Raw genomic sequence first — 230686 nt, forward strand, 5'->3', positions numbered from 1 at the left:
GTGCTCTGCACCCGCGACACGGCCTGGCTGCCGGTCTCGGCCAGCCGGCGCGCATCCACCGCCAACGTGCTGGCCTCGCGGGCGCTATCTGCGTTGTGGCGCACGGTGCTGGTCAACTCCTCCATGCTCGAAGCGGTCTCCTGGAGCGAAGCGGCCTGTTGCTCGGTACGCTGCGACAGGTTCGCATTGCCGCTGGCAATCTGCTGGCTGGCCGCCGCAATCGAATCGGCGCCGCTGCGCACTTCGCCCACCATCTCGGCCAGGCGCCCCTGCATGCGTCCCAGCATGCCGAGCATGCGGCTGGTCTCGCTTCTAGCGTGCTCGTCGGCCATTGCATCGCCATCGCGCATCGCCGAAACACTAAGATCGCCGTCCGCCATGCGCGCGAAGCGGCCAATGGCGATATCCAGCGGATTGACGATCGATGCACGCAGCCGCCAGGCCACCACAGTGCTGAACGCCAGGCCAAGCACCAGGACGGCGATGGAAACGGTCAGGAGCCGGTCGTAGCGATGCTGGGAATTCTCGTAGACTGCCTTGGCGCTTTCCACCTGCAGGCGCCCAAGTTCCGTATTGACAGCCGTGAACTGGATATCGAGTTTCGGAATTGTCTCCATGACCGCCTTCATCATCGCGTCGCGGTTACCCGCGTTCAGGGCGGCGATCATCGGCGTCACGCCCTCCTGGAACAGCGCGCGGCGTTTCTCGGACACCTTCTCGGTAGCGCGCGTCTGCTCGTCGGTTCGCGGAATGGCCAGATACGACTGCCATGCGGCGTCGGACAGCCGCACGAAGTCCTGCGCCGTGGCGGCGCGGGCCTTGGCATCGGCCGCTTCGGTGGCAAAGGCCGCCTGGTCCAGCAGCACACGCACCAGCAACTGATTCGAGCGCGCCTCGGCCAGGTGGGTGGCCGCCGACAATTGCTGCTGGTAGATCTGGCGCGTGGCGTCGTTGCTACGCGACATGCCGAACCAACCAACAGCACCGACAATCAACAGCAACAAGTTTGTGACAATCGTCAGCAGCCACAAACGGGCTCCGATCGTAGTGTTGCGAAACATGGGGCAGTTCTCTCCGTGACGTGAAAATCGGCCACTCCTCCATGGCCGTCGCCCCTATGACGGCATTGCCGTGCGCCGACTTGATTGCCTTTCGGTGATAGTCAGTCCTTCATTTTCGTGATGGATGGCAATACGTTAAGCAGGCGCCACTTGACGGCCGTATGGAGGAAATCCTCAGTGCGAATCTGAGGGAAATATGCACACTTGCGCCATGACATCCCCCATGACATCTGGCGCCCCTGCCGCCCAGGGTTTCGACCCCGGCCTGATCCTGATGGCCTTTGCGCCAATCTTCGTACTGACGATTGCCTGGGAGGCCTGGTACTGGTCGAAGCGCGACCGCTCGATCTACAGTTGGCGCGACACGCTGTCGAACGCCACGCTGGCGCTAATGCACCAGGCATCGGACGCCTTCTTTCTCTGGCTGATGATCCGCACGGTCTACACATGGTGCTACGCGCACGGCCTGCGCGCCATGCCGGAGACGTGGTGGTCGTTTGCGCTGCTGTTGCTGCTGCAGGACTTTCTGTATTACTGGTTCCACCGCGCCAGCCATCGGGTGCGATGGATGTGGGCGTCGCACGTTGCCCATCACTCGTCGGAAGGCATGAATTTCTCGACGGCGTTCCGGCAAAGCCTGACCTATCCGATCTCGGGCATGTGGCTCTTCTGGATTCCGCTGGCTTTTATCGGATTTTCGCCAGACTGGGTCATCCTGGCTGTCGGCCTGAACCTGGCGTTTCAGTTCTGCGTCCATACACGGCTTAGGCGACGATGGCCGGTCATTGAGAAGATCGTCAATACGCCAAGCGTCCACCGCGTCCATCACGCAAGGAATCCGCAGTACATCGACCGCAACTACGCGGGCGTGCTGACGGTCTGGGATCGCATGTTCGGCACGTTCGTGCCCGAGCAGGAGGCGCCGCAATACGGCATCACGCGGCAGGTCCGTACTCACAACCCGCTGACGCTGACGTTCCACGAATGGCGCGACATGTTTGCCGATGTGTGGCGCGAGCGCGATCTGCGCTACCTCTGGAAGCCGCCGGAATGGCGGGGGCCGCAGGCTGTCCCGCAGGGTGTCGCTTCGCAGGTTGATCCCCTCTCCCCCAATCCCACGGGCCCATCTTCCGCAAGCGGCCGAGCCGAGCAAACCTAGGGAATTTGTCCGGCCCCAGCCATAAAAAAACCGCGCCACATGGGCGCGGTCTTCGTTTCCGACCGGCCAGCAGGCCGGATGCCGGAAATCAGTTCGCGTCGCGCGAAGCACGCTTGCGCTCGTGCTCCTTCAGGTGACGCTTGCGCAGACGGATGCTCTTCGGCGTGATTTCCACCAGTTCGTCGTCGGCGATGAATTCCACCGCGTATTCCAGCGACATCTGGATCGGCGGCACCAGGCGCACCGCTTCGTCGGTACCCGACGCGCGCACGTTGGTCAGCTGCTTGCCCTTGATCGGGTTCACGACCAGGTCGTTGTCGCGGCTGTGGATGCCGATGATCATGCCTTCGTACAGCGCATCGCCCGGCTTCACGAACATGCGGCCGCGATCCTGCAGCTTCCACAGTGCGTAGGCCACGGCGTCGCCGTCGTCCTGCGAGATCAGCACGCCGTTGTGGCGCTCGCCCAGGCCGCCTTCGCGCACCGGTGCGTAGTCGTCGAAGATGTGGCTGATCAGGCCCGTACCGCGGGTCAGCGTCAGGAATTCACCCTGGAAGCCGATCAGGCCACGCGCCGGAATACGGTATTCCAGGCGGGTACGGCCCTTGCCGTCCGACGCCATGTCGAGCAGCTCGCCCTTGCGGCGGCCCAGCTCTTCCATGACCGAACCCTGGTGGCCGTCTTCGACGTCCACGGTCAGCAGTTCGTACGGCTCGTGCTTGACGCCGCCGATGTCCTTGAACACCACGCGCGGACGCGACACGGCCAGCTCGTAGCCTTCGCGGCGCATGTTTTCCAGCAGGATGGTCAGGTGCAGTTCGCCACGGCCCGACACTTCGAAGATGGTGTCGTCGCCGGTGTCGGCCACGCGCAGCGCCACGTTCGACTTCAGTTCGCGGTCCAGACGCTCGCGCAGCTGGCGGCTCGTCACGAACTTGCCTTCACGGCCGGCCAGCGGCGACGTGTTGACGCAGAAGTTCATCGTCAGCGTCGGCTCGTCCACCTTCAGCATCGGCAGCGCGTCCTGGGCTTCCGGGGCGCACACGGTGCAGCCGATGCCCAGTTCCTCGATACCGTTGATCAGCACGATGTCGCCGGCTTCCGCCTCGGCCACGATTTCGCGCTCCAGGCCGCTGAACTTCAGCACCTGGTTGATGCGGCCCTTGATCGGGTTGCCTTCCGGACCGAACTTCACCACCACGTCCTGCAGCGGCTTGGCGCGGCCACGCGAGATACGGCCAACGCCGATCTTGCCGACGTAGCTCGAATAGTCCAGCGAGATGATCTGCATCTGCAGCGGGCCGTTCGGGTCGTCGTTACGCACCGGCACCTTGTCCAGCACGGTCTCGAACAGCGGCTTCATGTCCCCGTCGCGCACGTCTTCGGTCAGGCCGGCGTAGCCGTTCAGGCCCGAGGCGTAGATCACCGAGAAATCGAGCTGGTCGTCGTTGGCGCCCAGCTTGTCGAACAGGTCGAAGGTCTGGTTGATCACCCAGTCCGGACGGGCGCCCGGACGGTCGATCTTGTTGATCACGACGATCGGCTTGAGGCCCAGGGCCAGTGCCTTGCGCGTCACGAAACGCGTCTGCGGCATCGGGCCTTCCACGGCGTCCACCAGCAGCAGCACGCCGTCGACCATCGACAGGACGCGCTCCACTTCACCGCCGAAGTCGGCGTGGCCCGGGGTATCGACAATGTTGATGTGCGTGCCGTTGTACTCGACGGCACAGTTCTTCGCGAGGATGGTAATCCCGCGTTCCTTTTCCAGGTCGTTCGAGTCCATCACCCGTTCGGCGATTTGCTGGTTGTCGCGGAAGGTGCCTGCCTGGCGCAGGAGTTGGTCGACCAGGGTGGTCTTGCCATGATCGACGTGAGCGATGATGGCGATATTACGGATGGCGCGGGTCATTCGGCGTCCCCTGAAGGCGGAGCTATCGGAAAAAATTAACCCGACATTCTAGCATGTTGCAGCGCAGAACACTCTATCGCTGTTCAGCATAGATCAAGACGCGTCATTGCGTTTTCCGCAATAACGAATTTCGGTGCTTGAACATCACTTGCTACATGCTTATATTTGCCCAGGCAAAGATTGCAGCGACAAGAGATGACGTACCCGACACCCCTTTCCCCGCCCGAAGACCTGTTCGACCCGGCCGACTATGAAATCGGCAAGAGCGTCGGCTACCTGCTGTCGCGCGCCAAGAACACGTTGTCGCAGGGCGTGGAGCAGGAGGTCAGCAGCCTGGACATGACCCAGGCCCAGGCCAGCTGCCTGATGATGCTGGCCAAGGGCGAGGCCACCACGGTGACCGACCTGGCCCGCAACCTGAACACCGATGCCGGATCGGTCACGCGCCTGCTGAGCCGCATGGAAAAGCGCGGGCTGATCGCGCGCACGCGCCGCGACGACGACCGCCGTGTGGTGGACCTGTCGATCACCCCGGCCGGCCACGCCATGGTCGAGAAGCTGCCGGCCGTGTTCTGCAATGTCATGCGCCGGCACTTCGAGGGCTTCAGCCATGACGAGGTCGAGGCGCTGCGCGGCATGCTGCTGCGGATCATCGCCAACAACCGCGGCCCGGACCCCGCGGGCTGTCCATTCGAGCGCAACACAGGATAGGCGGACCACCCACGACACCGAAGAAGAATTCCAATCGTCAGACACGCCATTCCTGAAATCGCCAGACCGCGTCACAGTTCACACCCTATGACCACCGCTCATTCTCTTTCCCACCGTGCCAGCCGCGCGGACCAGCTTCGCCGCACGGGCACGCTTGCGCTGACCGTGCTGGCCGCTGCCGTGCTGGCTGGATGCGCCGCGCTGGGCAATTCGCACAGCACGCAGACCATGACCGACGCCGGCACGCTGGCCTCGCCGCAGACCTTCACCAGTGAACACGGGCAGTGGCCGTCGCAGGACTGGGTCGACCAGTTCCACGACCCGCAACTTCGTGCGCTGGTGGACGAAGCCATCCAGGGCAATCCGAACCTGCAGGTGGCCTTTGGCCGCCTGGAAGCCTCGCGCGCGATGGCCGATGCCACGCGTTCGGCGCTCTACCCCGGTGTGGACTTCGAAGGCAGCCTGGTGCGCCAGCGTTTTTCGGAAACCGACCTGTTCACGGGCACGCCGCTGGCCGGATCGTGGCAGAACCAGTCGCGCCTGCAGCTGGGCCTGTCGTGGGACCTCGATTTCTGGGGCAAGAACCGCGACGCGCTGGAAGCCGCACTGTCCGATGACCGTGCGATGGAAGCCGAGACCCAGGCCGCCCGCCTGATGCTGACCACGTCGGTGGCTCGCGGCTACAACCGCCTGGCCGCGTTGTACGCGCAACGCGACGTGGCCGAACGCGCCATCGCCCAGCGCCGCGACCTGACTGACCTGTCGCGCCAGCGCCTGGCTGCCGGCCTCGACACCCAGGTGGAAACCACCCAGGCGCGCGGCACCGTGGCCGCCGCCCAGACCGACCTGCAACGCGTTGACGAGGAAATCGCGCTGGCGCGCAACCAGATCGCCGCGCTGCTGGGCAAGGGGCCCGACCGCGGCCTGCAGATCACGCGGCCCACGCTGCTGGCCAATGCCACGCCGCAACTGCCCGACGACCTGACCATCGGCCTGATCGGCCGCCGGCCGGACATCGTGGCCGCGCGCTGGCGCGTGGAGGCTTCGTCCAAGGACATCACCGTGGCGAAGAAGGAATTCCTGCCCGATGTGAAGCTGACCGCCTTTGCGGGCGTGGCCTCGCTCGATCCGTCGAACCTGCTGATGAGCATGAGCCGCACATTCGGCGTGGGGCCGTCGGTGACGCTGCCGATCTTCCAGGGCGGCCGCCTGCGCGCCAACCTGAAGGGCAAGTACGCGCAGTACGACATCGCGGCGGCCAGCTACAACCAGACGCTGGTCGACGCGCTGCGCGAGACCGCCGACACCGTGACCAGCATCCGCAGCGTGGACCAGCAGATCCAGACGCAGCGCGAGACGCTGGACCTGGCCGAACATGCCTACGCACTGTCCACCACGCGCTACAAGGCGGGCCTGGGCACGCAACTGACGGTGCTCAATGCCGAAAGCAACGTATTGCAACAGCGCCGGCTGGCCACCGACCTTCAGGCGCGCCGGCTGGACCTGCAGATGAGCCTGATGAAGGCCCTTGGCGGTGGCTACCAGGAAGCCGAGGGCAGCAGCCATGGCGCATCCGGCAAGCCTGCAAGCGCGGCCCAGGGCTCGCAGGGTTGATGGCGGCACCGGCTGACGGAAACGGCCAAAACAAGACACGACGACATATCGCAGAGATTCGAGAGATTCCATCATGAGCACCAACCAGCAAGCAGCCCCCGCGGGCGACAACAACGGCAAGCGCAAGCGCCTGCTCGTCTCCCTGACCGCCGCGGTCGTGGTGGCCGGCATCGGCTACGGCCTGTACTGGGGCCTTTACGCCCGCCATTTCGAAAACACCGACGATGCCTACGTCGCCGGCAACGTCGTGCAGGTCACGCCGCTGGTGGGCGGCACCGTGGTGTCGATTGCTGCCGACGATACACAACTGGTGACCGCCGGCCAGCCGCTGATCCAGCTCGACCGCGCCGACACCCAGGTGGCGATGGAGCAGGCCGAAGCCCAGCTGGCCCAGGCCGTGCGCGAGGTTCGCACGCTGTACGTCAACAATGGTTCGCTGTCCGCACAGGTGGCGCTGCGGGAAGCCGATGTGGCCAAGGCGCGCGACGACCTGCGCCGCCGCCAGGCCATCGCCGGTTCGGGCGCCGTATCGAGCGAGGAAATCGCCCACGCCCAGACCGCGCTGAAGGCGGCCGAGTCGGCGCTGGTTGCCGCCCGCGAGCAACTGGCCTCGAACCAGGTGCTGACCGACCAGACCACGGTGGAAAAGCACCCGAACGTGCAGCGCGCCGCCGCCAACCTGCGCTCGGCCTATCTCGCGTTCGCGCGCTCGACGATGCCGGCGCCCGTGACGGGCTACGTGGCCAAGCGTTCGGTGCAGGTGGGCCAGCGCGTGGCGGCCGGCACGCCGCTGATGGCCGTGGTGCCGCTGGATCAGGTCTGGGTCGACGCCAACTTCAAGGAAGTGCAGATCACGCATATGCGGATCGGCCAGCCGGTGGAACTGGAAGCCGACGTCTACGGCTCGAAGGTCAAGTACACGGGCCATGTGGAAGGCTTTTCGGCCGGCACCGGCGCCGCGTTCTCGCTGCTGCCGGCGCAGAACGCCACCGGCAACTGGATCAAGGTGGTGCAGCGCCTGCCGGTGCGGATCGCCCTGGATTCGCAGCAACTGAAGGACCACCCGCTGCGCGTGGGCCTGTCGATGAACGTCACGGTCGACGTGCGCAAGGAAGAAGGCGCGTCGCTGGTCAGCGCCAAGTCGGCCAGGCCGCTGCAGACCGATGTGTACGACAAGGTGGCGCAGGACGCCGACGCGCTGATCGCCCGCATCATCGCGGTCAACAACGGCGGCCGCGTGCCGGCGCCGGGCGCGGCGGGTGCCACAAGCGCGGCCAGCGCGGCTGCGGCGCGTGCGGCGGCCAAGCCCGCCCGTACCTGATCGATCCGATCCGACCTGTTTGACTGGCTGACTGCCCATGGCAAATTCCACTACCGCGACGCCCGACGCCGGCGCGGCACCTGCCCCGAAGCCGGCGCCCGCCCGCCCCGCCCAGCATCCGCCGCTCACCGGCGGCAAGCTGATTCTGGGCACCATCGCGCTGTCGCTGGCCACGTTCATGAACGTGCTCGATTCGTCGATTGCCAACGTATCGATCCCGGCCATCTCGGGCGACCTTGGCGTATCGCCGAACCAGGGCACCTGGGTCATCACGTCGTTCGCGGTCGCCAACGCGATCTCGGTGCCGCTGACCGGCTGGCTGACCACGCGCTTTGGCGCGGTGCGGCTGTTCGTGCTGTCAATCCTGCTGTTCGTGGTGTCGTCGTGGCTGTGCGGCGTGGCGCCCAACCTCGAAACGCTGCTGGCTGCCCGCGTGCTGCAAGGCGCCGTGGCCGGCCCGATGATTCCGCTGTCGCAGGCGCTGCTGCTGGCCAGCTATCCACCCGCCAAGAGTTCGATGGCCCTGGCGCTATGGGGCATGACCACGCTGGTGGCACCGATCATGGGGCCGCTGCTGGGCGGATGGATCTCGGACAACATGACCTGGCCGTGGATTTTCTACATCAACGTGCCGATCGGCATCGTCACCGCCTGGGTCACCTGGTCGATCTACCGCGAGCGTGAGACGCCCACCAGGATGCTGCCGATCGACCGCATCGGCCTGGCGCTGCTGGTGATCTGGGTCGGCTCGATGCAGCTGATGCTGGACAAGGGCAAGGAACTCGACTGGTTCCATTCCGGCGTGATCGTCGCGCTGGGCGTGACCGCCGTGGTCGGCTTCCTGTTCTTCCTGGCCTGGGAGCTCTACGAGAAGCATCCGATCGTCGACATCCACCTGTTCAAGGGCCGCAACTTCGCGGCCGGGGTGGTGGCGATCTCGGTGGCCTACGGCCTGTTCTTCGGCAACCTCGTGATCCTGCCGCTGTGGCTGCAGACCATCGTCGGCTACACCGCTACCGATGCCGGCCTGGTGACCGCGCCCGTGGGTATCTTCGCCATCATCCTGTCGCCGATCATCGGCCGCGTGCTGCCGAAGATCGATGCGCGCTGGGTGGCCACCACGGCGTTCATCACGTTCGGTGCGGTGAGCTTCATGCGGGCCGGCTTTACCACGGGCGTGGACACCCGGGCGCTGGTGATCCCCACGCTGATCCAGGGCGCGGCCATGGCGATGTTCTTCATCCCGCTGACGTCGATCATCCTGTCGGGCCAGCCGCCTGAGAAGATCCCGGCAGCCTCGGGCCTGTCGAACTTCGTGCGGATCACGTTCGGTGCCATCGGCGCGTCGATCTCGACCACGGTCTGGGAAAACCGCTCGGCGCTGCATCATGCGCAGCTGGTCGAACAGATCAACCCGTACAACCCGGCATACCAGGCCCAGCTCGATCACCTGATGGAAATGGGCATGTCGAAGATGCAGGCCATCGGGCTGATCGAGCGGAACATCTCGCTGCAGGCGTCGATGCTGGGCGCCAACGACATCTTCTGGATCTCGGGCGTGCTGTTCTTCGCGCTGATCGGCTTTGTCTGGCTGACCAAGCGCGCCAAGGGCGGCGGCGGCGCCGACGCGGCCGGGGCGCACTGACCGGCCGGCTTGCGGCATGTGGCATGCGCCACGCGGCATGAAAAAAGGGCATCGATTCCGGTCGATGCCCTTTTTCTTTGGGATGCGCTCCCTCGGAGCCGGTAAAACTCAGAGTTTTACGAGCCGCTCCGGCCGCAGCGCGCCTTCCCTCATCCGCGCCACGCCCAGCAGCTTGCCTTCGGCATAGACGCGCGCAAGCATTCCTTCTTCCGGCGCCTGTCCTTCGGGCAGGTCACGGTGCGCGATACGTTGCCCCTGCAGGAAACGTCCGGCCGACGCGGCATCCAGATGCACCGGCGGGCAACGCTGCAGCAGCGCGTCAACCGGCGCAAGCAGTGTCGGCCGCGCATCGTCGGCCTGTGCGTCGATCTGTTCCAGCGTCACCGCGCCTTCCAGCGTCAGGTCGCCTACGCCAGTCCGACGCAAACCGGTCAGATGCGCGCCGCAACCGAGCGCCTCGCCGATATCTTCGGCCAAGGTGCGAATGTACGTTCCCTTGCTGCAGGTCACGCGCATCGCAAAACGGCCATTTTCCAGGTCGACATCGAGCAGCGTGATCGCGTGGATGGTCACGCGGCGTGCCGCGCGCTCCACGGTCTGCCCCGCCCGTGCATACTCGTAGAGCGGCTTGCCGTCCTTCTTCAGCGCCGAATACATCGGCGGCACCTGTTCGATTTCGCCCGTGAAGCGCACGATTGCCGCATCGAGCGCCGCGCGGTCGCACGTTACCGGACGTTCGCTGACGACATCGCCCTCCGCGTCGCCGGTGGTCGTGGTCGCACCCAGGCGCACGGCGGCTTCGTAGGTCTTGTCGGCATCGAGCAGATCCTGCGAAAACTTGGTGGCCTCGCCAAAGCACAGCGGCAAGAGGCCGGTGGCCAGCGGATCGAGCGTTCCGGTATGGCCGGCCTTGTTCGCGCGCAGCAGGCGCTTGGCGCGCACCAGCGCATCGTTGGACGACAGGCCCAGCGGCTTGTCGAGCAGCAGCACGCCATGCACGTCACGGCGCGGCAGCCGGGGCGGACGGTTGGCTTGGGAATCGGTCATTGCGGGGAAGAGGTTTGCGGCGCCGGCGCGCAGGCCGGCTCGCGAGAAAACGGCAAGAAACGCCGATGCCTTATTCGTCGTCCTTGGCGCGCGTCGAATTGGCTTCGTTGATCAGCTTCGACATCTCGATGGCATCCTCCACCGACGTATCGTGATGGAAGTGCAGCGTCGGCACGGTATGGATGTGCAGGCGCTTGAACAACAGCGAATGCAGGTAGCCAGCCTTTTCCCGGAGGATGCCGGCCGCCACCTCGGGCTCTGCGCCGAGCACCGTGAAGTAGACCTTGGCGTGCGCGTAGTCGGGCGTCAGCGCCACCGACTGCAGCGTGACCAGCCCCAGGCGCGGATCGCGGAGCTCGCGCTGGATCATCTCGGCCAGTTCCTTCTGGATCTGGTCGGACAAGCGCAAATTACGGGAGGAGATATTGCCTTTCTTGGCCATGCAAAACTTTTTGCTTTACCGATGATGTGAAAACGGCAGGCCGGAGCCTGCCGTCTTTGCGTATCGCCTTACAGCGTACGCGCCACCTCGGTGATTTCGTACACCTCGAGCTGGTCGCCTTCCTGAACGTCGTTGAAGTTCTTGATCGACAGACCGCACTCGAAGCCCTGCTTGACTTCCTTGACGTCGTCCTTGAACCGCTTGAGCGAGTCCAGTTCGCCGTCGTGGATCACCACGTTGTTGCGCAGCACCCGGACCAGCGACGTACGCTTGACCAGGCCATCGGTGACCATACAGCCGGCCACGGCGCCAACCTTCGGCACGCGGAAGACCTGGCGGACTTCCACCTGACCGATCGTGGTCTCGCGCTTCTCCGGCGCCAGCATGCCCGACATGGCCGCCTTGATCTCGTCCACAGCATCGTAAATGATGTTGTAGTAGCGGATGTCGATGCCGTTGTGCTCGGCCAGCTTGCGCGCACCAGCGTCGGCACGCACGTTGAAGCCGATGATCACGGCCTTCGAGGCCGTGGCCAGGTTGACGTCCGATTCCGAAATGCCACCCACGCCACCGTGCACGATCTGCACGCGCACTTCGGCGGTCGACAGCTTCTGCAGCGACTGCACCAGTGCTTCCTGCGAACCCTGCACGTCGGCCTTCACGATCAGCGGCAGCGTCTGGACTTCGCCCTCGGCCATCTGCTCGAGCATCGTTTCCAGCTTGGCCGCCTGCTGCTTGGCCAGCTTCACGTCGCGGAACTTGCCTTGACGGAACAGGGCGATTTCACGCGCCTTGCGCTCGTCCGGCAGCACCAGCACTTCTTCACCGGCGGCAGGCACTTCCGACAGACCCTGGATTTCCACCGGGATCGACGGGCCAGCTTCCTTGGCCGGCTTGCCGTTTTCGTCCAGCATGGCGCGCACGCGGCCATAGGCACTGCCGGCCAGCACGACATCGCCGCGCTTGAGCGTACCGCTGCTCACCAGGATCGTCGCGATCGGGCCCTTGCCCTTGTCGAGCTGGGCTTCCACCACCAGGCCCTTGGCCGGGGCGTCCACCGGAGCGCGCAGTTCCAGCACTTCGGCCTGCAGCAGCACGTTCTCGAGCAGGTCCTCGATGCCCTGGCCAGTCTTGGCCGACACCGGCACGAATGGCGAATCGCCGCCGTACTCTTCCGGTACCACCTGTTCGGCCACCAGTTCCTGCTTGACGCGGTCCGGGTTGGCTTCGGGCTTGTCGACCTTGGTGATCGCCACCACGATCGGCACGCCGGCAGCCTTGGCGTGCGCAATCGCTTCCTTGGTCTGCGGCATCACGCCGTCGTCCGCCGCCACCACCAGGATGACGATGTCGGTTGCCTTGGCACCACGGGCACGCATGGCCGTGAAGGCCTCGTGACCCGGAGTGTCCAGGAACGTGATCACGCCACGGTCGGTTTCGACGTGGTACGCGCCAATGTGCTGCGTAATGCCGCCGGCTTCGCCCGCGGCAACCTTGGTGCGGCGGATGTAATCCAGCAGCGAGGTCTTGCCGTGGTCGACGTGACCCATCACGGTCACCACCGGCGGGCGCGGCAGCAGCTCGGCATCGGTCTGCTCTTCGCCTTCCGTCACCAGCAGCAGGGCTTCCGGATCGTCCAGCTTGGCGGCATATGCCTTGTGGCCCATTTCTTCCACCACGATCATGGCGGTTTCCTGGTCCAGCACCTGGTTGATCGTCACCATCTGGCCGAGCTTCATCATCTGCTTGATGACCTCGGATGCCTTGACGGCCATCTTGTGGGCCAGATCGGCCACCGAGACGGTCTCGGGCACGTGAACTTCGCGCACCACCGGCTCGGTCGGCGCCTGGAAGTTGCTGCGGCCATCGTCACCGTGCTGCTTGCCGCCACGGCCACGCGGGCCGCTGCGCCAGCCGCCGGTACCGCCCGACGAATCGCCACGGGTCTTCAGGCCACCGCCCTTGCCCTTGCCACGGCTATCGTCCTGCCAGCTGCCGCCGCCCTTGCCCTTGCCACCCTTCTTGTCAGCGGTTGCAGTGGTCGTCGTGGCGGCCGGCGCGGCGGCGGTCTTCTTCTCGTCCTTCTTGACTTCGGTGCCAGCCGGCTTCACCGGCTTGTGCAGCGTGCCGGTCTGCTCGGCCTTCTTTTCCTCGGCCTTGCGCTCCGACGGTGCCTTCAGCACGCGCGGCGGCGCATTCAGCATCTGCTGGATGGCGCGGGCCTCGGCCTCGGCGGCTTCGCGGCGACGGCGCGCGGCGGCGTCCTGCTCGGCGCGTGCCTTGTCGGCAGCCGCCTTGGCGCTGTCCTGCTCGGCGCGGGCCTTGTCGGCGGCGGCCTTGGCGTCGTCGGCGTTCTTCTGCGCCTGGGCGCGTTCGGTGGCCAGACGTGCCTTGTCTTCTTCAGCCTTCTTGCGCGCGGTTTCCTCGGCGGCGTCGGAGGCTGCCTGGGCGGCAGCGGCTTCCTCGGCGGCCTTCTGGGCCAGCAGTTCAGCCTGGCGGCGCTGTTCGGCCTCCAGGGCTTCCTGCCTGGCGCGGCGGTCGGCTTCCTCGCGCTCGGCGGCCTCGCGGGCTGCCTGGGCTTCGGCTTCCTGGCGTGCCAGGGCCTCGGCCTGCTCGCGGCGCTGCTCCTCGTCGCGACGGGCCTGCTCGGCAGCCGCTTCGGCCGCCTGGGCGTCGGCACCGTCGTCGTGCGATTCGACGTCGTCGCGCTTGATCAGCACGCGCTTCTTGCGCACCTCGACCTGCACCGTGCGGGTCTTGCCGGTGGAGTCGGATTGACGGATTTCGGACGTTTCGCGCTTGGTCAACGTGATTTTCTTGCGTGCGCTGTCATCGGCCTGACCGTGCGACCGCTTCAGGTAATCCAGCAGCCGGGTCTTGTCCGATTCGGTAATGATGTCTTCAGGCGTCGCCTTGCCCACCCCAGCTGCCTGCAATTGTTCCAGCAGTGCAGCAGGGCTGCGGCTCAGTTCTGCGGCCAGTTGGGCAACTGTTGTGCTTGCCATTCAAACCCTTTCAATGCTCGGTTTCTACGTCGGGACAATTCGTGTGCGGAAAGCGCGTCCGGGCGTTGAACCCGGACGTGTCCCTCAGTTAAACCAATGTTCCCGTGCTTTCATGATCAGCGCCTTGGCTTCATCCTCGCCAACGCCGGCCATCTCGACCAGCTCGTCCACGGCCAGTTCGGCCAGGTCGTCACGCGTATGGATGTTGCCTTCGGCCAGTTTGCCGATCAGCTCGGGGGTCAGGCCGTCGAGCGAACGCAGATCCTGCGACACCTCTTCCACCTTTTCTTCCCGGGCCAGTTCCATCGTCAGCAGCGCATCGCGGGCGCGGTTGCGCAGCTCGTTGACGGTGTCCTCGTCGAAGGCCTCGATTTCCATCATTTCGCTGATGGGCACGTAGGCCACTTCTTCCAGCGTGGAGAAGCCTTCCTCGATGAGGATGTCCGCCACTTCCTCGTCCACGTCCAGCTTGGCCATGAACAGCTTGCGCACCACTTCGCTTTCCTCGGCCTGCTTCTGCGCCGATTCTTCCTGCGTCATGATGTTGATCTGCCAGCCGGTCAGTTCCGACGCCAGGCGTACGTTCTGACCGCTGCGGCCGATGGAGACGGCGAGGTTTTCCTCGTCGACCACCACATCCATGCTGTGCTTCTCTTCGTCGACCACGATCGACTGCACCTGCGCCGGCGCCAGCGCGCCGATCACGAACTGCGCCGGGTCTTCAGACCACAGTACGATGTCCACGGCCTCGCCGCCAATCTCGTTGCGCACCGCCGTGACGCGCGTGCCACGCACGCCTACGCAGGTGCCGATCGGATCGATGCGCTTGTCATGCGCCACCACGGCGATCTTGGCGCGCACACCCGGGTCACGGGCCGCCGCCTTGATTTCCAGCAGGCCCTGTTCCATCTCGGGCACTTCGTTCTCGAAGAGCTTGATCAGGAACTCGGGCGCGGTGCGCGACAGTTCGATCTGCGGGCCACGCGCGGCGCGGTCCACGTTCAGGATGTACGCACGCACGCGGTCGCCGGTGCGCAGGTTTTCCTTCGGAATGATCTGGTCGCGGGCCAGCAGCGCTTCCACGCGGCCGGATTCGACGATCAGACCCTTCTTGTCGGCGCGCTTGACCGTGCCGGTCATGATCTTCTCGCCGCGATCCAGGTAGTCGTTCAGGATCTGTTCGCGCTCGGCGTCGCGGATACGCTGCAGGATCACCTGCTTGGCGGCCTGCGCGCCGATACGGCCAAACTCCACCGACTCGATCTGCTCTTCGATGAAATCGTCCAGCTGGATGTCGGCGCTCTGGTCGCGGGCTTCGAACAGCAGGATCTGCTTGTCCGGTTCCTGCAGACCCTGTTCGTCGGGGACGACAAGCCAGCGACGGAACGTTTCGTGCTCACCGGATTCACGGTCGATATGGACGCGGATATCCACGTCTTCCTCGAAACGCTTCTTGGTGGCCGAGGCCAGCGCGGCCTCCAGTGCACCAAAGACCACATCCTTGTCAACGTTCTTCTCGCGCGCTAGCGCATCGACGAGCAACAGAACTTCGCGGCTCATTGCTTGTTCCCTTTTCTTTGATTTCCCTTGAAGTCGATCACAGGCACCAGGCGGGCCTTGTCGACATCGGATATGGCGAATTCCAGCAGTGCAGCGCCGTCCTTGCCCTCGAACTCCAGGCCGATCTTCTCGGCCCCGGCCTCGCCCGCGGGTTCGCGCAGGATGCCGACGAAATTCTTCTGGCCGTTGACCGGCAGGCGCAGCGTGACCCTGGCTTCCTCACCGGCGAAGCGGACAAAATCGGCCAGCTTCTTGAGCGGACGGTCCAGGCCCGGCGACGATACTTCGAGGCGCTCGTAGTCGACGTTCTCGACCATCAGCACGTGCGTGAGCTGGCGGCTGACTTTCTCGCAATCCTCAATGACGATGCCGGTTTCAGGCTGATCGATATAGACACGCAGAAGTCCGGCCGGGGCACGCTCAAGCTCAACCAACTCGTAGCCCATGCCGTTAAGGGTGGTTTCGATCAAATCTGCCAGATGCACTGTATTCCCGAGTAGTGGCTTTCAATACCTTGGCAGACACCGGGCAACACAACGTTCTGAAATCGAGGTTCCGAAACGGCCTGTAAGCCCTGCCTGCCCATCATCCCCACGAAACCGGGCGCGTCATGTGACGCAATCCAGCCGCAAGCACAAACGGGCGAACCAAAAAAAAATGGGCGCAATGCCCATCATTCGCCCATCCTCGCCGAGGATGATACTTTTGAATAGACTTGGATTATACGCGGATTATGCCTAAAAGGCAAAAGCCTACTGGGACCCGCGCCGGAATGCGGCCGAAGGCCGGACTTTTCCGGCATCGGCGCTTTCCGTATCAGCGTTGACCGCCCCGGCCACCGCCACGAGGCCGACGATTGCCGCCACTGCCGCCGCCACCGCCGCCGGCCTTGGCGGCCTTGGGCATCACATTGCCGTTGACGTCACCGCCGCCGCCCCGGCGCTGGCGATTCCCGCCTGCGTTTCCGGCATTCCCGGCATTGCCGGCGTTACCGCCCATGCCTCCGCGACCGCCACGGCCACCGCCGGCACCCTTGCCGCCTGCCGCGCCACGCATGCCGCCCGCGCCACGCATCGCGCCGGCGCCGCCAAGGCCGCCACTGAATTTCGTCGTGTGCGACGTCAGCGGTGCCGGGCCAGACGGGATGTAGCCCATCGAGGTCTGCATCGGGTCGGGCTGACCACGGCCCGCGTTGCCGCCGCCTCGGTTGCCGCCGGCCTTTTCAAAGCGCGGCAGGCCGTCCATGCCCGTGTGCATTGGCATGCCCGCAATGGCCGCTTCGGTACGCGCCTTGCGGCCACCCACCTTGGTCACGCCACCCTTGCCGCCGCCTTGCTCGGCCTTGGCCGGCGCCTTCAGGCCGATGCTGGCCATCAGATTGCGCACGTCCGTGGCTTCCAGCTCCTGCCAGCGGCCGCGCTTGAGACCACGCGGCAGCAGGAACTGGCCGTAGCGGGTCCGGATCAGGCGCGACACGGTCAGGCCGACGGCCTCGAACATCCGGCGCACTTCGCGGTTCCGGCCTTCGGTCAGCGCAACGTGATACCACTGGTTCACGCCCTCGCCACCGCCGTCGGCGATACGCAGGAAATTAGCCTCGCCGTCGTCGAGCTGAATGCCATGCAACAGCGCCTGGCGATCGGCTTCCGCCAGTTCGCCCAGCGTACGCACCGCGTATTCGCGCTCCACGCCGTAGCGCGGATGCATGAAGCGGTTGGCGATATCGCCAGACGTGGTAAAGATCAACAGGCCTTCGGTGTTGAAGTCGAGGCGTCCAACCGCCACCCACTTGCCGTTCTTGATACGCGGCAGGCTGTCGAACACGGTCGGACGGCCTTCCGGATCCGACTGGCTGACGATCTCGCCGGACGGCTTGTGATACAGCAGCACGCGCGGCGGCTTGGTCGTTACCTTGCGATGAATCAGCTTGCCGTTCACGCGGACCTGGTCGGTCGGCAGGATACGCTGGCCGATATGCGCAGGCAGGCCGTTGACGGACACCCGGCCCTGCAGAATCAGTTCTTCCATCTCGCGGCGCGAGCCCAGGCCGCCTTCGGCGAGCACCTTGTGCAGCTTCGGCGCATCGTCATCCGACGTCAGTTCGCGCACCGGCTTGGCCTTGGTGCGCGGCACGACGGTGTCTTCCTCGTCGAACTGGTCGGAAATCACGAAGCGGAACAGGTCCTCGGCCCCGGCGGCAGCCTTGGCGCCACCGGTCTTGCCGGCCGGCTTCGCCGACCTGTCGCCCTGGCGCTGTTCGCCCTGACGCTGTTCGCCACGGGCACCCTGCTTGCCGGCACCCGCCTGATTCTTGCGCTGGCCATTGCGATTGCGCTTGCCAGCCTGCTCTGCCGCCGGCTTGTTGTCGCCGTCGACCAGTGCGGCCTTGCGCTGCGGCTGCTGGCGGCGCTTGCGCTGGCCAGGCTGGGCCTGCGCCTCGCCGCCGTCGGCCTGACGTGCCTCTGGCGCAGCGGCACCGGCACCGGCATCGGCAGCAGGCGCCGGCTTGCGGCGACCACGGCCACGCGGCGCGGCCGGCTGGGCGGTGTCGCCAGCCTCGGCCGGCGCGTCGCCATCCGCGCGACCCGCATCCCGATCCTGCGCGGCCTGGCGGCGCGACGCCACCAGATTGCGCAAACCGCGGCGGAGCCCCTTGCGGCGCGGCGCGCCGTCGGCGTCATTTCCCGTATCGGGGGCGCCGGTGTCACCCGGCACGTCCGGCTGGCGGACGTCTTGCTCAGCGGAATCAGACAAAGTATTCACTATCGATGTTGCATGTTGTTCAGTTGGACACACGCTCGTCGTCGTCCTCGGTCGGGAAAGGCATATCGCCATTCCGGTCCGCAGGGGCGGCGGGCGCCGCTTCGGGCGCCCCGGTGTCCATGTGGAAGCCGTTGGCATGAGCCACCGGCGGGTCTTCCTGCCCGTCGTCTTCAGGCATCCGGGCGGCGCTGATATCGTCTTCGGAGGCATCGCCGTCGGCGATTTCCTCGCTGGGGGCGGCAGGCCCCTCGTCATGTTGCACCGACCCGGTATCGGCGCGCTCTTCCTGCGAGGCGCCTTCGCCGGCTTCGGCCGATCCGGCCAAGTCAGCGGCTTCAGCGGCTTCAGTGGCTTCAGCGGCTTCAGCGGCTTCAGATCCTTCAGCCGCTTCTGCCGCTTCTGCCGCTCGTACCGCCTCGACAGGCTCGGCGCCCACATCCGACCCGGCGGCCTCGACGGTCAAAGCGGCTGCCGATTCGGCAAACGCTTCTTCGTCGCCGGCAGGCGGATTGGCCGTGGCGATTTCTTCAAAATCGATGGCTTGCTGCTCCAGGAGCGCGGCTTGCGCCTGGGCCTGGGCATCTTCCAGCGGGGGCAACTCGTCCAGCGAGCGCAAGCCAAGGTCATCCAGGAACGCCTTGGTCGTCGCGTACAGGGCGGGACGACCCGGCACGTCGCGATGGCCAATGACCTCGATCCAGCTGCGATCCTCGAGTTTCTTGATCACGTCCGTACTGACCGTCACGCCCCGGATTTCCTCGATATCGCCACGCGTGACAGGCTGGCGATACGCGATGATCGCCAGGGTTTCCATGACGGCGCGCGAGTACTTGGGCGGCTTTTCCGGATTCAGCCGGTCGAGGAATTCCCGCATCTCGGGGCGGCTCTGGAAGCGCCAGCCGCTGGCCAGCGCCACCAGTTCGACCCCGCGCGGCTGCCAGTCCTGCCGCAGTTCCTCGAGCAGCACCCGGATCGTGTCGGCGCCGACGTCGTCGGCAAACAACCGTCGCAGATCGCCAACGCGCAGCGGCTCCTGCGCACAGATCAGCGCGGTCTCGAGGACGATCTTCGCCTCTTGGGTATTCATGTGATTGCGTGCAGCCTGTCTTTGCACCTGCCCCCGGACAAATCCCGGAGCACTGGAGATTGCAGATACAGCGAGGCCGAAGCCACCGCCATCTCATCGCGCAGCCAGCTCGCCTGCCTAATGCAGCGCAGCCGTGCGCACCTCGTTCTTTTGCATCGAATTGCCGGGTCGATCCGGCAGGAGATCGTCCGGCGCTGGCCAGTTTCACCAGTCAACGGACCTCTTGCGTCGCGCCTTCTCCCTTCGGGGCGGACATTCGCCTGGGCCACCAGATGACCAAGACGGCAAGAAACAAAACGGTATCGGCTCAGGCAACCTCGCCCTGACCGGCGCCATCTTCCCAACCGCAGCCGGTCTTTTAACCAGATCTTTTGAACCGGATGGACTGTTGAGACGTTCTCGGCTCACCAGAGTGACCGAAAACCTTGGGCACGCTCCCCAGATCAGGAATGCGGCCCCAGCGGCGCCCCGAGCATGGTGCGGCGCGATACCGTGGTTCTGGCGATTGTATGGCATTCCCCGCCCCGCCCGCAACCCGGCGCTGTGGCCGATTCAGAACACCACGCAAAAGCCGTGTTGGGCCAGGGTGTCCGGGAGCCAGATCGACCGCGCCACGCCCAGCAGGCCGAAGCCGATCACCACCAGTCCCGACGCGACCCGCACGGCAGGTTTGCGAGAGAGTTGCCGCAGGTACCCCGACAGCCCGGAGATCACGAGCAGGTTGGGCAGCGTGCCCAGTCCGAAGGCGCCCATCACCAGGGCGCCCGACACAGCATTGCCTGCCAGAAGCGCCAGCGCGAGTGCGCCATAGACCATTCCGCAGGGCACGAGCCCCCAGGCCAGACCCATGCCGTACCGGCGCAACAGCGGCGTTGCGCGACGCTCGCCGCGTAGCCGCACCGGCAGCCTTGCGGTCATGGCCCGCGCGCGCTGCACCACGTGCACGGCGGCAAGCGAGGCCAGCCGCTCGATCCAGTCGGACCGCATCACGCGTCCACGCAACAGCCACACACCCGTGATCACCAGCATGATGCTGCCCGCCGCATAAAGCCATCGCTGCAACGGCAGATAATCCTGCCGCCACACCGTTGCTCCGACAGCTCCCATCACCGCACCCAGCAGCATGTATGTCGTAATGCGGCCCGCATGCATGACGCACAGCGCAGTCCACCACTGACGAGCGGAACGGTGTATGACAATTGCGACATCGCGGTGCTGTTTCTGCTCCGCAGCAATAGCAATTCCTCCACACATGGCCGCGCAATGCATGCCACCGAGCAGGGCCATCAGAAAAACGCTTAAAAGCACACCAAAAGGCAACTGTTCCTCGCTTCTGCATCACATGACGCTGTAAAATGCCTGCATCGCGCCCTCGCTGCAAGCGCATTCATAACGAGCACTTCAATTGTTGACTTCCATTCCCGTCACCGAGATGTCGCCCCGTTGCTCCACGTGTGCCATGGGCCAGCTTTGCCTGCCCGTGGGCATGTCGCAACAAGACCTGGCGAAGATGGACACGCTCGTGCAGGAACGCGTGCGTGTTCACAAGGGCGAAACGCTTTACCGCATGGGCGAACCGCTCAACGCGGTCTACGCCATTCGCTTTGGCACACTGAAGACGCACGTCACGATGGAGGACGGGCGCACTCAGATCACGGGCTTCCACCTGCCCGGTGAAGTCATCGGTCTCGATGGCCTCAGCGAGATGCAGCACGCCTCCGACGCCACAGCGCTGGAAGACGCCGAAGTCTGCGTCGTACGCTACGACGACCTGCAATCGCTGTCGAGCTCCCTGCCCTCCCTGCAAGGCCAGTTCCTGCGCTTGATGAGCAAGGAAATCTCGCAGGACCAGGTCATGCTGATCACGCTCGGGTCGATGCGCGCCGAAGAACGTTTGGCTGCGTTCCTCGTCAACATGTCCGAGCGTCTGTCCGCGCGCGGTTACTCGTCCACCGAGTTCGTACTGCGAATGAGCCGCGAAGAAATCGGCAGCTACCTGGGCCTGAAACTCGAAACCGTCAGCCGCCTGTTCTCGCGCTTTGCCGAAGCGGGGCTGATCCAGATTCGTCAGCGACATGTGAAGCTCGTCGATATGGCAGGCATCAAGCAGGTGTACAGCAGGTCCTGCTGAAATCCAGGGCCGCACATCACGACAAAGGCCGCGCCGGAGCAATCCAGCGCGGCCTTTCTGTTTGCAGTGCACGTTCTGCATTGCCTATTCGAGTTCATCGGTGTCGCTGAGCTTCACCGGCATCGTGTACAGCGTGAGCCCACTGGACAACGCGCAAAATAACCACGCGACCAGGAAACCAACGGTGTAGATCGCCTGCCGCGAAGCCTCTACCGGATGTCCGAAGAAACTCAAGTCTCCGGGATCCACCACCGAGAACACCACCGCCGTGGCCGCACCGCCCATCAGAAACGCCGGCCATAGCACCCACATCAGCCAGCGCAGTCTCATGGGCGCCTCGCAGTGGCTTCAGCGTGATCGGCGCTGGCCTTCTCGATCACCAGTCCGTGGCGCGTGGCACCGCTCACCGGCACATCGGCATGGGTGTTCGCCAGCCAGATCGTGATACCGCAACCGACCATCGCCAGCAGCGGACCGCTCATCAAAATCCAGGGCCATGGTTCCCTGTACCAGGGCTTTGCGGGGTATTGGGTCATTGCGCTCTCCTGTTGGCATTCGTCCCGGCTCACCATCCATGACAGGATCACAGATCGCGAGGAACGATGAAACTCGTGCTTTGCCGGATATCCACTTTCCGATCGGTTTCGGTCTCGGCGGTAACCGTCACCTCGATCTTGTGCGTACCCTGCTTCGCATCGTCGATCGGTACACGAATCCGGATCGGCAGCAGCCGGTTCGACGTGGGCGACAGCGATTCCGCACCGTGGTCGTACTCTACGACCAGGTCCTTCAACGCGTCGCTCTGCGCCTGCACGTGGAACTTCATCGGCGCCTCTGTGGCATTGATCAGTTGCAGCCGGTACACGTTCTCGATCCAGCGGCCTTCCACTTCGCGCCCGAGCGCGCCGCGATCCCGAATGATGTCGACCTTGAGCGGCGCGCGCATGGCCAGCGACGCGACAAAGCCTGCCGTCAATGCCACCCAGATCGCCGTGTAGACGATCGTGCGCGGACGCAGCAGCCGCTTGCGGGCGTCCGATGCCGACAGCTTCTTGCGCATCGCGTTCTCCGATGTGTACCGGATCAACCCGCGCGGATATTCCATCTTGTCCATGACCTGGTCGCAGGCATCGATGCACGCTCCGCAGCCGATGCACTCGTACTGCAGGCCGTCGCGGATGTCGATCCCGGTGGGGCACACCTGTACGCAGATGCTGCAGTTCACGCAGTCGCCCAGGCCAGCCGCGTGGTGGTCGACCTTGCGCGACCGGCTGCCGCGCGGTTCGCCACGGCCCACGTCGTAGGTCACGACGTAGGTATCGCGGTCCACCATCACGCTCTGGAAGCGCGCGTACGGACACATGTACTTGCACACCTGCTCGCGCATGAAGCCAGCATTGCCCCACGTGGCAAACGCATAGAACAGCATCCAGAATGCCTGCCACGGACCGAGCGTCCAGTGCAGGACCTCGCCGCCCAGTTCGCGGATCGGTGCGAAATAGCCGATGAACGTAAAGCCCGTCCACAGCGCGATCACGATCCACAGCACGTGCTTGGTCGCCTTGAGACGAATCTTGCGCAGGCTCCACGGATCGCCGTCCAGCCGGATGCGGGCGATGCGGTCGCCTTCCACCCGGCGCTCGATCCACATGAAGATTTCGGTATAGACCGTCTGTGGACACGCGTACCCGCAGAACAGCCGTCCGGCGATGGCTGTGAACAGGAACAGTGCCAGCGCCGAGATGACCAGCAGAACCGCCAGGTAGATCACGTCCTGCGGCCACAGCACAAGGCCGAAGATGTAGAACTTGCGGGCGCCGAGATCGAACAGGACGGCTTGCCGGTCGTTCCATTGCAGCCACGGCGTGCCGTAGTAGACCAGTTGCGTGAGGATGACCAGCCAGATCCGCCAGCTCGAAAAAGCGCCTGTGACCGAGCGCGGATAAATCTTGCGCCGTACTTCATACAGGGCCTCTTCGGTGGCGTCGGCCGCCGGCTTTGGCGGAGGTGCGGGCCGCCAGGCGGCCTCGCTTGATTCGCGGGTAGTGGGGGGAGATTCCAGGGGCGCGCTCATTGTTCAGCCCTCATGCCCCCGGGTCCGGACGGCGTGGCCTCCGGACCCGGGGGACGGTTTGTCATTGCCCTGTGGATGCGGCGTTCGCGTTGCTGTTCGACAGGCCCCAGACGTATGCCGTCAGCATGCGAATGCGTTCGGGCGTCAGGATTTCCTCATGGGCTGGCATATGGCCGTTGTGCCCCTTCAGGATGGCATCGACGATCACGCCTTCCGAACTGCCATACAGCCACACGTTGTCGGACAGGTTGGGCGCGCCAAGCGCCTGGTTGCCCTTGCCGCTCGCGCCATGACAGGCCGCACAGGTGGACTTGAACGTGCTTTCGCCGCGCGACGCCCGGATCGGGTCGTAGGTCAGCCCCGACAGCGACCGCACATACTGCGCCGTATCACCGGCCAGCTTGGCATCGATCGTACCGGCAAACGGCGGCATCACGCCGTTGCGGCCCTTCGCGATCGTCTGCTGGATCGTGTCGGGATCACCGCCATACAGCCAGTCGTTATCGGTCAGGTTCGGGAAGCCGCGGCTGCCGCGCGCGTCCGAGCCATGGCACTGGGCGCAATAGTTCAGAAACAGGCGCTGGCCGATTTCGCGCGCATCGGGGTCCGCCGCTACCTGCTTGACGTCCATCTTCAGGTACTTGGCATAGATCTCGTGCTGCATCTTCTCGGCCGCCTCCCGATGCGCGGCAAGTTCGCCCTGCGTCGAGAACTTCAGCACGCCGGCGTAGGTGCCGAGGCCAGGATAGAGCACAAGGTAAGCCACGCTGAACACGCAGGCCAGCAGGAACATCCACATCCACCAGCGCGGCAGCGGGTGGTTCAGTTCGCGCAGGTCGCCGTCCCAGACATGGCCGGTGTCATCGGTGGTACTGACACCCTTCGGCATCTTCCGTTGCGAAAACAGTAGCCACACGCACCAGACGATACCAATGAGCGCGATGGCCGTGATGTAGTAGCCCCAAAAATCGGAAATGAAATCGCTCATGGTTACTAGTTCCGGCTTGGATTGTTATGTTCGTCCGGCAAGGCAAACGGCAACATCGCCGATTCCTCGTTGGCAGCCTTGCGGCCCGCCGACCACGCCCACCAGCAGATGGCCAGGAACGTCAGCAGCGACAGGACAGTGGCGATGGAAGTCACGATCACCATGGCATTACTCCTTGGCGGGTGCGGCCGTCTCGGCCGCAGGCGCTGCGGCAGCGGGTGCCGTATCCAGACGGACGTTGCGACGGTTCAGGCCCAGACCCTGCAAGTACGCGACCATGGCGTCCTCTTCGGTCTTGCCCACCAGCTCTTCCGGTGCGCCTGCGATGTCGGCATCCGTATAGGGCACGCCCAGACGCTGCAGCGCGCGCATGCGGGCCTGGACCGAATCGGTCGGCAGCGGCGTCTTTTCGAGCCACGGATACGACGGCATCACCGATTCGGGCACCACGTCGCGCGGATTGCGCAGGTGGATGCGCTGCCAGTCATCGGAATACCGCCCACCCACGCGGGCCAGATCCGGACCAGTTCGCTTGGAACCCCACAGGAATGGGTGGTCATATACCGACTCGCCCGCCGTGGAGAAATGGCCATAACGCTCGGTTTCGGCCTGCAGCGTGCGCACCTGTTGCGAATGGCAACCCACGCAGCCTTCACGGATATAGATGTCACGCCCCATCAGCCGCAACGGCGAATACGGCGTGATGCCCGGATCGGGCTGGGTGGTGGAGTGCTGGAAAAACAGCGGCACGATCTGCACCAGACCGGCAATGCTGACCACGATGATTGTCGCGATGATCAGCCAGCCGACGTTCTTTTCCAGCGTCTCGTGCCTGAAAAATCCTTGATTCTGAGACATTGTTTGCGTCCTCGGCTCTGGTCAGTGGGCGGAAGCCGGCAGGCTGGCCGGGATCGGCGCATCCACGGTCGGCTTGCCGGCGATGGTGCGGAACACGTTGTAGGCCATGATGAACATGCCACCCAGGAAGCACAGGCCACCGGCCAGACGGATCAGGTAGAACGGATACTTGGCCTTGACCGCCTCCACGAACGCGTAGGTCAGCGTGCCGTCCGGCTGCGTGGCGCGCCACATCAGCCCTTCCATCACACCGGCGATCCACATCGAGGCGATATAGAGCACCACGCCGATCGTGGCCACCCAGAAGTGCAACTCGATCAGACGCGTGCTGTACATCTGCTTTTCACCGAACAGGCGCGGGATCAGGTAGTAGAGCGAGCCAATCGAAATCATCGCGACCCAGCCCAGCGCGCCCGAATGGACGTGGCCGATCGTCCAGTCCGTGTAGTGCGACAGCGCATTCACGGTCTTGATCGACATCATCGAGCCCTCGAACGTGGCCATGCCGTAGAACGACAGCGCCACCACCAGGAACTTGAGGATCGGGTCGGTGCGCAGCTTGTGCCAGGCACCGGACATGGTCATGATCCCGTTGATCATGCCGCCCCACGACGGCGCGAGCAGGATCAGCGAGAACACCATGCCCAGCGACTGTGCCCAGTCGGGCAGCGCGGTGTATTGCAGATGGTGCGGGCCGGCCCACATGTAGGTGAAGTTGAGCGCCCAGAAGTGGACGATCGACAGGCGATAGGAATAGATCGGACGCTCGGCCTGCTTCGGGATGAAGTAGTACATCATGCCCAGGAAGCTGGTGGTCAGGAAGAAGCCCACGGCGTTGTGGCCGTACCACCACTGGATCATGGCGTCCTGCACACCCGCATAGGCGGAATACGACTTCCACATCGACGCCGGCATCTCGATGTTGTTGACGATATGCAGGATGGCGATGGTCAGGATGTAGGCGCCGAAGAACCAGTTGGCCACGTAGATGTGCCGGGTCTTGCGCTTGACAATCGTGCCGAAAAAGACGATGGCGTAGGCCACCCATACCAGCGTGATCAGGATGTCGATCGGCCATTCGAGCTCGGCATACTCCTTCGAGCTCGTGATGCCCATTGGCAGCGTGATCGCGGCGGCCACGATGACGATCTGCCAGCCCCAGAACGTGAATGCCGCGAGCGGCCCGCAGAACAGGCGCGCCTGGCAGGTGCGCTGCACCACGTAATACGACGTGGCAAACAACGCGCTGCCGCCAAATGCGAAGATCACCGCATTGGTATGCAGCGGCCGCAGTCGGCCGAACGACAGCCACGGCGTATTGAAATTCAGATCCGGCCAGATCAATTGCGCCGCAAGCAGAACGCCTACGGCCATGCCGACGATGCCCCAGACCACGGTCATGACGGCAAACTGCCGCACTACACCGTAGTTGAAGGTGTCGACGCGTGGAGACGCGGTGGTGACAGCCATTCAGACCCCCAAGCTAAGTAAGAATAAACCTATTGACTGTGTGACTTTAGAAAAACAGAGCGCTCGTCGTGTTGACTTCAATCAATCCTTACGCACCACGCACGAACTGTTTTCGCCGGGTAATGTCTGTGCACCGGTCTTGCACCAGGACGCATTGGCCCGATTCGCCCTACCGGGCATGTTCGGGCCGCTGCGGCTTGTCGTTATCGAGCAGGATGGCTTCGGCGGGCCGGTCCAGGTCGTCGTATTGACCCGCATGCAGCGCCCACCACAAGACCCCGGCGATCAATGCCACCAGCACCAGGCTCATCGGCACCAACAGATATAGCGTTTCCATCAGGACTCCCCATCCGGCGCTTCGGGTGCCGCTGCCTTGACGCGCAGCAACCGCCACGCATTGGCCACAACCAGCAGCGACGACACCGACATGCCGATCCCGGCCATCCAGGCCGTAACGTGACCCGTCGCGGCCAGCGGGATGGCCACCACGTTGTAGGCGAAGGCCCAGCCGAGGTTCTGTCGCACCACGCGGCGGGCGCGACGGGCAGCCGCGACGGCGGTCGCGATCTCCGCCACCCCGCCGTGCGTCAGCACCGCATCGGCCCCTGCCTGCGCCAGCGGCGCGCCGCTACCGATGGCAATCGATACCTGCGCCTGCGCCAGCACCGGGGCATCGTTGATGCCGTCGCCCACGGCCAGCACCACCGCACCGCGTTGCTGCAGCGCGGCCACGTACTCGCGCTTGCCTTCGGGTGTCACGGCGCCGAGGGCGGTAGCCATGCCGAAACGGTCGGCCCACCAGCGCACGGCCGCCATCTCATCGCCCGACACGAGGTGGCAGCGCACGCCAAGCGAATCCAGCGCGCGAAGCAATGCACGGGTCTGGCCGCGCTCGACATCGGCGAGCAGGAAGCAGGCGAGCGGGCCCGTGGCGTCGCCCAGCCACACCTGCGTGGCGCCCGGGTGACTCTCGTGCCCCCATTCGCCGGCGTCCGCGCTGGAGGAGAGCGCGGCCACGTACGCGCGTCGCCCAAGGCGAAGCCGGCAACCGTCGACCGACGCTTCGAGCCCCTGCCCCGGCACATTGCGCAGGTCGCTCACTGTGGGTCGACCCGTGCCCGCGTCGTCGCAAGATTCGGCAAACGCCCGTGCAATCGGATGCTCGCCGCCACGCTCCATGGCGGCCGCGACGCGTCGGCAACCCTGCGCATCGAGTGCCCCGAAAGTCTGTGTGGAAACCAGCGCGAAGCGGCCTTCAGTCAGCGTGCCGGTCTTGTCGAGCACTACGTCGGTCACCCGCGCCAATGCTTCGAGCGCATGCGCGCGTGTCAGCAACATCCCGCGCCGCGACAGCGCCGCCCCCGCGGCCGCCAGCGCGGCCGGCGTGGCCAGCGACAGCGCACAGGGACAGCTGACAACCAGCACCGCCACCGTCACCAGCAACGCGCGCGACGGATCGATCCACAGCGCCCAGACCGCCCCGGTCGCCACCGCCATGATCAGCAGCGTGCCGACGAACCAGCCGGCCACGCGATCGGCCACTTGCGCCAGCCTCGGCTTGTCCGCCAGCGCCCGGTCCAGCACGGCGACGATCTCGGCCAGACGCGTTTGCGCGCCAATACGCTCGATACGTATTTCCAGCGGGCTGGCGGCATTGAAGCAGCCCGCCAGCACGGCGTCGCCCGCCACGCGCTTCACCGGCCGCGCCTCGCCCGTCAGCATTGATTCATCGAGCTCGCTCGCGCCGGCCAGCACCACGCCGTCGGCGGGCACGATCTCGCCGGCCTTGACGCGAATACGGTCTCCCGGCTGCAATCTGGCGACCGGAATGCGCTCGCCCGCCCCGCCGGCCTGCGCCAGCCGCTCGCAGGTGGCCGGCAACTGCCGCGCCAGCATTTCCGCGCCGCTGCGCGATGCCTGGCGCACCCGCAGTTCCAGGTAGCGCGCCAGCAACAGGAACGCGACAAACATCGTCACGGAATCGAAATAGACCTCGCCCACGCCGCGCGCGGTGGCCACGGCGCTGGCCAGGAACCCTGCCGCCACGCCGATGGCGACCGGCACGTCCATGCCCATGTGGCGGTGGCGCAGCGACCGCCAGGCGCCGGCAAAGATCGGCCACGCGGAATAGAGAACGACCGGAACGGTCAGGGCGAAGCTGGCCCAGCGCATCAATTGCAGTTGGCCGGGATCGATGGTGGCCTCATGCGTGTAGAGGGGCCACGCGTACATCATCACCTGCATCATGCCGAGCATGGCCACCGCCATCCGCATCAGCAGGCTGCGGCGTTCGCGGCGGTCCTGCTGGTCGGAGCGCGACACTTCGAACGGCCACGCTGCATAGCCGATATCGGCCAGGCTGGACAGCAGGTTGGCCACGCCTTGCGAGGCGTCGCGCCACCGCACGACGACGCGGCGCGTCGCCACGTTGGCCACCACCGATTCCACCCCGTCGAGCCGCCCGAGATGCTGTTCGATCAGCCAGGCGCAGGCAGCACAGCGGATGTTTTCCGGCGCCAGCGTCACCTCGGAACGGCCCTCTCCCGCCGGTCGCACGAACTGGCCGCGCAGTTCCGGGCTGTCGTAGGCCGCCCAGACCGGCTCGGCTTCGCGCCGCGCTTCGGCGTCGATCGGACGCGCAAAGCGCGTGACATCGCCATAGAGATGGCCGAAACCGCCCGCGTGCAGCGTCTGCGCCAGGGTCTGGCAGCCACCGCAGCAGAAGGCGCGCGGCTGGCCGTCAATCTGGACGACAAACGGCGCGGCGCCCGTCAGCGGCTGGCCGCAATGGAAACAATCGGTGGAATCTGAGGCTGTTGATGCAGAAGACGCCGTTGCCCGCCCGGCAGAAGGGGCGTCCGAATGGTCGGCAAAGGTACTGGCCGGAACGGCGGCAGATACCAGACCTGGCGCGAAGGGGGCGGGAGTTGGAGACGACATGGCGCGCTTTTATTACCCAGTGGATACTAGGTACCTTGCGCGCGCCCTACCTTGATACAAATCAAACTTGGGGAAACACTCCCAAAATTGCTTCCCGCAGGTGTCCGGCAAACAACGGAGGCCGGCCGGATGCCTTGACGTGCCCTGACTTCAGGTCGGTCAGGTCAGCGAGGTATCCATCACCCGGCGTTCCGACTCCAGGTACTCCCGCGACTGCATCTCGATGATCCGCGACACGGTCCGGTGGAACTCGTTGGCCATCTGCCCTTCCGTGTACAGCTCGTCGGCCGGCACTTCGGCAGAGATCAGCAGCTTGACCTTGTGGTCGTAGAACACGTCGATCAGCCAGGTGAAGCGGCGCGCCTCCGACGACATCCGCGGCGTCATCTTCGGCACGTCCGAAAGAATCACGGTGTGGAATTGCGAGGCAATTTCCAGATAGTCGTTCTGCGAACGCGGTCCGCCGCACAGCGTGGCGAAATCGAACCAGACCACGCCGTTGGCCTTGCGCAGCGCCTTGATCTCGCGATGCTCGATATGGAGAATCGGCGATTCGTCGGCGGTACCGGCGATCGACACGAACGCGTCGCGCAGTGCGGCGCTGGCCTCACGGCCCAGCGGCGTGTGGTACGCCTGCACCTGTTCCAGCGCCCGCTTCCGGTAATCGATCCCGGCGTCAACGTTCAGGACGTCGAGCTTCGTCTGCAGAAGCTGGATGGCCGGCAGCACGCGGTCGCGGTGGAGGCCGTCCGGGTACAACAGGTCCGGGCGATAGTTCGAGGTCATCACGAACTGCACGCCGTTGTCGAACAGCTGCTGCAGCAGGCGGTGCAGGATCATGGCATCCGCCACGTCGCTGACGTGAAATTCGTCGAAACAGATCAGACGGAAACGGCGCGCGATGCGCCTGGCCAGCTCGTCGAGCGGATCGGGGCGACCCCGCAGCTCCTCGAGCTCGCGATGCACCTCGCGCATGAATTCGTGGAAATGCAGCCGGGTCTTGCGCACCACCGGCACGCAGGAATAGAAGCTGTCCATCAGGAACGACTTGCCGCGCCCCACCCCACCCCACAGGTACACGCCCTTGGGCACGTCAGGGTGTACCAGCAGCTTCTTCAGCGCGTTGTTGCGGCGGCTTTTGTACGCCACCCACTCGTCGTAGCACTGCTGCAGCCGGGCCACGGCGCGCAATTGCGCCTCGTCGGACTGGTAGCCGCGCTGCTTGAGTTCGTGTTCGTAAAACTCGGTGACGTTCATGTCGGGGCTCGGAAATGCCGGGGTGCTTCAAGCGAAAACGGCGCGCCGCAGGAATCGCGGCGCGCCGGTGTTCACCAGGAGGTGAACGGGTATTACATGTTCAGCTGACGCTTGTCGACGGCCAGCGCCGCTTCGCGCATGACTTCCGACATCGACGGGTGCGGGTGGCAGACGCGACCGATGTCTTCGCTTGCGGCCTTGAACTCCATGGCCACCACGGCTTCGGCGATCAGGTCCGAAGCATTGGCTGCCACGATGTGCACGCCCAGGATCTCGTCGGTCTTGGCGTCCGCCAGCATCTTGACGAAGCCGTCGGCTGCGCCCATGCCCAGTGCACGGCCATTGGCCATGAACGGGAACTGGCCCGACTTGTACTCGCGGCCTTCGGCCTTGAGCTGTTGCTCGGTCTTGCCGACCCACGCGATTTCCGGGAACGTGTAGATGACCCAGGGAACCGTGTTGAAGTCGATGTGCGGCTTCTGGCCAACGATGCGCTCGGCCACGGCCACGCCTTCGTCTTCGGCCTTGTGCGCCAGCATCGGGCCACGCACCACGTCGCCGATTGCCCAGATGCCCGGCACCTTGGTCTGGCAGTGGTCGTCGACTTCGATGAAGCCACGTTGATCCACGCCCAGGCCAACCGCTTCCAGGCCCAGGTTGTCGGTGTTCGGCACGCGGCCAACCGATACGATCAGACGATCGACCTCGAGCGTCTGGTCCTTGCCGTCCTTGTCGGTGTAGGCAACGGTGACGTTGTCCTTGCCGGTCTTGACTTCGTTGACCTTGACGCTCAGGTGGAACTTCAGGCCCTGCTTGGTCAGCAGCTTCTGGGCTTCCTTGGCCACGCCTTCGTCGGCGGCGCCCAGGAACGCGGGCAACGCTTCGAGCACGGTCACGTCGGCACCCAGGCGGCGCCAGACCGAACCGAGTTCCAGGCCGATCACGCCGGCGCCAATCACGCCCAGCTTCTTCGGTACCGTCTCAAACTTCAGCGCGCCTTCGTTGTCGCTGATCAGCTTGTTGTCGACGGGGATACCGGGCAGATGGCGGGCCTTCGAACCCGTGGCGATGATGACCTGCTTGGCAGTCAGCGTTTCGCCGTTCACTTCGACCTGGAAGCCTTCAGCGGCCTTGCCGGCGAACTTGCCGTAGCCCTTGAACAGCGTGACCTTGTTCTTGCGGAACAGGAACTCGATGCCCTTGGTCATCTTGCCGACGATGTCATCCTTGCGCTTGAGCATCTTGGCCACGTCGACCTTGATGTCACCCACGGTGATGCCGTGGTCGGCCAGGTGGTGCGAGGCGTTCTCGAACTCTTCCGAGGAAGCCAGCAGCGCCTTGGACGGGATGCAGCCCACGTTCAGGCAGGTGCCACCCAGGCGGGCTTCGCCCTTGGGATCGTCATAGGCGTTGCCTTCCAGGCAGGCCACGTTCAGGCCCAGCTGGGCAGCACGGATGGCGGCGATGTAGCCGCCGGGGCCGGCGCCGATCACCAGCACGTCGAATTGTTTGCTCATGGGAAATATCTCTTTGGCACGTCATGCCTGCGCCAATATGGCAGGCATCCGGCGGCATCGTGCAGATGCGCTCGCCGGGTCCCCGCACCGCGGCGCGGGGACGACGACAAACGAAAGACGGAGTGTCTGTCTGGGGACAGGACCGATTACAGGTCCAGCAGCAGGCGGGCCGGATCTTCCAGGGCTTCCTTCATGGCCACCAGACCCAGGACGGCTTCGCGGCCGTCGATGATACGGTGGTCATAGGACATGGCCAGGTAGTTCATCGGACGGATCACGATCTGACCGTCTTCCACCACGGCGCGGTCCTTGGTGGCGTGAACGCCCAGGATGGCCGATTGCGGCGGGTTGATGATCGGGGTCGACAGCATCGAACCGAACGTACCGCCGTTCGAGATCGAGAACGTACCGCCGGTCAGGTCGTCCAGCGACAGCTTGCCGTCACGGGCCTTGGCGCCGAATTCGGCAATCTTCTTCTCGATGTCGGCCAGGCTCATCTGGTCGGCGTTGCGCAGGATCGGCACCACCAGGCCACGCGGCGAGCCGACGGCGATACCGATGTCGAAGTAGCCATGGTAGACGATGTCATTGCCATCAACCGAAGCGTTGATGATCGGGTACTTCTTCAGCGCATGGACGGCGGCCTTCACGAAGAACGACATGAAGCCCAGCTTCACGCCGTGTTCCTTCTCGAAGCGATCCTTGTACTTGTTACGCAGATCCATGACCGGCTTCATGTTCACTTCGTTGAACGTGGTCAGGATGGCGTTGGTCGATTGCGACTGCACCAGGCGCTCGGCGATACGGGCGCGCAGGCGGCTCATCGGTACGCGCTCTTCCGGGCGGTCGCCCAGCGCGGCGAAGTCGACCTGGGCCGACACTTGCGGCAGCGCCGGCTTGGCAGCGGCCGGAGCCGGTGCAGCCTTGGCGGCCGGGGCCGAACCAGCAGCCAGCACGTCGCCCTTGGTGATACGGCCGTCCTTGCCGGTGCCGGCCACTTGCGAGGCCGACAGGCCGCCTTCGGCCATCAGCTTGGCAGCCGACGGCATGGCGATGGCGCCAGCCGCGGCGGGAGCGGCAGCCGGGGCAGCGGCCGGGGCCGGTGCGGCGGCAGCAGGAGCCGGGGCGGCAGCGGCCGGAGCGGCGGCGCCAGCAGTGGCTGCCGTGTCGATCTTGGCGATGATTTCGTCAGCAACGACAGTGTCGCCGTCGTTCTTGACAATCTGCGACAGCACGCCAGCCGACGGGGCCGGCACTTCCAGCACAACCTTGTCCGTTTCGATTTCGATCAGGATTTCGTCCTGAGCAACGGCTTCGCCCGGCTTCTTCTTCCAGTTCAGCATGGTCGCTTCGGCGACCGATTCAGACAGTTGCGGAACCTTGACGTCAACAATAGCCATGGTTTGTTAAATCCTCGATGTATGCGTGTGTGTTTCGTTTCAGGCAGGCAGTCCCGCGGCGCGCATCCCTGTGCGCCGCCGCGGGGTACCAACGAATTACTTGGTCAGAACAAAGCCCTTGAGCTTGGAGAACGCGGCTTCCAGCAACGCCTTCTGTTGCTCGTTGTGCTTTGCGTAGTAGCCCACCGCCGGCGAAGCCGAGGCGGGGCGACCGGCATAACCGAGCTTCTGGCCTTCCGTCATGTTTTCCATGATGTAGTGCTGGACGAAGAACCAGGCGCCCTGGTTCTGCGGTTCGTCCTGGCACCACACGATTTCGGTCGCGCCGGGGTATTTCTTGAGTTCCGCGGCCACGGCCTTGTGCGGGAACGGATACAGCTGCTCCAGGCGGATGATCGCGGTGTCGGTCGCCTCGCGTTCCTTGCGGGTGTTGACCAGGTCGTAGTAGACCTTGCCCGAGCACATGATCACGCGCTTGACCTTGCTGGCGTTCAGTTCCTCGTGATCGGGGATCACGGTCTCGAAATGGCCCTTGGCCAGATCGGACAGCGGCGACACGGCGTCCTTGCTGCGCAGCAGCGACTTCGGCGTCATGATCACCAGCGGCTTGCGGAACAGACGGATCATCTGGCGACGCAGCAGGTGGAAGATCTGGGCCGGCGTGGTCGGCTGGACCACCTGCATGTTGTGGTCTGCGCAGAGCTGCAGGAAACGCTCGATACGGGCCGAGCTGTGTTCCGGACCCTGGCCTTCGTAGCCGTGCGGCAGCATCATCGTCAGGCCCGAGGCGCGGCCCCACTTCACTTCACCCGACGAAATGAACTGGTCGATCACCACCTGGGCGCCGTTGACGAAGTCGCCGAACTGGGCTTCCCAGATCACCAGCGCGTTCGGTTCGGCGGTCGAGTAGCCGTATTCGAAGCCGAGCACGGCCTCTTCCGACAGCACCGAGTCGATCACCGTGAACGGTGCCTGGTTGTCAGACACGTTCTGCAGCGGCACGTACGAGCCGGCATCCCAGCGTTCGCGACCCTGGTCGTGCAGCACGGCGTGACGGTGCGTGAAGGTACCGCGGCCGGCATCCTGGCCGGTGATACGCACCGGGTAGCCCGAAGCGACCAGCGAGGCGAAGGCCAGGTGTTCACCCATGCCCCAGTCCAGCATCTGCTCGCCCTTGCCCATGTTGGAACGGTCCTTGATGACCTTGTCCACCAGCGGGTGCAGCTTGAGCTGTTCCGGAATCGTGGTGATGCGCTCGGCCAGACGCTTCAGTTCCGTCATCGGAACGGCGGTGTCGGCGGCATCGGTCCACTTGCGGTTCAGGAACGGCATCCAGTCCACGGCGAACTTGTTCTTGAAGTTCGACAGGACCGGGTCGACCGTGTGCTTGCCAGCATCCATGGCAGCACGATAGCCCTTGACCAGCTCGTCGCCGAAGTCGGCAGCGGTCAGATTCTGGGCCACCAGCTTGTCGGCGTACAGCTTGCGCGTACCCGGGTGCTGGCCGATCTTCTTGTACATCAGCGGCTGCGTCATGGCAGGGGTGTCCTGCTCGTTGTGACCCAGCTTGCGGAAGCAGATGATGTCGACCACGACATCCTTGTTGAATTCCATGCGGAAATCAACGGCCAGCTGCATGGCGTACACGACGGCTTCGGGATCGTCGCCGTTCACGTGCAGCACCGGGGCCTCGATCATCTTGACCACGTCCGTGCAATACAGCGTCGAACGCGCATCGCGGGGGTCCGAGGTCGTGAAGCCGATCTGGTTGTTGATGACGATGTGCATCGTGCCGCCCGTGCCGTAGCCGCGGGTCTGCGCGAGGTTCAGCGTTTCCATCACCACGCCCTGGCCGGCAAAGGCGGCGTCGCCGTGCACCTGCACCGGCAGCACTTCCTTGTGACCAGCGTCGCCACGGCGTTCCTGGCGGGCCTTCGACGAGCCTTCCACCACCGGGTTGACGATTTCCAGGTGCGACGGGTTGAACGCGAGCGACAGGTGAACCGGGCCGCCTTCGGTCGAGACATCGCTCGAGAAGCCCTTGTGGTACTTCACGTCACCGGCCGGCAGGTCGTCGACGTGCTTGCCTTCGAATTCGGCGAACAGGTCGGCCGGCATCTTGCCGAGCGTGTTGACCAGCACATTCAGACGGCCGCGGTGGGCCATGCCGATCACGATTTCCTGCACGCCCTTGGTACCGGCGTGCTGGATCAGTTCGTCCATTGCGGCGATGAAGCTCTCGCCACCTTCCAGCGAGAAACGCTTCTGGCCGACGTACTTGGTGTGGAGGAATCGCTCCAGGCCTTCGGCTGCGGTCAGGCGGTCGAGGATGTGCTTCTTCTTCTCCAGCGTGAACACGGGCTTGGAACGCGTGGTTTCCAGGCGCTCCTGCCACCAGCGTTTCTGCGCCTGGTCGCTCACGTACATGAACTCGGCGCCGATGGTGCCGCAGTAGGTCTCACGGAGGTTGTTGAGCAGCTCGCGCAGGCTCATCGACTCCTTGCCGAAATACGTGTTGCTGGCATTGAAGACGATGTCGAGGTCGGCCTCGGAAAAACCGTAGAACGCCGGATCCAGGTCAGGCAGGGGCGGACGCTCCTGGCGCTTGAGCGGATCGAGGTCGGCCCAGTGCGAACCGATGTTGCGGTAGGCGGCGATCAGCTGCGTGGCAGCGACGCGCTTGCGACCCATGTCGGAGTCGGCCGAGGCAACGATGGTCTTGATGGGGCCCGCCTTGGCGCGCTCGGCGAACGAGGCGACGATCGGTGCGTGGGGGATATCGCGGGCGTTGGAACCATCCACAGCCGGGACATTCTGCATCGCGTCGAAGTACGCGCGCCAGTTGTCGGGAACCGAGCTGGGATTCTGGAGATAGGCCTCGTACAGCTCTTCCACATAGGGGGCGTTGCCGCCGAAGAGGTACGAATTGCTTTGATACTGCTGCATCATGGGGCGCTCACTATTCTCCGGGTATGCCGGAGTTAAGCGGGTTCATCAACCTTCCGCGACACGGCCTGACCGGTTAGCGGATTGCAAACAACTCTTGGGGGCCCTGCGGTTACCACCTTGAACGAACGGCACCCGGGGGTGCCGTCTGTCTCGGTCTCGCCGCCAGACCCAAAAGGGCAAGTTGTGCGGGAAGGACCTAAGTCTTCACTCGCGGAGCATAGCATGTAATCCCCCAGACAGTGGGGACTTTTCGTGATGCAAAATCGAGACAGTTTGTCCAGGAACGTTACGGCTGCGATTCGATCTGGTCGACCGCATCGGTAATCAGGCCATCGAGCCCCCAGGACAACAGATCCCGCGCGCGGGACGGGTCGTTGACCGTGTAGCACAACGCCTTGAAGCCGGCGGCGTGGGCGTCGGCGATGACCTTGGCGTCGAGTTCGCGATGATTCGAGTCGAGCGCCACGCAGTCCAGACGCCGCAACCGGTCGAGCCAGTCGGCAGGCAGCTTGTCCAGCAGCAATGCACGCGGCAGGCCCGGCGCGGCCAGCCGTGCGGCTTCGAGCGCAACCTCGGAAAACGACGATAGCAGCGGCGGCACCGCAGCATCCTTCCACAATGAAAGTGCGTCAAGCGCCACAGCGGCGCCAGTGCGATCTTCGGCACCCGGCACCGGCTTGATCTCGATATTCACCAGGTAGCCGTTGGCCTGCGTATAGCGGGCGATGGCCGACAGCGTCGGCACCGGCTCGCCGGCAAAAGCCGGGCTGTGCCAGCTGCCGGCGTCCAGCAGGGCGATCTCGCCAAGCGTCAGCGCATCGACGCGCCCATGGCCGGACGTGGTCCGGTCCAGCGTGGCGTCGTGCATCAGCACGGGCTTGCCATCGCCGGACAGCTTCACGTCGAACTCGAACATCCGGTAGCCAAACGACGCGCCGTGGCGAAAGGCCGCCAGCGTATTCTCGGGCGCCAGCTTGCCGGCGCCACGGTGCGCGATATGGCGCGGATACGGCCAGTTCGTCCGGATATCGCTCATGCCAGCGCCTCGATCCGCTTGCCATGCTGCATGTCGAAGAAATGCAGGTGGTCAGCCGACGCCGTGATCGGCAGCCTGTCGCCGGCACGCACCGGCATATGGCTGTCCAGCCGCACCACGACCGGCTGGCCGCCGAGCGTGCCATAGGCGAACGAGTCGGCGCCCAGCGCCTCGACCACGCGCACATCGACCTCGGCAATCGCCTCGTGCGTCGCGCATGGCTCGATGTGTTCGGGGCGCAGCCCCATCAGCGCCTGCTCCGGCAGGTGCAGGCCCATCGGCAGATGACCCAGCGTGGCCGCCGCGCCCTGCCCTTCCTTCGGCAGCACGCGCATCTGCGCCTCGCCGCCATTGGTGCCCTGCCCCGAGCCATTGCGCGCCACCGGCACCAGGTTCATCGGCGGCGAGCCGATAAAGCTGGCCACGAACGTGCTGGCCGGGCGGGAATAGACTTCCAGCGGCGTGCCGATCTGCTCCACACGTCCGCCGTTGAGCACCATCATGCGGTCGGCCAGCGTCATGGCCTCGACCTGGTCGTGGGTCACGTACATGCTGGTGGTCTTCAGGCGGCGATGCAGGTCCTTCAGCTCCAGCCGCATCTGCACGCGAAGCTTGGCATCGAGGTTCGACAGCGGCTCATCGAACAGGAACACCGCCGGTTCGCGCACGATGGCGCGGCCCATGGCCACGCGCTGGCGCTGGCCGCCCGACAGCGCGCGGGGCTTGCGTTCGAGCAGCGGCGCCAGTTCCAGGATGCCAGCCGCGTGCGTCACCCGCTGCTCGATCTCGGCCTTCGACATGCCGCGGATCTTGAGGCCGTACGCCATGTTGTCGTAGACGCTCATGTGCGGATACAGCGCGTAGTTCTGGAACACCATCGCGATGTCGCGCTCGGCCGGCTCCAGGTCGTTCACGACCTTGTCACCGATATGCACCTCGCCTCCGGTGATGGTTTCGAGCCCCGCCACCATGCGCAGCAGCGTGGACTTGCCGCAGCCGGACGGGCCGACGATCACGATGAACTCGCCGTCGGCGATTTCCATATCGATGCCATGCACCACCTGGGTGCCGCCGGCGTAGGTCTTCTGTACGTTTCGAAGAGACAGCTTTGCCATGTCTGACCTTATTTTTCCGTTTCCACCAGGCCCTTGACGAACCAGCGTTGCATCAGCACGACCACCACGGCCGGCGGAATCATCGCCAGCATCACCGTGGCCATCACCAGGTTCCAGTCGGTGGCCGCATCGCCCGAGCGAGAGATCATCTGCGTCACGCCCACCACCACGGGCGTCATCGATTTCTGCGTGGTGATCAGCAGCGGCCACAGGTACTGGTTCCACCCGTAGATGAACTGGATCACGAACAGCGCCGCGATGCTGGTGCGCGACAGCGGCAGCACCACATCCCAGAAGAAGCGCAGCGGGCCAGCGCCGTCGATGCGTGCCGCCTCGGCCAGTTCGTCCGGAATGGTCAGGAAGAACTGGCGGAACAGGAACGTGGCCGTGGCCGACGCGATGATCGGAATCGTCAGCCCGAAATAGCTGTCCAGCAGGCCCAGATCCGACACCACCTTGTAGGTCGGCAGGATCCGCACTTCCACCGGCAGCATCAGCGTGATGAAGATCATCCAGAAGAAGACCTTGCGCAGCGGAAAGCGGAAATAGACCACCGCGAAGGCCGAGATGATCGAGATCGCGATCTTGCCCAGCGCGATGCCCAGCGCCATGATCAGGCTGTTCTTCATCATCGTGGACACCGGCGACGCCGACTCGCCCACGCCCTGGAACAGCACCGTGCGATAGTTTTCGATCAGGTGGCTGCCCGGGATCAGCGTCATGGGGGCATCCAGCACCTGCTCGGCCGTCAGCGTCGACGCCACGAAGGTCAGGTACACGGGGAATGCCACCACGACGATGCCCAGGATCAGCACCACGTGGGTAATAAAGTCCAGTACAGGACGACGCTCTACCATTGCCTATCCTCCTGTCAGTACTGGACCTTGCGTTCCACGAAGCGGAACTGCACCACGGTCAGCGCGATCACGATCACCATCAGCACCACCGACTGCGCGGCCGAACCGCCGATATCCATACCTCGGAAGCCATCGTGGAACACCTTGTACACGAGCGTGTTCGTGGAGTTGAACGGGCCGCCGTGCGTCACCGCATCGATGATCGCGAAGGTGTCGAAGAACGCGTAGACCACATTGATCACCAGCAGGAAGAACGTGGTCGGCGACAGCAGCGGGAACACGATCGACCAGAACCGCTTCCACGGCCCGGCGCCATCGATGGCCGCCGCTTCGATCAGCGACTTGGGAATGCTCTGCAGCCCGGCCAGGAAGAACAGGAAGTTGTAGCTGATCTGCTTCCAGGCGGCTGCCAGCACCACCAGGGCCAGTGCCTGGTTGCTGTCGAGCAGGTAGTTCCAGTCCACGCCGATCTTGCGCAGCGCGTACGACACCACGCCCAGCGTCGGGTTGAACATGAACATCCAGAGCACGCCCGCCACGGCCGGCGCCACGGCGTACGGCCAGATCAGCAGCGTCTTGTAGCCGGTGGCGGCGCGCACCACACGGTCGGCAAAGTACGCCAGCAGCAGCGCCACCGACAGGCCCACCACCGTCACGCCAATGGCGAAGACGGCCGTCACCTGGAACGATTCGATGTAGTTCGGATCGTTCCAGAGCGTGACGAAGTTGTCGGCGCCGACGAAATCGAGATGGATGCCGAAGGCATCCTGCTGCAGCATCGACTGCCACAGCGCCTGCCCGGCCGGCAGGAAGAAGAAGACCAGCGTGATGACGATCTGCGGCAGCACCAGCAGATACGGCAGCCACGGCGACCGGAATACGACGCGTTTTTCCATGGGATGGAGTCCGCCCTGAGACTAAACGACTAAACGACTGACCAAACGTCAAGCGGGCGACGGTTGTGCCGCCGCCCGCCAGGGTCCTGCACCGACCGGGCTTATTCCCGGGCGGTCTTCTGGAAGCGTTCCAGCTGCTCGTTACCGCGTGCCACAGCCGCGTCCAGCGCCGCCTTCGGCTCCTTCTTGCCGGCCCACACCGATTCCAGTTCCTCGTCGACGATCGTGCGGATCTGCACGAGGTTACCCAGGCGCACACCGCGCGACTTCTCGGTGGTCTTCACGACCATCTGCTCGACCGATACGTCGGCACCCGGGTTCTTGTCGTAATAACCCGATTTCTTGGTCAGCTCATAGGCGGCCATCGTCACCGGCAGGTAGCCGGTGGCCTGGTGCCAGTCCGATTGGATCTCGGGCTGCGACAGGAACGTGAAGAACTTGGCCACGCCCTTGTATTCTTCGGCCTTCTTGCCGCCCATCACCCACAGCGACGCGCCACCGATGATCGTGTTCTGGGGGGCGCCCTGCACGTCCGCGTAGTACGGCAACTGCGACACGCCGAACTGGAACTTGGCGTTTTTACGAATATTGGCCAGCGACGCCGACGAGCCGGTGAACATCGCGCATTCGCCGTTATAGAACTTGGCTTGCGATTCCGACTTGCGGCCGCCGTAGCTGAAATAGCCCTTCTTGACCATTTCCTGCAGGTTCGTGATGTGCTTCACGTGCAGCGGGCTGTTGAACACCAGGCGTGCGTCGGTGCCGCCAAAGCCGTTGTTCTTGGACGCGAACAGCGTGTTGTGCCAGGCCGAAAAGCTCTCCAGGTGCACCCAGCTCTGCCAGTCGGTCGTGTAGGCGCAGCTGCTGCCGGCCGCCTTGAGCTTGGCCGAATACTGCATCACCTCGGGCCAGGTCTTGGGCGGCGCCGACAGGCCAGCCTTCTTGAAGGCGTCCTTGTTGTAATAGAAGACGGTGGTCGAGCTGTTGAACGGGAACGACAGCATCTCGCCCTTCGACGAGGTGTAGTAACCCGCGACGGCCGGGATATATGCCTTCTGGTCGAACTTCTCGCCCGATTCCTTCATGACGACGGACACCGGCTTGATGGCGCCCTTGGCGCTCATCATGGTGGCGGTACCCACCTCGAACACCTGCAGGATGGCCGGCGCGCCGCCGGCGCGGAACGCTGCGATGCCGGCGGCCATCGTCTCGTCGTAGTTGCCCTTGTTCACGGGCACGATCTTGTAGTCGGACTGGCTGGCGTTGAACTTGTTGGCGATCTCGTTCACCTTGTCGTTCAGCGCGCCCTGCATGGCGTGCCACCACTGGATCTCTACGGCTGCGTGGGCCGTGCCGGCAAGGGCCAGGCTGGCCACTGCGGCGAATTTCACTGCGAAGCGCGGGAAGGACATGGTATTTCTCCTGAGGCCGTTCGGTGCGACAGTTTTTTTGAAAAAGCGACCGACTGTATGCATTTTTTGTGACAGGCATGTTACGCCGCTCCGTTGTCATCGAACACCGGGCAAACCCGCTCTTGCGCAAGAGAATGTTGCAGCATATTGACGACAGACAATTGCCGCGCCGGGCGCCGTTCGCCGCGGCTACAATGCCCCGCCATGACCGCACCGACCTCCTTTTCCGCCCTGCCCGACAGCGCGCTGCGCCGTGTCCGTGGCATCCTGACCGACATCGACGGCACCCTGACCACCGACGGCCGCCTGCCCGCCGTTACTTATGTCGCGCTCGACCGGCTCAAACGTGCCGGACTGCACGTGATTCCGGTCACGGGGCGCTGCATCGCGTGGGCGGAGATCCTGACCCGCCTATGGCCCGTTGATGCCATCATCGGCGAAAACGGGGCGTTCTATTCGCATCTTGTCGATAACAAACTCATCACGCGCTTCCTGGACGACGCCGCCACGCGCGAGGCGAACCTGTTCCGCATCCACGCACTGGGCCAGGAAATCCTGCGCGAAGTGCCGGGCTGCGCGCTGGCCTCGGATCAGGCATGGCATGCGGCCGACCTGGCGATCGACCACGCCGAGGACGTATCGCCGCTGCCGCAGGCCGCCGTCGACCGCATCGTGGCGATCATGCGCGGCGCCGGCATGACGGCCACGGTCAGCTCGATCCACGTCAACGGCTGGTTCGGCCATCACGACAAGCTGTCGATGAGCCGGCTCTGTGTAGAGGAATTACTCGGGGAAGACATCGACGCAAAGCGCGACGAATGGCTGTTCATTGGCGACTCGGCCAATGACGTGGCGATGTTCGGGCATTTCCCGCTGTCGGTAGGTGTCGCCAACGTGCGAGACATTCTGGACAAACTGCCAGTGAAACCCGCCTACATCACCGATGGGGCGGGGGGCGAAGGATTCGCGGAGATGGCGGAAAGGGTCTTAAGGCTGAAACAGTTGGCATGATGACCGTCAAGTAATCTCGATTTCCCCTCGCGTGGACGGCGAACCCGCCATCCACGCCGGTATAAGCACCGCTGCGCCGCGATGGCGCCCGGCTTCGCCAACCGACATTCGAGGGGAAATCGTCATGACGTACACGTCGCGCATCCTTGCGCATTCGAAGTCTGCATCCGCAGCAATACTCGCTGCCGCGACGCTCGGCGCCTGCGGTGGCGGCGACGGCGAACAGTCGGCGCCACCCACGACAGTCGCCGCACCCGCTCCCGCTCCCGCTCCCGCACCCGCTCCCGCTCCCGAAACATCGCCGCCCGCGCCACTGCCGGACCCGCCCAGCACCGTGTCGCCGGCCTGCAGCGATTGCGGCGCCGTCACCGCGAACACCTATGCCGGGAATGGCGTGGGGGTGTGGCAAGCCATCAACGCCTCGGCCACGACGGCCAGGATTCCGGTCCGGATCGACGGCCTGAGCGGGCAGGACGTCACGCTGGTCTTCACCAACCAGACCGCCCTGCCGAAAGTCATGCCAACGATTTCTCTGACGACGTCGCAGGCGTCCCCGGTCGCGGCGAACGCACTGCGATGGAAGGAAGATGGCGAGCCGGCCGTCAGGCAACGCATTGCGGACTTCAATCGCGAAGGCTGGGTGGCACTTGCCGGCAAGCGCGGCAACATACCGGGCTTCTCGGCACGGCAGAACCAGGGCGCTACGGCCCTGAACACCACCAGAAGCTGGTACCACGTCGACAATATCGCGCGTTCGGCCACGCTGGTGCTCCAGCGCGCCGCCAGCGACGGCACTATGGTCAATTTTTGGGTGGAGGAATCGGAAAATACCGAAGACCGGGTGAGCCCCGAAATCGTGGCGCTGCTTGCGGACAGCTTCACGCCCGCCGGCGGGCTCTATGACACGCTTACCTCGATCGGTGGCCCACTTTGGGGGCCGCACGACTATTCGGAGTTGATTCCCGCCACCGGACAGCCCATTGACATCGTGATCCTGAATTTCGACAACGATGGGCGGCCGACCGGCTTGCTTGGATACTTCTTTGCGCGAAACGCCTTGAAACGGCACCCCGTAACCAATCCGTACAGCAACGAATCGGTGTCGCTGTATATGGACGCCGAGGCGCTCTATCTTGGCGGCGCCGAGGCGCTGACGGAAATGGTCTCCACGATGATCCATGAAGCGATGCACCTGCAGAGCTTCTACCGCCGAGGCGTGGCCAAGGGCCCCTCCTACATATTTGAACGGTGGCTGGAGGAAGCTTCAGCCATGATGCTGGAGGATCTGGTCAGCCATTCCGTCAGCCCGGACTACAACACGATCCGCGACATGCGCTTTCCGGACTACGTCGGCTTCCCGGCCGGTTCCTACAACTGCAGCCTGATCGATTTCAGGCCTGCATCGGTGTCTTGCAACAGCTACGCCGTCTCCGGATCGCTCGGCGGATTTCTGACCCGGCACCTCGGACTCGACTTTTACAAGAACCTGCTGACCGATTTCAGCAGCACCAACTCGGTCCAGGTTCTTGATTCGGCCATCCGCTCGGTCAAGGACACTTCCGGTTTCGGCGAACAGCTACGCGCGTTTGCCGCGACTGCGGGCGCGCTGATGAAAATGCCGAGCCCTGCCGGCTTTGGCTTCCCGGAACGGGTGGACGGTGGCTTCACGTTGCCGCCGATCAATCCCCAGGACTTCCTGCCGATTCGAACGCTGACGCAGTCCGTCCCGCTTCTGCTGCAGCCCTACGGCAGCCTGCCGATCGTTCGCAGCGCCGTGACCGGGACGTACAGCGAGACAGTCGAGGTCCCGCCGGGCACATCGCTGTCTGTCGTGGTCCAATAAGGCTTTGGCGGGGTGCGCCGTCACCCCGCACTTCCGGAGACCGGGCGTGAAAGCATGTTTCGGCGCAATCCTCGTCGCAATACTCGCTGCACTTGCCATCACGGCATGTGCCACCGACCCGCCCGTCGAGCCGCCGCAGACGCTGGTGGGAGAGATTCAGATCCGGGGTAACGACCCCTTCCCGACAATCATGCTGGAAACAGACACGTTCGACTTCTGGGAACTGCGCGGCATGACGGTCCGTCAGGCCCGCGCGCTGGCAGGCAAACGGGTATCGGCACGCGGCCAGATCCTGGTCCCGCCGGGGCCCGACGTATGGCTGCCCGCGTTCCGGGTGGATGAGGCGCCCGAGCCAGTCAGTCCGTAAGCGATTCTGAGGTTTCCGATTGAAAAAGGGAGGCCCGACCGGGCCTCCCTCCACGTTTGCGCGGCACTGCGACCGGACTTCAGTCGAATCCCAGTTCCTGGAGCTTCCGCGTAATCGTATTCCGGCCAATTCCAAGCCGGGTCGCCGCTTCCACGCGGCGGCCGCGCGTGACGCCGAGCGCAGCCTCCAGCACGGCCTTCTCGAACCGGCGCGTCAGCGCGTCCATGACTTCCGGCTGGCCTGCCTCCAGCATCGACTTCGCCTCGCCGGCCAGAAGACTTTCCCAGCTCTGCGTGACAGCCGGCGCGGCATACGCGGGCGCCATGGCCGAAGATGTCGCCACCATCGGCGGACGCGTCGCCACCAGGGTGTCGCCATCCCCGCCCGGCGCGCCCATGCCGTAATCGGACGTTTCTACTGCCTCGTAGTCGCCGGCAGGTCGCATGTCGGCGGCCGGCGGACGCGACGCCGACAGGCTTTCGCCGTGCCCCGCATCGATCATCTCGCGCGGAAGATCCTTGACCTCGATGGTCTGCGCCGGCGCCATCACGGTCAGCCAGTTGCACAGGTTCTCAAGCTGGCGCACGTTGCCCGGGAACGGCAGCGTGCTGACGTAGGTCAACGCCTCGTCCGACATGCGCTTGGGCTCGACGCCCAGTTCCTTGGCGCTCTTCTGCAGGAAATGGCGCGCCAGCAGCGTGATATCCTCGGGCCGCTCGCGCAGCGGCGGCAGGCGCAGCCGGATCACGTTCAACCGGTGGAACAAGTCCTCGCGGAACAGCCCTTCCTTGACCCGCGTTTCCAGGTTCTGGTGAGTGGCGGCGATCACCCGCACATTGGCGCGCAGCGGATTGTGGCCGCCCACCCGATAGAAATTGCCGTCCGACAGCACGCGCAGCAGCCGCGTCTGCAGATCGAATGGCATATCGCCGATTTCATCGAGGAACAGCGTACCGCCCTCGGCCTGCTCGAAGCGCCCGCGCCGCATGGTCTGCGCGCCCGTGAACGCACCGCGCTCATGGCCGAACAGTTCCGATTCCAGCAGATCCTTCGGGATCGCCGCCGTGTTGAGCGCGATAAACGGGCCGTTGGCGCGCGGGCTGTGCTTGTGCAACGCACGCGCCACCAGTTCCTTCCCGGTACCGGACTCGCCGGTAATCATCACGGTCACGTTCGACTGCGACAGCCGGCCGATGGCGCGGAACACGTCCTGCATGGCCGGCGCCTGGCCCAGGATCTCGGGTGCATCGACTAGCCGATCGTCCATTTCCTCCTCGCGCAGGCTTTCCTCCAGCGCGCGGCGGATCAGTTCGACAGCCTTGTCGACATCGAACGGCTTGGCCAGGTATTCGAACGCACCGCCCTGGAAGGCGGCCACGGCGCTGTCCAGGTCCGAATACGCGGTCATCACGATGACCGGCAGCCCGGGGTGGCGCGCCTTGATGGCCTGCAGCAGGTCCAGCCCCGATCCGCCAGGCATGCGGATATCGGAAATCAGGACTTGCGGCTCGTCCTCTTCCAACGCCGCGAGCACGTCGCGCACATTGGTAAAACTGCGAGAGAGCAGGCTTTCACGGGCAAGGGCCTTTTCCAGGACCCAGCGGATTGATTGATCGTCGTCGACTATCCAGATCGGCTTCATGTGCGTCGCTTGTCTGCTCGGTGTCATGTGGTCTCCCGTATGACCCGCTGGATCGCCGCGTCGAACGCGTCGATGTCTGGATCGACGGTCAGTGCAGCGGCAGCAGGATACGGAAGTCGGTACAGCCCGGCCGGCTCTCGCATTCGATCAAGCCCTCGTGCTGCTGCACGAAGGTTTGAGCGAGTGTGAGACCGAGACCGCTACCGCCATCCCTCCCCGACACCAGCGGATAGAAGATGCGTTCGCGAATGTCCTCGGGGATGCCCGGGCCGTTGTCTATCACATGCAAGTCCAATGCCAGCTTGTACAAACGCTTGGCAATCGTGACCTGGCGGGCCACCCGGGTCCGCAGGACGATCTGCGCGTCGCCCCGGGCGACGCGCTCGTGCAGCGCCTGCGCCGCGTTGTGGACGATGTTCAGCACGGCCTGGATCAGCTGTTCCATGTCGCCGCGCAGTTCCGGCAGGCTGGCATCGTAGTCGCGCACGATATCGAGCCCGTTCGGGAATTCGGCCAGCACCACCGAGCGCACCCGCTCCAGCACCTCGTGGATATTGAGTTCGGAGACGATGTGCGGGTGCCGATGCGGCTCCAGCAGGCGGTCCACCAGCGTCTGCAGGCGGTCCGACTCCTTGATGATGACCTGCGTGTACTCGCGCAGCGCACGCTCGGGCAGTTCGAATTCCAGCAGTTGCGCCGCCCCGCGGATACCGCCCAGCGGGTTCTTGATCTCGTGCGCCAGATTGCGGATCAGTTCCTTGTTGGCCGATGTCAGGTCGATCAGGCGTTCCTCGCGGTCGCTGCGCACCTTCTGCTCGTTGAGCAGGATCTCGACCAGCACCGTACTCGAATTGCCCTCGATGCCGCCCACCACCACGTGGGCGTGCAGCGGTTCCTGCAGCGGCGGGCGCAGCACCAGGTCCTGGCGGCGCACATCCACCTGCCGCGCCATGACGGAGTCGATCATCGTATCGAGCTCTTCCGACGCGCCGAACAGGTCGGGCAGCGTCAGCTCCACCATGGCCTTGCGCGACATGGCAAAGCTGGCCTCGGCGGCCGGATTGGCGTAGACCACCCGCAGCCCCGGCTGGCGCACCAGCAGCACCGGGTTGGCCACCACGTCCAGTCCGGGATGCAATGCGAAATCGCCCAATGGCAGGATATCGGCATCACGCACTTCCGTAGCCTCGGATTCGGCCGCATCCGGCTTGCGGTCGGCCCCGGTAACCTTGCGCGAAACTCCGCGAATCAGGCGACGCATCGGTTTCAATCCTTCAGATTCGACAGTTCCCGCCGAAGCGAGGCCACATTGGCCTCACTGCGAGCAACGTCATCGCGCAGCCTTGCCGTGCGATCCAGATACTTTTGATAATTGCGCTCGCCGCCCTGGCGCTCCGGCTCACCGTTGTTGTACTCGGCGCGCAGCCCGGCCAGCCTGGCTTCCTCGGACTGCAGTTCCTGCTCCAGCACCGTGCGGCGCTCGTTGTCGCGGGTCTTCTGCGTGGCACTGTCCACGCGCGGGAATGCCGCCGGCGACGTGGCGGCCGGCTTGGCGGCCGCCGTGGCGCCACCGCCGCCGGTCCGCGTGCCGGGCACCGTCATCACGTCGGGCAGGTTGAGCTTCTTGCAGTCCTTGCCGCCGCCGCTGCCGTTGCGGTACTCGGGCACGCCGTTGGGGCCCTTGCACATGTACACGTCCGACGACTGCGCGGCGGCCGGCGCCGCCCAGACGGCCAGCGCCACGGCGGCCATCGTCACCAGAATGGGGAAACCCACACGCATTTGGTGCGGCAGCGCGCCGCCGGCCATGCGGAAAACCTTGTTCGAAATGGCGTTCATGAACATCGACATGAAGGTTGGGAAAAGGAGCCCCATTCTAGCGAGCAACGTCGCCGCAAAACAAAAAGGGACAGCCGAAGCCGCCCCTTCCTGGTGCAAGTGTTGCCCGGTCACAACCTGGCAACCCACTTATCGCTTTACAGCGAGTAGTACATGTCGAACTCGATCGGGTGGGTCGTCATGCGGAAACGCGTGACTTCTTCCATCTTGAGTTCGATGTACGCATCGATCATCGAGTTCGAGAACACACCGCCGCGGGTCAGGAACTCACGGTCGTTGTCCAGGTACTCCAGCGACTGGTCGAGGCTCGAGCAGACGGTCGGGATCTTTGCGTCTTCTTCCGGCGGCAGGTCGTACAGGTTCTTGTCGGCAGCTTCGCCCGGGTGGATCTTGTTCATCACGCCGTCCAGGCCGGCCATCAGCAGTGCCGAGAAGCCCAGGTACGGGTTCATCAGCGGATCCGGGAAACGCGTTTCGATACGGCGGCCCTTCGGGTTCGCAACGTACGGAATACGGATCGAGGCCGAACGGTTGCGGGCCGAGTAGGCCAGCTTCACCGGGGCTTCGAAGCCCGGCACCAGGCGCTTGTACGAGTTCGTGCCCGGGTTCGTGATGGCGTTCAGCGCGCGAGCGTGCTTGATGATGCCGCCGATGTAGTACAGCGCGAATTCCGACAGGCCGGCGTAGCCGTTGCCCGCGAACAGGTTCTGGCCGTCCTTCCAAACGGACTGGTGAACGTGCATGCCCGAACCGTTGTCGCCCACGACCGGCTTCGGCATGAACGTGGCGGTCTTGCCATAGGTGTGCGCGACGTTCTGGATCACGTACTTCTGCAGCTGCGTCCAGTCGGCGCGCTGCACCAGCGTGCTGAACTTGGTGCCGATTTCGTTCTGGCCCTGGCCAGCCACTTCGTGGTGATGCACTTCAACCGGAATGCCCAGCGATTCCAGAATCAGGCACATTTCCGAACGCATGTCCTGGAACGTGTCGATCGGGGCAACCGGGAAGTAGCCGCCCTTCTTGCCCGGACGGTGACCGCTGTTGCCGTGCTCGAATTCCTTGCCCGACGACCACGGTGCTTCTTCCGACTGGATCTTCACCGAGCAGCCCTGCATGTCGATGTTCCAGGTCACGCCGTCGAAAATGAAGAACTCGGGTTCCGGACCGAAGAAGGCCGTGTCGCCCAGGCCGGTGCTCTTCAGGTAGGCCTCGGCGCGCTTGGCGATCGAGCGCGGGTCGCGGTCGTAGCCCTTGCCGTCCGACGGTTCGATCACGTCGCAGGTCAGGACCAGAGTCGGTTCTTCATAGAACGGGTCGATGTAGGCGGTACCCGAATCCGGCATCAGCAGCATGTCCGAGGCTTCGATACCCTTCCAGCCTGCGATGGACGAACCGTCAAAGGCGTGGCCGCTTTCGAACTTGTCCTCGTCGAAGTGCGACGTCGGCACCGACACGTGCTGTTCCTTGCCCTTGGTATCCGTGAAGCGGAAATCGACGAACTTGACGTCGTTTTCCTTCACGAGCTTCATCACATCTGCAACGCTCTGCGCCATGCCTATCTCCTGGAAATTCGAGGCTGTGTCTGAGAAAGCCATTGTTGGTGCGACCTCCGGACCTGCCGATCTGGCCGCCCCAAAAGGGACGAGGGATGTTAGCAGAAAGCGTGCCAACGCCCGCCCCCTACGGGGCGCCAATCGCACAGACTTCCCGAAAAACGTGCATCTGCCTGCCAGACCGCACCGCGACGGGGGATGCGGATTGCATGCAATCCTGGCCGTCGGCCTGAGCCTGCCACGCTTTGCCGCCGCGGACCGGTTGACCTGACACCCATGAAACACCATTCTGGTGCATCATTCAAGCTGCGGCACCGTTCCAGTGCTGGACGGGGTGAAACGCACCGATTTGGCACCAAAACAGCGCATCAGGCCTGCCACCATTTTTCGGGCCGCTCGCAACGGCCGGGCGCTAGAATAGCGCCGATTCGGGCTGACTCCCAGTAAAGATTGGGCTTTCTTGCGATCGCAACTGCGAGCCATCCGATCGCGCCCGTTTTGATCGCTTTCTTATTGACTCCGTCACACAGAATGACTACCCGAGACACCCTCCTCCAGGCCGCCCACGCCCGTCAGCAACAGGGCCAGCTCGCCTACTACGGCGCCCTTTCCCCGCAGGAAGCCTACGCACTGCTGCAGGCCGACCCGAAGGCCGTGCTGGTCGATGTGCGCACCCAGGCCGAGCTGGACTGGGTGGGCGGCGTGGCGCTGCCCGACGAGCAGTTCGCGCATATCGAATGGTCAACCTACCCGGGCGGCACCCAGAACCCGAATTTCGTGGCCGAACTGAAGGCTCGCGTGCCGCAGGACGCCCCGGTGCTGTTCCTGTGCCGCAGCGCAGCCCGCTCGAAGCATGCGGCGCGCGTGGCTACCGAGGCTGGCTACACGCTGGCCATGGATGTGCTGGAAGGCTTCGAGGGCGCGCGCGACGACGAACACCACCGCAAGACCGTGGAAGGCTGGTGTTTCCGTGGCCTGCCGTGGCACGGCGCCTGAGTACGGCGACGCCGTCAAACCCCACGCGGACCACGCGGCAAACAAAAAAGCGCATCACCACCGTGATGCGCTTTTTTTCGCCAGTCACACCCCGCCCTACTGCTCGACGATCTCGAATCCCATCGCGCGGACACCTTCAAACAACATCGCGTAGGCCGCCGGCACCAGGTCGGCCGGCCCCTTCACCCCCAGGTCGATATGCCGACGCCCAAGGCGGTCGCCTCGGGTGACGTCGCCCACCGACGGCAGGCTGAACACGCGGATGCCCGGAAACGTGGCTTCCACCTGCTCCATCAGCGGCGTCAGCGTCGATTCCGGCGCCTCGAACACGTAAAACGCCCGCGACTGCTCCGCGTCCAGATGGAACAGGTGCGTGTAGTAGTGGTCGAGCACCCACTCCATCATCGGCCAGGCCATCACCGGGAAGCCGGGCATGAAGTGGTGATCGGCCACCGAGAAGCCCGGAATCCGGTTGTAGCTGTTCGGGATGATGCGAGCGCCCACGGGAAACTCGCCCATCTTGAACCGATGCTGGTTCTCGGGCGTGTTCAGGTCGGCCTTGACCGGATCGCCGTTGGCCGATTCCGCGATGCGCAGCGCGATCTGCTCGCGCGCGTCGGGATGCAGTGCCAGGTCCACGCCCAGTGCCGCCGCCGCGCACTGGCGCGTATGGTCATCCGGTGTGGCGCCGATGCCGCCCGTGCAGAACACGACATCCGGCCCGGCGAACGTCCGCTGCAACGTGGCGGTAATACGCCCGCGCTCATCGCCCACGTACTCGGCCCAGTCCAGCGCAAGTCCGCGCTCGCCGAGCAGTTCGATGGCGCGGCGCATGTGCTTGTCTTCGCGCCGACCGGAAAGGATCTCGTCGCCGATGACAATCAAACCGAAACCCATGATGCCCCTCTTGGTTGAAGACTCAGGATGGAAAGCTCACGCTGCCCTTGTGTCCGCCATCACGATTGCCGGATCTGGCGCACGTCGGACGGCGCCAGGTCGATCACGTCGCCCGGCGGCGGTGGCGGCGGGGCCGCCGCGGCCCGTTCGGCACGCAGGTCTGCCAGCGCGCGCAGGCAGAAGTGACCGAACCACAGCGCCGAGAAGATGAAGATCAGCACGTACAGCCAGAGCGTGCCGGCCAGCACGACCGGAAACAGGAAGATGATGACAGCCGACCATACCCACAGCAAGGTGGGCGCGGAACCCAGCAGCCCCACCACCACGCCGATCGTCAGTAGCGGAATGCGGTGGCGCTTCATCAACGTCTTGCGCTCCTCGGCCGTGGCATGCTCGGACAGCGCGTCGTACGTCATCACGCGGTAGGTCAGCCACCCCCACAGCACCGGCGGGATCAATGCAAAGAACGGCGGAATCAGCCACAGCGGCAGCGTGACCAGCACCAGCAGCAGGAACACCACGGTATTGCCCAGCGCCTGGAACACGCTGCCGGCGATGCTGCCGCCGTGGGCCTTCTGCAGGTCCGGATAGGCGCGCTCCAGGTGCTTCACCACGGCAGGCACCGAGAACAGGCTGATGAAGATCAGCATCGAGGCGATGACCAGCGGAATCGCCAGCGTCAGCACGAACAGCGGCGCCACGACGGTGCGCAGCGACTGCAGGCCGAGCCAGTCGAGTACGGAGTAGATCCAGCTTGTGAAGACCGAACCTTCCAGCAGCGCGCGGGCGGTGCCCATGATCGGGTCCCAGCCCCACCAGATCAGGCCGCCCCACAGGGCCGTGGCCAGGACGAACGGGATGACGGTCAGCATCAGCATGCGCGGATGCAGCTGGCTGACCACGGCGCGCCCAAACGCGCGAAGAATATCGTTCATGCAGCGATCTGCGAAAAAGAGGGTTCAGGAAAGCCACCAGAGCCTAGCACAGCCCAAGGGGGCGTTCCCATCACCCCAGACGCAAAAGCCGCTTGATGCCCAGCCATTGCTGGGACAGGAAGCCGCCACCGTAGTTGCGCCCGCGCCCGGTGGGCGGCGGCAACTGGTCGCGAATGCCGGTGGGATGGTAGACGTCGGTGAAGACGGCGGTGCGGAACAGCATGTCCCACCACGGGAAGATCACGCCGTAGTTGCAGCCGCCCAGCCTCACCGGCCGCCCGTCGCTGCCGGCCCGCTCATGGCCCAGCCCGACGGCATGGTGCGTGCGATGAAAGCGCGGCGAGATCAGCAGCCGCTCGCCCAGCCAGCCGAAGTGCAGCTTCAGGTTGGCGTGCTGCAGGCTCTGCAGCAGTTGCGACAGCGCCACCAGCAGCACATACTGCGACGGCTCCACGCCCACGGCCAGCGCGGCCGTGGCGAACACGGCGTCGCGCAGGATGTCGTCCAGCAGATGGTTGCGGTTGTCGCTCCACAGCGTCATCTGCTGCTGGCTGTGATGCACCGCGTGCAGGCTCCACCACCAGCGGTAGGTGTGCGACAGCCGGTGATACCAGTAGTCGAGCAGGTCGAACAGCAGCAGGTAGACGAAGAAGCTGACCAGCGGCACCGACGTCACGCCCGGCCACCAGTCTTCCACGTTGATGCGCTGCCAGCCCAGCAGGCGCAGATGGCCCTCCAGGCCGTCCATCAACGGCGCCAGCAGGAAGAACATGGCCAGGCGGAACAGGCCCAGACGGTGGATCACCGTATAGAACATGTCGGTCCGGATGGCGCGGCGGTCGGTCACGGCCTCCACCGGACGCAGCTTTTCGAGCGGCCCCAGGATCAGCACCATCACGGCGATCTGCACCACGCCCACCAGCAGCCATTCGGTGCCGGTGAAGGCGTCCTCCGCATAGCCGCCAAAACCGAGGTTGTAGACCACGGGCAGGATCACGTCCTGGAAGACCGTGGCCTCGATCTGGCCGACCCAGAGATTGAGCCAGTTAGTGAAGGCGTCCCACATTACCGTTTCGATCCGGAAATTGGTTGCGCACCGGCTTCCACCGCGCCGTGCTGCGCGATCCAGTTCTTGTATAGCGGATGTTCGCGCAAGGTGGCAAAGCAGAATCCTTTCTGCTCCAACCCCGTCAGCAGCGGATCCAGGACAGCCGGCGCCCAGGGATCCTTGCGCGACCAGATGCCCAGGTGGGCCATCGTAATATCGCCATCGCGCAGGTCACGCAGTGCCTTGTCCAGCAGCGCCTGGTTCGGAAATTTCTCCGACGACAGCTCATCGCCCAGAAACCCGGCCGGCGCCCAGCCCACATGCCTGAAGCCGCACTGCTCGGCCCACGCCAGCGTCTGCGGCGCGGTACGGCCGCCGGGGGCGCGCCACAGCGGCACCATCGGCTGGCCCGTCATCGACTGGAACGCCTGCGCACTGCGGCGCAGTTCGGTACAGAACGAGGCTTCGTCCATGACCACATCGTGGCCGCCCTGCGCGCCGAACTGCGGACGCATGGTGACCTTGCCGCCCTTGACACTGCGCAGGTACACATGGTCGAACGTATGGGTGCCGAAGGCGTGCCCGTCAGCGGCCAGCGATTTCCAGTACGGCGCCCACGACGGGTCCAGCGAATTGTCCTTGTTGATGGTCGGTTCGCTGGCCAGGAAAAACGTGGCGCGGATATGGTGGCGGCGGAGCGTACGGGCAATCAGCTCGGCCTGGCTCATGCTGCCGGTGTCGAAGGTCAGGTACAGCGTGCCGGCGCGGCAGGCGCCAGGCTCCTGCCCCGGCCCGGCCGCCAGCGCCACGCCGGCCACCGAAGCCGCCACGGGTGCCAGCACCAGCGCGGCAATGCGCGAAATCATCCGGCGCATGTTGTCCTCAGCCTTGTCGAGTCAATATCAATACAGCGGCGCGCGGGTCTTGAAATAGATGCCGTGCGGCGACTTGCCCACGCGGATCGTCTTCACCATCTTGCGGCTGGCCACGTCGATCAGGCCCACCGAGCGCGCCCAGCGGAACGTCACCCACAGCGTCTTGCCGTCGGCGGTCAGTTCCATGTCGTCCGGGCCGGGCAGCAGGCCCGTGATGTCGCCCACCTTCGACAGCGTCTGCTGGTCGATGATGCTGATCGATCCCTGCACGCGGTTGGTCAGGAACAGGTGGCGCTTGTCGCCCACGGCGCGGAAGTTGTGGGCGCCCTTGCCGGTCTGGATCTGCTTGACCACGGTACGCGTGCGCCAGTCGATCACGGCCACGTAGTCGGCACCGGTCATGCCCACCAGCAGGTACTTCTGGTCAGGCGTGACCCAGACGCCGGCCGGCGCCGAGCCCGCCTCCATGACCCACATCACGTTGAGCGTGGTCAGGTCGATGGCGGCGATCTGGTTGGAATCCTGCAGCGTGATGAAGGCGATCCTGCTGTCGGCCGTGAAGGCGATATGGCTGGGCGTCTTGGCCAGCGGGAACTGCTTGGCGATCTTGAGCTGATGGCCGTCCCAGCGGTACACATCCACGCGGTCCAGCCGGTTGCCAGTGGCGATGAACCACTTCTGGTCCGGCGAGAAGCCCACCTGGTACGGATCGTCGATGCCCGGTACGCGCTGTTGCACCTTGCCGGTGACCGGGTCCAGGAAGACCAGGTCGTTGCCGACCGCGTTGGCCACGATCAGCGATTTCTCGTCGGGCGTGGCAATCAGGTGGTGCGGCTCCTTGCCGATCGGGAACGTTTCCAGAACCTTCTGGGTGTCCTTGTCGATCAACGTGACGCTGGCGTCACCGGAGTTCAGGATCGTCACCACCTCCGCGCCAGCGGGCGCGGAGACCATTGCCAAAGCCAGGGCGCCGACCGCTACCACCCCAGCCACAACACGACGCAATGCAAGCATAAGACCGCCATTTCTACACGAATCGCGCATTCTAACGTTTCGTCCGACGGTTGCGATGACGAGCAGAACCGATTCTTAAGCGTAACTTACATTTGGATACATGTGAGCGGCACTTTCCATCGGGACCGCCCGATCCGTCCCGCTTTTCCCGATCATCGCTGGATCGATTCCCACACCTTCTGCAGCCGCTTGACGGAGATCGGCTGTGGCGTGCGCAGCTCCTGGGCGAACAGCGCCACGCGCAGTTCTTCCAGCATCCATCGGAATTCGTCCAGCCGCGCATCGGCGGCGCCCCTGCCCTGGCTGCGCAACTGCTTTTCGGCACGCTGCCATTGCTGAACCAGCGGCGACATCTCCTGGATACGCTGGCTGTCGCGCCCCGGGTCGCCCTTGAGCTTGTCCACCCGCATCGCCATGCCCTTCAGGTAGCGCGGATAGTGGACCAGCTGCGTGTATGGCGTATCAATCACAAATGACTTGTGCATCAGCCGGGCAAGCTGGGCTTCCAGATCCTGGTAGGCGGAGCCGAACGGCTTGGCCTGCAACAGCTTGCGCGGCAGCGAGGCGAATTCGGCCAGGATCGTCCCGACCAGCCGGGCGATTTCCTGCGCCAGCAGCGACAACCGCGCCCGGCCCTCGTCCTTGCGCGCGTTGAACTCGGCCTCGTTGCGCGGCAGCGGCGCCTGCAGGCAGGCGCGCTCCAGCGCCATCAGCACGATCTGGTTGCGCAATTCCTCCTGCGTGCCCAGCGTCATGTACTGCATGGCCATCTGCTGCAGGTTCGGGATGTTCTTCTCGATGAACTTGACCTGCTCGCGCAACTGCAGCGCGAACAGCCGCCGCAGGCCTGCGTGGTGGATGCGCGCCGCTTCCTGGGGATCGTCGAACACCTCCACGTCGCAGTGGTCGCCACGGTCCACCAGTGCCGGGTAGCCGAACAGCGTCTGGTTGCCCTTGCGGATTTCCAGCAGTTCGGGCAACTCGCCAAACGACCACGAGGTCAGGTTCTCGTAATGTCCGGCCTCGACGGCCGGCACATCGCGCGCGGCGATGCTCTGGAACGACTGCTGCGCCTGCCCGCCCAGTTCGGCGCGCAGTTGGGCGAGGTTGCGGCCCATGTCCAGCTGGCGACCGTGCTCGTCGATCACCTTGAAGTTCATCGTGTGGTGCGCCGGCAGCGTTTCTAGCTTGAAGTCGGCGCGCCGGATCATCGTTCCCGTCTGCTCGCGCACGTCGGCGATCAGCACGTCGAGCAGGTCGCCTTCGCCGAACGGCTGGCGGTCGACAAACCGGGCCGCGTAGTCGGGCAGCGGCACGCAATGGCGGCGCAGCTTCTGCGGCAGCGACTTCAGCAGCAGATGCACCTTTTCCTTGATCATGCCCGGCACCAGCCATTCGGCACGCTCGGGCCGGACCTGGTTCAGCGCGTACAGCGGCACGGTCAGGGTCACGCCGTCGCGGTGGCTGCCGGGCTCGAAGTGGTACGACAAACCCATGTCGATGCCGGCAATGGGCAGCACCTTCGGGAACAGGTCGGTCGTGATGCCGGCCGCCTCGTGCCGCATCAGTTCGTCGCGGTTCAGGTACAGCAGCTTGCGGTCCCTGGCCGATTCGGCCTGGTACCACTTCTCGAAAGCCACCTGGTTGTGGATGTCCGCCGGAATGGCCTTGTCGTAGAACGCGTAGATCAGGGCATCGTCCACCAGCACGTCCTGCCGGCGCGACTTGTGCTCCAGGTTCTCGATCTCGCGCACCAGCCGCTGGTTATGGGCGAAGAACGGCAGCCGGGTGTCGAATTCGCCTTCCACCAGCGCGCTGCGGATAAACAGCTCGCGCGCCTCGACCGGGTTCATCGGCCCGAAATCCACCCGCCGATGCTGGTAGACCGGCAGGCCGTACAGCGTGCCGCGTTCCAGCGCCAGCACCTGGCCAGCCTTTTTCTCCCAGTGCGGCTCGCTCCAGCTCACCTTGAGCAGATGCTTGCCAACCTGTTCGACCCATTCCGGCTCCACGCGGGCCAGCGTGCGCCCATACAGCCGGCTGGTTTCGACCAGTTCGGCGGCGATGATCCAGCGGCCAACCTTGCGCGCGATCAGCGATCCCGGCCACAGGTGGAACTTGATGCCGCGCGCGCCCAGGTACTCGCGGCCCTTGCCGTCGGCCTCGTCGAGCTTCAGGCCCACGTTGCCCAGCAAGCCCGTCAGCAACGCCTTGTGCAACTGCTCGAAGGTCGGCTCGGACTCGTTCAGGCGCCAGCCCTGCTCGCTGACCGTGGTATGCAGCTGCGAATGCACATCGCGCCATTCGCGCAGGCGCACGTGCGACAGGAAGTTGCTGCGGCACTGGTCCTGCAGCTGGCGGTTGGTCTTTTTGTGGGCGACGGCTTCCTCGAACCACTTCCACAGCTTGACCCATCCCAGGAACTCGGACTTTTCGTCCATGAACTTGCGATGGGCCTGGTCGGCCGCTTCCTGGGCTTCCTGCGGACGCTCGCGCGGGTCCTGCACCGACAGCGCGCTGGCGATGATCAGCACTTCTTTCAGGCAGTGGTGGTCGCGGGCGGCCAGGATCATCCGGGCCACGCGCGGATCGAGTGGCAGTTTCGCCAGTTGGCGGCCGGTGCCGGTCAGCTGGTTGCCTTCGTCGAGCGCACCCAGTTCCTGCAGCAGCTGGTAGCCATCGGCCACGGCGCGGCCCAGCGGCGGCTCGATAAACGGGAAGGCCTCGATATCGGTCAGTCGCAGCGCCTTCATGCGCAGGATGACCGCCGCCAGCGACGAGCGCAGGATTTCCGGGTCGGTAAAGCGCGGCCGGCCCACGAAGTCGCTTTCCTCGTATAGCCGGATGCAGACGCCGTCGGCCACCCGGCCGCAGCGGCCGGCGCGCTGGTTGGCGGCCGCCTGCGAGATCGACTCGATCTGCAGCTGTTCCACCTTGTTGCGGTACGAATAGCGTTTCACGCGCGCCAGCCCAGTATCCACCACGTAGCGGATGCCGGGCACCGTGAGCGACGTTTCGGCCACGTTGGTGGCCAGCACGATACGGCGGGCGTTCGACGGCCGGAACACGCGCTCCTGCTCCTGCACGGACAGCCGCGCGAACAGCGGCAGGATTTCGGTATGCGGCGGATGATGCTTGCGCAGCGCCTCGGCGGCCTCGCGGATCTCGCGCTCGCCGGGCAGGAAGACCAGCACGTCTCCGGGGCCCAGCCGGCACAGTTCGTCCACGGCATCGACGATGCCGTCGTACAGGTCGCGTTCCTTCGCCTTTTCCGAGCGCGGCGCGGCCATCTGACCCGGTGCCGGCTTGTCTTCCTGGATCGGGCGGTAACGGATTTCCACCGGATACAGGCGGCCGCTGACCTCGATCACGGGCGCCGGCTTGCCATCGCGCGCGAAATGCTCGGCGAATCGCTTCGCATCGATGGTGGCCGACGTGATGATCACCTTCAGGTCCGGCCGCTTCGGCAGGATCTGGCGCAGGTAGCCGATCAGGAAGTCGATATTGAGGCTGCGCTCGTGCGCCTCGTCGATGATGATCGTGTCGTAGGCGCGCAGCAGCGGGTCGTTCTGCGTCTCGGCCAGCAGGATGCCGTCTGTCATCAGCTTGACCGACGCGCCAGCGGACATGGTGTCGTTGAAGCGCACCTGGTAGCCGACGTGCTCGCCGACCGGCGTGCCCAGTTCCTGCGCGATGCGCTTGGCCGTGGACGTGGCGGCAATCCGCCGCGGCTGCGTGTGGCCGATCAGGCCGCCGCCGGGCTTGCCCTCGCGGGCCGGGCCACGCCCGACCGACAGCGCGATCTTGGGCAGCTGCGTGGTCTTGCCCGAGCCGGTCTCGCCGGAAACGATCACCACCTGGTTGGCCAGCAGCGCCTGCGCGATCTCGTCGCGGCGGGCCGATACCGGCAGGGCCTCCGGGAACGTGATCTCGGGCAGCGGATTGGCCAGCCGCACCGGCTGGGGCGGGCGCGGCGGGCGCTGACTGCCTTCGGGGCGCGGCGGGCGCTGGCTGCCTTCGGGGCGTGGCGGGCGCTGGCTGCCTTCGGGCCGCGGCGGACGCGGAGCGCCGTCCTGGCGCTGCGCACGGGGCTGACGCGGCTGATCCTGGGATTGCGACGGCGTCCGGAAATGCGTCTGCGGCTGCTTCTGCGGCTGCTTCCGGGGCTGCTGCGGGGCCTGTGCTGGCGGGCGAGCGCCATCGCCCGCGTCGCGCGGAGCGGGGTTCTGGCTGGCCTGGGAGGAGGTAGCTTCGGCGGGGTTGGCCGGGGCGGGCCTGGCGGGGCGTTGTGCTGACATTGGCCGGGATTATAATCCGCCGCATGAACGCCAGAACCGACTCCCCGCAGCAGGACCCCGATCCTGCCGACTCGCCCCCGCCCGCCGATCCGTCGACCGTCCCGATGACCACTGCCGAGCCTGCCACGCCCATCCCGTCAGCGTCGGCCGGCGCCGATCTGGCCGAGGCCAGCGGCCCCGACCAGCAGCAGTTCGTCGACTGGCTGCGCGCCGTCGCCCCGTACATCCACACGTTCCGCGGCAAGACTTTCGTGATCGCGTTCAGTGGCGAACTGGTCAAGGCCGGGGTGCTCAACGCGCTGGTCAACGACGTGGCGCTGCTGCACGCCATGGGCATGCACGTGGTGCTGGTCTTCGGCTCGCGCCCGCAGGTGGAAGAGCAGCTGGGGCTGCGCAACGTGCAGTCGCAGTTTGCCGATGGCGTGCGGATCACCGACAACGCCGCGCTGGAATGCGCCAAGGAAGCGGCCGGCGAACTGCGTCTGGACATCGAGGCGGCCTTCAGCCAGGGCCTGCCCAATACCCCGATGGCCGGCGCCCAGCTGTCGGTGGTGTCGGGCAACTTCATCACGGCGCGGCCGGTCGGCATCGTCAACGGCGTGGATTACCAGCACACGGGGCTGGTGCGCAAGATCGACGACGAGTCGATGCGCATGTCGCTGTCGCACGGCAAGATCGTGCTGCTGTCGCCGCTGGGCTTCTCGCCTACGGGCCAGGCGTTCAACCTGTCGATGGAAGACGTGGCCAGCGCCACGGCCAGCGCGCTCAAGGCCGACAAGCTGATCTTCATCACCGAGGTGCCGGGCGTGCCCGACGCCGTGGGCAAGCTGATGAAGGAAATGTCGCTGCGCACCGCCGTGGAGCGGCTGCAGAACAACCACCTGCCGCCCGACGTCGCCTACTACCTGGAGCATCTGGTCAAGGCGCTCAAGGGCGGCGTGCCCCGTGCCCACCTGATCCCGTTCGACATGGACGGCTCGGTGCTGCTGGAACTGTTCCTGCACGATGGCGTGGGCACGATGGTGTCCGATACCGACCTGGAAAGCCTGCGCGAAGCCACCCTCGACGACGTGGGCGGCATCCTCCAGCTGATCGCGCCGCTGGAGGCCGATGGCACGCTGGTGCCACGCGGACGTCACCTGATCGAGCGCGACATCGACAAGTTCTCGGTGATCGAGCACGACAACGTGCTGTTCGGCTGCGCCGCGCTGTACGCCTTCCCGCGCGAGAACATGGGCGAGATGGCCTGCCTGACCGTGTCGGCCGAGGCGCAGGGCACCGGCGACGGCGAGCGCCTGCTCAAGCGCATCGAACGCCGCGCCCGCTCGCTGGGCCTGGACCGCCTGTTCGTGCTCACCACGCGCACCGAGCACTGGTTCCTCAAGCGCGGGTTCGTGCACGCCACCGTGGATGACCTGCCCGAAGACAAGCGCAAGCTCTACAACTGGCAGCGCAAGTCGATGGTGCTGATGAAAAAGCTGTAACCCCGCAACGTCCGCAAAGACAACAGCCGCCGCAGGGACATGGGCCGCCGGCCCCGCCCCGCCAGCCCAGCTTGGCTACAATAGCGGCCACACGAAAAAGGAGTCCCTCATGGCCCGCATGGTCCATTGCGTCAAACTGAACAAGGAAGCCGAAGGCCTCGACTTCCCGCCGCTGCCGGGCGACCTCGGCAAGAAGATCTGGCAGAGCGTGTCGAAGGAAGCCTGGGCTGGCTGGCTCAAGCACCAGACCATGCTGATCAACGAGAACCGCCTGAACATGGCCGACGTCCGTGCGCGCCAATACCTGCTCAAGCAGACCGAGAAGTATTTCTTCGGCGAAGGCGCCGACCAGGCCGCCGGCTACGTGCCGCCGCCTTCGGCCTGACCGACGGAAAGCCGCGAACAAGGCGGGTGCTTCGGCACCCGCTTTTCATTGATACATCCGATTTGACCCAGATCATGATCATGTCGCGGCGAGCCGGTATGCCGCCACGCCGGCCATTGGCGCCATACCCGCCGTGACCGTTGCCCCACGCGGCTTTCCGGGCGGGCATATGCCGAAAGAACTAGTACGCACGGCATAGCCCCGTCCGCTCCCGGCTGTACGGCCGGCGAATGTTCCGCGCAGCCCCGCAGGCCTACTCTGGCATCACTCTCCAAAGTGACTCCGGAACGGCCATGGCCAGCGCAACCCACTCCTCCCCAACCTCCGAATCCGTACCGCCCGGCGCCTGGACCACGCTCTGGTCCAGCACGTTCGCGTTCACCATCTGCTTTGCCGTCTGGATGATGTTCGCGGTGCTCGGCATCCCGCTCAAGAACGAACTCGGCCTCAACGACACGGAATTCGGCCTGCTGGCCGCCACGCCGGTGCTCAGTGGCTCGCTGATCCGCGTACCGCTGGGCATCTGGACCGACCGCTACGGCGGCCGCGTGGTGTTCTTCGTCCTGATGCTGTTGACGGTGATCCCGATCTGGCTGATTTCCTATGTCCACACGCTGTGGCAGCTGCTGGTGCTCGGGCTGTTCGTCGGACTGGCCGGCGGCTCGTTCTCGGTGGGCACGCCGTATGTGGCCCGCTGGTTCCCGCGCTCGCGCCAGGGGCTGGCGATGGGCATCTTCGGGGCCGGCAACTCGGGCGCCGCACTGACCAAGTTCGTGGCCCCGGCGCTGATCCTGGCTGCCGGCACGTGGGAAATCGTGCCCAAGGTCTACTCGGTGGCGATGCTGGTCACGGCCATCGTATTTTTCCTGTTTTCGCGCAGCAACCCGGCGCACCGGTCGGCATCGGCCACGAGCTTTCGCGCCCAGCTGGCCGTGATGCGCGACCCGCGCGTGTGGCGCTACTCGCAGTACTACTCGGTGGTGTTCGGCGGCTACGTGGGCCTGTCGCTGTGGATGACCAAGTACTACATCGGCGAATACGGCTTCGACATCAAGACCGCCGCCTTCCTGGCCGCCTGCTTCTCGCTGCCCGGCGGCGTGCTGCGCGCGATTGGCGGCTGGATCTCTGACCGCTACGGCGCCCATCGGACCACGTGGTGGGTGATGTGGGTCAGCTGGGTGGGCTTCTTCCTGCTGAGCTACCCGAAGACAGACTTCGTGATCCATACGGTCAGCGGCCCGCAGAGCTTCCATATCGCCCTGACGCCCACCCTGTTCACGATCCTGATGTTCGTGGTCGGCATCGCCTTCGCCATCGGCAAGGCCTCGGTCTTCAAGTTCATCTCCAACGACTTCACGCACAACATCGGCGCCGTGTCCGGCGTGGTGGGCCTGGCCGGCGGCCTGGGCGGCTTCATCCTGCCGATTCTGTTCGGCGCGCTGGCCGACCTGACCGGCATCCGCAGCAGCTGCTTCATGCTGATGTACGGCACGGTCTGCGTGAGCCTGGTCTGGATGCACTACAGCCACCGCGCGGAGCAGTTGCGTGCGGGGCGCCGGTCCGAGGCGTCCGCCGCCCTGGACAAGTCCGCGCAGGCTGCCTGATCCGCGCTTTCCCACTTCCCTCTCTCGCACATCATGACCAGTACCGTACTGACCCGTTGGGAGCCCGAAAATGCCACGTTCTGGCGCGACCGGGGCGAACGCATCGCCTATCGCAACCTCTGGATCTCGATTCCGGCCCTGATGCTGGCCTTCGTGGTCTGGATGCTCTGGAGCGTGGTGGCGGTCAACCTTGACCGCGCCGGCTTCCAGTTCACCAAGAACCAGCTGTTCTGGCTGACCGCGCTGCCGGCCCTGTCCGGTGCCACGCTGCGCATCTTCTATTCGTTCCTCGTGCCGGTGTTCGGCGGCCGCCGCTTCACGGCGATCTCCACCGCGCTGCTGCTGATTCCGGCGCTGGGCATGGGCTTTGCGCTGCGCGACCCTTCCACCAGCTACCCGACCCTGCTGGTGCTGGCCCTGCTGTGCGGGCTGGGCGGCGCCAATTTCAGTTCGTCGATGGCCAATATCAGCTTCTTCTTCCCGAAGGCGAAGAAGGGGCTGGCCACCGGCCTCAACGCCGGCATCGGCAACCTCGGCGTGTCCGTGGTGCAGTTCGTCACGCCGATGGTGGTGTCGGTGGCCGTGTTCGGCGCGCTCGGCGGCGAACCCCAGAGCTACCAGGCCGGCGGCGCCACGCAAAGCCTCTGGCTGCAGAACGCGGGCTTCATCTGGGTACCGTTCATCGTGGTGGCATCGGTGGCCGCGTGGTTCGGCATGAACGACATCGCCGACGCGCGCGCGTCGTTCGCGGAACAGGCCGTGATCTTCCAGCGCCAGCACAACTGGCTGATGTGCTGGCTCTATATCGGCACGTTCGGCTCGTTCATCGGCTTCTCGGCCGGACTGGCGCTGCTGACCAAATCGCAATTCCCGGGCATCAACCCCACGGCCTATGCCTTCCTGGGGCCGCTGGTCGGCGCGCTGACGCGCCCGGTTGGCGGCTGGATCTCCGACAAGCTCGGCGGAGCGCGGGTCACGCTCTGGACCTTCATCGGCATGATCGCGGCCGTCTGCGCCGTGCTGTCCGCCCTGCCCCAAGGCGGGCAGGCGGGCAACTTCCAGGCATTCCTGGCCGCGTTCATCGTGCTGTTCGCCCTGACCGGCGTCGGCAACGGATCGACGTTCCGCATGATCCCGGTGATTTTCCTGACCGAGCGTCAGCGCGACGCCGCCGGCAAGGGCGACGCCGCGCAAAAACAGGCCGTGCAGGACGCCGGCAAGGAATCGGCCGCCGTGCTGGGCTTCTCTGGCGCGATTGGCGCCTATGGCGGTTTCTTTATTCCAAAGAGCTTCGGCACGTCGCTGGAAATGACGGGCTCGCCCGACGCCGCGCTCTACTGCTTCATCGCCTTCTATCTGAGCTGTGTACTGGTGACCTGGTGGTACTACGCACGCCGGAACGCCCCCATGCCCTGCTGAGGCGGCATCACCCACAAAAAGCAAGCGGAGAACATAAGAAATGTCTCATTTTCTGGATCGACTGAAGTTCCTGTCGCGCGTGAAGTCCACATACGCCGACGGGCATGGCGCGGTGGTCAACGAAGACCGCACGTGGGAAAACAGCTACCGCAGCCGCTGGCAGCACGACAAGATCGTGCGATCGACCCACGGCGTGAACTGCACGGGCTCGTGTTCGTGGAAGGTGTACGTCAAGAACGGCCTGATCACCTGGGAAACCCAGCAGACCGACTACCCGCGCACCCGTCCCGACCTGCCCAACCACGAACCGCGTGGCTGCCCGCGCGGCGCGTCCTATAGCTGGTATGTGTACTCGGCGCAGCGCGTGAAGTATCCGATGATCCGCGGCCGCCTGATGGAGATGTGGCGCGAGGCCCGCGAGACCATGGACCCGATCGCCGCGTGGGCATCGATCAGCCAGGACCCCGAGAAGGCCGCGCGCTACAAGAGCGTGCGCGGCCAGGGCGGCTTTGTGCGGGCGGACTGGGATACGGCCACGGAGATGATCGCGGCCGCCAACGCCTTCACGGTCAAGGAATACGGCCCGGATCGGGTCATCGGATTTTCGCCAATTCCGGCCATGTCGATGGTTTCGTACGCGGCCGGGGCGCGCTACCTGAGCCTGATCGGCGGCGCCTGCCTGTCGTTCTATGACTGGTACTGCGACCTGCCGCCCGCCAGCCCGCAGATCTGGGGCGAGCAGACCGACGTGCCCGAGTCGGCGGACTGGTACAACAGCACTTACCTGATGGTCTGGGGCTCGAACGTGCCGCAAACCCGCACCCCTGACGCACACTTCTATACCGAAGTCCGCTACAAGGGCACCAAGACCGTCGCCGTGTCATCGGATTTCGGCGAAATGGTGAAGTTCGGCGACATCTGGCTCGCCCCGAAGCAAGGCACCGATGCCGCGCTGGCCATGGCCATGGGCCACGTAGTGCTCAAGGAATTCCACGCGACCGGCAAGTCATCGTATTTCCGCGATTACGTGAAGCAGTACACCGACATGCCGATGCTGGTGCTGCTGCGCGACCAGGACGGCACGCTGGTGCCCGACCACTTCCTGCGCGCGTCCCATCTGGACGGCAACCTGGACCAGGCCAACCATCCGGAATGGAAGACGCTGGTGATCGACCAGGCCAGCGGCGAGATCGTGGCACCCAACGGCTCGATCGGTTTCCGCTGGGGCGAGGCCGCGCACGACGACGGCGCCAGGGTGGGCCGCTGGAACCTGGAAATGAAGGATGGCGGCAGCGGCCGGGACATCGACCCGCGCCTGTCGCTGATCGGCCATGAGGACGAAGTGGCCGAAGTGGGCTTCCCCTACTTCGGCGGCGAGCACGACGCGCTGCTGCGCCGTCGCGTGCCGGTGCGCCGGCTGACGCTGGCCGATGGCACCCAGGTGCGCGTGGCCACCGTCTACGACCTGCAGATGGCCAACTACGGCGTCGACCAGGGCCTGGGCGGGCCCAACGTGGCCGCGTCGTTCGACGACGACGTGCCCTACACGCCGGCCTGGCAGGAAAAGCACACCTCCGTGCCACGCCACCTCGTGATCCAGGTGGCACGCGAGTTCGCCGGCAACGCCGACCGCACACACGGCAAGAGCATGGTGATCGTCGGTGCGGCGCTGAACCACTGGTACCACAACGACATGATCTACCGCGGCATCATCAACCTGTTGATGATGTGCGGCTGCGTGGGTCAGAGCGGTGGCGGCTGGGCCCACTACGTCGGCCAGGAAAAGCTGCGCCCGCAATTCGGCTGGGCGCCGCTGGCCTTCGGTTCCGACTGGTCGCGCCCGCCGCGCCACATGAACGGCACGTCGTTCTTCTACAACCACACGAGCCAGTGGCGCCACGAGAAGCTTGGCGTCGGCGAGATCCTGGCGCCGACCGCCGATCACAGGCGCTATGACAACCTGTCGCTGCTGGACCTGAACGCCAAGTCCGAGCGCATGGGCTGGCTGCCTTCGGCGCCGCAGCTCGGCCGCAACCCGCTGGACGTGGTGGCCGACGCCCGCGCGGCCGGCAAGGACCCGGTCGCCCACACCGTCGAACAGCTGAAGTCCGGCGCGCTGCAGTTCGCCTGCGACGATCCCGACAACCCGGCCAACTTCCCACGCAACATGTTCGTATGGCGCTCGAACATCCTGGGCAGCTCGGGCAAGGGACACGAATACTTCCTCAAGTACCTGCTCGGCACCCAGAACGCCGTGTTCGGCGACGAGAACGACGCGATCAAGCCGAGCGAAGTGAAGGTACGCCCGGCCGCGGAGGGCAAGCTCGACCTGCTGACCGTGCTGGACTTCCGCATGAGCACCACCTGCCTGTACGGCGACATCGTGCTGCCGACGGCCACCTGGTATGAAAAGGACGACCTGAACACGTCGGACATGCACCCGTTCATCCACCCGCTTTCCGAAGCCGTGCAGCCGCTGTGGGAAAGCAAGACCGACTGGGAAATCTACAAGGCCATCGCGAAGAAATTCACCGAGATTGCCGGCCCGTACCTGGGCACGCGCGAGGATCTGGTCTGCACGCCGCTGCTGCACGACACCCCGGGCGAACTGGGCCAGCCGTTCGAGCCGAAGGACTGGAAGCATGGCGAGTGCGACCTGATCCCGGGCAAGACCGCCCCGTCGATGACCGTGGTGGAACGCAACTACGCCGACATCTACAAGAAGTTCACGTCGATCGGGCCGTTGCTGGACAAGCTGGGCAATGGTGGCAAGGGCATCAACTGGGATACGAAGCATGAGGTCCGCGAGATCGGCCACCTGAGCAAGACCGTGACCGAGCCGGGCGTCAGCTACGGCCGTCCGCGGCTGGAAACGGCCATCGACGCCGCCGAGATGATCCTGACCTTTGCCCCGGAAACCAACGGCCACGTGGCCGTGAAGGCCTGGGACGCGCTGTCGAAGATCACCGGGCGCGACCACACGCACCTGGCCGTGGGACGCGAGCACGACAAGATCCGGTTCCGCGACGTGCAGGCCCAGCCGCGCAAGATCATCTCCGCCCCGACGTGGTCAGGTCTGGAATCGGAAGACGTCAGCTACAACGCCGGCTACACCAACGTGCACGAACTGATTCCATGGCGCACGCTGACCGGCCGCCAGCAGTTCTACCAGGACCACCGCTGGATGCTGGACTTCGGCGAGGGCGCGTGCGTCTACAAGCCGGCCATCGACACCAAGACCGTGAGCCCGATGCTGGGCCGCAAGCCGAACGGCAACCCGGAGCTGGTGCTGAACTGGATCACGCCGCACCAGAAGTGGGGCATCCACTCCACCTACTCGGACAACCTGCGCATGCTCACGCTGTCGCGCGGCGGTCCGCACGTCTGGATCTCGGAAGCCGAGGCCAAGGCCAACGGCATCCGCGACAACGACTGGGTGGAAGTCTTCAACGTCAACGGCACGCTGACCGCCCGGGTGGTGGTGTCGCAGCGGGTGCCCCAGGGCATGTGCCTGATGTATCACGCGCAGGAAAAAATCGTCAATGTGCCAGGTGCGGAAACCAGCGGCATGCGCGGCGGCATCCATAACTCGGTCACGCGCGCCGTGACCAAGCCCACGCACATGATCGGCGGCTACGCGCAGCTGGCCTATGGCTTCAATTACTACGGCACGGTTGGCAGCAATCGCGACGAATTCGTGATCCTTCGCAAGATGAACAAGGTGGACTGGCTGGAAGGTCCGCGCAAAGACGAACCCTCCCCCCATAACAAGGCAGAAAAGACTGAAGGAGCATGGCAATGAAGATCCGCGCTCAAGTGGCCATGGTGCTGAACCTCGACAAGTGCATCGGCTGCCATACCTGCTCCGTGACCTGCAAGAACGTCTGGACCAGCCGCGAAGGCGTGGAATACGCCTGGTTCAACAACGTCGAGACCAAGCCCGGCATCGGCTTTCCGAAGGAATGGGAAAACCAGGACAAGTGGAACGGTGGCTGGAAGCGCAATGCCGACGGCAGCCTGACCCCGCGCCAGGGTGGCAAGGGGAAGATCCTGTCGAACATGTTCGCCAACCCGAACCTGCCGCAGATCGACGAATACTACGAGCCGTTCACGTACGACTACGAACACCTGCAGAAGGCCCCGCTGGTGGAAACCCCGCCGACCGCGCGCCCCGTCTCGGCCATCACCGGCCAGAAGATGGAGAAGATCGAATGGGGCCCGAACTGGGAGGACGACCTGGGCGGCGAATTCAACTCGCGCAGCCGCGACAAGCTGTTCGACGACATCCAGAAGGACATGTACTCGACCTTCGAGAACACGTTCATGATGTACCTGCCGCGCCTGTGCGAACACTGCCTGAACCCGACCTGCGTGGCGTCGTGCCCCTCGGGGTCGGTCTACAAGCGCGAGGAAGACGGCATCGTGCTGGTGGATCAGGACAAGTGCCGCGGCTGGCGCATGTGCATCTCCGGCTGCCCGTACAAGAAGATCTATTTCAACTGGCAGAGCGGCAAGGCCGAGAAGTGCGTGTTCTGTTATCCACGCATCGAGGCCGGCCAGCCGACGGTCTGCTCCGAAACCTGCGTGGGCCGCATCCGCTATCTGGGCGTGATGCTGTACGACGCCGACCGCATCGAACAGGCTGCCTCGGTGGCCGATGAACGGGACCTGTACCAGTCGCAGCTCGACCTCTTCCTGGACCCGAACGATGCGGCCGTGCAGGCCGAGGCGCTGCGCCAGGGCATTGCCCAGAGCTGGATCGATGCCGCGCGCAAGTCGCCGGTCTACAAGATGGCCGTCGAATGGAAGGTGGCCTTCCCGCTGCATCCGGAATACCGCACGCTGCCGATGGTCTGGTATATCCCGCCGCTCTCCCCCATCCAGTCGGCTGCCGAGGCCGGCTTCATGGGCATGAACGGCGTGATCCCCGACGTCAAGAGCCTGCGCATCCCCGTGAAGTACCTGGCCAACCTGCTGACCGCCGGCGATGTCATCCCGGTGCTTGGCGCGCTCGAAAAGATGCTGGCCATGCGTGCCTACAAGCGCGGCCAGAACGTGGATGGCATCGAGGACCTGGCCGTGCTCGAACAGGTGGGCCTGACGCCTGCGCAGGTCGAGGACATGTACCAGACCATGGCCATCGCCAACTATGAGGACCGTTTCGTGGTGCCGTCGTCGCACAAGGAAATGTCCGAGGACAGCTTCGACGAGAAAGGCAGCTGCGGCTTCAGCTTCGGCAACGGCTGCTCGGGCGGCACATCGGACGGCACGCTGTTCGGCCGCAAGAAGCCGCAGCCCGAAGTGGCCTATGCCAACCTGCCGCGCTCGCGCAAGGCGCTGGCTACCTGACCGAACCCGGAGAACGCTATGACTATCCATCGAGTGCTGAGCGCCATGCTCAGCTATCCGGACCAGGGGCTGATTGACGCCATGGCCGATATCGACACCGCCCTGGCCGAATGGCCACAGGCGCGCGACATGCTTGCGCCGTTGACCGAGGCGCTGCGCCGGGAACCGCTGATCCGACTGCAGGAAAACTACGTGGCCACGTTTGACCGCAATCCGGCGCATTCGCTGCACCTGTTCGAGCATGTGCACGGCGAAAGCCGCGATCGCGGCCAGGCGATGGTGGACCTGCTGGAGGAATACCGGCGCGACGGCTTCGACCTGACCACCGCCGAACTGCCGGACTATGTGCCGCTGTTCCTGGAATACCTGGGCGCCCTGGCCATGGACGGCAAGGAAGCGCGCGCCGAGCAGCTGCTGGGCGACGCCATCCACGTGCTGGCCGCCATTGGGGACCGCCTGGCCCGCAGCGAGAGCCCGTACGCCGCCGTATTCCGGACACTGCGCACGCTGACGGACGTGCAGCCGCAGCCTCAGGAAGAACTACCCGTGCGCGACATGGACGAGGCGATGGAGACATTCGGCCCCGGCTCGGATGGCGTGGAGCCGTTGCTGGCCCGCAAGCCCGACGTCGAGACGGTGCACTTCTACAAGCGGGACGCCGCGGCCGCCGCGCGCGGCATGCCGTCAGCCATCAACCCCTGCTAACCGAGGACCCTCACCATGAATCTGGTCCATCAATTCCTGTTCGGGATCTACCCGTATGTCGCCGCCGCCATCTTCCTGTTCGGCAGCCTGGCGCGCTTCGAGCGCGAGCAGTACACATGGAAATCGGACAGTTCGCAGGTGCTGTACCGCGGCAACCTGCGCACGGGCAACATCCTGTTCCATGTCGGCATCCTCGGCCTGTTCTTCGGCCATATGGCCGGCCTGCTCACGCCGGTAGCGGTGTGGGACGCGCTGGGCGTGTCGCATAGCCTCAAGCAGGCCGTGGCCATGACAGCCGGCGGCGTGATGGGCACCATGTGCCTGGCCGGGCTGCTGATCCTGCTGCACCGCCGTCTGACCAACGCCCGCGTGTCGGCCGTCACCCGTACGGGTGACAAGGTGCTGCTGCTCTGGCTGCTGGTCACGCTGCTGCTGGGTCTGTCCACCATCTTTGCGTCGGCCAGCCACATGGACGGCCACATGATGGTGCAGCTGATGACCTGGGCCCAGCACATCGTCACGCTGCGTGGCGATGCCGCAAGCTACGTGGCCGACGCACCGCTGGTTTTCAAGGCGCATCTCTTCATGGGGATTTCGCTGTTCGCGATCTTCCCGTTCACCCGGCTGGTGCATGTATGGAGCGGCTTTGCATCGGTGAGCTATCTCGGGCGCGCCTGGCAACTGGTGCGCAGCCGGTAAGGCATCGCCATGCATACGATCGAGCGCCTCCTGAAAGGGTTCGAACGTTTCCAGCAGCATTACTTCGAGGATGCGCCGGCGCTGTTCGATGCGCTGCGCGCCGGACAGCATCCTCAGACCCTGCTGATTGGATGCAGCGATTCCCGCGTGGACCCCGGACTGCTGCTCGGCAGCGATCCGGGTGATCTCTTCACTGTCAGAAATGTCGCAAACCTGGTGCCACCGTGTAGCGAAACGGAGACTGGACGGCTCCACGGCGTATCGGCGGCCATCCAATTTGCGGTAGAGCAACTGCGCGTCGCCAGAATTATTGTCATGGGTCATAGCGGATGCGGCGGAATTCGCGCATTGTTGGCGCGGCCCGAGGCTGAGGGCGACACGGCACCGGCGCGTGCCGGCCAGGATTTCATTGGTCCCTGGGTGCGCATTGCGGCACCCGCCCGCCGGCTGGTGGAGCAGACCATGCCAGACGCAAGTGCTGAGCAACGTCAGCATGCCTGTGAACAGGCGTCGATCCTGGTGTCGCTACGCAACCTCGAGTCGTTCCCGTTCGTGCGCGCCGCGTGCGAGCGCGGCGAACTGACATTGCATGGCTGGTATTTCGATATTGCCGCCGGCGCGCTGCTCGCTTACTCGGACCGCGCCGACAGCTTCCTGCCACTGGTTTGCCCGCTGCCCGACGCCCCCGTATGCGAAGTTCGTCACACCGTCACTACCGTTCGCCCCTGATGCAATGAGTCTGTCGCCCTCTTCTGCCCTGCCACTGGTCTACGCCTGCTCCGGCTGCTCCAGTGTCGCCCAGCTCGCCAACCAGTTTGCCGTGCGCCTGGACCGCAGCGGCCGGGCGGAGATGTCCTGCATCAGCGGCGTGGGCGGCGGCGTCCCGGCGCTGATGCGCGTGGCGAGATCCGGGCGGCCCATCCTGGCACTCGATGGCTGTCCGCTGGCCTGCGTCAAGGCATGCCTGGCATCGGCGGGCGTCACGCCGACCCGTCACCTGGTCCTGAACCGGTTGGGTGCCACCAAGCGCCAGCACGGCGCATGCACCGACGATGAAGAGGCGGCCACCTGGGCCGTCGTTGAAAAAACACTATCCGGAATGGACTCATGACAGAACACTGGCTGAAACTCGCTGGACGGCGGCTGCTGCCGCTCGTCCAGGGCGGCATGGGCATCGGCATCTCCGCTCATCGCCTGGCTGGCACCGTGGCCGCCAACAACGGCGTCGGCACCATTGCCAGCATCGACCTGCGGCACCATCACGAGGACCTGATGGCACGGACACGCGGGACACATGACAAGGAAAAAATCGAGGCGGCGAACCGTGTGGCGCTCGATCGTGAAATCCGGGCCGCGCGTGCGCTGTCGGCGGGCCGCGGGCTGATCGCCGTAAACGTCATGAAAGCCGTGGGCTCCCACGCCCAGCTGGTGCGGCAAGCCTGCGAGAGCGGCGCCGACGCCATCGTCATGGGCGCCGTGCTGCCGCTCGACCTGCCCGAACTGGCGGCCGATCATCCGAAGGTCGCCCTGATCCCGATCCTGTCCGAAACGCGTGGCATTGGCCTGGTGCTCCGCCGGTGGATGAAAAAGGGCCGTCTGCCCGACGCGATCGTGATCGAGCATCCGGCGCACGCCGGCGGCCATCTTGGCGCCGCCACCATCGAGGATCTTGGCAACGACCGATTTTCGTTCGCCCGCGTGCTGACCGAATGCCGCGAACTGTTCCAGACGCTGGGACTGGCCTGGGACAGCATTCCGCTGATCCTCGCTGGCGGCATCAATACCCATGAGAAGGTGCGCCACTGGCTCGGCGAAGGCGCGTCGGCCGTGCAACTGGGCACCGCATTCGCCGTGACCGACGAATGCGATGCCCATCCGGACTTCAAGCAGGTGCTGGCCACCGCCACGCCGGAAACCCTGCGCGAATTCACCAGCGTGGCCGGGCTTCCGGCGCGCGCCGTGCTGACCCCATGGCTATCGCGCTATCTGTCGAGCGAAAGCCGGCTGCAACGTCGCGCCAAGCCGCGAGCCTGCCTGGAGGGCTTCGACTGCCTGCAGGCATGCGGACTGCGGGATGGCGTGGCCAAGATCGGCCAGTTCTGCATCGACCTGAAACTTGCGCAAGCCGTGCGCGGCGATGTGGAACGGGGCCTGTTCTTCCGTGGCAAGGGCAAGCTGCCATTTGGCGAAGCCATCCGGCCCGTGGCCGAGCTGATGCACTATCTGCTGACCGGCGAAAAACCCGCCGCGCTGGCGCCGGCGCCGGTCGCCGTTGCTGCGGCTTGACGGCAAACGGCCGTTCCCTTTCCTTCCCTCTCTTTCATTCAATCTCGCGGTACGCGGGGCGGCAAGCCGCCCTGCTTGCGCATGCGGAACATGCAGCGCAACGCCGTCAGCAACTGATAGCCCAGCCAGGCGTTGGAGCCCGCGAACAGCAGGCCACCCGCGCGCGCCAACCAGGCTGGCGCCAGCGGAAGCGCCAGCAGCGCCACGAACGCGGTCAGCAACAGCAAGCCCTGCTGTCGCTGGCGAACGGGCGAAATGATGTCCTGCATCACCGGCACGCGCGCGCGGGGCGGCAAGATACGGCGCAGATGCAGCCACACCAGGAACGGCACGATCTTGCCGAGCATCGCCGTTACCGGCAGGACGCCTCCGCCAACCAGGGCCAGCACGCCAATCCACCAAGGCAGGGCCATCGACGTATCGTCCGGCTGGAACAACTGGATGGCGGTCAGGATCGCGGCCGTCACCATGCTGGCGATTGCCGTAGGCCAGAGCAGCCAGTGGGGATCATGGCGACGGCGCGCGCGCAGCACGGTCGCCAGCATCCAGCCCCCCAGCAGCACGACGAAACCGAGCCACGGCAACAGTGCGAACGACGCGAAGGCGCGATGCGGAAAGGCAACCGCGACAACGCTGAACGCAAACAGCAGAAGCCAGTGCGCCATCGGCAAACTGCGCTGCAGCACGTTGGGTAGCGGACGGGCCTGCCAGAACATCGGCAGCACGGTGGTCGACACCCCTGTGACCAGGGCACAGAGCCACCCTCCCAGTCCCCATGCCACGTGCAATGTCAGCAACGTCGTCGTGGAAATCCACGTCGATAAGGGCGGCAGCCATCCTCCGACGAGCGTGCCGGCCAGTCCGATGCCGGCGGCGATGGTCACCAGCAATGGCGCCCCGATCCAGGCCAGCGTGCGCGTGGTGGCGTCCATGCGGGACACGCGGCGTCCGGCGAGAAGCAGCATGACCGCCACAAGCAGCGGAAACAGGCCAAGCATCATCGCCCAGCGAACCCCCCCAGTATCGAGACGAACGAAACCCGTTGCCAGCGCCACGGCGATTCCCGCCCCCGCCAACGCCACAAATGGTGCCACCCACCGCACGCGCGGCACCGGCACCCGCGCAATCACCGGCATCATTTGGAACAGTGCGCCAAGCATCACGGGCAAAAGCATGGCAAGTGCGAGCGCGTGCACCGATGCCAGCGCCATCGGCGCAAAGCGGTGCGGCAGGCCATCGGCAGGCCCGAAGGCCAGCAGCAGACCGCCGGCGGCACCGAGCCACGGCGCGGGCATCAGGCAGCCGAACACCACGGCTGGCCGTGGGGCCTGGGCGTAGTCGAGGTTTGCCGCTTTCACTGGCCGATTGCCTTTTTCATTCGGGGATACCGAAAACGGCACATTGTCCGCCTCCGGCCGTACGTCGTTCAACCACGTTAGCGTCCACGCCACAATCCGCGCCCGGATTGCACATTTCTTGATCTGGCGCAGAAATCACACGCCCCATCACGCCCAAAATCGCCACCAAGGTTGCGCCCGCCCCCTTGTGCCAGCCCGATCCCATGCCACGCCCCACGACTCCAACGCCCTCAGACCACGTCACAGCAGCCTCGGCTACGGCTGCCGCCGCGCCGCATCCGTTGCCGGAAACCGGCCACGTCCCGGACACCGTCCGGCTGACGCCCCCGCGCTACCGGTTGTCCACGCGCATCATCCTGCTATCGCTGGTGTCGCTGCTGGCCGTGCTGACGATGATCGCCGGCACCCTCTACCTGTCCTGGAAGCTCGAAGGCGCGGGCGCCGCCATCAATGACGCCGGCAGCCTGCGCATGCGCGCCAATCGCGTCGCCATCGAGCTGTCGTTGTCGGCATCGGGCAAACCCAGCACGCTGGCCGAACAGATCACCACGCTCGACAACACGCTGGCCCAACTGCGCAAGGGCAACCCGGCCCGCCCGCTGTTCCTGCCCGACGAACCCGCCATTCACGCCCAGCTCGACGCCGTGCTGGCCGACTGGTCGCAGCAGCTCAAGCCGCTGGCGCTGGCCGGCAATGCCAGCCAGTACGTCCGGGCGCTGCCGGGATTTGTCGATCGGGCCGATCGGCTGGTCAGCCAGATCGAGAACGACAGCGCACGCAAGACCGACATGCTGCGCCTGTCGCAAGTCGGGCTGGCCGTCATGGCCGGCGTGGGCACCGTGGCCGTCATCTATCTGCTCTACCTCTGGATCATCCTGCCCGTGCTGCGGCTGCAGGACGGCCTGCGCCGCATGGCCGCCCGCGAATTTTCGCTGCGCCTGCCGGTGGAAACCCGCGACGAATTCGGCACGCTGACCTCGGGCTTCAACCGAATGGCTGCCGAATTGCAGGATCTCTACCATGACCTGGCCGCGCGGGTGACCAGCAAGACCGCGGAGCTGGCCCGCCAGAATCGCGATCTCGAGGCGCTCTACGACATGGCCGCCTTCCTGAACCAGGCCGGCGATTCCGAAACCCTGGCGCATGGCTTCCTGGAGCGCGTGATGCAACAGTTCGGCGCCGATGGTGGGTCCGTGCGCGTGTACGACGCCCGCCAGGGCAAGCTCCATCGGCTGGCATCGGCGGGCTTGTCGATGACGTTGGCGGACAACGATCACTGCGCGGATATTGATGCGTGCCACTGCGGGCATGCCACGCACGCCGGCATCGTCACGGTGGCTGACCTGCGCCGGGCCATTTCCCCGCCGCTTGCCCAGAAGTCCCCGGCACTGCCCTCGCCCTGCCGGCGTGAAGGCTTCCTGTCGATGGCTGCGTTCCGGCTGGACACCCCGCGTGGGCCGGTCGGCACGCTGACGCTGCACTTCCGGGTGGCGCGCGAACTGCCGCCATCGGACCGGCAATTGCTGGAAACGATGGCCCAGCACCTGGCCACCGCACTGGAACACATCCGCCTGTCGGCCAGCGCGCGCCAGCTGGCCGTGGTGGAGGAACGGAACCTCGTGGCGCAGGGGCTGCACGACAGCATTGCGCAAGGGCTGAACTTTCTGAATCTGCAGGTGCAGCTGCTGGAAGACGCCGTGGACCGGCATGCCGATGGCGAGGTGCAGGAAATCATCCCGCTGCTGCGCCACGGTGTGGAGGAGAGCTACCAGGACGTGCGCGAGCTGCTGCACAACTTCCGGTCGCGGCTGACCACCGGCGACCTGCGCCCCGCCGTGGAAGAAACCGTGGCGCGCTTCCGGCGCCAATGCCGCACAGAAGCGACGCTGACCATCGACGACAAGGGCCTGCCGCTGCAGCCCGAAGACCAGCTGCAAGTGCTGTTCATCCTGCAGGAAGCGTTGTCGAACGTGCGCAAGCATGCCATGGCCGAACACGTGACGATCTCGATCCGGCACGACCGGCTGTTCCGGCTGGTGGTACAGGACGATGGCGACGGCTTCGACGCCGGCCGGCTGAACGAGCACGACGCCAGTCACATCGGCCTGCACATCATGCGCGAGCGCGCGGCCAGGCTTGGCGCGCAGCTTGCCATCGACGCCCGCCCGGGGCTTGGCGTACGGATCGAACTCACCCTGCCGCGCGACGTTGCATCCGACAGCCGCCCCGCCACATCCGCCGACCGGCACGACGCGACACCGGCCGCAACACCGGCCGCCATACCGGCCACCACACCGGCCTGAGGCCCATCATCATGACCATCCGCATCCTGTTGATCGACGACCATACGCTGTTCCGCTCGGGCATTCGCGCCCTGCTGCAGCGGCAAGCGGATTTCGAGATCGTCGACGAGGCCGCCGACGGCGTGGAGGGCATCAAGCGTGCCAAGCAGCATCGGCCGGACGTGATCCTGCTGGACCTGAACATGCCCGGACTGTCCGGGCTGGAGGCCCTACATCTGCTGGTGGAAGATCTGCCCGACAGCGCCGTGATCGTGCTGACGGTGTCGGAAGAAGCCGAGGAGCTTGCAGCCGCCCTACGCAGCGGCGCGCGCGGCTATCTGATCAAGAACATCGAGACGGAAGCCCTGACCAGCGCCATCCGCCGGGCGGCGGCCGGTGAACCGGTGATCTCGGAAAGCATGACCGCGAAGCTGGTGCAGCAGTTTCGCGCACCGGGCGTGGCGTCCGGCCCGGCACGCGGCCATGAGGGTACCCAGCGGAGCGCCCCGCTGACCGTGCGCGAGCGCGACATCGTACAGGGGCTGGTGCGCGGCGAAAGCAACAAGGAAATCGCGCGCGAGCTTGGCGTGGCCGAAAGCACCGTGAAGATTCACGTGCAGAACATCCTGAAGAAACTCAACCTCGCCAGCCGCGTGCAGGTGGCGGTCTACGCCGTCGAGCACGGGCTCACGGGCTGACCGCCGGGGCGCCCCGGCTTAGTAGTCGGTGCGCTGGACGCCCTGCTCGGTGCCCAGCAGCAGCACGTTGGCGCCGCGCAGCGCGAACAGGCCCACCGTCACCACGCCGGGCAGATGGTTGATGCGCTGTTCCAGGGCTTTCGGGTCTTCGATCTTCAGGCCGGCCACATCAAGAATCACATTGCCGTTGTCGGTCTTGTAGATGCCGCCTTCCTTGGTCATGCGCAGGCGCGGCTGCCCGCCGAGCGCGGCCAGCTGGCGGGCCACTGCGGCGCGTGCCATCGGGATCACCTCGACGGGCAGCGGGAACGTGCCCATGACCGGCACCAGCTTGCTGCCATCGGCGATGCAGACGAAGCGTTCGGCCACCGACGCCACGATCTTCTCGCGCGTCAGCGCGCCGCCCCCCCCCTTGATCATCGCGCCCGAGGCGTCGATCTCGTCGGCGCCGTCAACATAGACGGGGATGGTGTCGACCTCGTTGAGGTCCAGCACGGTGAAGCCATGCTGCTGCAGACGGCGCGTGGACGCTTCCGAACTGGAAACGGCGCCGCTGAAGCGTTCCTTGAACGCCGCGACGGCGTCGATGAAAAGATTGGCGGTGGAGCCCGTGCCCACGCCGAGAACGGCACCTTCGGGCACTTCCTGCTTCACATAGTCTGCGGCGGCTTGCGCGACCTGCGCCTTGAGTTCATCCTGAGTCATGACAACAGCCAGAATTGCGTTGGGAAGGGCGTAGTGTAGCGGATTGCAGCCCCCGCCCGGCGATTGCCGCCCCGGTGCCGTCCTTGCGCGCGCGGCCTCTGCCGGCCACATCACCTTGCCGCATCACGCCGCGCCGTTACAATGGCCCATTCCCGGCGAACCTCCGCCCCAGACTTCTTTCAGACGGAACCAGATCATGAACGCGCTCGAACAACTGAAGCAGTTCACCACGGTAGTGGCCGATACCGGCGACTTCCAGCTGATGAAGCAGTACACGCCGCAGGACGCGACCACCAACCCGTCGCTGATCCTCAAGGCCGTGCAGAAGCCCGAGTACCGGCCGCTGCTGGAGCAGGCCACGCGCGACCATCACGGCAGCGCGGGCGTCGAGGCCGTCATGGACCAGTTGCTGATCGCCTTCGGCTGCGAGATCCTGGCCATCGTGCCGGGCCGGGTATCCACGGAAGTTGACGCGCGCCTGTCGTTCGATACGCAGGCCACCGTCGACAAGGCGCGGCACCTGATCGGGCTGTACGAGCAGCGCGGCGTGGCCCGCGAGCGCGTGCTGATCAAGATTGCCTCGACCTGGGAAGGCATCCAGGCCGCCGCCGTCCTGCAGCGCGAGGGCATCCGCTGCAACATGACGCTGCTGTTCTCGCTGGTACAGGCCGTGGCCTGCGCCGAAGCCGGCGCGCAACTGATCTCGCCGTTCGTCGGGCGCATTCTGGACTGGTACAAGAAGCAGGCGGGCGACAAGTGGGACGCCGACGCCAACGCGGGCGACAATGACCCCGGCGTGCGCTCGGTGCGCCAGATCTACGACTACTACAAGAAGTTCGGCTATGACACCGAGGTGATGGGTGCCAGCTTCCGCGGCACGGGCCAGATCCTGGCATTGGCGGGCTCCGACCTGCTGACCATCAGCCCGGAACTGCTGGAGCAGCTGGCGGGCAGCCAGGCGCCGGTGGAGCGCAAGCTGTCGGTGGAGCAGGCCCAGGCCGGCAACATCGCACGCATCGCCGCCGACGAGGCAGCATTCCGCTGGCAGCTGAACGAGGATGCGATGGCCACCGAGAAGCTTTCGGAAGGCATCCGCCTGTTCGCCGCGGACGCGGTGAAGCTCGAAAAGCTGGTAGCGGAACTGGCGGGCTGAACCCGTCAGGCTTCGTGACTGACCTGCCCCGCCTGGTTGGCGGGACAGGCGGGACAGGCGGGACAGGCGGGACAGGCGGGAAAGGGATGAAAAGGACGCCGGACGAGAAAACCGTCGCGCGGTCAGGCCGTATCCTGAGGCCACAGCATCGGCAGGCACTGCCCTGCTGCAGCGGACAGCACCAGGTCCGCCGTGGCATCCAGGGCCGACGGTTGCGGATTGACCATCAGCACGCGAGCCCCGTGCTCCTTCGCCAGACCCGGCAGCGCGGCCGCCGGATAGACCAGCCCCGAGGTGCCGACGACCAGGCAGAGGTCGCAGTTCTGCGCCGCGTGATCGGCGCGAAAGCGCGCCACGCGCGGCAGATCCTCGCCAAACCACACCACGCCGGGGCGCATCATCGCCCCGCACAGCGCGCAATGCGGCGGCTCGCCCGGCACCGGGGGCACCGTGTCGCAGCGGCCGCAGCCGTCCAGCCATTTGTTGGCGAACAGGTTGCCGTGCAATTCCACCACGTGTTCACTGCCGGCCTGCTGATGCAGGCCGTCGATATTCTGCGTGACCAGCGTCAGAGATTTCTGGCCGGCCAGTGCCGCCAGCGCATAGTGGGCGAGATTCGGCCGGGCGGCCGACACCAGTTCGCGCCGGTGCTCGTACCACTGCCACACCAGCGCCGGCTGGCGCCGAAAGGCCTCCTCCGTGGCCAGTTCCTCGGGATCGAAGCGCGCCCAGAGCCCGGTCAGGGCATCGCGGAAGGTGGGCACGCCGGATTCCGCCGAGATCCCCGCGCCGGTCAGCACGAAGATGTTTTGCGCAGCGTCGATCCACTGGCGTGCCTGCTCCAGCGCGGCGGCATCGACGATCATGTCAGCCCCGGCGCTGGCGTACGGCCTCGTACAGGCACACGCCGCTGGCGACCGAAACATTGAGGCTTTCCACGCCGCCGGCCATCGGAATGGCCACCAGCTCGTCGCAGGTTTCGCGCGTAAGGCGGCGCATGCCCTCCCCTTCGGCACCCATCACGATTGCCGTCGGACCCTTCAGGTCCATGTCGTAGAGCGACTTGTCCGTGCCGTCTGCCGTGCCGATCACCCAGATGCCGCGCTCCTGCAGTTCGCGCAGCGTGCGCGCCAGGTTGGTCACGGTGATATAGGGAATGGTTTCGGCGGCGCCACTGGCCACCTTCGCCACGGTGGTATTGAGGCCGACGCTGCGGTCCTTCGGCGCGATGACCGCATGGGCGCCGGCCCCGTCGGCCACGCGCAGGCACGCGCCAAGGTTGTGCGGATCGGTCACGCCGTCCAGCACCAGCAGCAACGGCGTGCCCTCGATGCCGTCCAGCAATTCGTCGAGATTGAGGGCGAGCGAGACATCCTCGGCACGCGCCACCACACCCTGGTGGCGGTCGGTGCCGGCCATGCCGCGCAGGCGGTCGGCATCCACCGGATGCAGCGTCACCCCAAGCCCTTCCGCCAGCCGGACGAAGTCCAGCATGCGGCGGTCCTTGCGGTTCGCTTCGATGTAGATGTCGGAAACGCTCTGCGCGTTCTGGCGCAGGCGTGCGTTGACGGCGTGAAAGCCGATCAGGAGTTTGTGTTTGGCCATGGCGCGCATTGTACCCGCCATGGCCTCACAACAATGCCGATTTGCTTACCGCTTGCGCGCCGCGCGGCTCGTTTTGCCGGCCGGCTTCGGCGCCCGCTTGGCCGCGGACTTCTTGGCCGTTTGCAGGTGCGGCGGCTTGGGCTTGGACGCCCGCTTGGCGGGCTTGCCCGTCGGCGCCTTGCGGCCCGAATGCGGCGCATGTCCGACATTTGCCTCACGCGGCTTGACCGGCGTGATCACGGCCTCGAACACAGGCTGCTCTTCGATCACGCGGTCGAGCGTTTCGTCGAACGATTCCTCGGGCTTCGAGGTGCCGCCGAGCAGGGCCGCCAGTTGCCGGCCCTTCTTGCGCGCCGGCACCGCATGGGCGGCAGGCACGCGCGGTTGCTCGGTCGCGCCGGCACGTCCGCGCAGCGTCTTGGCCGATGGCTCCTGCACCAGGCGGAAATCGATCTTGCGCGCATCCAGGTCCACACGCGAGACCTGCACCCGCACGCGATCGGTCAGCCGGTAGCGGATGCCCGTCCGTTCGCCGCGCAGTTCGTTGCGGGCCTCGTCGTACTGGAAGTAGTCGCTGCCCAGCTCGGTGACGTGAACCAGCCCTTCCACGTAGAGCTCGTCGAGTTGCACAAAGATGCCGAACGACGTGACCGCGCTGATCGTGCCGGCAAAATCGCTGCCGAGCTTGTCGCGCATGAAATAGCACTTCAGCCAGGCTTCCACGTCGCGCGAGGCCTCGTCGGCACGGCGTTCATTGGCCGAGCAGTGCAGGCCCAGTTCGTCCCAGATGCCCTCGTCGCGCTTGACGCGGGCCGCGGCGTTCTCGGCACGCTTCTCGGCGTCGGCGGCCTGCATGCGGCGCGCCTTGGGCGAGATCTGCGTGTTCAGTTCGGTGCCCGGGATAAAGGCCGGCCGGTACTTGGTATGGGCCAGGATGGCCTTGATCGAGCGATGCACGAGCAGATCGGGATAGCGCCGGATCGGGCTCGTGAAGTGCGCGTAGGCCTCGTAGGCCAGACCGAAGTGGCCGATGTTGTCGGGGCTGTAGACGGCCTGCTGCATCGAGCGCAGCAACATCGTCTGCAGCATCGGCGCATCGGGGCGCGACTTGATCTTGTCCATCACCTCGGCGTAATCGGAAGCCTGCGGCTTGTCGCCACCGCCCAGCGACAGCCCTGCCGTCCTCAGGAATTCCCGCAGGTTCTTGAGCTTTTCCTCGCTCGGGCCCGCGTGGATCCGGTACAGCGCCGGGTGCTTGAAGCGCTCGAGGAAGTCGGCCGCGCAGACGTTGGCCGTCAGCATGCATTCCTCGATCAGCCGGTGCGCATCGTTGCGGGTGCGCGGCAGGATCTGTTCGATCTTGCCCTGCGCATTGCAGACGATATACGTCTCGGTCGTGTCGAAGTCGATGGCCCCCCGCTCGCGGCGCGCCTTGAGCAGGACCTGGAACAGTTCGTACAGGTTCTGCAGGTGTGGCACCAGCTCGGCGCGCTTGTGTGCCTCCGGACCCTTGGTGTTCGACAGGACGGCCCAGACCTCGTTATAGGTCAGCCGCGCCGCCGAGTGCATCACGGCCGGATAGAACTGGTAGCCCTTGAGCTCGCCCTTGGCCGTGATCACGGCATCGCAGACCATGCACAGGCGGTCGACGTTCGGATTCAGCGAGCACAGGCCGTTGGACAGCTTCTCCGGCAGCATCGGGATCACCCGGCGCGGGAAGTACACCGAGGTAGCGCGATCGAGCGCATCGGCGTCCAGCGGCGTGCCGGGGCGCACGTAGTGCGACACGTCGGCGATGGCCACGATCAGGCGCCAGCCCTTGGCGCGGCCGATCTTGACCGGCTCGCAGTAGACGGCATCGTCGAAGTCCCGCGCATCTTCGCCATCGATCGTCACCAGCGGCACGTCGCGCAGGTCGATGCGATGGTCCAGGTCGGCCTGGCGCACTTCGTCAGGCAGCGCCTGCGCTTCCTTGGCGGCAGCCGCCGAGAACTCGTGCGGCACGCCGTACTTGCGCACGGCGATCTCGATTTCCATGCCAGGATCGTCGATGTCGCCCAGCACTTCCACCACGCGGCCCACCGGCTGCACGTAGCGGTCCGGCCACTCCATCAGCTCGACGCTGACCACCTGGCCCACGCGCGCCTTGCCTTGCGACTTGGGCGGGATCAGGATGTCCTGGCCGATGCGCTTGTCTTCGGGCGCCACCACCAGCACGCCGTTTTCGGACAGCAGGCGGCCGATCACGAAGCGGTTGGCGCGTTCGACGATCTCGACGATCTGCCCTTCCGGACGCCCGCGGCGGTCGTAGCCCACCACGCGCACCTGGGCACGGTCGTTGTGCATGGCCTTCTGCAGTTCGCGCTCGGGCAGGAAGATGTCGTCCTCGCCGTCGTCGCGGATCAGGAAGCCAAAGCCATCGCGATGGCCTTGCACGCGGCCGACAACGAAATTCGGTTGATGGGCCAGCTCGTAGCGGCCCTTGCGGTTCAGTTCGATCTGACCGTCGCGTTCCATCGCGGCAAGCCGTTTCTGAAAGCCGTCATGCTCCTTGCGCGTGACGGCCAGGGCCTTGGCGATATCGCCGGCCGACAGGGGCGACCCCGAAGTTCTCAGTACGCCGAGGATCTCTTCCCGGCTGGGGATCGGATAGTTGTTCTGATTCAATTTTTCTCGAAACTATTTGACAAACGTTTGACGGTCGCTATAATGGCCGCTTCGGTTGTTTCGACACCTGCCCAGGTGGCGGAATTGGTAGACGCACTAGGTTCAGGTCCTAGCGGTGGCAACACTGTGGAGGTTCGAGTCCTCTCCTGGGCACCAAGATTCAGCAAGGAACCCGCAACGTGAGTTGCGGGTTTTTTGTTTTCTGCTGCTGAATCCTTCAAATTCTCTCCCTCTTGCCTTGTTGGCCTTGTTGCCTTGTCCGTGGCTCTTTTCTGACTTCGAGCCGTGGATGAGTGTATCAGTTTCAGTGCCGATTCCGGCATTATCTCGCCATCTTCGCAATTTCCATCGCGAAAAGTACAGCAGCCCGTCCATTCAACTCGATTGTTGACGGTTGGCCGATCTGTAACTATGATGGTTTCACATTGAGATTTCCGCATGAGCACCAGCAGCCGGTTTGCCGTCGCCGTTCACATTCTCACCCTGCTGGCGCAGTCCGAGGGGCCGATGCCGTCGTCGATGATCGCCGGCAGCGTGGGTACCAACCCCGCGCTGATCCGCCGCATGATCGGCACCCTGACCGAAGCCGGTTTCGTGACCACGGCGATGGGCAGCACCGGCGGTGCGATGCTGGCGCGGCCCGCGTCGGACATCACACTGCTCGACGTCTTCCGCGCCACCGAGACTACGGCGCTGATCACGCTGCACCAGAGCGCGCCGAATCCGGCTTGCATGGTGGGCCGCGAGATCACCGGCGCCCTGCAGGCCGTGGCCGATCGTGCGCAGGCCGCCATGGATGCATCGCTCGCGGAAATCACGATTGCCAGCATGCTCAACGAGGTCGAGCATGCCGCCCGGCGCCGCAAGCGCTGATTTTTTTACCTCGATATGTAACCACACTGGTTTCACATAAACCTTAGCCTGAAGGAATCCATCATGAAGATCGCCATCATTGGCGCCACGGGTAACGTGGGCAGCCGCCTGACCGATGAAGCCCTGCGCCGCGGCCACACCGTGACCGCCCTCGCCCGCCAGGCGTCGAAACTCCCCGCCCGAGAAGGCGTGACGGCATGTGACGTGGACGTGGCCGAGACATCGGCCCTGGCCCATGCGCTGCGCGGCAGCGATGTCGTGATCAGCACGGTGCGCTTCCTGCAGACCAGCGCCGCACAGATCGTGGCCGCGGTCAAGGCCGCTGGCGTCGAGCGACTGCTGGTGGTAGGCGGAGCAGGCAGCCTTTTCGTGGCACCCGGCGTACAACTCGTCGATACGCCAAATTTCCCGGATGCCTACAAGGCCGAGGCATCGGCTGGCCGCGACTTCCTCAATGCCCTGCGCGGCGAAACGGCCTTGGCGTGGAGCTTCCTCTCGCCATCGGCCCTGTTCACGCCGGGTGAGCGAACCGGAAAATTCCGACTGGGGAACGAAGATCTGCTCACCGCCGCCGATGGCAAGAGCTGGATCTCAATGGAAGACTATGCGATCGCCATGCTCGACGAAATCGAGCAGCCGAAGCATGTGCGGGAACGGTTCACGGTCGGGTACTGATCGCGACCCGTGGTGGACGCCCCACACCCGCGCTCGGGTGTGGGGAACAAACGAAACGCTCAGGCGGCGCTATCGTCTTCCAGCAGGCTGGCGCGCTTGCCGCGCTTGAGCCAGGCGGCCAGATTGTGCGGGCGCAGCGTGTCGTATTCCTCGAACGGCTGATGGATCCACGGATTCGACGGCAGGAACGTCACGTGATAGTCGGGCTCCACCTTCGAGCACGCCTTGTACCAGAGCACGGCCGAGCGCACGTCGGTGACCGCGGGATAGCGTTCCCTCAGATGACGGCCCACGCGTTCCAGCGTGACACCGGAATCGACCAGGTCGTCCACAAGCAGGATCTTGCCCGACAGCTCGCCACGGGTCATCGTGATGTATTGCGCGATGTCCAGGTCGCCCTGCTGCGTGCCCGCGGCTTCGCGGTACGAGCTCGTGGCCAGGATGGCCAGCGGCACATCGAAAATGCGCGACATCTGGTCGCCCACGCGCAGGCCGCCACGGGCCAGGCACAGGATCTTGTCGAACTTCCAGCCCGACTCATGCACGTTCAGCGCCAGGCGTGCGACCAGGCGGTGATACTCATCCCAGGAGACCCACAGGTTCTCCTCGTCATTGGTTGGCAGGTTCATGGCGTCTTTTCTTCAATTGGCCGCTTCATCGGCCAGTGGATAAAGCATCGGCCCGCATGTCGCGGGCCGAATGGCTTTGTGAGGCCGCGACGCTCATGGCGCCACGGTCATGCTCACGGATATTTCCGTCGCGTCAGGCGACCTGGTACGGGTGGCGCAGCAGGATCGTCTCGTCGCGATCCGGACCGGTCGAGATCATGTCGATCGGAATGCCGACCACTTCCTCCACGCGCTTCAGATACACGCGAGCCTGTTCCGGCAACGCGTCCCAGGTCTTCACGCCGAACGTCGATTCGTTCCAGCCCGGGTATTCCTCGTAGATCGGCTTGCAGTTCGCTACGGCGTCCGAGCCACGCGGCAGGATGTCCACCTGCTTGCCGTCAAGCTCGTAGCCCACGCACAGGTTGATCGTTTCCAGACCGTCGAGCACGTCGAGCTTGGTCATGCACAGGCCCGATACGCCATTGATCTGCACCGACCGCTTCAGCGCGGCGGCATCGAGCCAGCCCGTGCGGCGCGGACGACCGGTCACAGAGCCGAATTCCTTGCCGACGTTGGCCAGGCGCACACCCACGGCGTCCTGACGGGTCGGGTTGTCGTTGTCATACAGTTCGCTCGGGAACGGACCTGCACCCACGCGCGTGCAATAAGCCTTGGTGATGCCCAGGATGTAGTTCAGACGGCCCGGGCCCACGCCGGCGCCAGCGGCGGCCGCACCGGCCACGCAGTTGCTCGACGTCACAAAGGGGTACGTGCCATGGTCGACGTCCAGCAGCGTGCCTTGCGCGCCTTCGAACATCAGGTTGCCGCCTGCCGCGTTCACGGCGTACAGCTCGGCCGACACATCGGCCACCATCGGCTTCAGACGCGGCGCGTAGGCCAGCATCTCGTCCAGGATCTGCTGATAGTCCACGGCTTCGGCCCCCAGGTACTGGGTCAGCATGAAGTTGTGGAAATCGACGTTCTCGCGCAGACGCTCGGCGAAATGCTTCGGATCGAACAGATCCTGCACGCGCAGCGCGCGGCGGGCCACCTTGTCTTCGTACGCCGGGCCGATGCCGCGACCGGTCGTACCGATCTTGGCGGCGCCACGGCGTGCCTCGCGCGCCTTGTCGATGGCAACGTGGTACGGCAGGATCAGCGTGGTGGCTTCAGAGATGCGCAGGCGGTTCTGCACCTGCAGGCCAGCGCCCTCGAGTTCCTCGATTTCACGGAACAGCGCCTCGGGAGACAGCACCACACCGTTGCCGATATAGCAGACCGTGCTTTCGCGCATGATCCCCGACGGGATCAGTCGCAGAATGGTCTTCTTGCCGCCGATGATGAGGGTGTGGCCAGCGTTGTGGCCGCCCTGGAACCGCACCACGCCTTTTGCATGATCGGTAAGCCAATCGACGATTTTCCCTTTGCCTTCGTCACCCCACTGGGTTCCGATCACGACGACATTGCGTCCCTGGCCTACTGCGGATGCGGACATGTTGAATTGGTCAGAAGGTTAAAAACGTATTCTACTCTCGTTGTTCGACGGTTCCGGGTTTTCACGAGTCCGAGGAACAGACGTTTGCCATCCATTCCGGGCGATCATAGGCCACCACGGGCAGCAACCGTCATTTGAGAGCAGGTGGAAAAGCACCGGCACGAAACGGCCGGCACCGAAAATCAGCGAATCAACGCGGCACTACGACCCAGGCATCGCCCTGGCGTTGCAGCTGGCGGTCGCAGTTGAACTCGTCCAGCTCGTGCGTATGGCCCGGCAGCGACTGGATCACGATCTCGCCGGTCGCGCGCAGCGCGGCAATGGTGGCGCGCAGGGCGGGATCGGCGTCCCACGGGGCGAAAATAGCCAGCGCACGGACTTCCACCGGCGACAGGGCCGCCACCTCGCGCAGATCGAGCGAGAAGCCGGTGGCCGGTCGTGCGCGTCCGAAAGCCTGACCCACCTTGTCGTAGCGGCCGCCGCGCGCCACGTAGTTCGGCAGCCCCGCCACATAGGCCGTGAACATCACGCCGCTGTGATAGTGGTAACCGCGCAAATCCGACAGGTCGATGTTCACGCTTGCGCCCCGCACCTGGCCAGCCAGGGCGGCCAGTTCGTCGAGTGCACGGCCAATGGCGGGGCTGGCCGGCAGCGTAGCACGGGCCCGCTCGATCACTTCGACGCCGCCGTATAGCGTCGGCAACGCCAGCAGCGCCGTGCGTTCCGTATCTGGCAACCCCTCGGTCAGTTCGCGCAGGGCCGGCACATCCTTGGTTTCGAGTGCCGCAAACAGTGCATCTTCGATATTACGCACCGACGGCAACGCCGACAGCAGCGCTTCGAGAATGCCGGCATGGCACAGATCCAGCCGGATATCGGCCAGACCGGCCGCCTGCAACGCAGCCAGCATCAGTTCCTGGATTTCTACGTCGGCTTCCAGGCCGGCATGGCCGTAGATCTCGGCGCCGATCTGGATCGGTTCACGCGTGGCGTGGAAACCTGCCGGGCGCGCATGCAACACGTTGCCGGCGTAGCACAGGCGCGTCACGCCCGGGCGATTCAGCAAATGCGCGTCGATACGTGCGACCTGCGGCGTAATGTCGGCACGCAGGCCCATCGTACGGCCCGACAGCTGGTCCACCAGTTTCAGCGTACGCAGGTCGAGATCATGCCCGGTACCCGTCAGCAGCGACTCCAGGTATTCGAGCATCGGAGGCATGACCAACTCGTAGCCATAGGTGCGGAACAGGTCCAGCATGCGGCGGCGCAGTTCTTCGATCTTGCGCGCCTCCGACGGCAGGACGTCGGCAATGTTTTCGGGCAGGAGCCAGCGGTTGGACATGGGGGTCTCTTCTATCAAAATCCGGGCTGACGGAGCGCAAGCCCCTCCAGCCGGACAAAACCCCGGCGGACCGGGGTTCTGTCAAATGTTGCGTTTCAGGGCCCCCGCTTCAAGCAGGATGCCCGGTGCGCGCCGTGCGCGCTACTTCTTGCCGCCGCTGCCCGGAGCCGGTGCCGCGTTGCCGCCCGCCGAGCGCATGTAGCGGAAGAAGTCCGAATTCGGCTCCAGCACCATCACGTTGCCCTTGTCGCGGAACGTATTGCGGTAGGCCTCCATGCTGCGCCAGAACTGGGCGAAGCTCGGGTCCTTGCCGAAGGCATCGGCGTAAAGCTGCGACGACTTGGCATCGCCCTCGCCCTTGACGATCTGGGCGTCGCGATAAGCTTCGGCCAGCACCACCTCGCGCTGACGGTCGGCATCGGCACGGATTTTCTCACCTTCGGCGGCGCCCGTCGAACGCAGTTCATTGGCCACGCGCTTGCGCTCGGCTTCCATGCGGCGATAGACCGACTCGCTGATCGCGGGCAGCAGGTCCACGCGCTTCAGGCGCACATCAAGGATTTCGACGCCCACGGACTGCGCATACTCGGCCATGCCCAGGCGGATATTCTGCATGACCTTGTCACGCTCGCCGGCCACCACATCGGCCACAGTGCGCTTGCCGAACTCCTCGCGCGCCACGGCGTCGATACGCTGCGTCATGCGGTCCTGCGCGCCGCGGACGTTGCCCGAGAATGCCACGAAGAACTTCCGGGGATCGGTAATTCGCCATTTGACGAACCAGTCCACCACCATCGATTTCTTCTCGGCGGTCAGGAAACGCTCGCTGGCGGCCACGTCGATCGTCTGCAGACGGCGGTCCATGAAGACCACGTTCTGCAACGGCGGCGGCAGCTTGAAATGCAGGCCGGGCTCGCGCACCACCTGCTTGATCTCGCCGAAGGCGAAGACCACGGCATATTGACGCTGATCGACCACGAACAGCATCGACGACACGACCGCCAGCAGGATAAACAGGCCAATGGCAAAGGAAATCAGTCGGTTCATGACGGGTCTCCTTAGCGAACGTCGCGGTCGCGGTTGCGCATCGACTCACGCGAACGGATGTCCGGCGTGGGCGTGTCGGTCGTGGCCGGCGTGCTCGCGCCTGGCGCCGATGCGGGCGCCGCAGCTTGCGGCAACTGCGACATCAGCTTGTCCAGCGGCAGGTACAGCAGGTTGTTGCCCGCCTTGGCGTCGACGAGAATCTTGTTCGCGTTGCTGTAAATCTGCTGCATGGTCTCCAGATAGATACGGTCGCGCGTAACTTGCGGCGCCTTGGCATACTCGGTCTGCACCGAGCGGAAGCGCGCGGCGTCACCCTCGGCCTGAGCCACCACACGGGCACGGTAGGCTTCCGATTCTTCCTTCAGGCGCGCCGCCGTGCCCCGTGCACGCGGCAGGATGTCATTGGCGTAAGCCTGCCCTTCGCTGATCGCGCGCTCGCGATCCTGGCTGGCCTTGTTCACGTCATCGAACGCGGCCTGCACCTGCTCTGGCGGCTGCACGCTCTGCACGTTGACGGAGATCACGCGGATACCGGTCTTGTAAGCAGTCAGAATCGACTGGATCGACTTCGCCAGGCCCTGGGCGATCTGCTCGCGGTTCTCGTAGAGCACCGCATCCATCTTGTTGCGGCCCACGATTTCACGCACCGACGTCTCGGCGGCCTGCGTCACCAGTTCTTCATCGCCACCGCGGTCGGTCTTGTTGTAGAACAGGAATTCGCTGGCGTCCTGGATGTCGTACTGCACCGTGAAGCGGACGTCGATGATGTTCTCGTCCTGCGTCAGCATCGACGAGTCCTTGAGGTTGCTGTCCTTGATCGACGTGGCGCGGCCAACTTCCACCGAGCGCACCGCCGACAGGTTCACCACCTCGGCCGACTGGATCGGCCACGGCGCGCGCCAGTTGATACCGGGGCCCGTGGTGTATTTGAACTTGCCGAACTGCAGGATCACGGCGGTCTGGCCTTCCTGCACCATGAAGAAGCCGCTGGCCAGCCAGATGCCGACCACGGCCGCGACGATCACGCCGATACCGACGTTCGAGCCCTTGCCCGACGGACGCGAGCCAAAACCATTGCCCTGCCCCCCACCGCCATTGTCCTTGCGGCCCAGCAGGCCATTCAGGCGGCGGTTGAAGTCGCGCCACAACTCGTCCAGGTCGGGCGGGCCGTCCTGCGGCCGCTGGTTCTGCTGGCGACCTTTGTCCTTGTTGTCTTCATCGTCCTGTCCGTTACGACCCCAGCGCGGGTCGTTCAACGAGAAGATGGCGCGCAGGCGCGGCCAGCGAGCAAGCCGCGCGGCGCGGCTGCCTGGCACGAAGTGCGAGTCAGGATTCCGAGGGAACAGGGGCATGTAGGGCACGGGTCCGGGAAAGTTTGGGAGGGTAGGAGCATACCATTGCTGGTTTGCTCCCCCCTAAGAACCGTACGTGCGAATTTCACCGCATACGGCTCAAGCCCTTACTAAGTGTCTATCTAAATTTCAAACACCGGCTTCACAACAGTTCGACCGTGGTGATGGACTTGGTGATGGCAGTTGGGATGCAGCAATACTCGATTCCCTAGAGCGTCCGAACCTCCGTGGGTTCGGTAGACGATGTGATGGTCATCCCATCCCGTCTCTTTGGTTATCTTGCATTGACACACCGCGCACAAGCCTCGCTGGTCGACATACAACTTGATCCACTGTTTCCGGTGCGACATGTTTTCCAACATGCGATCCCGACGTAGATTTTCGCCATACATCTCCTGCGCTGGATCAAAGGGATTGAAGTCCCCCCGAATCTTCTTGTGCCGTTTGATGGGCGTGCTAGCAAGCGAGTACAGCTCCCGCCAGCGCTTTTCCCCATCGCCTTCCACTAACTCGGTCCCGAACACCCAGTTCCGATCACCCAACGAAGCGAAGTACTTCTTCCGCACCCATTCGGTGTTCTTTTCTCGGTGCCGCCGTTTCGCCCACCAGAATAGAGCCCGGAAAATCTGGTGCTCCATCTTGTTGAACGTCGCCTTCGCAACCACTGGGCTGTGATACTGTGCCCACCCCCGCAGCATCGGGTTCAGCAATCGGATCAAGACCTCCTGCTTTACCGTCTTGTTTGCACTGATTGCTTCCTTCACCTTGCGATAAAACGCTTGCGCGTTTTTCTTGCTCGGTTTGATGAGCAGCCTTCCAGAGTATTTCCGGAAATGCCACCCAAGGAAGTCAAAACCTTCGGCGATGTTGACGATCCGCGTTTTCTCCGTGGATAGCGAAAGTCCCCGTATTGCTAGGAACTCTTCCACCCATGGCTTAACTTCGTGCTCTAAGACCTCCGGGGTACTACCGGTGATCACGAAGTCGTCGGCGTATCGCACAACGTTTACCTTCAGCTTCTTCGTGTGAACAACACCAAGTTTCGCCCGCAAGGAGTCCACCAGTTGTCGTTCCAGTCCATTCAGTGCCACGTTTGCCAAGGTCGGGGAAATGATGCCCCCCTGTGGCGTTCCGGCTTCGGTCGCCTGAAACTGGCCTTGAAATACCACGCCAGCCTTCAGCCACTTCCGAAGGATTGCTCTGTCCATCGGGACGTTGCGCTCCAGCCAGTCGTGACTGATATGGTCAAAACACCCGCGGATATCCGCCTCCAGCACCCATTGGGCCGAAGCCTTTTGGGATAGGGAGACAAAGAGCTGGGACATCGCATCCGCAGTGGAACGATTGCTCCGGAACCCGTAAGAGTTCGGATCGCTCGTCCCTTCGGACACTGGTTCCAGCGCCAGCAGGTATAGCGCCTGCATGGCCCGGTCCAACATGGTCGGGATGCCCAAAGGGCGTTCCTTTCCGTTGGATTTGGGGATGAAGACCCGCCGTAATGGCATGGGCCGATACCCCCGGCGCTTCAACCGCCCGATGGCTTCCCATCGGACTTCAGGCGAGTCCCAGAGTTCGCGGTCGACACCTGCCGTCCGCTTACCTTGGTTCTCCGTCACTCGTCGTACCGCCGATGCCTTGGCGGAGAACGAGCGGGTCAGAGATCGTTGCAGGGCTTTCACTCTGCGCCAATCCCCTTCCTGTGTTGCCTTCGCAATTCGAATCTGCATTGCTCGAACATTCCGTTCGACGCGGCGCCAATTGATGTCGCCCCATCGCTGGGGGATGCCGGAGGGCGCAGATTCATCCTTGCGGATCAATGCTTCCATGCTGCTCTCCTATCTTGAGGACTTCCCCAAACAGAAGAGACAACACGCCCCTTGAGGGGCGTGTCACCCCTCAAGGGAAGAAAATTAAACAAGCGAGTTCAGTCAGCCGTCTTGCGACGAAAGACCAGTTGGAAGTCTGCCCGCTTTCGCGTGGGGAACGAGCCCCTATCCGGATCATTACAACCCGGCATTCGCTTTCTCCAACCTCCCATACCCGCACAGCCAACAGCGTCCCTTACGGTTCGCCTGCCGAAGCCAACCAGCACTCCGGCAGCCATACGGGCTTACCACGTTCCCTGCGCGTTACAAGACCGGGTTAGGGCCTGCCTCTCCACCGGTGGCCGTCATGGCGACGTGTCTCGACTGTCCAGCGAGACATCCGGCCACATACCTTTTTGGTTAGTGCCTATCAGCAGCTTTGGCACTGCAATCCTGACGGTGTTTATCAGCAGTTCACATATGTTGCCCATACCAGTCAGCCTGGCTCCTCAACCCCATTGCTGCTCGGAGTCTCTACGCCTCTATCTCACAATAGTGACGCACCCTTGCGGGGGCTACGTTGTCAGGAGAGCTTCACACCCCACCGTTAACCAGTGACGCGTGTCTCCCTAGGCTACTGCTAGTCGCATAGCAGGTTCTCTATCGGGGCACCCTCTCGGGTGTACTCGACCGAACCATAACGCGCAGAGCTATACGCTCCGGGAACCTCACTTCATTACTTCAGTGCCTCCATACTGGCAGGCGCTTGACGACAGACGTGCTCTCGCGAGCGTGTGGTCTGCGTCCCAAAGAACGTAGCGCCGACCCAACCGGGCCGGTTTTGAATGCTATGTAGCGGAGATGCAACAAAACTGCCGCTGCATACCCACCCGCACCTACCAACGTAGGGCGTTGACCGAGAACTTGCCCAAAGGCAAGCGTCTCCGCCTTTGGGCAATGGCTGGACATCCATCCAGCAGAAAGCAAGCTGCGAGTTAGCCGATGCGCTGGCCTTCCCACCACACATAGACTCACCCAGCCTTGCGACTGGGCTTGTCAAAGCAAGAAATGGTTGAGATTGGACGGTTCAGGCCGAAGCCTTCCCCTTGTCTCAACAAAGGTCGATGCTCTTAACGTAGAGCGGCCGGACACGAAGTGCGTGTCGCACGAACAGGGGGATTCTAGCAGCCATCTTGATCACTTTTGCTCAAATTCCCCCAATAGGCACGCCATTCGCAGCGAACGGCTATCAGTCTGGGCGGTCGGCGCCCCGATCCGGGCCGCTTTCGGTGCCCTCGCGGGGGTCCACGGCGTCCCAGTCATCGTCGCCGGCCGGGGGCGGAATGCCCTCCAGACGCGGATCGAATGGGGCCGGCTCGTCCGGCCGCGAAGCCAGCCACTGGGCGAGCTCTACCACGGCTTCGCGCAGGGCATCGAGACCCAGCCCATCACGCGCCGAAATGAACACGCGCGTCGGCACGCCTTCCTCGTTGCGCTCGATGCGAGGGCCCTGCTCCAGCAGTTCCGGCGCCGCATCGATCTTGTTCATCACCACGATTTGCGGGATGTCGGAGGCGTTGATTTCCGCCAGTACGCGGTTCACCTGCTCGATCTGCTCATGGCGCACGGGGCTCGACGCGTCCACCACGTGCAGCAGCAGGTCCGCGTGGACCGTTTCGTCCAGCGTGGCGCGGAACGCCGCCACCAGCTGCGTCGGCAGGTCGCGAATGAAGCCGACCGTATCGGACAGCACCACATTGCCGAATCCATCCAGAAACAGCCGGCGCGAGGTGGTGTCGAGCGTGGCGAACAGCTGATCGGCCGCATACGCCCGCGCCTTGGTCAGCGCATTGAACAGCGTCGACTTTCCTGCGTTGGTATAGCCGACCAGCGAAATGCTGAGCGTGTCGTTACGGGCGCGGGCACGGCGCTGCGTATGGTGCTGGCGCTGCAGGCGCGCCAGATCGGTCTTGAGCCGCTTGGCGCGATCATCGAGCATCCGGCGGTCCAGTTCGAGCTGTCGCTCGCCAGGGCCGCCGCGCATGCCGATACCGCCCTTCTGGCGCTCCAGGTGGCTCCACGCCCGCACCAGGCGCGACGCCTGGTATTGCACCTGGGCCAGTTCCACCTGCACCTTGCCCACGTGGCTTTGCGCACGCTGGCCGAAGATATCGAGGATCAGGCCGGTACGGTCGATCACGTGACGCCCCAGGAATCGCTCCAGGTTACGTTGCTGGGCCGGGCTCAGTGCGTGGTTGAAGACGACCACATCGGCATCCAGGGCGTCCGCCGCCTCCTTGAGCTCTTCCGCCTTGCCCGAACCGATGAACAACGCCGGATCGGGGCGCGATCGCTTGCCGGTCAGCGTGTGTACTGGCACCGAGCCGGCCGTGGAGGTCAGCAGCGACAGTTCGGAAAGGCTTTCCTGGAAGTCATGCTTGCCGAAATCCACGCCGACAAGGATCGCGCGCGAAGGATCGGTCTGGGAGGTAGCTCTGGGTTGCAAGCGGGTGGACGCCAAGCGCCGGAAAAATAGGTTGGAAAACGGGGTTGGATCCGATTGTCAAGACAATGGCAGGACTCGCCGCGGCAAGCTGTCGCTCACCAGTGCCAAGGAGCTCGGTGACGGATGCAGGCTTGATCGGGAACCGGATTCGGAAGGTGCCGCCCTGTCAGGGCAGCGCCCGCGGCGCAGGCCGGAGAACAGCTGGGGCGGGAACGTGCAGCGTGACGGCCGCATGCGGATGCGGCCGCCCACAAACGAGGAAAAATCAGCCCTCGGAGGAATCATCCACACGGAAATTGACCGCGCGCGCCGGCACGACGGTAGAAATCGCATGCTTGTACACCATTTGCGTCACAGTGTTACGCAACAGCACGACATACTGGTCGAACGACTCGATATTGCCTTGCAGCTTGATGCCATTGACGAGATAGATGGAAACCGGCACGTGCTCTTTGCGCAGCGCGTTAAGGAACGGGTCTTGTAGCAATTGCCCTTTGTTGCTCATGGCACACTCCAAAATTATAGATTTAGTGATGGATCATGGGGACGAAAGTCCCCGGTTCAAGTCAGTTGGCGCAAAAACGCGCCAGAAAAAAGATCAAAACGGTACCAAGCTGGCATCAACGCAGCAGGGCTTCCCCTGCTACTCGTGAATTTAGCCGCAGTTCCAAACGAACGCAAACGAAACTTCGGACGAGGAACGGCACCTTTTGGGCTCAATCCTTCGATTCGGCGTAAGGGTTTTTGTTCGTACGGAATTCGATGCGCAACGGCGTGCCCTTGAGCTTGAACGCCGTCCGGAAGCGGTTTTCCAGATAACGCTTGTACGCGTCCGTCACGTTCTGCAGTCCGTTGCCGTGGATGACCACGATCGGAGGATTGGAACCGCCCTGGTGCGCGTAGCGCATCTTGGGGCGCGACACCCCCGCGCGCTTCGGTTGCTGGAATTCCACCGCTTCCTGCAGCACTCGCGTGAGTTGCGGCGTCGGCAGCTTGACCATCGCGGCGGCGTACGCATCGTCGACCGAGCGCAGCAATGCACCAATTCCGGTACGTTCCTTGGCCGACACGTAATGGACGTTCGCGAAGCTCAGGAACTGGAGCTTGCGCTCCAGGTCGTGCTTCACGCGGTCGCGGGCGTGGCCGTCAAGGCCATCCCACTTGTTCACGCCCACCACCAGTGCGCGGCCCGACTCCACGATAAAGCCGGCGATATGCGCATCCTGCTCGGAAATGTCCTGCTGGGCATCGAGCAGCAGCACCACCACGTTGGCATCCGCAATCGACTGCAGCGTCTTGACCACCGAGAACTTTTCGATGGCCTCGAACACCTTGCCGCGCTTGCGCAGGCCCGCGGTGTCGATCAGCGTGTAGGGCTTGCCGCCACGCTCGAACTCCACATAGATCGCGTCGCGCGTGGTGCCCGGCATATCGAACGCGATCACGCGTTCTTCGCCGATCAGCGTGTTGACCAGCGTGGATTTGCCGACGTTCGGCCGGCCCACGATGGCGATCTTTGTGCCGCGCTGGCCGGCGTCGTCCTGGTCGGCCAGTTCCGGCCGCTCCTGCACGGCAAGCTCCAGCGCCTCGTCGACGAGTTCGCTCACGCCGTCGCCGTGCGTGGACGAGATCGCGTACGGATCGCCCATGCCCAGCTCGTAGAAGTCGGCTGCCACCGAGGTGTACCTCATGCCCTCGGCCTTGTTGACGGCCAGCATGATGCGCCGACCGGTCTTGCGCAGGTAGTCGGCGATCACCCGATCCTGCGGCGCAAGCCCCAGGCGACCGTCCACCAGGAAGATCACGACGTCCGCTTCCACCACGGCCTGGCGCGTCTGCTTCGCCATCTCGGCCACGATGCCGTCCTTGGCAACGGGTTCGAAGCCGCCGGTGTCGATCACGATGAACGGACGATCGCCGATACGGCCCTCGCCGTAGTGGCGATCCCGTGTGAGGCCCGGCAGATCGGCGACGAGGGCGTCGCGCGAGCGGGTCATGCGATTGAATAGCGTCGACTTGCCCACATTAGGACGGCCGACGAGTGCGATAACTGGTTTCATTCAATAAACGGAAACAGGGGCCGGCACGCGCCGTCCCCCAGCAATTCCGGAGTCATGTTGATCCGACAACCACCGTACTTGTCTACGGCTGGCCGCTTTTCCTGTCGGGGCGGATACGGAACCGCAGTCCCATCCCGCTGTTGTTGGCACGACCAGGGATCATGCTACCGGATTGGCACCGCCCACGCGACAGGGGCATGGGCGGCCTTGCGTGCGCTGGCACGCTTTCATTCTGGCACCATCGCTGGCGCCCCTGGCAATCAGCCGATCAGTTCGGTACGAAGCCGTAGACGTCGCCGTCACGGGTCTGCACCACCAGCGTCTGGCCGGCAATCACCGGTGCGGCGCTGATCGCACTGCCGTCCGTCTTCATGCGCGCCAGGACGGTGCCATCCTCGCGCGACAGGAAGTGGACAAATCCTTCATAGTCGCCCACGACCACCGAGCGGCCGATGGACGCCGGGGCGCCCAGGCTGCGGTAGCGCAGGTCCGTATTCTTCCAACGCTCGTTGCCGTTCTGGCGATCGAACGAGAACACCGCCGACGTTTCGTCGCTGGCGAACAGCGAGCTGTCGTCCTGCGTCAGGCCCATCGGCGACGAGAAATCCTTGCCCCACTGCGGCTGGCCGTTGGCCAGTTCCAGGCAGGCAATGCGACCCTGGAACGTGGTGGCGCAAACCTGTCGGCCCATGACGGCTGGCATGCCCGTCACATCGTTCAGACGCTCGATCTCGGACACCCCCTTCGGATACGACACCGTGCTTTCCCACCGCAGCACGCCATTGCCCGGAGCCAGCACGCCCAGCTTGCCGCCCGGGAAACCCGTGACGATGCCATCACCGGCATACACCATGCCCATCGCGGCGCGCAGGTTCAGCGGTGACTGCGAACGCTGGTAGATCCAGCGGCGGTCGCCCGTGCCGGCATCCAGTCCGATGATACGGGTGTCGGTGGTACGCACCACCACCAGGCCGTTGCCAACCAGCGGTGCCGACAGGACCTCGCCATTGACCTGCTTCTTCCAGATCTGCTTGCCGCTCTTGTCGAACGCGTAGATCGCGCCCTTCTCTCCAGCCACGGCGGTCGTGTCGCCGTCCGAACCCGGACCCGAAGTCAGGTCAAGATCGGTCTTCGCCTTCCAGAGCGTCTGGCCGCTGCTGGCGTTGATCGCCATCACCGCGCCGCTCTTGCCAGACACGAACACCACATCGCCAGCTGCCACCGGGGCCATGACGTACGGGCCGCTCTTGCCCACGTCGGCCTTCCAGGCCTGCTTGACCGACAGCGTGGCCGAAATCGGCTTCAGTTCGGTGGGCGGGTGCTTGTTTTCCTTGCTGAACAGCGAGCAGCCCGCCAGCAGGCCAAGGCAGGTGCCGGCCACGAGCGTACGGGTTGCGGCTGTGCGAAGCAATGACGTCATAGGATGCGATCCTGAATTTTTTGAAAGGGTCCGCCGTCCGCTCACGCGGTGCCCAGCGCGTCGAGCTTGAACTGGATGATCTGGCGCATGCCGCCTTCACTCGCGCCGAGCTTTTCCAGCGCGCGGCGGTAGGCGGTGCGTGCCTCGTCGCGCTTGTCCTGGGCGGCCAGCAGATCGCCACGGCGATCGGCGAACAGCGCCTCGTATTGCGCAGGTGCATCCTTCAGCAGCGCCAGCCCCTGGTCGTAGGCCTTTTCGTCCAGCAGCACGCCGGCCAGGCGCACGCGCGCCAGCGGTGCGTAGTCGTCACCACCATGGTCGATAGCCCACTGCAGTTGCGTCTTGGCGCCGGCAAGGTCGCCCGCGTCGTACAGCACCTTGGCTGCCGTCAGCGCGCTCATCGGGCCATAGGCGGTGCGGCCGAACTTGTCTTCCAGATCGGTCGCCGCGCGCTTGACGCGCTCGGCGTCGCGCGCCTCGGCAGCCTTGGTCACCTGCTCGTACAGCACCGCCGCGTCGCCGGCCTGCTTGCGCTGCCAGTAGTTCCAGCCGGACCAGCCCGCGAACGCCAGCAAGGCGACAATCAGCGCCCAGGTGACGGCATTGCCATACTGTTTCCACCAGGCCTTGAGGCTCTCAAGCTGTTCCTGTTCTTCTAGATCGTAAGCCATGTCGAGGCAGTTACCCGCGTTGGTTGAAATTGACACGGCCGCTTCCTGGCAGGACAGCGGCCGTGCGGCGCGATTCCGACGGCGTGCCTATTGCTCGTCGTCCTCGTCGTCCGATTCGATGTCGTCGACCATCCTGTCGATGATGAAGTCGACGACATTCTCGGCCGGCACGCTTGTCTGCGGGCCGCCTTCGGCCGCATTGCCGCTGCGCAGCTGCTTGACCTGCACCGTGCCGGCGGCGATTTCGTCGTCGCCAATGATAACGGCAAAGGATGCGCCACTTGCGTCCGCGCGCTTCATCTGCGACTTGAAGCTGCCGCTTTTGCCGTCGGGCGTGGCATGGAAGACCACGTCCAGGCCTGCGTCGCGCAGCCGTTCGCCGGCAATCATCGCCTGCTCGCTCGCTGCCTGGCCCTGGTGGACCATGTACACGTCGCAACCCTGCGATTCGGGCACCAGCTTTTCCTCGCGCAGCAATTCGATGATGCGCTCGATACCCATCGCCCAGCCGCAGGCCGGCGCGGGCTTGCCACCCATCTGCTGGATCAGCGGATCGTAGCGGCCACCGCCGGCGATCGTGCCCTGGGCGCCGAGCTTGTCGGTGATCCACTCGAACACGGTCAGGTTGTAGTAGTCCAGACCGCGCACCAGGCGCGGATTGATCTTGAAGGGGATGTTGTTCGCCTTCAGTATCCGCTGCACGCCCTCGAAGTGGGCCAGCGATTCCTCGCCCAGGAAGTCGATCAGCTTCGGCGCGTTGGCCGCCATCTCCTGCAGCGCCGGATTCTTGGTGTCCAGCACGCGCAGCGGGTTGGTGTACAGGCGACGCTTGCCATCCTCGTCCAGGATGTCCTTGAAGCCTTCCAGGTACTTGATCAGTTCCTCGCGGTGCGCGGCACGCTCGTGTGCCTGGCCCAGCGAGTTCAGTTCCAGGCGCACGCCGACCAGGCCCAGGTCGTCCCACAGGCGCTGGCACATCAGGATGATTTCCGCATCCACGTCCGGGCCGGCAAAGCCCAGCGCCTCGGCACCAAGCTGGTGGAACTGGCGATAGCGGCCACGCTGCGGCTTTTCGTGACGGAACATCGGGCCGGTGTACCACAGGCGCTTCGGGCCGTCGTACAGCAGATTGTGCTCGATGGTGGAACGCACGGCCGCCGCGGTGCCTTCCGGACGCAGCGTCAGGTTCTCGCCGTTCAGGGCGTCGGTGAAGGAATACATTTCCTTCTCGACGATGTCGGTCACCTCGCCGATACCGCGCACGAAGAGCTGCGTATGCTCGACGATCGGCGTGCGGATCTGCTGATAGCCATAGGCACGCAGCATACTGCGCGCGGCGTTCTCAAACATTTCCCACAGCGGGGCGTCGGCGGGCAGCATGTCGTTCATGCCCTTCACGCCCTGCAGTGCCTTGTCGGCCTTCGTCTTGTCTTCGCTCATTGTTCTCTTCGTGATACCGATTCTGACCTGGCGCCCTGCGCTCAGGCCACCGCGCCCTGTTTTGCCTGCCTGGCATTCGGGCCGTAGTGCGAGCGGACGTACTCGTCCACGATCGCCTGGAATTCCTGGGCAATGTTCTCGCCGCGCAGCGTCTTGACCTTCACGCCATCGACGAACACCGGCGCTGCCGGCGATTCGCCCGAGCCGGGCAGCGAAATGCCGATATTGGCGTGCTTGCTCTCGCCGGGGCCGTTGACGATGCAGCCCATCACGGCCACGTCCATCTCTTCCACACCCGGGAACTCGTTCTTCCAGACCGGCATCTGCTCGCGCAGATAACCCTGGATGCTGGCCGCCAGCTCCTGGAACGTCGTGCTCGTGGTACGACCGCAACCGGGGCATGCGATCACCATCGGGGTGAAGTTGCGCAGGCCCATCGTCTGCAGGATTTCCTGGCCGACGTAGACTTCCTTCTCGCGCGCCGCGCCGGGTTCCGGCGTCAGCGAAATACGAATCGTGTCGCCGATGCCTTCCTGCAGCAGCACCGACAACGCCGCCGTCGAGGCCACGATGCCCTTGCTGCCCATGCCGGCCTCGGTCAGGCCCAGATGCAGCGCATACTCGCAGCGGCGCGACAGTTCGCGGTACACCGCCACCAGTTCCTGCACCTGCGAAACCTTGCACGACAGGATGATCTGGTTGCCAGCCAGGCCGATTTCCTCGGCCTTCTGCGCCGACTCGATCGCCGACGTGATCAGTGCCTCGACCATCACGCTCTGCGCGGGCCACGGCTCTGCGCGCCTGGCGTTCTCGTCCATGATGCGCGCGAGCAGGTCCTGGTCCAGGCTGCCCCAGTTCACCCCGATGCGCACCGGCTTGTTGTAGCGGCACGCCATCTCGATCATCTCGGCGAACTGCTTGTCGCGCTTGGCGCCCTTGCCCACGTTGCCGGGGTTGATCCGATACTTCGACAGCGCCTGCGCGCACTCGGGATAGTCGTGCAGCAGCGTATGGCCGTTGTAGTGGAAGTCGCCCACCAGCGGCACGTTCACGCCCATGCGGTCCAGTTGCTCGCGGACGGCCGGCACGGCCGCCGCGGCTTCCGGCGTATTGACGGTAATTCGGACGATCTCGGAGCCTGCGCGCGCCAGATCCTTGATCTGGATGGCAGTGCCGATCGCGTCGACGGTGTCCGTATTGGTCATCGACTGGACGCGCACGGGTGCGCCGCCGCCGATCGTCACGATATTGTCGCCCCACACGACGCTGGCCTGGCGCGAGACACGGCGCGGCAGCGGACCCGGAATCACCGGGTGGGAAGCATTCTGGTGCATTGCGTTACCACCTTCAAATGGCATGACTGATTGCGCTGCCCGGCCGCATTACTGCAGGGTCAGGCGCGCCACATTGTTCCGGTCGGCAGACTTGAAGTTCACCGGCGAGCCATTGTGCGCCAGCGACTCCACGCCTTTCACGTTGCCGAGGATGACCTTGTACGGACCGCCCGCGCCGCTGCCGGCCACGGCGTCGCCGCCCTTGGCCGTGCCGCCCAGGATCACCTTGCCGGTGCGATCACGCACCTCGTACCAGGTGTCGGAGGCAAAGCGGATCTGCACCGCGCCATCGCCGGACGCCGTCGAAGCGGGCGCTGCTGCGGCAGCAGGCGCCGCAACGGCGGGCGCCGCCGGCTTCGCCGGCGCGTCCTGCGCCAGGTTCACGGCGCCGCCCGTTGCCAACGGCATGCCAGCCGTCGTGGTGGCCACCGGGGCCTGGGCCGGAGCCGCCGTCGCAGGGGCCGGAGCCGCCTTGGTTGCCGGCTCGGCCGGCTCTGCCTTGGCCGTCGCTTCGGCGGGGGCCGCCTCGGACGGCGCCGGCGAATCGTTGCCAGCCATCACCGGCGGCAAGGCCGCGGTCACGGTGCCGTCGCCGTTGCTCTGCGTGGTGCCTTCCTCCGAGACTTTCTCGGCCGGCTTGTCGCTTGCCGGGGCCTCCGCCGCGGCCTTGCTGTGTGCATCGAACCATGCCTTGGCGTGGTCGTAGCCGAAATAAACGCCCGCAGCCACCAGTGCCAGCACGCAGACCAGCCAGATCCAGCGGCCACCGGCGCCGCCGCCAGTCTTGCTGCCGAACCGCTTGCGGTCGTCGAACGTCTGGTTCAGCGCGCCTTCATGGCGGCGCGTGATGCCCGTGACCGGCGTGGCCTGCGCCCGCGCGTGATACTGGCCAAGCAGCGCGTCGATATCGATCTGGAGCGTGCGCGCATAGGCGCGCATCACGCCCTTGGCAAACGTCACGTCCATCAGACTCGACACATCGCCTGCCTCGATCGCCACAAGCTTGTTCGGCGCCACCTTCAGGCGTGCCCCGACATCTTCCAGCGACAAGCGTTGCGCCTCGCGACCCTCTTTCAGTTGCGCCCCGATCTCGCGGGCCACTGCCTCGCGGTCGGAGTCTGTCGCGCCGCCGGCAACGTGCGTTGCTGCCTGGCTACCGGCGCGCTCTTCTTCATTCATCCCAAGCTCCTCTCTCGTATGCGGTCAGCTCGCGCGAATCGGGGAAACGGTTACGCAGTTCCGCGATCATCGCGCCCTGCGTCTGGGTATCGCCCTGGCGGTGGGCAATGCGCGCACCCAGCCAGAGGGATTGCGCGCTGGCAAAGCGGCTCGCGTTGACGCGGCCGGCAAACTGCCTGGCTTGTCCCATGTCCCCGCGCTGGAAATTCAATTGCGCGAGATTCATGAGCACTGACGGATCGTTACGGTCATATCCGTAGGCCGTTTGCAGATTTTTTTCGGCTTCGGCCATGTTGCCGTTGCGCATCTCGCAAATGCCGAGGTTCGTCAGCGGCTTGACCGGCCCATTCATCGAAGGGGTCTGCACCGCGCGCTGCAGCGTGGCCTTGCCCTCGGCATAACGGTTGGTCTGGCACAGGAACCAGCCATAGTTGTTCAGCACATCCGGATCGTTCGCCCGCATGTTCAGCGCGGTGCGGAAGCTGTCCTCGGCCAGCGCGTTCTCGTTCATGCCCATGTAGATCAGGGCACGCACGTGATAGGCGTCGGCGTTCGACGGATCGATACTGATGGCCTGCTTGACCTCGTCAAGCGCCACCGGATACTGGCGTGCCTCCAGATACTGCGTGGCCAGACGCAGCCGGAGCGACGCGCGCTTGTCAGCGGCAGTCTGGTCGGAAGCGGTCTTGATGTCCTGCTGGGGCCCGGCGGGCAGCGTGCAGGCGGACAGCATCAACAGCCCTGACAGGGCAGCGACAAGCAGACGGGTCATGCAGGACGGGCCTCCCGAGCGGTTCCGGCAGCCACCGGAACCAGTGGCGTGATCTTGCCGAACTTGCCGCGCTCGGCCAGACGGGTACGATCCATGACCTCGCCGGCCAGTTGCCCGCAGGCAGCGTCGATGTCGTCGCCACGGGTCTTGCGGATCGTCGTAACGATGCCCGCATCCATCAACACCTGGGCGAAGCGACGAATCTGCTCGTTGTTCGATCGCTTCAGGCCGGATTCCGGGAACGGGTTGAACGGGATCAGGTTGAACTTGCAGGGCACGTCGGCCACAAGCTTCAGCAGCTCCCGCGCATGTTCGACGGTGTCGTTGACGCCGTCGAGCATGCAGTATTCGAAGGTAATGAAATCACGCGGCGCGAATTCCAGGTAGCGGCGGCAGGCCGCCATCAGATCGGCCAGCGGATACTTGCGGTTCAGCGGCACCAGCACGTCGCGCAGCGCATCGTTCGACGCGTGCAGCGACACGGCCAGGGCCACGGGGAGGTCCCTGGACAGGCGGTCCATCATCGGCACCACGCCGGACGTGGACAGCGTCACGCGGCGGCGCGACAGCCCGTATGCGTTGTCGTCGAGCATCAGCCGCATGGCCGGCACGACGGCATCGTAATTCAGCAGCGGCTCGCCCATGCCCATCATCACCACGTTGGAGATGACACGGTCGTCCTTCGGACCTCGGCCCAGCTGGGCGCGCATGGCGAATTCGGCCATCCAGAGCTGGCCAATGATTTCGCCGGTCGTCAGGTTGCGGGAAAAACCCTGCTTGCCGGTCGAACAGAACCGGCAGTTGACGGCGCACCCCGCCTGCGACGACACGCACAGCGTACCGCGCGTGTCCTCGGGGATGTACACCGTCTCCACCGCGTTGCCGGCGCCGACATCGAGCAGCCATTTGCGCGTGCCGTCAGCCGACAGGTTGTCGGTGATGATGGCGGGCGACCGGATCTCGGCCCGCGTCGCGAGCTTTTCGCGCAGCGACTTGGCGAGATCCGACATGGCGTCGAAGCGGCTGGCACCGAACTGGTGGATCCAGCGTTGTAGCTGCCGCGCACGGAACGGCTTCTCGCCGAGCTCGCCGCAATAGGCGGTGAGCGCGTCCGCGTCGAGGTCGAGCAGGTTGACGAGATCGTTCATGACGGCAGTTTCCAGCTTGACTACAGGTTCAGTCTGAGTGTCAGAAGACAATCAGCGGCTGTAAACGTTCATGCCCGGGAAGAAGAAAGCCACTTCCACGGCAGCCGTTTCAGCGGCGTCCGAGCCGTGCACGGCGTTGGCATCGATGCTGTCGGCGAAATCGGCGCGGATCGTACCCTTTTCAGCCTTCTTCGGGTCCGTGGCGCCCATCAGGTCGCGGTGCTTGGCAATGGCGTTCTCGCCTTCCAGAGCCTGGATCATGACCGGGCCCGAAACCATGAAGTCCACCAGATCCTTGAAGAACGGGCGTGCCTTGTGCACGGCGTAGAACTGCTCGGCTTCACCGCGCGACAGGTGAACCATCTTGGCAGCAACGATCTTCAGGCCAGCGGCCTCGAAACGGGCGTAGATCTGGCCGATAACGTTCTTGGCCACGGCATCCGGCTTGATAATCGACAGGGTGCGTTCGATCGCCATGAAAAACTCCGAAAAATGAAGGGGTTACAAATGGATTAAACGTGCAATTCTAGCACGACCGCATGGCGGATTCGAGCATGCGCGCCAACCGTCCCGACGATACTTGCGGCGCACGCCGTTGCCGCGTTTATTGTTATTTATAAATCACATTACATTCGTGAAATGTGGGAACGGCGGCGCAAACCCTTCGTCAAATGTTTGCGTTTTCGGAAAACAACTAATGACAAGGGTGATTGTGTGGACAAAGCCCCTTGCAAATCCGCAGGCGCGATGCCACATTGGCGCTGTGCCGTCGGGTTGCTCCGGCGCCTCACATAGAACTGATGACAGGAGTCACGATGAACGACAAGCTGAATACTTACGGATTCGGCAATAGTGCTGCGGGCGTCACCGACGTTGCCGTCCGCAACCGGGTCCTACGCAACACCTACTGGCTGCTGGCCATTTCGATGATCCCGACCGTGCTGGGCGCATGGATCGGCGTGGCCGCCGGATTCGCCGGCCTGGTCGCAGGCAGCCCCGGCATGTCGGCGCTGCTGTTCCTGGCCGTCGCATTCGGTTTCATGTTCGCGATCGAGAAGACCAAGAACAGCAGCATGGGCGTGGTCCTGTTGCTGGCCTTCACGTTCTTCATGGGCCTGATGCTGGCGCGCATTCTCAGCCTGACGCTGTCGTACTCGAACGGCCCGGCGCTGATCATGTACGCGTTCGGCGGCACCGCGGCGGTGTTTGGCGTCATGGCGACGATCGCCACGGTCAGCAAGCGCGATTTCTCGGGCCTGGCCAAGTTCCTGTTCGTCGGCGTCGTACTGCTGATCCTGGCCAGCATTGCCAACATCTGGCTGCAGCTGCCGGCCCTGATGATCACGCTGTCGGTCATCGCCATCGCGATCTTCTCGATCTTCATCCTGATCGACGTGCAGCGCGTGGTGAACGGCGGCGAGACCAACTACATCACCGCCACGCTGGCCATCTACCTGGACGTGTACAACGTCTTCGTGAACCTGCTGGCGCTGCTGGGCATCTTTGGCGGCAACCGCGACTGAGTCGCCCCGCCATCATGAAAATAGCCGCCCTCGGGCGGCTATTTTTTTTGTGCGGCCGGCATTGGCCGCATCCTCGGTCGTGCTCAGTCGCGCTCGAATACGGCGATCGACTCCACGTGCGACGTATGCGGGAACATGTTCACCACGCCTGCACCGGCCAGGCGATACCCCGCCTCGTGCACCAGCAGGCCGGCATCGCGCGCCAGCGTGGCCGGGCTGCACGACACGTAGACGATGCGCTTGGGCAGCACGTCGCTGCCTGCCTGATGCAGTTCGCCCAGCGCCTTGCAGACGGCCAGCGCGCCTTCGCGCGGCGGATCCACCAGCCAGCGGTCGAAGCGGCCAAGCGCGGCGATATCCTCGGCAGTCACCTCGAACAGGTTGCGGCAGGCAAACGACGTCTTGTCGGCCAATCCGTTGTACCCGGCATTGGCCAGCGCCCGCGTGGTCAGGGCTTCACTACCCTCGATACCCATCACCGACGCACCCTGCGTGGCGAGCGGCAGCGTAAAGTTGCCGATGCCGCAGAACAGGTCAAGCAGCCGATCCGTGGGCTGCGCATCGAGCAGTCGCAGCGCGCGGCCGATCAGGACGCGGTTGATCTGGTGATTGACCTGCGTGAAGTCGGTCGGCTTGAACGGCATGCGGATGCCGAATTCAGGGAGCGTGTAGGCCAGCTCCTGATCCGCCGGATAGAACGGATAGACGGTATCCGGACCCTTGGGTTGCAGCCAGAACTGCACCTGGTGCTTGTCGGCAAAGGCGCGCAGCAGGTCCTTGTCGGCATCGGTCAGCGGCTCCAGGATGCGCAGCACCAGCGCCGTCACTTCGGCGCCAACCGCCAGTTCGATCTGCGGCATGCGGTCACGGATCGACAGCCCCGTTACCAGTTCGCGCAGCGGCACGAGCATCGCGGAAACGTTCGGCGGCAGGATCTCGCAACGCGTCATGTCCGCCACAAAGCTGCTCTTGCGCTCGTGGAATCCCACCAGCACGCCGCCCTTCTTCGCCACGTAGCGCACAGTCAGGCGAGCCCGGTAGCGATAGCCCCAGTCCGGGCCGGCGATCGGGCGGAACACCACGTCCGGCTTCACTTTCGACAGGTGCCAGAGATTGTCTTCCAGCACGCGCTGCTTGATCGCCAGTTGCGCCCGGGCGTCCAGGTGCTGCATCGAGCAGCCGCCGCACACGCCAAAGTGCTGGCAGCCTGGCTCCACGCGCATCACGGACGGGTGCTTGACCTCCACCAGATGCGCCTGCTCGTAGCTGGGCTTGCGGCGGTAGCTCTTGTAGGAGACGGTCTCGCCGGGCAGCGCCCCTTCGACGAAGATCACCTTGCCGGGTGTGCCGTCCTCGTTATTCTCCAGACGGCCAACGCCACGTGCCTCCATGTCGAGGCTGTGAATAGTGACCACGGGATCGCTGGGGATGGCGGATGCGGCGGGTGCGGCACCCGGCTTGCCCGCCATTTCGGGCTTGGAAGATTCGACGGCTTGAGACACCGGAGGGACCTGACGTATTGTTTTGCGAAAGCGCGATTGTAGTCCAGTCACCGCGCCGTCACGAAAGTCCAGAGACGAAAGAGGAAACGATGGAACTGATTTCGTGGAATATCCAGTGGGGACGCGGTGCCGACGGCAAGGTCGACCTTGCCCGCGTTATCGCCACGATCCGCGACATGACCGATCCCGACGTCATCTGCCTGCAGGAGGTCACCCGCGGCTTTTCGGACATGGCAGGCCAGCCGCAGCGCGACCAGGTCGCGGAACTGACCGCGCTGCTGCCCGGCTATCGCGTCATCTTCGCGCCGGGCGTGGACCGCACCCACGGCGACGGTACGCCGCGCCAGTTTGGCAATGTCGTGGCCACGCGATTGCCGGTGCGCGAGATCTTTCGCCATGCCCTGCCATGGCCGGCCGATCCCGACGTGGCATCGATGCCGCGCGTCGCGCTGGAAGTTACCGTGGAAGCCGGAGCCCGGCCGCTGCGGGTCATTTCCACCCATCTGGAGTTCTACTCGAAGCTGCAGCGCGCTGCGCAGGCAGACGCCCTGCGCCAATGGCACTCGGAGGCCTGCGAACACGCGCGCCGCCCCGGCAAGTCGGAAAAAAAGCCCGGCCCGTTCACGCCGGAACCACGTCCGACCGAGGCCATCCTCTGCGGCGACTTCAACAGCAAGCCCGATGACGTGGCCTACAAGCGCATGATCGAACCCTACCCCGATGCCACCGTGAACTGGAAAGACGCCTGGTGCCACATGCATCCGGGGCAGGCGCACGCGCCGACCTGCGCGCTGTACGACAAGGAGCAGTGGCCGGAGCCACCGTTCGCCTGTGATTTCATGTTTGTGACGGAAGACCTGCTGGGCGACGTGACGCGTTGCGAGGTCAATGGCAAGACCGACGCCTCGGACCACCAGCCGATCCACCTGAGCCTGGGCCGCTGACGGGAAGTGCCGCTCGGACGCCGCCCGAAGCCGCAGCAGTCGTCAGTCGTCTTCCTCGGCCTCGGGCGCCATCGGCTGCAGCTTGAACGCGCGCAGGTACTCCATCCACTGCGCGCCCGGCAGCTCGGCCAGCGATTCCTGGATCAGCGCCACTTCCATGTCGAACTCGCGCGGTGACAGGCCGCCGCGCATCAACTGGAAACGGCAGTACATCAGGTAAGTGTTGACGACATCGGTCTCGCAATAGTCGCGGATCTCGTTCAGCTTGCCCTGCTGGAACGCCTGCCAGACCATGCTGCCGTCCATGCCCATCTTGCCCGGAAAGCCGCAAAGCTTGGCCAGGTCGTCAAGTGGCGCGCTGGCCCGCGGCTGGTACATCGCCAGCAGGTCCATCAGGTCCAGGTGCCGCATGTGATAGCGGCTGATGTAGTTGTTCCACTTGAAATCGCGGCTGTCGTCGTCGCGGCCCTCGCCCATCTCCCAATAGCGTGGCGCCGCCACGCCGTGGACCAGGCCGCGATAGTGCAGCACCGGCAGGTCGAAACCGCCACCGTTCCACGACACCAGCTGCGGACTGTAGCGCGCAATCAGTTCGTAGAACTTCTGGATCAGCGTGGCTTCACCATCCTCGAGCGTGCCCAGTGAGCCGACGTGGAATACCGCCGAACCATCGCGCTGGGTGCGACGCAGCACGCACGAAATGGCGGCCACGCGCTGCAGATAGTGCGGCAGGAAGTCGGAGCCGGACTTTTCCCGGCGGGCGGCAAACGCATGCTCGGCGACTTCGGCGTCGCTCATCGATGCGGGATGGTCATGCAAACGGCGCAGGCCGTCGACATCGGGAATCGTCTCGATGTCGAATACCAGCACAGGGGTCATAAAACGGCGTCCTTGCGTACACCTTGCGAAGCGAAATGCCGTTTGAGCTTGACCAGCGCTTCCTGCTGGATCTGGCGCACGCGTTCGCGCGTCAGGCCCATTTCCTCGGCCAGCTCCTCGAGCGTGGCCGGCTCGATGTGGTTAAGCCCGAAACGGCGCTCCACCACATAGCGATGCTTCTCCGACAGGCGTGCCAGCCAGAGCTTCATCAGGTTTTCCAGCTCGCGGTGGGCCACTTCCTGATCGGGCGCGGCGTTATGTTCGTCCGACAGGAAATCGAGCAGGCTCGAACCCGGATCAAGATCGAACGGCGTATCCAGCGAGGTGGTATGTTCGTTGAGTGCCAGCACGTCCTGCACCTCGTCCGGCGTCTTGCCGAGCAGGTGGGCGATGTCCTCGAGGCTGGCGTCGCGGCCATCGGTGCCACCTTTTTCAAGATGACGCTTGGCGCGCAGGACCTGGTTGAGTTCGCGAATCACATGCACCGGCAACCGCACGGTGCGGGCCTGGTTCATGATCGCGCGCTCGATGCTCTGGCGGATCCACCAGGTGGCATAAGTGGAAAAGCGGAAACCGCGCGAAGGATCGAATTTCTCGATCGCGTGCATCAGGCCGAGATTGCCTTCCTCGATCAGGTCGAGCAGCGGCACGCCGCGATTCAGGTAGCCCTTGGCAATGCTCACCACGAGACGCAGGTTGCGCTCGATCATGACCTGCCGGGCCGAAAAATCGCCGCCCTTGGCCAGCGTGGAGAAATGCAGTTCCTCCGGGGCCGAAAGCAGCGGCTTGATACTGATGCGATTGAGGTAGTGCTGGACCGTGTCGGCAGCCAGTTCCGTATGCAGGACGGTGCGGAAGTCGTCGGGTTCCGGTGCGGCTTCAGTGCCGCCCTCTTCCTCTTCGTCTTCTTCCTCGTCTTCGTCCTCGGAGTCGTCGGCGCTCAGATCGGCGTTGCGCTCGGCATTCCGATCGCCATTGTTGCGCAGGCTGCCGCGCGACACGGGCGCGATGGGCTCGTCGGCCACCGGCACCATGTCGGATGCGGGTTCGAGTTCGACCTCGAATACTTCGGCATCGCCCTCAGCGGCTCGGGTTGCCACACCAGCCTTTCCTTCCGGCTGCTTGGGACGACGGGTCCTGCTGACAACTCCGGATGAAACAGTTTTCTGGCGTGGCATGAAACCTCACTGTGGCGGTAGATACCGCATCGGATCGACCGGTTTTCCGTTCTTGCGAACCTCGAAGTGCAGCTTGACCCTGTCAGTATCACTGTTACCCATTTCGGCAATCTTCTGGCCCTTGCGGACCGTTGACTGCTCTGCCACCAGCACCTTGTCGTTATGACCGTAGGCGGTGAGATACGTGTCGTTGTGTTTGATGATGACAAGATTCCCGTAGCCGCGCAAGGGGCCTACGTGAATCACCCTACCCTCGTCGGCAGCCAGCACCGGATCGCCTTTCTTGCCAGCAATATCAATGCCTTTGTTAGCTTTGTCGTCAAATTTACCGATCAATTGTCCGCTCGCCGGCCAGGCCAGCCGGACATCGCCTGCCGGGGCCGACGCGCCACCCGCCGCGCTGGCGCCAGCGGCCGCAGCGGGGGCTGCCGAAGCGGGCGTAGCGGCCGGGGCGGAAGATGCGCTCATCGGCGTGCCCACCGGGCGCGCGGCATCGATCGGCTGCGACTGCACCGTGCCCGGCGCCACCGGCAGGGTGGCCACTCCCGGAGCGGCGTTGACGTCGGCGCTCGGCGGCACCACGCGCAGCAGCTGGCCCACCTCGATCTGGTTAGCGTTGGCCATGTTGTTCCAGGCCGCCACGTCGCGATACGACTGGCCGTTTTCCAGTGCGATACGGTAAAGGGTATCGCCGCGCTTGACCCGATAGTATCCGGCAGGCGCCGGCTCCAGCGCCGCGGCCGTCTGGGCGGTGCCGCCAGACGTCCGGTCCACCACGGGCGCCGGCATCGGCGAATTGGCGCAGGCGGCCAGTACCGCCGCGCAGGCCAGGATGCTCAGATGTTGTCCGACTCGTGTGAAATTCTTCTGATTCACGATGTTGTGCATAGTTCGACTCAGATGGTGCCCGATTTTAAAGGCACAAAGAAAACGGCTTCAAGCGCGGTCCTGTGAAATCGATGCCGATTGAGGCGCTCGATCAGCAGCAGCTGCTGCGTGACCGTCTGACCCGGCGCGCCGTTGCCAGGTGTCACCACCGGCGCAATCAGACGTCCGCCGATGGCCAATTGTTCCAGCAGGGCCTGCGGCACCTCCATGCCGGCCGCGGCAAGGATGATCGACGAGAACGGCGCGGCCTGCGGCAGGCCAAGCATGCCGTCGCCATAATGCAGGCGGATATTCGGCACGCGCAGCGGCCGCAGGTTGGCCTTGGCTTGTTCGTGTAGCGGACGGATTCGCTCGATGGAGAACACTTCCTGCGCGCACAGGCTCAGCACGGCGGCCTGGTAGCCGCAGCCAGTGCCGATTTCGAGCACGCGCGCCAGCGGCTGGTCGGGGGTCAGACCCTCGCGCAGCAGCTCGATCATGCGCGACACCACCGACGGCTTGGAAATGGTCTGCTGATGCCCGATGGGCAGCGCGGCGTCCTCATAGGCCTGCGACGCCAGCCCCGGCTCCATGAACAGGTGGCGCGGCACCGTGGCGATGGCGCCCAGCACCCGCTCGTCGCGGATGCCGCCGGCGCGCAGGCGCGCGGCCAGCGCGGCACGGGCCCGGTCCGACGCCATGCCGCCGCCGCCAGCCGTGGCCGCCGACGCGCGCGCCTCCACGGCACTGCCCGGCGGGGGCGGTGCGGCCGGCGGGGCGGCAGGCTTGCGCGGCTTGACGGTGGCAGGCGCCGGTGCGGCCGCCCGCTTGCCCACCGCAGGCATGCCGGCAGTGCGCGCAGGCGCTGGCTTGCGTTCGACTACCGCATCCAGCGGCAGCGGAAAGCGGGGGCGGCGCGGCGTGGAACTCATTTCGGATACGGCGCAGGAACCAAGGGAACGACAAAAACGATGCCGCCGCGCAGCATACCCGCGCGGCGACCGCGAAGAAACGCCTGAGGGGCGCGCGGCGATGACACGCTCACCCCAGCCACTGTTCGATCTGTTCGAGCTGGCCGCGATGCGTCAGGTCCAGCTGCAGCGGCGTGAGCGAAACGAAGCCATTGGCCGTGGCATGGAAATCGGTGCCTTCGCTGGCATCGCGCGCGTCGCCTGCCGGGCCGATCCAGTAAATGGCGTCGCCGCGCGGGTTCACCTGCTGGATCACCGGCTGCGACGGATGGCGCTTGCCAAGGCGCGTCGCGCGGTGCCCGCGGATATGCTCGAACGGCAGGTTGGGAATATTGACGTTCAGCAGGAACGGTTCGCGCGGCGGACGCGCAATCACGTTCTCGACGATCTCGCGCGCCACGCGTGCGGCCGCATCGAGATGCTCCCAGCCATGATGGACCTGCGAGAACGCGATCGACGGGATGCCGAACAGGTAGCCCTCGATGGCCGCGGCGACCGTGCCGGAGTACAGCACGTCCTCGCCCATGTTCTGGCCCTGGTTGATGCCTGACACCACCAGGTCTGGCCGATCCTCCAGCAGGCCGGTCAGCGCCACGTGCACGCAGTCCGTCGGCGTACCATTGATATAGCGGAATCCCTTCTGCACGCCTTCCTTCGCCTCGTAGACCGAAAGCGGGCGCTGCAGCGTCAGAGAATTCGACGCGCCGCTGTGATTCTGTTCCGGAGCGATCACGGTCACGCGCGCCAGGGGCGCGAGTGCTGCGTGCAGGACGGCGAGCCCCGGCGCAAGGTAACCGTCATCGTTGGCGAGAAGGATATGCATGGCCGCGATTGTACCTGAGCGAAAGGCCGCTGGCGGCACCGCGGATGCACCGGAAACGGGACAGATGCAACGCAGATGGGCCCGCCAGCCGGCCGCCATGCGGCGCCCGAATAGGCGACATGCAGCGATTTTTTCCTGCAGAACGATCGTGCTTTTCTTGCGCTACACTTGCCCGACGTCGTGCCCGGCCGCCCTGGCGTTCCTGCCACGCACGACACCGGCAAGACCACATCACACATGGGAGACACAATGAAAGCCGTACTGTGCAAAGCCTGGGGCCCGCCCGATTCGCTGGCGCTGGAAACCCTGCCCGACCTGGTGCCTGGCGACGGCGAAGTCGTCATCGACGTCAAGGCCGCCGGCGTGAACTTCCCGGATGTGCTCATCATCCAGAACAAATACCAGGCCAAGCCCGAGTTGCCGTTTTCGCCCGGTTCCGAGCTGGCCGGGGTGGTCAATGCCGTCGGCGCCGGTGTCACGCATGTGAAACCCGGTGACAAGGTGATCGCCTATCTGGGCAACGGCGCGTTTGCCACCCAGGCCCGCGCGCCGGCCAAGGCCGTGGTGCCGATGCCACCCGGCATCGACTTCGACGTGGCCGCCGCGTTCACGCTGACCTACGGCACGTCGCACCACGCCGTGGTGGACCGCGGCGAACTGAAGGCCGGCGAAACCATGCTGGTGCTGGGCGCGGCCGGCGGCGTGGGCCTGGCGGCTATCGAAATCGGCAAGGCGATTGGCGCCCGCGTGATCGCCGCGGCGTCCACCGACGAAAAACTGGCGGTCTGCAAGGAACACGGCGCCGACGCCGTGATCAACTACACCACCGAAGACCTGCGCGAGCGCATCAAGGCGCTGACCGACGGCAAGGGGCCGGACGTGATTTACGACCCGGTGGGCGGCGTCTACGCGGAACCGGCCTTCCGTTCGATCGGCTGGCGTGGCCGCTATCTGGTGGTGGGCTTCGCCAATGGCGAAATTCCGAAGATCCCGCTGAACCTGGCGCTGCTCAAGGGCGCGTCGCTGGTCGGCGTATTCTGGGGCGACTTCGCGCGGCGCGAACCGAAGGCCAACCAGGCCAACATGGCCCAGATGCTCGGCTGGATGAAGGAAGGCAAGATCCGTCCGCATATCTCGGCACGGTATCCGCTGGAACAGGCCCCGCAGGCGCTGAAGGACATGGAGGCGCGCAAGGTGACGGGGAAGATCGTCATTACGCCATAAGGCTGCAATGCCCGACCGGTTTTCTCTCCTCTCCCGCATGGCGGGAGAGGAGAGAAAACGCCGGCAAGACATCGTGGATCCCTACAGTTTTTCCGTCTCGCCGCTCTGCGGCTGCCACTTCATCAGGCGCTTTTCGCCCGCCGTCACCATCCAGTCCAGCACCAGCGCAAAGGCCGTCAGGACGACGATGCCCGCAAACACCGTGTTGATGTCGAACGTGCCCTCGGCCTGCAGGATCAGGTAGCCGACACCCCGTGCCGAGCCCAGGTACTCGCCCACCACCGCACCCACGAACGCCAGGCCCACCGACGTATGCAGCGACGAGAACACCCAGCTCGTGGCGCTGGGCAGGTACACATGGCGCAGCAGCTGCTGCCTGTTGGCGCCCAGCATGCGCGCGTTGGCCAGCACCACCGGGCTCACTTCCTTCACGCCCTGGTAGACGTTGAAGAACACGATGAAGAACACCAGCGTGACGGCCAGCGCCACCTTCGACCAGATGCCCAGCCCGAACCAGACCGCGAAGATCGGCGCCAGGATCACGCGCGGCATCGAGTTGGCGGCCTTCACATAGGGATCGAGCACGGCCGATGTGAACGGGCTCAGCGCCAGCCACAGGCCCACGCCCAGCCCGGCCACGGTGCCGATGCCGAAGGCCAGCACGGTTTCCAGCAGGGTCACGCCCAGATGGATATAGATATCGCGTTCGACGACGAACCAGTTCCAGATCCGCTGCGCCACCATCAGCGGCTCGCCGAAGAAGAACGCCACCTCCTGAGAGCGCGTGGCGACGTGCCACACGACCAGGATCACCACCAGGAGCAGCAGCTGCCAGACGCGCAGCATGCCTTTGGAATCAGCACGAAAAGCCATGATCTTGTTATTGTCTGGTCCGGTAAGTCAGGCCACCTTGCGCTGCTGCGCATAGCCCTTGAGCACTTCCTCGCGCAGCACGTCCCAGATGGCGGCGTGCAGCTCCACGAAGCGCGGATGGTTGCGGATCTCGGCCACATCGCGCGGACGCGGCAGGTCGATCGAAAATTCGCCAATTGGATGGGTACCCGGGCCGGCCGACAGCACCACCACGCGGTCGCTCATCGCAATCGCCTCGTCCAGGTCGTGGGTGATGAACAGCACGGCCTTGCGCTTGGCGGCCCACAGGTCCAGCACTTCGTTTTCCATCAGCTGGCGGGTCTGGATGTCCAGCGCCGAGAACGGCTCGTCCATCAGGATGATGTCCGGGTCCATCACCAGCGTCTGCGCCAGGCTCACGCGCTTGCGCATGCCGCCCGACAGCTGGTGCGGATAGCGGTCGCCAAACCCGCCCAGGCCCACGCGGCGCAGCCATTCCTCGCCCTGCGCCACCGCCTCGGCGCGCGCCACGCCACGGAACTCCAGGCCGGCGATCACGTTGTCCAGCGCGCTGCGCCACGGCATCAGCGCCTCGGCCTGGAACATGTAGCCGGCGCGGGTGTTGATGCCGTTCAAGGGCTCGCCGAAGACACGCACGGTGCCGGTGGACGGCTCCAGCAGGCCGGCCGACACATTCAGCAGCGTGGACTTGCCGCAGCCGGTCGGCCCTACCACGGACAGGAATTCGCCAGGCTGGATGGACATCGTGACATCGCGCACAGCGGTATACCGCTGCGAGCGGTCTTCGCGCGAGACGAAGGTGCAGGTCACGTTTTCAAGGGAAAGTGCAGGCGTGCTCATGACGGCATGACTCTGAGAAACGTTTCGCCCGCCGGGCGCCCATGCAGGGCCGCGCGGCGGGCGACGAAAGGCGCCCCGGGCGGGGGCGCAATGCTTACTTGTACTTGGCGTTGGCCTTCTGCACGAACGAATTCGTAAAAGTGCCATCCAGCTTGATCGCCTTGCCCTTCAGGTCAGGATCGAACTGCTGCAGCGTGTTCAGCGCGGTCTTCGGGCCGTCGGCGGGCATCATGCCGTCCGGCGAGATCGCTTCCTTCACCTTGTCCCAGGCCGCCAGGTACAGCGCGCGGTCGCCCAGCAGATAGCTTTCGGGCACGGTCTTGACGATGTCCGACGGGCCGGCCGCCTGCAGCCACTTCAGCGCGCGCACCATGGCGTTGGTCAGCGCCTGGGTCGTGTTGGGGTTCTGCTCGATGAACTTCGTCGACGCATACAGGCAGCCCGACGGCATATTGCCGCCGAACACGGACTGCGTTTCCTTGAGGGTGCGCGTGTCCGAGGCGATCCTGACCTCGTTCTTCTGCGTCAGCATCGAGATCACCGGGTCCAGGTTGGCCATGGCGTCGATCTGGCCCGAGCGCATCGCGGCCACCGCGCCGGCGCTGGCGCCCACGCCGATGAACGACACGTCCGACGGCTTCAGCCCGGCCTTGGCCAGCACGAAGTTGGCCATCATGTTGGTCGACGATCCCGGCGCGGTCACGCCGATCTTCTTGCCCTTCAGGTCGGCAATCGACTTGAAGTTGGGCATGGTCTTGTTCGACGTCACCAGCACGATCTGCGGGGCGCGGCCCTGCAGCACGAATTCCTGGTAATGCTGGCCCTTGGCCTGCAGGTTGATGGTGTGCTCGTAGGCACCCGACACCACGTCGGCGCTGCCGCCCACCACGGCCTGCAGCGCCTTGGCGCCGCCGGCGAAGTCGACGATCTCCACGTCGAGCCCTTCTTCCTTGAAGTAGCCCAGGCGCTCGGCAATCGTCAGCGGCAGGTAGTAGAACAGGTTCTTGCCACCCACGGCGATCGTCACCTTCTGCTTCTCGGGCTTGCCCTGCGCGAAGGCGCTGCCGAACGTGAACCAGCCGGCCAGGAACAGCGCCAGCGCAATCAGCAACTGCTTCCAGAAAGGTTTGTTGTACATGGGGGTCTCCTGCCTTTTCCGATTTCTGCTTCTGTTTGGATGACGGCGCGCCGCGTGCCGACGCACGAAAGCCGGGACGCCGCCCAAGCGGCTCCCGGCGATGCTACCGGACACGGCCAGTGTCCGCATCGGGATCAACACCTAATGTCGGCACAATGAGAGCAACCGCGACAGCCATGCTGCCGCCGTGCGCTTTCAATCAGCTTGCGTGCCCGGCGCGGCGGCTTATTCCGCGTGGATGTTGGCGGACTTGATCACCTTGGCCCAACGCTGCAGTTCGGCCTTCTGGTACTGGTCGAGCTGTTGCGGGTTCATGTACTTCGCTTCGGCGCCAAGTTCCTCGGCCTTCTTGCGGAACGCCTCGGTCTTCATGATCTTCTCGATCTCGGTGGTCAGCTTGTCCACCACGGCCTTGGGCGTGCCGGCCGGCGCGTACATCGCGAACCACGACGAGACGTCGAGGTCGGGGTAGCCGGCTTCCGGTGCCGACGGTACGTCCTTGAGGCTTTCCAGGCGCGACTTGCTCGTCACCACCAGCGGGCGCAGCTTGCCGGCGGCGATATGGCCCATCAGCGGCGGCGGCGTGGTGATCGTCATGTCGACGTTGCCGCCCAGCAGGTCGGTCATGGCCGGGCCGGTACCCTTGTACGGCACGTGCGTGATCTGGATGCCGGCCATCTGGTTCAGCAACTCGGTCGACACGTGCTGCAGCGACCCGTTACCCGACGACGCGTAGTTGAGCTTGTTCGGATTGGCCTTGGCGTAGGCCACCAGTTCCTTGAGCGACTTCACCGGCAGGTTCGGGCGCACCACCAGCACCTGCGGCGCCGACAGCAGGTTGGCCACGGGCTGGAAATCCTTGACCGGATCCCACGCCGTCTTGGTCAGCAGCGGCGTGATCACGTGGTAGCCGGAATACTGCACCAGCAGCGTGTAGCCGTCAGCCTTGGCGCGCTGCACGGCCTGCGCGGCGATGGTGCCGTTGCCGCCCGGCTTGTTGTCGACCACCACCGACTGGCCCAGCGCCTTCGACAGCGGCTCCGAGATCAGGCGTGCGGCCAGGTCGGTGGTGCCGCCGGCAGCCGCCGACACCACCAGCATGACCGGGCGATTGGGGTAGGAGCCGTCCTGGGCCTGGACGGCAGTGCCGAAAGTCAGTCCGGCAGCGGCCAGCGCGGCGCAGGCGCCGATGAGGTTGCGTTTCATGCTTTGTCTCCGTATGTCTTATTTGGGGATCCGAAAACCCGAAAATCCGAAAATCCTGTTGTTCTGCGCCCCGCCCCCACTTCCGGAACAGGGGTGAAATCCGCGGTCCGGTCAGGCGTTGGCGAAGAACTCCGCCATCCACGCGGGCGGCTGGTGCGTGCGCAGGCGCGGGCCCGCGCGCAGCAGCTGGCTGGGCACGTCGCGCTGCACCAGTTCCGACACGCCGCCCACCACGTTCAGCAGCGCATCGAGGTCGACACCGGTATCGACGCCCATCGACGCGAACATATGCACCAGTTCCTCGGTGCTGACGTTTCCGCTGGCGCCGGGCGCGTACGGGCAGCCGCCCAGGCCGCCGGCCGCCGCGTCGAAGCGCGTCACGCCGGTCTGCCAGGCCGCGATGGCATTGGCCAGGCCCATGCCGCGCGTGTTGTGCAGGTGGATCGTCAGGCCGGTCTGCGGCAGCGCACGCTGGAAGGTCTCGCACAGCGCGGCCACCTGGTTCGGATAGGCCATGCCCGTGGTGTCGCACAGCGTGATGCCGGCCGCGCCCGCGTCGGCAAACGTGCGCGCCAGCGCCATCACGTCGGCCTCGCTGACATCGCCCTCGAACGGGCAGCCAAACACGGTGGACAGCGAGACATTCACCGGCACGCCGGCCTTGCCAGCCTCGTCGATCATCGCCAGCAGCTGGGCCTTCGACTGTTCGCGCGTCATGCGCAGGTTGGCGCGGTTATGCGTCTCGCTGGACGACATCACCAGGTTCACTTCATCCGGATGGCACGACAGCGCGCGCTCCAGGCCGCGCAGGTTCGGCACCAGCACCGTGTAGCGCACGCCCGGCACGCGCTCGATCCGGTGCATCACGGCTTCGGCATCGGCCAGTGCGGGAATCGCCCGGGCCGACGTGAACGAGGTGGCCTCGATGCGCACAAACCCGCAATGGGCCAGCGCGTTGACGAAGGCGACCTTGCCCTCGGTGGGCACCACGAACGGCTCGATCTGCAGCCCGTCGCGCGGCGCCACGTCGTTGATTTCGATGCGCGCCGGCCCCGCCAGCGGGTAGGTCTGGGCGATTTGCTGATTCATGCGATCACTCCACGGGCGCGCAGGTCGGCAATGGCCGCCGCGTCGAAGCCGGCCTGCGCCAGCACGTTGTCGGTATGCTCGCCCAGCGTGGGCGCGCGGTCATGGATGGCACCGGGATTGCTCGACAGCTTCGGGATGATGCCCGGCACTTCCACGCTCAGGCCCTTGGCCGACGTCACCGTCTCGATGACTTCGCGAGCGCGGTAGTGAGGGTCTTCGGCGATGTCCTTGACGGTGTAGATGCGGCCGGACGGCACGTCGGCGCCGCGCAGCACTTCCAGCGCCGAGGCCACCGTCTGCGTACGGGTCCAGGCGGAAATCGCCGCGTCGATTTCGTCCACGCGCTTCACCCGGCCGTCGTTGCGCGCCAGGTCCGGGTCCTCGCCCAGGTCGTCGCGGCCCATCGCCGCCATCAGCCGCTTGAAGATGGCATCGCCGTTGGCGGCGATCAGCACGTACTCGCCGCAGCCGCACGGATAGGCATTGGACGGCGCGATGCCAGGCAGCGCCCCGCCCGCCGGCTGGCGCACCGCGCCAAACGCCGAATACTCGGGCAGCAGGCTTTCGCTGAGATTGAACAGCGATTCATAAAGCGCCACGTCGATGACCTGGCCCTTGCCGCCGCGCGCGTCGCGCTCGTACAGTGCCAGCAGCACGCCCAGCGCGCCATGCAGCCCGGCGATGGTGTCGCCCAGCGACAGGCCCGCGCGCACCGGCGGCCGGCCCGGTTCGCCAGTCAGGTAACGCAGCCCGCTCATGGCCTCGGCCACGGCGGCGAAGCCCGGCTCATCGCGCTTCGGCCCCGTCTGGCCGTAGCCGGACACACGCAGCATGATCAGCCTGGGGTTGGCCGCGTGCAGCACATCCCAGCCCATGCCCCACTTTTCCATGGTGCCGGGACGGAAGTTCTCGATCAGCACGTCGGCTTCGGCAGCCAGCCGGCGCACAAGGTCCTGCCCTTCGCGCTGGCGCAGGTCGATGGCGATCGATTGCTTGTTGCGCGACTGCGCTTCCCACCAGACCGACATATCTTCGTGGAGCATGCGCCACTTTCGCAGCGGATCGCCCTGGCCGGGCGGCTCCACCTTGACCACGTGCGCACCAAAATCGGCAAGAGTCTTGGCGGCAAAGGGGCCGGCGATCAATTGGCCCAGTTCGAGGACCTTGATGCCATTGAGAATCTGTTGCGCCATGTTGGAAATGTCTCCGTGAAACTGACCCGTGCGGGGGATTTGGCTTTGTTTCGACGGAGTGTGCCGCAGCTTCGGGGTGACGCGGAATCGGCATTCCGGAAAGCGGGATATCTCGGAATGCGAAAGATTGGGGCTAACCCTGATGAGGGGATGGGTCAACTTCCGGTCCGGAGTTGCCGTTATCCGGGACACCTCCCGCCGCAGTTCCGGCCATTTCCGGCACGCTGCGCGCCAGCCACCCACCATCCGCGGCTTCGTCACCATGCGATTTTTCCGCTTCTGCCGGACCCTCTGCGCCGCCTGCGCCGGCTGGATGGCCACGTCCGCGCTGGCGCACGCGCCCGCGCCCGGAACGACGACCATCGTGCTGTATTCCGAGGCTGCCCAGCGGCCGCTGTCCTACGAGGAAAACGGCGTGCCCCGGGGCGCCTACATCGACAGCGTACAGCGCGTACTGAAGCGGCTGCCGCCCGAATACCGGGTCGAGATCCGCTTCGCCTCATGGGCGCGCGTGGTCGAGGAGGCCAGGGCCGGCAACAGCGCAGGCATCCTGGGCGTCTACTACCGCCCGAAGGAACGGCCATACCTGAACCATTCGAAGGCGTTCTACGCCGAGGACGTGGCCGTCCACTGCAATCGCGATGCCGTCGAGGGCCGCACCTTCCGCACCTATCCCGATGACTTCGCCGGTCTGAAGTTCGGCAACCAGCGCGGCTACCTGGCGCCGGGGCCACGCTTCTTCCAGTTCGCCCGGGAAGGCCGGATCGAGGTTGTGGAGGGCCATGAGTTCCAGGACCTGGTCAAGAAGATGCTGGTGGGAGAGATCGACTGCGTGGTCAATCCCAGCGTGGTCCTGAACGAGGCGCTGCTCACCCTGGAGGCTCGCGGCCTGCCCGAGCGCATGCGCTACAAGTCCAGGCGCGTGCTGAACGTCAAGACCGAGACCGTGCATATCGGTTTCAGCAAGAAGTACGAGGCATCGCATCCGGAGCTGGCCCGCTTCCGCACGCTGTTCAACAAGGCGGTGGATGAATAGAATCCCTCCCTGAATCCTTCAGGATCGAGCCCTTCATGCCACTGCTGCCCCCGGTTCAGTCGATCCGGAACAGGATGATCGTGCTGTTCATCGTTGTCACCACGACAACGCTGGGGGCCTTTGCCGCGCATCGCCAGTGGCAATTGCAGCAGGAACTCGCGCATCGCTTCGAGCGGACCCGCGCCGAAATCATGGATGGCCTGGGCCAGAGCCTGGCCGAACCGGCCTGGGCGCTCAATGTCGGCATCCTGCGCTCCCGCCTGGAAGCCACGCTGGTGCACCCCGAAGTCTCGGAGGCCTGCGTGTTCTCGCCCGACGGCAAGGAATCCTATGCCACGGCAGGGCGCCCTGCCGCGCCGGGCACCGCCCCGTGCACCGTGGCCGGGCCGCAGGACGTGCTGAGCGAGGTGCGGATTTACCCGCCGGCCAATGTCGATGCCGCGCGCCGCGAGCAATTTATCGGCACGGCCGTGATCCGGTTCTCGCACCAGCCGATGCACAAGGCCCTGCGTGCGGCGATGATCCAGGGCATTACCGAGGTGGCCGCCATCGACGTGGTGCTGGTGCTGCTGCTGACCTTTGGCCTGCGCATGGTGTTTCGCCCCCTGGAACACCTGCAGCGTGCACTGTTCCAGCTGGCGTCGAGCCATGGCGACGAGCTGGACGAACTGTCGCGGCTCGGCCGTACCGAGTTCGACAGCGTGATCGACGGCTTCAACCAGGTGTTGCGCAAACTGAAGCTGATCATCGCCGAGCGGACCGAAGCCGAACTGACGGTACGGGCCGCGATCCAGCGCAGCCACGAGGCCTTTGCCCAGATCCAGGCCACCCAGGCCGAACTGGTCGAGAAAAATCTGCAGCTGGAGGCGCTGTCCAAGACCGACCAGCTGACCGGCGTGTTCAACCGGCGCCATCTGGACGCAGTGCTGATCAGCGAGCTGGAACGCCACCGCCGCGAGGGCAGCCTGTTTTCGATCATCCTGATCGACGTGGACCGCTTCAAGGCCATCAATGACAACCACGGCCACCAGATCGGCGACCGTGTGCTGGTGGAAATGGCCGAGCGCATCCTGGAAATCACGCGCGATGCCGATACCGTGGGCCGTTGGGGCGGCGAGGAATTCCTGATCATCTGCCCCGACGTCACCCCCCAGGTCGCCGTGCAGTTCGCCGAACGGCTACGCCGCACGGTGTCCGAGCGGGCGTTCTCGGTGACGGGAGACATGACGGCCAGCCTGGGCGTGGCCAGCGTGCAGCCAGGCGACACCATCCACGGCATGATCTCGCGCGCCGACCAGGCGCTCTATCGCGGCAAGCACAATGGACGGGACCGCGTGGAGTACGCCGACGAGGGATTGGCCACCCCGTAGCCCGGAGCGGTGCCAGTCAGAACGGCGCGCGGTCGCCGCACAGGTGGGTAATCAGCAGCCTGGCCGAGACGGTCAGGCCGGCCGGGTCGCGCATGCCGATCAGCAACGACCGGCGCGCCCAGGCATCGCGCAAGCCCACCAGCGACAGCCCCATCGACTTCACATGCGGCTCGGCGGCGATGCGCGGCAGCACACCGACCCCCAGGCCCGCCATCACCATGCGGCACATCGCGTCGAAGCTGCGCACCTGGATGCGCAGGCGGAACTGGCGTTCCAGCCGGCTGCTTTCTTCCAGCAGCCGCGCGGCCAGCGACGTCACCTGGGGCAGGCTGACGAAGTCGTATTCCAGCGCATCGGCGTAATGCACCGGGCCGTCCTGGGCCAGCGGATGGCCCGGCGGCGTGATGATGACAAGTTCGTCCTGCCGGTATTCGACCGTGACCAGCCCGGTGCAAGGCGTACGGTCGGCAAATATCCCGACGTCCGCCCGGTTTTCCATCAGCGCGGCCACGATGTCGCTGCTGTTGTGCTCTTCAAGCTCGATGCGGATGGTGGGATGCTGGCGCATGAACTGCGCCAGGTCGTCGGGCAGGAACTGGGTAATGGCCGACGTGTTGGCACAAACGCGCACCTGGCCGCGCACCCCCGACGCATAGTCGGACATCACGCCGGCCATGCGCTCCACGTCCTGGAGGATGGTCAGCGCGTGGTGAAAGCACGCCTGCCCCGCCTCGGTCAGCTGCACGCCCGCCGCATGGCGGAAGAACAGCGGCGCGCCGACGGCGGTTTCCAGGTCGGAAATCCGCTTGCTGGCGGCCGCCACGGCCAGATGCGACTGGCGCGCGCCAGCCGAGATGCTGCCCTGCCGGGCCACGGCCACGAACAGGCCCAGCGTCACGAGATCGAAGCGCGCCAGGTTCATGGTCAGAGCGTGCGCCTGTCCATCACGGCGCGGGCAATGGTGCCTGCGTCCACGTATTCCAGTTCGCCTCCCACCGGCACGCCGCGGGCCAGGCGCGACACCTTGAGCCCGCGCGCCTTCAGCATTTCGCCGATGTAGTGCGCGGTGGCCTCGCCTTCGCTGGTGAAGTTGGTGGCGACGATCACCTCGGTGGCCGGACCGCCATACTCGGGGTCGGTGGCACGCGCCAGCAGGCGATCGAGATGAATTTCCTTCGGGCCGATGCCGTCGAGCGGCGACAGCCGCCCCATCAGCACGAAATACTGGCCGCGATAGGTCAGGGTCTGCTCGATCATGACCTGGTCGGCCGGCGTTTCCACCACGCAGAGCAGCGCGGCGTCGCGACCGGGGTCGCGGCACGTCTCGCAGATGTCCTGCTCGGTGAAGGTATTGCAGCGTTCGCAATGGCGGATGCCATCGGCGGCGCCACGCAGCGCGTCGCCCAGTTTGCGCGCGCCGTCGCGATCATGCTGCAGCAGGTGATACGCCATGCGTTGGGCCGATTTCGGCCCAACGCCGGGCAGCACCTTGAGCGCCTCGATCAGCGCCTGCAGCGAAGTGGGCGGTGCCGCTTTCATGGCACCACCTGGAACAATGCGCGCATGGGGACGTCGATCAGAACGGCAGCTTGAAGCCCGGGGGCAGCGGCAGGCCCGACGTCATCGAGCCCATCTTTTCCTGCGTGGTGGCCTCGGCCTTGCGCACGGCGTCGTTGAACGCGGCGGCGACCAGGTCTTCGAGCAGGTCCTTGTCGTCGGCCAGCAGGCTCGGATCGATCGTCACGCGCTTCACGTCGTTCTTGCAGGTCATGAGCACCTTCACGAGGCCGGCGCCGGACTGGCCCTCGACCTCGATCTGGGCCAGCTGCTCCTGCATCTTCTTCATGTTGTCCTGCATCTGCTGGGCTTGCTTCATCAGCCCCGCCAGTTGACCTTTCATCATGGCATCACTCCTTCGATATGTGTGTGGTGTGGGACGGCGCCGCGTGGTGTCGATCCAGGCGGGCCGCCTCTCGAAATCAGGCAGCGCGCGGCTGCACGGAACCGGGCACGATCTGCCCGCCGAATTCGCGCAGCAGGCCCTGTACGAACGGGTCCCGGTCAATCTCGGCCTCGGCCTCGCGCTGGCGCTCGGCACGCGCCGCGGCATCGACGGCCGCCGCGGTATGGGTCACGGCACCGATCTCGCAATGCACGCGGACCTCGATGCCGAAGTGTTCATTGAGCGCCGCCTGCAGCCGCTCGGCCACATTGGCCTCGCCAATGGCCGCCACCGGCACGCGCAGATGCAACGTCCGCCCCACCACGCGGTGCAGCTCGCTCTGGTGCGCCAGCTGCTGCGCCAGGCCCTTGAGCGGCAGGCTGGCAGCCAGCGTCGGCCAGTCGCCGGTGAAAACTGGCGGCGTACCGTCGTCGGACGCGCTCGGCGCCACCGGCGGCACGGCCGGTGCCAGCGCGACCGCCGGCTCGGGTTCAGGCGCCGGCTTGCGGGCCTGCGGCTCGGCGGACCGGCCCGGAGCCGCACGTCCGGCGCCACGCGGCGCGCGGTCGAAATTTTCCGATTCGAAGCCGTTGTCGTACCCGCCAAAGTCGGGGTCGAAGCCCGGATCGTTATCGTAGGGGCCGATCACCGGCATGTCCGCCGGCATGGCTTCCCACGGGGGGACATCGCTGCCACCGGCCGCTTCCCACGGCGGCACATCGGCTGCCGGCCGCGCCTGCTGGGCAGGCCTGGCGGATGCAGGCACCGGGCGCTCGCGCATGGGCTCCGACGTGGCCGGGGCCGGCTGGGCGACTGCCACGGGAGCGGCGGGCGCAGCCGGTGCGGCGGCAGGGGCCTGGGCCGGCTGCGCGGGTGCAGGTGCAGGCGCGGCCGTGGCCGTAGTCGCCGGGCGCGAAGCCGAGGGCGGACGCAGCGGCTGGGCCGCCGGGCGCTGACTGTAAGCGGCTGCGGCTGCGGCCCCGGCCATCGGCGGCGCGCTGGCGCCGGCCGGACGCGAGGCGCCCTTGCCCGCCGACGCCTGTCGCGCGGCTTCGAGGGCGGCACGGGCCGGAGACATGGCGGTGCGGTTGCTGGCTGGCGGCAGGGCGGGCGTGTCGGCAATAACCGGGGTTGCGGGAATTCCGGTATTCGCCGGGGCGGCGGTCATGGGCGTCGCAAGCGGTTCCGCTACCGGCTCCGGCGTGGGCGCAACGACGGCCTTCGCCACATCGGCAACCGGCGTCTCGGCTTTCGGCGCCGCCGCCTGGACCACGGGCGCCTGCGGCGCGGCAGCCTTCACCGGCGCCGCTGCTGCAGCCTGTGCCACGGGCGCAGCCGACACGGCACGCGGCGCGGCGGCCGGCGGGCTGGCCGGACGCGGCCGCGCCACGGCCTGGCCGCCACCGCCCTGCCCGCCCACCGGCGCGGCAGGCGTGGCCGACGGCCGGAAGGCCAGCATGCGCAACAGCGTCATCGTGAAGCCGGCATACTCGTCGGGCGCCAGCGCAAGCTCGCTGCGGCCAAGGTTGGCAATCTGGTAGAACAGCTGGATTTCCTGCGCGTCGAACAGGCCGGCCAGCCGGCGCACGTCCTCGGCCTCGGGCCATTCGTCCTGCACAGAGGCAGGCACGGCCTGGGCCAGCGCGATCTTGTGCAGCAGCGAGCCCAGGTCCTGCAGCGCGCCGGCAAATGACAGGCTGCGGTCGGCCATCGAGTCGGCAATGCGGAGCATCGCGCCGCCGTCCTCGGCGGCCAGCGCATCAAGCAACTGCACGAGGAAGCTCTGGTCGATCGCACCGAGCATGCCGCGCACGGCTTCCTCGGACACCTGGCCGGCGCTGTACGCGATGGCCTGGTCGGTCAGCGACAGCGCGTCGCGCATCGACCCATGGGCAGCCTGCGCCAGCAGGCGCAGCGCGCTGCCGTCGTGCTGGATGCCTTCCTGCGCCAGGATATGGTCCAGGTGCGACACGATATGCCCCGGCGGCATCTGCTTCAGGTTGAACTGCAGGCAGCGTGACAGGACGGTGACAGGAATCTTCTGCGGATCGGTCGTGGCCAGGATGAACTTGACGTGCCCGGGCGGCTCTTCCAGCGTCTTCAGCATCGCGTTGAAGGCGTGGTTGGTCAGCATATGCACTTCGTCGATCATGTAGACCTTGAAGCGGCCGACCGTCGGCGCGTACACCGCCTTGTCGAGCAGCTGCGCCATCTCGTCCACGCCACGGTTCGACGCCGCGTCCATCTCGATGTAGTCGACGAACCGCCCGCTATCGATCTCCAGGCAGGCCTTGCACTGCCCGCAGGGCTGGGCGGTGATGTCGCCGCTGCCGTCGGGCCCGGTGCAATTGAGCGCCTTGGCCAGGATCCGGGACAACGTGGTCTTGCCGACACCGCGCGTGCCGGTGAACAGGTAGGCGTGATGCAGCCGCTGCTGTTCCAGCGCATGCGTGAGCGCGCGCACCACGTGCTCCTGGCCGACCAGCGTGGTGAAATCCCGTGGGCGCCATTTGCGCGCTAGAACTTGATAACTCATGGCGGCGATTGTAGCAAAAGGCGGGCCTCGGCAATCGGGAACCGGCCCGGCAAACCCTGGCCGGCCGGCGCCTATGAAAAAGCCCCGCCAGGGGGCGGGGCTTCGTGTCACATCGGGCTGGCCAGCCGTCAGTGAATCACCATCTGCGTGAACGGATGCACATACGCCTGCAGCGTCACGAACAGGCCCACCAGGATGGCCAGCGAGACCGAGTGGAAGAACACGTAGCGCAGGATCTCGCCCTCGTGGCCGTACCACTTGGTGGCCGTGGACGCCACCACGATCGATTGCGCGTCGATCATCTTGCCCATCACGCCGCCGGAGCTGTTGGCGGCCGCCATCAGCGTCGGCGACAGGCCCAGCTGCTCGGCCGTGGTCTTCTGCAGGCCGCCGAACAGCACGTTCGATGCCGTGTCGGACCCGGTCAGCGCCACCCCCAGCCAGCCCAGCATCGTGCCGAACAGCGGGTACAGCACGCCGGTCTGGGCAAACGCCAGGCCCAGCGTGGCGTCCAGGCCCGAGTAGCGGGTCAGGTAGCCGATGCCGAACATCGCGCAGATCGTCAGCAGCGAATACCGCACGAGCTTGATGGTTTCCCAGTATTCCTTGAACAGGCGCGGGATCGAGTAGCCCATCAGCAGGCCGCCAACCACCGCCGACACCAGGATGCCGGTGCCCGCCATCGACAGCACGTTGAAGTTGAACACGGCGCCTTCGGCGATTTCCTTCGGCACCACCGGCGGGCCCTTGATGATGGCCTTGTCCAGGCCCGGGATCGGGAATTTCCATTGCCAGATGCCGTCCATCAGCTTTTTGAACTCGGGAACGCCCCAGACGAACACGAACACGGTCAGGATCACCCACGGCATCCAGGCCTTGGCCACCGAGATGCCCACCGATGCGGCGCTGGCCCGCGCGTCGGCTTCCAGTGCCTCGGGATGGTCGACCTTGGAGTCGTCGTGGCGGCCCAGGATGCGCGTGGACGTCCAGATTTCCTTCGGTTGCCAGATCTTCAGGAAGCCGGTCAGGCAGCCCATCGAGATCAGCGCCGAGATCACGTCCACCAGCCACGGGCCGTGAAAGTTCGACACCAGGAACTGCGGCACGGCGAAGCTGACGCCCGCCACCAGGATGGCCGGCCAGATCGCCAGCATGCCGCGGAAGCCCGCGAATGCCCAGATCAGCCAGAACGGCACCAGCACCGAGAAGAACGGCAGCTGGCGGCCGATCATCGCGGACAGTTGCACCTGGTCGATGCCCGTCACCGACGACAGGCCGATGATCGGCGCACCCAGCGCGCCGAAGGCCACCGGCGCGGTGTTGGCGATCAGCGCCAGGCCCGAAGCGGCCAGCGGCGAGAAGCCCAGGCCGATCAGGATGGCGCCGGTCACGGCCACCGGCGTGCCGAAGCCGGCAGCGCCTTCGAAGAATGCGCCAAAGCTGAAGGCCACCAGCAGCAGTTGCAGGCGACGATCCTCGGTCACGCCGGAGATCGAGTTCTGCAACACCTTGAATGACCCGTTTATCGTGGTCAGCCGGTGCAGGAAGATGATATTGAGGACGATCCAGCCAATCGGGAACAAGCCGGACACGATGCCGAGCCCCGCCGCCTTGCCGGCCATGGCCGCCGGCATGCCGAACACGAACGACGCGACGACGATACCCACCACCAGCGCCAGGCCGGCCGCCAGGTGCGCCTGCATATGAAAGAACGCCAGCGCGGCAAGCAGCACGGCGACCGGAACCCCTGCAGCGATGGTCGAAAGCGCCATGCTGCCTAGCGGGTCATAGACTTGACTCCACACGATTGAATCCTCCTCTGGTTGATACGGCTGCCTGCCTCTGACGGGCCTGGACAACCGGACGACATTTGCCCCGCCGAGCGACGCAAGCGCCGCCCGCCGGACAGAAAGGGGATTGTAAGGACGGGTTCCCGGCTCACCGCCCAAAATCCGGTCATCGACCCGATGAGCCGGATTCAGGGATCAGGGTTTGTGCGGGGGCAGTCTGGCGCACCTCACATCCTCGCGCGCAGCGTACTCCTTAAAACGATCGTTCGATATAGGTAATGTGATGGAGGCGCGGCCCGAACTGTCGCGCAGCCGTGCGTTCCGGGCCGCCCGTGCGGGCGGGTGCCGGATCAGCCGCACTCCCCCACGTAGCCGCAGTTGGCGCACTTGGCGCAGCCGTCGACCTTGTGCAACGCATGCGCGCCACACTCGGGGCAGGGCTTGCCGGTGCCGATGCCGGTCACGGCCGTGGCGGCCTGGGCCGGCGCCGTCGGCCGGGCCAGTGCGACCGCCGCCTCGCCGCCGTCGCGCCGGGCCAGACGGGCGGCCAGTGCGGTCACGGGCACCTGGCCGCCCTCGTCGTCCAGGAAGCCGCGCTTGATCAGGATGCGCTGCAGCGCGTAGCTCAACGCCGCCACCTCCGAGTCATGGAAGCGCGGCACCTCGGTGCCATCCTGCCGTACGACGGATCCATAGCGCACGGTGCCCTTGTCCCACACCACGTTGCGCATGTCGGCCAGCGCCTTGGCAATCGGCCCGCCCGAGCGCGCCACCATCGACAGCAGCCGCATCGTCGACGTGATCCACTGCTGCCCTTCGGTACGCTGGCCGGCCGGCATGAAGAACTCGATGGGCCGTTCGATCGTGACCGGCTGGCCGTCGACCGTCCCCGACACGCGCATGAAGTTCACGGTCAGGTAGACGGTCTTGTGGCCTTCGTAGGTCAGGTATTCGACCTTGGACGTCACGCCTTCCAGATCGCCCAGCGGACGGCTGCCGAACGGCCGCGTGAGCGGATCGTCGCCGTTCTGCTGCGCGCCCGGCGTGACCGCCGCGGCGGGCGCCTCGGGCGCCGGCGCCACCGACAACACGGCGCCCAGCACCTGGTTGGGCCGGTAGGTGGCCAGCCCCTTCAGGCCGGCCTTCCACGCTTCCAGGTACAGGTTGCGGAAGGCCTCGTACGGATAGTCCTCCGGCACGTTCACGGTCTTGCTGATGCTGGTGTCGATATACGGCTGCACGGCTTCCAGCATCCGCATATGGTCCAGCGCCGACATCTGCAGCGCGGTGACGAAGCTGTCCGGCAGTTGATCCATGTCGCCGCCCATATGGCGATAGAGCCGCCACGCATGGTCGGCCACCTCGAACGTGCGATAGCTGTCGTCCGGCATGCGCTTGCGGCGGTTATACGTCCAGGAGAACGCCGGCTCGATGCCATTCGACGCGTTGTCCGCGAAGGCCAGCGTGATGGTGCCGGTCGGCGCGATCGACAGCAGGTGCGAGTTGCGCAGCCCGTGCGCGCGAATGGCGTCCCGCACCGCCTCCGGCAGCCGGCTGACAAAGCCGCCGCCCAGGTAGGCGTCGGCATCGAACAGCGGGAAGGCGCCTTTTTCGTCGGCCAGTTCCACCGATGCCAGGTACGCATGGTCGCGCATCGATTCGGATATCCGGCCCGCCAGCGCGCGCGCGGCGTCGGTGTCGTAGCGCAGCCCCAGCATCACCAGCGCGCTGCCCAGCCCCAGGAAGCCCAGCCCAATGCGGCGCTTGGCCTGCGCCTCGGCCTGTTGCTCGGGCAGCGGCCAGAACGTGACATCGAGCACGTTGTCGAGCATGCGCGTGGACACCCGCACGACCTCGGCGAACGCGGCGAAGTCGAAGCTGGCCTCGTCGGTGAATGGCTGGCGCACGAAGCGCGTCAGGTTGATCGATCCCAGGCAGCAGCATCCATACGACGGCAGCGGCTGCTCCGCGCACGGGTTGGTCGCCTCGATCGTCTCGCAGTAATAAAGGTTGTTGTCGGCGTTGATGCGCGACAGGAACAGGATGCCGGGCTCGGCGTGGTCGTAGGTGGCCTGCATGACCTGATCCCACAGCCGGCGCGCCGGCACCCGGCGATACACCCACTGGCCATCGTCGCGCCGGTAGGCGCCAGCCGCGATGACGTCCATGCCCGGCTCGGCCTCGTGCACGAGTTCGATCTCTTCATCGGCCTCCACGGCCTGCATGAAGGCATCGGTGACGCCGATGGAGATATTGAAGTTGGTCAGGTCGCCACGATCCTTGGCGTGGATGAAGCTCTCGATGTCGGGATGGTCGCAGCGCAGCACGCCCATCTGCGCCCCGCGCCGCGAGCCGGCCGACTCCACCGTGGCGCACGACGCGTCGAACACCTTCATGAACGACACCGGCCCCGAGGCCCGCGAATGCGTGGCGCGCACCAGCGCGCCGCCGGGCCGGATCGACGAGAAGTCGTAGCCCACGCCCCCGCCGCGCCGCATGGTTTCGGCGGCCTGCGCCACGGCCGTGTAGATACTCGGCTTGCCGTCCCTGGACTCGGACACCGAATCGCCCACGGGCTGCACGAAACAATTGATCAGCGTGGCCTGGATGCCCGTGCCGGCAGCGGAATTGATGCGCCCCGCCGGCACGAAGCCGTTTTCCAGCGCCCAGAGAAAGCGCGCGGCCCAGGTGTCACGGTGATCGGCCGGTTCCACCTCGGCCAGCGCGCGCGCCACGCGGCGGCGCACATCGTCGATGCTGCGCTCCTCGCCCTTGGCGTATTTTTCCTGAAGAACTTCGATGGAGATGTCTTGCGGCACGAGTGCGCCGCGGAGGATCTGGTCGTTTGCGTTCATGCCCCAACCTGTCTGGATGAAAAGTCGGCTGAAAATGCCGTCCGCCATGCTGCCAGCATGGTCGCGCGACACCCCGGTATCAGATCAAACTCGCGTCGAACAACCCTAGTAGAACAACGAAATTGAATACGTTGCACCGGGTTGGGTTACAATGCCGGTCGGACGGGCCTCCTCGCATGGTGGCGCGGTCAACCTGGTCAGGTCGGGAACGAAGCAGCCACAGCCGTTTTCCACCAGTGCCGAGGGTCAGGCTCGTCCCCCTTCTTCCTGCTTTTTCTGTCTTCACGCGAAGTTCTTCGCGAAAATCCCACGAAGTAATGCCTTCTGCCCGATAGCGGCAGACACGCCACCGGGCAGCAATCCGCCACCTATTCTGCGCCTCTTTTCAGGATCAGAACAACGACCCCTGCTGCGTCGTGGCAATTGGCGCGGACGTCCGTGATGGCGTCGAAGCGCGCAGCACTTCGGCATCGATCCACTCCCCGGCTGCCGTGGCCACGCCGGCTTCGATCCGCTTGCCGGGGAAGACCGGCTGCACCGCCGCCACATAGCGCGCCAGCTGCGCGCCATAGGCTGAGTGTTCCTGCGGCAGCAGGCGCTGCTTGTAGTCGATGATGACCACCCGGTCGTCGAACTCCACCAGCCGGTCGATCCGCAGCAGGCGGCCCCGGCCATCGTAGAGTTCCACCTCGTTGCGCGCCGACACCGCGTCGGGCGCGAACAGCAGCGGCCGCAACGCCGGCGCGGCCAGCATGGCGCGCAGGTCGGCCACCGCCGCCTCGGCCTGCCGCTGCCAGCGGTCTCGTGCCAGGGGCGCCCCCGCTCCTGCCAGCGGGAACCAGCGCATCACGGTGGCGGCGTCCGGCACGCCGGTATAGGCCTCCGGGTAGCGCGTGAGCCGTTCCAGCAGCGCATGCACCAGTTCGCCATGCGCGGCAGCCTCGGGGTCGAACACCATGGCTTCGGCCTCGTCCTCGAAGGCGGCAGCCGTCGCGGCTTCGGTCGTGGCTTCGGCTACCGCTTCAGCGGCCCCTTCGGCGGCTTCACCGGCCGCCACCTCGTCCGCGCCGCGATAGCGCAGCCGGAAATCCGTGTAGCGCACGCGCTCGCTGGCCGCGCCGAAGGTGTCGGCGGTCGGGATTCCGGTCTCCGGATAGGCTGTCACCTCGTCCCCGACGCCTGCCCCGGCCAGCCGCACATACCAGCTTCCGGCGATTTCGGCGCCATTGGCTTCCTCCCTGGCGGCCTTGCTGGCGCGGCCCTTGACGCCACTGACGAGCAGCCCCTGCTGCGCGCGCGTCATGGCCACGTAGAGCAGATTCCAGTTCTCGCGCTCGGCCAAGGCGGCTTCGGCCTCGAACATCGGCGCGCGCGCCAGGCCGCGCTCGCTGCGCTTGCCGTAGGCCGAGAAATGCCGCGGCGCGGGCGATGCCGGCGGCCAGTCCACCAGGATGCCGCCACGGTCGGCGGCCGGATCGCTGTGGTTGGCATCGAGCAGCACCACGAATGGCGCCTCCAGGCCCTTGGCCGCATGCACGGTCAGGATATGTACCGCGTCGAGCTGGCTGACGGCGGCGTCGTCGGGCTCGGCCTCGGTGTCTTCCACGCCCTCGCCCATGCCGCCCTCGTCGGGGCTTTCGTCCTCGTCGCCGCGCCGGATTTCCTGCAGTTCGTCGATAAACTTCGGCAGGCTCGGGTAACGGCCGCCGTCCAGGTCGAGCGACAGCTTCAGGAAGGCGTCCAGGTTGGCCAGCACCTGCTCGCGGATGGCCGACGGCGCGGCCTCCGCGTAACGGCGGCGCACCTCGCCATGGTGATAGATATGGTCGATCAGGTCGTGCACGGGCTTGTGCGGCGCCAGCGCCAGCCAGGCGCGCAAGCGGGCAATGCCGGCGCGCAGCGCGTCAGACACATGCTCCGGCAGCCCGTTGGCGATGCGCGACCACCAGCCGCCTTCGCCTTCGATCGACGCCAGCAGGATCAGGTCGTCGTCGGTGGCCCCGACGATCGGGCTCTTCAGCACGTGCGCCAGGTCGAGATCGGATTCCGGCGTCATCAGGAACGCCAGCAGCGCCGAAATATCGAGCGCCTCCAGGGTCGTCAGCAGGCCACCGCGGCGCGGGCTCAGGCACGGGATACCGGCTTCGCGCAGCGCGCGCTCGTAGTCGGGCAGATAAGTCTTGCGGCGCACCAGCAGGTGCATGTCGCGCCAGGTAGCGGGCCGCGACACGTCGCCCTCACGCACAGGCACCTGGTCGCGCAGATAGTGCAGCCACGCGGCCACGCGCCGGCCTTCCTCGAAGCGCAGTGAATCGCCCTGCTGCACACGCGGCTGCGTCAGTGTGTCGCGATGGCCGTCGCCGGCAGGCTGATCGTCGGTCGCACCGGCTGCGTCGCCAGCCACGCCGGACTCGGCCGCATCCTCCGCTTCCACCAGCGGCAGCAGCCAGACCGGGCCGCCAGGATCCTTCAGCGCCGTCGTCTGGGTTTCGTACAGCGGATAACGACCATCGGCGCGGGCATGGTCGAACACCGCGTTGACCCAATCGAGCACTTCCGGACGATTCCGGCGCGTGCGGTTGGTACGCAGCACCGTGGCGCGAAACTCGGCTTGCAGCATGTCGCGCGCGGCATCGAACAGGCGCGCATCGGCACGGCGGAAGCGGTAGATCGACTGCTTGGGATCCCCCACCAGGAACACGGTCGGCTTGTCGCCCAGGCCCTGGTAGCCGGCCAGCCAGCCCTGCAGGATGCGCCACTGCAGCGGGTTGGTGTCCTGGAATTCGTCCAGCAGCAGGTGGCGATAGCGCGCATCGAGCCGCACCTGCAGATAGGTGGCGGTTTCCTCGTCGGCCATCAGCCGCGCGGCCAGCCATTCGAGATCGGCGAAATCCATCGCGCGCTGCTCGCCCTTGTATCGCTGGTAGCGTTCCAGCAGCGCGTCACCCAGCCGGTAAAGCGCCAGGTTGATGGCCAGCACGGCGGCCTCGCAGCGGCGGGCCGCGATGTCGTCGAGCCGCGCGCAGTGGTCGGCCACGCGGGCGATCAGGTCTTCGGCACCGCCTTCGCCGCCGCAAACCTTGACCAGCGCCGTGGTGGCCTTTATCGAGCGTGGCTTGCCGGCGTCGGTGAAAAACGCGGCGCGCAACTGGCCGAAGGCCTGCGTGGCGGCGTCGCCGGGCGCGGCGCCGGCATCGCGCCAGGCCCGGATCGCACGCAGGCCGTCCACCAGCCGCGACGCGTGGGTCTGCTCGGTCTTGCCGGCCCGCCCCAGGGTCAGCGCCAGTTGCGCGCATTCCTCAAGCCAGTCGTCGTCGGCCAGCGCCTCCACCAGCACGTCGACCGTGGCGTCATCGCCAAGATCCTGGGCGAGCCGCAGCGCAGGATCGCCAGCATCCCGGAACGCCCACCACTCGTTACGCGCGTGGAACATGCGATCGAGCAGGCTGCGCGCCTGGAAGTCGCCCACCGCATCGACCAGCTGTTCATAGGCTTCGCGCAGATCGGCATGCTGCGGATGGGCCAGCGCGCGCCAGAACGGCGCCCAGGCCTCCCGCTTCATGCGCAGGGCGTCCTCGCGCAGCGACGCACCGGGCACGATGCCCGACGACAGCGGCGCGCCGCGCAGCAGCGTGCCGAACCAGCCGTGGAAGGTGTCGATGGCCATGCGGCCGGGCGATGCCAGCACCTGCGCATGCAGCAGGCGGGCCCGGGGCAGCGCGGCGCGGGCGGCATCGGCGGACAGCCCGCGCATTTCCAGCTGGGCCAGCACGGCGTCGTCGGACCCGCTCGCCAGTTGCGACAGCACTTCCAGCAGGCGTTCGCGCATCTCCTCGGCGGCCTTGCGCGTGAACGTGATGGCCAGGATCTCGTGGGGCGCGGCGCCGGCCAGCAACAGGCGCACCAGCCGCGCCACCAGCAGCCAGGTCTTGCCGCTGCCCGCGCAGGCCTCAACCACGACGGAGCGTGCCGGGTCGCACGCGGCGCGTGTGAAATCGGCCTCGGCCACGGGCTGGCCATCGCGCAGATACGCGTGGATGTCCTGACTGGCGTTCATGAGCGAAGATCCGGCAAGGCGGTGGATTCCCAGAAGCCCTTGCGGCACAGGCCGCGCGCTTCGCAATAGGTACAGGCGGCGGCATCGCCGAATGCGGGCAGCTTAGCGCCCTGCCGCAGGCGGCCGACGTCATGCCGCAACTGACGCTCCAGCCACGTCACGGCGGCCTGGAATTCGGGCAGATCGACTTCGCGCTGCGCACCGGGGGCGCTGTCGCGGCCGCCCTGCTTCACGCCTTCGAGCGCCACCCAGCTGCCCGCCACGGCATCGGCGCGCAGCAGGCCGTAGAACGCCAGTTGGCAGTCTTCCTCGGCATCGCCCACTTTGCGGCGCAGGCGGCTGGCGGGCTGCGTCTTGTAGTCGAGCACCGCGTGGGCGCCGTCGGGGCCCTTGTCGAGACGGTCGATACGGCCCGCCAGCCGCAGCGGCACGCCGTCGGGCATCGCCACATCGACGCCGGCGTCCAATTCGCCGCCGCGCCAATGCCAGCCCATTTCCTCGCGCGCGGCCTGCCACGCCACGTACGACGGCAGCACCTCGCACCAGCGACGGTAGTAGCTGATCGCGTTGCCGTCCTCGGCCATCTGCTTGCCGAACACGGTGTCGGAAATCTGCTGCAGGCGAGCCAGCCGCCGCGCGTCGTCGCGCTCGTCGGCATCGTGGATTTCCTGGTGGTACTGCAGCAGCACGCGGTGCAGCAGGTTGCCGATATCGCGCTTTTCCAGGTCGTCGCTGAGCGATTCAAGCCCGGCCAGCCCCAGCATGCGGCCCGCGAAGAACTGATAGGGACACCGGCGCAGCATGTTGTACGCCGCCGCGCTCCAGCGGGCCGGCACCCGTTCCGGCGCGGTCGGCGCGGGCATATGACCCGGCTGCGCGAAGGTATCGAGCAGCTGCGGCGCGGCGCCGGCCTCGATCGGGGCCCCGGCGCGCGCGCAGCAGGCGGACAGCCGTTCGATCCAGCCTGACACATGATGCGGCTCGCCCCGGCTGCCGTAGCGTTGCCACGTCAGCACCACCTCGTCGTTATTGAGCAGCACTTCGGCCAGATCGCGCGCCTGCTGCGCGAAGCGTGCCTCGCGATCCTCCAGGCCCAGTTCGCGCCGCATCTGGTTCGAGAAGAACATCAGCTCGGCCGCGCTGGACGGCAGTTGGGCGTCATCGCAGCCCACCACTACCACGCCGTCGAAGCGGCGCATCCGCGCGCCATTGAGCGGAAGGATGGTGATGCGCGACTGGCTCTGCGCCAGCGGTTCCTTGTAGGCCACCGATTCGAGCAGCGCGGCCAGCATCGCGCGGAATTCCTGCTGGTTCAGCGTGGCATGGCTGCCGGTTTCGTCGTCGGCCAGTTCGGCCAGCCGCGCCAGCGCATCGAGCAATTGCTGGCCGGCATCGTCGGCCGCCAGCGCGGGACGCATCGCCAGCGCGTCGAGCGTGGCATCGAGCCGCCCAAGCCAGACCGACAGCGGCTGCTGGGCATGGCCGCGCGGCCATTGGCCGGCTTCATCGGCCAGCGTGGCGATCAGGCCGCGCGCCGCGGCGCGCACGTGCAGCGTCGCATCGCTGGCCTCCATGGCCTCGGCGTCGGTCACCAGCGTCCCCTCGCGCTCCGCGAACAGGTGGCGCAGGCGGGTCCAGCCGCCGGTAATCACATCGCGCCGGATCTGCCGTTCCAGCAGCGCGATGGCCGCGCCACGGTGGGCGGCGTCAGGCAGGCAGAACGGCGACTTCAGCAAGTCAAGCAAGGCGGCGGTATCGCCGTCGCGCCCCAGCACGTCGAACCAGCGCATCAGCGCGGCGGCGGCGCGCGTGGTGGACAGCTTCCAGCCCGTTTCATCGCGTACCGGCGCACCGGCCCGCTTCAGCAGCGCGCGCGTGCGGCGCGCCACCACGCGATCGTGCGCCACCAGAGCCACGTGCTTGCGGCCCTCGTTGAGCCATTGCACGAGCTGGGCCGCCGCGGCCGCGGCTTCGTCCTCGAAACGGGCACTGCCGATGACCCGCACGCGCGGGCGTTCGACGGGCAGCGTCCGGGGCAGCGCGGGCATCGGGGCATCCGTGGACGCCCTGCCGGTGCCATGATCCCCGCCAGCCTCGCCGGCATCCTCGTCAGGCTGCGCCTGTTCGGTACGGCGCGCCTCGGGCCACAGTGCCAGCAGCGTCTGGTACCAGTCGGCGTCGGCTGCCGCTTCGCCGCCGGTCCAGTCGTAGCCCACTTCCAGCGTCGGCACCGCCTCGCCGGCCTGCTGCAGGAAGCTGGCCTCGATGGGCTCGGGCGGTGTCGGGCCGATCCACACCACCGGCCCGGCCACCTGCTGCGCCAGACGCTGCAAGGCACGGCGACGGGCCGGCAAGGGGTCGTCCGGGCCGGACAGCATCTGCCAGAAAGCCAGCACGATCTGGGCTTCCTGCCCAAGAAACCGCTCCGACAGATGGGCGTAGGTACGCTGCAGCGCACCTTGCAGCAGCGCGGCGCGGTCGTCGCCATCCACGTCGTCATCCTCGCGAATGGCGGCATCCTCGAGCCATCGCGCACTCAGTTCGTCGCTGATCGACAGCAGCGTCTGCGCCAGCCCCCAGGCAGCGCCCTCGGTCTGGGCGCCGAACGCGGTGCGCAGCCAGTCCTGCGCGCGAATGGCCTGCTGCACGGCCAGCAAGCGCGCTGCGTGGCTGCGCGGGGGGGCCGGTTCCGCATCGAGATCGGGGGGCAGGTCCAGCAGCCAGTGACCCAGCGTCAGCACGCGCGGCAGCAGGCGCGGCTGGCCGGCTGCGCGTGCCGCGGCATCGAGCGCCTGGCGCACGCCGGGAATCTGCGCGGCCGTAGGCACGACCACATGCGCGGCCGACGCGGCAGGGCCGCAGTGGTCAAGGAAGTACCACGTCGCCGTGGCAGCCTGTTCGAGAAACGACGGGCCTGGAGGAAACGAAAGCCGGGTCATGAATGGTGGGACCGATACGTATCAGCAAAGCGGGGCGACCCGGGCGCCCCGGATGCACGCGAAGGCCGTCAGTTGCCGCCCCGTCCGCCACTTTCCAGGCGGGCACGCAGTTCGCGGGCGGTTTCCAGCAATCCCTCGTAGCCGGAGCGCGCATGCTCGGGCAGGTCGGGATCGCCAATCAGCGTGCCGAGGGTTTCCATCACGCTGTACACCAGGCCCCTGGCGGCGCCGGTGGCGATGCTGTCGGTCTCGACGGCGCTGTTCAGGTGTGCCAGTGCTTCGCTCAACTGGTCCGCATCGGGGGTATCGGTATCGGGCTTGCGAGGATCGGGCGTCATGATCGATGGCCTATGTCGGAAGATGCAAGGTTTGCGCATCCGGCCTGTCATTCTACGCGCTGCGCGGATGCGATCCGTCCATGTGCATTCTAGATCATGCCTTGTGCCTTGTTCTACGGGAAATCCCCAGCCGGCCGGGCGCTGGCGGGCACAAATACCTCCAATGAGGGATGCCGATTGAGCCTGTCTCTCGCGTCGATTGAAACTATCATCGGCAACAGAAGCCGGGGCGCGGCACAATGCGACCGTGACCGACGCGAACGCCTTGTGGCGTGCGGCCCGCGGCGGATGGCCCCGGGGGCTTGAAATCCGGCAAGCTGGTAACATATCGGCGTCAATGGCGGCGCGTGTCGCCACGCATTGCCGGCCGGCGGCCCTGCACGATCTCGTGTAAGGTAACGGTTCAGCCCCACGGCAGTTGCCCGCCTTCAACATAAACTGAGCAAAACCTGAGGTTCCCCGCCATGAGCGACCAAATCAAGTATGTGAGCGACGCATCGTTCGACACCGACGTCCTCAAGTCCGACAAGCCCGTACTGCTGGACTTCTGGGCTGAGTGGTGCGGCCCTTGCAAGATGATTGCCCCGATCCTGGACGAAGTCGCGAAGGACTACGGCGACCGCGTGCAGATCGCCAAGATCAACGTGGACGAAAACCAGCAGGTGCCGGCCAAGTTCGGCATTCGCGGCATCCCGACGCTGATCCTGTTCAAGAACGGTGAAGTCGTGGCCCAGAAGGTTGGCGCGCTGTCGAAGTCGCAGCTGACCTCGTTCCTGGACGCACAGGTCTAAGCCGCCGACCTCCGGCCGGGGGCCTCGAGCCCCGGCCTGGCATGATCCGGCCTCGCGGGCGCCAGTTCTGGCGCGCCGGCCGGATTGTGCTAAGATGCGACCCAACAACTTCCCCGAGCGTTCGCTCATTCCTTCCCCCTCCTTAGGTCTTGCCCGTCCGGGCCCTTCTGTACCCCTTGTCTATGCACCTGACAGAACTCAAATCGCTTCACGTGTCTGCGCTTCTCGAAATGGCGGCTACGCTCGAGATCGACAACGCACAACGGATGCGCAAACAGGAACTGATGTTTGCGATCCTGAAGAAGCGCGCCAAGATGGGCGAAACCATCTACGGAGACGGCACGCTGGAAGTTCTGCCCGATGGCTTCGGTTTCCTGCGCTCGCCGGAAACGTCGTACCTGGCCAGCACGGATGACATCTATATCAGCCCGTCGCAGATCCGCCGCTTCAACCTCCACACCGGTGACTCGATCGAAGGCGAAGTGCGTACGCCGAAGGACGGCGAGCGGTACTTTGCACTGGTCAAGGTCGACAAGGTCAACGGGCAGCCGCCCGAAGCGGTGAAGAACCGCATCATGTTCGAGAACCTGACGCCGCTGCATCCGAACCGGCCGCTCACGCTCGAACGCGACATCCGCGCCGAAGAGAACATCACCGGCCGCATCATCGACATGATCGCCCCGATCGGCCGCGGCCAGCGTGCGCTGCTGGTGGCGTCGCCGAAGTCCGGCAAGACCGTGATGCTGCAGCACATCGCCCACGCGATTGCCAACAACCATCCGGAAGCCGACCTGTTCGTGCTGCTGATCGACGAGCGCCCGGAAGAAGTGACCGAAATGCAGCGATCGGTGCGCGGCGAGGTGGTGGCGTCGACGTTCGACGAACCGGCCATTCGTCACGTGCAGGTGGCCGAAATGGTCATCGAGAAGGCCAAGCGCCTGGTGGAACTGAAACGCGACGTGGTGATCCTGCTGGACTCGATCACGCGCCTGGCCCGCGCCTACAACACGGTGGTGCCGGCCTCGGGCAAGGTGCTGACCGGCGGTGTGGACGCCAACGCGCTGCAGCGTCCGAAGCGTTTCTTCGGTGCCGCGCGTAACCTGGAAGAAGGTGGTTCGCTGACCATCATCGCCACGGCGCTGATCGAAACCGGCAGCCGCATGGACGACGTGATCTACGAAGAGTTCAAGGGTACCGGCAACATGGAAGTGCACCTGGAACGCCGTCTGGCGGAAAAGCGTGTCTACCCGGCCATCAACCTGAACAAGTCGGGCACGCGCCGCGAGGAACTGCTGATCAAGCCGGAAATCCTCCAGAAGATCTGGATCCTGCGCAAGTTCATCTCGGACATGGACGAAGTCCAGGCGATGGAATTCATCCTGGACAAGATGAAGCCGACGAAGAACAACGCAGAGTTCTTCGACATGATGCGTCGCGGCGGCTGACATCGGCCAGTTGCCTCCGGCATGAAAAGGCGTACCCTTCGGGTGCGCCTTTTTTCTTTTCCGATTCCGCTCCGACCCCGCATTCACGCCCTCGACATGTTCGGCAAACTGTCCAGCTACCTGCGCGCCCGCTCGCGCGAACGCAAGCTCGCGCACTACGCCATCCCGGACGACCTGTGGACCCGCACCGTCGCCGCCCTGCCGTTCGTCCAACGCTATGGCGCCGACGACCTGGCCGCCCTGCGCGAACTGGCCACGCTGTTCATCGCCAGCAAGGAATATTCGACCGCCCACGAACTGGAACTGACCGACGAGATGGTGGTGGGCGTGGCCGTGCAGGCCTGCGTGCCGATTCTGAAGCTTGGCATCGAGTGGTATCGCGGCTGGCACGGCATCGTGCTGTATCCCGGCGAGTTCCTGATCCGCAAGACCGTGGAAGACGATATCGGCCTGGTGCATGGCGTGGAAGAGGAAGCCAGCGGCGAAGCCTGGGAGCACGGCCCGGTGATCCTGTCCTGGCAGGACGTGAACATGCCCGGATCGGGTATCGACCATGGATCGGACTCATATAACGTGGTCATCCACGAATTCGCCCACAAGCTCGATATGCTCGACGGCGAACCCGATGGCGTGCCGCCGTTTTCTCGCGTGCTGCATCCCGGCATCGATGCGGAACAGTGGGCCGAGTCCCTGCTCACGCAGTACGATGCATTCGCCGACGCCTGCGAGGCGGTGTCCGATGCCAGTTGGGAGCATCCGGAACGCCTGCCGCCGCGACTGCGCGTCATCGACCCGTATGGTTGCGAAGCGCCGAGCGAGTTTTTTGCCGTGGCGTCCGAGTCATTTTTCGTCGATCCGAAGGGCCTGCGCGAGCACTGGCCGACGCTCTACGCGGTGCTTGGCCAGTTCTATCGGCAGGACCCTGCAGCGAGTGATATATAGATCACCAACAAACGCGACGGCAAACCGTAAATCGAGGCGCGAATATTGCCCCGGCTCTTGTTTTTCTGCCATAATCCCGGTTTGCCCGTTATCGGCAAGTGGTTCGCTCGTCGCAAGCAGGCTGCGGCACCACGGAGCGGACTGGCTACCCAACCTGAAAGGAAGCACCATGAAAGAAGGCATTCACCCGAATTATCGCGAAGTCCTGTTCCACGACGTGTCGAACGACTTCAAGTTCGTGACCCGCTCGACGATCCAGACCAAGGACACGATCGAACACGAAGGCAAGACCTACCCGCTGGCCAAGATCGAAGTGTCGTCGGAGTCGCATCCGTTCTACACCGGCCAACAGAAGATCATGGACACGGCCGGCCGCGTCGAGAAGTTCCGCCAGAAGTTCGGCAGCAAGCTGGCCGCCAAGAAGTAATTGGCCGACGCTACCAAGCGACTGCGGCGCGCAACAGGACAGATGCTCCTGGCACGCGCAACCTGACAAAGAGGCAGCATCGGCTGCCTCTTTGCATTTGTGGCCCACAATAGCGTTTCGCGCACGTTCATCCAGGGCTACCCCGATTTTCCGCCGATGTCCCAAGCCACCAAGACCTCTCCCGTCCACCTGACCGCCGCCGCCACCGGCGCGCTGCCGCGCTATCTGCTGCTGGCGATCTGCATCATCTACGGACTGACCGGCCTGTTCGGCCGCGATCCATGGAAGAACGAGGACGCCGCGGGATTCGGCGTGATGTGGCAGCTAGGCTCGGGCAACCTGCAGGACTGGCTGATGCCCAATATCGTGGGCCGCCCGTTCAGCGAGGACGGCCCGCTGGTGTACTGGGTTGGCGGCCTGATGATCCGCCTGTTTGGCGGCTGGCTCGGCGCCCCGGACGCGTCCCGCCTGGCGACGGCGTTGTTCTACTTCGCCACCTGCGCCTTTATCTGGTATTCGACCTACCTGCTGGGTCGCCGCGACGAAGTCCAGCCATTTGCCTTTGCCTTTGGCGGCCAGCCCGACGCACGCTCCTACGGTCGCGCGCTGGCTGACGGTGCGCTGCTGATTTTCCTGGCCTGCGTGGGCCTGGCCGTGCGCGGCCACGAAACCACCGCGCAGGTTGGCCAGGTCTGCTTTATCGCCTTCATGCTGTACGGCATGGTGCGCAGCCTGGACAAGCCGGTTCAGGGCAGCCTCTGGTTCGGCGTGGGCCTGGCTGCGCTGTGCATGGCCAGCGGCCCGATTCTGGCCGCGGCGCTGCTGGCGGCGGCGCTGATCGCCGGGGCCATCTCGACGCCGGTGCCGTCGAAGCGATTGCTGGCCATCGGCGTGCCCGTCGCACTGGCGCTGGTTGCCGCCTGGATGGTCGTGGTCTACCTGGGCGCGACCGTCACCGAAGACGGCGTGACCTATATCCGGGAGTGGGCGCGCTACGATCGTCGCACTTACGGCCTGCCGACGCTGCCCACCGCCGGATTTATCGCGCGCAACTTCCTGCTGTTCGCCTGGCCGGTCTGGCCGATCGCGGCCTTCGCGTGGCTGTCGTGGCGCGGCATGCGACGTGCGCCGCATGTGGCGCTGCCACTGGCCATCCTCGGCATGCTGTTCCTGCTGCTGGTGCTGCAACGCAGCCCAGGCGACGTGCAGTTCATCCTGCTGCTGCCGCCGATGGCCATCCTGGCTGCATTCGCGCTGCCCACGCTGCCGCGCGCGGCGATCAACGCGGTGGACTGGTTCGCCCTGCTCTTCTTCACGATTTTCGGCGGCACGGTGTGGTTCATGTGGATCGCCAAGACCACCGGCTGGCCGCCAAAGGTGGCCAACAACGTGTTCCGGCAGATTCCTGGCTTCGAGCACACGTTTACGATCAGCGCCGTTGTCATCGCGCTGGCCGCCACGGTCGCGTGGGTGCTGGTCGTGCGCTGGCGGCTGTCGCGCGCGCCCAAGCAGATCTGGCGCCCGGTGGTGATCTCGGCCGCCGGCACCACCCTGATGTGGGTCATGGCCATGACGCTGTGGCTGCCGTCGATCAACTACGGCAAGACCTACCGCGACGTGGCAAAAGCCGCCGCGATGGCGCTGCCGCCCACTTACGAATGCGTGCAGCCGATTCGCATGGGCGATGCGCAGCTCGCGTCGTTTGCGTACTTCGGCAATATCCGCTTCGGCGGCCCCGGGGACGGCTGCGACGTGCTGCTGCGCCACGATGCCGTGGACTATGGCGCGCCAAGCAATGTCTCGCACTTCGAATGGCGCCTGATCTGGGAAGGCCGGCGCCCGGCTGACCGTGATGAGCGGTTCCGCCTGTATCGACTGGTCGATACGTCGCAGGCCAAGCCCGTGCAGGCCCCGGCGCGACGCCGTCTGCCACGGCAATAGTCCCTTCCAACACGCGGGCGGCCGGCCGCCCGCGAACGCCGACCCGGCCCCGCGCCGGGTGCGCCCCCAACACACCTTCCACGATGAGCAGCGCGCTGCAGGATCTTCGTCGCATCGTTCACCTTGCCGCCCCGGTACTGGTCGGGCAACTGGCCGTAATCGCCTTCGGCGTCACGGACACCATCATGGCTGGCCGGGCCTCTGCCGCCGATCTGGCAGCGGTCGGGCTGGGCGGCTCGATCTACGTCACCGTCTATATCAGCCTGATGGGTGTGCTCCAGGCGCTTGCGCCGATCGCCGGCCAACTGTACGGCGCCGGGCGCACCGCCGAGATTGGCGTCGAAGTCCGGCAGGCCGCGTGGCTGGGCCTGGCGCTGGCCATTCCCGGGATGCTGCTGTTGCTGTTCCCCGGTCCACTGCTGACTTTCGCCCAGGCGCCGCCTGAGCTGGTGGACAAGGCGTCGCGCTACCTGCATATCGTGGCGTTCGGCCTGCCCGCGGGGCTGGCGTTCCGCATTTACATGGCGCTGAACAATGCGCTGTCGCGGCCGATCATGGTCACCGTGCTGCAGATCGCCGGCCTGATGCTCAAGGTGCCGCTCAATGCCTGGTTCATCCACGGCGGTTTTGGCGTTCCGGCGATGGGCGGCCCTGGGTGCGCGCTGGCGTCCACGCTGATCACCTGGACGTGGTGCCTGTCAGGGCTGGCCATCCTGCGGCTCGGGGCGGCCTACCAGCCGCTGGCGATCTTTGCGCGCTGGGAATGGCCCCGTTGGGATCGCATCCGCCCGCTGCTGCGGCTCGGCGTGCCGATGGGATTGACCTACCTGATCGAGATTACCTCGTTCACGCTAATGTCGATCTTTATTACGCGGCTCGGCACCGAAACGCTGGCCGGTCATCAGATCATCGCCAACCTGAGCGCGGTGGCGTACATGATGCCGCTGTCGCTGTCGATTGCCACGTCCACGCTGGTGGCGCAGGCCATTGGCGCCCGCGACATGCGCGGCGCACGACGCATCGGCTGGCGCGGCATCCGTTTTGGCGCCAGCCTGGCACTGGCCACGGGCGCGTTGCTGTGGCTATTTCGCGAGCCGCTGCTCCATGCCTACGCCAAGGACCCGGCCGTAGTCGCCAAGGCCCTGCCGCTGATGCTCTTCGTGGCTTTCTACCAGGCTTTCGACGCCATCCAGGTGATGAGTGCGTTCATCCTCCGCGCATACAAGATCGCATTGATTCCAACGCTGATCTACGCGGGCTCGCTATGGGGTGTGGGGCTCGGTGGCGGCTACGTGCTGGGTTTCGGCCTGATCGACGCCATGCCGGCCTTCACCCGCGGCGCAGCCGGATTCTGGATGGCCAACAGCATCAGCCTGGCCATCGCCGGAACGCTTCTGGTGCGGTACTTCAGGCAGGTGAGCCGGGTAAAGGCGGCGGATTCGCACGCGGAGCCGGTCAAGGCGCTGTGATCGTCCTGCCTCTCCGGATCTGACTACCAGGAAGGCCTGCCCTGTGCAGGCTTTCTTTTTGGCTGCGTGAAGCTCGTGGAGACGAAAAGAAAAGCCTGCTTGCGCAGGCTTTTTTAACATTGACGGAGCGGACGGAGCTCGCCTACATCCCGCAGGCCGCGGATTCGCTTGTAAGCGAATCCCTTCTCGCCCCGCCGGGAGCTGCGCAGGCAGCTCCCTCCGCTCCTCATGGACGAAAAAAAAAGCCTGCTTGCGCAGGCTTTTTTAAAATTGGCGGAGCGGACGGGGCTCGCCTACATCCCGCAGGCCGCGGATTCGCTTGCAAGCGAATCCCTTCTCGCCCCGCCGAGAGCTGCGCAGGCAGCTCCCTCCGCTCCTCATGGACGAAAAAAAAGCCTGCTTGCGCAGGCTTTTTTAAAATTGGCGGAGCGGACGGGGCTCGAACCCGCGACCCCCGGCGTGACAGGCCGGTATTCTAACCAACTGAACTACCGCTCCGTTTTCTGCTGTTACCCGGGAATCCCGGCTAACCGCTAGGCGTTTGATTACGCCCGGCTGTTTGGCGTCCCCTAGGGGATTCGAACCCCTGTACTCACCGTGAAAGGGTGATGTCCTAGGCCTCTAGACGAAGGGGACAGAAATCTGTTGCAAGCAACGTCTTCCGTCGTTTGCTGCGAAGTCCGGCATTCTACCAGAATTTTCGCAACTTGAAGCAACTTTTTACTGCATCAGTGGCTTCGAATTCTTGGTGGAGCTAAGCGGGATCGAACCGCTGACCTCTTGCATGCCATGCAAGCGCTCTCCCAGCTGAGCTATAGCCCCGAATACTTCCGGTACTGCTTATAATCGCAGCGACTTGCGAGACCGCGATTATATTTTGATTTTTCGAAGCTGACAACATTCGCTTCGGGTAAATCGAAAAGTGATTATCAGATAATCACCTCTCACCCAAATAAAAACCCGCTTGGTTTCACCCAAGCGGGCTCAGTCTGGCGGAGCGGACGGGGCTCGAACCCGCGACCCCCGGCGTGACAGGCCGGTATTCTAACCAACTGAACTACCGCTCCGTTTTTTGCGGTTGCCACCCGAAGCTTCGCTCCGGACAGCCAACTGGACGCATGGTTACGTCCAACATCTGGCGTCCCCTAGGGGATTCGAACCCCTGTACTCACCGTGAAAGGGTGATGTCCTAGGCCTCTAGACGAAGGGGACAGAAACTTTGGTGGAGCTAAGCGGGATCGAACCGCTGACCTCTTGCATGCCATGCAAGCGCTCTCCCAGCTGAGCTATAGCCCCATAGTTACTGCCATTTACTACTGCTTGCCGCCAGATTTACTGCTTTCCGGCGAAGCGGCGATTATAAATCAATCACCATCTTTTGCAAGTCCCTTTTTCCGGCTTTTCAACCGGGCTGCTTGACTTGCGTCGTGCAGCAGGGAGAACGAGATTATGCTGAAGTCTCGGCCTGAGCGCAAGCCCCGCCGAGACATTTCTGCACATTTTTATGCGGCGCCCAGGCGACGCAGCACCGTATCGCGACCGAACAGCTCCAGCACGGCGTCGATGCTCGGCGTTTGCAGCTGCCCTGCCACCAGCAGGCGCACCGGCATGGCCAACTTGGGCATCTTCAGCCCGAACTCGGCCAGCACGGCCTTGAACGTGGCGTTGATGGCTTCGCGCTTCCACTCGGGCAATGCGCCCAGCTGCGTGGCCAGCGCCTGCAGCGCCGGCCGGATCTCGTCGGTCAGGTGCTCCGCCTTCAGCGCCGCGTCGGCCTGCGGCTCACCGCGATAGAACAGCATCGCGGTCTGCGCCACTTCCTTCAGCGTGTTTGCACGGTCCTTGACCAGCGCGACCACGCCAACCAGGTCCACGCCTTCCACCGTACCGCCCAGCGCCTCGATGAACGGACGCGTCAGGTCGGCCAGCCGCGCATTGTCGCCAGTCTTGATGTAGTGGTTGTTCAGCCAGGCCAGCTTTTCCGGGTTGTACTGCGCCGGCGACTTGCCCAGGTGATCCAGGTCGAACCATTCCACGAACTGTTCGCGCGTGAAGATCTCGGCGTCGCCGTGCGACCAGCCCAGCCGCGCCAGGTAGTTCAGCACGGCCTCGGGCAGGTAGCCCTCGTCGCGGTAGCCGGTGACGGGCATCGCGCCGTGACGCTTGCTCATCTTCTCGCCCTGCTCGTTCAGCACGGTCGGCAGGTGGGCGTACACCGGCTCTTGACCACCCAGCGCGCGGATGATGTTGATCTGGCGCGGCGTGTTGTTGACGTGGTCGTCGCCACGGATCACGTGCGTGATCTTCATGTCGAGGTCGTCGATCACCACGCAGAAGTTGTACGTCGGCGTGCCGTCGGGGCGGGCGATCACCAGGTCATCGAGCTCTTCGTTCGAGATCTCGATGCGACCCTTCACGGCGTCGTCCCACACCACGCTGCCGCCTAGCGGATTCTTGAATCGCACCACGGGCTGCACGCCGGCCGGCGGCTCGGGCAGTACCTTGCCCGGCTCCGGGCGCCAGAAACCGTTGTAGCGCGGCTTTTCGCCGGCCGCGCGCTGGGCTTCGCGCAGCGCGTCCAGTTCCTCGGTGCTCATGTAGCAGTGGTAGGCCATGCCGTTGTCCAGCATCTCGCGCACAACCTGGCGATACCGGTCCATGCGCTGCATCTGGTAGAACGGGCCCTCGTCGATATCGAGGTCCAGCCAGGCCATGCTTTCCAGGATCACATCCACCGCTTCCTCGGAAGACCGCTCGACGTCGGTATCCTCGATGCGCAGGATGAAGTCGCCCTTCATGCGGCGGGCAAATGCCCACGGATAGAGCGCGGAGCGGATGTTGCCTAGGTGGATGAAGCCGGTCGGGCTCGGCGCGAAGCGGGTGCGGACGCGTTGTGTCATGGTCGGGGAGAAACAAAAAAGCCCACGCACGGATGCGCGCAGGCCGGATTTCGCTGAACTTCTGAACGCTGCATTATACGCCCTGCCCGATTCCGGACTGGCTGCGGAATCATTTATGCTTGCCACCGGTCTGAATCCAGGCCGCGCACATCCGGTGACGCGATGCGCGCCTGCCGATGCCCGGCACATCACTTCCGCATTAGTTTCCACCTCGATGCAACGACGACATTTCCTTGGCGCCGCGGCGGCCATGCTGCTGGCAGGCTGCGCGTTCGGCCCGAAGCCGACCACCCCGGCCTCCACCCCAACTACGCCCACTACGCCCACCACGGCCGCCGTGCCGCCCGTCGCCACGCCGCCGCGGCCCATCCGGATAGGCCTGGCCCTGGGTGGCGGCGCCGCACGCGGCTTCGCCCACATCGGCGTCATCAAGGCGCTGGAAGCCCAGGGCATTCATGCCGATATCGTCACGGGCACCAGCGCGGGTTCGGTGGTGGCGGCGCTCTATGCCACCGGCATGGACGGCTTTCAGCTCAACAAGCTGGCGCTGACGATGGACGAAGCGGCCATCGCCGACTGGGCCCTGCCCTTCGGCACAAGGTTTGGCGGCTGGCTCAAGGGCGAGGCGCTGCAGAACTATGTCAACCGACTGGTCAAGAACCGGCCCATCGAGGCCATGAAGCTGCCGCTGGGCATCGTTGCCACCGACCTGAAGACCGGCGAGCGCATCGTATTCCGGCGCGGCAATACGGGCCAGGCCGTACGTGCGTCCAGCAGCGTGCCGGGTGTGTTCCAGCCGGTGTCGATCGCCGGCCACGATTACGTCGATGGCGGCCTGGTCGAACCCGTGCCGGTGGACGCGGCGCGCGAGATGGGTGCCGACTTCGTGATCGCCGTGAATATCTCCGCCGATCCGTCCAGCCAGAAGAACAACGGCCAGAGCGGCGTGCTGCTGCAGACCACCGCGATCATGGGCCAGTCGATCAACCGCATGGCGCTGTCGCGGGCCGACATCGTCATCCGCCCCGACCTGCCCGACATGGGCGGCAGCGACTTTGCCTCGCGCAACCGGGCCATCCTGGCCGGCGAGCAGGCCACGTCGGCGGTGATCGGCGCGCTGCGTGAGAAGCTGGCGGCGGCGCGGCTGCGTCCCGCGCAGGCGGGCACGATTGCAATCCAATAGGACGGCGGCAGGACGGTTGCCGTCCGTCGGTTGTCACATGTCCTGTCACATGGATCGCCGCGCCTGACAGAAATCGTCACCGACGATGACAGAGGATGTCACCCTTTGGTGGGGTATTTGTCTTAAGACATGGCGGTAACAGGCAACAAAAAAGGACTGCCGAGGCAGTCCTTATGGCTTGCGCGTACGATGCGTCAGCCACCGAACATCGTACGGCCCTGGGCATTGGGGTCGAAACGCTTGAGCGTCTCGATCATGCTGCCCGTGTTTTCGACCGAACCACGGGCCGAATCGTCGATGCGGCGGGCGCCGTTGTAGCGCGTGACCCAGTATGACGCACGCATGTCGTCAACGCGGATCTTGCTGCCGGTGGACGGCGCGTGCACGAACTTGTTGTCGCCGATGTAGATGCCAACGTGCGAGAACGTGTGGCGCATCGTATTGAAGAACACGAGATCGCCCGGACGCAGCTCGTTGACCGCCACGGTGGTGCCCACCTGGCTCATTTCGACGGAACGGCGCGGCAGCATGAAGCCGAAGGTGTCGTTGAACACGTAGCGGACAAAGCCGCTGCAGTCCAGACCCGATTCGGGGCTGTTACCGCCGAAGCGATAACGCACGCCAATCAGGCCCAACGCGTTCATGACCAGGTCGCCAGCCTTGCTGGCGACGTTGCTGGTGGAGTTCATCACCGACGACAGCAAGCCACGCTTGCCTTCCGGATGCGCATCCGCGTCAACGCGGGCTTCGATCCGGGCGTCGGGGTCCTTGAACACCGTATCCGCCAGCACTCCATTCGACACAGTCGCACCGCAGGCAATGGCAATTCCGATAGCGGCGCGCGCAAGGGAATGAAGTACCGTTTGCATTGGTTCTCCTGATGATCGGATAAATCTGACCGGCAAATCAGACAAAGCCGGACAGCGTGAAAACATCAGGGCGGAACGTACGCAAGAAGTACGCCAGCGCGACTGCACCTGCCGCGTGCAACATCGACCTTCCCCAAGGCCTGCATGCGGCGGACGAACCACCCCCGACAAAACTTATCGCGGGATAGTAAAGTACGCACCCTTGACGTGTCAAAGATGGTTACAACTTTCCCGCAAAGCGCCGCCAAATCAAGGAATTAGCGCGAAAAACGTATTCTGTTTCTCGGAATCGCTATAAGGATTCCGTGTTACTTCGGCGTGACAAGGCGTGCTGCGATGCACATCATTCAGGCCGCACCCAACTGCGCCGCGGCCATCAGCTTTCTTGTATACGGATGCTGCGGCGCGCCGAGTACGGTTTCCGTCTCGCCTGATTCCACCACTTCACCGTTTTTCATGACGATGACTCGGTGCGCCATCGCACGAATCACGGCCAGATCGTGGCTGATGAACAGATAGCTGAGGTTGTACTTATGTTGCAGCTGTGACAGCAGCGCCAGCACCTGCTGCTGGATCGACACATCAAGTGCAGAAGTCGGCTCATCCAGCACGAGCACCTGCGGCTTCAGGATCAGCACGCGCGCGATGGCAATGCGCTGGCGCTGCCCTCCAGAGAATTCGTGCGGATAGCGGCCCAGCGCCGTGCGGTCCAGGCCCACCTCGCGCAGAGCCTCAATCACACGCTCGCGCATGGCTTCCTTCGTCAGGCCGGGCTGATGCAGCGCCAGCCCCTCGCCCACGATCTGTTCGATCGTCATGCGCGGAGACAACGAGCCGAACGGGTCCTGGAACACCACCTGCATGCGCTTGCGCAGCGCGCTGCGTTCTTTCTGCGAGCATGCGTCGAAACTGCGCCCCAGGAACTGGATCGCTCCACTGCTCTTGCGCTGGAGCGCCAGCACGGCGTGCGCCAGCGTGGTCTTGCCCGACCCCGATTCGCCCACGATGCCCACGGTTTCGCCCTCGCGCAGTTGCAGCGTGACGTCCTTGACCGCCGCAAATGCCTCCTTGCCGAACCAGCCGGCAATACCGGCCCGCTTCTTGTGATAGTTCACACACAGCGCGTCGGTCTCCAGCAGCACCGGCGCCAGCGGCACCAGCGGCAGCACCTCGCGCCGGGGCCGGCTGTCGATCAGCTTGCGGGTGTATGGATGATGCGGGTTGGCAAAGACCTCGGCGGTCTCGCCTGTTTCGACCAGCACGCCCTTTTCCATCACGCCGACCCGCTGCGCGAACGCGCGCACCATGTTCAGGTCGTGCGTGATCAGCATCACCGCCATGCCGAATTCGGCCTGCAGGCTGCGCAGCAGGTCCAGGATCTGGGCGCGGATCGTGACGTCGAGCGCCGTGGTCGGCTCGTCGGCCAGCAGCAGCTTGGGGCGACAGGCCAGCGCCATGGCGATCATCGCGCGCTGGCGCTGCCCGCCGGACAACTGGTGCGGAAAGCTGTTGAAGCGGTTGGCCGCGTCACTGATGCCGGTGCGCTCCAGCAGCGCGATGGCGCGGTCGCGTGCCGCGCGGCGGTCCAGGCCCTCATGCAGCGCCAGCGTCTCCACGATCTGGTTGCCGATCGTATAGAGCGGGTTCAGTGCGGTCATCGGCTCCTGGAAGATCATCGCGATCTCGGACCCGCGGATGCCGCGCATCTCGCGATCGGATACCTGCAGCAGGTCCTTGCCCTCGAAGCGGATGGCGCCCTGGTAGCGCGCATCTTCCACCAGCCGCAGCATGGCCAGCGCCGTCACGGTCTTGCCGGAGCCGGACTCGCCTACCAGCGCATAGCGTTCGCCTGCACGCAGGTCGAAGCTGACATCGCGCACCGCGCGCGTGGCGTGTTCGCCTTCGCCGAAGGTGACGGACAGATGATCCACGCACATCAGCTTGGTGCCGGGCTCCGGGATGTCCACGGGGTCCGGAAACACCGGATTCACCGCCATGGCGGGATTCGCGGAGTTCATGACGTAGCCTCCGCCGCCGCGCCGCCGGGCGGCATCTTCGGCTCCACCCTGCCGCGCAAGTGGGCCAGGCCCAGCCGCGTGTCGAATGCATCACGCAGGGCATCGCCCATGAACGTGAGCAGCAGCAACGTCACCACCAGCACCGCAAACGTCGACAGCGAAATCCACCAGGCGTCCAGGTTGGCCTTGCCCTGCGCCAGCAGTTCGCCCAGGCTCGGGGTGGTCGGCGGCACGCCCAGGCCCAGGAAGTCGAGGCTGGTCAGCGCCAGGATGGCCGCGCTCATGCGGAATGGCAGGAACGTGATCACCGGCGTCAGGCTGTTCGGCAGGATATGGCGCCACATGATCTGCACGTTCGACAGGCCCAGCGCCCGGGCGGCCTTGACGTAGTCGAGCGACCGGTTGCGGTAGAACTCGGCGCGCACGTAGTCGGACAGGCCCATCCAGCCGAACAGCGACAGCAGGATGATCAGCAGCGCCAGGCTCGGCTCGAAGATCGACGCGAAAATGATCAGCAGGTAAAGCTCGGGCATCGAGCTCCAGATCTCGATGGCACGCTGCGAAAACAGGTCGAAGCGGCCGCCGAAGAACCCCATCAGCGCCCCGGTGAGCGTACCGATCAGCACGCCAATCACCGTCAGGGCCATGCCGAACAGCACCGACACCCGGAAACCGTAGAGCAGACGCGCCAGCACGTCGCGGCCGCGGTCGTCGGTACCCAGCCAGTTGTCGGCAGACGGCGGTGCCGGGTTCGGCTCCTTGGCGAAATAGTTGATCGAATCGTAGGAATAACGATTCGGCGGATAAATGGCGAAGTTACCATTCGACGTGATCCGGTCCCGGATGAACGGGTCCAGGTAGTCGGCCCGCGTCGGGAAATCGCCGTCGAACGTGGTTTCGGGATACGTCTTGACGATCGGGAAGTAGTACTCGCCCTTGTAGCGCACCAGCAGCGGCCGGTCGCTCGACAGCAGTTCGGCGCCCATGCTGACGACAAAGACGATCACGAACAGCACCAGGCTCCAGTAGCCCAGCCGGTTGCGGCGAAAACGCTGCCAGGCGCGCTGGCGCGGCGACAGCGAATGCGGCAGGCCGTTCTTGGCGGCAGCTTTCATCGGTGCATCCCCTCGAAATGTATGCGCGGATCCACCATGACGTAGCAGACATCGGAGATCAGGCGCGTCACCAGCCCGATCAGCGTGAACAGGTACAGCGTGCCCAGCACCACCGGATAATCGCGGCGCAGCACGGCCTCATAGGACAGCAGCCCCAGCCCGTCGAGCGAGAACAGCGTCTCGATCAGCAGCGAACCCGTGAAGAACGCGCCGATGAAGGCGGCCGGGAAACCCGTGACCAGCGGGATCAGGGCGTTGCGGAATACGTGCTTCCACAGCACGCGGCGCTCCGACAAACCCTTGGCGCGGGCCGTCAGCACGTACTGCTTGCGGATTTCTTCGAGGAAGGCGTTCTTGGTCAGCATCGTCACCACGGCGAAACTGCCGACCACGGACGCCGTGATCGGGAGCACCAGGTGCCACAGGTAGTCCATGACCTTGCCCATCAGCGACAGCTGGTCCCAGTCGTCGGAAGTCAGCCCGCGCAGCGGGAACCACTGCACGAAGGTGCCGCCGCCGAACAGCACCAGCAGCAGCACGCCCAGCACAAAACCAGGGATGGCATAGCCCACCAGCACGATCATGCTGCTGATGACGTCGAACCGGCTGCCCGCCCGGATCGCCTTGGAGATGCCGAGCGGCACCGATATGAGATAAGTCAGAAAGAATGTCCAGAGCCCCAGGCTGATCGATACGGGCATCTTCGACTTGACGAGCTCCCAGACACTGCGGTGCTGGAAGTAGCTCTGGCCCAGATCGAACTGGGCAAACCGCTTGAGCATCATGAAATAGCGTTCCAGCGGCGGCTTGTCGAAGCCGTAGAGCGCCTGGATTTCCTTGATCTTGTCGGGGTCCACGCCGCGCCGGCCACGGTATTCCGCCCCGCCGCCGCTGGCTTCGCCTCCGCCGCCACGGCCTTTCATCTCGAGCATCATCTGCTCGACCGGGCCGCCGGGCACGAACTGGATCACGACAAAGGTAAGCGTCACCACCCCGACCAGCGTCGGGATCATCAGCAGGATGCGCTTCAGCAGATAGGCAAGCATTGGCCGTCCGAGTGGGGATGACTGAAGACTGGGTTACTGGGTCTTCGGCGCCAGGTCCTTGCGCCACCAGCTTGAGAGAATCCAGCCCTCCGCCGTGTAGAAGTAAGGCAGGCGGGTCGGATACGCCAGTTCCTTGCGGTACGACACACGATGGAAAGCACTGTACCAGTTCGGCACGATGTAATAGCCGTGCATCAGCACGCGGTCCAGCGCGCGGCCCGCCGTGATCAGTTCGTCGCGGGTTTCGGCGTGCAGCACGGCGTCCACGAGCTTGTCCACCGCCGGCGACTTCAGGCCGAACAGGTTGTCCGATCCGGGCATGCCGGCCGCTTCGGCCGAAAAACGGTCGCGCAGCTCGTTGCCGGGACTCTGCGAGTCCGGGAAGCGGATCGACACCATGTCGAAGTCGAAATCCTCCAGCCGCTTCTGGTACAGGGCAAAGTCGGTGGTGCGCTGGTGCACCTCGATGCCGAGCTTTTCCAGGTTGCGCACGTAGGCCGTGATGACCCGGCTCATGGCGCCCCCGTCATCGAGGAATTCGAACACCATCGGCTCGCCCTTGGCGTTGCGCAGCGCACCATCCTCGTAGGTCCAGCCGGCCTGCGCCAGCAGGCGCCGCGCGTCGCGCAGGTTGTCCCGCAGCGACCGGGGCGCATTGGTGCTGGGCTGCACCACGTCGGGCCCGAACACTTCCGCCGGCAACTGGGCGCGCAAGGGCTCCAGCAGCTTCAGCTCGCCAGCCCCGGGCCGACCGTCGAAGGTGGCGCTGGCGGCCAGTTCGCTGTTGGAGAACCAGCTGTCGAGCCGCTTGTAGGCACCATAGAACAACTGGCGATTCAGCCATTCGAAGTCCAGCGCCAGGATCAGGGCCTGGCGTACGCGCACGTCCTGGAACATCGGCTTGCGCATATTCATGACGAAGCCCTGCATGCCGGCGCCGTTGCGGTGCGGAAATTCGGTCTTGATCAGGCTGCCGTCCCGGAACTTGGTGCCGACATAGCTCTTGGCCCAGTTTTTCGACCGGTATTCGACGATGGCATCGAACTCGCCAGCCTTGAACGCCTCCAGCTTGGCGGTCTCGTCCTTGTACAGCCGGTAGACCACGCGATTGAAGTTGAACGTGCCGCGCCGCACGTTCAGGTTCTTGCCCCAGTAGTTCGGATCTCGCTGGAATACGATGCCGCGGCCGGCGTCGTAGCGTTCGATCTTGTACGGGCCGCTGGTAATCGGATCTTCGAAGGTCAGCTTCTCGAACGGCACCTTGGCCGTCCATTTCTTCGAGAACACGGGCAACTGGCCAACGATCAGCGGCAATTCGGCGTTGCGCTGCTTGAAGTCAAAGCGGATCGAGCGTTCGCCGGTCACCACCACGGCCTTCACGTCGGTACACATGCTGCGGTAGCCCGGACTGGCGGCCTTGCTCATCAGCATGTCGTAGGAATACTTGACGTCGGCGGCCAGCACCGGATCGCCATTGACGAAGCGGGCCTCGCGCCGGATACGGAAGGTGACCGAGAGCTGGTCGGGAGCCACCGTCACGTCGTCCGCCAGCAGGCCATAGGCGCTGGCGGTCTCGTCGGCGCTGCTGATCAGCAGCGTCTCGAACATCAGCGAGGTCAGGCCCGGCGCGGACGTGCCCTTCAGCGTGAACGGATTGAACTTGTCGAAGCTGGTGCGGCGGTCGGGATTGGCCAGCGTCAGCGTGCCGCCCTGCGGCGCATCGGCGTTGACGTAGTCAAACTGGCCAAAATCCGGCGGATACTTGAGATCACCGTGGAGCGCAAAGCCGTGCGCGCAATAGCCCAATGCGGGAAAACCCGAACCCAGCACGGTCAACAGTGCCAGCGCCCATTGCACTACCGCGCGTCGACGGAAGCACTGCCCTGCCGCCAGACGCGGCCAACGTGCATGAATCAGCATCCGGTTGCAGACCTCCACAATGCCCGAGACGGCCCGGCGGCTTGTGGCCGGGCGAAGTTGTGCGACAATTTTACATGCGTTCGGGTGGCGCCCAACCATCCGGACATTCCCTCTACGCGGCGCAACAAACAGCGGGGATTGCCTCCCCGCCACGCACCGGACACGGGCCAGTGCATGAAGCATGCCCGTCCCCCACAAACAATCTGGAGAATTTATGGGATTTCTGGCAGGTAAGCGGATCCTGATCACGGGCTTGCTTTCGAACCGTTCCATCGCCTACGGCATTGCGTCGGCCTGCAAGCGCGAAGGCGCCGAGCTGGCCTTCACCTATGTGGGCGAGCGTTTCAAGGACCGCATCACGGACTTCGCCAAGGAATTCGGCTCCGACATGATCTTCGAATGCGACGTCAGCAGCGATGAACAGATCGCCGCCACGTTCGCCGCTTTGGGGCAGCGTTGGGAAAAATTCGACGGTCTGGTGCATTCGATCGGTTTTGCACCGCGCGAAGCCATCGCCGGCGACTTCCTCGACGGCCTGTCGCGCGAGGGTTTCCGCATTGCGCATGACATCTCGGCCTACAGCTTCCCGGCGCTGGCCAAGGCTGCCCTGCCGCTGCTCAACGACAAGGCGTCGCTGCTGACGCTGACGTACCTGGGCGCCGAACGCGTCGTGCCCAACTACAACACGATGGGCCTGGCCAAGGCATCGCTGGAAGCCAGCGTGCGCTACCTGGCATCGGCCGTGGGCCCCAAGGGCATTCGTGCCAACGGCATCTCCGCTGGCCCGATCAAGACGCTGGCCGCATCCGGCATCAAGGACTTCGGCAAGCTGCTCAAGCATTTCGAGGACGTGGCCCCGATGCGCCGCAACGTGACGATCGAGGAAGTCGGCAACGTGGCCGCCTTCCTGCTGTCGGACCTGTCCAGCGGCGTGACCGGCGAGATCACCTATGTCGACGGCGGCTACAACATCGTCGGCACGGCCGTCGAAGAGTAAGCAGCCAGACCCTGACAGGCGGCACGCCGGTCCGCCGCCTCGAAAAGCGCCCATTGAGGCGCTTTTTGTTTGCCGCCGCGCGGTGTTACGTCCGCGCGATGGCTTCGATCACGGCCACGGCCCGCTCGGCAGCCGGCGACAGCGTCCGCTGCGCGAGCCGGACGATCGCAAACTGCATCGTGATCTCGGGCAACTCCGGGATCTCCAGCGCGACGAGCCGGCCGGCTTCGACCAGTTCCTCGCGCACGGCCCGCGCCGGCGCCAGCAGCAGCGCATCGCCATGCCGCACGAGGTGCGTCAGCGCGCGAAAATCGTTGCTTTCGACCTGGAACGGCAATGCCTCGCCCGGCTTGCAGCGCAGCAGCTTGCGCAGCCGTTCGTGGGTTTCCGGCGGGAAGACCACCGATACCAGCGCCGATGCGCGCAGCGTAGCCAGGCTGACCGGCCCTGCCGCCAGCGGATGCCCGGCCCGGGCATAGACCCCGCCGGGGCCGGCAGGCAGCCGTATCACTTCCAGTTCGGCGGCCGTGGGCACGGTGCTGTGCTCGACCACCACGAAATCCACCTGCTCGGCATGCAAGGCGTCCAGCAACGCGGCGGGATGGCTGACCTCCGTCGTGATCCGCAGCTTCGGCCATTGCCGGTGCAGCTGGCAGAGCAGTTCGGGCAGCAGGATGGCCGCCGGGAACGCGCCCAACCCGATCTGCACGCTGCCGATCTCGTGCTGCCGCACCAGCGCCAGGTCGCGCGCCAGGCAGCCCGACTCGAACAGGATGCGCCGGGCGCGCTCGGTCACCATGCGGCCCACGGTGGTCAGCGTCACGCCACGGGCGCCACGGTCGAACAGCACCGCGCCGGCCTCTTCCTCCAGCGCCTGAATGCTGCGCGTCAGCGCGGGCTGGCTCAGATGCACGCGCCGTGCGGCCGCGGCCAGCGAGCCTTCTTCGGCCACTGCCACCAGATGTTCGAGCCGTTTCAGATTCATATATGCGTCGTCCGCATTGCTGCGATACTAAATTTGCAATTGAATTATAGGTGCCGCGCGCTTTCAATGGATGCCTTGCCCAACCGAGGAGTCGATTTCCCATGCGTCTTGCCCGCACTGCCATGCTGGCCGCAGCCGTTCTGGCCCTGCCCGCCGCACCGGCCGCTTCGGCCACGCCGGCTGTCCCGAACGCCGCCACGCCGCTGACCGAGCAATCGAATGCCGAATGGCTGCGCCGCCTGCCGTTCTCGGATCGCGCCGATTTCGAGGACGCCCGTCGGGGGCTGGTCGCGCGCTTTCCGGAGTCGGCCATCAAGATCGCGGATGGCAAGGTGGCGTGGGATTTCGGCGCCTACGCGTTCGAATCGGCGGCGGACGCGCCCAACACCGTCAATCCCAGCCTGTGGCGGCTGGCGCAACTGAACAACGAAGCGGGCCTGTTCAAGGTCACCGACCGCGTGTACCAGGTGCGCGGCGCGGACATCGCCAATATGAACATCATCGAGGGCGATACCGGTCTGATCGTGATCGATACGCTGCTGACCGCCGAGACCGCCCGCGCCGCGCTGGACCTGTATTACGCGCACCGCCCCCGCAAGCCGGTGGTGGCCGTGATCTACACCCACAGCCACGTCGATCACTTCGGCGGCGTCCGCGGCATCGTCAACGAGGCCGATGTGAAGAGCGGCAAGGTGGATATCCTGGCGCCGAGCGGCTTCATGGACGAAGCGGTCAGCGAGAACGTGCTGGCCGGCAGCGCCATGAGCCGCCGCGCCCAGTACATGTATGGCACGCAGCTGCCGAAAAGCGCCACGGGCCAGGTGGACACCGGCCTGGGCAAGGCCACGGCGCGCGGCACCATGACGCTGCTGGCGCCCACGTCGTCGATCACCCGGCCGATCGAGAGCCGGCGCATCGATGGCGTGGACTTCGAATTCCAGCTGACGCCCGGCACCGAGGCACCGGCGGAGATGAACGTCTACCTGCCGCAGTTCCGCACGCTGTGCATTGCCGAGAACGCCGTGCGCACCCAGCACAACCTGCTGACGCTGCGCGGCGCGCAGGTGCGCGATGCCAAAGGCTGGTCGTACTTCCTGGGTCAGGCGCTGCTGCGCTACGGCGAGCGCACCGACGTCCTGATCGGCCAGCATCACTGGCCCACCTGGGGCCGCGAGCGCATCGTCGAATTGCTATCTGACCAGCGCGACATGTACGCGTACCTGAACGATCAGGCGCTGCGCCTGATGAACCAGGGCTACACGCCGCTGGACATCGCCGATCAGCTAAAAACCCTGCCGCAGCCGCTGGCCAGCAAATGGTATGCGCGCGACTACTACGGTTCGGTCAGCCACAACGTGCGCGCGGTGTACCAGCGATACCTGGGCTTCTATGACGGCAACCCGGCCCACCTGAATCCGCTGCCGCCCGAGCAGGCCGCGAGGAAGACCATCGAATGGATGGGCGGCCCGGACGCCGTGCTGGCCCGCCTGCGCGACGCCTACGCGCGGGGCGAGTACCGCTGGGTCAGCCAGATCGGCAACGAACTGGTATTCGCCGATCCGTCGAATGCCGCCGCCCGCGCGCTGCAGGCCGATGCGCTGGAGCAGCTGGGCTACCAGAGCGAGAACGCTACCTGGCGCAATATCTATCTGACCGGGGCCCAGGAATTGCGCGATGGCGTCGCCAGGCCGTCCACCACGGGTACCAGTTCGTCGGACCTGGTCCGCGCGCTGAGCGTGCCCAACTTCTTCGATTTCCTGGCGGTCCGCCTGAACGCCGACAAGGCGGCCGGCAAGACCCTGACGCTGAACTGGCAGTTCACCGATCTCAAGCAACGCTATGCGATGACGCTGCGCAACAGCGCGCTGACCTACGTGGCAGAGGCCCAGCACGCGCAGCCCACCGCCACGGTCACGCTGACCAAGGCCACGCTGGACCAGATCAGCCTGAAACAGCTGACGCTGCCGCAGGCCATGCAGTCCGGCGCGGTCCGGATAGACGGCAATCCGCAGGCCGTGGCAGGCTTGTTCGGCATGCTCGACACGTTCGACCCGAACTTCAATGTCGTGACACCGCACGGCTTCCAGAAATAAGCCCCCCACAAGAACAATCCCGAGGAGACACCATTCATGGGCGATACCAGCTTCGACTACATCATCGTGGGCGCCGGCTCGGCCGGCTGTGCGCTGGCCGGACGGCTGGCGGACCAGCCGGGCGTGACCGTGGCCCTGCTCGAATCGGGGCCTGACGACCATCACCCCAGCGTGTGGACCCCGCTGGCCATCGCCAGGACGGTGCCCCACGCGGGGCCGCGCAACTACGGCTTCCGTACCGTACCGCAGCCGGGTCTGAACGGCCGCCAGTCGTACCAGCCGCGCGGGCGCGGGCTGGGCGGCAGTTCGTCGATCAACGCCATGCTCTACGTGCGCGGCCATCGCAGCGACTACGACCGCTGGGCCGAACTGGGATGCGAGGGCTGGGGCTACGACGCCGTGCTGCCCTACTTCCGGCGAAGCGAATGCAACCAGCGCAATGCCGGCCGCGACGACGCCTGGCACGGCGGCAGCGGCCCGCTGCATGTCAGTGACCTGCGCACGCCGAATCCGTTCTCGCGCCGCTTCGTGCAGGCGGCGGCGCAGGCCGGCCTGCCGCTGAACCAGGACTTCAACGGTGCCGAGCAGGAAGGCGTGGGGCTGTACCAGGCCACGCAGTTCAACGGTGAACGCTGGAACGCGGCGCGCGCCTACCTGCATCGCGGCAACCGCGCCGATGCCGGCCACAACGGCGGCCGCCAGAACCTCAGCGTGATGACCGGCACGCAGGCGCTGCGCATCGTGTTCGAAGGCAAGCGCGCCGTGGGCGTGGAGGTGGTGCGCGACGGCCAGACGCAGACGTTGCGCGCGCGGCGCGAGGTGATCGTCAGTGGCGGCGCGTTCCATTCGCCGCAGTTGCTGATGGCATCGGGCGTGGGGCCGGCCGACCATCTGCGCAGCGTGGGCGTGGCAGTGATACACGACCTGCCCGGCGTTGGGCAGAACCTGCAGGACCATCTCGACGTCATCATCGGCAAGCCTGTTACGTCGTGGCATCTCTACGGCTACTCGCTGCGCGGCGTGGCGCGCATGGCCGGCGAGGTCATGCGCTACCGCTGGCGGCGCACCGGCATGCTGGCATCGCCGGTGGCCGAAGCCGGCGCGTTCGTCCGGACGCAACCGGGGCTGGCCGCCCCCGACCTGCAGCTGCATTTCGCGCCGGCGTTGCTGGGCAATTCCAACGTGTTGCGCAATGGCCGGCCCGGCCATGGGTATTCCTGCCACGCCTGCGTGCTGCGCCCGGAAAGCCGTGGCACGGTGGAACTGGCATCGGCGGACATGCGCGAGGCGCCCCGCATCGACCCTCGCTTCCTGTCTGCCCCGTCCGACCTCGACGGCATGGTGGCCGGCGTGAAGCTGATGCGACGGATCTTCGCCCAGACGGCGCTGGCCGAAGCGGGCGGCAGCGACCCGCTGACCGCCCTGCTAGGGCCCGGCGAAGGGGACGATGCGGCAATCCGCGATTTCGTGCGCGCCCACGCCGACACCATCTACCACCCCGTGGGCACCTGCAAGATGGGCGTCGATGCGATGGCCGTGGTCGATCCACAGCTGCGCGTACATGGTGTGGACGGCCTGCGTGTGGTGGACGCCTCGGTCATGCCCACACTGATCGGCGGCAACACCAATGCGCCCACCATCATGATCGCCGAGCGCGCCGCCGATCTGCTGCGGATGGCCGCGTAAACGATGGCGGCGTGAGCCGGCCCGCTGCCCTCGGGCGTCGAGGGCCGCGCCGGCGTTGGGCTGGCGGCAGGAAACAAGCAGGACCGTCCGGCAACCGCCGGCCTAGCGCACCGCCGCTTCAGCTTTCCGGTCCTTGTCGAGCGGCTCGGCCATCTTGCGATGCTGTTCGGCAAGCAGATCAGAGGGGGTGATCGACGCGATGGCGGCCCGGAGCTTGTTCTGCCACCCCGTAACGACTTCGGCTTCGCCGCGCATCATGGCCTCGAATCCCTGCCGGGCCACGTCCGCCGGGTCGTCCTTCTTCGCCTCGCCCAAGCGCGTATCGAGCATGTCGGCGCGGCGGAAGAATTCGGTCTCGGTGGCGCCCGGCATCAGGCACGTCACGCTGACGCGGCAGTCGGCCAGTTCGTGGCGCAGGGCAAATGCGAACGAATCGAGGAACGCCTTCGTGCCGTTGTAGACGGCCTGGTAGGTGCCCGGCATCAGGCCCGCAATCGATCCCGTGATCAGGATCCGGCCCGCGCGGTTTTCGCGCATGTGCCGCGCGACGCTATGCAGCAGGTACAAGGTACCGACCACGTTCGTTTCGAGCACCCGCGCAATATCGGCAAAATCCTGGTCGACGAAGGCATGCCCCAGGCCCCTGCCGGCATTGGCACACAGCACGTCGATGCGCCGGCCACGCACGCTGCCTAGTAATTCGTCCACGCCCGCCCGCGTGGAAAGGTCGGCGACCAGCGACTCCACCCTCGCGCCATGCTCTCGCAGCTTGGCGGCCGCATCGGCAATCTCGGGTTCATCGGCCACGACGATCAGATCCATGCCGCTGGCAGCGCAACAATGCGCCAGATGAAAGCCGATGCCGGTCGATGCCCCGGTGACAATGGCGAGCGGGCGTGTGTCAGGAATATCCTGCAGGCCCAGTTCGGCATAATCCACATCGCTGTTTGACGAGTTCACGGCCGCCTCCCTGTCGGAACATATCTAGCCGGCAGCGTGCAAATGTCATACCAGCGGCCAAGTCAGCGCGCCGCCCGCCGGGGCTGTCCCGCAAACAGGTAGGGACTGAACAGCTCGTCATAGATATGTGCCCCGCACGTGCCCCGGCGGTAGTCACGACCCGCCACATCGTCGGGCACGGGGCCACCTGTCAGCCCGGGTTGTGAATGGCGCCGCGTGAGCATGCTGACCGGCGGCGTCAGGCCCACGCCCACGCTGCTCAGCTCGATTGGCGTTTTTGCGTGTACATCGATATGGAACGTGCCATATGGCGCGGCGCCGGCACGGGTGTGACTGAGCGGCGGTTCGCCCGCGACATCCGTCACAGACCAGTCGCAATCAGCGACCTGATGTTGCCCCAGATCCACTAACGGGGGACGTGCGGGCCGCCGGCGTTCGCGCCGGGGCTGTGCCGGCCGAAAGACATGGATGGGGGACAGGCGTGATGCGGATTGGCCCGCCCTAGAGGATTCGAACCTCTGACCGCTCGCTTAGAAGGCGAGTGCTCTATCCAACTGAGCTAAGGGCGGATGGCCGTGGCTATCAGGGCCTTGGTCGGCCTTGCAGCCCTGGAAGGCCTTGCCGTTGCGGCAAGGCGTGCATTCTACCGCACCAGTTGCAGAAGGGAAACGCGCCCGCCTACCTGGGATGCTTCTGCAGGATGAACTCGATGGCACACTCTGCGGTAGGTGTGCGAGTCTGATCGAAATCGCGGTTCAGCAGGCTCTGCCGAACGCCGATGTCGACCCGAAACATCGAGATCGGCGATACCTGGTCGCATACGGACCGCACAAAGTCGATGACATTGATGGACACCGGCGACCACGACCGCGCCTTGCACATCGTGAACGTGTGCTTGTGGTCGTTGTTGAACCGCGAGGGCCAGTGTCCTTGCTCGTACAGGTCTTCGTCCGGCACCTGGATTACCAGATGCCCTCCCGGTTTCACGACCCGTATCCAGTGCCGGATGGCCACCGCCGGATCGACCATATGCTCCAGGCAGTGGGACGAATAGACGAAGTCGAACGATTCGTCCTCCACCCGCTCCAGGTACTGGGCGTCGCCATGCTGCATGTCGAAGACGAAGACGTGCTTCATGGCCGGGAACATGTCGCCGAACAACGCGAGGGAGTCGATGCCGCCGCCTATGTCGAGGCCATTGCCGACGAAGTACCGCGTCGCGTAGCGGGAATCATGCACGCGGCGCAGGATCGAGATCGATGTCGCGCCGGGGATGTTCTGGTGAATCTGCCTGGCCTGCTGGGCAGCGTGTTCCGGCCTGATGATGTCCATGGATGTTGGCGCAAGGCGCGTTGCAGTGACCTGCGCATCTATAGCATCGGCGAGCCGGGCCTTGAATCAGATTCCGACGAAACTGAAGCCGGCCCAGCCCAAGGCTGGCGAAACAGCGATGTGGATGCCGAACTCAGGACGACTCGCGTTCGCGCACGCGCGGGCGGCGCGGCATGCCGACACCTTCGGCCGTGTCGTGCGAGGACACGCAGTTGCGGCCCATCTGCTTGGCATCGTAGAGCGCGCGGTCGGCGCGCCGCATGACCGCATCGGCGTTCTCGCCGGCCTGTCGCTCGGCCATGCCGATGCTGACCGTATAGGCAATGGCATCGGGCTCGGACGGGCATGGCGCCGAACGCACCATCGCACTTAGCCGGACGCTGATGGCGCGGCCGGTTTCCAGCGTGGTGTCGGGCATGACGATCGCGAACTCCTCGCCGCCCAGGCGGCCCAGCACGGCCCGGGCCGGCGCGGCCTTGCGCAGCAGGCCCGCGAAATGGCGCAGGACGCTGTCGCCCGCCAGATGCCCGTAGAGGTCGTTGATGGCCTTGAAGTGATCGAGGTCGATGAACGCCACGGTGAAGGCGGTGCGCTGGCGCTCGGCCTGCTTGCACGCGAGTTCCAGTTCTTCCCAGAACGCGCCGCGCGACAGCACGTCAGTCAGGTCGTCATGGCGCGCGCGGCGTTCGATGATCCGGCGCAGACGGTCATGCGCCATCAGCGCGAAGCTGACCGACAGTCCCACCACGCCGAAGACAAAGCAGAGGGTGATGTTGTCGCGCTCGTCCGGCGTGGCCAGCGGGTGGCCGTCGACCAGCGCCGACAGCGGCGCCCATGCCTGCGCGCCCGCGAACACGGTGCAGGCCAGTGCCACCAGGGTGAGCGACAGGATCGCCAGGCGCCCCGTGCCGCGCTTCGCGGGCAAACGCGGCACGACCACGCGGATTATTTCCAGCAACAGCAGCATCTGGATCAACGACGAGGCCAGCATCAGCCCGGCCACGACGGAAGGCGACACCAGCACCCCAGGCGACAGCGGGCTGGGCGCGGCGCCCATCAGTCCGCCGACCGCATGCAATGCGAGCACGATTGCGCCGGGCACGTTCAGCACGGTCAGCACCATGGCCCGCCCCGGCTTGCCGACAAAATGACGCGTGCCGTGAACCATCATCGACAGCCCGGCAGTCAATGCCAGCTCAGGCAAGGCAGCCAGCGGCCATTCCGGACGGTAGCCATGAACGGCCAGCAACACGGCGGCCACGGTCACTACCAGATCGCCGATCGCCCACGAGGTGAGCCCGCTGCGCTCCATACCGGCAGAGCGCCGCAACACGGCACAGACGATCGCCATCTGCAGCACGAACAAGGCCGCGATCAGCACTACCACCTGCGACTGAAACATCTTCATTCCCGTTCACAAAGGCATCGCCGATGCTCCGCATGGCACCGGACCGCCTTCTGTTTGCGGCCTGCGAGCGGCCGTCCTGTATTGTTTCCGCAAGTCCGGCACGTCCGCGTCACGTCGATGCGGGGCATCGCGGGCGAAGCATGGCTCAGGCACGGCGCAGCGCGCCCGCGTCGCTAGCGGGGCTGGCGTGCCATAGTTTTGATAGTGGGACCAGGTCCGGGTGGGCACAGCATTGCCAGGCGTGAAGCGCCGGGTCGGACCAATGCGGTGTGCGGATTATGTCAGCGCGACGCATCAAGTCAAGCCAAATACGATCCCGCCTGAAGCGGGGTACGTGCGCGCCACTTCCGCGCGTTGCAATCCGTCGCACGCCACATTTGACCTGGCCGCACGTGTCGCGATAGAATCGCCGGCTCCGGAGCGTAGCGCAGCCTGGTAGCGCATCTGATTTGGGATCAGAGGGTCGTAGGTTCGAATCCTATCGCTCCGACCATATTTGCAAGTTGTTTTAGGTAGAAGGATCAAGGGCTTACGTTGAAAGACGTGAGCCCTTTTTTCTTTCTGTCTTTCCGGAAGTTGCGAAACTATGGCCTAGCCATGTCGCGCCCTTCTCCATGCGGTGCATGGATCGCATTCGGGCCGCATGTCAGGGGGGTTGGTGCGGCACTGCACAATGACACCAGCCGCCTGTACATGGCGTTGGCGCAACAACTGGGGAACGGTTGCTGCGCCTGCGAAGATGGTGCGGTCGTGCTACAATCGCGCGTCAGTTCGGGGTATCTGAGCATGCCCTGTTAACCGGGAAAGCGCCGCCTGGCGCACTGGAAATTCTCCGACCCGCCCTCATATCGTTGAGATATGGCCGGCGGATGGGTTGCCGGCCCCGGAAACACCTTGCCCGCTGTCCCCGTGATGTACACGGATGCGCCAGACGCCCGCGCAACCGCTAGTGGCAAGGCAATCGTCAGGGTCATCCGCGCCCCTACTCGATTCTCTGACCCGCCTGGCTTCCATGGTTTGCCAAGCCCGTCAGCTTGCTTCCCGACGACGTATCGCGCGGCTGCCGCCATGGCGGCATGACGTGGATGCGCGCGACCGGGCGCCCACAGGATACTCACTAACTTAACGCAGCCTTCGTGGCTGCCACAAAGGAAAACAGATTGGCTAAGGAAGAACTCATTGAATTTGGCGGCGTGGTGTCGGAAGCCCTGCCCGACAACCGTTATCGCGTGACGCTGGAAAACGGCGTGGAAATCTGGGCATACGCTTCGGGCAAGATGCAAAAGCACCGTATCCGCATCCTGGCCGGCGACCGCGTCACCCTGGAAATGTCGCCCTACGACCTGACCAAGGGCCGCATCAACTTCCGCCACAAGTCCTGAGTTCGCGGCGCGCAGCCGATGCGCCGCTGTCACGCGGCTGACATCGCTGCTACCGACACTGACGGGCTATCCGTGGGCTTTGCCCACCGGATGGCCCGTTTTGTTTTTGGCGGCCCGGTCGCGCACTTGCGGCACGCGCCGTGCGTCACCATACTCAAGGCTCCACCAAGCCCCAGGCGAACATGAATCTGATTCTGTGGCGTCATGCCGAGGCCGAAGATCTGCCCGATGCCCTGAGCATCTCCCGCAGCGCGGATCTACAGCGACCACTGACCCGCCGCGGCCGCAAGCAGGCCGAAACGTCCGCCAACTGGCTGCGCGCCCACCTGCCTGCCGACTACCGCGTGGTCTGCAGCCCGGCGCTGCGTACGCGGGAAACTGCGGCTGCCCTGTCCGGCAAGGCCGAAATCCTCGATGACCTCGCGCCGGGTGCCGATGTGGGCGCCGTGCTGGCCGCGATCGACTGGCCGCAGGGCAACGACCACACGGTCGTGGTTGGCCACCAGCCATGGATCGGACAACTGGCCAGCCTGCTGCTGGCTGGCCAGGAACTGCCATGGAGCGTGAAGAAAAGCGGCATCTGGTGGCTGGTCGGACGCACACGCGAAAACGAAGCGCAGGTAGTCCTCCGCGCCGTGATTCAGCCCGACCTTTTCTGAACCTTCTTAAGTAAATGGCGGCGAAAATGAGATTTCGCTGTCACAAATTCGACATCAGTCTGTTCATTTGGACGATCGCCGATGTGCTCTAGCGGAAGCCTGTCCTATGGTTAAGGTTTGCGCCGGCGACAACATTGTGTCAGTCACGGAAGCGTCATCATCGGTTCACGGCGCTGTCACCCGGCCTCTCTACATTGTTTCGAAGCCGTTTCGTCACCGAAAGGACACACTGATGCGAGACTTACCGACGCCTACCCAGCCGCTCTTCGACTCCTTGCCCACTGGCCTGACTGGCCAGTCGGCGCGGAGGCGTCTTCCTCGTCAGCCAGCACAACTCCAAACCCCGATTCAAGCTCCGGCGCCTGCTTTCAGCGTGGCGTGGGCACGTCACCAGGACGAAGTAGCCGAGGCCCAGCGCCTGCGCTACAAGGTGTTCGCCGAGGAAATGGGCGCGCGCCTGAAATCGTCGGCCACCGAAACCGACGTGGACATGTTCGACGCCTACTGCGACCACCTGATCGTGCGCGACCAGGAAACGCTCAAGGTCGTGGGCACCTACCGCGTGCTGCCGCCGCACCAGGCCAAGCGCATCGGCTGCCTCTACGCAGAATCCGAATTCGATCTGGTCCGCCTGGCCCACCTGCGCCCGAAGATGCTGGAACTGGGCCGTTCGTGCGTGCACCGCGACTTCCGCTCGGGCAGCGTGATCATGGCCCTGTGGGGTGGCCTGGGCGAATACCTGCAGCGTTACAACCTCGAATCGATGCTGGGCTGCGCCAGCGTGCCGATGAGCGATGGCGGCCACTACGCGGCCAGCCTCTATCGTCAGTTTGCCGAAAAGTCGCTGGCACCGATCGAGTATCACGCCTTCCCGCGCGCGCCGCTGCCGGTGGACGACCTGAACCAGACGCTTGACGTGGAGCCCCCCGCGCTGATCAAGGGTTATCTGCGGCTGGGCGCCAAGATCTGCGGCCTGCCGGCCTGGGATCCCGATTTCAACGTCGCCGATTTCCTGACACTGCTGCGCGTGCGCGACATGAACCCGCGCTATGCCCGGCACTTCCTGGGCATTCGGTCGGCCTGACCGCTGATCAGCAGCCCCCTCGTACGGGACGAAACGGCTGGTCGTTCCGGTACCGGAAACGAGAACGGCGACTCATTCGAGTCGCCGTTCCTGTTTCGTCGCCGGATTGCCCCGGCCCACCGGGCCGGCCGTCTCAGACGTAGACGACCTTGTAACGCTTGCCCACGCGCTCCCACTCGTCGGCTTCCTGCGCCAGGCTGTATTCCACCAGCGGGTTGGCATCGATCCACGATTTCGGCAGCCGCACCTCGAAACCCTCGTCGAGTTCGTCCGAACGCTGTCTGACATGGATCTGCGGCAGCTTCATGTCGCCGCGCCGGCGGCATAGTACAAACGCCAGCCGGAGGCTGAACAGCATGCGCCAGTCCAGAAACTTGCCGCTGCCGGAGAGCTTGCCGAGCTTGCCCGCGTGGCCGAGCAGCAGCGTGGCCAGCCGCGCCTGGTCGGTCTTCGAGAAACCGGGCATGTCGGCGTGCGTGGCGATATAAGCCGAATGCTTGTGATATCCACTGTGCGAGATCGTCATGCCGATCTCGTGCAGGCTGGCCGCCCAGCCCAGCAACGCAAGGTTGTCCTCGCGGCGCTCGTTGCGCGGATCGGGAAACTGCGCCAGCAGATCGCGGGCGGCCTGCCCTACCCGGGTGGCCTGCGCACGGTCCACGGCGTAGCGGCGCATGAACTGGTCGACCGTCACGGTCCGCATGTCCTCATGGTGGCTGCGGCCCAGCAGGTCGTACAGCACACCCAGACGCAGCGCGCCGTCCGTGACGTCCATGCGGTCGATATCGAGTTCGGCAAACACGCCGAGCATGATCGACAGGCCGCCAGGCAACACCGGAATCCGGTCGGCCTTCAGGCCGGTCAGCTTCACCCGGTTCGTGTTCTCGGCCTTGACCAGCGCACGTTTCAGGCGCTCCAGCCCTTCGCGCGTAATGCCATGTTCGGACGCGCTGTCGTTCATCCCGTTGAGCTCGATCAGTTCCGCCAGGGCGCGCGCAGTGCCCGACGACCCTACCGCCTGCTGCCAGCCGGCTGCCTTGTACTGGCGCACCAGTACCTGGATCTCGCGACGCGCGGCCAGTTCGGCCTGCTTGAACGCGTATTCGTCGACGTTGCCGCTCGGAAAGAACTGGCGGCTGTGCGATACGCAGCCGATGTACAGGCTTTCCATCAGCTTCGACTGATAGCCGCTGCCGATGATGAATTCGGTGGAGCCGCCGCCGATATCGACGACCAGCCGGTTGCCCTGGCAGGCTGGCGCATCATGCGACGCGCCCAGGTAGATCAGGCGCGCTTCCTCGCGGCCGGCGATCACTTCGATCGGGAATCCCAGGGCAGCCTCGGCCTCGATCAGGAAATCCGAAGCGTTCCTGGCCACGCGCAGCGTGTTGGTGGCCACCGCGCGCACCTGCTCGGGTGCGAAGTCGCGCAGGCGGTCGCCAAAGCGGCGCAGCGCGTCAACGCCCCGGCGGCGGGCCGGCTGGTCCAGATATTTGTCCGGCGTCAGGCCGGCGGCCAGCCTGACCGGCTCGCGCAGCGCGTCAACCTGGAAGATCTGGCTGGCGGGGCCCGAGGCAGTGGGCGTTTCATCCACCCGCCCGATCATCAGGCGGAAGCTGTTGGAGCCCATGTCGACGGCGGCCAGCAAGCGGGGATTCTGTGTCATTGCGTCAGTGTTACGCGGGATCGGCCGTGGCGGGCCAAAACCCGAAAGATTATGTCCCTGTCATGTCTGCATCATGACAAAATCAAAGTGTCATCAAAATGACACGGATCTATGAAAAAGTCGCCTCATCGCCAAAATAAGGTCATAGACATGTCGACGACGCCGCCTGGCTCGCTCTGGAACCGCGAGCTGGGCATTCTGGAATTCAACGCGCGCGTGCTTGCGCAGGCCGCCGACCCCAATGTCCCGCTGCTGGAACGGCTGAAGTTCATCTGTATCGTGTCCAGCAATCTGGACGAGTTCTTTGAAATCCGGATGGCCGGCCTGAAGGAGCAAATGCGGGATAACGCATCGGGCCTGACGCCCGATGGCCTCTCGATCCAGCAGGCCTACCAGCTTGTCACGGAGCGCACCCAGCGGCTCGTGGCCTCGCAGTATGACATGCTGCAGAACGTCATTTTCCCCGCGCTGGAAAAAGAAGGGGTGTTTTTTCACCTGACCGGCACGTGGACGGACGCGCAGCGCGCGTGGGCGCGGGACTTCTTCACGCGCGAGCTGGGCCCGGTGCTGACGCCGATTGCGCTGGACCCCGCCCATCCGTTCCCGCGCGTGCTCAACAAGAGTCTGAACTTCGTGATCGAGCTGTCCGGCAAGGACGCCTTCGGCCGCGATGCCGACCTGGCCATCGTGCAGGCGCCGCGCGCGCTGCCGCGCGTGGTGCGCATGCCGGAAAAGCTGTCGGGATATCCGTACGGCTTTGTGATGCTGTCGTCGTTCATGCAGGCGTTTGTCCACGAACTGTTCCCGGCCATCGAGGTGCAGGGCTGCTACCAGTTCCGGGTCACGCGCAATTCCGACCTGTTCGTGTCCGAGGACGAAATCACCGACCTGCGCGAAGCATTGCAGGGCGAATTGCCTACACGTCACTTTGGCGACATGGTTCGCCTGGAAGTGTCGTCCGACACGCCGCCGGCGCTGTCGCGGCGTCTGCTGCTGGAGTCGGGCCTGACCGAACAGGACCTGTACCGCGTGGGGGGGCCGGTGAACCTGGTGCGGCTGATGCAGATCCCCGATCTGGTGGACCGCCCCGCCCTGAAATACCCACCGCACGTGCCGGCCGTGGTCAAGGCCTTCCCGCCCGGCACGAGCATGTTCGACGTGATCCGCCAGCGCGACGTGCTGCTGCATCACCCGTACGAGAGCTTTTCATCGGTGCTGGACCTGATGCAGGCGGCCGCCAGCGATCCGAACGTGGTGGCGATCAAGCAGACCGTCTATCGCACCGGTAACGAATCGGCCGTGATGGAAGCGCTGATGACGGCAGCCCGCAACGGCAAGGAAGTGACCGTGGTGGTGGAACTGCTGGCGCGCTTCGACGAGGAAACCAATATCAACTGGGCCGAGCGGCTGGAGTCGGCAGGGGCCCATGTGGTCTACGGGGTAGTGGGACACAAATGCCACGCCAAGATGCTGCTGATCGTACGGCGCGAGCCGGCGGGCCCGAAGGCCAAGAACGCGGTGCTGCGGCGCTACGCCCACCTGGGCACCGGCAACTATCATCCGCGCACCGCCCGCCTGTACACCGACTTTGGACTGCTCACCGCCAACGAGCAGGTCTGCGAGGACGTTCACCACGTGTTCCAGTTGCTGACGGGCACCGCCGGCACCATCCGGCTGAACCACCTGTGGCAGTCGCCGTTCACGATGCACAGCAACCTGGTGGAGCATATCCGCGCCGAGGCCCGCAACGCGCGCGCCGGCAAGCGGGCACGCATCATCGCCAAGATGAACGCGCTGCTGGAGCCCACGATCATCGAGGAGCTCTACAAGGCGTCGCGCGCGGGCGTGAAAATCGACCTGATCGTACGCGGCGTCTGCGCGCTGCGCGCCGGCGTGCCGGGTCTGTCGGAGAACATTTCGGTGCGCTCGATCGTGGGCCGCTTCCTGGAGCACCACCGCGTCTATTACTTCCACGCGGCCGGCGACGATGTGCTGTACCTGTCCAGCGCCGACTGGATGGACCGCAACCTGTTCCGGCGCGTCGAGGTGGCCTTCCCGATCCTGGATCGTACGCTCAAGGCCCGGGTGATCAAGGAAGGCCTGCAGGTGCATCTGCACGACAACGCATCGGCCTGGATCATGGAACCCGACGGCAATTACGTGCGCAAGCCGTCGCGCGCCAAGCTGCAGCGCGTCAGCCAGCACGAACTGCTGCTGAAGTTCGGCACCTGAGCCCTGCCGGCTTCGGAATGAGAAAGGCCGCTGCCCGGACCGGGAGCGGCCTTTCTTCATAGTGCCGGGCGCGCCCGATCTCAGGCGGCGTGGCGCGAGGCGTCGCCCAGCTGGGACAGTGGTTGCGCGGCGTCCGGTTCGTAGCCGCTGCGGTCCACCGGGAACACGATGCGGAACGTACTGCCGCGCCCTACTTCGCTGCTGACGCGCAGATCGGCGTGGTGGCGCGACAGCACGTGCTTGACGATGGCCAGGCCCAGGCCGGTACCGCCCGTATCGCGCGACCGGCTGCGATCCACCCGGTAGAACCGTTCGGTCAGGCGGGGAATGTGCTCGGGCGCGATGCCCAGGCCCGTATCGCTGACCGAGAACACGGAGTGTCCGTCGGTAAAGGTCATGCGGATGGCGATGCGTCCGCCCTCGGGCGTGTAGCGCACCGCGTTCGACACCAGGTTGCCCAGTGCCGACAGCAGCTCGCCTTCCGCACCGCGCAGCACCACGGCGGTATCGATCTCGGTCTCGATGTGGTGCCGCCCCTGTGACAGCGCCTCGGCGTCGTGCACCATGTGGGCGGCCAGCGCGGCCACGTTGACACGATCGTGCGACGGCGGCTGCGCGTCGGATTCCAGCTTGGCCAGCGCCAGCAGGTCCTCGACGATGTGCTGCATCCGCATCGACTGCACCAGCATCAGATCGATATAGCGTTTGCGGTCTTCCTCCGAGACAGGCAGGTCGCGCACGGTCTCCAGGAAGCCCGTCAGCACCGTCAGCGGCGTCTTCAGTTCGTGCGAGACATTGGCCACGAAGTCGCGGCGCATGGCCTCGGTGCTTTCGACCTTGGTAATGTCCTGGGTCAGCACGAGCTTGCGGTTTTCGCCATACGGCAGGATCTGCACCGACGTGATACCGCGCTTGTGTTCGCCCATGTCGCGCATCACCAGCGGTTCGTCATAGCGTTCGCGCGTCAGGTAGTGGACAAACTCGGGCCGGCGGATCAGGTGCGTAATGCGCTGGCGCACGTCGCGCCGCGCGTTCAGCCCGAAGTGCTGCTCGGCCACGCCGTTGCACCATTCGATCTGGTCGGCATCGTCGAGCATCAGCACGCCATAGGGCGAAGCCTGGATGGCCTGGATGAACCGCGTGTGCTGCTGCTCCACCTGCAGCACCTGGGTGCGCCATCGCTTGACCAGCCGGTGCAGGCGGTAATACACCTCGCCCCACAGCCCGAGTGCGCTGGGAATCTCACCGTAGGCCGGGGCGTCGAGCACCCGCCACAGACGGCTGATCTGGAAGAGGTAATACGCGAGCAGCAGGAACAGCGAAACGGAAAGGAACAGCAGGCCGGGCACGGCGCCGGCTACGGCGTACAGGCCCGCCGCTATCAGCGCGAGACCGGCAAGGATGGCCGCGGAGCGGGCCCAGATGACATTCATGCGAGGAGTAGAAGAGGTTCAGACTGCGTTCGCACTGCGACAGAGTCTGCCACAACATGCACCGCAGCATTGCATTCAGCCGGCATTATCCGACATCGGCCGGCGCGGCCCCGCTGCTCCGCCGCCGGCCGGTTCCGGTCAGTGGCTGGGTGACCGCGCCAGGCGATAGCCGCTGCCCCGGACCGTCTCGATCATGTTGCTGTAGCCACCGGGGGTCAGCGCGGCACGCAGACGCTTGATATGCACGTCCACGGTCCGCTCTTCGACAAACACGTGGTCGCCCCAGACCTGATCCAGCAATTGTGATCGACTGTGCACACGCTCCGGATGCGTCATCAAAAAGTGCAGCAGACGAAACTCCGTAGGACCCAGGTCCAGCTTGATCGGGCCGCTATCGTCCTGGCCGGTCACGCGATGCGTGGCCGGGTCGAGCCGCAGGCCATTGATGGCGACCACGTCGTCGGTCAGCTGCGGCGCGCGGCGGCGCAGCACGGCCTTGATGCGAGCCAGTAGTTCCTTCGGCGAGAAAGGCTTGGTCACGTAGTCGTCCGCACCGGCTTCCAGGCCCATGACCTTGTCCTGCTCTTCGCTGCGGGCGGTGAGCATGATGATCGGAATCTGCTTGGTGCGGTCGTTGGTCCGCAGTTCCTTGGCGAAGGCGGCGCCCGACTTGCCCGGGAGCATCCAGTCCAGCAACACGAGGTCCGGCAGGACATCGCTCATCAGCGACAACGCCTGCTCAGCGTTGTACGCCCGAATCGGATAGTGCCCCGCGTGCTGGAGATTGACGGCGATCAGTTCAGCGATCGCCGGTTCGTCCTCGACAACGAGAATACTGCTAGGCATGTAATGGTTCTCCGCTTATCAGTGCTGGCGCGTATTCAGCTCAACGCTTCGCGCTCCATGTCTTCGCGTGAGGCATGGCGAACGTCCGTGCCCTTCACGATGTAAATGATGAATTCCGCAATGTTCTTCGCGTGGTCGCCGATACGCTCGACGGCCTTGGCGATGAACAGGAAGTCCAGCGCCACCGAGATCGTGCGCGGGTCTTCCATCATGTAGGTGATCAGCTTGCGCACGAAGGCGCGGAATTCCTCGTCGATGGCCTTGTCGTCCTTGACGATGCGGGCAGCCGCCACGGTGTCCAGGCGCGCAAAGGCGTCCAGGGCCTGCCGCAGCAGGTTGATGGCCATTTCGCCGGACAGCTTCACCTCGGCATAGTTGATATTGTGCGCGGCCGCATCTTCCATGATGTGTTTGGTCCGCTTGGCGATCTTCTCGGCCTCGTCGCCAGCGCGCTCGAGGTTGGTGATCGTCTTCGAGATCGCCATCACCAGGCGCAGGTCGCGGGCGGTGGGCTGGCGGCGGGCGATGATGTTGCCGCAGTCCGCATCGATCTCGACTTCGAGCGCGTTCAGCTGCTGCTCGCGGGCCATGACCTGGTCGGCCAGGTCACCGTCGAAGTCGGCCAGCGCGCGCATGGCCATCTCGATCTGCGACTCCACCAGGCCGCCCATCTGCAGCAGCTTGGTATTGATCGCGTTGAGGTCGGCGTCGAACTGGGTCGACAGGTGCTTGTCAGTCATGAATGTTCTCCTGGCCGCTTGTCCGTATGCTGGGTATATCCTGCAATGCCGTTGCGGATCAACCGAAGCGGCCGGTAATGTAGTCTTCGGTTTCCTTGCGGTGCGGCTTGATGAAGATCTTCTCGGTCTCGCCGAACTCGATCAGCTCGCCCAGGTACATGTAGGCGGTGTAGTCCGAGCAGCGCGCGGCCTGCTGCATGTTGTGAGTGACGATCACGACCGTGTACTCGTCCTTCAATTCGGCGATCAGTTCCTCGATGCGGCCCGTGGAAATCGGGTCCAGCGCAGAGCACGGCTCGTCGAGCAGCAGCACTTCGGGCCGGATGGCGATGCCGCGCGCGATGCACAGGCGCTGCTGCTGGCCGCCCGACAGGCCGTAGCCAGACTGGTGCAGCTTGTCCTTGGCCTCGTTCCACAGTGCGGCCTTCGACAGGGCCCACTCCACGCGGTCGTCCATTTCCGAGCGCGACAGCTTCTCGAACAGGCGCACCCCAAACGCGATATTGTCATAGATCGACATCGGGAACGGCGTCGGCTTCTGGAACACCATGCCCACCTTGGCGCGCAGCAGCGAAATGTCCTGCTTGCTCGTGAGCAGGTTCTCGCCGTCCATGTTGATCTCGCCCTCGGCGCGTTGCTCGGGGTACAGCGCGAACATCTTGTTGAACGTGCGCAGCAGCGTCGACTTGCCGCAGCCGGACGGGCCGATGAACGCCGTGACCTTGCGGTCCGGGATCGACATGTTGATGTTCTTGAGCGCGTGGAACTGGTTGTAGTAGAAGTTCAGGTTCCGCACGTCGATCTTGGCGCGCACGGTATCGGGAATATCGATGACGGTAGAGGTCATGCTGATGTCTCGCTTGAATTCGGTAGTCAGGTCAGGCGTGATGCGTGGCGCCGCTTATTTCTTGAACAGTACGCGGGCGATGATGTTCAGCGCCAGCACCCCGACGGTAATCAGAAACACGCCGGCCCAGGCCAGTTGCTGCCATTCCGTGAACGGGCTCATGGCGAAGCGGAAAATCGTCACGGGCAGGTTGGCCATCGGCTTGTTCAGGTCGGCGCTCCAGAACTGGTTGGACAGCGCGGTGAACAGCAGCGGCGCGGTTTCGCCGGCGATACGGGCCACGGCCAGCAGCACGCCGGTCACGATGCCCGCGTACGACGACTTGACCGTGATCGACATCACCATCTTCCACTTCGGCGTGCCCAGGGCCACCGCCGCTTCACGCAGCGCGTTCGGCACCAGGTTCAGCATGTTCTCGGTGGTGCGGACCACGATCGGGATCTGCAGCAGTGCCAGTGCGCAAACCCCGGCCCAACCCGAGAAGTGGCCCATGCGGGTCACGACCAGCGCGTAGACGAACAGGCCGATCACGATCGACGGCGCCGACAGCAGGATATCGTTGATGAAGCGGGTGACAGAGGCCAGGGGCGACTTCTGGCCATACTCGGCCAGATAGATGCCGGCCAGGATGCCCAGCGGCGTACCGACCAGCGTCGCTACGCCCACCAGCACGAAGCTGCCGAAAATGGCGTTGGCCAGACCACCGCCGGCGGTGTTCGGGGCCGGCGTCATCTGCGTGAACAGGTCGAGCGAGAGGCCGCCCACGCCCAGCGAGATGGTGGTCCAGAGAATCCACGCGAGCCAGAACAGACCGAACCCCATGGCGCCCAGCGAGGCGGCCAGGGCAAGGGCGTTGGTGCGACGGCGAGCGCCCTGGAGCCGTGTGCGGACAGCTTCGGAATCGGGGCGGACGGCGGGAATGGACGAAGTAGACACGGCTTGACTGGCTTGATTCATTTGCCACCCTCATTCTTTGCAAGACGCAGCAGCAGGATCTTGGACAGCGCCAGCACGACGAACGTGATGAAGAAGAGGATCAGACCCAGTTCCATCAGCGCCGCGGTGTGCAGGCCGGCACCGGCTTCGGCGAATTCGTTCGCCAGCGCGGAAGTGATGCTGTTGCCGGGCGAGAACAGCGACGCGTTGTCGAGCAGGTTGGTATTGCCGATCACGAACGTGACGGCCATGGTTTCACCCAGCGCGCGGCCCAGGCCGAGCATGACGCCGCCGATCACACCGGCACGCGTGTAGGGCAGCACCACGCGCCACATCACTTCCCATGTGGTGCAGCCGATGCCGTAGGCCGACTCCTTGAGCAGCACGGGCGTGACCTCGAACACGTCGCGCATTACCGAGGCGATGTACGGGATGATCATGATCGCCAGGATCACGCCCGCGCACAGCAGGCCGATACCCAGCGGCGCGCCCTGGAACAGCTTGCCGATCACAGGCACCTGCCCCACCGTATTGGCGAGCGGCTTCTGGAAATACTCGCCAAAGATCGGCGCGAACACGAGCAGGCCCCACATGCCGTAGACGATGGACGGCACTGCGGCGAGCAGCTCGATGGCGGTGCCGAGCGGCCGGCGCAGCCACACGGGCGACAGCTCGGTGAGAAACAGTGCAATGCCGAAGCTGACCGGCACGGCGATGATGAGAGCGATCAGCGAGGTCACCAGCGTGCCGTAGATCGGCACGAGCGCGCCGTACACGTCGGCGGGCGGATCCCATTCGGCGGTCCACAGGAACGACGGGCCGAACTGCTTGATCGACGGCCACGCGCTGATGGCGAGCGATACGATGATGCCGCCGAGCAGCAGGAGGGTGACGATGGCGGCGCCGCGGGTCAGGCCGCCGAACAGGATGTCGCCAAGGCGGCTGGGAGGCCGGACGGCTGGAAGATCGGACGTAGTCGCCATGATGGAAATCGGTAGGTGGAACATGTGCCGCGGTGCCGGCAGGGCCACCGCGGCCCCGTCACGCCGGCCCGTTCCGCGCTCAGGCGGTTCGGGCTCGCGTGCCGGGCCGTACTTCAGTACAGCAACAGCTTAGTACAGGGCCTTGCCCGAACCGTCCTTGATGCTCTGCTTCCAGGTCGCGCGGATCTGGTTGGCAACGGCGTCCGGCAGCGGCACGTAGTCCAGGTCCGAAGCCATGGCACCGCCGCTCTTGTAGGCCCAGTCGAAGAACTTCAGCACTTCCTGGCCCTGTGCGGGCTTTTCCTGGTTCTTGTGGACCAGGATGAACGTCGCGCCAGCGATCGGCCATGCGCCCTTGCCCGGCTGGTTCGTCAGGATCTGGTAGAACGTCTTGTTCCAGTCGGCACCGGCAGCGGCGGCCTTGAACGCGTCGTCGCTCGGCTGCACCACTTCACCTGCCGAATTCTTCATCGTCAGGTACGTCATCTTGTTCTGCTTGGCATAGGCGTACTCGACGTAGCCGATCGCGCCATTCAGACGCTGCACGAAAGCGGCCACGCCTTCGTTGCCCTTGCCGCCCGTGCCGCCACCCGGCCAGTTCACGGTCGTGCCCTCGCCTACCGAGCTCTTCCAGTCATTGCTGACCTTCGACAGGTAGTTCGTGAAGATGAACGTCGTACCCGAGCCGTCAGCGCGGCGCACCGGCAGGATGTCCTGGCTCGGCAGCTTGGCCTTCGGGTTCAGGGCCTTGATCGCGGGATCGTCCCACTTCTTGATCTTGCCCAGGTAGATGTTGGCCAGCACGTCGCCGGTGATGGTCAGCTCGCCCGGCTTCACGCCTTGCAGATTGATCACGGGCACCACGCCGCCGATCACGGTCGGGAACTGGATCAGGTTGCCCTTGGCCAGTTCGTCGTCCTTCAGGGGAGCGTCCGAAGCGCCGAAATCGACCGTCTTGGCGTTGATCTGCTTGATGCCGCCCGACGAGCCGATGGATTGATAGTTGACCTTGTTACCCGTCGCTTTTTGGTAGGCGTCAGCCCACTTGGAATACACGGGCGCCGGGAAAGAAGCGCCTGCACCGGTAATTTCCGCCGCGAACGCAGTACCCGCCACCACAATCGACACGATGCCTGCCACGGCAGTCTTGACCAGCTTCATATGTCCTCCAGAGAACATTGGTTGGGAATGACAAATTTTTGACAAGGCGAACTGTATGCTGCTTGTATGACAGTTCCATGACATCTCGAAATCTTCTTCAAAGGCCTCGCCAAACGGCCAATATTCCGGACCCGTCACGAAACCGCCTCCTTGCCATGCTTTAATCGCCACTTTCCCCGCCGAACTCGTTGGCATGACTTCAGGTCGATAGCTTTGTCTGTTAATTGCAAAAATAGTAGAAAAGAAAACGCCACGGACCGGAAGACCGTGGCGTCGATGAGCTTGCCGCCGGGGCCCACCGGGCCCGGCGCGACTGTCAGGCCGCGCGCAATGCGTCGGCCAGCGTCTGCGCAGCGCGTTCGGCGGTCTCCACCTGTTCGGCTTCGACCATCACCCGCACCACCGGCTCGGTGCCCGAAGCGCGAATCAGCACGCGGCCACGGCCTTCGAGTTCGGGCTCGATACGCTCGCGAGCGGCCTTCAGGCCGGCGTGGCTCTGCCAGTCGAAGCCCTTCTCCACGCGCACGTTGATCAGCGTTTGTGGGAACAGATGCACGCCATCCAGCAGTTCCGCCAGCGTCTTGCCGCTGCGGCGCAGCGCGGCCAGTACCTGGAGCGCCGACACAATGCCGTCGCCCGTCGTATGCCGATCCAGGCACAAAAGGTGTCCCGAACCCTCGCCGCCGAGTTGCCAGCCGCGCTTGTTCAGTTCCTCCAGCACATAGCGATCGCCGACCTTGGCGCGAACGAAATCGACACCCAGGCGCTTGAGCGCCAGTTCCACGGCCATGTTGGTCATCAGCGTGCCAACCGCGCCTTCCACCTTCTGGCCGGACGCCTGACGGTCCCGCACGATCAGGTACAGCAGCTCGTCACCGTTGTAGAGCCGGCCCTGGGCGTCCACCACCTGCAGGCGGTCAGCGTCACCGTCGAACGCCAGGCCGACGTCGGCACGATGGGTGCGCACGGCTTCCACGAGCTTTTCGGGCGCGGTCGCGCCATAGCCGGCGTTGATGTTTCGTCCATCCGGCTGATTGCCGATCGGAATCACCTCGGCGCCGAGTTCGTGGAACACATGCGGTGCGATGTGGTAAGCCGCGCCATGCGCGCAGTCCACCACGACGCGCAGGCCGTGCAGGTCCTGCTCATATGGGAACGTGCTCTTGCAGAACTCGATATAGCGGCCGGCAGCGTCCTCGATGCGCTTGGCACGCCCCAGATCCTCCGAGCGCACGCACATCATCGGCTCTTCCAGCAGCGACTCGATCTTCGCCTCGACCTCATCGGGCAGCTTGTCGCCCGAGGCCGAGAAAAACTTGATGCCGTTGTCGTAGTAGGGGTTGTGGCTGGCCGAAATCACCACCCCGGCTGCCAGGCGCAGCGCACGCGTCAGGTAGGCGATGGCTGGGGTGGGCAGCGGGCCTGTCAGGCGCACGTTGACGCCCGCGGCCGTGAAACCGGCCTCCAGCGCGGCTTCCAGCATGTAGCCCGAAATCCGTGTGTCCTTGCCGATCAGCACGGTCGGCCGGCCTTGCGACGTCTTCTGCCCCAGGGCCAGTACCTTGCCGGCGGCATAGCCAAGCCGCATCACAAAATCGGGCGTGATCGGCACCTCGCCAACCCTGCCCCGTACGCCATCCGTCCCGAAATACTTGCGTGTCATTTGCTCATTCTCCTTGCTGCCCCTGTGGGACAACCGACTCATGGCGGATCGCCCACCAGACCTTGAGGGCGTCCACGGTTTGTTCTACGTCATGCACGCGCACGATATATGCGCCTTTCTCCGCAGCGCAGACCGCCGCGGCAATACTGGCCGCCACCCGGCCCTGCGGTGGCTTGCCGCCGACGATGGCCCCGAGCGTCGACTTGCGCGACAACCCGGCCAGGATCGGCAGCCCGTCGATCGCCAGCCGTGGCATCTGCCCGAGCAGGCGCAGATTATGATCCGGCGTCTTGCCAAATCCAAACCCCGGATCGAGCGAAATACGCGAATCGTCCACGCCCGCCGCACGCAGGGTTGACACCCGCTCGCGCAGGAAATCCGCCACTTCCGCCACCACGTCGGTGTACTGCGGAGCTTCCTGCATGGTCTGGGGATCGCGTTGCATGTGCATCACGCACAGGGCCGCCTGCCCCGCGGACACCGCCTCGACGGCACCGGGCATACGGAAGCCCCAGATATCGTTGATCAAATCGGCTCCGCCCGCCAGTGCGGCCCGCATCACCTCGGGCTTGTAGGTGTCGATTGACAACGGTTTGCCGCAGCCGGCCAGCGCTTCGACGATCGGCATGACGCGGTCGAGTTCCTGATCCAGCGGCAATGCCGCCGATCCCGGCCGGCTCGATTCCCCGCCGATGTCGATGATGTCGACACCTTCGGCAATCATTTGCTCGGCATGGCGCAGCGCGGCATCGCGCGAGGCGTGCTGCCCACCATCCGAGAACGAATCGGGGGTCACATTGAGGATGCCCATCACCAGCGGGCGGCGATTGCGGGCAAATCGATAGCGCCCGCACTGGAAGAACTCGGTCGACAAGATGTACACCTGAAAAACAAAAAGCCGGCGCACCAGGCACCGGCTTCGGAGGCTATCAGAATCCGCCGCGTTTGGAACCGTTGCAAACGGTCTGTTACGCGGCGGTGCAGCCCAATTACACCGTATCGTCGACGCGCGCCGTTGCGGGCGCGTTGGTCGGGGCTACGGGCGAACCACCCGGAGGCGTGCTACCGCCACCGCTCGGGCCCTGCAGGCCACGTGGCGGGCGCGGCGGCTTGCCGGCCATGATGTCGTTCACCTGGTCGGCATCGATCGTTTCCCACTCCATCAGCGCGTTGGTCATGGCTTCGACCTTGTCGCGGTTCTCTTCGAGCAGGCGCTTGGCCAGCGCGTATTGCTCGTCGATGATGGTGCGGATTTCCAGATCGACCTTCTGCTGCGTGGCTTCCGACACGGTCTTCGACGACAGCTTGCCGAACATGCCGTCCTGCTCGGTATCCACGTAGACCATGGCGCCCAGCGAATCGCTCATGCCGAAGCGGGTCACCATGTCGCGAGCGATCTTGGTGGCGCGTTCGAAGTCGTTCGAAGCACCGGTGCTCATGGCGTTGAGGAAGACCTCTTCAGCAGCGCGGCCGCCGAACAGGATCGCAATTTCCTCAAGCATGTTGTCCTTGTACTTCGAATACTTGTCGTGCTCCGGCAACTGCCAGGTCACACCCAGTGCCCAGCCACGCGGCATGATGGTGACCTTGTGGACCGGGTCGGCCTTCGGCAGCAGCTTGGCAACCACCGCATGGCCGGACTCGTGGTAAGCCGTGGCCTTGCGCTCTTCTTCGCGCATGACCGTCGACTTGCGCTCCGGACCCATGTAGATCTTGTCCTTGGCGTCCTCGAAGTCCTGCATGTCCACCACACGCTTGTTGCGGCGGGCAGCGAACAGCGCGGCCTCATTGACGAGGTTGGCCAGGTCGGCACCCGAGAAGCCCGGCGTACCCCGTGCGATCACCGATGCATCCACGTCGTTGCCGATCGGCACCTTGCGCATATGCACCTTCAGGATCTGCTCGCGGCCGCGGATGTCCGGCAGCCCCACGTAGACCTGACGGTCGAAACGTCCCGGACGCAACAGTGCCTTATCCAGCACATCAGCACGGTTTGTCGCGGCAATCACGATGACGCCAGAGTTGGCTTCGAAGCCGTCCATCTCGACCAGCATCTGGTTCAGCGTCTGCTCGCGCTCGTCGTTGCCGCCGCCCATGCCGGCGCCACGGTGGCGACCGACCGCGTCGATTTCGTCGATGAACACGATGCAGGGTGCCTGCTTCTTGGCGTTCTCGAACATGTCGCGCACACGGGCAGCGCCCACGCCGACGAACATTTCAACGAAGTCGGAACCCGAGATGCTGAAGAACGGCACCTTGGCTTCGCCGGCGATGGCACGCGCCAGCAGCGTCTTGCCGGTACCCGGAGGGCCAACCAGCAGCACGCCACGCGGAATGCGGCCGCCCAGCTTCTGGAATTTCTGCGGATCCTTCAGGAAGTCGACCAGTTCGACCACTTCTTCCTTGGACTCGTCGCAACCGGCCACATCGGCGAAGGTCACGGCGTTCTGGTTCTCGTCGATCAGCCGTGCACGGGACTTGCCGAACGAGAAGGCACCGCCTTTCCCGCCGCCCTGCATCTGCCGCATCATGTAGAACCAGAAGACGATGATCAGCAACGTCGGTCCCAGGTAGTACAACGCCTGGACCAGTACGTTCGGCTCGTCATCGGCCTTGCCGGTCACCTGGACCCCGTACTTCATCAGGTCGCCGACCATCCAGATATCACCCGGCGAGATGATGGTGTACTTAGCGCCTTCCTTCGGGGAGACCACCAGGTTACGGCCCTGCACGTCGACGCGCGACACCTTGCCGTTCTTGGCGTCATCCATGAACTGCGAATAGGTGACACCGTCCTGGGCACGTGGTTTGTCGAACTGCTTGAAGACGGTGAACAATACCAGCGCGATCACGAGCCAGATTGCCGCCTTTTGAAACAGGTTGTTATTCAAGGCCGAACTCCTTTGCAATTGCCTTGCCAACGGATAGCTGCATTGCATTGTAATGCAGCGCCCGTCCCCACAGGGAAATCTGATTCTATGAGCCTGATAGTGCCCGAGCCGTCCGATCCGGGCAAGCGGGGCAATGCCCGGCACAAACCCGGATACCCCTGCTTTCGTGGGGGTGGCCGTACACCGTCATGCATCCTGTCAGTCCACTGATTTCAGGTAACGCCCAAGAATAAAGGTTTCTGAAGACTTGTCGCGCGACGCCTTGGGCTTGCGCTTGGCGACAACCTTGAACTGACGCTTGAACTTCTCAACGATCTGGCTGTAGCCGGATCCGTGAAAACACTTGACCAGCAACGACCCCTCGGGCTTCAGGTGAGCCTGCGCAAATTCCAGCGCCAGATCACACAAATACTCGATCCGCGCGGAATCCGCCGACGCCACACCGGACAAATTGGGGGCCATGTCCGAGATAACAAGGTCAATTCTCGATCCGCCGGACGCCTCGAGCACCACCTTTTCGAGTTCCCGGAACACCTCCTCCTCCCGGAAATCGCCCTGGATGAAGGTCACATCGGCCACGGGCTCCATCGGCAGGATGTCGATCGCCACCACGGCGCCATCCGGCTTGCCGTCCTTGGCACGCGGCGACGCCGCCAGCTTGTTGCGCGCGTACTGGCTCCAGCTGCCCGGCGCGGCGCCCAGGTCGACAATCACCGAGCCGGGCTGGATCAGCTTGTCCTGGTCGTCGATCTCCTTGAGCTTGTAGGCCGCACGGGCGCGATAGCCCTCGCGCTGGGCCAGCTTCACATAGGGATCGTTAATGTGGTCGTGGAGCCACGACTGGTTGAACTTGTTCTTGCCCTTGGCCATTACTGAGACTTGCCTTCTTGCGGGAAAATCCGGCTGCACGGCCACAATTCAAGGCCGAACGCAGGTATTTCTCCCGATTTGGTGATCTTTGCCGCCTCCCGGCGACCTTTTTTCGCATGGTTGACGGATAATACGCGCCAATCCGAAATTTGCTGCTCCAATGCCCGCTCTACAACTGATCTCTGCCCAACGCTCCGAACTGCGCTCGCGCGCCCACGGCCTCAATCCTGTGGTCATGATCGGCGCCGAAGGCCTGACCCCCGCCGTCCTGGCCGAAATCGACCGCAGCCTCGCGGCACACGACCTGATCAAGATCCGGGTATTCGGTGATGAACGCGATACGCGCATCGCCATTTACGACGCCATCTGCGACGAACTCGACGCCGCACCGATCCAGCATATCGGCAAGCTGCTCGTCATCTGGCGTCCGGGCCCCGCCCGCCTCAAGGAGAACCAGCCGGACGACATGGGCGCTGCCCGCCGTCGCCTCGGTACCGGCGCCGCGCCGCGTACCGTCATGGTCCGCAAGGCCACCGGCTCCACCCAGCGTCGCGCGCCCCGCACTGCCGTCAAGGTGCTCGGCAATGAACGGGTGACGCAGGCCGGCAACGTCAAGCGAGCCCGCGCACGGCCCACCAGCCAGAAAAAGAAGTCGCTGGGCTGACCGGCAGAATCAGATTGGCCACGGGCCAATCGGTTCCCTGATCCAGCAAGAAAGGCGGCCATGGCCGCCTTTTTCATTTCCCGAAACGCTCCGGGACGTTCTCGCCGCCTTACTCTCCAGCCGCGCGTGGCGCACTGGCACGCCACACCAGCACCAGGGCCAGCAGGCTCTGCAGCAGGTAGAACACGCTCGACACGCCATGCAGCATGCCGAACTGGCTTCTGTATGGCGAATCGGACACACCCAGGTTCATCGCCTGGGCCTTGACCTTGAGTCCTTCCATGAACGGCTGCAGGCCAAAATAGCCCGCCAGCACGCACACCAGCATGGCCAGCACGATCCAGCGTAGCGCCCGGTAACGCGCGGCGCCCCGGCGGATCAGCACATTGCACAGCACCAGTTGCAGCACGCCGACGGTGACACCCAGGATCGCCTCATAGCGGAACAGGTGCCCGGCAATCATGCCCGCCGTCTCGCGGCTGGGCAGTACGGCGAACAGCGTCGGCGCCACCATGTAGCCCACCGTCCACAGGCTGCCTGCCCAGACTACGGTCAGCAGCAGGAAGATGCGGTGCGGCAGCGGCGGCAGATTCGAGTACGAAGACGAGAACACCCGTGCCCCGCCGCGTCAGATGTAACGGACGGTGATGACTTCGTATTCGCGTTCGCCGCCCGGGGCCAGCACGGTGGCGACATCGCCTTCGAACTTGCCGATCAGGGCGCGTGCAATCGGGGAACTGACCGAGATCTTGCCGCTGTCCAGGTCGGCTTCGTCGTCGCCCACGATCTGGTAGCTCACGGCCTTGCCCGATTCCAGGTCTTCCAGGTCCACGGTGGCGCCGAAGACGATGCGGCCGTCGGTATCCAGTTGGGTCGGGTCGATAACCTGGGCGGCGGACAGCTTGGCTTCCACTTCCTGGATGCGACCTTCGATAAATGCCTGCTTTTCCTTCGCGGCGTCGTACTCGGCGTTTTCCGACAGGTCGCCCTGGGCACGCGCCTCGGAGATGGCGTTGATCACCGCGGGACGTTCGACGGCCTTGAGGCGCTGCAGCTCTTCCTTCAGGAGTTCGGCGCCACGCTTTGTAATCGGAATGGTGCTCATTGTCTCGTTCAACAAAAAAATGAGCCGCAGCGGAGCTGGAACCATGCTCCGGCAGCGATTCTGCCGGTCAGCACTTCCGCTCGACCGCGGCTTTCAGATGGGATCGACCCGGCACCGGGGCGCGGATCGATCAGCGAATTCGACGTAGTTTAGGCCAGAACCGCCGCCGGTTTCAACCCGGCGGCAGCGCCGCGGCACGGGGTATTCCCCCGCACCGCAGCATTGGCGGCAGTGACAGGCCTGAATCAGGCCAGTTGCTTGTGCAGGCCCTGCAGGTCGTAGACCTCCAGGCTTTGCATGTGCTTCAGGCCCTCCACGGCGGCGTTGGCGCCGGCGATCGTGGTGTAGTACGGCACGCGGTTGGCCAGCGCGGCGATCCGGATCGAACGCGAATCGGCAATTGCCGTGCGCGTCTCGTCCACGGTCGTGAAGACCAGGGCCAGTTCGCCGTTCTTGATCATGTCCACGATGTGCGGACGGCCGTCCTTGACCTTGTTGACCACGCGGACCGGAATGCCGGCGGCCTCGATGGCCGAAGCCGTACCGCGCGTGGCAACGATCGGGTAACCCAGGTCGTGCAGCATGCGGGCCACGGTCACCGCGCGCGGCTTGTCGCTGTCCTTCACCGTAATCAGCACGGTGCCCTTCTCGGGCAGGCGCGAACCGGCCGCGAGCTGGCTCTTGAACAGGGCTTCGCCGAACACCTTGCCCACGCCCATCACTTCGCCGGTGGAACGCATTTCAGGTCCGAGGACCGGATCCACGCCCGGGAACTTGTTGAACGGGAACACGGCTTCCTTGACGCTGAAGTACGGCGGCACCACTTCGGCGCCGATACCCTGCGAATCCAGCGACTGGCCGGCCATGCAGCGCGCGGCGATCTTGGCCAGCGACAGGCCGGTGGCCTTCGACACGTACGGCACCGTACGCGACGCACGGGGGTTCACTTCCAGCACGTAGACGACGTCTTCGCCATTCTTCTGCTGGATCGCGAACTGCACGTTCATCAGGCCGACCACGTTCAGCGCCTTCGCCATGGCGGCAGTCTGGCGCTTCAGTTCGTCGACCGTTGCCTGCGACAGCGAGTACGGCGGCAGCGAGCAGGCCGAGTCGCCCGAGTGCACGCCAGCCTGTTCGATGTGCTCCATCACGCCGCCGATAAACACGCGCTGGCCGTCGCACAGGGCGTCGACGTCGCACTCGATCGCGTCGTTCAGGAAGCGGTCCAGCAGCACCGGCGAATCGTTCGAGACCTTCACGGCCTCGCGCATGTAGCGTTCCAGGTCGCGCGGCTCATGCACGATTTCCATCGCGCGGCCGCCCAGCACGTACGACGGACGCACCACCAGCGGATAGCCGATTTCCTCGGCCAGGCGCAGCGCTTCGTCCTCGGCGCGAGCCGTGCGGTTCGGCGGCTGGCGCAGGCCCAGGTCCTGCAGCAGCTTCTGGAAACGCTCGCGGTCTTCCGCGGCGTCGATCATGTCCGGGCTCGTGCCGATGATGGGCACGCCATTGGCTTCCAGGTCCAGCGCCAGCTTCAGCGGGGTCTGGCCGCCGTACTGGACGATCACGCCCACCGGCTTTTCCTTGTCGACGATTTCCAGCACGTCTTCCAGCGTCAGCGGCTCGAAGTACAGGCGGTCCGACGTGTCATAGTCGGTCGACACGGTTTCCGGGTTGCAGTTGACCATGATGGTCTCGTACCCGTCTTCGCGCAGCGCCAGCGCGGCATGCACGCAGCAGTAGTCGAACTCGATACCCTGGCCGATCCGGTTCGGGCCACCGCCCAGCACCATGATCTTCTTGTTGGCGGTCGGGTCCGCCTCGCACTCGCCATGCTCGGCTTCATACGTGCCGTACATGTAAGCGGTGTTGGTGGCGAACTCGGCCGCGCACGTGTCCACGCGCTTGTAGACCGGGCGCACGTTCTGCGCCACGCGCGCCTCGCGCACGGCCTTGGCGTCGGTCTTCAGCAGGCGGGCCAGACGACGGTCCGAGAAGCCCTTCTGCTTCAGGAAACGCAGTTCGGCGGCCGACAGGCTTTCCAGCGTGCGGTTGCGCACCAGGCCTTCGGTCTTGACGATGTCTTCGATCTGGGCCAGGAACCACGGATCGATGTCGGTCTCGGCGTGCACTTCTTCCAGCGACATGCCCAGGCGGAACGCGTCGCCCACGTACCAGATACGGTCCGGGCCCGCTTCGCCGATTTCCTCGACCACTTCGTCGCGGTCGGTGGACTTCTCGTCCAGGCCGTCCACGCCCACTTCCAGGCCGCGCAGCGCCTTCTGGAACGATTCCTGGAAGGTACGGCCCATGGCCATCACTTCACCGACCGACTTCATCTGCGTGGTCAGGTGGCTGTCCGCCGCCGGGAATTTCTCGAACGCGAAACGCGGCACCTTGGTGACCACGTAATCGATCGACGGCTCGAACGACGCCGGGGTCTGGCCGCCGGTGATTTCGTTCTTGAGCTCGTCCAGCGTGTAGCCCACGGCCAGCTTGGCCGCGACCTTGGCGATCGGGAAGCCCGTGGCCTTCGAGGCCAGTGCCGACGAACGCGACACACGCGGGTTCATCTCGATCACGATCATCCGGCCATCCTTCGGATTGATCGAGAACTGCACGTTCGAACCGCCGGTGTCGACGCCGATCTCGCGCAGCACGGCCAGCGACGCGTTACGCAGGATCTGGTATTCCTTGTCGGTCAGCGTCTGGGCCGGGGCCACGGTGATCGAATCCCCGGTGTGGATGCCCATCGGGTCCAGGTTTTCGATCGAGCAGATGATGATGCAGTTGTCCGCCTTGTCGCGGACCACTTCCATCTCGTATTCCTTCCAGCCGAGCAGCGATTCCTCGATCAGCAGCTCGCGCGTGGGCGACAGGTCCAGGCCGCGCTTGCAGATCTCTTCGAACTCTTCGCGGTTGTAGGCGATGCCGCCGCCGGTGCCGCCCAGCGTGAACGACGGGCGGATCACGATCGGATAGCCGGCGGAGCCGGTTTCCTGGGCGATGCGCGATTGCACGGCCACGGCCTCGTCCATCGAGTGGGCGATGCCCGACTTGGCCGAACCGAGACCGATCTTGGTCATCGCGTCCTTGAACTTCTGGCGGTCTTCGGCCTTGTCGATGGCTTCCGGCGATGCGCCGATCAGCTCCACCTTGTACTTGTCCAGCACGCCATGGCGATGCAGGTCCAGCGCGCAGTTCAGCGCGGTCTGGCCGCCCATGGTCGGCAGGATGGCGTCGGGGCGCTCCTTCTCGATGATGCGCTCGACCACTTCCCAGGTGATGGGCTCGATGTACGTCACGTCGGCCGTGTTCGGGTCCGTCATGATGGTCGCCGGGTTCGAGTTGACCAGGATGACCTTGAAGCCCTCTTCGCGCAGCGCCTTGCAGGCCTGTGCGCCGGAGTAGTCGAATTCGCACGCCTGGCCGATGATGATCGGGCCTGCGCCGATGATTAGGATGCTCTTGATGTCTGTGCGCTTTGGCATTGCACGCTCTCTTTATTGGCCGGTCCGCAAGTTCCCGCGGTCCGTACCGGATATCAGGTTTTGGATCGTCAGCCCAGGGTGGCCGTGGCCAGCTTGGCGCCGAAGCCGATGAACATCGCGCCGACGCCGCTCGACATGCCGGCGGACAGGCGCCGGCGGCGGCGGAACGCATCGGCCAGCCGCGCGCCCACGAAGATGATCGTCGTCAGGTACGCGAAGCTGCAGATCTGGCAGACCAGGCCCAGCGCCACGAACGACAGCGCCGGATACGCGAACTGCGGATCCACGAACTGGATGAAGAACGAGATGAAGAACAGGATGGCCTTCGGGTTCAGCAGGCTGATGACCAGCGCCTTGGTGAATGGGTTCGAAGACTTGTCCACCGGCACGGCCACCGCCTGCGCGGCAGCGGGATCGGCCGGCTTCGCCCAGTTGCGCACTGCACCGCGCAACATCTGGAAGCCGATCCAGCCCAGGTAGCCGGCGCCCACGTACTTGATCACGTGGAACAGCGCCGGGCTGGCCTTGAGCAGCGAAGCCACGCCCGCGGCCGACAGCACCATCAGGATGGCATCGCCGAGGAACACGCCGCACGCACCCTTGTAGCCCGCACGCACGCCGCGCTGGGCGGCCACCGACAGCACATACATCGAGTTCGGCCCGGGCAGCAGCACAATGAAGATCGTGCCGAGCACATAGGTCCAGAAATCGGTGATGCCGAAGCTGGCGTGCATGAAAGCAGTCATGGCAGGTGGATTCCGTTCAGGTCTCTCGTTGCATCAAACGCGCCGCGTCAGGCGGCAGCCTTGGCGCGTGCGTCCTGCATCAGCTTCGTGAAGCGGTCGAACAGGTACGCGATGTCATGCGGACCCGGCGACGCTTCGGGGTGACCCTGGAAGCAGAAAGCAGGCTTGTCGGTCAGCGCGAAGCCTTGCAGCGTGCCGTCGAACAGCGACGTATGCGTCACACGCGCATTGGCCGGCAGCGTCGCGGCATCCACGGCGAAGCCATGGTTCTGCGACGTAATCACCACACGGCCGTCGTCGTGGTCCTTGACCGGATGGTTTGCGCCATGGTGACCGGTGCTCATCTTGAGCGTCTTCGCGCCCACGGCCAGCGCCATGATCTGGTGACCCAGGCAGATACCGAACGTGGGGATGCCGCGGGCAATGAACTCGCGCGTGGCGGCGATGGCGTAATCGCACGGCTCGGGGTCGCCGGGGCCGTTCGACAGGAAGATGCCATCGGGATTCAGCGCCAGGGCGTCGGCCGCGCTGGCTTGCGCCGGCAGCACCGTCACCTTGCAGCCGCGCTCGGCCAGCATGCGGAGGATGTTGAACTTGACGCCGTAGTCATAGGCCACCACGTGGAACTGCGGCTTGTCCTGCTTGCCATAGCCTTCGCCCAGCTTCCATTCGGTCTGGGTCCACTCGTACGGTTCCTTGACCGACACCACCTTGGCCAGGTCCATGCCCGACAGGCCCGGGAACGAGCGCGCCAGGTCGATGGCCTTCTGCACGTTGTCCTCGCCCGCCAGGATGCAGCCGTTCTGGGCACCCTTCTCGCGGAGGATACGGGTCAGCTTGCGGGTATCGATGCCGGCAATCGCCACGACCTTTTCCTGCTTCAGGTAGTGCGCGAGCGTGTGTTCCTTGCGGAAATTGGAGGCCAGAAGCGGCAGATCCTTGATGATCAGGCCGGCGGCATGGACTTTCGTGGCTTCTACATCCTCAGGATTGACGCCGTAATTGCCGATATGCGGATACGTCAGCGTGACGATCTGCCGGGAATAGCTGGGGTCGGTGAGGATTTCCTGATAACCGGTGATGGCGGTGTTGAACACCACTTCGCCGATCGTATGGCCGGAAGCGCCGATGGAATAGCCACGAAAGACCGTGCCGTCTGCAAGCGCGAGGATGGCGGACGGAAAAGACGGTAACACGGGTAGGCTCCTGCTGGACTCACCCCGTGACCGACCTGCTCAACGCCTCGTGCCCCGTAGGCGGCCCAACATGGGGCCGGCTGGCGCATGGCTTTTTCATCACATTTTTGCAGTGCATGAAAAACGCGCGCAATCGGGGCGGCGGAAGGTGGAATACGGTAGGCGCTAGGGTGAAGGGTTCTGAAAGCGAAACTTTCGAATTATATCCCGCCGCACCCAATTTCTCAAGTATTCAACAACTTACGATGGACAGAAGCGGCGCGCGGCTTACCTGTCATCGAAATGACATGCGGCCGCACAGCCGCGCTCCGCCAGTTTCCCGGGGGATTTACACCGTCGGCGGGACCACCGCCGTGACTTCGATTTCCACCTTGGCGCGTGGCTCCACCAGATCGGCCACTTCCACGGCCGTCATCGCCGGAAAATGCCTGCCCACGATGTCTCGATAGTGCTGGCCGATGGCCTTGTAGGCGCCCACGTATTCGGCCTTGTCCTTCACATACCAGGTCATGCGCGCGATGTGTTCGGGCCGCGCCCCGCCCTGCTCCAGCACCGCCACGATATTGCGCAGCGCCTGCGCCACCTGCAGCGCAAAGTCGTCGGTCTCGAACTCGCACTGGCCGTTCCAGCCAATCTGGCCGCCCACGAAGATCAGGCGGCTGCCCACCTGCATGTCGGCCTGGATGCCATTGGCGTAGCCCTTCGGCGCTGCCCAGTCGGGCGGTTGCAATGTCTTCAGCATGTTGGGTCCTCTCGGTGTTGCCATCGTTTGGTTTGTTCAGGCTCGCGCGGCGGGCGCCAGGTAGCGCCCCATCGCGGTGCGCACGGGGTCCGGCAGCGGCTGCGGGGCCATCTGGCGCGTGTCCACGCAGACCAGGCGCTGGGAGATGGCCATGCGCGTGTCGCCGTCCGGCCCGGCAAAGCGGATCTCCACGGCAAAGCTGCTGCGGCCGATGTGCGTCACGCGCAGTTCGCGCGACAGCCGCTCGCCCAGGCGGCTCGGGGCCTCGAAGCGGCATTGCAGCTCGGCCGTCGGAATGCCCGCGTGCGCCGCCCCGTGCATGGCGTCGAACGGCCAGTCCAGCGCCTCGGCGAACCAGTCTTCGATAAAGTCGTTCAGCATCTCGAAGTAACGCGGATAGAACACGATGCCGGCGGCGTCGCAATGCTTGAAGCGGATGCGCACGTGGTTGCGGAATACCTCGCTCATGACCGTTCGCTCACGGCTGCCCGCCTTCGTTCGCCATCTGCCGTAGCCGGAAGCGTTGCAGCTTGCCCGTCTCGGTGCGCGGCAGCGCGGTCACGAACTCGATGCGGCGCGGATACTTGTAGGGCGCGATCTCGCGCTTGCAGTAGTCCTGCAGGGCGGCACACGTGGCCTCGTCGGCCGCCACGCCGGGGCGCAGCACTACGTAGGCCGTCACCACCTGCCCGCGCTCGACGTCGGCCGCACCCACCACGCCGCACTCGGCCACGAACTCGTGCTTCATCAGCGTGCCCTCCACCTCGGGGCCGGCGATGTTGTAGCCGGCCGAGATGATCATGTCGTCCGAGCGGGCCTGGTAGAAGTAGTAGCCGTCCTCGTCGGCCATGAAGGTATCGCCGGGCAGGTTCCAGCCATCGCGCACATAGACTTCCTGGCGCGGGTCGTCGAGGTAGCGGCAGCCGGTGGGGCCGCGCACCGCGAGCTTGCCCACGGTGCCCGGTGGCACCGGCTGCATGTTGTCGTCAACAACGCGCGCCTCGTAGCCGGGCACCACGCGGCCCACGGCACCGGGCCGCACATCGGCGCCGGCGCTGGACACGAAGATATGCATCATCTCGGTCCCGCCCAGCCCGTCGGTCATCTCGATGCCGGTGGCAGCCTTCCAGGCCTGGCGCGTGGCGTCGGGCAGCGCCTCGCCGGCCGACACGCTCTTCTTCAGGCTGCCGATATCGAAATTCCTGGCCAGCGCGGCCATCTGGCGGTAGAAGGTGGGCGCCGTAAACACCACGGTGGCGCGATGGTCCTGGATCAGCTTGAGCAGGGTCTCGGGCGTGAGCTTCTCGGCCAGCGCCGTGCTGGCGCCGATGCGCAGCGGGAAACACAGCATGCCGCCCAGCCCGAACGTGAACGCGATCGGCGGCGTGCCGCAGAACACGTCGTCCGGCGTGGGCTTCAGTACGTGGCGCGGGAACAGGTCGCACATCGCCAGCACGTCGCGGTGGAAATGCACGGTGCCCTTGGGCTGGCCCGTGGTGCCGCTCGTGAAGGCGATCAGGCAGATGTCGTCGGTGGCGGTGTCGCAGGCGGCAAACGTATCCGGCTTGCCCTCCATCGCGGCTTCCAGCGACCCCGTACCGGCGCCGTTGAAGTACCGTACCGTGGTCAGCGTCGGGCAGAAGTGCTCGCCGTCCGCGCGCTGGTTGGCGTCGAGTTCGTCGCGCAGCCGGGCGTCGCACAGCGCGGCCGTGACCTGCGCCTTGTCGATGATCTGGCGCAGTTCCTTGGCGCGCAGCAGCGGCATCGTCGGCACCGCGATCAGGCCCGCCTTGACGGTGGCCAGCCAGCTGGCCGCCATCATCAGGTTGTTCGGCCCGCGCAGCAGCACCCGGTTGCCCGGCACCAGCTTCATGTCTTCCACCAGCACATGGCCGATGCGGCTGACCAGTGCCGACAGTTGCGCGTAAGTCACCGTCTCGATGCGCCCGTCGCGCTCGTGGCGCACCGCCACGCGCTGGCCGTTGCCTTCGGACACATGGCGGTCCACCAGTTCCACTGCCGCGTTCAGCCGTGGAGGGTAGCGCGTGTCGTCGTTGAACTGGAATACCGGCCAGGTATCCGCTGGCGGCAGGCGGTCCCGGGCGAAGGTGTCGACGTGCGCGGTGGCGGCACTCGGGACGATGGTGGGGGCGACCATGCTTGTCTCCTGTTCGATTCGGATTCGATGCCTCAGGCCTGGCGCGCGGCCAGCGTCTCGCGCGCGATGATCAGCTTCTGTACCTCGGTGGCGCCTTCGTAAATGCGCAGCGAGCGGATCTCGCGGTACAGGCTCTCCACGCGCGTGCCAACCTTGACGCCCAGGCCGCCAAAGATCTGCACTGCGCGGTCGATCACCTGCTGGGCGTTCTCGGTGGCCACCATCTTGGCCATGGCCGCCTCGCGCGTGGTGCGCTGCTGGCGCACGTCACGCAGCCAGGCCACGCGGTAGGTCAGCAGCGCGGCCGAGTCGATGGCCGTGGCCATCTCGCCAATCGCGGCCTGCGTCAGCTGCAGGTCGGCCAGCACGCCGCCGAACATCGGCCGCGACGTGGCGCGCGCCAGTGCGTCGTCCAGCGCGGCGCGGCCAAAGCCCAGCGCGGCCGCCGCCACCGACGCGCGGAAGATGTCCAGCGTCATCATCGCCACCTTGAAGCCTTGCCCCGCCTCGCCCAGCCGGTTGCCCACCGGCACGCGGCAGTTGTCGAAGCGCAGCGTGGCCAGCGGATGCGGAGCGATGACGTCGATACGTTCGGCAATCGACAGGCCCGGCGCATCGGCATCGACCACGAAGGCCGTAATACCGCGCGCGCCCGGCGCCTCGCCGGTCCGCGCGAACACGCAGTAGAAGTCGGCGATGCCGCCGTTCGAGATCCAGGTCTTGGCGCCGTCCAGCACGTAGTGGCTGCCGTCGTCGGACAGGCGCGCGCTGCACTGCATCGCCGCCACATCGGAACCGGCCTCGGGCTCCGACAGCGCAAAGGCCGCAATCGCCTCGCCCCGGGCCACGCGCGGCAGATAGCGCTCGCGCACCGCATCGCTGCCGGCCAGCGTGATCGCACCGGAGCCAAGGCCCTGCATGGCGAAGGCGAAGTCGGCCAGGCCGTCGTGACGCGCCAGCGTTTCGCGCAGCAGGCACAGCGCGCGGGAATCCAGCGCCGGCAGCGCGCCGCCGAAGGCCGCCGGCACGCAGTAACGCAGCCAGCCCGCCTGGCCCAGCTGCCGCACCAGCTCCCGGCACGCCGCATCGGCGTCGTAATGATCGATATCGCGCAGGTGTTCGCCGCACCAGCCATCCAGCTCGCGCTCAAGCTGGCGATGCGCGTCGTCGAAAAAAGGCAGGTCGAGATAGGTCTTGTCGCTCATGCCGGCTCCTCAATCGCCTTCGAACACCGGCTTCTGCTTCGCCACGAACGCGTCGTAGGCGCGCCGGAAGTCGCGCGTCTGCATGCAGATGGCCTGGGCCTCGGCCTCGGCCTCGATGGCCTCGTCCACGCCCATATTCCACTCCTGGTGCAGCAGCTTCTTGGTCACGCCATGGGCGAAGGTGGGGCCCGCCGCGATCTGGGCGGCCAGCGCCTGCGCCTCGGCCAGCACGATGTCCGACGCATGCAGCGCGTTGAAAAAGCCCCACTGCAGGCCTTCCTCGGCCGTCATCGAACGGCCCGTGTAGAGCAGTTCGCTGGCCCGGCCCTGCCCGATCATGCGCGGCAGCAGCGTGCAGGCACCCATGTCCGCCCCGGCCAGGCCCACGCGGACGAACAGGAAGGCCGTTTTGGCCTGCGCCGTGCCGAGCCGCATGTCGGATGCCAGCGCCATCATGGCGCCAGCGCCGGCGCAGATGCCGTCGATCGCACTGATCACGGGTTGCGGGCAGGCGCGCATGGCCTTGACCAGGTCGCCCGTCATGCGCGTGAAGTCCAGCAGTTCGGGCATCGACATGCGCGTCAGCGGCCCGATGATCTCGTGCACGTCGCCGCCGGAGCAATAGTTGCCGCCCGCGCCGGTCATCACCACGGCCTTGATGTCCGTGGCATAGCTCAGCGCGCGGAACAGGTCGCGCAGCTCGGCGTAGGAATCGAATGTCAGCGGATTCTTGCGCTCCGGCCGGTTCAGCGTGATCGTGGCCACCTTGCCGTCGGCCGACACCGACCACAGGAAGTGCTTCGGCTGGTAACCGGCAAAGGCGCGCTTGTGGTGGCGCATGTCCAGTGCTACGTCGCTCATCGTTTGTCTCGCGTTGGATTCGTTCGCCGCATTTGACTGTCTCCCGCTCCCTCGCCTGCGGCGAGGAAGGCGTAAAACCCAAGTCCCTCAACCCGCCATCACCTCGCCGCCGGCCACCGGCACGGCCTGCCCGGTGATGGCCGATGCCGATGGGCGGCACAGCCACGCCACGGCGTCGGCCACCTCGTCGGGCTGCACCAGCCGCCGCTGCGGGTTGCGCGCGGCCAGTTCGGCGCGCGCCTGTTCTTCCGTGCGGCCGGTCTTGCCGACGATATTGGCCACCGCATCGCGCACGATGTCGGTCTCGGTATAGCCCGGGCACACCGCGTTCACGGTGATGCCCTTCGCGGCCAGTTCCAGTGCCAGCGCGCGGGTCAGGCCGATCACGCCGTGCTTGGCCGCGCAGTAGGCACTGACATAGCCGTAGCCGATCAGCCCGGCCGTGCTCGCCACGTTGACGATGCGCCCCCAGCCCTGCTCAAGCATCGCGGGCAGCGCCGCTTGCGTACACAGGAAGGTGCCGGTCAGGTTGACGTCAAGCATGCGCTGCCACTGCGCCAGGTCGGTCTTGGCGAACGGTGCGCTATGGGCCTGGCCCGCGTTGTTGATCAGTACCGTGATCGGACCGCGTTCGCTGGTGGCCTGGGCAAAGGCGCCGGCCACCTCGTCGGCATCGGTGATGTCGGCCGCGGCCGCGCCCAGCGCCGCCCCGTCCACGGCCAGCGGCTCCAGCGCCTGCATGGCCGCATCCAGCGCCGTGCAGTCGCGGCCCACCAGCGTCACGCTCGCGCCCTCTTCCAGCAGCCGGCGTGCAATCGCCGCACCGATGCCGCGTCCGCCGCCGGTCACCAGCGCATGGCGGCCCTGCAAAGCCATCGCCATGATCACTTCCCCGGTTGCTGCGCGTACGAAGCCGCCCGCGCCAGGTTGGTTTCAAGCTGCCGCTTGCCGGCCACGTACTGCTTGGGCCAGGTAACATCGCGGAAGCCCAGCCGTGCGGCTTCGTGCAGCGTCCAGGCCGGGTCTGCCAGATGCGGCCGGGCAATCGCGCACAGATCGGCGCGGCCCGCCGCGACGATGCTGTCGACGTGGTCGGCCTCGAAGATGGCGCCCACGGCAATCGTCGGGATGCCGGCCTCGTTGCGGATGCGATCGGCGAACGGCGTCTGGTACATCCGGCCATAGACCGGCGCCTGTTCGGGGCTGACCTGACCGGACGAACAGTCGATCATGTCGGCGCCGGCCGCCTTGAAGGCGCGCGCAATCTCCACGGCATCGTCGGCCGTGATGCCGCCTTCGACCCAGTCGTGCGCCGAAATCCGCACCGACATCGGCTTGTCCTGCGGCCAGACAGCGCGCACCGCGGCAAAGACCTCCAGCGGAAAGCGCAGCCGGTTGGCCAGCGAGCCGCCGTAATCGTCGGTACGGACGTTGGTCAGCGGCGAGATGAAGCTCGACAGCAGATAGCCGTGTGCGCAGTGCAGTTCCAGCCAGTCGAAGCCGGCCTCGGCCGCGCGGCGGGCGTTGGCCACGAAGTCGTCGCGCACGCGGTCCATGTCGGCGCGCGTCATCTCGCGCGGCACCTGCGACACGCCAGGCAGGTAGGGCAGCGCCGACGCCGATTCCAGCGGCCAGTTGCCCTCGGCCAGCGGGTAGTCCATCTTCTGCCAGCCCAGCTGCGTCGAGCCCTTGCGGCCGGCATGGCCCAGCTGCATGGCGATGCGGGCGTCGCTGTTGGCGTGTACGAAATCGACGATGCGCCGCCAGGCATCGCGCTGCGTGTCGTTCCACAGCCCCGGACACCCCGGCGTGATCCGCGCGTCGGGCGACACGCAGGTCATCTCGGCCACCACCATGCCGGCGCCACCCAGGGCGCGCGAGCCCAGGTGCACCAGGTGAAAATCGCCCGGCACGCCGTCTACCGACGAATACATGGCCATCGGGCTCACTACCACGCGGTTCTTCAGCGTGACGCCGCGCACCGTAAACGGCGTGAACATCGGCGGCAGGCCCGCGTCGCCGCCGGCGGCGCGCAGCTTCAGCGTTTCCTGCGGCACGCCGGCCTGGGCGGCCAGCCATTGTTCGAACCCATCGACATAGCCGGCGTCGCGCACGCGCAGGTTTTCGTGCGAAATCCGCTGCGAACGCGTCAGCAGCGAATAGGCAAACTGCTCGGGCGCCATGCCCGCGTAGCGCTCGACATTCTCGAACCACTCGGTGGAATTGCGCGCGGCGTTCTGGATCTTCAGCACCTCCACGCTGCGCGTGGCCTCGTAGCGCGTCAGCGCCTCGGGTACGCCATCCACGCCAGCGGCGCGGTGCGCGCCGATCTCGCTGGCCAGGTCGATCGCGTCTTCCAGCGCCAGCTTGGTGCCCGAGCCGATCGAAAAATGCGCGGTATGCGCGGCATCGCCCATCAGCACCACCGGCACGCGACGGCCGTCGGCCAGCGTGTTCCAGTGCACCCAGCGGTGGCAGATCACGCGCGGGAAGCGGATCCAGTTGGCCGAGCCGCGCAGGTGCGTGGCATTGCTGATGAGCCGGTGGCCGTCCAGATGGCGGGCGAAGAGCCGCTCGCAGAACGCCACGCCCTCTTCCTGGCTCATCTGTTCGATGCCGGCGGCGCGCCACACGGGCTCCGGGGTTTCGACGATGAACGTCGACGTATCGTCATCGAATCGGTAGGCATGGGCCTGGAACCAGCCATGCTCGGTCTTCTCGAACGCAAACGTGAACGCGTCGAACAGCTTGTGGGTGCCCAGCCAGACAAAGCGGCACTGGCGCGTATCGATATCGGGCGCGAAGGTCCCGGCGTAGCGGGTGCGGATGCGGCTGTTGATGCCGTCGGATGCGATCACCAGATCGGCGTTGTACTGCTGGGCCAGCGCCTGGTCGTCGGTGGCGTCGGTCTCGAACACCAGCTTCACGCCCAGCGCCTCGCAGCGGGCCTGCAGGATGTTGAGCAGGCGCTTGCGGCCGATGCCGATGAAGCCGTGGCCACCCGAGCGGATCGTGCGGCCGCCAATATGAATGTCGATGTCGTCCCAGTGATCGAAGGCCGCATTGATTTCGGCCGCGCTGACCGGATCGGCCTGCTTCAGGTTTTCGAGCGTGGCATCGGAAAACACCACACCCCAGCCGAACGTGTCGTACGGCCGGTTGCGCTCGACCACCACCACCTCGTTGGCCGGGTCCTGCAGCTTCATCAGCAGCCCGAAGTACAACCCTGCCGGGCCGCCGCCAATACAGAGCACTCGCATCTGTCAGTCTCCTGCACGCCGTCGGCACCGGGCCGTGGCACTCTACATCAGGGTTAAATATTTTATGCTTAAAATATTAGGGCGCCTGACGATGGCTGGCAAGAAGAATTTTAGGCGGCGTCCGACATGGCGCCCTCTCCTGCCTACGCAGAAAAGGGCCGTCATCGTCACATCGGTCAGCCGAGGGCGTCTTTCACCTGATCCAGAGCGGTCGGGTCCTCAATCGTGGTCAGATCCCCCGGATCGCGCCCCTCTGCCACGGCCTGGATGGCGCGGCGCAGCAACTTGCCAGAGCGGGTCTTCGGCAGCGCATTGACGAAAAACACGCGCGCCGGTCGGGCCACCGCGCCCAGTTGCTGTTCGACAGTCTTCATCAGTTCGCCTTCGAAGATCAGCCGGTCGTCATCGGTGCTGGTGCGGCTGGCATCCCGGGCGATGCAGAAGGCCAGCGCCACCTGCCCCTTCAGCGCGTCCTGCACGCCCACCACGGCCACTTCGGCCACCCCCGGGTGGGACGACAGGCTTTCCTCGATCTCGCGCGTGCCCAGCCGATGCCCCGCCACATTGATCACATCGTCGGTGCGTCCGAGGATGAAGACGTAGCCATCGTCGTCGCGCACGCCCCAGTCGAATGTCGAATAGCACTGCCGGTTCGGCACCGCCGACCAGTAGGTGCGCACAAAGCGGTCATCGTCGCCCCAGACCGTGGTCATGCAGCCGGGCGGCAGCGGGTAGTCGATGGCCACCACGCCCTTCCGGTTCGGCGGACATTCCTCGCCGGTCACTTCATCGACGATCCGCAGGTCATAGCCGTAGGCCGGCACGCCGGGCGAGCCCAGCTTCGCCGGCAAGGCCTCGACGCCGCGCTGGATCGCGATGATCGGCCAGCCCGATTCGGTCTGCCAGTAGTTATCGACCACCGGCTTGCCGATGCCGTCCTGGATCCAGCGTGCCGTGGGTTCGTCCAGCGGCTCGCCGGCCAGGAACAGCAGCCGCAGGCTGGACAGGTCGTACTGGCGCAGCAGCGCCGGATCCTGCTTCTTGAGCACCCGGATGGCCGTGGGCGCGCTGAACATGATGTTCACGCCGTGCCGTTCGACGATCTTCCAGAGAATGCCGCCATCGGGACGGATCGGCGTGCCTTCGTACATCACCGTCGTCATGCCGGCCAGCAGCGGCGCATAGACGATATAGCTGTGCCCCACGACCCATCCCACGTCGGACGCCGTGAACATCGTGTCGCCAGGCTTGCCGCAGAAGATGTATTCCATCGACGTGGCAAGCGCCACCGCATAGCCGCCGGTATCGCGCTGCACGCCCTTGGGCTTGCCAGTGGTGCCCGAGGTGTACAGCACATACGATGGCTCGCTCGATTCCAGCCACACGCAGGGCACCTGCTGGCCCGCCATCCTGTCGCGCCAGGCGGCGTAGTCCTCGTCACGGCCGGCCGTGCGCGGCATGTCGGCCAGCTTGCGGTCCACCAGCAGCACCCTGTCCGGATGATGGCCTGCCAGCCGGATCGCCTCGTCGAGCAGCGGCTTGTACGGCACCACCTTGCCCGCGCGCGACCCTGCGTCGGCACTGACGATCACCCTGGGCTTCGCATCGTCGATACGCGCGGCCAGGCTGACCGAGGCAAACCCGCCGAACACCACCGAATGCACGGCCCCGATGCGGGTACACGCCAGCATCGCGAACATCGCTTCGGGGATCATCGGCATGTAGACCAGCACCCGGTCTCCGCGCTGCACACCCAGCGCCTGCAGCGTGGCGGCCATCCGGTTCACCTCGTCGTGCAGCTGGCGATAGGTGTAGACGCGCTCGGAATCGGTCTCGGTGGACGCATAGACCAGCGCGCGCTGGTCGGCCCGCTCGGGCAGGTGGCGATCGACGGCGTTGTGGCAGAGATTGGTCCGCCCGCCAACGAACCAGCGTGCGAACGGCGGATGGCTGTCGTCGAGCACGCGCTCGAACGGGGTTTCCCAATCGATGCGCGCAGCCTGTTCGGCCCAGAATCCGGCCTTGTCGGACAGGGAACGCGCGTGCAGGGCACGGCTTGCCGTCATGATGTGTCTCCTCCGCTTGTCGTTTGTCGTAATGCGGTGCGGATGGCTACGGCCCGGCCCGGGTGGGGAGGGCTATCGCCCGGCGCCTGCATTGCGCAGGGACCTGCGACGCCGTCCCCTTGGGCACGGATATCGGCCATCCTTTTTTGAAGAATCTACCATGACGGCGCGGCGGCTCAGACGTTTGGCCTCGCCGTGGGTGCCGATCCCCCCGCGGCCAGCGACGTAGCGCGGCGCGGGGGGACGGATCAGACAGGTCGGATATCGCTCAGCGAGCGTGACCCTTGGCGGACTTGGCCGTCGGCGTCTGCTTGGCGGGCGTGGCGGGCGCCGGCTTGCTGGTCGACTTGGTGGCGCCCTTGTGCGGTGCGGCTTCCACCACCACGCGCTTGCGCGGCTCGGCCTTTTCAGCTTTCGACGATCTGGAAACCGATGCCTTTTCGACCTTCTCGGCTTTTTCAGATTTCGCCGCAACCGTCCTGCCGTGCGCCGCCTTGCCGCGAACCGGCGTATCGTCGCCATCGTCGCCGCGCTCGGCACGTGCCGCGGCCGGCGAGTTCGGACGGACCATCAGCACCAGGCTCTGGCCGGCCACGAGCTTGCTGCCCGACAGCTTGTTCCACGACTGGACCTGCCGCACGGACACCCCGTAGCGATGGGCCACCGACGACACCGTGTCCTTGCGCCCCGCCTTGACCACCACGCGGCGCGCGTCCGGCACGTCCGGCTCGACGGCCAGCATTGCGGTATCCACCAGCGACGCGCTGATGTCCTGGTCGTGACGATCGGTGCGCGGAATCATCACCGTCGATCCCGCCTTCAGGCGCATGCCCTTGGGAATGCGGTTGATTTCGCGCAGCGTGTCGGCATCGACGTTGAGCCGCGCGGCCAGGGACTCCACGCGCTCGCGGCTGTCCACCGAAATGGCCGTCCAGGTGGACAGGCCGCCACGATAGGTATTGAGGTTGTACTGGAATCGTTCGGCGTTATCGAACGGCAGCAGGATCTGGGGGTTGGCCGCACCCAGAATCACCGGGCGGTTGAACGACGGATTGAGCGCCTTGAACTCGTCCAGCGGCATGTTGGCCAGCTTGGCCGCCAGCGCCACATCGATATCGCGCGACGTGGTTACCGTCACGAAGTAAGGATGATCGGGGATGTCAGGCAGCTTCACCCCATACGCGGCGGGGTTGGCGATGATGTTCTTCACCGCCTGCAGCTTCGGCACGTAGTAGCGCGTCTCGTTCGGCATGGTCAGGCTGGCGTAGTCCGTGGGCAGCCCGCGCGCCTGGTTGCGCGCGATGGCCCGCGACACGGCACCCTCGCCCCAGTTGTACGCGGCCAGCGCCAGATGCCAGTCGCCGAACATGTCATAGAGCCGCGACAGGTAGTCGAGCGCCGCGTCCGTGGACGCCAGGACATCGCGCCGCTCGTCGCGGAACATGTTCTGCTTGAGGTTGTACGACTTGCCCGTGCTGGGGATGAACTGCCACATCCCGGCCGCCTTGGCCGTGGATTCCGCCTGGGGATTGAACGCGCTCTCGACGAACGGCAGCAGCGCCAGCTCGGTCGGCATGTTGCGGCGCTCGAGCTCTTCCACGATGTGGTAGAGGTAGCGGCTCGACCGGCTCACCATCCGCTCCATGTAGTCGGGGCGGGCGGCATACCACTGCGTGCGATCGTCGACCAGCGTGCCTTCCAGGTCCGGCATCGCAAAACCCTTGCGGATGCGGCCCCAGATATCGGACGACGGCCCGCGCAGCCAGTCCACGCTGGACTGGTCGACCTTGGCGACGTTGGAACTGGCAAGCGAGCCGGCGCGGCCGGTGCTGTTCAGGGTATTGAGAGGGTCCTTGGCAGGACCGGATTCCAGGGCGGTCGGCGTGCCGGCCATCTCGCCGGCAGGCGTAGTGGGTGTGCTGGCGCAGGCTGCAAGCAGCGCGGCACACGCAACTACCGCCAGAAATCGACCAAATCGCATTAAGTTCTCTGAAAGTGACGCCAAAAATTTCGCCTGATCCTATGGAAAAGGCCGGTTGGCGTCAATGAGATTTTCCCGAAGATGCAATTTGGACATCTTGCGATACCTGAAATGCAGGCCGGGGCCGCCCCGGCGGATTCGGCACCCCCTGCCCCGCCCGCAAACGTCTGGAATGTATTAGCGGAAATTGTCCTTCCATCCCCGCAGCGCACCGAACGCCGCGGCATCGTTGCTGACGTCGCCGCCCTGTGCCTGCACGGCGCGGCGCACGGCCGGCTCGCGGGAACGCAGGAACGGATTGACTGCGCGCTCATGGGCCACCGTGGTGGGTACCGTCGGGGTCTCGGCCTGACGCAGCGCGTCTACCCGCGCCGACCATGCCGACAGGTCGGCATTGCCCGGCTCCACGGCCTGCGCAAAGCGGACATTGCTGCGCGTGTATTCGTGGGCGCAGTACACCCGCGTATCGCCTGGCAAGGCGGCCAGTTTGTCCAGCGACGCCAGCATCTGCGCCGGCGACCCCTCGAACAGCCGCCCGCACCCGCTGGCGAAGAGGGTATCGCCGCAGAAGACCGCGTGGCCCGCGCCGGGCAGGTCGCCCACATAGGCCACGTGGCCGGCGGTATGGCCGGGGACATCCAGCACGCGGAAGGTCGCGGCCGGGTGTGCCAGCGTCACCGTATCGCCCTCGCGCACGGCCTGGGTGCGATGTCCGATGCGTTCGCCGGCAGGCCCGATCACCGGGATCGGCGCGCCGTCGGGGCCGGCCGGATGACCTTCCAGCAAGTCCGACACACCTCCCTGGTGATCGCCATGGTGATGGGTGATTACAATAGCGCCCAGTGCCAGTCCGCGTTGCGCCAGAAATCGCTCCACCGGCTCGGCCTCGCCTGGATCCACCACCGCGGCACTTTTACCGTCGTGGATGGCCCAGATATAGTTGTCCTGAAAGGCGGGGATCGGCTCCACTTTCAACATGTGTGCTCCTATGTCCAACCGACCGATTATAGATTGGGAAGAATGGCTGGCGTCGCCACCCGGGCAGTACATGCTCCGGTGGGAGTCGCAGCAGTATGACCGGACGGTAACGGACATCTTCGGCTATCACGCGGTGCAGCTGGGGCTGCCCCACATCGACACGCTGCGCGAGAACCGCATGCCGTTCTCGGCGCTGGCGCTCGATGGCCGTGCCGGCCCGCACGGGCCGCGCGAGACGCACCCCGATGCGCGCCAGCTGCTGTGCCGGTTCGACGAACTGCCGTTCGATACGCAGAGCATAGACCTGGTCACCCTGCCCCACATCCTGGAGTTTTCCGAGGATCCGCACGAAGTGCTGCGCGAGGTATCGCGCGTGCTGATGCCCGAGGGCCGCGTGGTGGTGACCTGTTTCAACCCGATGAGCCTGTGGGGCGCGCGCCAGGGCCTGAACCGGCTGGGCGCCACGCCCTTCCTGCCCAGCGACGCGCAGACCATCGGCTTCGTGCGAATCAAGGACTGGCTCAAGCTGCTCGGCTTCGAGATCATCCGCGGCCGCTTTGGCTGCTATTGTCCGCCGTATCGCACCGACCGCTGGCTGCAGCGCGCCGCCTTCATGGAAAAGGCGGGCGACCGCTGGTGGCCGATCTTCGGCTCGGTCTACATGATCTCGGCGGTCAAGCGGGTCAAGAACATCCGCCTGGTGGGCCCGGCGTGGAAGACCGCCAAGCCGACCCTGGCGCCTGTGGCGGCCCCGGTGGCCACCCCCACGGGTACGCACGGCAAACATCACAAGACCACGCCCGACGCCTGAGCCGGGCTCTCCTGAACCTATCCATGCAAGAAGTCACGATTTATTCCGACGGCGCCTGCAAGGGCAATCCCGGCCCTGGCGGCTGGGGTGCCGTGCTGGTATCCGGCGGCCACGAGAAAGAACTGTTCGGCGGCGAGAACCCCACCACCAACAACCGCATGGAACTGATGGCCGTGATCGAGGCGCTGCGCGCGCTCAAGCGACCCTGCGTCATCAATATCTATACCGATTCGCAATACGTCCAGAAGGGCATCAGCGAATGGATCACCGGCTGGAAAAAGCGCGGCTGGATGACGGCCGACAAGAAGCCGGTCAAGAACGCCGACCTGTGGCAGATCCTGGACGAAGCCCGCCAGCCGCACGTAATCGAATGGCACTGGGTGCGCGGCCATGCCGGCCATCCCGGCAACGAACGGGCGGACCGCCTGGCCAACCGCGGCGTGGAATCGATCGACGCCTGAACGCCTGACCCCCGCAATCCGTCGCCCGGCCGTGCCGGGCGATTACAATCCTGCCCCATGCGACAGATCGTTCTCGATACCGAAACCACCGGCCTGAACCACGCCACCGGCGATCGCCTGATCGAAATTGGCTGTGTGGAACTGGTCAACCGCCGCCTGACCGGCCGCAACCTGCACTTCTACATCAACCCGGAACGCGACGTCCCTGAAGACGCCGTGGCCATCCACGGCCTGACGGCCGACTTCCTGGCCGACAAGCCGAAGTTTGCCGAGGTCATGCACGAGATCCGGGAGTTTGTGCGCGACGCCGAGCTGATCATCCACAACGCCGCGTTCGACATGGGCTTCCTGGAGATGGAGTTCAAGCTCCACAACCTGCCCCCGTTCCGCGACCACGTGGCCAATGTGATCGACACCCTGCGCGAAGCCCGCCAGATGTTTCCCGGCAAGCGCAATTCGCTGGATGCCCTGTGCGACCGCCTGGGCGTCAGCAACGCACACCGCACGCTGCACGGCGCATTGCTCGATGCCGAACTGCTGGCCGAGGTTTACCTGGCCATGACGCGCGGCCAGAATTCGCTGGTCATCGACATGCTCGACGCCGGCGCCGCCCAGGGCGAAACCCGCGCCACGGCCGACCTGTCGGCCCTGACCCTGCCGGTGCTTCTGGCCACCGAGACCGAACTGTCGGCCCACCTGAGCGTGCTCAAGGAACTGGACAAGGCCAGCGGCGGCAAGACGGTCTGGAAGATCGAAGTCCCGACCGAAGTGCCCGCCGACGCCACCGTGCAATAGCCCTCACCACTTTTTTAAAGAAAGTTCAAAAAAGGGCTTTACAAGATACTGGCCCATCGGCATAATCTCGTTTCTCCACTGCACGACGCCAGCAACAACGGCGACGAAGCAGCAAGGGGTGGTTAGCTCAGCGGTAGAGCACTGCCTTCACACGGCAGGGGTCACAGGTTCAATCCCTGTACCACCCACCAGAATTACCCGGGAAGCCTTGCATACGCAAGGCTTTTTGGCTTTGGGCTCATGGCTTCGGGCAGGTCTCCAACGACAGTGCTCTAGGAACCTGATTCATGAGACCGAAAATCAACTTGCGGGCCGCCATGGCCCAAGTCACCGACGCGGCTGACGCTCGGATGACATTCGCCGAACTGTGCGCGGCTTTTTGCGCGATGTCGGACGACGATTCCGATGAGCGACGACTGAAAAAGTGGGTCGAAGCCTTTGGCACCTCTCCTGCCTGGGAACTCACCACTCGCCATTTTTCGCTCGCCGCCGAGGCGATGATGCAGTCCGGCCAATACAAGGCGAGCACCGTCAACCGCGACTTGTCCAGCGTTGGCAGCGTTTTCAAGTGGGCGCAGCGCCGCCACCTCTCCCCTATCGGGTTTGTCTCACCCACCGTAGGTATCCCTCGCTACGACGAAGCCATCCGCCGCGTCGAAGTCAGCAACAAGGAAATCGAACGCTTGTTGGCGGCCGCACACGGCTACAAGGATCGCCGCTTTGCTGTCTACGTGCGCCTGATGATCGAAACCGGCGCCAGACGTGGAGAAGTACGCGAGCGCCAGTGGAAGGACGTCGACCTGGAGACGCGCACGATTACCGTGATCCAGACGAAGACCGATCGCCCGCGCACACTATTTTTCTCCGAAGAGACCGCCGCTCTAATTCGCCGAGTTTGGCCCGCAAAGCGCGAACCCGACGCCCTGGTATTCCAAGGCCGTCGTTACGGCCAGCCGATCAATTTCCGCAAGGCATGGGAAGACGTAGCCGCCGCAATCGGCCGCCCCGATCTGCATCTACATGACCTTCGCCACCACCGCGCCGCCGAACTATTGCGCAAAGGAACGACCCTCGCGGTGGCCGCCCAGGTCCTGGGTCATTCCTCTCTGATCCTTCAACGTCGTTACGGTCATCTCGAAGACGCAGTATTGCGACGCGCTGCCGAAAGTTCATGGCAGGCGCCTGGCGCAGATAACACGCTACGATAGTGCTGCCCGCAACGAAAATTCAAATAAGCAGCGAAGACCCATTCGAGCGACATCACGCACTGACCCGGACCTCTCCGGGTCATTTTTTTTGTAAGGACATTCCCCTACGATTCGTTCGCTAAATGAAGGAATCGAGACCATGCGATTCATCGCGTCAACATCTCAAACATTGCACGCTTCGCTAATTTTCACTTCTGTTTAGCACCTGCTCCGAAGACGGTATCGAATACGATTTTCACCCCACAGGTGTCGCAAGGACCGTCCATTTCAACTCTCAAGTGTTTTCGCCTATCGTGACTCGTAGACCCTGCCCGAAGCTTGGTACGAAAGAAAACTACCTTATTGAGATGATGGAAAACGATACTTCCCTGAACGATCCGAACCAGTGGATTCAAGGTGAACTGGCGTGGGAAACCTTCTGCAAATGCCATCCCCATTTCGGATTTACCGGGAGCCTTCGCTCATGGGAAGCCTTTCGCCGTCGTCACGTTCAAACCCTCATCGATAAAGGCGTGATGCGGCGCGCCGGTCGCGCCTACATTGCGCACAAGCACAGTTTCAACGCGGCCGCGTTTGCGTGCGTCACGCTCCCTTCCACGCTAAACAACGACACCACCAAGGCCGCGTAAGGGGGCGCCATGTCACGCACCCCGGATTGGCTTGCGCCCCTGGCTCAAGCACGCGAGGCGGGTTTGATGCCTGTGGCCCGGTATGTCCTGCTGACGCTTGGCTGCACGTCAATCCGACGTCCGTATGCCATCGCGATCCCCGACGCCTATCAGCCAAACCCGGGCGATAACTATCGGGCCCTGTTCGGGCTGGACATAGAAATCTTTTTCGGCGTCGACGTCGGTTTCCATCGCCTGCGACTGGTTTGCGAAAGTTGCATCGATGCTCATATCGGCCGCCTGGTTCTGTTGCCAGAATTGCGACCCACCTTCGTCATCATGAAACGGGGGGCGCAGTGATGAGTCCCGGCGCGCTGACGATGGAACTTGTACCCGAGGATTCGCAGATGAAGGCGGCGCGGATCGCGCTAAACGGGACAACGCCTTTCGACAAGCCCGTTGACGACCGTGCGGACAGACCCAGGTACTTCGGCCTGACTGCGAAGGACCTTCGCGCTCTGCCGTGGCCGACCTGGATCGTTCGCGACGTCATCCCAAGTCGATCCATCGGCATGATGTTTGGCGGCCCCGGGTCGGCGAAATCCTTTCTGGCGATGGACCTTGCCGCCCACGTCACAAGGGGCGCCCCGTTCTACGGCCATAACACGCGCCAACTTCCAGTGACCTATGTCGTCCAGGAAGGACAGACCGGATTTAAGCAACGTGTCATGGCCTGGGAAACGCATCACCAGATCGACCTGCCGGATACCCTGCGATTCGTCATGGAACCCTTCTCCATCGCAAGCGCGGATTGCGTCCAGGGTTTGATCGAATTCATCAAACACGAGGACGCTGGCGACGGCATTATTATCATCGATACGTTGCATGCAGCGATGATCGGTCTTGACGAAAACGCATCCCGCGACATGGGAATTGCGATCGAGATGGCAAAACAATTGCGCGACGCAACCGGCTGCACGATCATCGTTTGCCACCACACCGGCAAGGATGGGACGCGTGGCGAACGCGGTCATTCGTCCCTGCGCGCCGCCATGGACTTCTCGATCGAAGTCAAGCGCATCGGTACGAAGACCCGGTCCTGGAACGCCAACAAGGTGAAGGACGGCGCCGACGACGATGGCGACGTACCGTTCTGCCTGACTGTCGTCGAAGTGGGACGGGACGACGAAGGGTTTGCCGTGACATCCTGCGTCGCGCTGCCACAGGTAAAAGCGGACGACGGGCCGACGGTGGAAACCACGCAGACAGGTCGCCGGATCGGTGGCAATCAAAAAATCGCCCTTAATGCACTAGCCGATCCCTTGCGCAAATCGAACGTGTCCAACGTACCCGGCGCGCCTTTGGGACGTCCCTGCCTAGAACTCGACAGAGCCATTCAGATCGTTGCCCCCCTGCTGGAGAATGTCGATCAAAGGCGGCGCAACGAACGTGCGAGCGATGCAATCCGAAAGCTGGTCGAAAGCCGCATCTACGGCCATCAAGACGGATGGATATGGAAAGCGTGATGCACCACTTTTCCCGTTTTCCTATTGATTCCCGTTTACCCGTTTTAGAGACCCTTAAACGGGAATCCCACACCCCTTCCCGCTTTCCCGTTCTTTCCCGTTCCCCTTTAGGGGGGAACGGGAAAACGGGAAACGGGAAGGAGGAACGGTGCCGATCCGAATCTGTGAATTCCCGGCGAACCAAGAACGGGAAGCGGGAGACTGCTATGCGCTGTTGTGAGGATTGCCGTTACTTTGGCGGACGGGACGACAGAGGAACTCCCATCTGCTGGACACGCGGTGCAACCGAAATGATCCGCACCGCGCAGCGCGCCAGCCTGGCTGGCGCGAACGCCCTGAACCGGTGCGAGACGTTCGTGCTGATCGCCACCGAGGTGGACAAACCCAATGACCAATGACGAACGAATCGGCCTGGCACGCGGTAAAGAACTTGCCACCGTACCGGCGCGCTATCGCGGCAGATATGCCTATCCACTCTGGCCGTATCGACCCTATCAGACCGACGGTCAGACCGACGTCGTCGAAGGCGATGACCTGTGGAGCAATCAACGTGACACGGTGCAACCATGACCACGCCGCTGCAATCCATCGGCAATCGACTGGCCCATCTGCGTCGCGACGCCCTAGCGCACTTCGGCCGTCACGGACTTCGCGACTATCCATCGCGCCAGGTGCTATTGCTGGGCAACCGCCTGCGCCGTATCAGTGACGACGCCGAGGCGCTGGGTTTGACGTTAGCTGACCTGCTCACGCTGCTGGGCACAAACCGTGCCGACTGGCTATCCATGCCGCAAGAAGTACGGGAGCGCAAGGCGAAGCTCTTTGACCTGTCGTTCGTCGGCACGGAATGGTCGGCGATGCGGCGGCGCGACGCATGGAACACGCCCGAGCGGGCACCGCTGTTGTACGTTGCCGGCGCTCTGATTCTGGAGTCCATGCACACTCCCGAAGGCGAAGTAGCCTATCGCCCTGTGTTCGACGCGATGGGCTTCCGATAATGGGCAGTGCAAGCAGTGACAAGCTACGCCGCTTTGCGAAGAAGGGCGGGGGGCAGTCTAGACCTTGATTGGCATCGCCGACCATGCGCCGCTCTGCCGAAGTGTGAAACGCCCATAGATTTCGGCACTGGCGAAACATGAAAATACTGCATAGCCTATTTGGAATCGGTCGCGACGTGCTGAGAATCGCGGCAAACCCGGAGAGGATCATGCGTAAGCGCGAAGCACGCAACGTCGAAGCCGCCGCTGCCAACACTACGGAATGGCTGCCCCCGGAATGGCTGGGAACGGCCGCTGCGACGGTCTGGCGCGAAACCCTGGCATCCGTGACGCCTGGACATTTCGCCCAGGCTGACGAACAGCTACTGGCCGACTACTGCCACCAGGCGGCCGTCCTGCGCGATCTTCGCGCGCTCCAGGCCAAAGCAAAGCGGCGCATCGCCAGCCAGCGCGCCGAAGCCCGCGCTATCGATGCCGACGTCGACCGTGCCGCCAGGCTGCTGCTGGCCCTGACACGCGCGCTGCGCCTGTCGCCGGTGTCCCGCCGCCTGGACGCTGACGCGAATACCGCGTTACCACCGTCGAACAACGGCCGCCGCCACAAGCTGGCGCCAGTGCATATGTACGCCACCGCAAATTCCGCTGACCCGTATTTGCCATGACGGCAACATCCTGGATCGATTCGATCTACGCGAAGTCCGTGCCGGCGCTAGAATTACCACGCTTTCGACGTCCGCCCAAACCGGAACGGATCGCACGAAACGACCCCGACGGACGGCGCGTCGTCTGGCGCCACGATGCACGCCGGATCATGACGCCCGAATGCGCGCGCGATCCGCTGCGGGTGGATACCTTGCTTGCCCACGGAGCGATGAAGGACTAACCTGCATATCGAAGCACGGTCAGCCGTTGCTGTACCTGCTTCCATTCCTCATCGGCGACGGTAGCTTTTCCGGTCCGATGCACTAAGCGAAACACGCTGACGCATCTATGCCGACTGACCGTTCCGTCGAACATCCTACCGTCTCCTATGAACGTGGCCGGGTTTGGCGTTGCCTGACCGGCCTACCCGATGGCGCGCCGTTGGACGTCGTCAGCACGATTACCCGGATGCCAGCACGGACGGTCCGCCGCGTTTTACGCGCCCTAATGGCTGAAGGCCAAGTCACACAATCCCGCCGTGCCGGCGCGCTGTGTTACCGCCTCTCATACCCAGGATCGACAAAGGTTTCCGCAAGCCTGCGCTGAACTCCTTTCACAACGATCGCAACCCTTTCCCGTGGAGAGGACCATGCAAACATACCCGCGACTTTCCGACACGCAGCACGCATGCCGCGCTGCCTGTGAAAACCTGCTGTCGACTTGCGACCGTCTCTATGCAGACCTACCCAACGACTGCGATGCCGATGCGGCCGACGGCATCGATCGCCAGTTGGAAAAGGGTGAAGCTACCGTCTGGCGACGCATTGAGTACGCCGGCCAGGGTGTTCGCGTTCTGGAAACGATCGCTACGCATCTGCGCAATGGCGCCGACATCCAGCACGCCGAACACGAACCGACCGTGGCTGACGCCGCCCGTCTGCTGCGCGCCGCGCGCATGGCTGGTGTCGTCGCCCAGGACAAGGTCGACCAGACCGCGATCGAGATCGAAACGGCAGCTAGGAATAGCCTAGGGCGCCTGGCCCGGATCAGCGTCGAAATCAAGGGTCTGTGTCTCGCCCTGGACATTGCGAAGGCAAATCAGCGCCTGTCCTGGTTGCGACGCGTCGCCGCGAACGATCCGAACGAGGACATGCGCGACGTCATTCGAGATTCCGAAAAGCGGGTCGCGGCGGCGAAGCTGGCCTATGCGACGCGGGAGAAGGTATGACCTCAAACCTTTCCTATGCTGGCGGCATCGCCAACCGATCCAGCGACGATCCCCGTCTGGCCGAACTTGATCGCGACAATGCTGCCCTGCGTCGGGAACTTGGCGACCTGTGGCAACACGTCGCCCGAATCTCCGACGCTCAGAGTCCGTCACCACCCGTCGACTATTCACGCGGACTGGAGGACATGGCGCGGACGGTCCAGGTGCTGACGAAACGGGTCGCTGAACTGGAAGGCCGCATCAATGCGCGCATCGATGCATCCGCCGAATCAACGCTCAAACGGGCGATGAAATCTGTCGCTGGTGTCCTGGCCGACGAGGTAGCGATGATCCGCGATCACGGAAAGCGGCTGGACGTTCTGGATGACCGGTCGCAAAGCCTGGCACGAACGATCGATGACACCGTCACGGATTCCGCCAGACGCCACCGAGAACTATCCAACATCGCTACCTGGCAAGTAGACGCAGCTGCCGCGCGGCTGGTCAGCGAAGCCCGCGCGTTTGTATCCGACTGATTTAAGGTGCCCGCGCCTGGCGAAACCAGGCCATGCGGGTTTGTCGAAAGTGTGCGAAACGGTTTCATGTTCGAAGCCGACGCACCACCAAGAGAGGAAGACCAATCCGAACATGGATTGAAGATCATGAACCAAACCCAGCAATACGAAATCCTTCGCCGCGCCATACAGTCGGCTCTGGACTCAGGCGACGACGCGACCGCCGATCAACTGATGATCGAGATCAAGGCTATGAACCCACCGAACACGCCGGCTTCGGTAGCTCCCGTCAAGACGACGACCATCGCGGCGAGCAGGGATATTCCCCCTGCGACGGACCGTGCCGCTCCGCTTTGGCAAGCCCTGACCTGCCGCGTCATTGCTGCAATCGAACGCAAGGCGATCCAGGATATCGCCGCAGCACGCTATGGCGACCTGAACCGCAAACAGTCGGATGCACTCGCCATCATGGTCAAGGACGCTCAGGGTCCTGCGATGACGAACGTCGCCGGCTGGGCGAAAGAACTGACGCGAGAAGCCTATGGCGCCTTTCTCAAGGAGCTTGCGAAGGTATCGGTTTTTGCATCGCTACCCCTCCAGGACGAGACTTTTAACGGCGCCACGTCGATCACGATCCCGTCACGGGACCCGTCGTCGTCGACGCCTAACCTCGCTGCCACATGGCGGAAGGAAAGCGATCCGATCCGCGTAGGCGCCCTGAAGCTGCACGGGGTAAAGCTGTTGCCCTATGCGCCCGCTGTCATCGGATCATTTACCCTGGAATTGCTCCAGCGATCGACACCGTCGATCGAACGCGTCATCCGTGAATCGATCCTGATCGATAGCGCAACGGCGTTCGACACGAAGTTTCTGTCCACCGATGCTTCGGTCGCTGAGGTATCGCCGGCCGGCATCTTGAACGGTCTGCCCGCTGGCAACACGTTCCCCAGTACCGGCGCGACGCCGGCCACGATCACGGCCGACCTGAAAAAGGCAATCGGCATTCTTTTGGGTCAGGGCTTGTCGTCCGCCGGCCTGGTCTGGGTCATTTCGCCATTGAATGCCGTGGCACTTCGTATGCTGATTTCTGCCACGGGCGCACTACAGTTCCCGGAGATGGCAAGCCGACGTCTGATCGACCTGCCGGTCGTCATATCGCAAAACGTCGCCGACGCCGACGTTTATCTGATTGATGGAGGCAGCGTGGCGCGCGTTCTACCCGTACCGACGTTCGACGTGTCAACCGAAGCAACGATCCACGAGGAAGACACGATCCCGCTGCCCATCGTCGACGACGCGGGTCTGACCGCTACCCCAACGCGATCGATGTTCCAGACCTATTCCGCCGCGCTACGCGCGGTCTATGAGGGCATATCCTGGGGAGCATTGCGCGCATCGCCGATCGTCCGTATTACCGACGTCGCCTGGTAGAAGACGTTTTCAGCGAGGACGACGCGCGCATCAGTCCGCGTCGTCATTTCCCACCCGAGGGGGCGACGGACCCTTCGGGTGTTTTTTATTCAGCAGGGAATTCAGGAGAGCGCTGGAACCTGCCTTCTGCTGCAACAATAGCCCTACGCCATTTTGCCCAGCCAGCCCCCCCAATTTCCCTGTCCTAGCGCATGCAACCAAATCTGCCCTATAAATCTACTTCACAGGTTTGCCGATGCTTGTATTACACGATTTGCACAGGCAACGTCCGTTCGCCAGAGACGTTGGACCGCCATGCGCCCATTGCGTTTCGTGATCAGCATGCATTTCATCAATAATCACCTCGACGCCACACGCAGCGCACTTCTTTCCACCCAAAATCCAAATCGCCAAACGCTCTTCATCAGTAAAGAGTCGTTTAGGATCTTTCAAGGCAACATCTGGATTCTCCAGCAAGAAGTATCTTGTGAGAGTTGCAACCCTGTCGCGTAGACTGTTCAGGTCATTTGTGCCCTGCTGCATTAACCTTCCAAATTCGATAAGATTTGAATCCCTTTCATCCTCAGGTAACTCTAGGTTCTCAGTTCGCTTAACGTGAAATTTAGAAAGAAATACCTTGATCCGCTCAAAAAGCTTTGAATCACCATATTCTGAAGTTATTCTCTTGATGAAGATATAGTAAAGCGGCGGATAGGCCTGCTTTGATAACAGCGGATCTTTATCTGAGAATACCTTACTTACTGCCTTTAGCTGATCCGTGACACGCTTCTTTAGACCTGCCACCGCAGCCGTACTCATATTCTTGTTTTTTGCAACCAAATCATCTAGGAAACGCTTCTTCAAATCTGCATACGGACCACCACCTGACTGAGCAGTGTGCTCAAGATGCAAGAATTTGGCTGCAATCTCATAGTGCTGATAACGCTTGTTTGCTATTTTTATTTTCTTCGCAAAGAAATCTTCTTTCGCAACTTCGCGAATTAGCTTACACATTTCCCCGCCCATCGCATTACGCTTCTCAGCTGCGTTCAACGGCTCGCCGTTATTAAGCCTGGAGAACAGTTCTTCGATGTCATCGTCGGCAGCGCCTTGTATCAGAACGATAGACAGTACGGCACCACGGAACTCTTCTTTCCAGTAATCACTCAGTTCGTTGAATGTGGACCCTGGCTCGGGATCTGCCTGGCCCGTTCTAGGATCCAGTAACGCGAAATCCGGCGCAAGACCGAAATGCCCCTGAAGAAAGGAAAAAATGGTGTGCAACCGCTGCTTCCCATCCACAACCGCAAAATCCTTCAATCCCCCATTTGTCCTCATGTCGTGGAAATAGAGTTTGGGAACATCGAATCTGTTCAGGATGGAGTCGATGAACAGTTGCTGTCGATCTTTTGACCACACCGCCGATTCGCGTTGGTACTCTGGGCTTTCTTCAATAGAGTTTCTCAGCATCCAGAGCTTCGAGATTGGAAAAGGCTGTTCTATGCAGTGCACTGTATACTCCAATTTTAATGAGCCCATTACGCCATCAAAGACATGAGAAATGCAAGTGACTTTTTCATAACTTCACCGCAATTCTATCAATGATGCGTAAGAATAACTTCAAAAAAAACAAATCTACGGGAAAAACGAATAACGGCATAATTCCATGTTATATCATCGTTGCGTGGCAGAGTTTGAACCTGCGGCCATCAAGCGATGAGCCCCGCGAACCTACAGACCATATGGAAAAATGGAGCAGACTTTATCGTCCCATCAATAGCGACGTGGCATCGCTTCTATCTCGATTTCATCTGCATCCAGCACCACATGCTTTACGCCTGTCAACTTGGAATTTTGGACATCAAATGCCAGCTTCGCAGTACCCGTAAGGTGCGTGGTTTCGCCAACCCATTCCGATACATAGTCTGGGGGTTCGTCTGGCCCTCTGTATTCCTCCCATTGCAAGTCGTGCTCATGCTCAACTCGAACGTCGAATGTCGCCGTGCATTCGTTATCTCCAAGCGCAACAATATTTATTTCTGAAACTTCCGCACCAAAATTTTTACTATTGTGGATCTCAAAAAATCCATGGGCATGTCTATAGCCCAGAGCATCAAATTTGTTTTGTATTTCAGACTCAATTACATCCAGACCATCCTCGATGGCTGAGTGCATCTTTTGGACGATATCATCCTTGGAGATTAGAAGTTCCGTCGGACGCGGCAGGCTTTTGAAATACAGGAGATTCGAAAATCTCTCGCATGCAAGCTTAAAATCTTGATCTTCAGACACAACTGCGATGCAAGACCCGCTCTTTTCCGAATATATATCCAGAATGGAAATAGCAAAGGCGTCCGGAAATTCCTTGCGTTTCTTCCCCTCGCCAAAAGGTGGGGTCACCGCGTCGTACCAATTCATCACCGTTTTGACATCGACCTGTTCGTAACCAAGCCTGATTACATCAAACTGCTTTAGGAAAATATTCCATTCAGTGGTGGCCACGCGCGCGACCTCCCAATTTTCCAGGTTTGGATCTGTCCTTTTTGGGAAGCTACTCCACTTCGCCAAAAAGGGTGCTCTTCGACGAGCAATTTCGAGAGCGTCTAACGCTTCCTTCGACCGATCCCTAATCTGCCGTTTCACCTCCCGTTCCGTCGGATCGGGAAGTATTAGCTTTAGATTTGCACTCTTTGCTGCGGCAGTGAACGTTGTGAGCGCGGTCGATGCGAAGTTGTACTGTTGTCCGGCCAGGACGCTGGTATCGAGGAATACTGCTGCGGGCATCGACATGTCGGTTCGCGGCTACGAATTAGGTAGCCTCATGATACCGCCACCCGACATCCTCTCGTCTTTGGGAGATTATGTACGCATGCCTGGCAAACCCATCTCACATGCTTTAGACTAGCGGCTCATCTGTTCGATGCGAGCCCTTCACACGGCAGGGGTCACAGGTTCAATCCCTGTACCACCCACCAGATTCGTCAAAAAGCCCAGCAGCGATGCTGGGCTTTTTGTTTTGGCGTTGGACATCGGTGCCGATCACCCGATCGACCAACGCGCCGTCAGCTACGCCACCAGAATTTCTTCAATGGCGGCCCGAGCGAAGCGGATGAACGCCGCCACCTGCTGCGCATCTGCCGGAGCCGACGCCGGCCCGCCATCCAGATACCCTGCCCTCGCCGCGATCATGACTGGTCGGAATGCCTCGTGCAGCCGCTCCAGTACCCACGTCGCCGCCACGTCCTTCGGTGCGATCTTTCCGGTTACCGCGCTGTACCAGATCCGGGCCAGTGCCAGCACGACGTTGCGTTCGTCGCCCTTCCAATCCGCTTCGGCATTCCACTGCGCTGCGGTATCGCGCAGCGCGCGGCGGAAATCTTTCGCGGGGATGGCGTCGAGTAGGGTCTCGGCCGAAGGGCCCACCAGTGCCACGCTGTGCTGGCGCGCCTTCGTCAGCAGGATGGCCAGGTCGTGATCGAGAACTGGCGATTCGACGATGTCGGCCTGCAAATCGGTGCGCAGCCATTCACCGAACTGGATCTCGCGCCTGGCCGGGTAGCGCCAGGGCACCACCTCATCGCGCGCCACCACGGTGACTTCCAGCGAGCGCCACGGCCCGCCGCTGCCTGGCGGCACGGAAACCGTCAATAGATCGCGCATCAATGCGCGCCTGGCGGATTCTTCGAGCCGCGTCCGCACGATCACCAGCAGATCGATATCGCTGCATGGCTTCAATCCGCCATCGATGGCCGATCCGAACAGGTGGATGCCAATCAGCGTGCCGCCTGAATGTCGCGCGATCACTGCGCAGGCCAGCAAGGTCTGCTCTGAATTATCTACGGGAACGATCGTGCGTGCCATCTCAGTCATCGACAGACCCTTTCCGGTCAGATTTCACCCGGCAAGCATACGGCCCTCGAACACAAAGGGCACGCGTTCGTCGGATAAACATTGGAGACGATGACAGTCAGAAGTTGAGTCGGGAGAGATTCCCCGTCTACCATAGCCGCACGGCGATTATCAAGAGTGGCAAATGAATCACTCCAAAGACGCTATCCTGCAGGGGCTGACGGAGCGCATAGCCGTCCAGGTACTACGCGGAAATCCGCTTCACCACCAGACAGGACCGACCTGAAAACCATCCCTATGTCGAAGAGTTCGAAGAAAAAGTACCTCAAGGCCCTGAACCGGAGCCTTAAGAAGGAAGCCGGAAAGGATTTCGCGTCGAGCTTTGTGTTCTATCCGCCCGGCGCCAAGCCCAGGGACGCCACCGGCGTGACCGCCAGCGAGGCCGCCAATCCGCAGGAACTGAAGCTCATGGAGGCCGTGCAGGCGCGCGTGTTCGCGGAATTCAGCGGCCCCTCCGAGCGCCGCCTGATCACCAGCCGGAGGTAGTCGTCCTTGCTTCCCCGTTACAGCGACCCCGCGTTCTACGCGCTCCTTGCCAGCAGCTATGCACGACTGCTGGGAAAGTCACTGGTGCCTGAGCCGATGCCGGCGACCGAAGCCGCCGCATGGCTCTATGAAACGGCGCCCTTCGCCATCCTCGCCCACAATACCGCGCCCGACCCGGTGTTCGTCTACGGCAACAAGGCCGCCCAGCGACGCTTCGAGTACGACTGGGACGAGATCACACGGCTGCCATCGCGCCTGTCTGCCGAAGCGCCGAACCGCGAGGAGCGGCAGCGTTTTCTCGAACGGGTGCAGCAACAGGGCTACGAGTCGGGCTACAAGGGCGTGCGCATTACCAAGTCCGGACGCCGCTTCATGATCGAGGAAGCCACGCTGTGGCAGATGTTCGATACCGACGGCGTGCTACACGGACAGGCCGTGATCATTCCACGAACACGGGATTTGTGAGCGCCTCCGGCACACGCGCGGACTCCGCTTCCGCCCGTTCAGCCTCGACCTGGTGCAGAAAATGCTCGATGCTGTATCTCGCATGGCTGTCCCCTGGCAGCTCTTCCGGCCAGTTGGCCGGGCGCTCGTCGGGCAGGTTGTCGCATCGACCCCGGACACATTGCCGTTGCATTGGCGATGGCCCGCTGCGTTGCGCAGGGGCTTCGCCTTGGCGCAATACGGTTAGCTCAAGCCACCTCAAAGAAATGCGTGCCGTCGCGATCGAGTTGTGCAATCAGGCCGAACTCCCAATCGAGGTACGCCTGCATGGCAGCCGCTGCGTTGTCAGTGCCCTCGTACGGACGGCGATAGCGATCCGTACGCGGCACGGCCAGACGGGTTTCGCCCGGCTCGGCTGGCAGGCCCGCGTCGAACCAGGCCGTGTTGCCGCCTTCGAGCACAAACACCTCCGAAGTGGTCAGCGCCTGCAGGTCCACGGCCGCGAATCGCGCCAGCAGGCTTGACCCGCAGGTCAGCACATAGCGGCGGGCCGGCGGGATAGCGCGCAGCGCCTGGGCCAGCTGCGCCCGGATCGCGAACCACGCACCGGGGATATGGCGCTTGACGTAATTGGCGCTGGCTGTCACGTCAATGACGGCCACATCGCCGGTTTCCAGCCAGCTGGACAGCGTTGCCGGCGTGATCGTGGGCACTTCCGGCGTGGCGGGACGATTCGCCGCCGGGGTGCCGCGCTCGCTGCGCAGGGCATCGCCGACCGGCTTCACCACATGGACGTCCCACCCCATCTGGGCCAGCCACGACGCGGTCATGTTCGCGCGCACATCGTCATCGTCCGCCAGCACGATGCGCGCGCCACGCACCGGCGCATGGTGATCGGTTTCCTGCACCAGCTGCCCGCCCGGCGCGCTGGCGAAGCCCGGCAGATGGCCATCGGCGTATTCCTCGGGCGTGCGCACGTCGAAGCGGTACACGGTGCGGCCCGGGGCCTCCAGCGATGCCAGCGCATCATGCGCGATGCGCTTCACGCCCGCCCTGTCCGCTATGGCGCGGGCGCCTGCACGGGCCTGTTCCAGGTTGGCCGCGCCCACCTGCGCCGGTGCGCGGCGGCTCGCGCCGTGCGACAACGTCTGCCCGGCCAGGGTCCACCCGATCGTTCCATTGCGCAGCGCAGCCACGCGGTTCGGAATACCGGCATTGATCAGCGACTGGGTGCCGATGATGCTGCGGGTACGACCCGCGCAATTGACGACGACTTGCGTGGCGGGGTTGGGAGCCAGTTCGCGCACACGTAGCACCAGTTCCGCGCCGGGCACGCTCGTCGACGTGGGAATGTTCATGGTCTGGTATTCGTCGAAGCGGCGCGCGTCGACGATCACCACATCGGCCTTGCGGTCGATCAGCGCCTGCACCTCCGGGGCGCTCAGCGAGGGCGTGTGCCGCTTCGCCTCGACCAGTTCTCCAAACGACTTGCTCGGCACGTTGACGTCCCGGAACACTTCGCCGCCGCCGTCGATCCATGCTTCCAGGCCGCCGTCGAGCAGCGACACATCGGTATAGCCAAGCGTACGCAGCACGCTTGCGGCACGCGGCGCCAGGTCTTCGCCGTCATGCCGGCCGTAGACCACGATACGGGTATCGCGCCGCGGGATGCGCGTCCAGGCTTCGAGTTCGAGCTTCGACAGCGGGAAGTTGGCCGCCCAGAGCGGATGCTGCTGCGCGAACGGGTCTTCCTCGCGCACATCCACCAGCGCAATCTCGGTGCGGTCCAGCAACGCCTGGCGCACTGCCTGGCTGGTCGTGACGGGAAACGGATGGCTGGCTGCGGTCATGGTGCGACGGATTCCTTCGAGCGGTCCCAGGGATTGGGCAAGGTGGTATTGGAGTAGCCGGAGACAAAGGTCTTGCTGCCGCCGGCTTCCGGATAGACATGGCGGCTTACCGCGCCGATATTGGCGCCGTAGACGTGGATGCTGATCGATACACGGTCGTCGAAGGCATTGTGAACGCGGTGGATATCGCCCACCGTTGGCGACACCGCCTCCACCTGGCCCGGCTCCAGCCGTACGGCCTCGCCTGCCGACCGGGGCACGCCGTCGCCGTGTATCGCGTAGGGCTGCGCGTACTCGGCGCCGCGCAGCATGCCGATCAGGCCCCACACCGTATGGTCGTGGATCGGCGTGCGCTGTCCCGGCCCCCAGACGAAGCTGACGATCGAGAACCGCTCGGCGGAATCGCAGTGCAGCAGCATCTGCTGGTAGAACTCGGGATGGGGCTGCGCATAGGCTTCGGGCAACCAGTCGTCCCGCGCCACCAGCTTTGCCAGTAGCGCGCTGCCTTCGTCGAGGATGCGGGGCTCGTCCGGCTGCTGGTCGAGCAAGGCGGAAAAGGCGGTGATGAAGTCGCGCAGCGGCGCCAGCGCGTGCGCGCCAGGTAGCGTCTCGGCCATGGCTTGTCTCCAGATTCTCGTGTGCCGTCTAGGCTGCGGCACATCGCACACAACCATAGCACGGCCGGTAGTCGGGGGCGCGCCGGCTCAGACGCCAAGCGCCGCACGGCCGGCGGCGGTCAGGATGGCGTCGTTCTGCGGCGTGTGGATGCGGCTGCAGAGCACGTCGCGATAGTGGCGTTGCAGCGGGTTGTGCCGGCTCAGGCCGTGATTGCCCGACAGTTGCAGCGCCAGTTCCACGGCGCGAATCGCGTTCGACGTCACGGTGTACTTGAGCAGCCCGCTGTCGGCCGGCAGCGGCGGCGCGCCAGCATCGGTGCGCGCGGCAATATCGTCCAGCAAGACCTGGTTCACGCGCAGCAGCGCGGCGATCTCGCCAATCGACTCCTGCACGCGCGGCAAGGTGGCCAGCGGCTTGCCCAGGCTGCCCGGCGCCCGCTCGTGCACGAACTGGCGGATCCAGTCGAAGCCGGCACGCGCCACGGCGTCGTAGAGGCTGCCCAGCAGGGTCACCATCCACGCCTGCTGGTCGGCGTTGGCGTCGATGTCCGCCTGGCTGCCGCCTGCTGGCGCCCAGGCCGCAGGCGGGCGGATGTCCACGGCGTTTTCCAGCGGGATCCACACATCCTCGAACACGGTCTCGTGGCTGCCCGACGCGCGCAGCCCCAGATGGTCCCAGCTTTCGATCACCCGGATGCCGGGCGTCTCGGCGTCGGGCTTCGGCACCAGAAAGATGCCGACGCGGGGCTCGGGCTCGTGCGTGCGCGCCCATACGGCCAGCCATCGCAGCGCCGGGATGCCGGTGGTGTACAGCTTGTGGCCGCGCAGCCGCCAGCGGTCGCCCACGCGGGTGGCCACCGTGCCCGGCAGGCCACCCCGTGCCGGCGAGCCAAGCTCGGGCTCCACGCGCAGCGAGTTGATCAGGCCGCCCTGCTCCACGGCGCTGCGGAATACCTGCTGGCGCACCGCCTCGGGCCAGCGCGAATCGGCGCGGCCGATGGACCGGTGCTGGAGGTAAGTCATCGTCAGCACCAGCGCCGTGGCTGCATCGCCGCCCGCCACGGCCGCGATGATGCGCCGCGCCGTGGCCAGCCCCGCGCCCGCCCCGCCATGCGCGGCCGGCACTACCTGTGCGATCAGGCCGTCGCGGTGCAGCTGCGCGAAATTGTCGTGCGGGAACGTGCCGTCGGCGTCGTGGGCGGCAGCGGTGGCGGCAAAGCGCGCGGCCAGTTCGGCCAGCACGTCGTCCAGCCGTGCCGCTGGGGTCGGCAGGCGATGCAGGGATGACGAAGACATGGGGTTTCCTTCGGGCGTCGGGGGAACAGGATCAGGCGCCACATAGCGTACCGCCGCACGCCCAGCCTTGATAACGACGCATATCGCATATCGACCGGCGGTTTTTGCTGCATATGGAGCGGCGTTTTTATTCGTTGGGTCTGCCGCCGCGCGGGCGTACGTTCTCGTCCATACCCGTACCCCATCCAGGCAAACCAGGAGCGTCACGCATGAGCGTCAACTTCATCGGCATGATCCAGAGCCAGAAGCAATCGGAAATCCATCCGCCTACCGGGCCCGTGATCGACCGCGACTACGTGCGCGCCTTTGCGCAGGCCCACGAGCAGGCCGGCTTCGACCGCATCCTGGTGCCGCACCACTCTACCGGCCCGTCCGCCACGCTGACCATCTCGTACGCGGCCGCCGTCACGGAGCGCATCCACTTCATGCTGGCCCACCGCCCGGGCTTCACCTCGCCCACGCTGGCCGCGCGCCAGATCGCCACGCTGGACCAGTTCAGCGGCGGCCGGCTCGGCGTGCACTTCATCTCCGGCGGGTCGGACGACGAACAGAAGCGCGATGGCGACTACCTGGACCACGACCAGCGTTACGCCCGCACGGACGAATATCTGGGCATCCTGCGGCGCATCTGGACAGAGCCGCAGCCGTTCGACCACGAAGGCACGTTCTACCGCTTCGCGCGCGGCTTCTCGGAAGTCAAGCCGGCGCAGCAGCCGCATGTGCCGATCTACTTCGGCGGCGCGTCCGAGGCGGCCATTGCCGTCGCCGGCAAGCACGCCGACGTCTATGCGCTGTGGGGCGAATCGCTCGACCAGGTGCGCGAACTGACCACGCGCGTACGCGCCGAAGCGGCCAAACACGGGCGCGAGGTCAACTTCTCGGTGTCGTTCCGGCCGGTGCTGGCCGATACCGAAGAGAAAGCCTGGCAGCGCGCCGACGACATCCTTGAACGCACCCGCGCGTTGCGCGTGCAGGCCGGCTACAGCCGGGGCGGGCCGCAACAGAGCGAAGGCGCGCGCCGGCTGCTGGCCGCGGCCGAACAAGGCGATCGCGTCGACCAGCGTCTGTGGACGGCCATCGCGCGGGAAACGGGCGGCCGCTCGAACTCCACCGGGCTGGTCGGCACGCCGGAACAGGTGGCCGACGCCCTGCTGGCCTACTACGACCTGGGCGTGACCACGTTCCTGATCCGCGGCTTCGACCCGCTCGAAGACGCCGTCGACTACGGCCGCGAGCTGATTCCGCGCGTACGCGAACTGGTGGCGCAGCGCGACGCCGAACAACGCCGCCGCGCCGCCTGAACCACCCACACCAACAACAACGGGGAGCGGAAAACATGAGCCAGAACACCTTCCAGCCTGATGCACGCCGCCGCAGCGTCCTGCGGCTCGCCGGCACGGCAGCCATCGCCGCGCCGGCCCTGATCCTGGGCCGCCAGGCGTGGTCCGCACCGCGCAAGCTGACCTTTGCGTGGAACCAGAATTCGTTCTGCCTGACACCGATCGTGGTGGCCCAGGAAAAGGGCTTCTTCGAGAAGAACGGACTGCAGGTGGACCTGATCAACTACAGCGGGTCCACCGACCAGCTGCTGGAATCGATCGCCACCGGCAAGGCCGACGCCGCCGTGGGCATGATCCACCGCTGGCTCAAGCCGCTCGAAGCCGGCTTCGACGTCAAGATCATCGGCAGCTCGCATGGCGGCTGCGTGCGGCTGGTAGGCGCCAAGGCCGCCGGCGTGACCAACCTGCAGGCCCTCAAGGGCAAGACCGTGGGCGTCAGCGACCTGGCCGCGCCGGGCAAGCACTTCTTCACGATCCTGCTGGCCAAGAACGGCATCGACCCCGACCGCGACATCACGTGGCGCCAGTACCCGGCCGACCTGCTGGGCGTGGCCGTGGACAAGGGCGAGATCCAGGCGATTGCCGATGGCGACCCGAACCTCTACCTGCTGGAAAAGCGCACCAATGGCGCCTATGTGGAACTGGCGACCAACCTGACCGGCGAGTATGCGCGCAAGGTCTGCTGCGTGATCGGCGCCCGTGGCGAACTGGTCCGCAACGACCGCCCGGCCGCGTCTGCGCTGGCCCGGTCGATCGTGCAGGCCACCGACTACGTCAACGAAAACCCGAACGAGGCGGCCAAGGTATTTGCCAAATACTCGCCCAAGATCAGCACCGACGACCTGCGCAAGCTCTATGCGTCGCTGACCTACAACCATCACCCGACCGGCGTGGACCTGCAGGAGGAAATCGCGTTCTACGCCGGCGATTTCCAGCGCATCGGCGTGCTCAAGAAATCGACCGACACGAAGAAGCTGGCGCAGCACGTCTACGCCAACGTCCTCGGCTAACCCGGGAGCGCCGACATGGCTACGCCGCAACACACGCTTGACGCCCAGCTGCCGCTGGACGGATCGGTCGCATCGGCCAAGCCGGCCGGACCGGCCGCATCGACCGGCACGCCAGCCGGCGCCTGGCCCACCGGCATCGTCGCCGCGCTGGCGTGGGGCGCCTTCGGCGCGCTCACCTGGCGCTGGCCGAACAAGGTGGCCGGCTTTTCGGACTGGGCCTATACCGAGGAACTCGGCATCGCGGTACTCGTGGCGGCCGCCGCGCTGCTGGCGGTCGCCTTGGCGGGCGGCTACGCGAGCCCGCTGCGCCGCGTGCGCCAGGCGCTACGCCATGCCGGCCCGTGGCTGGTAGCCCTGCCGCTGGTCTTCGCGGGCTGGGAAATCCTGACCGCG

The 230686-nt window shown here is 64.9% G+C and carries 190 protein-coding genes, 10 tRNA genes and 1 other RNA gene (2 of these 201 only partly in view); 69 read left to right on the top strand and 132 right to left on the bottom strand.

What is annotated here, in order from left to right; translation table 11 throughout:
• Nucleotides 1–1061: the 5' portion of a methyl-accepting chemotaxis protein gene (locus BLQ58_RS00270; RefSeq protein ID WP_029051051.1), read on the bottom strand. It extends 508 nt beyond the left edge of the window; 1061 of the gene's 1569 nt are visible here — the first part of the coding sequence; its start codon is at nt 1059–1061; its stop codon lies beyond the left edge, outside the window.
• Between the two features lie 223 nt (nt 1062–1284).
• Between BLQ58_RS00270 and BLQ58_RS00275 the strand changes: the two genes are divergently transcribed.
• Nucleotides 1285–2220, top strand: a complete 936-nt coding sequence (locus tag BLQ58_RS00275) for a sterol desaturase family protein (protein ID WP_049815874.1) — start codon at nt 1285–1287, stop codon at nt 2218–2220.
• Between the two features lie 88 nt (nt 2221–2308).
• Here the strand turns inward: BLQ58_RS00275 and typA are convergent, their stop codons facing one another.
• Entirely contained in the window at nt 2309–4129 is a 1821-nt protein-coding gene (typA, locus tag BLQ58_RS00280; RefSeq protein WP_029051050.1) for a translational GTPase TypA, read from the bottom strand.
• Nucleotides 4130–4324: 195 nt separating this feature from the next.
• Here typA and BLQ58_RS00285 point away from each other — a divergent pair, with 195 nt between their 5' ends.
• From BLQ58_RS00285 to BLQ58_RS00300, 4 genes are all read left to right on the top strand, one after another.
• On the top strand, nt 4325–4840 hold the full coding sequence (locus BLQ58_RS00285; protein WP_049815873.1) for a MarR family winged helix-turn-helix transcriptional regulator: 516 nt from the start codon (nt 4325–4327) through the stop codon (nt 4838–4840).
• An 87-nt stretch (nt 4841–4927) separates the two neighbouring features.
• A complete protein-coding gene (locus BLQ58_RS00290; protein WP_049815872.1) occupies nt 4928–6454 on the top strand; it encodes an AdeC/AdeK/OprM family multidrug efflux complex outer membrane factor in 1527 nt (508 codons plus the stop codon).
• Between the two features lie 73 nt (nt 6455–6527).
• Complete coding sequence (locus BLQ58_RS00295; RefSeq protein WP_029051048.1) at nt 6528–7775, top strand: HlyD/EmrA/EmrK family protein; 1248 nt, start codon at nt 6528–6530, stop codon at nt 7773–7775.
• Nucleotides 7776–7812: 37 nt separating this feature from the next.
• The gene (locus tag BLQ58_RS00300) at nt 7813–9420 is read left to right on the top strand and encodes a DHA2 family efflux MFS transporter permease subunit (protein ID WP_029051047.1); all 1608 of its coding nucleotides are present in this window, start codon (nt 7813–7815) and stop codon (nt 9418–9420) included.
• A 108-nt stretch (nt 9421–9528) separates the two neighbouring features.
• Here BLQ58_RS00300 and truB read toward each other — a convergent pair whose 3' ends face one another.
• The 8 genes from truB to BLQ58_RS00340 form a co-directional block, all read right to left on the bottom strand.
• On the bottom strand, nt 9529–10467 hold the full coding sequence (truB, locus tag BLQ58_RS00305) for a tRNA pseudouridine(55) synthase TruB (RefSeq protein ID WP_029051046.1): 939 nt from the start codon (nt 10465–10467) through the stop codon (nt 9529–9531).
• Between the two features lie 70 nt (nt 10468–10537).
• Complete coding sequence (gene rbfA, locus BLQ58_RS00310) at nt 10538–10909, bottom strand: 30S ribosome-binding factor RbfA (RefSeq protein ID WP_029051045.1); 372 nt, start codon at nt 10907–10909, stop codon at nt 10538–10540.
• 68 nt (nt 10910–10977) lie between these two features.
• Nucleotides 10978–13914: a translation initiation factor IF-2 gene (gene infB / locus BLQ58_RS00315; RefSeq protein WP_029051044.1), complete on the bottom strand. Its 2937-nt coding sequence runs from the start codon at nt 13912–13914 to the stop codon at nt 10978–10980.
• Nucleotides 13915–13998: 84 nt separating this feature from the next.
• Complete coding sequence (gene nusA / locus BLQ58_RS00320; protein ID WP_029051043.1) at nt 13999–15474, bottom strand: transcription termination factor NusA; 1476 nt, start codon at nt 15472–15474, stop codon at nt 13999–14001.
• On the bottom strand, nt 15471–15959 hold the full coding sequence (rimP, locus tag BLQ58_RS00325; protein ID WP_029051042.1) for a ribosome maturation factor RimP: 489 nt from the start codon (nt 15957–15959) through the stop codon (nt 15471–15473). Before rimP ends, nusA begins: the two co-directional genes overlap by 4 nt.
• 331 nt (nt 15960–16290) lie before the next feature.
• Nucleotides 16291–18228 carry a 23S rRNA pseudouridine(2605) synthase RluB gene (gene rluB / locus BLQ58_RS00330; protein WP_254775773.1) on the bottom strand — a complete coding sequence of 646 codons (1938 nt, stop codon included), beginning with the start codon at nt 18226–18228 and terminating at the stop codon, nt 16291–16293.
• Nucleotides 18229–18256: 28 nt separating this feature from the next.
• Entirely contained in the window at nt 18257–19324 is a 1068-nt protein-coding gene (gene scpB / locus BLQ58_RS29370; protein WP_254775774.1) for an SMC-Scp complex subunit ScpB, read from the bottom strand.
• 552 nt (nt 19325–19876) lie between these two features.
• Nucleotides 19877–20611, bottom strand: coding sequence for a sulfite exporter TauE/SafE family protein (locus BLQ58_RS00340; protein WP_092594516.1), 735 nt, complete (start codon nt 20609–20611; stop codon nt 19877–19879).
• A gap of 118 nt (nt 20612–20729) precedes the next feature.
• Between BLQ58_RS00340 and fnr the strand changes: the two genes are divergently transcribed.
• Entirely contained in the window at nt 20730–21455 is a 726-nt protein-coding gene (gene fnr, locus BLQ58_RS00345; RefSeq protein ID WP_092594050.1) for a fumarate/nitrate reduction transcriptional regulator Fnr, read from the top strand.
• A gap of 84 nt (nt 21456–21539) precedes the next feature.
• Here fnr and BLQ58_RS00350 read toward each other — a convergent pair whose 3' ends face one another.
• The 18 genes from BLQ58_RS00350 to ugpB form a co-directional block, all read right to left on the bottom strand.
• The gene (locus tag BLQ58_RS00350; protein WP_092594051.1) at nt 21540–21785 is read right to left on the bottom strand and encodes a hypothetical protein; all 246 of its coding nucleotides are present in this window, start codon (nt 21783–21785) and stop codon (nt 21540–21542) included.
• Entirely contained in the window at nt 21782–21991 is a 210-nt protein-coding gene (locus BLQ58_RS00355) for a hypothetical protein (RefSeq protein WP_092594052.1), read from the bottom strand. The genes BLQ58_RS00350 and BLQ58_RS00355 overlap by 4 nt, the downstream gene beginning before the upstream one ends.
• Nucleotides 21992–22038: 47 nt before the next feature.
• Entirely contained in the window at nt 22039–23529 is a 1491-nt protein-coding gene (gene ccoG / locus BLQ58_RS00360) for a cytochrome c oxidase accessory protein CcoG (protein ID WP_092594053.1), read from the bottom strand.
• 61 nt (nt 23530–23590) lie between these two features.
• A complete protein-coding gene (gene ccoP / locus BLQ58_RS00365) occupies nt 23591–24517 on the bottom strand; it encodes a cytochrome-c oxidase, cbb3-type subunit III (protein ID WP_092594054.1) in 927 nt (308 codons plus the stop codon).
• Between the two features lie 5 nt (nt 24518–24522).
• Nucleotides 24523–24681: a cbb3-type cytochrome oxidase subunit 3 gene (locus tag BLQ58_RS00370; protein ID WP_066733664.1), complete on the bottom strand. Its 159-nt coding sequence runs from the start codon at nt 24679–24681 to the stop codon at nt 24523–24525.
• 4 nt (nt 24682–24685) lie between these two features.
• Nucleotides 24686–25375 carry a cytochrome-c oxidase, cbb3-type subunit II gene (ccoO, locus tag BLQ58_RS00375; protein WP_092594055.1) on the bottom strand — a complete coding sequence of 230 codons (690 nt, stop codon included), beginning with the start codon at nt 25373–25375 and terminating at the stop codon, nt 24686–24688.
• 21 nt (nt 25376–25396) lie between these two features.
• Nucleotides 25397–26845: a cytochrome-c oxidase, cbb3-type subunit I gene (gene ccoN, locus BLQ58_RS00380; RefSeq protein ID WP_066733671.1), complete on the bottom strand. Its 1449-nt coding sequence runs from the start codon at nt 26843–26845 to the stop codon at nt 25397–25399.
• Nucleotides 26846–27014: 169 nt separating this feature from the next.
• The gene (gene ccoS / locus BLQ58_RS00385; RefSeq protein WP_092594056.1) at nt 27015–27182 is read right to left on the bottom strand and encodes a cbb3-type cytochrome oxidase assembly protein CcoS; all 168 of its coding nucleotides are present in this window, start codon (nt 27180–27182) and stop codon (nt 27015–27017) included.
• Nucleotides 27182–29785 (bottom strand): heavy metal translocating P-type ATPase, encoded by a 2604-nt coding sequence (locus BLQ58_RS00390; RefSeq protein WP_092594057.1) that lies wholly within the window; start codon nt 29783–29785, stop codon nt 27182–27184. The genes ccoS and BLQ58_RS00390 overlap by 1 nt, the downstream gene beginning before the upstream one ends.
• Before the next feature lie 159 nt (nt 29786–29944).
• Entirely contained in the window at nt 29945–31042 is a 1098-nt protein-coding gene (gene zapE, locus BLQ58_RS00395; protein ID WP_066733675.1) for a cell division protein ZapE, read from the bottom strand.
• A gap of 92 nt (nt 31043–31134) precedes the next feature.
• Nucleotides 31135–32559 carry a dihydrolipoyl dehydrogenase gene (gene lpdA / locus BLQ58_RS00400; protein WP_092594058.1) on the bottom strand — a complete coding sequence of 475 codons (1425 nt, stop codon included), beginning with the start codon at nt 32557–32559 and terminating at the stop codon, nt 31135–31137.
• A gap of 146 nt (nt 32560–32705) precedes the next feature.
• On the bottom strand, nt 32706–33959 hold the full coding sequence (odhB, locus tag BLQ58_RS00405) for a 2-oxoglutarate dehydrogenase complex dihydrolipoyllysine-residue succinyltransferase (protein WP_092594059.1): 1254 nt from the start codon (nt 33957–33959) through the stop codon (nt 32706–32708).
• Between the two features lie 96 nt (nt 33960–34055).
• On the bottom strand, nt 34056–36908 hold the full coding sequence (locus tag BLQ58_RS00410; RefSeq protein WP_092594060.1) for a 2-oxoglutarate dehydrogenase E1 component: 2853 nt from the start codon (nt 36906–36908) through the stop codon (nt 34056–34058).
• Between the two features lie 286 nt (nt 36909–37194).
• Nucleotides 37195–37944 carry a glycerophosphodiester phosphodiesterase gene (gene ugpQ, locus BLQ58_RS00415; protein WP_092594061.1) on the bottom strand — a complete coding sequence of 250 codons (750 nt, stop codon included), beginning with the start codon at nt 37942–37944 and terminating at the stop codon, nt 37195–37197.
• Entirely contained in the window at nt 37941–39059 is a 1119-nt protein-coding gene (locus BLQ58_RS00420) for a sn-glycerol-3-phosphate import ATP-binding protein UgpC (RefSeq protein WP_092594062.1), read from the bottom strand. The genes ugpQ and BLQ58_RS00420 overlap by 4 nt, the downstream gene beginning before the upstream one ends.
• Nucleotides 39060–39067: 8 nt before the next feature.
• The gene (gene ugpE / locus BLQ58_RS00425) at nt 39068–39916 is read right to left on the bottom strand and encodes a sn-glycerol-3-phosphate ABC transporter permease UgpE (protein ID WP_092594063.1); all 849 of its coding nucleotides are present in this window, start codon (nt 39914–39916) and stop codon (nt 39068–39070) included.
• A gap of 14 nt (nt 39917–39930) precedes the next feature.
• Nucleotides 39931–40812 carry a sn-glycerol-3-phosphate ABC transporter permease UgpA gene (ugpA, locus tag BLQ58_RS00430; protein WP_092594064.1) on the bottom strand — a complete coding sequence of 294 codons (882 nt, stop codon included), beginning with the start codon at nt 40810–40812 and terminating at the stop codon, nt 39931–39933.
• A gap of 101 nt (nt 40813–40913) precedes the next feature.
• A complete protein-coding gene (ugpB, locus tag BLQ58_RS00435; RefSeq protein WP_092594065.1) occupies nt 40914–42224 on the bottom strand; it encodes a sn-glycerol-3-phosphate ABC transporter substrate-binding protein UgpB in 1311 nt (436 codons plus the stop codon).
• A 204-nt stretch (nt 42225–42428) separates the two neighbouring features.
• On the opposite strand from ugpB, the gene BLQ58_RS00440 reads away from it, so the two are divergent.
• The 3 genes from BLQ58_RS00440 (at nt 42429) to BLQ58_RS00450 (ending at nt 45445) form a co-directional block, all read left to right on the top strand.
• Complete coding sequence (locus tag BLQ58_RS00440; protein WP_092594066.1) at nt 42429–43235, top strand: HAD-IIB family hydrolase; 807 nt, start codon at nt 42429–42431, stop codon at nt 43233–43235.
• Between the two features lie 124 nt (nt 43236–43359).
• Nucleotides 43360–45078 (top strand): M30 family zinc metallopeptidase, encoded by a 1719-nt coding sequence (locus BLQ58_RS00445; RefSeq protein WP_092594067.1) that lies wholly within the window; start codon nt 43360–43362, stop codon nt 45076–45078.
• A 46-nt stretch (nt 45079–45124) separates the two neighbouring features.
• On the top strand, nt 45125–45445 hold the full coding sequence (locus BLQ58_RS00450; protein WP_092594068.1) for a hypothetical protein: 321 nt from the start codon (nt 45125–45127) through the stop codon (nt 45443–45445).
• Between the two features lie 79 nt (nt 45446–45524).
• On the opposite strand, the gene ntrC is transcribed toward BLQ58_RS00450, so the two are convergent.
• The 4 genes from ntrC to BLQ58_RS00470 form a co-directional block, all read right to left on the bottom strand.
• The gene (gene ntrC, locus BLQ58_RS00455; protein ID WP_092594069.1) at nt 45525–47087 is read right to left on the bottom strand and encodes a nitrogen regulation protein NR(I); all 1563 of its coding nucleotides are present in this window, start codon (nt 47085–47087) and stop codon (nt 45525–45527) included.
• An 88-nt stretch (nt 47088–47175) separates the two neighbouring features.
• Complete coding sequence (gene glnL / locus BLQ58_RS00460) at nt 47176–48348, bottom strand: nitrogen regulation protein NR(II) (RefSeq protein WP_092594070.1); 1173 nt, start codon at nt 48346–48348, stop codon at nt 47176–47178.
• A gap of 5 nt (nt 48349–48353) precedes the next feature.
• Nucleotides 48354–48932: a DUF4124 domain-containing protein gene (locus BLQ58_RS00465; RefSeq protein WP_254775790.1), complete on the bottom strand. Its 579-nt coding sequence runs from the start codon at nt 48930–48932 to the stop codon at nt 48354–48356.
• Between the two features lie 131 nt (nt 48933–49063).
• Nucleotides 49064–50479 (bottom strand): 3-hydroxylaminophenol mutase, encoded by a 1416-nt coding sequence (locus BLQ58_RS00470; protein ID WP_092594071.1) that lies wholly within the window; start codon nt 50477–50479, stop codon nt 49064–49066.
• 531 nt (nt 50480–51010) lie between these two features.
• Here BLQ58_RS00470 and BLQ58_RS00475 point away from each other — a divergent pair.
• Entirely contained in the window at nt 51011–51475 is a 465-nt protein-coding gene (locus BLQ58_RS00475; protein ID WP_092594072.1) for a rhodanese-like domain-containing protein, read from the top strand.
• Between the two features lie 96 nt (nt 51476–51571).
• On the opposite strand, the gene BLQ58_RS00480 is transcribed toward BLQ58_RS00475, so the two are convergent.
• The 6 genes from BLQ58_RS00480 to hrpA form a co-directional block, all read right to left on the bottom strand.
• On the bottom strand, nt 51572–52372 hold the full coding sequence (locus tag BLQ58_RS00480) for a competence/damage-inducible protein A (RefSeq protein WP_092594073.1): 801 nt from the start codon (nt 52370–52372) through the stop codon (nt 51572–51574).
• 59 nt (nt 52373–52431) lie between these two features.
• Nucleotides 52432–53307, bottom strand: a complete 876-nt coding sequence (locus tag BLQ58_RS00485) for an EI24 domain-containing protein (RefSeq protein ID WP_092594074.1) — start codon at nt 53305–53307, stop codon at nt 52432–52434.
• 70 nt (nt 53308–53377) lie between these two features.
• Nucleotides 53378–54373: a sterol desaturase family protein gene (locus BLQ58_RS00490; protein WP_092594075.1), complete on the bottom strand. Its 996-nt coding sequence runs from the start codon at nt 54371–54373 to the stop codon at nt 53378–53380.
• Nucleotides 54373–55230 carry a polysaccharide deacetylase family protein gene (locus BLQ58_RS00495; protein WP_092594076.1) on the bottom strand — a complete coding sequence of 286 codons (858 nt, stop codon included), beginning with the start codon at nt 55228–55230 and terminating at the stop codon, nt 54373–54375. The genes BLQ58_RS00490 and BLQ58_RS00495 overlap by 1 nt, the downstream gene beginning before the upstream one ends.
• A 27-nt stretch (nt 55231–55257) precedes the next feature.
• A complete protein-coding gene (locus BLQ58_RS00500) occupies nt 55258–56244 on the bottom strand; it encodes a YVTN family beta-propeller repeat protein (RefSeq protein ID WP_092594077.1) in 987 nt (328 codons plus the stop codon).
• A 152-nt stretch (nt 56245–56396) separates the two neighbouring features.
• Nucleotides 56397–60542, bottom strand: coding sequence for an ATP-dependent RNA helicase HrpA (gene hrpA, locus BLQ58_RS00505; RefSeq protein ID WP_254775775.1), 4146 nt, complete (start codon nt 60540–60542; stop codon nt 56397–56399).
• A gap of 23 nt (nt 60543–60565) precedes the next feature.
• Here hrpA and argA point away from each other — a divergent pair, with 23 nt between their 5' ends.
• From argA to BLQ58_RS00560, 11 genes are all read left to right on the top strand, one after another.
• Nucleotides 60566–62026: an amino-acid N-acetyltransferase gene (gene argA / locus BLQ58_RS00510; RefSeq protein ID WP_092594078.1), complete on the top strand. Its 1461-nt coding sequence runs from the start codon at nt 60566–60568 to the stop codon at nt 62024–62026.
• A gap of 109 nt (nt 62027–62135) precedes the next feature.
• Nucleotides 62136–62411, top strand: a complete 276-nt coding sequence (locus BLQ58_RS00515) for an oxidative damage protection protein (protein ID WP_066733742.1) — start codon at nt 62136–62138, stop codon at nt 62409–62411.
• 293 nt (nt 62412–62704) lie between these two features.
• Nucleotides 62705–64015, top strand: coding sequence for an MFS transporter (locus BLQ58_RS00520; protein WP_092594079.1), 1311 nt, complete (start codon nt 62705–62707; stop codon nt 64013–64015).
• A gap of 33 nt (nt 64016–64048) precedes the next feature.
• Complete coding sequence (locus BLQ58_RS00525) at nt 64049–65434, top strand: NarK family nitrate/nitrite MFS transporter (protein ID WP_092594080.1); 1386 nt, start codon at nt 64049–64051, stop codon at nt 65432–65434.
• Nucleotides 65435–65474: 40 nt separating this feature from the next.
• Nucleotides 65475–69236, top strand: a complete 3762-nt coding sequence (locus BLQ58_RS00530) for a nitrate reductase subunit alpha (RefSeq protein ID WP_092594081.1) — start codon at nt 65475–65477, stop codon at nt 69234–69236.
• Complete coding sequence (narH, locus tag BLQ58_RS00535; protein WP_092594082.1) at nt 69233–70783, top strand: nitrate reductase subunit beta; 1551 nt, start codon at nt 69233–69235, stop codon at nt 70781–70783. Before BLQ58_RS00530 ends, narH begins: the two co-directional genes overlap by 4 nt.
• Nucleotides 70784–70801: 18 nt before the next feature.
• Complete coding sequence (gene narJ / locus BLQ58_RS00540; protein WP_092594083.1) at nt 70802–71488, top strand: nitrate reductase molybdenum cofactor assembly chaperone; 687 nt, start codon at nt 70802–70804, stop codon at nt 71486–71488.
• A 15-nt stretch (nt 71489–71503) separates the two neighbouring features.
• Nucleotides 71504–72187, top strand: a complete 684-nt coding sequence (gene narI, locus BLQ58_RS00545) for a respiratory nitrate reductase subunit gamma (protein WP_092594084.1) — start codon at nt 71504–71506, stop codon at nt 72185–72187.
• Nucleotides 72188–72196: 9 nt separating this feature from the next.
• Nucleotides 72197–72916 carry a carbonic anhydrase gene (locus tag BLQ58_RS00550; RefSeq protein ID WP_092594085.1) on the top strand — a complete coding sequence of 240 codons (720 nt, stop codon included), beginning with the start codon at nt 72197–72199 and terminating at the stop codon, nt 72914–72916.
• 4 nt (nt 72917–72920) lie between these two features.
• The gene (locus BLQ58_RS00555; RefSeq protein WP_092594086.1) at nt 72921–73298 is read left to right on the top strand and encodes a putative zinc-binding protein; all 378 of its coding nucleotides are present in this window, start codon (nt 72921–72923) and stop codon (nt 73296–73298) included.
• On the top strand, nt 73295–74473 hold the full coding sequence (locus tag BLQ58_RS00560) for an NAD(P)H-dependent flavin oxidoreductase (RefSeq protein ID WP_092594087.1): 1179 nt from the start codon (nt 73295–73297) through the stop codon (nt 74471–74473). The genes BLQ58_RS00555 and BLQ58_RS00560 overlap by 4 nt, the downstream gene beginning before the upstream one ends.
• 38 nt (nt 74474–74511) lie before the next feature.
• Here BLQ58_RS00560 and BLQ58_RS00565 read toward each other — a convergent pair whose 3' ends face one another.
• Entirely contained in the window at nt 74512–75831 is a 1320-nt protein-coding gene (locus BLQ58_RS00565; protein ID WP_092594088.1) for a hypothetical protein, read from the bottom strand.
• 203 nt (nt 75832–76034) lie between these two features.
• On the opposite strand from BLQ58_RS00565, the gene BLQ58_RS00570 reads away from it, so the two are divergent.
• Both BLQ58_RS00570 and BLQ58_RS00575 read left to right on the top strand, forming a co-directional pair.
• On the top strand, nt 76035–78134 hold the full coding sequence (locus BLQ58_RS00570; protein WP_092594089.1) for a type IV pili methyl-accepting chemotaxis transducer N-terminal domain-containing protein: 2100 nt from the start codon (nt 76035–76037) through the stop codon (nt 78132–78134).
• Nucleotides 78135–78145: 11 nt separating this feature from the next.
• On the top strand, nt 78146–78811 hold the full coding sequence (locus tag BLQ58_RS00575; protein WP_092594090.1) for a response regulator: 666 nt from the start codon (nt 78146–78148) through the stop codon (nt 78809–78811).
• Between the two features lie 18 nt (nt 78812–78829).
• Here the strand turns inward: BLQ58_RS00575 and rpiA are convergent, their stop codons facing one another.
• The gene (gene rpiA, locus BLQ58_RS00580) at nt 78830–79516 is read right to left on the bottom strand and encodes a ribose-5-phosphate isomerase RpiA (RefSeq protein WP_092594091.1); all 687 of its coding nucleotides are present in this window, start codon (nt 79514–79516) and stop codon (nt 78830–78832) included.
• A gap of 196 nt (nt 79517–79712) precedes the next feature.
• On the opposite strand from rpiA, the gene tal reads away from it, so the two are divergent.
• A complete protein-coding gene (gene tal, locus BLQ58_RS00585) occupies nt 79713–80669 on the top strand; it encodes a transaldolase (RefSeq protein WP_092594092.1) in 957 nt (318 codons plus the stop codon).
• 122 nt (nt 80670–80791) lie between these two features.
• Here the strand turns inward: tal and BLQ58_RS00590 are convergent, their stop codons facing one another.
• From BLQ58_RS00590 to rnr, 3 genes are read right to left on the bottom strand one after another with little or no spacing between them, the layout of a single operon-like run.
• Entirely contained in the window at nt 80792–81535 is a 744-nt protein-coding gene (locus BLQ58_RS00590) for an SIR2 family NAD-dependent protein deacylase (RefSeq protein ID WP_092594093.1), read from the bottom strand.
• Between the two features lies 1 nt (nt 81536).
• The gene (gene rlmB / locus BLQ58_RS00595) at nt 81537–82274 is read right to left on the bottom strand and encodes a 23S rRNA (guanosine(2251)-2'-O)-methyltransferase RlmB (protein WP_092594522.1); all 738 of its coding nucleotides are present in this window, start codon (nt 82272–82274) and stop codon (nt 81537–81539) included.
• A 45-nt stretch (nt 82275–82319) separates the two neighbouring features.
• Nucleotides 82320–84941, bottom strand: a complete 2622-nt coding sequence (rnr, locus tag BLQ58_RS00600) for a ribonuclease R (RefSeq protein WP_092594094.1) — start codon at nt 84939–84941, stop codon at nt 82320–82322.
• A 69-nt stretch (nt 84942–85010) separates the two neighbouring features.
• Here rnr and BLQ58_RS00605 point away from each other — a divergent pair.
• The 3 genes from BLQ58_RS00605 to BLQ58_RS00615 all read left to right on the top strand — a co-directional run bounded on the left by BLQ58_RS00605 (nt 85011) and on the right by BLQ58_RS00615 (nt 86489).
• Nucleotides 85011–85097, top strand: a tRNA-Leu gene (locus BLQ58_RS00605).
• A 282-nt stretch (nt 85098–85379) separates the two neighbouring features.
• Complete coding sequence (locus tag BLQ58_RS00610) at nt 85380–85814, top strand: Rrf2 family transcriptional regulator (RefSeq protein ID WP_092594095.1); 435 nt, start codon at nt 85380–85382, stop codon at nt 85812–85814.
• A 63-nt stretch (nt 85815–85877) separates the two neighbouring features.
• Nucleotides 85878–86489 carry an NAD(P)-dependent oxidoreductase gene (locus BLQ58_RS00615; protein WP_092594096.1) on the top strand — a complete coding sequence of 204 codons (612 nt, stop codon included), beginning with the start codon at nt 85878–85880 and terminating at the stop codon, nt 86487–86489.
• Between the two features lie 59 nt (nt 86490–86548).
• Here BLQ58_RS00615 and BLQ58_RS00620 read toward each other — a convergent pair whose 3' ends face one another.
• The 17 genes from BLQ58_RS00620 to ndk form a co-directional block, all read right to left on the bottom strand.
• Nucleotides 86549–87118, bottom strand: coding sequence for a phosphoribosyltransferase (locus tag BLQ58_RS00620; RefSeq protein WP_092594097.1), 570 nt, complete (start codon nt 87116–87118; stop codon nt 86549–86551).
• Between the two features lie 133 nt (nt 87119–87251).
• The gene (locus BLQ58_RS00625) at nt 87252–88595 is read right to left on the bottom strand and encodes an adenylosuccinate synthase (protein ID WP_092594098.1); all 1344 of its coding nucleotides are present in this window, start codon (nt 88593–88595) and stop codon (nt 87252–87254) included.
• Nucleotides 88596–88785: 190 nt separating this feature from the next.
• Entirely contained in the window at nt 88786–89937 is a 1152-nt protein-coding gene (locus BLQ58_RS00630; RefSeq protein WP_092594099.1) for an ATP phosphoribosyltransferase regulatory subunit, read from the bottom strand.
• Nucleotides 89938–90078: 141 nt separating this feature from the next.
• Nucleotides 90079–90984 carry a protease modulator HflC gene (gene hflC / locus BLQ58_RS00635; protein ID WP_092594100.1) on the bottom strand — a complete coding sequence of 302 codons (906 nt, stop codon included), beginning with the start codon at nt 90982–90984 and terminating at the stop codon, nt 90079–90081.
• Nucleotides 90985–90995: 11 nt separating this feature from the next.
• Nucleotides 90996–92336: an FtsH protease activity modulator HflK gene (hflK, locus tag BLQ58_RS00640; RefSeq protein ID WP_092594101.1), complete on the bottom strand. Its 1341-nt coding sequence runs from the start codon at nt 92334–92336 to the stop codon at nt 90996–90998.
• A 122-nt stretch (nt 92337–92458) separates the two neighbouring features.
• Nucleotides 92459–94162: a group II intron reverse transcriptase/maturase gene (gene ltrA / locus BLQ58_RS00645; protein ID WP_092594102.1), complete on the bottom strand. Its 1704-nt coding sequence runs from the start codon at nt 94160–94162 to the stop codon at nt 92459–92461.
• A gap of 1228 nt (nt 94163–95390) precedes the next feature.
• A complete protein-coding gene (hflX, locus tag BLQ58_RS00650; RefSeq protein ID WP_092594103.1) occupies nt 95391–96647 on the bottom strand; it encodes a GTPase HflX in 1257 nt (418 codons plus the stop codon).
• Nucleotides 96648–96912: 265 nt separating this feature from the next.
• On the bottom strand, nt 96913–97152 hold the full coding sequence (gene hfq / locus BLQ58_RS00655) for an RNA chaperone Hfq (RefSeq protein ID WP_066733804.1): 240 nt from the start codon (nt 97150–97152) through the stop codon (nt 96913–96915).
• A gap of 211 nt (nt 97153–97363) precedes the next feature.
• Entirely contained in the window at nt 97364–98707 is a 1344-nt protein-coding gene (gene der / locus BLQ58_RS00660) for a ribosome biogenesis GTPase Der (protein WP_092594104.1), read from the bottom strand.
• A gap of 268 nt (nt 98708–98975) precedes the next feature.
• Entirely contained in the window at nt 98976–100127 is a 1152-nt protein-coding gene (gene bamB, locus BLQ58_RS00665; RefSeq protein WP_092594105.1) for an outer membrane protein assembly factor BamB, read from the bottom strand.
• Between the two features lie 41 nt (nt 100128–100168).
• On the bottom strand, nt 100169–100798 hold the full coding sequence (locus BLQ58_RS00670; protein ID WP_066733811.1) for a YfgM family protein: 630 nt from the start codon (nt 100796–100798) through the stop codon (nt 100169–100171).
• 87 nt (nt 100799–100885) lie between these two features.
• On the bottom strand, nt 100886–102238 hold the full coding sequence (gene hisS, locus BLQ58_RS00675; RefSeq protein WP_092594106.1) for a histidine--tRNA ligase: 1353 nt from the start codon (nt 102236–102238) through the stop codon (nt 100886–100888).
• Nucleotides 102239–102279: 41 nt separating this feature from the next.
• Nucleotides 102280–103572, bottom strand: a complete 1293-nt coding sequence (gene ispG / locus BLQ58_RS00680) for a flavodoxin-dependent (E)-4-hydroxy-3-methylbut-2-enyl-diphosphate synthase (RefSeq protein WP_092594107.1) — start codon at nt 103570–103572, stop codon at nt 102280–102282.
• 48 nt (nt 103573–103620) lie between these two features.
• Nucleotides 103621–104751, bottom strand: a complete 1131-nt coding sequence (locus BLQ58_RS00685) for a RodZ domain-containing protein (protein ID WP_092594108.1) — start codon at nt 104749–104751, stop codon at nt 103621–103623.
• Nucleotides 104744–105523, bottom strand: coding sequence for a type IV pilus biogenesis/stability protein PilW (gene pilW, locus BLQ58_RS00690; RefSeq protein WP_092594109.1), 780 nt, complete (start codon nt 105521–105523; stop codon nt 104744–104746). The genes BLQ58_RS00685 and pilW overlap by 8 nt, the downstream gene beginning before the upstream one ends.
• Nucleotides 105520–106671 carry a dual-specificity RNA methyltransferase RlmN gene (gene rlmN, locus BLQ58_RS00695; protein ID WP_092594110.1) on the bottom strand — a complete coding sequence of 384 codons (1152 nt, stop codon included), beginning with the start codon at nt 106669–106671 and terminating at the stop codon, nt 105520–105522. Before rlmN ends, pilW begins: the two co-directional genes overlap by 4 nt.
• 51 nt (nt 106672–106722) lie before the next feature.
• Nucleotides 106723–107148, bottom strand: coding sequence for a nucleoside-diphosphate kinase (gene ndk, locus BLQ58_RS00700; RefSeq protein WP_092594111.1), 426 nt, complete (start codon nt 107146–107148; stop codon nt 106723–106725).
• A 338-nt stretch (nt 107149–107486) separates the two neighbouring features.
• Between ndk and BLQ58_RS00705 the strand changes: the two genes are divergently transcribed.
• The gene (locus tag BLQ58_RS00705) at nt 107487–108194 is read left to right on the top strand and encodes a Bax inhibitor-1/YccA family protein (protein ID WP_092594112.1); all 708 of its coding nucleotides are present in this window, start codon (nt 107487–107489) and stop codon (nt 108192–108194) included.
• 83 nt (nt 108195–108277) lie between these two features.
• On the opposite strand, the gene rlmD is transcribed toward BLQ58_RS00705, so the two are convergent.
• Nucleotides 108278–109663: a 23S rRNA (uracil(1939)-C(5))-methyltransferase RlmD gene (rlmD, locus tag BLQ58_RS00710; RefSeq protein ID WP_175459825.1), complete on the bottom strand. Its 1386-nt coding sequence runs from the start codon at nt 109661–109663 to the stop codon at nt 108278–108280.
• A gap of 122 nt (nt 109664–109785) precedes the next feature.
• Here rlmD and BLQ58_RS00715 point away from each other — a divergent pair, with 122 nt between their 5' ends.
• On the top strand, nt 109786–110640 hold the full coding sequence (locus BLQ58_RS00715) for an endonuclease/exonuclease/phosphatase family protein (RefSeq protein WP_092594113.1): 855 nt from the start codon (nt 109786–109788) through the stop codon (nt 110638–110640).
• Between the two features lie 42 nt (nt 110641–110682).
• On the opposite strand, the gene BLQ58_RS00720 is transcribed toward BLQ58_RS00715, so the two are convergent.
• The 5 genes from BLQ58_RS00720 to surE form a co-directional block, all read right to left on the bottom strand.
• Entirely contained in the window at nt 110683–111519 is an 837-nt protein-coding gene (locus tag BLQ58_RS00720; protein WP_092594114.1) for a 3'-5' exonuclease, read from the bottom strand.
• The gene (gene rpoS / locus BLQ58_RS00725) at nt 111516–112697 is read right to left on the bottom strand and encodes an RNA polymerase sigma factor RpoS (protein WP_092594115.1); all 1182 of its coding nucleotides are present in this window, start codon (nt 112695–112697) and stop codon (nt 111516–111518) included. The genes BLQ58_RS00720 and rpoS overlap by 4 nt, the downstream gene beginning before the upstream one ends.
• Before the next feature lie 6 nt (nt 112698–112703).
• Nucleotides 112704–113585: a peptidoglycan DD-metalloendopeptidase family protein gene (locus BLQ58_RS00730; RefSeq protein WP_092594116.1), complete on the bottom strand. Its 882-nt coding sequence runs from the start codon at nt 113583–113585 to the stop codon at nt 112704–112706.
• An 8-nt stretch (nt 113586–113593) separates the two neighbouring features.
• Nucleotides 113594–114496, bottom strand: a complete 903-nt coding sequence (locus BLQ58_RS00735; protein WP_092594117.1) for a protein-L-isoaspartate(D-aspartate) O-methyltransferase — start codon at nt 114494–114496, stop codon at nt 113594–113596.
• A gap of 109 nt (nt 114497–114605) precedes the next feature.
• Nucleotides 114606–115358, bottom strand: a complete 753-nt coding sequence (gene surE / locus BLQ58_RS00740; protein WP_092594118.1) for a 5'/3'-nucleotidase SurE — start codon at nt 115356–115358, stop codon at nt 114606–114608.
• A gap of 249 nt (nt 115359–115607) precedes the next feature.
• On the opposite strand from surE, the gene BLQ58_RS00745 reads away from it, so the two are divergent.
• A complete protein-coding gene (locus BLQ58_RS00745; protein WP_092594119.1) occupies nt 115608–116582 on the top strand; it encodes an NADPH:quinone oxidoreductase family protein in 975 nt (324 codons plus the stop codon).
• 81 nt (nt 116583–116663) lie between these two features.
• Here BLQ58_RS00745 and BLQ58_RS00750 read toward each other — a convergent pair whose 3' ends face one another.
• From BLQ58_RS00750 to BLQ58_RS00775, 6 genes are all read right to left on the bottom strand, one after another.
• The gene (locus tag BLQ58_RS00750; protein ID WP_092594120.1) at nt 116664–117455 is read right to left on the bottom strand and encodes an ABC transporter permease; all 792 of its coding nucleotides are present in this window, start codon (nt 117453–117455) and stop codon (nt 116664–116666) included.
• Nucleotides 117456–117482: 27 nt separating this feature from the next.
• Nucleotides 117483–118295 (bottom strand): ABC transporter ATP-binding protein, encoded by an 813-nt coding sequence (locus tag BLQ58_RS00755; RefSeq protein WP_092594121.1) that lies wholly within the window; start codon nt 118293–118295, stop codon nt 117483–117485.
• Nucleotides 118296–118389: 94 nt separating this feature from the next.
• The gene (locus BLQ58_RS00760; protein ID WP_092594122.1) at nt 118390–119433 is read right to left on the bottom strand and encodes an ABC transporter substrate-binding protein; all 1044 of its coding nucleotides are present in this window, start codon (nt 119431–119433) and stop codon (nt 118390–118392) included.
• Nucleotides 119434–119658: 225 nt separating this feature from the next.
• Entirely contained in the window at nt 119659–120639 is a 981-nt protein-coding gene (locus BLQ58_RS00765; protein WP_092594123.1) for a Bug family tripartite tricarboxylate transporter substrate binding protein, read from the bottom strand.
• Between the two features lie 111 nt (nt 120640–120750).
• Nucleotides 120751–121728 carry a hydroxymethylglutaryl-CoA lyase gene (locus tag BLQ58_RS00770; protein WP_092594124.1) on the bottom strand — a complete coding sequence of 326 codons (978 nt, stop codon included), beginning with the start codon at nt 121726–121728 and terminating at the stop codon, nt 120751–120753.
• Nucleotides 121725–122921, bottom strand: a complete 1197-nt coding sequence (locus tag BLQ58_RS00775) for a CaiB/BaiF CoA transferase family protein (protein WP_092594125.1) — start codon at nt 122919–122921, stop codon at nt 121725–121727. Before BLQ58_RS00775 ends, BLQ58_RS00770 begins: the two co-directional genes overlap by 4 nt.
• Nucleotides 122922–123183: 262 nt before the next feature.
• Here BLQ58_RS00775 and BLQ58_RS00780 point away from each other — a divergent pair, with 262 nt between their 5' ends.
• A complete protein-coding gene (locus tag BLQ58_RS00780) occupies nt 123184–123957 on the top strand; it encodes a substrate-binding periplasmic protein (protein ID WP_175459811.1) in 774 nt (257 codons plus the stop codon).
• Between the two features lie 35 nt (nt 123958–123992).
• Complete coding sequence (locus BLQ58_RS00785; RefSeq protein ID WP_092594127.1) at nt 123993–125327, top strand: GGDEF domain-containing protein; 1335 nt, start codon at nt 123993–123995, stop codon at nt 125325–125327.
• A gap of 16 nt (nt 125328–125343) precedes the next feature.
• Here BLQ58_RS00785 and BLQ58_RS00790 read toward each other — a convergent pair whose 3' ends face one another.
• The 6 genes from BLQ58_RS00790 to BLQ58_RS00815 form a co-directional block, all read right to left on the bottom strand.
• A complete protein-coding gene (locus tag BLQ58_RS00790; protein WP_066730893.1) occupies nt 125344–126249 on the bottom strand; it encodes a LysR family transcriptional regulator in 906 nt (301 codons plus the stop codon).
• 2 nt (nt 126250–126251) lie between these two features.
• Nucleotides 126252–126866 carry a recombination mediator RecR gene (gene recR / locus BLQ58_RS00795; RefSeq protein ID WP_092594128.1) on the bottom strand — a complete coding sequence of 205 codons (615 nt, stop codon included), beginning with the start codon at nt 126864–126866 and terminating at the stop codon, nt 126252–126254.
• A gap of 37 nt (nt 126867–126903) precedes the next feature.
• Entirely contained in the window at nt 126904–127230 is a 327-nt protein-coding gene (locus tag BLQ58_RS00800) for a YbaB/EbfC family nucleoid-associated protein (protein ID WP_092594129.1), read from the bottom strand.
• 76 nt (nt 127231–127306) lie between these two features.
• A complete protein-coding gene (dnaX, locus tag BLQ58_RS00805; RefSeq protein WP_092594130.1) occupies nt 127307–129805 on the bottom strand; it encodes a DNA polymerase III subunit gamma/tau in 2499 nt (832 codons plus the stop codon).
• Between the two features lie 128 nt (nt 129806–129933).
• On the bottom strand, nt 129934–131610 hold the full coding sequence (locus BLQ58_RS00810; RefSeq protein ID WP_092594131.1) for an L-lactate permease: 1677 nt from the start codon (nt 131608–131610) through the stop codon (nt 129934–129936).
• A 335-nt stretch (nt 131611–131945) separates the two neighbouring features.
• Nucleotides 131946–134450 carry an adenosylcobalamin-dependent ribonucleoside-diphosphate reductase gene (locus BLQ58_RS00815; protein WP_092594526.1) on the bottom strand — a complete coding sequence of 835 codons (2505 nt, stop codon included), beginning with the start codon at nt 134448–134450 and terminating at the stop codon, nt 131946–131948.
• A gap of 161 nt (nt 134451–134611) precedes the next feature.
• On the opposite strand from BLQ58_RS00815, the gene ffs reads away from it, so the two are divergent.
• An RNA gene (gene ffs / locus BLQ58_RS00820) (signal recognition particle sRNA small type) lies at nt 134612–134710 on the top strand.
• Between the two features lie 131 nt (nt 134711–134841).
• Here the strand turns inward: ffs and BLQ58_RS00825 are convergent.
• The 3 genes from BLQ58_RS00825 to BLQ58_RS00835 all read right to left on the bottom strand — a co-directional run bounded on the left by BLQ58_RS00825 (nt 134842) and on the right by BLQ58_RS00835 (nt 141784).
• Nucleotides 134842–138507, bottom strand: a complete 3666-nt coding sequence (locus tag BLQ58_RS00825) for a UvrD-helicase domain-containing protein (protein ID WP_092594132.1) — start codon at nt 138505–138507, stop codon at nt 134842–134844.
• On the bottom strand, nt 138504–141446 hold the full coding sequence (locus BLQ58_RS00830; protein WP_092594133.1) for a PD-(D/E)XK nuclease family protein: 2943 nt from the start codon (nt 141444–141446) through the stop codon (nt 138504–138506). Before BLQ58_RS00830 ends, BLQ58_RS00825 begins: the two co-directional genes overlap by 4 nt.
• 68 nt (nt 141447–141514) lie before the next feature.
• Nucleotides 141515–141784 carry a hypothetical protein gene (locus tag BLQ58_RS00835; protein ID WP_092594134.1) on the bottom strand — a complete coding sequence of 90 codons (270 nt, stop codon included), beginning with the start codon at nt 141782–141784 and terminating at the stop codon, nt 141515–141517.
• A 464-nt stretch (nt 141785–142248) separates the two neighbouring features.
• Between BLQ58_RS00835 and trxA the strand changes: the two genes are divergently transcribed.
• The 6 genes from trxA to BLQ58_RS00865 all read left to right on the top strand — a co-directional run bounded on the left by trxA (nt 142249) and on the right by BLQ58_RS00865 (nt 148799).
• The gene (gene trxA, locus BLQ58_RS00840; protein ID WP_066734371.1) at nt 142249–142575 is read left to right on the top strand and encodes a thioredoxin TrxA; all 327 of its coding nucleotides are present in this window, start codon (nt 142249–142251) and stop codon (nt 142573–142575) included.
• Between the two features lie 182 nt (nt 142576–142757).
• Entirely contained in the window at nt 142758–144020 is a 1263-nt protein-coding gene (gene rho, locus BLQ58_RS00845; protein WP_066734373.1) for a transcription termination factor Rho, read from the top strand.
• A gap of 96 nt (nt 144021–144116) precedes the next feature.
• Nucleotides 144117–144962, top strand: a complete 846-nt coding sequence (locus tag BLQ58_RS00850; protein WP_092594135.1) for a M90 family metallopeptidase — start codon at nt 144117–144119, stop codon at nt 144960–144962.
• 169 nt (nt 144963–145131) lie between these two features.
• Nucleotides 145132–145389, top strand: a complete 258-nt coding sequence (locus BLQ58_RS00855) for a type B 50S ribosomal protein L31 (protein WP_061959698.1) — start codon at nt 145132–145134, stop codon at nt 145387–145389.
• 156 nt (nt 145390–145545) lie between these two features.
• Nucleotides 145546–147330, top strand: a complete 1785-nt coding sequence (locus tag BLQ58_RS00860; RefSeq protein ID WP_092594528.1) for an ArnT family glycosyltransferase — start codon at nt 145546–145548, stop codon at nt 147328–147330.
• Nucleotides 147331–147413: 83 nt separating this feature from the next.
• On the top strand, nt 147414–148799 hold the full coding sequence (locus tag BLQ58_RS00865; RefSeq protein ID WP_092594136.1) for an MATE family efflux transporter: 1386 nt from the start codon (nt 147414–147416) through the stop codon (nt 148797–148799).
• Between the two features lie 421 nt (nt 148800–149220).
• Here BLQ58_RS00865 and BLQ58_RS00870 read toward each other — a convergent pair.
• From BLQ58_RS00870 to gltX, 7 genes are all read right to left on the bottom strand, one after another.
• Nucleotides 149221–149297: transfer RNA gene (locus BLQ58_RS00870), tRNA-Asp, on the bottom strand.
• Nucleotides 149298–149359: 62 nt separating this feature from the next.
• A tRNA-Glu gene (locus BLQ58_RS00875) sits at nt 149360–149435 on the bottom strand.
• A gap of 110 nt (nt 149436–149545) precedes the next feature.
• A tRNA-Ala gene (locus BLQ58_RS00880) sits at nt 149546–149621 on the bottom strand.
• A gap of 168 nt (nt 149622–149789) precedes the next feature.
• Nucleotides 149790–149866 (bottom strand) — tRNA-Asp (locus tag BLQ58_RS00885).
• Nucleotides 149867–149935: 69 nt separating this feature from the next.
• Nucleotides 149936–150011, bottom strand: a tRNA-Glu gene (locus BLQ58_RS00890).
• 8 nt (nt 150012–150019) lie between these two features.
• Nucleotides 150020–150095, bottom strand: a tRNA-Ala gene (locus tag BLQ58_RS00895).
• Between the two features lie 206 nt (nt 150096–150301).
• On the bottom strand, nt 150302–151699 hold the full coding sequence (gene gltX, locus BLQ58_RS00900) for a glutamate--tRNA ligase (RefSeq protein WP_092594137.1): 1398 nt from the start codon (nt 151697–151699) through the stop codon (nt 150302–150304).
• Nucleotides 151700–151913: 214 nt separating this feature from the next.
• On the opposite strand from gltX, the gene BLQ58_RS00905 reads away from it, so the two are divergent.
• On the top strand, nt 151914–152882 hold the full coding sequence (locus BLQ58_RS00905) for a patatin-like phospholipase family protein (RefSeq protein WP_092594138.1): 969 nt from the start codon (nt 151914–151916) through the stop codon (nt 152880–152882).
• 194 nt (nt 152883–153076) lie between these two features.
• Here BLQ58_RS00905 and BLQ58_RS00910 read toward each other — a convergent pair whose 3' ends face one another.
• The 5 genes from BLQ58_RS00910 to BLQ58_RS00930 all read right to left on the bottom strand — a co-directional run bounded on the left by BLQ58_RS00910 (nt 153077) and on the right by BLQ58_RS00930 (nt 159850).
• Nucleotides 153077–153751, bottom strand: a complete 675-nt coding sequence (locus tag BLQ58_RS00910) for a C40 family peptidase (RefSeq protein ID WP_066734394.1) — start codon at nt 153749–153751, stop codon at nt 153077–153079.
• Nucleotides 153752–154098: 347 nt separating this feature from the next.
• A complete protein-coding gene (locus BLQ58_RS00915; protein ID WP_092594530.1) occupies nt 154099–155748 on the bottom strand; it encodes an ABC transporter ATP-binding protein in 1650 nt (549 codons plus the stop codon).
• A 17-nt stretch (nt 155749–155765) separates the two neighbouring features.
• Nucleotides 155766–156884 (bottom strand): ABC transporter permease, encoded by a 1119-nt coding sequence (locus tag BLQ58_RS00920; RefSeq protein ID WP_092594139.1) that lies wholly within the window; start codon nt 156882–156884, stop codon nt 155766–155768.
• On the bottom strand, nt 156881–157930 hold the full coding sequence (locus tag BLQ58_RS00925) for a microcin C ABC transporter permease YejB (RefSeq protein ID WP_092594140.1): 1050 nt from the start codon (nt 157928–157930) through the stop codon (nt 156881–156883). Before BLQ58_RS00925 ends, BLQ58_RS00920 begins: the two co-directional genes overlap by 4 nt.
• Before the next feature lie 33 nt (nt 157931–157963).
• Complete coding sequence (locus BLQ58_RS00930; RefSeq protein ID WP_092594141.1) at nt 157964–159850, bottom strand: extracellular solute-binding protein; 1887 nt, start codon at nt 159848–159850, stop codon at nt 157964–157966.
• 214 nt (nt 159851–160064) lie between these two features.
• Here BLQ58_RS00930 and fabI point away from each other — a divergent pair, with 214 nt between their 5' ends.
• Nucleotides 160065–160847, top strand: coding sequence for an enoyl-ACP reductase FabI (gene fabI, locus BLQ58_RS00935; RefSeq protein WP_092594142.1), 783 nt, complete (start codon nt 160065–160067; stop codon nt 160845–160847).
• 85 nt (nt 160848–160932) lie between these two features.
• On the opposite strand, the gene BLQ58_RS00940 is transcribed toward fabI, so the two are convergent.
• Entirely contained in the window at nt 160933–161832 is a 900-nt protein-coding gene (locus tag BLQ58_RS00940; RefSeq protein ID WP_092594143.1) for a LysR family transcriptional regulator, read from the bottom strand.
• A gap of 101 nt (nt 161833–161933) precedes the next feature.
• On the opposite strand from BLQ58_RS00940, the gene BLQ58_RS00945 reads away from it, so the two are divergent.
• Together BLQ58_RS00945 and BLQ58_RS00950 are read left to right on the top strand one after the other, a co-directional pair.
• Nucleotides 161934–163925, top strand: coding sequence for an alkyl/aryl-sulfatase (locus tag BLQ58_RS00945; protein WP_092594144.1), 1992 nt, complete (start codon nt 161934–161936; stop codon nt 163923–163925).
• A gap of 36 nt (nt 163926–163961) precedes the next feature.
• Nucleotides 163962–165611 (top strand): GMC family oxidoreductase, encoded by a 1650-nt coding sequence (locus BLQ58_RS00950; protein ID WP_092594145.1) that lies wholly within the window; start codon nt 163962–163964, stop codon nt 165609–165611.
• Nucleotides 165612–165713: 102 nt separating this feature from the next.
• On the opposite strand, the gene BLQ58_RS00955 is transcribed toward BLQ58_RS00950, so the two are convergent.
• The 5 genes from BLQ58_RS00955 to BLQ58_RS00975 all read right to left on the bottom strand — a co-directional run bounded on the left by BLQ58_RS00955 (nt 165714) and on the right by BLQ58_RS00975 (nt 169305).
• The gene (locus BLQ58_RS00955) at nt 165714–166520 is read right to left on the bottom strand and encodes an SDR family NAD(P)-dependent oxidoreductase (protein WP_092594532.1); all 807 of its coding nucleotides are present in this window, start codon (nt 166518–166520) and stop codon (nt 165714–165716) included.
• A 113-nt stretch (nt 166521–166633) separates the two neighbouring features.
• Nucleotides 166634–166936, bottom strand: a complete 303-nt coding sequence (locus BLQ58_RS00960) for a hypothetical protein (RefSeq protein ID WP_092594146.1) — start codon at nt 166934–166936, stop codon at nt 166634–166636.
• A 127-nt stretch (nt 166937–167063) separates the two neighbouring features.
• A tRNA-Arg gene (locus BLQ58_RS00965) sits at nt 167064–167140 on the bottom strand.
• Between the two features lie 109 nt (nt 167141–167249).
• Nucleotides 167250–167903 (bottom strand): class I SAM-dependent methyltransferase, encoded by a 654-nt coding sequence (locus BLQ58_RS00970; protein ID WP_092594147.1) that lies wholly within the window; start codon nt 167901–167903, stop codon nt 167250–167252.
• A 133-nt stretch (nt 167904–168036) separates the two neighbouring features.
• A complete protein-coding gene (locus BLQ58_RS00975; RefSeq protein ID WP_092594534.1) occupies nt 168037–169305 on the bottom strand; it encodes a GGDEF domain-containing protein in 1269 nt (422 codons plus the stop codon).
• Between the two features lie 422 nt (nt 169306–169727).
• Here BLQ58_RS00975 and BLQ58_RS00980 point away from each other — a divergent pair.
• From BLQ58_RS00980 to BLQ58_RS00995, 4 genes are all read left to right on the top strand, one after another.
• Nucleotides 169728–169804 (top strand) — tRNA-Pro (locus BLQ58_RS00980).
• 667 nt (nt 169805–170471) lie between these two features.
• Nucleotides 170472–170693 carry a translation initiation factor IF-1 gene (gene infA / locus BLQ58_RS00985; RefSeq protein ID WP_008641674.1) on the top strand — a complete coding sequence of 74 codons (222 nt, stop codon included), beginning with the start codon at nt 170472–170474 and terminating at the stop codon, nt 170691–170693.
• Between the two features lie 182 nt (nt 170694–170875).
• Entirely contained in the window at nt 170876–171352 is a 477-nt protein-coding gene (locus BLQ58_RS00990) for a SixA phosphatase family protein (protein ID WP_092594148.1), read from the top strand.
• A gap of 232 nt (nt 171353–171584) precedes the next feature.
• Nucleotides 171585–172436 (top strand): GNAT family N-acetyltransferase, encoded by an 852-nt coding sequence (locus tag BLQ58_RS00995; protein WP_092594149.1) that lies wholly within the window; start codon nt 171585–171587, stop codon nt 172434–172436.
• 133 nt (nt 172437–172569) lie between these two features.
• On the opposite strand, the gene ppx is transcribed toward BLQ58_RS00995, so the two are convergent.
• The gene (ppx, locus tag BLQ58_RS01000) at nt 172570–174102 is read right to left on the bottom strand and encodes an exopolyphosphatase (protein WP_092594150.1); all 1533 of its coding nucleotides are present in this window, start codon (nt 174100–174102) and stop codon (nt 172570–172572) included.
• A 111-nt stretch (nt 174103–174213) separates the two neighbouring features.
• On the opposite strand from ppx, the gene ppk1 reads away from it, so the two are divergent.
• Nucleotides 174214–176334, top strand: a complete 2121-nt coding sequence (ppk1, locus tag BLQ58_RS01005; protein WP_092594151.1) for a polyphosphate kinase 1 — start codon at nt 174214–174216, stop codon at nt 176332–176334.
• A gap of 80 nt (nt 176335–176414) precedes the next feature.
• On the opposite strand, the gene phoR is transcribed toward ppk1, so the two are convergent.
• From phoR to BLQ58_RS01060, 11 genes are all read right to left on the bottom strand, one after another.
• Nucleotides 176415–177767: a phosphate regulon sensor histidine kinase PhoR gene (phoR, locus tag BLQ58_RS01010; protein WP_092594152.1), complete on the bottom strand. Its 1353-nt coding sequence runs from the start codon at nt 177765–177767 to the stop codon at nt 176415–176417.
• Between the two features lie 138 nt (nt 177768–177905).
• The gene (phoB, locus tag BLQ58_RS01015; protein WP_092594153.1) at nt 177906–178613 is read right to left on the bottom strand and encodes a phosphate regulon transcriptional regulator PhoB; all 708 of its coding nucleotides are present in this window, start codon (nt 178611–178613) and stop codon (nt 177906–177908) included.
• Nucleotides 178614–178648: 35 nt separating this feature from the next.
• The gene (phoU, locus tag BLQ58_RS01020; protein ID WP_092594154.1) at nt 178649–179353 is read right to left on the bottom strand and encodes a phosphate signaling complex protein PhoU; all 705 of its coding nucleotides are present in this window, start codon (nt 179351–179353) and stop codon (nt 178649–178651) included.
• Nucleotides 179354–179411: 58 nt separating this feature from the next.
• Complete coding sequence (pstB, locus tag BLQ58_RS01025) at nt 179412–180200, bottom strand: phosphate ABC transporter ATP-binding protein PstB (RefSeq protein WP_061959259.1); 789 nt, start codon at nt 180198–180200, stop codon at nt 179412–179414.
• 54 nt (nt 180201–180254) lie between these two features.
• Nucleotides 180255–181157 (bottom strand): phosphate ABC transporter permease PstA, encoded by a 903-nt coding sequence (gene pstA / locus BLQ58_RS01030; RefSeq protein ID WP_092594155.1) that lies wholly within the window; start codon nt 181155–181157, stop codon nt 180255–180257.
• The gene (gene pstC, locus BLQ58_RS01035; protein ID WP_092594536.1) at nt 181154–182119 is read right to left on the bottom strand and encodes a phosphate ABC transporter permease PstC; all 966 of its coding nucleotides are present in this window, start codon (nt 182117–182119) and stop codon (nt 181154–181156) included. The genes pstA and pstC overlap by 4 nt, the downstream gene beginning before the upstream one ends.
• A gap of 129 nt (nt 182120–182248) precedes the next feature.
• Nucleotides 182249–183280 (bottom strand): phosphate ABC transporter substrate-binding protein PstS, encoded by a 1032-nt coding sequence (gene pstS, locus BLQ58_RS01040; protein WP_092594156.1) that lies wholly within the window; start codon nt 183278–183280, stop codon nt 182249–182251.
• A 316-nt stretch (nt 183281–183596) separates the two neighbouring features.
• Nucleotides 183597–184943, bottom strand: a complete 1347-nt coding sequence (gene glmM / locus BLQ58_RS01045) for a phosphoglucosamine mutase (RefSeq protein WP_092594157.1) — start codon at nt 184941–184943, stop codon at nt 183597–183599.
• Nucleotides 184944–184947: 4 nt separating this feature from the next.
• A complete protein-coding gene (gene folP / locus BLQ58_RS01050; RefSeq protein ID WP_092594538.1) occupies nt 184948–185817 on the bottom strand; it encodes a dihydropteroate synthase in 870 nt (289 codons plus the stop codon).
• Between the two features lie 115 nt (nt 185818–185932).
• On the bottom strand, nt 185933–187834 hold the full coding sequence (ftsH, locus tag BLQ58_RS01055) for an ATP-dependent zinc metalloprotease FtsH (RefSeq protein WP_092594158.1): 1902 nt from the start codon (nt 187832–187834) through the stop codon (nt 185933–185935).
• Nucleotides 187835–188032: 198 nt separating this feature from the next.
• Nucleotides 188033–188704, bottom strand: a complete 672-nt coding sequence (locus BLQ58_RS01060; protein ID WP_092594159.1) for an RlmE family RNA methyltransferase — start codon at nt 188702–188704, stop codon at nt 188033–188035.
• A 160-nt stretch (nt 188705–188864) separates the two neighbouring features.
• Between BLQ58_RS01060 and BLQ58_RS01065 the strand changes: the two genes are divergently transcribed.
• Nucleotides 188865–189368: a YhbY family RNA-binding protein gene (locus BLQ58_RS01065; protein WP_092594160.1), complete on the top strand. Its 504-nt coding sequence runs from the start codon at nt 188865–188867 to the stop codon at nt 189366–189368.
• A 109-nt stretch (nt 189369–189477) separates the two neighbouring features.
• On the opposite strand, the gene BLQ58_RS01070 is transcribed toward BLQ58_RS01065, so the two are convergent.
• The 15 genes from BLQ58_RS01070 to gloB all read right to left on the bottom strand — a co-directional run bounded on the left by BLQ58_RS01070 (nt 189478) and on the right by gloB (nt 209160).
• Entirely contained in the window at nt 189478–189981 is a 504-nt protein-coding gene (locus BLQ58_RS01070; RefSeq protein WP_092594161.1) for a DUF4149 domain-containing protein, read from the bottom strand.
• A gap of 15 nt (nt 189982–189996) precedes the next feature.
• A complete protein-coding gene (gene greA, locus BLQ58_RS01075) occupies nt 189997–190473 on the bottom strand; it encodes a transcription elongation factor GreA (RefSeq protein ID WP_092594162.1) in 477 nt (158 codons plus the stop codon).
• A 245-nt stretch (nt 190474–190718) separates the two neighbouring features.
• Nucleotides 190719–193967, bottom strand: a complete 3249-nt coding sequence (gene carB, locus BLQ58_RS01080; protein ID WP_092594163.1) for a carbamoyl-phosphate synthase large subunit — start codon at nt 193965–193967, stop codon at nt 190719–190721.
• A gap of 68 nt (nt 193968–194035) precedes the next feature.
• Nucleotides 194036–194713 carry a leucine efflux protein LeuE gene (gene leuE / locus BLQ58_RS01085; RefSeq protein ID WP_092594164.1) on the bottom strand — a complete coding sequence of 226 codons (678 nt, stop codon included), beginning with the start codon at nt 194711–194713 and terminating at the stop codon, nt 194036–194038.
• Between the two features lie 47 nt (nt 194714–194760).
• A complete protein-coding gene (gene carA, locus BLQ58_RS01090) occupies nt 194761–195909 on the bottom strand; it encodes a glutamine-hydrolyzing carbamoyl-phosphate synthase small subunit (RefSeq protein WP_092594165.1) in 1149 nt (382 codons plus the stop codon).
• 328 nt (nt 195910–196237) lie between these two features.
• Entirely contained in the window at nt 196238–196651 is a 414-nt protein-coding gene (locus BLQ58_RS01095; protein WP_092594166.1) for a RidA family protein, read from the bottom strand.
• Nucleotides 196652–196687: 36 nt separating this feature from the next.
• The gene (locus tag BLQ58_RS01100; RefSeq protein WP_092594167.1) at nt 196688–197119 is read right to left on the bottom strand and encodes an acyl-CoA thioesterase; all 432 of its coding nucleotides are present in this window, start codon (nt 197117–197119) and stop codon (nt 196688–196690) included.
• Between the two features lie 10 nt (nt 197120–197129).
• Nucleotides 197130–198809 (bottom strand): AMP-binding protein, encoded by a 1680-nt coding sequence (locus tag BLQ58_RS01105; protein WP_092594168.1) that lies wholly within the window; start codon nt 198807–198809, stop codon nt 197130–197132.
• A gap of 32 nt (nt 198810–198841) precedes the next feature.
• Complete coding sequence (locus BLQ58_RS01110; protein ID WP_092594169.1) at nt 198842–200014, bottom strand: acyl-CoA dehydrogenase family protein; 1173 nt, start codon at nt 200012–200014, stop codon at nt 198842–198844.
• Nucleotides 200015–200023: 9 nt separating this feature from the next.
• Nucleotides 200024–200875 carry an enoyl-CoA hydratase family protein gene (locus BLQ58_RS01115; RefSeq protein WP_092594170.1) on the bottom strand — a complete coding sequence of 284 codons (852 nt, stop codon included), beginning with the start codon at nt 200873–200875 and terminating at the stop codon, nt 200024–200026.
• Nucleotides 200876–200962: 87 nt separating this feature from the next.
• The gene (locus BLQ58_RS01120) at nt 200963–201757 is read right to left on the bottom strand and encodes an SDR family NAD(P)-dependent oxidoreductase (protein ID WP_092594171.1); all 795 of its coding nucleotides are present in this window, start codon (nt 201755–201757) and stop codon (nt 200963–200965) included.
• 2 nt (nt 201758–201759) lie between these two features.
• Entirely contained in the window at nt 201760–204135 is a 2376-nt protein-coding gene (locus tag BLQ58_RS01125) for a bifunctional salicylyl-CoA 5-hydroxylase/oxidoreductase (RefSeq protein ID WP_092594172.1), read from the bottom strand.
• Between the two features lie 176 nt (nt 204136–204311).
• Complete coding sequence (locus BLQ58_RS01130) at nt 204312–206234, bottom strand: propionate--CoA ligase (RefSeq protein WP_302847623.1); 1923 nt, start codon at nt 206232–206234, stop codon at nt 204312–204314.
• A gap of 235 nt (nt 206235–206469) precedes the next feature.
• Nucleotides 206470–208182 (bottom strand): transglycosylase SLT domain-containing protein, encoded by a 1713-nt coding sequence (locus BLQ58_RS01135; protein ID WP_092594174.1) that lies wholly within the window; start codon nt 208180–208182, stop codon nt 206470–206472.
• Nucleotides 208183–208359: 177 nt separating this feature from the next.
• Nucleotides 208360–209160, bottom strand: coding sequence for a hydroxyacylglutathione hydrolase (gloB, locus tag BLQ58_RS01140; RefSeq protein WP_092594175.1), 801 nt, complete (start codon nt 209158–209160; stop codon nt 208360–208362).
• Nucleotides 209161–209170: 10 nt separating this feature from the next.
• Here gloB and BLQ58_RS01145 point away from each other — a divergent pair, with 10 nt between their 5' ends.
• From BLQ58_RS01145 to BLQ58_RS01200, 15 genes are all read left to right on the top strand, one after another.
• Nucleotides 209171–209971: a class I SAM-dependent methyltransferase gene (locus BLQ58_RS01145; RefSeq protein WP_092594176.1), complete on the top strand. Its 801-nt coding sequence runs from the start codon at nt 209171–209173 to the stop codon at nt 209969–209971.
• Between the two features lie 23 nt (nt 209972–209994).
• Nucleotides 209995–210432, top strand: a complete 438-nt coding sequence (gene rnhA / locus BLQ58_RS01150; RefSeq protein WP_092594177.1) for a ribonuclease HI — start codon at nt 209995–209997, stop codon at nt 210430–210432.
• A 57-nt stretch (nt 210433–210489) separates the two neighbouring features.
• Nucleotides 210490–211227 (top strand): DNA polymerase III subunit epsilon, encoded by a 738-nt coding sequence (gene dnaQ / locus BLQ58_RS01155; protein WP_092594178.1) that lies wholly within the window; start codon nt 210490–210492, stop codon nt 211225–211227.
• A gap of 116 nt (nt 211228–211343) precedes the next feature.
• A tRNA-Val gene (locus BLQ58_RS01160) sits at nt 211344–211418 on the top strand.
• 96 nt (nt 211419–211514) lie between these two features.
• Nucleotides 211515–212435, top strand: a complete 921-nt coding sequence (locus tag BLQ58_RS01165) for a tyrosine-type recombinase/integrase (protein ID WP_092594179.1) — start codon at nt 211515–211517, stop codon at nt 212433–212435.
• A 347-nt stretch (nt 212436–212782) separates the two neighbouring features.
• Entirely contained in the window at nt 212783–213064 is a 282-nt protein-coding gene (locus BLQ58_RS28635; RefSeq protein WP_139186046.1) for a hypothetical protein, read from the top strand.
• A 9-nt stretch (nt 213065–213073) separates the two neighbouring features.
• On the top strand, nt 213074–213403 hold the full coding sequence (locus BLQ58_RS01170; RefSeq protein ID WP_139186047.1) for a hypothetical protein: 330 nt from the start codon (nt 213074–213076) through the stop codon (nt 213401–213403).
• Between the two features lie 20 nt (nt 213404–213423).
• The gene (locus BLQ58_RS01175; RefSeq protein WP_175459812.1) at nt 213424–214569 is read left to right on the top strand and encodes an AAA family ATPase; all 1146 of its coding nucleotides are present in this window, start codon (nt 213424–213426) and stop codon (nt 214567–214569) included.
• A 387-nt stretch (nt 214570–214956) separates the two neighbouring features.
• On the top strand, nt 214957–215139 hold the full coding sequence (locus BLQ58_RS28640) for a hypothetical protein (protein ID WP_139186048.1): 183 nt from the start codon (nt 214957–214959) through the stop codon (nt 215137–215139).
• On the top strand, nt 215136–215567 hold the full coding sequence (locus BLQ58_RS01180; RefSeq protein ID WP_092594182.1) for a hypothetical protein: 432 nt from the start codon (nt 215136–215138) through the stop codon (nt 215565–215567). The genes BLQ58_RS28640 and BLQ58_RS01180 overlap by 4 nt, the downstream gene beginning before the upstream one ends.
• Nucleotides 215568–215776: 209 nt before the next feature.
• Complete coding sequence (locus BLQ58_RS01185; protein ID WP_092594183.1) at nt 215777–216229, top strand: hypothetical protein; 453 nt, start codon at nt 215777–215779, stop codon at nt 216227–216229.
• Nucleotides 216226–216450, top strand: a complete 225-nt coding sequence (locus BLQ58_RS28645) for a hypothetical protein (protein ID WP_139186049.1) — start codon at nt 216226–216228, stop codon at nt 216448–216450. Before BLQ58_RS01185 ends, BLQ58_RS28645 begins: the two co-directional genes overlap by 4 nt.
• Nucleotides 216451–216858: 408 nt before the next feature.
• Complete coding sequence (locus tag BLQ58_RS01190) at nt 216859–217437, top strand: hypothetical protein (protein ID WP_092594184.1); 579 nt, start codon at nt 216859–216861, stop codon at nt 217435–217437.
• Nucleotides 217434–217952, top strand: coding sequence for a hypothetical protein (locus BLQ58_RS28650; RefSeq protein ID WP_139186050.1), 519 nt, complete (start codon nt 217434–217436; stop codon nt 217950–217952). Before BLQ58_RS01190 ends, BLQ58_RS28650 begins: the two co-directional genes overlap by 4 nt.
• Before the next feature lie 66 nt (nt 217953–218018).
• Nucleotides 218019–219362 carry a phage major capsid protein gene (locus BLQ58_RS01200; RefSeq protein WP_092594186.1) on the top strand — a complete coding sequence of 448 codons (1344 nt, stop codon included), beginning with the start codon at nt 218019–218021 and terminating at the stop codon, nt 219360–219362.
• 216 nt (nt 219363–219578) lie between these two features.
• Here the strand turns inward: BLQ58_RS01200 and BLQ58_RS01205 are convergent, their stop codons facing one another.
• The 3 genes from BLQ58_RS01205 to BLQ58_RS01215 all read right to left on the bottom strand — a co-directional run bounded on the left by BLQ58_RS01205 (nt 219579) and on the right by BLQ58_RS01215 (nt 223202).
• On the bottom strand, nt 219579–220811 hold the full coding sequence (locus BLQ58_RS01205; protein WP_217635948.1) for a GmrSD restriction endonuclease domain-containing protein: 1233 nt from the start codon (nt 220809–220811) through the stop codon (nt 219579–219581).
• 303 nt (nt 220812–221114) lie between these two features.
• Nucleotides 221115–222131, bottom strand: coding sequence for a PIN domain-containing protein (locus tag BLQ58_RS01210; protein ID WP_139186051.1), 1017 nt, complete (start codon nt 222129–222131; stop codon nt 221115–221117).
• Nucleotides 222132–222407: 276 nt separating this feature from the next.
• Nucleotides 222408–223202 (bottom strand): aminoglycoside adenylyltransferase family protein, encoded by a 795-nt coding sequence (locus tag BLQ58_RS01215; protein ID WP_092594189.1) that lies wholly within the window; start codon nt 223200–223202, stop codon nt 222408–222410.
• Nucleotides 223203–223487: 285 nt separating this feature from the next.
• On the opposite strand from BLQ58_RS01215, the gene BLQ58_RS01220 reads away from it, so the two are divergent.
• The gene (locus BLQ58_RS01220) at nt 223488–223736 is read left to right on the top strand and encodes a hypothetical protein (protein WP_092594190.1); all 249 of its coding nucleotides are present in this window, start codon (nt 223488–223490) and stop codon (nt 223734–223736) included.
• A gap of 6 nt (nt 223737–223742) precedes the next feature.
• On the top strand, nt 223743–224201 hold the full coding sequence (locus BLQ58_RS01225; protein WP_092594191.1) for an MEKHLA domain-containing protein: 459 nt from the start codon (nt 223743–223745) through the stop codon (nt 224199–224201).
• Nucleotides 224202–224428: 227 nt separating this feature from the next.
• On the opposite strand, the gene BLQ58_RS01230 is transcribed toward BLQ58_RS01225, so the two are convergent.
• From BLQ58_RS01230 to BLQ58_RS01240, 3 genes are all read right to left on the bottom strand, one after another.
• Nucleotides 224429–226030, bottom strand: a complete 1602-nt coding sequence (locus BLQ58_RS01230; protein ID WP_092594192.1) for a rhodanese-related sulfurtransferase — start codon at nt 226028–226030, stop codon at nt 224429–224431.
• A complete protein-coding gene (locus BLQ58_RS01235; protein ID WP_092594193.1) occupies nt 226027–226647 on the bottom strand; it encodes a cysteine dioxygenase family protein in 621 nt (206 codons plus the stop codon). Before BLQ58_RS01235 ends, BLQ58_RS01230 begins: the two co-directional genes overlap by 4 nt.
• An 87-nt stretch (nt 226648–226734) precedes the next feature.
• Nucleotides 226735–227943: an acyl-CoA dehydrogenase family protein gene (locus tag BLQ58_RS01240; protein ID WP_092594194.1), complete on the bottom strand. Its 1209-nt coding sequence runs from the start codon at nt 227941–227943 to the stop codon at nt 226735–226737.
• A 209-nt stretch (nt 227944–228152) separates the two neighbouring features.
• On the opposite strand from BLQ58_RS01240, the gene BLQ58_RS01245 reads away from it, so the two are divergent.
• The 3 genes in view from BLQ58_RS01245 to BLQ58_RS01255 are tightly spaced (at most 35 nt apart) and all read left to right on the top strand, a layout consistent with a single transcriptional unit that may run on beyond the window.
• Nucleotides 228153–229244, top strand: coding sequence for an LLM class flavin-dependent oxidoreductase (locus BLQ58_RS01245; RefSeq protein WP_092594195.1), 1092 nt, complete (start codon nt 228153–228155; stop codon nt 229242–229244).
• 35 nt (nt 229245–229279) lie between these two features.
• Complete coding sequence (locus BLQ58_RS01250) at nt 229280–230293, top strand: ABC transporter substrate-binding protein (protein ID WP_092594196.1); 1014 nt, start codon at nt 229280–229282, stop codon at nt 230291–230293.
• 15 nt (nt 230294–230308) lie between these two features.
• Nucleotides 230309–230686: the 5' portion of an ABC transporter permease gene (locus BLQ58_RS01255; RefSeq protein WP_092594197.1), read on the top strand. It continues 687 nt past the right edge of the window; 378 of the gene's 1065 nt are visible here — the first part of the coding sequence; it begins with the start codon at nt 230309–230311; its stop codon lies beyond the right edge, outside the window.

This window comes from Ralstonia sp. 25mfcol4.1, assembly GCF_900104095.1.
Taxonomy (GTDB): Bacteria; Pseudomonadota; Gammaproteobacteria; order Burkholderiales; family Burkholderiaceae; genus Cupriavidus.

Bases quoted from the DNA above. Each gene is read 5' to 3' on its own strand.
- BLQ58_RS00275 (WP_049815874.1), top strand. From the start codon at position 1,285: ATGACATCTGGCGCCCCTGCCGCCCAGGGTTTCGACCCCGGCCTGATC.
- typA (WP_029051050.1), bottom strand. From the start codon at position 4,129: ATGACCCGCGCCATCCGTAATATCGCCATCATCGCTCACGTCGATCAT.
- BLQ58_RS00285 (WP_049815873.1), top strand. From the start codon at position 4,325: ATGACGTACCCGACACCCCTTTCCCCGCCCGAAGACCTGTTCGACCCG.
- BLQ58_RS00290 (WP_049815872.1), top strand. From the start codon at position 4,928: ATGACCACCGCTCATTCTCTTTCCCACCGTGCCAGCCGCGCGGACCAG.
- BLQ58_RS00295 (WP_029051048.1), top strand. From the start codon at position 6,528: ATGAGCACCAACCAGCAAGCAGCCCCCGCGGGCGACAACAACGGCAAG.
- BLQ58_RS00300 (WP_029051047.1), top strand. From the start codon at position 7,813: ATGGCAAATTCCACTACCGCGACGCCCGACGCCGGCGCGGCACCTGCC.
- truB (WP_029051046.1), bottom strand. From the start codon at position 10,467: ATGACCGATTCCCAAGCCAACCGTCCGCCCCGGCTGCCGCGCCGTGAC.
- rbfA (WP_029051045.1), bottom strand. From the start codon at position 10,909: ATGGCCAAGAAAGGCAATATCTCCTCCCGTAATTTGCGCTTGTCCGAC.
- infB (WP_029051044.1), bottom strand. From the start codon at position 13,914: ATGGCAAGCACAACAGTTGCCCAACTGGCCGCAGAACTGAGCCGCAGC.
- nusA (WP_029051043.1), bottom strand. From the start codon at position 15,474: ATGAGCCGCGAAGTTCTGTTGCTCGTCGATGCGCTAGCGCGCGAGAAG.
- scpB (WP_254775774.1), bottom strand. From the start codon at position 19,324: ATGAATACCCAAGAGGCGAAGATCGTCCTCGAGACCGCGCTGATCTGT.
- BLQ58_RS00340 (WP_092594516.1), bottom strand. From the start codon at position 20,611: ATGGCCCTGCTCGGTGGCATGCATTGCGCGGCCATGTGTGGAGGAATT.
- BLQ58_RS00350 (WP_092594051.1), bottom strand. From the start codon at position 21,785: ATGAGACTGCGCTGGCTGATGTGGGTGCTATGGCCGGCGTTTCTGATG.
- BLQ58_RS00355 (WP_092594052.1), bottom strand. From the start codon at position 21,991: ATGACCCAATACCCCGCAAAGCCCTGGTACAGGGAACCATGGCCCTGG.
- ccoG (WP_092594053.1), bottom strand. From the start codon at position 23,529: ATGAGCGCGCCCCTGGAATCTCCCCCCACTACCCGCGAATCAAGCGAG.
- ccoP (WP_092594054.1), bottom strand. From the start codon at position 24,517: ATGAGCGATTTCATTTCCGATTTTTGGGGCTACTACATCACGGCCATC.
- BLQ58_RS00370 (WP_066733664.1), bottom strand. From the start codon at position 24,681: ATGGTGATCGTGACTTCCATCGCCACTGTCCTGTCGCTGCTGACGTTC.
- ccoO (WP_092594055.1), bottom strand. From the start codon at position 25,375: ATGTCTCAGAATCAAGGATTTTTCAGGCACGAGACGCTGGAAAAGAAC.
- ccoN (WP_066733671.1), bottom strand. From the start codon at position 26,845: ATGGCTGTCACCACCGCGTCTCCACGCGTCGACACCTTCAACTACGGT.
- ccoS (WP_092594056.1), bottom strand. From the start codon at position 27,182: ATGGAAACGCTATATCTGTTGGTGCCGATGAGCCTGGTGCTGGTGGCA.
- BLQ58_RS00390 (WP_092594057.1), bottom strand. From the start codon at position 29,785: ATGTCGTCTCCAACTCCCGCCCCCTTCGCGCCAGGTCTGGTATCTGCC.
- zapE (WP_066733675.1), bottom strand. From the start codon at position 31,042: ATGAACGTCACCGAGTTTTACGAACACGAACTCAAGCAGCGCGGCTAC.
- lpdA (WP_092594058.1), bottom strand. From the start codon at position 32,559: ATGAGCAAACAATTCGACGTGCTGGTGATCGGCGCCGGCCCCGGCGGC.
- odhB (WP_092594059.1), bottom strand. From the start codon at position 33,959: ATGGCTATTGTTGACGTCAAGGTTCCGCAACTGTCTGAATCGGTCGCC.
- BLQ58_RS00410 (WP_092594060.1), bottom strand. From the start codon at position 36,908: ATGATGCAGCAGTATCAAAGCAATTCGTACCTCTTCGGCGGCAACGCC.
- ugpQ (WP_092594061.1), bottom strand. From the start codon at position 37,944: ATGAGCGATATCCGGACGAACTGGCCGTATCCGCGCCATATCGCGCAC.
- BLQ58_RS00420 (WP_092594062.1), bottom strand. From the start codon at position 39,059: ATGGCAAAGCTGTCTCTTCGAAACGTACAGAAGACCTACGCCGGCGGC.
- ugpE (WP_092594063.1), bottom strand. From the start codon at position 39,916: ATGGTAGAGCGTCGTCCTGTACTGGACTTTATTACCCACGTGGTGCTG.
- ugpA (WP_092594064.1), bottom strand. From the start codon at position 40,812: ATGGAAAAACGCGTCGTATTCCGGTCGCCGTGGCTGCCGTATCTGCTG.
- ugpB (WP_092594065.1), bottom strand. From the start codon at position 42,224: ATGTCCTTCCCGCGCTTCGCAGTGAAATTCGCCGCAGTGGCCAGCCTG.
- BLQ58_RS00440 (WP_092594066.1), top strand. From the start codon at position 42,429: ATGACCGCACCGACCTCCTTTTCCGCCCTGCCCGACAGCGCGCTGCGC.
- BLQ58_RS00445 (WP_092594067.1), top strand. From the start codon at position 43,360: ATGACGTACACGTCGCGCATCCTTGCGCATTCGAAGTCTGCATCCGCA.
- ntrC (WP_092594069.1), bottom strand. From the start codon at position 47,087: ATGAAGCCGATCTGGATAGTCGACGACGATCAATCAATCCGCTGGGTC.
- glnL (WP_092594070.1), bottom strand. From the start codon at position 48,348: ATGCGTCGCCTGATTCGCGGAGTTTCGCGCAAGGTTACCGGGGCCGAC.
- BLQ58_RS00465 (WP_254775790.1), bottom strand. From the start codon at position 48,932: ATGTTCATGAACGCCATTTCGAACAAGGTTTTCCGCATGGCCGGCGGC.
- BLQ58_RS00470 (WP_092594071.1), bottom strand. From the start codon at position 50,479: ATGGCGCAGAGCGTTGCAGATGTGATGAAGCTCGTGAAGGAAAACGAC.
- BLQ58_RS00475 (WP_092594072.1), top strand. From the start codon at position 51,011: ATGACTACCCGAGACACCCTCCTCCAGGCCGCCCACGCCCGTCAGCAA.
- BLQ58_RS00480 (WP_092594073.1), bottom strand. From the start codon at position 52,372: ATGGGTTTCGGTTTGATTGTCATCGGCGACGAGATCCTTTCCGGTCGG.
- BLQ58_RS00485 (WP_092594074.1), bottom strand. From the start codon at position 53,307: ATGAACGATATTCTTCGCGCGTTTGGGCGCGCCGTGGTCAGCCAGCTG.
- BLQ58_RS00490 (WP_092594075.1), bottom strand. From the start codon at position 54,373: ATGTGGGACGCCTTCACTAACTGGCTCAATCTCTGGGTCGGCCAGATC.
- BLQ58_RS00495 (WP_092594076.1), bottom strand. From the start codon at position 55,230: ATGCGCCGGATGATTTCGCGCATTGCCGCGCTGGTGCTGGCACCCGTG.
- BLQ58_RS00500 (WP_092594077.1), bottom strand. From the start codon at position 56,244: ATGCTTGCATTGCGTCGTGTTGTGGCTGGGGTGGTAGCGGTCGGCGCC.
- hrpA (WP_254775775.1), bottom strand. From the start codon at position 60,542: ATGTCAGCACAACGCCCCGCCAGGCCCGCCCCGGCCAACCCCGCCGAA.
- argA (WP_092594078.1), top strand. From the start codon at position 60,566: ATGAACGCCAGAACCGACTCCCCGCAGCAGGACCCCGATCCTGCCGAC.
- BLQ58_RS00515 (WP_066733742.1), top strand. From the start codon at position 62,136: ATGGCCCGCATGGTCCATTGCGTCAAACTGAACAAGGAAGCCGAAGGC.
- BLQ58_RS00520 (WP_092594079.1), top strand. From the start codon at position 62,705: ATGGCCAGCGCAACCCACTCCTCCCCAACCTCCGAATCCGTACCGCCC.
- BLQ58_RS00525 (WP_092594080.1), top strand. From the start codon at position 64,049: ATGACCAGTACCGTACTGACCCGTTGGGAGCCCGAAAATGCCACGTTC.
- BLQ58_RS00530 (WP_092594081.1), top strand. From the start codon at position 65,475: ATGTCTCATTTTCTGGATCGACTGAAGTTCCTGTCGCGCGTGAAGTCC.
- narH (WP_092594082.1), top strand. From the start codon at position 69,233: ATGAAGATCCGCGCTCAAGTGGCCATGGTGCTGAACCTCGACAAGTGC.
- narJ (WP_092594083.1), top strand. From the start codon at position 70,802: ATGACTATCCATCGAGTGCTGAGCGCCATGCTCAGCTATCCGGACCAG.
- narI (WP_092594084.1), top strand. From the start codon at position 71,504: ATGAATCTGGTCCATCAATTCCTGTTCGGGATCTACCCGTATGTCGCC.
- BLQ58_RS00550 (WP_092594085.1), top strand. From the start codon at position 72,197: ATGCATACGATCGAGCGCCTCCTGAAAGGGTTCGAACGTTTCCAGCAG.
- BLQ58_RS00555 (WP_092594086.1), top strand. From the start codon at position 72,921: ATGAGTCTGTCGCCCTCTTCTGCCCTGCCACTGGTCTACGCCTGCTCC.
- BLQ58_RS00560 (WP_092594087.1), top strand. From the start codon at position 73,295: ATGACAGAACACTGGCTGAAACTCGCTGGACGGCGGCTGCTGCCGCTC.
- BLQ58_RS00570 (WP_092594089.1), top strand. From the start codon at position 76,035: ATGCCACGCCCCACGACTCCAACGCCCTCAGACCACGTCACAGCAGCC.
- BLQ58_RS00575 (WP_092594090.1), top strand. From the start codon at position 78,146: ATGACCATCCGCATCCTGTTGATCGACGACCATACGCTGTTCCGCTCG.
- rpiA (WP_092594091.1), bottom strand. From the start codon at position 79,516: ATGACTCAGGATGAACTCAAGGCGCAGGTCGCGCAAGCCGCCGCAGAC.
- tal (WP_092594092.1), top strand. From the start codon at position 79,713: ATGAACGCGCTCGAACAACTGAAGCAGTTCACCACGGTAGTGGCCGAT.
- BLQ58_RS00590 (WP_092594093.1), bottom strand. From the start codon at position 81,535: ATGATCGTCGATGCCGCCGCGCTGGAGCAGGCACGCCAGTGGATCGAC.
- rlmB (WP_092594522.1), bottom strand. From the start codon at position 82,274: ATGGCCAAACACAAACTCCTGATCGGCTTTCACGCCGTCAACGCACGC.
- BLQ58_RS00610 (WP_092594095.1), top strand. From the start codon at position 85,380: ATGAGCACCAGCAGCCGGTTTGCCGTCGCCGTTCACATTCTCACCCTG.
- BLQ58_RS00615 (WP_092594096.1), top strand. From the start codon at position 85,878: ATGAAGATCGCCATCATTGGCGCCACGGGTAACGTGGGCAGCCGCCTG.
- BLQ58_RS00620 (WP_092594097.1), bottom strand. From the start codon at position 87,118: ATGAACCTGCCAACCAATGACGAGGAGAACCTGTGGGTCTCCTGGGAT.
- BLQ58_RS00625 (WP_092594098.1), bottom strand. From the start codon at position 88,595: ATGTCCGCATCCGCAGTAGGCCAGGGACGCAATGTCGTCGTGATCGGA.
- BLQ58_RS00630 (WP_092594099.1), bottom strand. From the start codon at position 89,937: ATGTCCAACCGCTGGCTCCTGCCCGAAAACATTGCCGACGTCCTGCCG.
- hflC (WP_092594100.1), bottom strand. From the start codon at position 90,984: ATGAACCGACTGATTTCCTTTGCCATTGGCCTGTTTATCCTGCTGGCG.
- hflK (WP_092594101.1), bottom strand. From the start codon at position 92,336: ATGCCCCTGTTCCCTCGGAATCCTGACTCGCACTTCGTGCCAGGCAGC.
- ltrA (WP_092594102.1), bottom strand. From the start codon at position 94,162: ATGGAAGCATTGATCCGCAAGGATGAATCTGCGCCCTCCGGCATCCCC.
- hfq (WP_066733804.1), bottom strand. From the start codon at position 97,152: ATGAGCAACAAAGGGCAATTGCTACAAGACCCGTTCCTTAACGCGCTG.
- der (WP_092594104.1), bottom strand. From the start codon at position 98,707: ATGAAACCAGTTATCGCACTCGTCGGCCGTCCTAATGTGGGCAAGTCG.
- bamB (WP_092594105.1), bottom strand. From the start codon at position 100,127: ATGACGTCATTGCTTCGCACAGCCGCAACCCGTACGCTCGTGGCCGGC.
- BLQ58_RS00670 (WP_066733811.1), bottom strand. From the start codon at position 100,798: ATGGCTTACGATCTAGAAGAACAGGAACAGCTTGAGAGCCTCAAGGCC.
- hisS (WP_092594106.1), bottom strand. From the start codon at position 102,238: ATGAGCGAAGACAAGACGAAGGCCGACAAGGCACTGCAGGGCGTGAAG.
- ispG (WP_092594107.1), bottom strand. From the start codon at position 103,572: ATGCACCAGAATGCTTCCCACCCGGTGATTCCGGGTCCGCTGCCGCGC.
- BLQ58_RS00685 (WP_092594108.1), bottom strand. From the start codon at position 104,751: ATGAATGAAGAAGAGCGCGCCGGTAGCCAGGCAGCAACGCACGTTGCC.
- pilW (WP_092594109.1), bottom strand. From the start codon at position 105,523: ATGACCCGTCTGCTTGTCGCTGCCCTGTCAGGGCTGTTGATGCTGTCC.
- rlmN (WP_092594110.1), bottom strand. From the start codon at position 106,671: ATGAACGATCTCGTCAACCTGCTCGACCTCGACGCGGACGCGCTCACC.
- ndk (WP_092594111.1), bottom strand. From the start codon at position 107,148: ATGGCGATCGAACGCACCCTGTCGATTATCAAGCCGGATGCCGTGGCC.
- BLQ58_RS00705 (WP_092594112.1), top strand. From the start codon at position 107,487: ATGAACGACAAGCTGAATACTTACGGATTCGGCAATAGTGCTGCGGGC.
- rlmD (WP_175459825.1), bottom strand. From the start codon at position 109,663: ATGGCGGGCAAGCCGGGTGCCGCACCCGCCGCATCCGCCATCCCCAGC.
- BLQ58_RS00715 (WP_092594113.1), top strand. From the start codon at position 109,786: ATGGAACTGATTTCGTGGAATATCCAGTGGGGACGCGGTGCCGACGGC.
- BLQ58_RS00720 (WP_092594114.1), bottom strand. From the start codon at position 111,519: ATGACCCCTGTGCTGGTATTCGACATCGAGACGATTCCCGATGTCGAC.
- rpoS (WP_092594115.1), bottom strand. From the start codon at position 112,697: ATGCCACGCCAGAAAACTGTTTCATCCGGAGTTGTCAGCAGGACCCGT.
- BLQ58_RS00730 (WP_092594116.1), bottom strand. From the start codon at position 113,585: ATGCACAACATCGTGAATCAGAAGAATTTCACACGAGTCGGACAACAT.
- BLQ58_RS00735 (WP_092594117.1), bottom strand. From the start codon at position 114,496: ATGAGTTCCACGCCGCGCCGCCCCCGCTTTCCGCTGCCGCTGGATGCG.
- surE (WP_092594118.1), bottom strand. From the start codon at position 115,358: ATGCATATCCTTCTCGCCAACGATGACGGTTACCTTGCGCCGGGGCTC.
- BLQ58_RS00745 (WP_092594119.1), top strand. From the start codon at position 115,608: ATGAAAGCCGTACTGTGCAAAGCCTGGGGCCCGCCCGATTCGCTGGCG.
- BLQ58_RS00750 (WP_092594120.1), bottom strand. From the start codon at position 117,455: ATGGCTTTTCGTGCTGATTCCAAAGGCATGCTGCGCGTCTGGCAGCTG.
- BLQ58_RS00755 (WP_092594121.1), bottom strand. From the start codon at position 118,295: ATGAGCACGCCTGCACTTTCCCTTGAAAACGTGACCTGCACCTTCGTC.
- BLQ58_RS00760 (WP_092594122.1), bottom strand. From the start codon at position 119,433: ATGTACAACAAACCTTTCTGGAAGCAGTTGCTGATTGCGCTGGCGCTG.
- BLQ58_RS00765 (WP_092594123.1), bottom strand. From the start codon at position 120,639: ATGAAACGCAACCTCATCGGCGCCTGCGCCGCGCTGGCCGCTGCCGGA.
- BLQ58_RS00770 (WP_092594124.1), bottom strand. From the start codon at position 121,728: ATGAATCAGCAAATCGCCCAGACCTACCCGCTGGCGGGGCCGGCGCGC.
- BLQ58_RS00775 (WP_092594125.1), bottom strand. From the start codon at position 122,921: ATGGCGCAACAGATTCTCAATGGCATCAAGGTCCTCGAACTGGGCCAA.
- BLQ58_RS00780 (WP_175459811.1), top strand. From the start codon at position 123,184: ATGCGATTTTTCCGCTTCTGCCGGACCCTCTGCGCCGCCTGCGCCGGC.
- BLQ58_RS00785 (WP_092594127.1), top strand. From the start codon at position 123,993: ATGCCACTGCTGCCCCCGGTTCAGTCGATCCGGAACAGGATGATCGTG.
- BLQ58_RS00790 (WP_066730893.1), bottom strand. From the start codon at position 126,249: ATGAACCTGGCGCGCTTCGATCTCGTGACGCTGGGCCTGTTCGTGGCC.
- recR (WP_092594128.1), bottom strand. From the start codon at position 126,866: ATGAAAGCGGCACCGCCCACTTCGCTGCAGGCGCTGATCGAGGCGCTC.
- BLQ58_RS00800 (WP_092594129.1), bottom strand. From the start codon at position 127,230: ATGATGAAAGGTCAACTGGCGGGGCTGATGAAGCAAGCCCAGCAGATG.
- dnaX (WP_092594130.1), bottom strand. From the start codon at position 129,805: ATGAGTTATCAAGTTCTAGCGCGCAAATGGCGCCCACGGGATTTCACC.
- BLQ58_RS00815 (WP_092594526.1), bottom strand. From the start codon at position 134,450: ATGAACGCAAACGACCAGATCCTCCGCGGCGCACTCGTGCCGCAAGAC.
- BLQ58_RS00825 (WP_092594132.1), bottom strand. From the start codon at position 138,507: ATGAACGCCAGTCAGGACATCCACGCGTATCTGCGCGATGGCCAGCCC.
- BLQ58_RS00830 (WP_092594133.1), bottom strand. From the start codon at position 141,446: ATGACCCGGCTTTCGTTTCCTCCAGGCCCGTCGTTTCTCGAACAGGCT.
- BLQ58_RS00835 (WP_092594134.1), bottom strand. From the start codon at position 141,784: ATGACGCCCGATCCTCGCAAGCCCGATACCGATACCCCCGATGCGGAC.
- trxA (WP_066734371.1), top strand. From the start codon at position 142,249: ATGAGCGACCAAATCAAGTATGTGAGCGACGCATCGTTCGACACCGAC.
- rho (WP_066734373.1), top strand. From the start codon at position 142,758: ATGCACCTGACAGAACTCAAATCGCTTCACGTGTCTGCGCTTCTCGAA.
- BLQ58_RS00850 (WP_092594135.1), top strand. From the start codon at position 144,117: ATGTTCGGCAAACTGTCCAGCTACCTGCGCGCCCGCTCGCGCGAACGC.
- BLQ58_RS00855 (WP_061959698.1), top strand. From the start codon at position 145,132: ATGAAAGAAGGCATTCACCCGAATTATCGCGAAGTCCTGTTCCACGAC.
- BLQ58_RS00860 (WP_092594528.1), top strand. From the start codon at position 145,546: ATGTCCCAAGCCACCAAGACCTCTCCCGTCCACCTGACCGCCGCCGCC.
- BLQ58_RS00865 (WP_092594136.1), top strand. From the start codon at position 147,414: ATGAGCAGCGCGCTGCAGGATCTTCGTCGCATCGTTCACCTTGCCGCC.
- gltX (WP_092594137.1), bottom strand. From the start codon at position 151,699: ATGACACAACGCGTCCGCACCCGCTTCGCGCCGAGCCCGACCGGCTTC.
- BLQ58_RS00905 (WP_092594138.1), top strand. From the start codon at position 151,914: ATGCAACGACGACATTTCCTTGGCGCCGCGGCGGCCATGCTGCTGGCA.
- BLQ58_RS00910 (WP_066734394.1), bottom strand. From the start codon at position 153,751: ATGCAAACGGTACTTCATTCCCTTGCGCGCGCCGCTATCGGAATTGCC.
- BLQ58_RS00915 (WP_092594530.1), bottom strand. From the start codon at position 155,748: ATGGCGGTGAATCCGGTGTTTCCGGACCCCGTGGACATCCCGGAGCCC.
- BLQ58_RS00920 (WP_092594139.1), bottom strand. From the start codon at position 156,884: ATGAAAGCTGCCGCCAAGAACGGCCTGCCGCATTCGCTGTCGCCGCGC.
- BLQ58_RS00925 (WP_092594140.1), bottom strand. From the start codon at position 157,930: ATGCTTGCCTATCTGCTGAAGCGCATCCTGCTGATGATCCCGACGCTG.
- BLQ58_RS00930 (WP_092594141.1), bottom strand. From the start codon at position 159,850: ATGCTGATTCATGCACGTTGGCCGCGTCTGGCGGCAGGGCAGTGCTTC.
- fabI (WP_092594142.1), top strand. From the start codon at position 160,065: ATGGGATTTCTGGCAGGTAAGCGGATCCTGATCACGGGCTTGCTTTCG.
- BLQ58_RS00940 (WP_092594143.1), bottom strand. From the start codon at position 161,832: ATGAATCTGAAACGGCTCGAACATCTGGTGGCAGTGGCCGAAGAAGGC.
- BLQ58_RS00945 (WP_092594144.1), top strand. From the start codon at position 161,934: ATGCGTCTTGCCCGCACTGCCATGCTGGCCGCAGCCGTTCTGGCCCTG.
- BLQ58_RS00950 (WP_092594145.1), top strand. From the start codon at position 163,962: ATGGGCGATACCAGCTTCGACTACATCATCGTGGGCGCCGGCTCGGCC.
- BLQ58_RS00970 (WP_092594147.1), bottom strand. From the start codon at position 167,903: ATGGACATCATCAGGCCGGAACACGCTGCCCAGCAGGCCAGGCAGATT.
- BLQ58_RS00975 (WP_092594534.1), bottom strand. From the start codon at position 169,305: ATGTTTCAGTCGCAGGTGGTAGTGCTGATCGCGGCCTTGTTCGTGCTG.
- BLQ58_RS00990 (WP_092594148.1), top strand. From the start codon at position 170,876: ATGAATCTGATTCTGTGGCGTCATGCCGAGGCCGAAGATCTGCCCGAT.
- BLQ58_RS00995 (WP_092594149.1), top strand. From the start codon at position 171,585: ATGCGAGACTTACCGACGCCTACCCAGCCGCTCTTCGACTCCTTGCCC.
- ppx (WP_092594150.1), bottom strand. From the start codon at position 174,102: ATGACACAGAATCCCCGCTTGCTGGCCGCCGTCGACATGGGCTCCAAC.
- ppk1 (WP_092594151.1), top strand. From the start codon at position 174,214: ATGAAAAAGTCGCCTCATCGCCAAAATAAGGTCATAGACATGTCGACG.
- phoR (WP_092594152.1), bottom strand. From the start codon at position 177,767: ATGAATGTCATCTGGGCCCGCTCCGCGGCCATCCTTGCCGGTCTCGCG.
- phoB (WP_092594153.1), bottom strand. From the start codon at position 178,613: ATGCCTAGCAGTATTCTCGTTGTCGAGGACGAACCGGCGATCGCTGAA.
- phoU (WP_092594154.1), bottom strand. From the start codon at position 179,353: ATGACTGACAAGCACCTGTCGACCCAGTTCGACGCCGACCTCAACGCG.
- pstB (WP_061959259.1), bottom strand. From the start codon at position 180,200: ATGACCTCTACCGTCATCGATATTCCCGATACCGTGCGCGCCAAGATC.
- pstA (WP_092594155.1), bottom strand. From the start codon at position 181,157: ATGAATCAAGCCAGTCAAGCCGTGTCTACTTCGTCCATTCCCGCCGTC.
- pstC (WP_092594536.1), bottom strand. From the start codon at position 182,119: ATGGCGACTACGTCCGATCTTCCAGCCGTCCGGCCTCCCAGCCGCCTT.
- pstS (WP_092594156.1), bottom strand. From the start codon at position 183,280: ATGAAGCTGGTCAAGACTGCCGTGGCAGGCATCGTGTCGATTGTGGTG.
- glmM (WP_092594157.1), bottom strand. From the start codon at position 184,943: ATGACACGCAAGTATTTCGGGACGGATGGCGTACGGGGCAGGGTTGGC.
- BLQ58_RS01060 (WP_092594159.1), bottom strand. From the start codon at position 188,704: ATGGCCAAGGGCAAGAACAAGTTCAACCAGTCGTGGCTCCACGACCAC.
- BLQ58_RS01065 (WP_092594160.1), top strand. From the start codon at position 188,865: ATGCCCGCTCTACAACTGATCTCTGCCCAACGCTCCGAACTGCGCTCG.
- greA (WP_092594162.1), bottom strand. From the start codon at position 190,473: ATGAGCACCATTCCGATTACAAAGCGTGGCGCCGAACTCCTGAAGGAA.
- carB (WP_092594163.1), bottom strand. From the start codon at position 193,967: ATGCCAAAGCGCACAGACATCAAGAGCATCCTAATCATCGGCGCAGGC.
- leuE (WP_092594164.1), bottom strand. From the start codon at position 194,713: ATGACTGCTTTCATGCACGCCAGCTTCGGCATCACCGATTTCTGGACC.
- BLQ58_RS01095 (WP_092594166.1), bottom strand. From the start codon at position 196,651: ATGCTGAAGACATTGCAACCGCCCGACTGGGCAGCGCCGAAGGGCTAC.
- BLQ58_RS01100 (WP_092594167.1), bottom strand. From the start codon at position 197,119: ATGAGCGAGGTATTCCGCAACCACGTGCGCATCCGCTTCAAGCATTGC.
- BLQ58_RS01105 (WP_092594168.1), bottom strand. From the start codon at position 198,809: ATGGTCGCCCCCACCATCGTCCCGAGTGCCGCCACCGCGCACGTCGAC.
- BLQ58_RS01110 (WP_092594169.1), bottom strand. From the start codon at position 200,014: ATGAGCGACAAGACCTATCTCGACCTGCCTTTTTTCGACGACGCGCAT.
- BLQ58_RS01115 (WP_092594170.1), bottom strand. From the start codon at position 200,875: ATGAGCGACGTAGCACTGGACATGCGCCACCACAAGCGCGCCTTTGCC.
- BLQ58_RS01120 (WP_092594171.1), bottom strand. From the start codon at position 201,757: ATGGCGATGGCTTTGCAGGGCCGCCATGCGCTGGTGACCGGCGGCGGA.
- BLQ58_RS01125 (WP_092594172.1), bottom strand. From the start codon at position 204,135: ATGCGAGTGCTCTGTATTGGCGGCGGCCCGGCAGGGTTGTACTTCGGG.
- BLQ58_RS01135 (WP_092594174.1), bottom strand. From the start codon at position 208,182: ATGCGATTTGGTCGATTTCTGGCGGTAGTTGCGTGTGCCGCGCTGCTT.
- gloB (WP_092594175.1), bottom strand. From the start codon at position 209,160: ATGTTGAAAGTGGAGCCGATCCCCGCCTTTCAGGACAACTATATCTGG.
- BLQ58_RS01145 (WP_092594176.1), top strand. From the start codon at position 209,171: ATGTCCAACCGACCGATTATAGATTGGGAAGAATGGCTGGCGTCGCCA.
- rnhA (WP_092594177.1), top strand. From the start codon at position 209,995: ATGCAAGAAGTCACGATTTATTCCGACGGCGCCTGCAAGGGCAATCCC.
- dnaQ (WP_092594178.1), top strand. From the start codon at position 210,490: ATGCGACAGATCGTTCTCGATACCGAAACCACCGGCCTGAACCACGCC.
- BLQ58_RS01165 (WP_092594179.1), top strand. From the start codon at position 211,515: ATGAGACCGAAAATCAACTTGCGGGCCGCCATGGCCCAAGTCACCGAC.
- BLQ58_RS28635 (WP_139186046.1), top strand. From the start codon at position 212,783: ATGATGGAAAACGATACTTCCCTGAACGATCCGAACCAGTGGATTCAA.
- BLQ58_RS01170 (WP_139186047.1), top strand. From the start codon at position 213,074: ATGTCACGCACCCCGGATTGGCTTGCGCCCCTGGCTCAAGCACGCGAG.
- BLQ58_RS01175 (WP_175459812.1), top strand. From the start codon at position 213,424: ATGGAACTTGTACCCGAGGATTCGCAGATGAAGGCGGCGCGGATCGCG.
- BLQ58_RS28640 (WP_139186048.1), top strand. From the start codon at position 214,957: ATGACCAATGACGAACGAATCGGCCTGGCACGCGGTAAAGAACTTGCC.
- BLQ58_RS01180 (WP_092594182.1), top strand. From the start codon at position 215,136: ATGACCACGCCGCTGCAATCCATCGGCAATCGACTGGCCCATCTGCGT.
- BLQ58_RS01185 (WP_092594183.1), top strand. From the start codon at position 215,777: ATGCGTAAGCGCGAAGCACGCAACGTCGAAGCCGCCGCTGCCAACACT.
- BLQ58_RS28645 (WP_139186049.1), top strand. From the start codon at position 216,226: ATGACGGCAACATCCTGGATCGATTCGATCTACGCGAAGTCCGTGCCG.
- BLQ58_RS01190 (WP_092594184.1), top strand. From the start codon at position 216,859: ATGCAAACATACCCGCGACTTTCCGACACGCAGCACGCATGCCGCGCT.
- BLQ58_RS28650 (WP_139186050.1), top strand. From the start codon at position 217,434: ATGACCTCAAACCTTTCCTATGCTGGCGGCATCGCCAACCGATCCAGC.
- BLQ58_RS01200 (WP_092594186.1), top strand. From the start codon at position 218,019: ATGTTCGAAGCCGACGCACCACCAAGAGAGGAAGACCAATCCGAACAT.
- BLQ58_RS01205 (WP_217635948.1), bottom strand. From the start codon at position 220,811: ATGCTGAGAAACTCTATTGAAGAAAGCCCAGAGTACCAACGCGAATCG.
- BLQ58_RS01210 (WP_139186051.1), bottom strand. From the start codon at position 222,131: ATGTCGATGCCCGCAGCAGTATTCCTCGATACCAGCGTCCTGGCCGGA.
- BLQ58_RS01215 (WP_092594189.1), bottom strand. From the start codon at position 223,202: ATGGCACGCACGATCGTTCCCGTAGATAATTCAGAGCAGACCTTGCTG.
- BLQ58_RS01220 (WP_092594190.1), top strand. From the start codon at position 223,488: ATGTCGAAGAGTTCGAAGAAAAAGTACCTCAAGGCCCTGAACCGGAGC.
- BLQ58_RS01230 (WP_092594192.1), bottom strand. From the start codon at position 226,030: ATGACCGCAGCCAGCCATCCGTTTCCCGTCACGACCAGCCAGGCAGTG.
- BLQ58_RS01235 (WP_092594193.1), bottom strand. From the start codon at position 226,647: ATGGCCGAGACGCTACCTGGCGCGCACGCGCTGGCGCCGCTGCGCGAC.
- BLQ58_RS01240 (WP_092594194.1), bottom strand. From the start codon at position 227,943: ATGTCTTCGTCATCCCTGCATCGCCTGCCGACCCCAGCGGCACGGCTG.
- BLQ58_RS01245 (WP_092594195.1), top strand. From the start codon at position 228,153: ATGAGCGTCAACTTCATCGGCATGATCCAGAGCCAGAAGCAATCGGAA.
- BLQ58_RS01250 (WP_092594196.1), top strand. From the start codon at position 229,280: ATGAGCCAGAACACCTTCCAGCCTGATGCACGCCGCCGCAGCGTCCTG.